General features: G+C 69.3%; 194 protein-coding genes, 4 pseudogenes, 1 CRISPR repeat array and 1 riboswitch (2 of these 200 running past the window's edge). Of the genes and pseudogenes, 114 read left to right on the top strand and 84 right to left on the bottom strand.

Features of this window, described 5'->3' with window-relative positions:
• On the top strand, positions 1-404 hold the 3' portion of the coding sequence (locus ABZ833_RS04980; RefSeq protein ID WP_249586211.1) for a TetR family transcriptional regulator. It extends 304 nt beyond the left edge of the window; only the last 404 of its 708 coding nucleotides appear in the window; its start codon lies off the left edge, out of view; it ends in the stop codon at positions 402-404.
• Positions 405-571: 167 nt separating this feature from the next.
• On the top strand, positions 572-901 hold the full coding sequence (locus tag ABZ833_RS04975; RefSeq protein WP_249592712.1) for a zinc ribbon domain-containing protein: 330 nt from the start codon (positions 572-574) through the stop codon (positions 899-901).
• 25 nt (positions 902-926) lie between these two features.
• Here the strand turns inward: ABZ833_RS04975 and ABZ833_RS04970 are convergent, their stop codons facing one another.
• The 3 genes from ABZ833_RS04970 to ABZ833_RS04960 form a co-directional block, all read right to left on the bottom strand.
• The gene (locus tag ABZ833_RS04970; protein ID WP_361041038.1) at positions 927-2,462 is read right to left on the bottom strand and encodes an AMP-binding protein; all 1,536 of its coding nucleotides are present in this window, start codon (positions 2,460-2,462) and stop codon (positions 927-929) included.
• 319 nt (positions 2,463-2,781) lie between these two features.
• A complete protein-coding gene (locus ABZ833_RS04965; protein WP_361041036.1) occupies positions 2,782-4,242 on the bottom strand; it encodes a cysteine desulfurase in 1,461 nt (486 codons plus the stop codon).
• The gene (locus ABZ833_RS04960) at positions 4,229-5,617 is read right to left on the bottom strand and encodes a family 2B encapsulin nanocompartment shell protein (RefSeq protein ID WP_361041033.1); all 1,389 of its coding nucleotides are present in this window, start codon (positions 5,615-5,617) and stop codon (positions 4,229-4,231) included. The genes ABZ833_RS04965 and ABZ833_RS04960 overlap by 14 nt, the downstream gene beginning before the upstream one ends.
• Positions 5,618-5,951: 334 nt before the next feature.
• Between ABZ833_RS04960 and ABZ833_RS04955 the strand changes: the two genes are divergently transcribed.
• Positions 5,952-6,809 carry a GNAT family N-acetyltransferase gene (locus ABZ833_RS04955; RefSeq protein WP_361041031.1) on the top strand — a complete coding sequence of 286 codons (858 nt, stop codon included), beginning with the start codon at positions 5,952-5,954 and terminating at the stop codon, positions 6,807-6,809.
• A gap of 59 nt (positions 6,810-6,868) precedes the next feature.
• Here the strand turns inward: ABZ833_RS04955 and ABZ833_RS04950 are convergent, their stop codons facing one another.
• Positions 6,869-9,169, bottom strand: coding sequence for a glycoside hydrolase family 3 N-terminal domain-containing protein (locus ABZ833_RS04950; RefSeq protein WP_361041029.1), 2,301 nt, complete (start codon positions 9,167-9,169; stop codon positions 6,869-6,871).
• Between the two features lie 181 nt (positions 9,170-9,350).
• Here ABZ833_RS04950 and ABZ833_RS04945 point away from each other — a divergent pair, with 181 nt between their 5' ends.
• On the top strand, positions 9,351-11,264 hold the full coding sequence (locus ABZ833_RS04945) for an ABC transporter ATP-binding protein (RefSeq protein WP_361041027.1): 1,914 nt from the start codon (positions 9,351-9,353) through the stop codon (positions 11,262-11,264).
• 189 nt (positions 11,265-11,453) lie between these two features.
• Positions 11,454-13,703: an arylsulfatase gene (locus ABZ833_RS04940; RefSeq protein ID WP_361041025.1), complete on the top strand. Its 2,250-nt coding sequence runs from the start codon at positions 11,454-11,456 to the stop codon at positions 13,701-13,703.
• A 44-nt stretch (positions 13,704-13,747) separates the two neighbouring features.
• Here the strand turns inward: ABZ833_RS04940 and ABZ833_RS04935 are convergent, their stop codons facing one another.
• The 4 genes from ABZ833_RS04935 to ABZ833_RS04920 all read right to left on the bottom strand — a co-directional run bounded on the left by ABZ833_RS04935 (position 13,748) and on the right by ABZ833_RS04920 (position 16,003).
• A complete protein-coding gene (locus tag ABZ833_RS04935) occupies positions 13,748-14,194 on the bottom strand; it encodes a YdeI/OmpD-associated family protein (protein WP_361041023.1) in 447 nt (148 codons plus the stop codon).
• On the bottom strand, positions 14,191-14,802 hold the full coding sequence (locus ABZ833_RS04930) for a glyoxalase (RefSeq protein WP_361041021.1): 612 nt from the start codon (positions 14,800-14,802) through the stop codon (positions 14,191-14,193). The genes ABZ833_RS04935 and ABZ833_RS04930 overlap by 4 nt, the downstream gene beginning before the upstream one ends.
• A gap of 138 nt (positions 14,803-14,940) precedes the next feature.
• Positions 14,941-15,336 carry a hypothetical protein gene (locus ABZ833_RS04925; protein ID WP_361041018.1) on the bottom strand — a complete coding sequence of 132 codons (396 nt, stop codon included), beginning with the start codon at positions 15,334-15,336 and terminating at the stop codon, positions 14,941-14,943.
• Between the two features lie 241 nt (positions 15,337-15,577).
• Entirely contained in the window at positions 15,578-16,003 is a 426-nt protein-coding gene (locus tag ABZ833_RS04920) for a hypothetical protein (RefSeq protein ID WP_361041016.1), read from the bottom strand.
• A gap of 401 nt (positions 16,004-16,404) precedes the next feature.
• Here ABZ833_RS04920 and ABZ833_RS04915 point away from each other — a divergent pair, with 401 nt between their 5' ends.
• The 8 genes from ABZ833_RS04915 (at position 16,405) to ABZ833_RS04880 (ending at position 22,327) form a co-directional block, all read left to right on the top strand.
• Positions 16,405-17,223: a helix-turn-helix domain-containing protein gene (locus ABZ833_RS04915; RefSeq protein ID WP_361041013.1), complete on the top strand. Its 819-nt coding sequence runs from the start codon at positions 16,405-16,407 to the stop codon at positions 17,221-17,223.
• A 344-nt stretch (positions 17,224-17,567) separates the two neighbouring features.
• Entirely contained in the window at positions 17,568-18,323 is a 756-nt protein-coding gene (locus tag ABZ833_RS04910; protein WP_361041389.1) for an ABC transporter substrate-binding protein, read from the top strand.
• Positions 18,324-18,364: 41 nt separating this feature from the next.
• The gene (locus tag ABZ833_RS04905) at positions 18,365-19,150 is read left to right on the top strand and encodes an amino acid ABC transporter permease (protein ID WP_249586195.1); all 786 of its coding nucleotides are present in this window, start codon (positions 18,365-18,367) and stop codon (positions 19,148-19,150) included.
• 5 nt (positions 19,151-19,155) lie between these two features.
• Positions 19,156-19,989, top strand: coding sequence for an amino acid ABC transporter ATP-binding protein (locus ABZ833_RS04900; protein ID WP_361041009.1), 834 nt, complete (start codon positions 19,156-19,158; stop codon positions 19,987-19,989).
• 373 nt (positions 19,990-20,362) lie between these two features.
• Positions 20,363-20,803: an aspartate 1-decarboxylase gene (panD, locus tag ABZ833_RS04895; protein WP_361041007.1), complete on the top strand. Its 441-nt coding sequence runs from the start codon at positions 20,363-20,365 to the stop codon at positions 20,801-20,803.
• Positions 20,800-21,147, top strand: a complete 348-nt coding sequence (locus tag ABZ833_RS04890) for a GNAT family N-acetyltransferase (protein WP_361041004.1) — start codon at positions 20,800-20,802, stop codon at positions 21,145-21,147. Before panD ends, ABZ833_RS04890 begins: the two co-directional genes overlap by 4 nt.
• Positions 21,141-21,800 (top strand): aspartate/glutamate racemase family protein, encoded by a 660-nt coding sequence (locus tag ABZ833_RS04885; RefSeq protein ID WP_361041001.1) that lies wholly within the window; start codon positions 21,141-21,143, stop codon positions 21,798-21,800. The genes ABZ833_RS04890 and ABZ833_RS04885 overlap by 7 nt, the downstream gene beginning before the upstream one ends.
• An 80-nt stretch (positions 21,801-21,880) precedes the next feature.
• A complete protein-coding gene (locus tag ABZ833_RS04880) occupies positions 21,881-22,327 on the top strand; it encodes a nitroreductase family deazaflavin-dependent oxidoreductase (RefSeq protein WP_361041387.1) in 447 nt (148 codons plus the stop codon).
• Between the two features lie 323 nt (positions 22,328-22,650).
• Here ABZ833_RS04880 and gndA read toward each other — a convergent pair whose 3' ends face one another.
• A complete protein-coding gene (gndA, locus tag ABZ833_RS04875; protein ID WP_361040999.1) occupies positions 22,651-24,093 on the bottom strand; it encodes an NADP-dependent phosphogluconate dehydrogenase in 1,443 nt (480 codons plus the stop codon).
• Between the two features lie 99 nt (positions 24,094-24,192).
• On the opposite strand from gndA, the gene ABZ833_RS04870 reads away from it, so the two are divergent.
• Complete coding sequence (locus ABZ833_RS04870; RefSeq protein WP_361040996.1) at positions 24,193-25,164, top strand: acetylxylan esterase; 972 nt, start codon at positions 24,193-24,195, stop codon at positions 25,162-25,164.
• A gap of 116 nt (positions 25,165-25,280) precedes the next feature.
• Positions 25,281-26,477, top strand: coding sequence for a transglycosylase family protein (locus ABZ833_RS04865; protein WP_361040994.1), 1,197 nt, complete (start codon positions 25,281-25,283; stop codon positions 26,475-26,477).
• Between the two features lie 83 nt (positions 26,478-26,560).
• Here ABZ833_RS04865 and ABZ833_RS04860 read toward each other — a convergent pair whose 3' ends face one another.
• Positions 26,561-27,577: a DMT family transporter gene (locus ABZ833_RS04860; protein ID WP_361040991.1), complete on the bottom strand. Its 1,017-nt coding sequence runs from the start codon at positions 27,575-27,577 to the stop codon at positions 26,561-26,563.
• Between the two features lie 423 nt (positions 27,578-28,000).
• On the opposite strand from ABZ833_RS04860, the gene ABZ833_RS04855 reads away from it, so the two are divergent.
• From ABZ833_RS04855 to glgC, 4 genes are read left to right on the top strand one after another with little or no spacing between them, the layout of a single operon-like run.
• Entirely contained in the window at positions 28,001-28,738 is a 738-nt protein-coding gene (locus ABZ833_RS04855; RefSeq protein WP_361040988.1) for a methyltransferase domain-containing protein, read from the top strand.
• Between the two features lie 30 nt (positions 28,739-28,768).
• Complete coding sequence (locus ABZ833_RS04850; RefSeq protein ID WP_361040986.1) at positions 28,769-29,509, top strand: (2Fe-2S)-binding protein; 741 nt, start codon at positions 28,769-28,771, stop codon at positions 29,507-29,509.
• A 52-nt stretch (positions 29,510-29,561) separates the two neighbouring features.
• Complete coding sequence (glgA, locus tag ABZ833_RS04845) at positions 29,562-30,728, top strand: glycogen synthase (protein WP_361040983.1); 1,167 nt, start codon at positions 29,562-29,564, stop codon at positions 30,726-30,728.
• A gap of 22 nt (positions 30,729-30,750) precedes the next feature.
• Positions 30,751-31,971, top strand: coding sequence for a glucose-1-phosphate adenylyltransferase (gene glgC / locus ABZ833_RS04840; protein ID WP_249586155.1), 1,221 nt, complete (start codon positions 30,751-30,753; stop codon positions 31,969-31,971).
• Positions 31,972-32,010: 39 nt separating this feature from the next.
• On the opposite strand, the gene ABZ833_RS04835 is transcribed toward glgC, so the two are convergent.
• The 5 genes from ABZ833_RS04835 to ABZ833_RS04815 form a co-directional block, all read right to left on the bottom strand.
• The gene (locus tag ABZ833_RS04835; RefSeq protein WP_249586154.1) at positions 32,011-33,000 is read right to left on the bottom strand and encodes an ABC transporter permease; all 990 of its coding nucleotides are present in this window, start codon (positions 32,998-33,000) and stop codon (positions 32,011-32,013) included.
• Positions 33,001-33,029: 29 nt separating this feature from the next.
• Complete coding sequence (locus ABZ833_RS04830) at positions 33,030-33,992, bottom strand: ABC transporter permease (protein WP_361040979.1); 963 nt, start codon at positions 33,990-33,992, stop codon at positions 33,030-33,032.
• A gap of 179 nt (positions 33,993-34,171) precedes the next feature.
• Positions 34,172-35,692, bottom strand: a complete 1,521-nt coding sequence (locus tag ABZ833_RS04825; RefSeq protein WP_361040977.1) for a sugar ABC transporter ATP-binding protein — start codon at positions 35,690-35,692, stop codon at positions 34,172-34,174.
• 1 nt (position 35,693) lies between these two features.
• The gene (locus tag ABZ833_RS04820; protein ID WP_361040975.1) at positions 35,694-36,791 is read right to left on the bottom strand and encodes an ABC transporter substrate-binding protein; all 1,098 of its coding nucleotides are present in this window, start codon (positions 36,789-36,791) and stop codon (positions 35,694-35,696) included.
• A 155-nt stretch (positions 36,792-36,946) separates the two neighbouring features.
• The gene (locus ABZ833_RS04815) at positions 36,947-37,960 is read right to left on the bottom strand and encodes a LacI family DNA-binding transcriptional regulator (RefSeq protein WP_361040973.1); all 1,014 of its coding nucleotides are present in this window, start codon (positions 37,958-37,960) and stop codon (positions 36,947-36,949) included.
• Positions 37,961-38,161: 201 nt separating this feature from the next.
• Here ABZ833_RS04815 and ABZ833_RS04810 point away from each other — a divergent pair, with 201 nt between their 5' ends.
• Both ABZ833_RS04810 and ABZ833_RS04805 read left to right on the top strand, forming a co-directional pair.
• Complete coding sequence (locus tag ABZ833_RS04810) at positions 38,162-40,771, top strand: PA14 domain-containing protein (protein WP_361041384.1); 2,610 nt, start codon at positions 38,162-38,164, stop codon at positions 40,769-40,771.
• A gap of 81 nt (positions 40,772-40,852) precedes the next feature.
• Positions 40,853-41,554: a hypothetical protein gene (locus ABZ833_RS04805; RefSeq protein ID WP_361040970.1), complete on the top strand. Its 702-nt coding sequence runs from the start codon at positions 40,853-40,855 to the stop codon at positions 41,552-41,554.
• 9 nt (positions 41,555-41,563) lie between these two features.
• On the opposite strand, the gene ABZ833_RS04800 is transcribed toward ABZ833_RS04805, so the two are convergent.
• From ABZ833_RS04800 to ABZ833_RS04790, 3 genes are read right to left on the bottom strand one after another with little or no spacing between them, the layout of a single operon-like run.
• On the bottom strand, positions 41,564-42,169 hold the full coding sequence (locus ABZ833_RS04800) for a flavodoxin family protein (RefSeq protein WP_361040968.1): 606 nt from the start codon (positions 42,167-42,169) through the stop codon (positions 41,564-41,566).
• Between the two features lie 59 nt (positions 42,170-42,228).
• A complete protein-coding gene (locus ABZ833_RS04795) occupies positions 42,229-42,747 on the bottom strand; it encodes an SRPBCC family protein (protein WP_361040965.1) in 519 nt (172 codons plus the stop codon).
• Positions 42,744-43,070 carry a metalloregulator ArsR/SmtB family transcription factor gene (locus tag ABZ833_RS04790; protein WP_361040962.1) on the bottom strand — a complete coding sequence of 109 codons (327 nt, stop codon included), beginning with the start codon at positions 43,068-43,070 and terminating at the stop codon, positions 42,744-42,746. The genes ABZ833_RS04795 and ABZ833_RS04790 overlap by 4 nt, the downstream gene beginning before the upstream one ends.
• Before the next feature lie 166 nt (positions 43,071-43,236).
• Here ABZ833_RS04790 and ABZ833_RS04785 point away from each other — a divergent pair, with 166 nt between their 5' ends.
• The 3 genes from ABZ833_RS04785 to ABZ833_RS04775 all read left to right on the top strand — a co-directional run bounded on the left by ABZ833_RS04785 (position 43,237) and on the right by ABZ833_RS04775 (position 48,728).
• Complete coding sequence (locus ABZ833_RS04785) at positions 43,237-45,588, top strand: GH92 family glycosyl hydrolase (RefSeq protein ID WP_361040959.1); 2,352 nt, start codon at positions 43,237-43,239, stop codon at positions 45,586-45,588.
• Positions 45,589-45,790: 202 nt separating this feature from the next.
• Positions 45,791-47,155, top strand: a complete 1,365-nt coding sequence (locus ABZ833_RS04780; RefSeq protein ID WP_361041381.1) for a wax ester/triacylglycerol synthase family O-acyltransferase — start codon at positions 45,791-45,793, stop codon at positions 47,153-47,155.
• 70 nt (positions 47,156-47,225) lie between these two features.
• On the top strand, positions 47,226-48,728 hold the full coding sequence (locus ABZ833_RS04775) for an SDR family NAD(P)-dependent oxidoreductase (protein WP_361040956.1): 1,503 nt from the start codon (positions 47,226-47,228) through the stop codon (positions 48,726-48,728).
• A 3-nt stretch (positions 48,729-48,731) separates the two neighbouring features.
• On the opposite strand, the gene ABZ833_RS04770 is transcribed toward ABZ833_RS04775, so the two are convergent.
• A complete protein-coding gene (locus ABZ833_RS04770) occupies positions 48,732-49,553 on the bottom strand; it encodes an SDR family oxidoreductase (protein ID WP_361040954.1) in 822 nt (273 codons plus the stop codon).
• A gap of 307 nt (positions 49,554-49,860) precedes the next feature.
• Here ABZ833_RS04770 and ABZ833_RS04765 point away from each other — a divergent pair, with 307 nt between their 5' ends.
• The 8 genes from ABZ833_RS04765 (at position 49,861) to ABZ833_RS04730 (ending at position 56,579) form a co-directional block, all read left to right on the top strand.
• Positions 49,861-50,034: a hypothetical protein gene (locus ABZ833_RS04765; protein ID WP_167828876.1), complete on the top strand. Its 174-nt coding sequence runs from the start codon at positions 49,861-49,863 to the stop codon at positions 50,032-50,034.
• A 123-nt stretch (positions 50,035-50,157) separates the two neighbouring features.
• Complete coding sequence (locus ABZ833_RS04760; RefSeq protein WP_361040952.1) at positions 50,158-51,144, top strand: YihY/virulence factor BrkB family protein; 987 nt, start codon at positions 50,158-50,160, stop codon at positions 51,142-51,144.
• A 182-nt stretch (positions 51,145-51,326) separates the two neighbouring features.
• The gene (locus ABZ833_RS04755) at positions 51,327-51,698 is read left to right on the top strand and encodes a phage holin family protein (protein WP_249592706.1); all 372 of its coding nucleotides are present in this window, start codon (positions 51,327-51,329) and stop codon (positions 51,696-51,698) included.
• Positions 51,695-52,129, top strand: a complete 435-nt coding sequence (locus ABZ833_RS04750; protein ID WP_361040949.1) for a DUF3618 domain-containing protein — start codon at positions 51,695-51,697, stop codon at positions 52,127-52,129. The genes ABZ833_RS04755 and ABZ833_RS04750 overlap by 4 nt, the downstream gene beginning before the upstream one ends.
• Positions 52,126-52,392 carry a DUF4235 domain-containing protein gene (locus ABZ833_RS04745; protein WP_361040947.1) on the top strand — a complete coding sequence of 89 codons (267 nt, stop codon included), beginning with the start codon at positions 52,126-52,128 and terminating at the stop codon, positions 52,390-52,392. The genes ABZ833_RS04750 and ABZ833_RS04745 overlap by 4 nt, the downstream gene beginning before the upstream one ends.
• Positions 52,393-52,533: 141 nt before the next feature.
• Entirely contained in the window at positions 52,534-54,420 is a 1,887-nt protein-coding gene (locus ABZ833_RS04740; protein ID WP_361041378.1) for a family 20 glycosylhydrolase, read from the top strand.
• A gap of 15 nt (positions 54,421-54,435) precedes the next feature.
• The gene (locus ABZ833_RS04735; protein WP_361040945.1) at positions 54,436-56,082 is read left to right on the top strand and encodes an alpha-L-fucosidase; all 1,647 of its coding nucleotides are present in this window, start codon (positions 54,436-54,438) and stop codon (positions 56,080-56,082) included.
• Positions 56,083-56,180: 98 nt separating this feature from the next.
• Positions 56,181-56,579 carry a DUF4440 domain-containing protein gene (locus tag ABZ833_RS04730; protein ID WP_361040943.1) on the top strand — a complete coding sequence of 133 codons (399 nt, stop codon included), beginning with the start codon at positions 56,181-56,183 and terminating at the stop codon, positions 56,577-56,579.
• 80 nt (positions 56,580-56,659) lie between these two features.
• On the opposite strand, the gene ABZ833_RS04725 is transcribed toward ABZ833_RS04730, so the two are convergent.
• Both ABZ833_RS04725 and ABZ833_RS04720 read right to left on the bottom strand, forming a co-directional pair.
• Positions 56,660-57,121, bottom strand: coding sequence for a hypothetical protein (locus tag ABZ833_RS04725; RefSeq protein WP_361040941.1), 462 nt, complete (start codon positions 57,119-57,121; stop codon positions 56,660-56,662).
• A 56-nt stretch (positions 57,122-57,177) separates the two neighbouring features.
• Complete coding sequence (locus tag ABZ833_RS04720) at positions 57,178-58,194, bottom strand: LacI family DNA-binding transcriptional regulator (protein ID WP_361040939.1); 1,017 nt, start codon at positions 58,192-58,194, stop codon at positions 57,178-57,180.
• A 275-nt stretch (positions 58,195-58,469) separates the two neighbouring features.
• Between ABZ833_RS04720 and ABZ833_RS04715 the strand changes: the two genes are divergently transcribed.
• From ABZ833_RS04715 to ABZ833_RS04690, 6 genes are all read left to right on the top strand, one after another.
• A complete protein-coding gene (locus ABZ833_RS04715) occupies positions 58,470-59,753 on the top strand; it encodes an extracellular solute-binding protein (RefSeq protein ID WP_361041375.1) in 1,284 nt (427 codons plus the stop codon).
• A 23-nt stretch (positions 59,754-59,776) separates the two neighbouring features.
• Positions 59,777-60,715, top strand: a complete 939-nt coding sequence (locus ABZ833_RS04710) for a sugar ABC transporter permease (protein WP_361040937.1) — start codon at positions 59,777-59,779, stop codon at positions 60,713-60,715.
• 134 nt (positions 60,716-60,849) lie between these two features.
• Positions 60,850-61,671 carry a carbohydrate ABC transporter permease gene (locus tag ABZ833_RS04705; RefSeq protein ID WP_361041372.1) on the top strand — a complete coding sequence of 274 codons (822 nt, stop codon included), beginning with the start codon at positions 60,850-60,852 and terminating at the stop codon, positions 61,669-61,671.
• A gap of 86 nt (positions 61,672-61,757) precedes the next feature.
• Entirely contained in the window at positions 61,758-63,017 is a 1,260-nt protein-coding gene (locus ABZ833_RS04700) for a glycosyl hydrolase (protein ID WP_361040935.1), read from the top strand.
• A gap of 234 nt (positions 63,018-63,251) precedes the next feature.
• A complete protein-coding gene (locus ABZ833_RS04695; RefSeq protein ID WP_361040933.1) occupies positions 63,252-66,281 on the top strand; it encodes a glycoside hydrolase family 38 C-terminal domain-containing protein in 3,030 nt (1,009 codons plus the stop codon).
• A 152-nt stretch (positions 66,282-66,433) separates the two neighbouring features.
• A complete protein-coding gene (locus ABZ833_RS04690) occupies positions 66,434-66,805 on the top strand; it encodes a VOC family protein (protein WP_361040931.1) in 372 nt (123 codons plus the stop codon).
• Here ABZ833_RS04690 and ABZ833_RS04685 read toward each other — a convergent pair.
• Positions 66,795-67,229: pseudogene (locus ABZ833_RS04685) on the bottom strand (serine hydrolase); the annotation flags it as partial. The gene ABZ833_RS04690 and the pseudogene ABZ833_RS04685 sit on opposite strands and share 11 nt — an antisense overlap.
• Before the next feature lie 44 nt (positions 67,230-67,273).
• A complete protein-coding gene (locus tag ABZ833_RS04680; RefSeq protein ID WP_249586130.1) occupies positions 67,274-67,975 on the bottom strand; it encodes a FadR/GntR family transcriptional regulator in 702 nt (233 codons plus the stop codon).
• Between the two features lie 214 nt (positions 67,976-68,189).
• Between ABZ833_RS04680 and ABZ833_RS04675 the strand changes: the two genes are divergently transcribed.
• Genes ABZ833_RS04675 through ABZ833_RS04640 form a run of 8 tightly spaced genes read left to right on the top strand, consistent with a single transcriptional unit; the run spans position 68,190 to position 76,250 of the window.
• Entirely contained in the window at positions 68,190-69,275 is a 1,086-nt protein-coding gene (locus ABZ833_RS04675) for a sugar ABC transporter substrate-binding protein (RefSeq protein WP_361040928.1), read from the top strand.
• Between the two features lie 8 nt (positions 69,276-69,283).
• Positions 69,284-70,885 carry a sugar ABC transporter ATP-binding protein gene (locus ABZ833_RS04670; RefSeq protein WP_361040925.1) on the top strand — a complete coding sequence of 534 codons (1,602 nt, stop codon included), beginning with the start codon at positions 69,284-69,286 and terminating at the stop codon, positions 70,883-70,885.
• 34 nt (positions 70,886-70,919) lie between these two features.
• Complete coding sequence (locus ABZ833_RS04665) at positions 70,920-71,921, top strand: ABC transporter permease (protein WP_361041370.1); 1,002 nt, start codon at positions 70,920-70,922, stop codon at positions 71,919-71,921.
• A gap of 49 nt (positions 71,922-71,970) precedes the next feature.
• On the top strand, positions 71,971-73,311 hold the full coding sequence (locus ABZ833_RS04660; protein ID WP_361040923.1) for an L-fuconate dehydratase: 1,341 nt from the start codon (positions 71,971-71,973) through the stop codon (positions 73,309-73,311).
• Positions 73,308-74,072 (top strand): SDR family oxidoreductase, encoded by a 765-nt coding sequence (locus ABZ833_RS04655; protein WP_361040920.1) that lies wholly within the window; start codon positions 73,308-73,310, stop codon positions 74,070-74,072. The genes ABZ833_RS04660 and ABZ833_RS04655 overlap by 4 nt, the downstream gene beginning before the upstream one ends.
• Before the next feature lie 5 nt (positions 74,073-74,077).
• The gene (locus ABZ833_RS04650) at positions 74,078-75,073 is read left to right on the top strand and encodes an aldo/keto reductase (protein WP_361040917.1); all 996 of its coding nucleotides are present in this window, start codon (positions 74,078-74,080) and stop codon (positions 75,071-75,073) included.
• Complete coding sequence (locus ABZ833_RS04645; RefSeq protein WP_361040914.1) at positions 75,070-75,384, top strand: L-rhamnose mutarotase; 315 nt, start codon at positions 75,070-75,072, stop codon at positions 75,382-75,384. The genes ABZ833_RS04650 and ABZ833_RS04645 overlap by 4 nt, the downstream gene beginning before the upstream one ends.
• Complete coding sequence (locus ABZ833_RS04640; protein WP_361040912.1) at positions 75,384-76,250, top strand: amidohydrolase family protein; 867 nt, start codon at positions 75,384-75,386, stop codon at positions 76,248-76,250. Before ABZ833_RS04645 ends, ABZ833_RS04640 begins: the two co-directional genes overlap by 1 nt.
• Here the strand turns inward: ABZ833_RS04640 and ABZ833_RS04635 are convergent.
• The gene (locus tag ABZ833_RS04635) at positions 76,238-77,656 is read right to left on the bottom strand and encodes a lipase maturation factor family protein (protein ID WP_361040910.1); all 1,419 of its coding nucleotides are present in this window, start codon (positions 77,654-77,656) and stop codon (positions 76,238-76,240) included. The two genes, ABZ833_RS04640 and ABZ833_RS04635, sit on opposite strands and share 13 nt — an antisense overlap.
• A 162-nt stretch (positions 77,657-77,818) precedes the next feature.
• On the opposite strand from ABZ833_RS04635, the gene ABZ833_RS04630 reads away from it, so the two are divergent.
• From ABZ833_RS04630 to ABZ833_RS04620, 3 genes are read left to right on the top strand one after another with little or no spacing between them, the layout of a single operon-like run.
• Positions 77,819-78,973, top strand: a complete 1,155-nt coding sequence (locus tag ABZ833_RS04630; RefSeq protein ID WP_361040907.1) for a DUF6777 domain-containing protein — start codon at positions 77,819-77,821, stop codon at positions 78,971-78,973.
• 42 nt (positions 78,974-79,015) lie between these two features.
• Entirely contained in the window at positions 79,016-81,124 is a 2,109-nt protein-coding gene (locus ABZ833_RS04625; RefSeq protein ID WP_361040904.1) for a SpoIIE family protein phosphatase, read from the top strand.
• Between the two features lie 4 nt (positions 81,125-81,128).
• A complete protein-coding gene (locus tag ABZ833_RS04620; RefSeq protein ID WP_361040901.1) occupies positions 81,129-81,989 on the top strand; it encodes a DNA-formamidopyrimidine glycosylase family protein in 861 nt (286 codons plus the stop codon).
• Between the two features lie 18 nt (positions 81,990-82,007).
• On the opposite strand, the gene ABZ833_RS04615 is transcribed toward ABZ833_RS04620, so the two are convergent.
• A complete protein-coding gene (locus ABZ833_RS04615) occupies positions 82,008-82,688 on the bottom strand; it encodes a zf-HC2 domain-containing protein (protein ID WP_361040898.1) in 681 nt (226 codons plus the stop codon).
• Between the two features lie 171 nt (positions 82,689-82,859).
• The gene (locus ABZ833_RS04610) at positions 82,860-83,375 is read right to left on the bottom strand and encodes a hypothetical protein (protein ID WP_361040896.1); all 516 of its coding nucleotides are present in this window, start codon (positions 83,373-83,375) and stop codon (positions 82,860-82,862) included.
• 289 nt (positions 83,376-83,664) lie between these two features.
• Between ABZ833_RS04610 and ABZ833_RS04605 the strand changes: the two genes are divergently transcribed.
• Positions 83,665-84,909, top strand: coding sequence for a CapA family protein (locus ABZ833_RS04605; RefSeq protein ID WP_361040894.1), 1,245 nt, complete (start codon positions 83,665-83,667; stop codon positions 84,907-84,909).
• Between the two features lie 122 nt (positions 84,910-85,031).
• Here the strand turns inward: ABZ833_RS04605 and ABZ833_RS04600 are convergent, their stop codons facing one another.
• Positions 85,032-87,959 (bottom strand): glycoside hydrolase domain-containing protein, encoded by a 2,928-nt coding sequence (locus tag ABZ833_RS04600; RefSeq protein ID WP_361040892.1) that lies wholly within the window; start codon positions 87,957-87,959, stop codon positions 85,032-85,034.
• Between the two features lie 124 nt (positions 87,960-88,083).
• Between ABZ833_RS04600 and ABZ833_RS04595 the strand changes: the two genes are divergently transcribed.
• From ABZ833_RS04595 to ABZ833_RS04580, 4 genes are all read left to right on the top strand, one after another.
• Entirely contained in the window at positions 88,084-89,244 is a 1,161-nt protein-coding gene (locus ABZ833_RS04595; RefSeq protein ID WP_361040890.1) for an ROK family transcriptional regulator, read from the top strand.
• A 206-nt stretch (positions 89,245-89,450) separates the two neighbouring features.
• On the top strand, positions 89,451-90,398 hold the full coding sequence (locus ABZ833_RS04590) for an ABC transporter permease subunit (RefSeq protein ID WP_361041368.1): 948 nt from the start codon (positions 89,451-89,453) through the stop codon (positions 90,396-90,398).
• Positions 90,395-91,318 carry a carbohydrate ABC transporter permease gene (locus tag ABZ833_RS04585; protein WP_361040887.1) on the top strand — a complete coding sequence of 308 codons (924 nt, stop codon included), beginning with the start codon at positions 90,395-90,397 and terminating at the stop codon, positions 91,316-91,318. Before ABZ833_RS04590 ends, ABZ833_RS04585 begins: the two co-directional genes overlap by 4 nt.
• Positions 91,319-91,380: 62 nt before the next feature.
• The gene (locus tag ABZ833_RS04580; RefSeq protein ID WP_361040884.1) at positions 91,381-93,009 is read left to right on the top strand and encodes an extracellular solute-binding protein; all 1,629 of its coding nucleotides are present in this window, start codon (positions 91,381-91,383) and stop codon (positions 93,007-93,009) included.
• Between the two features lie 17 nt (positions 93,010-93,026).
• On the opposite strand, the gene ABZ833_RS04575 is transcribed toward ABZ833_RS04580, so the two are convergent.
• Positions 93,027-94,451: an amino acid permease gene (locus tag ABZ833_RS04575; protein WP_361040881.1), complete on the bottom strand. Its 1,425-nt coding sequence runs from the start codon at positions 94,449-94,451 to the stop codon at positions 93,027-93,029.
• Between the two features lie 123 nt (positions 94,452-94,574).
• Positions 94,575-95,036, bottom strand: coding sequence for a universal stress protein (locus tag ABZ833_RS04570; RefSeq protein ID WP_361040879.1), 462 nt, complete (start codon positions 95,034-95,036; stop codon positions 94,575-94,577).
• A gap of 147 nt (positions 95,037-95,183) precedes the next feature.
• On the opposite strand from ABZ833_RS04570, the gene lysX reads away from it, so the two are divergent.
• Positions 95,184-98,483 (top strand): bifunctional lysylphosphatidylglycerol synthetase/lysine--tRNA ligase LysX, encoded by a 3,300-nt coding sequence (gene lysX, locus ABZ833_RS04565; RefSeq protein ID WP_361040877.1) that lies wholly within the window; start codon positions 95,184-95,186, stop codon positions 98,481-98,483.
• A 110-nt stretch (positions 98,484-98,593) separates the two neighbouring features.
• Entirely contained in the window at positions 98,594-99,439 is an 846-nt protein-coding gene (locus ABZ833_RS04560) for a polysaccharide deacetylase family protein (protein ID WP_361040875.1), read from the top strand.
• A 60-nt stretch (positions 99,440-99,499) separates the two neighbouring features.
• On the opposite strand, the gene ABZ833_RS04555 is transcribed toward ABZ833_RS04560, so the two are convergent.
• A complete protein-coding gene (locus ABZ833_RS04555) occupies positions 99,500-100,156 on the bottom strand; it encodes a class F sortase (RefSeq protein WP_361040872.1) in 657 nt (218 codons plus the stop codon).
• A gap of 350 nt (positions 100,157-100,506) precedes the next feature.
• Here ABZ833_RS04555 and ABZ833_RS04550 point away from each other — a divergent pair, with 350 nt between their 5' ends.
• Entirely contained in the window at positions 100,507-101,007 is a 501-nt protein-coding gene (locus tag ABZ833_RS04550; RefSeq protein WP_361040870.1) for a hypothetical protein, read from the top strand.
• 232 nt (positions 101,008-101,239) lie between these two features.
• Here ABZ833_RS04550 and ABZ833_RS04545 read toward each other — a convergent pair whose 3' ends face one another.
• The 3 genes from ABZ833_RS04545 to ABZ833_RS04535 all read right to left on the bottom strand — a co-directional run bounded on the left by ABZ833_RS04545 (position 101,240) and on the right by ABZ833_RS04535 (position 103,283).
• On the bottom strand, positions 101,240-101,785 hold the full coding sequence (locus ABZ833_RS04545) for a hypothetical protein (protein WP_361040869.1): 546 nt from the start codon (positions 101,783-101,785) through the stop codon (positions 101,240-101,242).
• A gap of 500 nt (positions 101,786-102,285) precedes the next feature.
• Positions 102,286-102,504: a hypothetical protein gene (locus tag ABZ833_RS04540; RefSeq protein WP_249586103.1), complete on the bottom strand. Its 219-nt coding sequence runs from the start codon at positions 102,502-102,504 to the stop codon at positions 102,286-102,288.
• Between the two features lie 68 nt (positions 102,505-102,572).
• The gene (locus ABZ833_RS04535) at positions 102,573-103,283 is read right to left on the bottom strand and encodes a nucleotidyltransferase domain-containing protein (RefSeq protein ID WP_361041365.1); all 711 of its coding nucleotides are present in this window, start codon (positions 103,281-103,283) and stop codon (positions 102,573-102,575) included.
• 111 nt (positions 103,284-103,394) lie between these two features.
• Here ABZ833_RS04535 and ABZ833_RS04530 point away from each other — a divergent pair, with 111 nt between their 5' ends.
• Positions 103,395-104,036, top strand: coding sequence for an HAD family hydrolase (locus ABZ833_RS04530; protein ID WP_361040866.1), 642 nt, complete (start codon positions 103,395-103,397; stop codon positions 104,034-104,036).
• Positions 104,037-104,089: 53 nt separating this feature from the next.
• Here ABZ833_RS04530 and ABZ833_RS04525 read toward each other — a convergent pair whose 3' ends face one another.
• The gene (locus ABZ833_RS04525; RefSeq protein WP_361040863.1) at positions 104,090-104,854 is read right to left on the bottom strand and encodes a hypothetical protein; all 765 of its coding nucleotides are present in this window, start codon (positions 104,852-104,854) and stop codon (positions 104,090-104,092) included.
• 14 nt (positions 104,855-104,868) lie between these two features.
• The gene (locus ABZ833_RS04520; RefSeq protein ID WP_361040861.1) at positions 104,869-105,384 is read right to left on the bottom strand and encodes a hypothetical protein; all 516 of its coding nucleotides are present in this window, start codon (positions 105,382-105,384) and stop codon (positions 104,869-104,871) included.
• Positions 105,385-105,643: 259 nt separating this feature from the next.
• On the opposite strand from ABZ833_RS04520, the gene ABZ833_RS04515 reads away from it, so the two are divergent.
• The 4 genes from ABZ833_RS04515 to ABZ833_RS04500 all read left to right on the top strand — a co-directional run bounded on the left by ABZ833_RS04515 (position 105,644) and on the right by ABZ833_RS04500 (position 110,657).
• A complete protein-coding gene (locus tag ABZ833_RS04515) occupies positions 105,644-106,639 on the top strand; it encodes an SCO0930 family lipoprotein (RefSeq protein ID WP_361040858.1) in 996 nt (331 codons plus the stop codon).
• A 305-nt stretch (positions 106,640-106,944) separates the two neighbouring features.
• Positions 106,945-107,757: an SAM-dependent methyltransferase gene (locus ABZ833_RS04510; RefSeq protein WP_361040856.1), complete on the top strand. Its 813-nt coding sequence runs from the start codon at positions 106,945-106,947 to the stop codon at positions 107,755-107,757.
• A complete protein-coding gene (locus tag ABZ833_RS04505; protein ID WP_361040853.1) occupies positions 107,754-109,889 on the top strand; it encodes an EAL domain-containing protein in 2,136 nt (711 codons plus the stop codon). Before ABZ833_RS04510 ends, ABZ833_RS04505 begins: the two co-directional genes overlap by 4 nt.
• 12 nt (positions 109,890-109,901) lie before the next feature.
• Positions 109,902-110,657 (top strand): VOC family protein, encoded by a 756-nt coding sequence (locus ABZ833_RS04500; protein ID WP_361040850.1) that lies wholly within the window; start codon positions 109,902-109,904, stop codon positions 110,655-110,657.
• Positions 110,658-110,724: 67 nt separating this feature from the next.
• On the opposite strand, the gene ABZ833_RS04495 is transcribed toward ABZ833_RS04500, so the two are convergent.
• Complete coding sequence (locus ABZ833_RS04495; RefSeq protein ID WP_361040848.1) at positions 110,725-111,603, bottom strand: LysR substrate-binding domain-containing protein; 879 nt, start codon at positions 111,601-111,603, stop codon at positions 110,725-110,727.
• Positions 111,604-111,735: 132 nt separating this feature from the next.
• Here ABZ833_RS04495 and ABZ833_RS04490 point away from each other — a divergent pair, with 132 nt between their 5' ends.
• From ABZ833_RS04490 to ABZ833_RS04475, 4 genes are all read left to right on the top strand, one after another.
• Positions 111,736-112,407, top strand: coding sequence for a succinate dehydrogenase (locus ABZ833_RS04490; RefSeq protein WP_361041363.1), 672 nt, complete (start codon positions 111,736-111,738; stop codon positions 112,405-112,407).
• Positions 112,408-112,410: 3 nt separating this feature from the next.
• Positions 112,411-114,384: a fumarate reductase/succinate dehydrogenase flavoprotein subunit gene (locus tag ABZ833_RS04485; protein WP_361040845.1), complete on the top strand. Its 1,974-nt coding sequence runs from the start codon at positions 112,411-112,413 to the stop codon at positions 114,382-114,384.
• Positions 114,381-115,127 carry a succinate dehydrogenase/fumarate reductase iron-sulfur subunit gene (locus ABZ833_RS04480; RefSeq protein WP_361040843.1) on the top strand — a complete coding sequence of 249 codons (747 nt, stop codon included), beginning with the start codon at positions 114,381-114,383 and terminating at the stop codon, positions 115,125-115,127. Before ABZ833_RS04485 ends, ABZ833_RS04480 begins: the two co-directional genes overlap by 4 nt.
• Before the next feature lie 88 nt (positions 115,128-115,215).
• Positions 115,216-116,727 carry an acyl-CoA synthetase gene (locus tag ABZ833_RS04475; protein WP_361040842.1) on the top strand — a complete coding sequence of 504 codons (1,512 nt, stop codon included), beginning with the start codon at positions 115,216-115,218 and terminating at the stop codon, positions 116,725-116,727.
• Positions 116,728-116,737: 10 nt separating this feature from the next.
• On the opposite strand, the gene ABZ833_RS04470 is transcribed toward ABZ833_RS04475, so the two are convergent.
• Positions 116,738-117,649, bottom strand: coding sequence for a LysR substrate-binding domain-containing protein (locus ABZ833_RS04470; protein ID WP_361040838.1), 912 nt, complete (start codon positions 117,647-117,649; stop codon positions 116,738-116,740).
• 141 nt (positions 117,650-117,790) lie between these two features.
• On the opposite strand from ABZ833_RS04470, the gene ABZ833_RS04465 reads away from it, so the two are divergent.
• Positions 117,791-118,801, top strand: coding sequence for an aldo/keto reductase (locus ABZ833_RS04465; RefSeq protein ID WP_361040837.1), 1,011 nt, complete (start codon positions 117,791-117,793; stop codon positions 118,799-118,801).
• Positions 118,802-118,868: 67 nt separating this feature from the next.
• Positions 118,869-119,285: an SRPBCC family protein gene (locus ABZ833_RS04460; protein ID WP_361040834.1), complete on the top strand. Its 417-nt coding sequence runs from the start codon at positions 118,869-118,871 to the stop codon at positions 119,283-119,285.
• A gap of 52 nt (positions 119,286-119,337) precedes the next feature.
• Here ABZ833_RS04460 and ABZ833_RS04455 read toward each other — a convergent pair whose 3' ends face one another.
• The gene (locus ABZ833_RS04455) at positions 119,338-119,769 is read right to left on the bottom strand and encodes a Rid family hydrolase (RefSeq protein WP_361040831.1); all 432 of its coding nucleotides are present in this window, start codon (positions 119,767-119,769) and stop codon (positions 119,338-119,340) included.
• Between the two features lie 112 nt (positions 119,770-119,881).
• Between ABZ833_RS04455 and ABZ833_RS04450 the strand changes: the two genes are divergently transcribed.
• Together ABZ833_RS04450 and ABZ833_RS04445 are read left to right on the top strand one after the other, a co-directional pair.
• Positions 119,882-120,796 carry a helix-turn-helix domain-containing protein gene (locus ABZ833_RS04450; protein ID WP_361040828.1) on the top strand — a complete coding sequence of 305 codons (915 nt, stop codon included), beginning with the start codon at positions 119,882-119,884 and terminating at the stop codon, positions 120,794-120,796.
• 78 nt (positions 120,797-120,874) lie between these two features.
• A complete protein-coding gene (locus ABZ833_RS04445; RefSeq protein ID WP_361040825.1) occupies positions 120,875-121,669 on the top strand; it encodes an SDR family oxidoreductase in 795 nt (264 codons plus the stop codon).
• 15 nt (positions 121,670-121,684) lie between these two features.
• Here the strand turns inward: ABZ833_RS04445 and ABZ833_RS04440 are convergent, their stop codons facing one another.
• Complete coding sequence (locus ABZ833_RS04440; protein ID WP_361040822.1) at positions 121,685-121,777, bottom strand: pentapeptide repeat-containing protein; 93 nt, start codon at positions 121,775-121,777, stop codon at positions 121,685-121,687.
• Between ABZ833_RS04440 and ABZ833_RS04435 the strand changes: the two genes are divergently transcribed.
• Positions 121,776-123,278 (top strand): FGGY-family carbohydrate kinase, encoded by a 1,503-nt coding sequence (locus ABZ833_RS04435; protein WP_361040820.1) that lies wholly within the window; start codon positions 121,776-121,778, stop codon positions 123,276-123,278. The two genes, ABZ833_RS04440 and ABZ833_RS04435, sit on opposite strands and share 2 nt — an antisense overlap.
• Positions 123,279-123,312: 34 nt before the next feature.
• On the opposite strand, the gene ABZ833_RS04430 is transcribed toward ABZ833_RS04435, so the two are convergent.
• The 4 genes from ABZ833_RS04430 to ABZ833_RS04415 form a co-directional block, all read right to left on the bottom strand.
• A complete protein-coding gene (locus ABZ833_RS04430) occupies positions 123,313-124,185 on the bottom strand; it encodes a glycoside hydrolase family 16 protein (protein WP_361040817.1) in 873 nt (290 codons plus the stop codon).
• Between the two features lie 193 nt (positions 124,186-124,378).
• Positions 124,379-126,724, bottom strand: coding sequence for an excinuclease ABC subunit UvrA (locus ABZ833_RS04425; RefSeq protein WP_361040815.1), 2,346 nt, complete (start codon positions 126,722-126,724; stop codon positions 124,379-124,381).
• Between the two features lie 39 nt (positions 126,725-126,763).
• Positions 126,764-127,819 carry an LLM class flavin-dependent oxidoreductase gene (locus ABZ833_RS04420; RefSeq protein WP_361040813.1) on the bottom strand — a complete coding sequence of 352 codons (1,056 nt, stop codon included), beginning with the start codon at positions 127,817-127,819 and terminating at the stop codon, positions 126,764-126,766.
• Positions 127,820-127,879: 60 nt separating this feature from the next.
• Complete coding sequence (locus ABZ833_RS04415) at positions 127,880-128,089, bottom strand: winged helix-turn-helix transcriptional regulator (RefSeq protein ID WP_361040811.1); 210 nt, start codon at positions 128,087-128,089, stop codon at positions 127,880-127,882.
• Between the two features lie 400 nt (positions 128,090-128,489).
• On the opposite strand from ABZ833_RS04415, the gene ABZ833_RS04410 reads away from it, so the two are divergent.
• Genes ABZ833_RS04410 through ABZ833_RS04395 form a run of 4 tightly spaced genes read left to right on the top strand, consistent with a single transcriptional unit; the run spans position 128,490 to position 132,139 of the window.
• Positions 128,490-129,335 (top strand): helix-turn-helix transcriptional regulator, encoded by an 846-nt coding sequence (locus tag ABZ833_RS04410; protein WP_361040808.1) that lies wholly within the window; start codon positions 128,490-128,492, stop codon positions 129,333-129,335.
• Positions 129,332-130,129 (top strand): SAM-dependent methyltransferase, encoded by a 798-nt coding sequence (locus ABZ833_RS04405; RefSeq protein WP_361040805.1) that lies wholly within the window; start codon positions 129,332-129,334, stop codon positions 130,127-130,129. The genes ABZ833_RS04410 and ABZ833_RS04405 overlap by 4 nt, the downstream gene beginning before the upstream one ends.
• Positions 130,126-131,601: a helix-turn-helix domain-containing protein gene (locus ABZ833_RS04400; protein WP_361040803.1), complete on the top strand. Its 1,476-nt coding sequence runs from the start codon at positions 130,126-130,128 to the stop codon at positions 131,599-131,601. Before ABZ833_RS04405 ends, ABZ833_RS04400 begins: the two co-directional genes overlap by 4 nt.
• Before the next feature lie 49 nt (positions 131,602-131,650).
• Positions 131,651-132,139 carry a hypothetical protein gene (locus ABZ833_RS04395; protein WP_361040800.1) on the top strand — a complete coding sequence of 163 codons (489 nt, stop codon included), beginning with the start codon at positions 131,651-131,653 and terminating at the stop codon, positions 132,137-132,139.
• Positions 132,140-132,154: 15 nt separating this feature from the next.
• On the opposite strand, the gene ABZ833_RS04390 is transcribed toward ABZ833_RS04395, so the two are convergent.
• The gene (locus ABZ833_RS04390; RefSeq protein WP_190078819.1) at positions 132,155-132,376 is read right to left on the bottom strand and encodes a dodecin; all 222 of its coding nucleotides are present in this window, start codon (positions 132,374-132,376) and stop codon (positions 132,155-132,157) included.
• Between the two features lie 49 nt (positions 132,377-132,425).
• Positions 132,426-132,599: a hypothetical protein gene (locus ABZ833_RS04385; protein ID WP_361040796.1), complete on the bottom strand. Its 174-nt coding sequence runs from the start codon at positions 132,597-132,599 to the stop codon at positions 132,426-132,428.
• A gap of 421 nt (positions 132,600-133,020) precedes the next feature.
• Here ABZ833_RS04385 and ABZ833_RS04380 point away from each other — a divergent pair, with 421 nt between their 5' ends.
• The gene (locus tag ABZ833_RS04380; RefSeq protein ID WP_361041361.1) at positions 133,021-134,268 is read left to right on the top strand and encodes an extracellular solute-binding protein; all 1,248 of its coding nucleotides are present in this window, start codon (positions 133,021-133,023) and stop codon (positions 134,266-134,268) included.
• Positions 134,269-134,301: 33 nt separating this feature from the next.
• Here the strand turns inward: ABZ833_RS04380 and egtD are convergent, their stop codons facing one another.
• From egtD to egtA, 4 genes are read right to left on the bottom strand one after another with little or no spacing between them, the layout of a single operon-like run.
• On the bottom strand, positions 134,302-135,264 hold the full coding sequence (gene egtD, locus ABZ833_RS04375; protein ID WP_361040793.1) for an L-histidine N(alpha)-methyltransferase: 963 nt from the start codon (positions 135,262-135,264) through the stop codon (positions 134,302-134,304).
• Positions 135,261-136,016, bottom strand: a complete 756-nt coding sequence (gene egtC, locus ABZ833_RS04370; protein ID WP_361040790.1) for an ergothioneine biosynthesis protein EgtC — start codon at positions 136,014-136,016, stop codon at positions 135,261-135,263. Before egtC ends, egtD begins: the two co-directional genes overlap by 4 nt.
• Positions 136,016-137,344, bottom strand: a complete 1,329-nt coding sequence (gene egtB / locus ABZ833_RS04365) for an ergothioneine biosynthesis protein EgtB (RefSeq protein ID WP_361040787.1) — start codon at positions 137,342-137,344, stop codon at positions 136,016-136,018. The genes egtC and egtB overlap by 1 nt, the downstream gene beginning before the upstream one ends.
• Entirely contained in the window at positions 137,341-138,675 is a 1,335-nt protein-coding gene (gene egtA / locus ABZ833_RS04360) for an ergothioneine biosynthesis glutamate--cysteine ligase EgtA (RefSeq protein WP_361040785.1), read from the bottom strand. Before egtA ends, egtB begins: the two co-directional genes overlap by 4 nt.
• 249 nt (positions 138,676-138,924) lie before the next feature.
• Here egtA and ABZ833_RS04355 point away from each other — a divergent pair, with 249 nt between their 5' ends.
• Positions 138,925-139,785 (top strand): TIGR02452 family protein, encoded by an 861-nt coding sequence (locus tag ABZ833_RS04355; RefSeq protein ID WP_361040782.1) that lies wholly within the window; start codon positions 138,925-138,927, stop codon positions 139,783-139,785.
• Positions 139,786-139,788: 3 nt separating this feature from the next.
• Here the strand turns inward: ABZ833_RS04355 and ABZ833_RS04350 are convergent, their stop codons facing one another.
• A complete protein-coding gene (locus ABZ833_RS04350) occupies positions 139,789-140,247 on the bottom strand; it encodes a type II toxin-antitoxin system PemK/MazF family toxin (protein WP_361040780.1) in 459 nt (152 codons plus the stop codon).
• Positions 140,248-140,319: 72 nt separating this feature from the next.
• On the opposite strand from ABZ833_RS04350, the gene ABZ833_RS04345 reads away from it, so the two are divergent.
• Positions 140,320-141,384, top strand: a complete 1,065-nt coding sequence (locus tag ABZ833_RS04345) for a glycosyl hydrolase family 18 protein (protein ID WP_361040778.1) — start codon at positions 140,320-140,322, stop codon at positions 141,382-141,384.
• Here the strand turns inward: ABZ833_RS04345 and ABZ833_RS04340 are convergent.
• Positions 141,379-142,839: an amidase gene (locus ABZ833_RS04340; RefSeq protein ID WP_361040775.1), complete on the bottom strand. Its 1,461-nt coding sequence runs from the start codon at positions 142,837-142,839 to the stop codon at positions 141,379-141,381. The genes ABZ833_RS04345 and ABZ833_RS04340 overlap by 6 nt on opposite strands.
• Positions 142,840-143,021: 182 nt before the next feature.
• Here ABZ833_RS04340 and ABZ833_RS04335 point away from each other — a divergent pair, with 182 nt between their 5' ends.
• On the top strand, positions 143,022-144,062 hold the full coding sequence (locus tag ABZ833_RS04335) for a LacI family DNA-binding transcriptional regulator (RefSeq protein ID WP_361040773.1): 1,041 nt from the start codon (positions 143,022-143,024) through the stop codon (positions 144,060-144,062).
• A 34-nt stretch (positions 144,063-144,096) separates the two neighbouring features.
• On the opposite strand, the gene trxA is transcribed toward ABZ833_RS04335, so the two are convergent.
• Entirely contained in the window at positions 144,097-144,486 is a 390-nt protein-coding gene (trxA, locus tag ABZ833_RS04330) for a thioredoxin (protein ID WP_249586068.1), read from the bottom strand.
• A gap of 143 nt (positions 144,487-144,629) precedes the next feature.
• On the opposite strand from trxA, the gene ABZ833_RS04325 reads away from it, so the two are divergent.
• A complete protein-coding gene (locus ABZ833_RS04325) occupies positions 144,630-146,054 on the top strand; it encodes an NAD(P)/FAD-dependent oxidoreductase (protein WP_361040771.1) in 1,425 nt (474 codons plus the stop codon).
• Between the two features lie 222 nt (positions 146,055-146,276).
• On the opposite strand, the gene ABZ833_RS04320 is transcribed toward ABZ833_RS04325, so the two are convergent.
• Positions 146,277-148,268, bottom strand: a complete 1,992-nt coding sequence (locus ABZ833_RS04320; protein WP_361040769.1) for a heavy metal translocating P-type ATPase — start codon at positions 148,266-148,268, stop codon at positions 146,277-146,279.
• Between the two features lie 96 nt (positions 148,269-148,364).
• Here ABZ833_RS04320 and ABZ833_RS04315 point away from each other — a divergent pair, with 96 nt between their 5' ends.
• The 3 genes from ABZ833_RS04315 to crcB (ABZ833_RS04305) are packed head-to-tail and all read left to right on the top strand — an operon-like array spanning position 148,365 to position 149,608.
• On the top strand, positions 148,365-148,730 hold the full coding sequence (locus tag ABZ833_RS04315; RefSeq protein ID WP_249586064.1) for a metalloregulator ArsR/SmtB family transcription factor: 366 nt from the start codon (positions 148,365-148,367) through the stop codon (positions 148,728-148,730).
• A gap of 55 nt (positions 148,731-148,785) precedes the next feature.
• Positions 148,786-149,205, top strand: a complete 420-nt coding sequence (gene crcB, locus ABZ833_RS04310; RefSeq protein WP_361040765.1) for a fluoride efflux transporter CrcB — start codon at positions 148,786-148,788, stop codon at positions 149,203-149,205.
• A 16-nt stretch (positions 149,206-149,221) separates the two neighbouring features.
• Positions 149,222-149,608, top strand: a complete 387-nt coding sequence (crcB, locus tag ABZ833_RS04305) for a fluoride efflux transporter CrcB (protein ID WP_361040762.1) — start codon at positions 149,222-149,224, stop codon at positions 149,606-149,608.
• An 87-nt stretch (positions 149,609-149,695) separates the two neighbouring features.
• Here crcB (ABZ833_RS04305) and ABZ833_RS04300 read toward each other — a convergent pair whose 3' ends face one another.
• Positions 149,696-150,043: a tetratricopeptide repeat protein gene (locus ABZ833_RS04300; protein ID WP_361040759.1), complete on the bottom strand. Its 348-nt coding sequence runs from the start codon at positions 150,041-150,043 to the stop codon at positions 149,696-149,698.
• 148 nt (positions 150,044-150,191) lie between these two features.
• Here ABZ833_RS04300 and ABZ833_RS04295 point away from each other — a divergent pair, with 148 nt between their 5' ends.
• The 10 genes from ABZ833_RS04295 (at position 150,192) to ABZ833_RS04250 (ending at position 166,842) form a co-directional block, all read left to right on the top strand.
• Positions 150,192-151,157, top strand: coding sequence for a pirin family protein (locus ABZ833_RS04295; RefSeq protein WP_361040756.1), 966 nt, complete (start codon positions 150,192-150,194; stop codon positions 151,155-151,157).
• Positions 151,158-152,361: 1,204 nt separating this feature from the next.
• Positions 152,362-153,441, top strand: a complete 1,080-nt coding sequence (locus ABZ833_RS04290; RefSeq protein WP_361040753.1) for an IS110 family transposase — start codon at positions 152,362-152,364, stop codon at positions 153,439-153,441.
• A gap of 339 nt (positions 153,442-153,780) precedes the next feature.
• Positions 153,781-154,300: a CRISPR direct-repeat array (repeat unit 16 nt; unit sequence CGGAACACCCCCACGC).
• Between the two features lie 586 nt (positions 154,301-154,886).
• On the top strand, positions 154,887-157,616 hold the full coding sequence (locus tag ABZ833_RS04285; protein ID WP_361040750.1) for a CRISPR-associated endonuclease Cas3'': 2,730 nt from the start codon (positions 154,887-154,889) through the stop codon (positions 157,614-157,616).
• Between the two features lie 41 nt (positions 157,617-157,657).
• Positions 157,658-159,289, top strand: a complete 1,632-nt coding sequence (casA, locus tag ABZ833_RS04280) for a type I-E CRISPR-associated protein Cse1/CasA (protein WP_361040747.1) — start codon at positions 157,658-157,660, stop codon at positions 159,287-159,289.
• 28 nt (positions 159,290-159,317) lie between these two features.
• Positions 159,318-159,992 carry a type I-E CRISPR-associated protein Cse2/CasB gene (gene casB / locus ABZ833_RS04275; RefSeq protein ID WP_361040745.1) on the top strand — a complete coding sequence of 225 codons (675 nt, stop codon included), beginning with the start codon at positions 159,318-159,320 and terminating at the stop codon, positions 159,990-159,992.
• A gap of 25 nt (positions 159,993-160,017) precedes the next feature.
• Positions 160,018-161,193 carry a type I-E CRISPR-associated protein Cas7/Cse4/CasC gene (gene cas7e, locus ABZ833_RS04270; protein ID WP_361040743.1) on the top strand — a complete coding sequence of 392 codons (1,176 nt, stop codon included), beginning with the start codon at positions 160,018-160,020 and terminating at the stop codon, positions 161,191-161,193.
• Entirely contained in the window at positions 161,190-162,014 is an 825-nt protein-coding gene (cas5e, locus tag ABZ833_RS04265) for a type I-E CRISPR-associated protein Cas5/CasD (protein WP_361040741.1), read from the top strand. Before cas7e ends, cas5e begins: the two co-directional genes overlap by 4 nt.
• Positions 162,011-162,685: a type I-E CRISPR-associated protein Cas6/Cse3/CasE gene (cas6e, locus tag ABZ833_RS04260; RefSeq protein WP_361040739.1), complete on the top strand. Its 675-nt coding sequence runs from the start codon at positions 162,011-162,013 to the stop codon at positions 162,683-162,685. The genes cas5e and cas6e overlap by 4 nt, the downstream gene beginning before the upstream one ends.
• Positions 162,686-163,334: 649 nt before the next feature.
• Entirely contained in the window at positions 163,335-163,904 is a 570-nt protein-coding gene (locus ABZ833_RS04255) for an SMI1/KNR4 family protein (RefSeq protein ID WP_361040737.1), read from the top strand.
• A 610-nt stretch (positions 163,905-164,514) separates the two neighbouring features.
• Positions 164,515-166,842, top strand: coding sequence for a hypothetical protein (locus ABZ833_RS04250; protein ID WP_361040735.1), 2,328 nt, complete (start codon positions 164,515-164,517; stop codon positions 166,840-166,842).
• Positions 166,843-167,430: 588 nt separating this feature from the next.
• On the opposite strand, the gene ABZ833_RS04245 is transcribed toward ABZ833_RS04250, so the two are convergent.
• The 7 genes from ABZ833_RS04245 to ABZ833_RS04215 all read right to left on the bottom strand — a co-directional run bounded on the left by ABZ833_RS04245 (position 167,431) and on the right by ABZ833_RS04215 (position 177,421).
• Positions 167,431-168,300 carry an IS5 family transposase gene (locus tag ABZ833_RS04245; RefSeq protein WP_361040733.1) on the bottom strand — a complete coding sequence of 290 codons (870 nt, stop codon included), beginning with the start codon at positions 168,298-168,300 and terminating at the stop codon, positions 167,431-167,433.
• Between the two features lie 168 nt (positions 168,301-168,468).
• Positions 168,469-169,812, bottom strand: a complete 1,344-nt coding sequence (locus ABZ833_RS04240) for an MFS transporter (RefSeq protein ID WP_361040731.1) — start codon at positions 169,810-169,812, stop codon at positions 168,469-168,471.
• Positions 169,813-170,280: 468 nt separating this feature from the next.
• Positions 170,281-170,898 carry an SMI1/KNR4 family protein gene (locus tag ABZ833_RS04235; RefSeq protein ID WP_361040728.1) on the bottom strand — a complete coding sequence of 206 codons (618 nt, stop codon included), beginning with the start codon at positions 170,896-170,898 and terminating at the stop codon, positions 170,281-170,283.
• Between the two features lie 14 nt (positions 170,899-170,912).
• Positions 170,913-171,416: a Haze protective factor 1 gene (locus tag ABZ833_RS04230; protein WP_361040726.1), complete on the bottom strand. Its 504-nt coding sequence runs from the start codon at positions 171,414-171,416 to the stop codon at positions 170,913-170,915.
• A 127-nt stretch (positions 171,417-171,543) separates the two neighbouring features.
• Entirely contained in the window at positions 171,544-173,172 is a 1,629-nt protein-coding gene (locus ABZ833_RS04225) for an ISAzo13 family transposase (protein ID WP_361040723.1), read from the bottom strand.
• Between the two features lie 81 nt (positions 173,173-173,253).
• Positions 173,254-174,507 carry a cytochrome P450 gene (locus ABZ833_RS04220; RefSeq protein ID WP_361040720.1) on the bottom strand — a complete coding sequence of 418 codons (1,254 nt, stop codon included), beginning with the start codon at positions 174,505-174,507 and terminating at the stop codon, positions 173,254-173,256.
• Positions 174,508-174,775: 268 nt separating this feature from the next.
• Positions 174,776-177,421: an amino acid adenylation domain-containing protein gene (locus ABZ833_RS04215; RefSeq protein ID WP_361040717.1), complete on the bottom strand. Its 2,646-nt coding sequence runs from the start codon at positions 177,419-177,421 to the stop codon at positions 174,776-174,778.
• Between the two features lie 685 nt (positions 177,422-178,106).
• A riboswitch (cobalamin riboswitch) is annotated at positions 178,107-178,241 on the top strand.
• 478 nt (positions 178,242-178,719) lie between these two features.
• On the opposite strand from ABZ833_RS04215, the gene ABZ833_RS04210 reads away from it, so the two are divergent.
• The 9 genes from ABZ833_RS04210 (at position 178,720) to ABZ833_RS04170 (ending at position 187,903) form a co-directional block, all read left to right on the top strand.
• Positions 178,720-179,964 (top strand): MFS transporter, encoded by a 1,245-nt coding sequence (locus tag ABZ833_RS04210; RefSeq protein WP_361040714.1) that lies wholly within the window; start codon positions 178,720-178,722, stop codon positions 179,962-179,964.
• 9 nt (positions 179,965-179,973) lie between these two features.
• Positions 179,974-181,689, top strand: a complete 1,716-nt coding sequence (locus ABZ833_RS04205; protein WP_361040711.1) for a condensation domain-containing protein — start codon at positions 179,974-179,976, stop codon at positions 181,687-181,689.
• Between the two features lie 44 nt (positions 181,690-181,733).
• Positions 181,734-182,552 (top strand): hypothetical protein, encoded by an 819-nt coding sequence (locus ABZ833_RS04200; RefSeq protein ID WP_361040708.1) that lies wholly within the window; start codon positions 181,734-181,736, stop codon positions 182,550-182,552.
• Positions 182,553-182,680: 128 nt separating this feature from the next.
• On the top strand, positions 182,681-183,259 hold the full coding sequence (locus tag ABZ833_RS04195) for a hypothetical protein (protein WP_361040706.1): 579 nt from the start codon (positions 182,681-182,683) through the stop codon (positions 183,257-183,259).
• Positions 183,260-183,325: 66 nt separating this feature from the next.
• Positions 183,326-184,333, top strand: coding sequence for a UDP-glucose 4-epimerase GalE (gene galE, locus ABZ833_RS04190; RefSeq protein WP_361040705.1), 1,008 nt, complete (start codon positions 183,326-183,328; stop codon positions 184,331-184,333).
• Between the two features lie 138 nt (positions 184,334-184,471).
• Positions 184,472-185,569, top strand: a complete 1,098-nt coding sequence (locus tag ABZ833_RS04185) for an aminotransferase class I/II-fold pyridoxal phosphate-dependent enzyme (RefSeq protein WP_361041358.1) — start codon at positions 184,472-184,474, stop codon at positions 185,567-185,569.
• Positions 185,562-186,419, top strand: coding sequence for an NAD(P)-binding domain-containing protein (locus ABZ833_RS04180; protein ID WP_361040702.1), 858 nt, complete (start codon positions 185,562-185,564; stop codon positions 186,417-186,419). Before ABZ833_RS04185 ends, ABZ833_RS04180 begins: the two co-directional genes overlap by 8 nt.
• A gap of 53 nt (positions 186,420-186,472) precedes the next feature.
• Positions 186,473-187,219: a hypothetical protein gene (locus ABZ833_RS04175; RefSeq protein ID WP_361040699.1), complete on the top strand. Its 747-nt coding sequence runs from the start codon at positions 186,473-186,475 to the stop codon at positions 187,217-187,219.
• Between the two features lie 12 nt (positions 187,220-187,231).
• The gene (locus ABZ833_RS04170; protein ID WP_361040696.1) at positions 187,232-187,903 is read left to right on the top strand and encodes an acetoacetate decarboxylase family protein; all 672 of its coding nucleotides are present in this window, start codon (positions 187,232-187,234) and stop codon (positions 187,901-187,903) included.
• A 53-nt stretch (positions 187,904-187,956) separates the two neighbouring features.
• Here ABZ833_RS04170 and ABZ833_RS04165 read toward each other — a convergent pair whose 3' ends face one another.
• Positions 187,957-188,646: a competence protein CoiA family protein gene (locus ABZ833_RS04165; RefSeq protein WP_361040694.1), complete on the bottom strand. Its 690-nt coding sequence runs from the start codon at positions 188,644-188,646 to the stop codon at positions 187,957-187,959.
• Between the two features lie 368 nt (positions 188,647-189,014).
• Between ABZ833_RS04165 and ABZ833_RS04160 the strand changes: the two genes are divergently transcribed.
• Both ABZ833_RS04160 and ABZ833_RS04155 read left to right on the top strand, forming a co-directional pair.
• A complete protein-coding gene (locus tag ABZ833_RS04160; RefSeq protein ID WP_361040692.1) occupies positions 189,015-189,770 on the top strand; it encodes a phage Gp37/Gp68 family protein in 756 nt (251 codons plus the stop codon).
• 100 nt (positions 189,771-189,870) lie between these two features.
• Entirely contained in the window at positions 189,871-190,980 is a 1,110-nt protein-coding gene (locus tag ABZ833_RS04155; RefSeq protein ID WP_361040690.1) for a three-Cys-motif partner protein TcmP, read from the top strand.
• Here the strand turns inward: ABZ833_RS04155 and ABZ833_RS04150 are convergent.
• The 5 genes from ABZ833_RS04150 to ABZ833_RS04130 form a co-directional block, all read right to left on the bottom strand.
• Positions 190,977-192,335, bottom strand: coding sequence for a hypothetical protein (locus ABZ833_RS04150; RefSeq protein ID WP_361040688.1), 1,359 nt, complete (start codon positions 192,333-192,335; stop codon positions 190,977-190,979). The two genes, ABZ833_RS04155 and ABZ833_RS04150, sit on opposite strands and share 4 nt — an antisense overlap.
• A gap of 968 nt (positions 192,336-193,303) precedes the next feature.
• Positions 193,304-196,171 carry a DUF3962 domain-containing protein gene (locus tag ABZ833_RS04145; protein WP_361040686.1) on the bottom strand — a complete coding sequence of 956 codons (2,868 nt, stop codon included), beginning with the start codon at positions 196,169-196,171 and terminating at the stop codon, positions 193,304-193,306.
• Between the two features lie 47 nt (positions 196,172-196,218).
• On the bottom strand, positions 196,219-199,791 hold the full coding sequence (locus ABZ833_RS04140; protein WP_361040684.1) for a signal recognition particle: 3,573 nt from the start codon (positions 199,789-199,791) through the stop codon (positions 196,219-196,221).
• Complete coding sequence (locus ABZ833_RS04135; protein WP_361040681.1) at positions 199,784-200,890, bottom strand: hypothetical protein; 1,107 nt, start codon at positions 200,888-200,890, stop codon at positions 199,784-199,786. The genes ABZ833_RS04140 and ABZ833_RS04135 overlap by 8 nt, the downstream gene beginning before the upstream one ends.
• Before the next feature lie 68 nt (positions 200,891-200,958).
• Positions 200,959-202,617 carry a PD-(D/E)XK nuclease family protein gene (locus ABZ833_RS04130; protein WP_361040679.1) on the bottom strand — a complete coding sequence of 553 codons (1,659 nt, stop codon included), beginning with the start codon at positions 202,615-202,617 and terminating at the stop codon, positions 200,959-200,961.
• 108 nt (positions 202,618-202,725) lie between these two features.
• On the opposite strand from ABZ833_RS04130, the gene ABZ833_RS04125 reads away from it, so the two are divergent.
• The 3 genes from ABZ833_RS04125 (at position 202,726) to ABZ833_RS04115 (ending at position 207,595) form a co-directional block, all read left to right on the top strand.
• A complete protein-coding gene (locus tag ABZ833_RS04125; RefSeq protein WP_361040677.1) occupies positions 202,726-204,048 on the top strand; it encodes a serine/threonine-protein kinase in 1,323 nt (440 codons plus the stop codon).
• 136 nt (positions 204,049-204,184) lie between these two features.
• Positions 204,185-206,290 (top strand): N-6 DNA methylase, encoded by a 2,106-nt coding sequence (locus tag ABZ833_RS04120; protein ID WP_361040676.1) that lies wholly within the window; start codon positions 204,185-204,187, stop codon positions 206,288-206,290.
• Positions 206,291-206,698: 408 nt separating this feature from the next.
• The gene (locus ABZ833_RS04115) at positions 206,699-207,595 is read left to right on the top strand and encodes a DUF5655 domain-containing protein (RefSeq protein ID WP_361040674.1); all 897 of its coding nucleotides are present in this window, start codon (positions 206,699-206,701) and stop codon (positions 207,593-207,595) included.
• 179 nt (positions 207,596-207,774) lie between these two features.
• Here the strand turns inward: ABZ833_RS04115 and ABZ833_RS04110 are convergent, their stop codons facing one another.
• From ABZ833_RS04110 to ABZ833_RS04100, 3 genes are all read right to left on the bottom strand, one after another.
• Positions 207,775-209,139 carry a DUF317 domain-containing protein gene (locus ABZ833_RS04110; RefSeq protein WP_361040671.1) on the bottom strand — a complete coding sequence of 455 codons (1,365 nt, stop codon included), beginning with the start codon at positions 209,137-209,139 and terminating at the stop codon, positions 207,775-207,777.
• A gap of 65 nt (positions 209,140-209,204) precedes the next feature.
• Positions 209,205-210,323, bottom strand: a complete 1,119-nt coding sequence (locus ABZ833_RS04105; RefSeq protein ID WP_361040669.1) for a DnaB-like helicase N-terminal domain-containing protein — start codon at positions 210,321-210,323, stop codon at positions 209,205-209,207.
• Positions 210,323-211,594 carry a DNA cytosine methyltransferase gene (locus ABZ833_RS04100; protein WP_361040667.1) on the bottom strand — a complete coding sequence of 424 codons (1,272 nt, stop codon included), beginning with the start codon at positions 211,592-211,594 and terminating at the stop codon, positions 210,323-210,325. The genes ABZ833_RS04105 and ABZ833_RS04100 overlap by 1 nt, the downstream gene beginning before the upstream one ends.
• A gap of 479 nt (positions 211,595-212,073) precedes the next feature.
• Here ABZ833_RS04100 and ABZ833_RS04095 point away from each other — a divergent pair, with 479 nt between their 5' ends.
• Positions 212,074-212,616, top strand: a complete 543-nt coding sequence (locus tag ABZ833_RS04095; RefSeq protein ID WP_361040665.1) for a phosphoribosyltransferase family protein — start codon at positions 212,074-212,076, stop codon at positions 212,614-212,616.
• Here the strand turns inward: ABZ833_RS04095 and ABZ833_RS04090 are convergent.
• From ABZ833_RS04090 to ABZ833_RS04035, 12 genes and pseudogenes are all read right to left on the bottom strand, one after another.
• On the bottom strand, positions 212,582-214,789 hold the full coding sequence (locus ABZ833_RS04090; RefSeq protein ID WP_361040662.1) for a tyrosine-type recombinase/integrase: 2,208 nt from the start codon (positions 214,787-214,789) through the stop codon (positions 212,582-212,584). The genes ABZ833_RS04095 and ABZ833_RS04090 overlap by 35 nt on opposite strands.
• Positions 214,786-215,829: a site-specific integrase gene (locus tag ABZ833_RS04085; protein ID WP_361040660.1), complete on the bottom strand. Its 1,044-nt coding sequence runs from the start codon at positions 215,827-215,829 to the stop codon at positions 214,786-214,788. The genes ABZ833_RS04090 and ABZ833_RS04085 overlap by 4 nt, the downstream gene beginning before the upstream one ends.
• Positions 215,830-215,863: 34 nt before the next feature.
• A pseudogene (locus ABZ833_RS04080) lies at positions 215,864-216,418 on the bottom strand (hypothetical protein); the annotation flags it as partial.
• Positions 216,419-216,487: 69 nt separating this feature from the next.
• Positions 216,488-216,799 carry a hypothetical protein gene (locus ABZ833_RS04075; protein WP_361040657.1) on the bottom strand — a complete coding sequence of 104 codons (312 nt, stop codon included), beginning with the start codon at positions 216,797-216,799 and terminating at the stop codon, positions 216,488-216,490.
• Positions 216,800-216,946: 147 nt separating this feature from the next.
• Positions 216,947-217,744 carry a tryptophan synthase subunit alpha gene (trpA, locus tag ABZ833_RS04070; RefSeq protein ID WP_361041355.1) on the bottom strand — a complete coding sequence of 266 codons (798 nt, stop codon included), beginning with the start codon at positions 217,742-217,744 and terminating at the stop codon, positions 216,947-216,949.
• Positions 217,745-217,780: 36 nt separating this feature from the next.
• A complete protein-coding gene (locus ABZ833_RS04065) occupies positions 217,781-218,104 on the bottom strand; it encodes a hypothetical protein (protein WP_361040655.1) in 324 nt (107 codons plus the stop codon).
• Between the two features lie 125 nt (positions 218,105-218,229).
• Positions 218,230-218,352, bottom strand: a complete 123-nt coding sequence (locus ABZ833_RS04060) for a hypothetical protein (protein WP_361040653.1) — start codon at positions 218,350-218,352, stop codon at positions 218,230-218,232.
• A 100-nt stretch (positions 218,353-218,452) separates the two neighbouring features.
• Positions 218,453-219,277, bottom strand: coding sequence for a hypothetical protein (locus ABZ833_RS04055; protein WP_361040650.1), 825 nt, complete (start codon positions 219,275-219,277; stop codon positions 218,453-218,455).
• Between the two features lie 54 nt (positions 219,278-219,331).
• Complete coding sequence (locus ABZ833_RS04050) at positions 219,332-220,081, bottom strand: hypothetical protein (protein WP_361040648.1); 750 nt, start codon at positions 220,079-220,081, stop codon at positions 219,332-219,334.
• Positions 220,078-220,617: a hypothetical protein gene (locus ABZ833_RS04045; protein WP_361040646.1), complete on the bottom strand. Its 540-nt coding sequence runs from the start codon at positions 220,615-220,617 to the stop codon at positions 220,078-220,080. The genes ABZ833_RS04050 and ABZ833_RS04045 overlap by 4 nt, the downstream gene beginning before the upstream one ends.
• Before the next feature lie 92 nt (positions 220,618-220,709).
• Positions 220,710-221,168, bottom strand: a complete 459-nt coding sequence (locus tag ABZ833_RS04040) for an XF1762 family protein (RefSeq protein WP_361040644.1) — start codon at positions 221,166-221,168, stop codon at positions 220,710-220,712.
• Positions 221,165-221,596 (bottom strand): annotated as a pseudogene (locus ABZ833_RS04035) (TraG/TraD/VirD4 family protein); the annotation flags it as partial. The gene ABZ833_RS04040 and the pseudogene ABZ833_RS04035, both read right to left, overlap by 4 nt.
• A gap of 57 nt (positions 221,597-221,653) precedes the next feature.
• Between ABZ833_RS04035 and ABZ833_RS04030 the strand changes: the two are divergent.
• Positions 221,654-221,818: pseudogene (locus ABZ833_RS04030) on the top strand (pirin family protein); the annotation flags it as partial.
• A 92-nt stretch (positions 221,819-221,910) separates the two neighbouring features.
• Here the strand turns inward: ABZ833_RS04030 and ABZ833_RS04025 are convergent.
• Positions 221,911-222,525 (bottom strand): TetR/AcrR family transcriptional regulator, encoded by a 615-nt coding sequence (locus tag ABZ833_RS04025; protein WP_361040642.1) that lies wholly within the window; start codon positions 222,523-222,525, stop codon positions 221,911-221,913.
• A gap of 112 nt (positions 222,526-222,637) precedes the next feature.
• Between ABZ833_RS04025 and ABZ833_RS04020 the strand changes: the two genes are divergently transcribed.
• Both ABZ833_RS04020 and ABZ833_RS04015 read left to right on the top strand, forming a co-directional pair.
• Entirely contained in the window at positions 222,638-223,927 is a 1,290-nt protein-coding gene (locus ABZ833_RS04020; RefSeq protein WP_361040639.1) for an MFS transporter, read from the top strand.
• Positions 223,928-223,991: 64 nt separating this feature from the next.
• The gene (locus ABZ833_RS04015; RefSeq protein ID WP_361040636.1) at positions 223,992-226,298 is read left to right on the top strand and encodes a glycoside hydrolase family 3 C-terminal domain-containing protein; all 2,307 of its coding nucleotides are present in this window, start codon (positions 223,992-223,994) and stop codon (positions 226,296-226,298) included.
• 3 nt (positions 226,299-226,301) lie between these two features.
• Here ABZ833_RS04015 and ABZ833_RS04010 read toward each other — a convergent pair whose 3' ends face one another.
• A complete protein-coding gene (locus ABZ833_RS04010) occupies positions 226,302-227,144 on the bottom strand; it encodes a formylglycine-generating enzyme family protein (RefSeq protein WP_361040634.1) in 843 nt (280 codons plus the stop codon).
• A gap of 167 nt (positions 227,145-227,311) precedes the next feature.
• On the opposite strand from ABZ833_RS04010, the gene ABZ833_RS04005 reads away from it, so the two are divergent.
• From ABZ833_RS04005 to ABZ833_RS03995, 3 genes are all read left to right on the top strand, one after another.
• Positions 227,312-227,881, top strand: a complete 570-nt coding sequence (locus ABZ833_RS04005; protein ID WP_361040631.1) for a PadR family transcriptional regulator — start codon at positions 227,312-227,314, stop codon at positions 227,879-227,881.
• On the top strand, positions 227,878-229,641 hold the full coding sequence (locus ABZ833_RS04000) for a sulfatase (protein ID WP_361040629.1): 1,764 nt from the start codon (positions 227,878-227,880) through the stop codon (positions 229,639-229,641). Before ABZ833_RS04005 ends, ABZ833_RS04000 begins: the two co-directional genes overlap by 4 nt.
• A 113-nt stretch (positions 229,642-229,754) precedes the next feature.
• Positions 229,755-230,686, top strand: the 5' portion of a protein-coding gene (locus ABZ833_RS03995) for an MFS transporter (RefSeq protein ID WP_361040627.1). It continues 412 nt past the right edge of the window; 932 of the gene's 1,344 nt are visible here — the first part of the coding sequence; its start codon is at positions 229,755-229,757; its stop codon lies off the right edge, out of view.

Below are 230,686 nucleotides of genomic sequence, written 5' to 3'. Positions count from 1 at the left end.
CCGAGTTCTCCGTGCAGCGCTACCGCCTCACACAGGAGGTCCCCGGTCTGCGTACGTACGAACTCTCCGTGGTGCGCCGCTACGAACGCACCATGGCCGGCTACCTCCGCGGTCGTTACGCCGACGCCGAGGACGGCTCGCTGCGTGCCGAGGTGATCGCCGCCGCCGTGGTCGCCGCGCACAACAACGCCCTGCGGTCCTGGCTGCGTTCGGGCGGTGACGGCGACGCCGAGGCCGCGGTGGACCACGCGCTCGGGCTCGTGCGGGACGGGTGGGGGAGCGCCGCCACCGGCGGGGGAGCGGCGGCCGACGCCGCTGACGAGGTCGTCGTCATGGTGGTCTCGAAGCGTGCCCCCATGTGGCGCGTGGTGCAGCGCGTCGAGTCCGCCCTCGGCCAGGACTGAGCAAAGTAGCACTCAGTACCTTTACCTTCTGGCACTCAGTGCCATATGGTGCGGATGCGTCGACGCCGAGCGCGGCGCATCCGAGCCGAGTGCAGGTCAATGCAGGGGGTCGAGTCGTGTCCCAGCAGGAATTGAGCATCGCGCCGACAGAGCACGAGCGAACCGGCATGATCTACCAGCGCTGCCGATGGTGCGGCACGGCGTCCTTCCGGCGCATGCTGTGTCCGGTGTGCGCGTCCAGTGATCTGGCGTCCGAGCGGAGCGACGGCGAAGGCGTCGTCGTCCAGTCCAGCGTGGTCAACCGCTACACGGGCACCGCACGCAACGAGTCCCTCGTCCGCTTCCCCGAAGGGTTCGTGTTCCGCTGCCGTGTCGTGGGCGCCTCACCGCACCTGGTGTGGGTCGGCGCGCGTGTGCGGCCCGTGGCCGGGTCCGATCCGGAGACCGGGGAGGCTGTCTTCGAGCTCTGCGAGACGCACACGAGCGTCGACTGGTAGCGCTTCCGGCAGGTGATGCCGCCGATCAGTTGACGCCGCGCTCGCGCCCTTCCCAGTAAGGTCCGCGCAGCTTGTACTTCTGGAGTTTCCCGGTGGCCGTGCGGGCCAGTTCCGCGCGGAACTCCACCGCGGTCGGCGCCTTGAATCCGGCGAGATGCTCCTTGCAGTGCCGGATGAGCTCCTCCTCCGTGGCGTGCGCGCCGGAGGCGAGGACGACCAGAGCCTTGATGGTCTCGCCCCACTTCTCGTCCGGCACCCCGATGACCGCGACCTCGGCGACCGCGGGGTGGCTGAAAAGGACGTCCTCCACCTCGATCGAGGACACGTTCTCACCGCCGGTGATGATGACGTCCTTCTTGCGGTCACTGATCGTCAGATGTCCGTCCGCGCCGATCGACCCGCCGTCGCCCGTGTGGAACCAGCCGTCCTCCAGGGCCTTCGCGCTCTCCTCGGGCTGCTCCCAGTACCCCTCCAGGATCACGTTCGAGCGGGCGAGCACCTCTCCCTCGTCCGACGTGCGCAGCGTCACGCCCAGGGCCGGGGCGCCGGCCTGGACCAGCTTCTCCGCGCGCTGCTGCGAGGTGAGGCCGTCCCACTCGGCGCGGGTGCGGTTGATGGTGAGCAGGGGGGAGGTCTCGGTGAGGCCGTAGATCTGGATGAACTCCCAGCCCAGTTCGGACTCGACCTGTTCGACCGTCCTTGTGGGCGGCGGAGCTCCCGCGACGATGATGCGCACCCGGTCCCGGCCCGGGATCTCCCCGTCCCACGAACGCGCGGCGGCGAGAACCGCGTTGACCACCGCGGGCGCCGCGCACATCACCGTGACCCCGTGCTCGGCCACCCGGCGCAGGATCTCCTCGCCGTCCACCTTGCGCAGCACGATCTGGCGCGCGCCCATGCCCGCCATCGCGAACGGCATGCCCCAGCCGTTCGCGTGGAACATCGGCAGGGTGTGCAGATAGACGTCCCGGTCCGTGACCCCGGCGTGCAGCGCGAACGTCAGGGCGTTCACCCAGATGTTGCGGTGCGTGATCTGCACGCCCTTGGGGCGTGCGGTCGTACCGCTGGTGAAGTTGATGGTCGCGGTGGCGTTCTCGTCGTGCTCCCAGGGCTCGGGCTCGGTGTCGAAGCGGTACAGCTTCGCGTCGGCCTCCGCCCCGAGCGTGAAGCGGTGTTTGCAGGGCACCTCCGAGAGGCGGTCCTCCAGCTCGGGGTCGACAAGGAGCACGCTCGCACCCGACTGGGCGACGATGTAGCTCACCTCGTCGGGCGAGAGGCGGAAGTTGACCGGCACGAGGACCCGGCCGTGGCCGCTGACGCCGAAGAACGACGTAAGGAGCCGCGCGCTGTTGTGCGAGACCACGGCCACCCGGGCGCCGTGCGGCACCCCGAGCGCGTCGAGACCGGCGGCCTGTGCCCGCGCCAGCTCACCCACGCGCCGATAGGTGAGTCCCTGCCAGGGCTCGGCAGGCTGATCGGGCTCGTCGACGATGCCGACCCGGTCGCCGTACACGCCCGTGGCGCGGTCCAGAAAATCAAGGGCCCCGAACGGGACGAACATCCTGGCCTCCCGAAGCTCAGTCGATGTACGTCGCCTATCCGACCATGGTCCCCGGAAACTGGACACCCCGATGAACCCCGCCCCTTGGACGAGACTTCAGCGTCCCGCGGTGGGACGGAAGAGCTGCCGGACCCGGCGGCGTTGGGTGCGGCAGCGTGGGTATGGGGTGCGTGCATCGGAGGGGCGCCTGTGACCGTGGGCGAGCCGGAATTGAGCGGGCCGCCGGTCGGTCGCCCGCCCCCGGTGCCCCGGTCCGCTCATGCCGGACGGGCTGGAACATCCAGCCCGTCCGGCATGGTGCGAGGCGACGACGTCGCGGCTAGGGCCGTTGCGGCTGCTCGGCCTGAGGCGCCTCCTGGAGCCGCCGCAAGGACGCCACCAGCTGATCCACCTCCTCGGACGTGTTGTACAGCGCGAGTGACGCGCGGGCGGCCGACTCCAGGCCGTAGTGGGCCAGCGCGGGCTGGGCGCAGTGGTGGCCCGCGCGGATGGCGATGCCGTCGCGGTCGAGCCAGTTCGCGACGCCGGCCGGGTCGTGGCCCGCGAGCGTGAACGTGAGGACCGCGATCCGCTCGGGCGCCGAACCCAGGACCTCAAGGCCCGGCACCGTGGCCAGCGCCTGTTGCGCGTACGTCATGAGCGCGGTCTCGTACGCGGCGACGGCGTCCCGGTCGAAGGACGTGAACCAGTTCAGCGCGGCCAGCAGGCCGACCACGCCCGAGATGTGGCCCGTCCCCGCCTCCAGTCGGTGCGGAACCGGTGCGAACGTGGTCCGCGTGAAGTCGACCGACTCGATCATGTTGCCGCCGCCCTGCCAGGGCCGCATGGCCTGGAGGATCTCCGGCTTGGCGTAGAGCGCGCCGATGCCGGTCGGGGCGAAGAGCTTGTGCCCCGAGAAGGCGTAGAAATCGGCGTCCAGATCCTGCACGTCGACGGGGAAGTGCGCGACGGCCTGCGCCCCGTCCACCAGGACCTTGGCGCCGTACCGGTGGGCGAGGGCCGTCATCTCCTTCACGGGCGGGACGGTGCCGAGGACGTTCGACGCGTGGCTGACGGCGACGAGCTGGGTGCGGGACGACAGGAGATCGGCGTAGGCGTCCTGGTCGATCGCTCCCTCGGGCGTGAGGGGGATCGGGACGACCCGGGCGCGGGTCTCCTTCGCGATCAACTGCCAGGGGACGATGTCGGAGTGGTGCTCGAGGGTGGCCACCAGAATGTCGTCCCCGGGACCGAGGTTGGCCCGCCCCCAGCTCTGGGCGACCAGGTTGATGGCCTCGGTCGTGCCCCGTACGAAGACGATGTCGTCCGGCGAACCGGCCCCCAGGAACTGGGCGACCGCCGACCGCCCCGCCTCGTACATCTCCGTCGCCTCGCGCGCCATGGTGTGCGCGCCCCGGTGGATGTTGGAGTTCGCGGCGCCGTAGTAGGCGCCGAGCGCCTCGATGACCTGGCGCGGCTTCTGTGTCGTGGCGCCGTTGTCGAGCCAGACGAGGGGGCGGCCGTTGACGGTGCGGTGCAGGATCGGGATGTCCTGGCGCGCCGACTCGGGCGAGAACCCCGGAGGCTGGAGCTGTGGGAGTGCGCCCGGCCCGGGGGCCGCCGCCGGGGAAGCGGGTTCCGCGGGGGCCGTCGGCAGCACCGCCGTCGACCCCGGCAGCCCTGTCGGAGCCGCACCCGAACCCGCACCCGTGCCGGACGGTCCCGGCACCCCCGTCATCCCCGTCACACCCGAAAGCCCCGGAACGCCGAGCCCGCGCGCCGTGACGTCAGGAGTAGTCATGGTAGTTCGACACCTCGACGTTCTGCAGGACGGCGATGGCGTCCTCGACCAGGACGGCCGTGTTGAAGTACGCCGTCATCAGGTACGACGTGATGCCCTTCTGGTCGACGCCCATGTTCCGCATGGACAGGCCCGGCTCGACCTCGTCCGCGACGCCCGCGGGACGCAGCCCCACGACACCCTGCTCGGCCTCGCCCGTCCGCATCAGCAGGATCTCGGTGGTGCCGACGCCGGCGCCCATGCCGTTCGAGAACCGCACCTTGTCCGACGGGATCAGCGGAACGCCGCGCCAGGTCAGGAGCGGGCTGCCGAAGCGGTTGTCCGTCACCGGGGGCACGCCCCGCCGCGTACATTCACGGCCGAAGGCGGCGATCGCCCTGGGGTGGGCCAGGAAGAAGCCGGGCTGCTTCCAGACCCGGGTCAGGAGCTCGTCCATGTCGTCGGGGGTGGGGGCGCCGGTGCGCGCCTGGACCCGCTGCCCGGCGGAGACGTTGTGGAACAGGCCGTACTCCGGGTGGTTGAGGAGCGAGGACTCCTGCCGCTCCCGCAGCGCCGCGATGGTGAGGTTGGACTGCGCGCGCGTCTGGTCGATCGGCCCGTTGTAGAGGTCGGCGACCCGGGTGTGCACGCGGAGCACCGTCTGCGCGAGCGTCATGTGGTACTCACGCGGCGCGTCCTCGTAGTCGACGAACGTCCCGGGCAGGTCGGGCTCACCGACGTGCCCGGCGCTCAGGTCCACCGGCACCTCGGCACCGGGCGTCACGGCGTCCCCGTCGCAGTACGCGGTGATCGCACCCCCCAGCGCCTCGTCCCGGTCGGCGAGCCCCGCGAGCGCGCTGCGGTCGGCGCAGAGCGCCACACCCGGGGTGAGCGCCTTGACGCGGTAGGGCATCGCCGCGGTCCGCGTCCACGCGCCGAGGTCGAAGAACTGGCCGTCGCCGACGACTTCGAGCAGCGCGTCCTCGCCGTACCGCCCGGTCACCCGCTTCTCGGCCTTGCCCTGCACGATCACCCACAGCCGGTCGGCGGGGTCGCCCTCCTGGGCGAGGACCTGCCCGGCCTCGAAGGTGACCTCGGTGAAGGCACCGGCCAGCTCCGCGAGCAGTGCGTCGTCGGCGTCGCGAAGGTAGGGCACCTCGCGTAAGTCGCCCGGCACGACACGCTGCGAGCCGCTCTCCTCGTACGTGGTGATGCGGTCGTCGCCGAGCACGAACGTCCGGCGGCGGTTCACCCGGTAGGTGCCCGACTCGACGTCCACCCAGGGCAGGGCGCGCAGCAGATAGCGCGGCGTGATGCCGCGCATCTGCGGAGTGGTCTTGGTGGTCGTCGCCAGTTGCCGTGCGGCATCCGGGCCGAGTGCGAGCCGGTCGTTCACTGGAACCTCCTGGAAGAACGGTCTTTCGTGGCTGCCGCTGTGGCATTCGGCGCCGATCGTCTTCGCGTTGTTCCATGACCGCAAGTGGTCTTTTTTCAAAGGTAGTTGGGAAAAGGCCGGAAATGAACGGACAGTTGGCCTCGCGCCCCAGGGTCACCCTTCCAGGGCCCTTGCGAAAATTCACTCCACAGCAGATATCAGGCTCAAATCATCCCAATGCCGGAGCCAAGCACCCCTGAAAGGAGCGCTTATGTCTCGGGTAGCGGGGACAGGAGTCGGGAAGGATGGTTCCGGCGCGAGGGACGGTCCCCTCCGGCGTACGAAGGGTGCAGCGATGACAGATTCGGTCCCTGGGGAGCTCACCGTCTCGCGGGCGACGCCCGACGACTGGCGGGTCGTCAGCGGATGGGCGGCGGACGAGGGCTGGAACCCGGGTCTGCGGGACGGCGCGTCCTTCTTCGCGCAGGATCCCGAAGGATTCTTCATGGGCCGCATCGAGGGGGAGCCGGTCTCCGCGATCTCGGTCGTGAACTACGACGAGGTGTATGCCTTCCTCGGCTGCTATCTCGTCCGCCCCGACCTGCGCGGCCACGGCCACGGCCTCGCCACCTGGCGGACCGCGCTCGCCCACGCGGGCAACCGCACCGTCGGCCTCGACGGCGTGGTCGCCCAGCAGAACAACTACCGCCGCTCGGGCTTCGAGTTCGCCCACCGCACCATCCGCTACTCGGGCACCGTGCTGGGAGGTGCCGCACGACCCGCGCAGATCCTGCCGGTCGAGGCCGCGGGCCTGCGGGCGATCACCGCGTACGACGCCGCGAGCTACCCCGCAGACCGCCCGCGCTTCCTGGAGTCCTGGCTCACCGCTCCCGGGCACCGCGCCCTCGCCCGCATCGTCGACGGCCGCATCACCGGATACGGCGTGCTGCGTCCGGCCCACGGCGCCCTGCGCATCGGGCCCCTGTTCGCCGATACGCGCGCCGACGCGGAGGAGCTCTTCGACGCGCTGACGGCGGAGACGGACGGCGTGCCCGTCGTCATCGACGTCCCCGAGTCGCAGCCGCACGCCGTCGCCCTGGCCGAGACGCGCGGCATGAAGCCCACGTTCGAGACCGCCCGTATGTACACCGGCCCGGTGCGGGAGATGGCCGCAGAGCGGGTCTTCGGTGTGACCACGCTCGAACTCGGCTGAGGGAGGCGAGGGCCGGGCCCCACCGGGAACCGGCCCTCCCGTTCACCTGCCTCGGGTCGTCACGTGATCGTCAGCCTCTTCTTGGCCTTGGCCTCGGAGCTGTTGCCCACGTAGATGTCCACGGCCCCCTCCTCGACCCGGAACTCGCCGCTCTCCGCGTTCGTCCAGAACCCGAAGTCGTCGGCGCCGAGCCGGAAGCGGACGGTTCTCGACTTGCCGGGCTCAAGGGTCACCCGGCGGAACCCGCGCAGCTTGCGCACCGGCTGGGCGATGCTCGCCGCGATGTCGTGGACGTACAGCTGCACGACCTCGTCGCCCGTGCGGTCGCCCGTGTTGCGGACGGTGACCGAGACCTCCAGGGTGTCGCCCTTGCGCAGCGCCCGCGCCGATACGCGGTCGCGGCTCAGCTGCGGCTCGCCGATCTCGAAGTCCGTGTAGGAGAGCCCGTGGCCGAAGGCGAACTGCGGGTCCTGGGGCAGGTCCAGGTACTTGGACGTGTACTTGTTGTCCGCGTCGTAAGGGCGGCCCGTCGACTCGTGGTTGTAGTGGACGGGGATCTGGCCGACCGTGCGCGGGAACGAGACGGGCAGTTTGCCGCCCGGATTGACCTTGCCGAACAGCACGTCGGCGATCGCGTTGCCCGCCTCGAGACCCGGGTGCCAGGCCTCGAGGACGGCGGGCGCCGACTTCAGCCAGCCGCCGACGGTCAGCGGGCGCCCGTTGACCAGGACCACCACGAACGGCTTGCCCGTACCGGCGATGGCCTCGATCAGCTTCTCCTGCCCGCCCGGCAGGCTGATGTCGCTGCGCGCCGCCGCCTCGCCGCTCATCGCCGGGGGCTCGCCGACCACGACGACGGTGACGTCCGCCGCCTTGGCCGCGGCGACCGCCGCCGGGATGCCACCGGTGTCCGCGCCCTCGGGGTCGACGCCCTTCGCGTACGTCACCTTCGCCCGCGGAGCCGCGGCCTTCACCGCGGCGAGGACCTTGCCCGAGGGGAAGCTCTTGGCCGCGCCGGGGAACGTCCATGTGCCGAGGAGGTCGTCGGAGTCGCCGAACGGGCCGACGACCGCGATCGACCCGGTCGACTTCTTGAGCGGAAGCGCCTTGCCGTCGTTCTTCAGGAGCACCATCGAGCGGGCGGCGGTCTCGCGTGCGGCCCTGCGGGCCTCCGCGGACGGCTTGTCGATGGCGCTGTCCTCGTCGACGTACGGATGCTCGAAGAGGCCGAGCTCGAACTTCAGGCGCAGGATCCGCGCGACGGCCTCGTCGAGGCGCTTCTCGCTGATCCTGCCGCTGCTCAGGAGCTTCTTGCCGTGCTTGGCCAGGTCCGTGCTCGCCATCTCCATGTCGACACCGGCGTTCAGCGCGAGGCGGGCCGCGTCGGCGCCGTCCTCGGCGAAGCCGTGCGCGATCAGCTCGTCGACGCCGTTCCAGTCGCTGACGACGAAGCCGTCGAAGCCCCACTCCTTGGAGAGGATGCCGGTCAGCGTGTGGGAGTTGCCGTGGGCCGGGACGCCGCTGATGGTGTTGAAAGAGGCCATCACCGTGGCGACGCCCGCGTCCAGCGCGGCCTTGAACGGCGGCAGATAGTGGTTGCGCAGGCGCGACTCCGACACGTCGACCGTGTTGTAGTCCCGGCCGCCCTCGGCCCCGCCGTACGCGACGAAGTGCTTGGCGCAGGCGGCGATGCGGTCCTTGGCGTCGAGGCCCGAACCCTTCTCGCCCTGATAGCCCTCGACCTTGGCCACGGCGAACGCCGTCGTGAGGTACGGGTCCTCGCCGCAGCCCTCGGCGATCCGGCCCCAGCGCGGCTCGTGCGTGACGTCCATCATCGGCGAGAACGTCCAGTGCACGCCGTTCGAGCGGGACTCCTTCGCCGACACCTCGGCGTCCAGCCGCGTGACCTCCGGGTCGAAGCTCGACGCCTGGGCGAGGGGGATCGGGAACGTCGTCCACAGGCCATGGATCACGTCGAGCCCGAAGAGCAGCGGGATGCCGAGCCGGGACTCCTCCACGGCCATGCGCTGCAGGGCGTTGCTGCTCTTGGCGCCGAAGATGTTCAGGACCGAACCGAGGCGTCCGGCGCGCGCCGCGTCCTCGACGTCCTTCGTCTCGCTGCCGCCGGGACCCGTGCTGACGGCCCAGGGGAGCTGCTGCAGCTGACCCAGCTTCTCTTCGACAGTCATACGGTCGAGCAGCTTCTTGATCCTCGGGTCAAGAGGGCTCTGGGTGCTCGGGGCGCTCGGGCGCTGCGGCGCGGCCTGGGCGATTCCGGTGCCGACGGCGGTGAAGCCGCCTCCCGCGACGGCAGTGCCGCCGATCGCGGACAGCAGAGTACGCCTTCGTAGCTCTCGCATGTGTTCGCCTTCTCGCGTCAGGAAGTCGACAACCTCTGTGATGGCCACAAGAGTTGAAGCGAAAGTACGTTCCTGTTACATGCGGGTCAAGGGATGCGGCAGGGACGCGCGGGGGTCTCGTTTCGGTGCCTTGCCTCCCGAAGCTTGACCTCAAGGAAACTTGAGGTTCTACGTTCTTCTCATGAGCATGGAAACGACAGCCTGGACCCAGCTGCAGAGCGTCATGAACGCCGAGCAGGACCGCCGTCCCTTCGCCCGCGCCACCTTGCGCCGCATCGGGATCTTCGCCCGCCCGCACAAACGCCGCATCGTCTACTTCGTGCTCCTGAGCATCGTCACCGCGATGCTCGCCGTGGCGACGCCCCTTCTGGCGGGCAGCGTCGTGGACACGATCGTCTCGGACGGGGATTCCTCGCTCGTCGTCCGGTACGCCCTGCTCATCGCCGCCATCGCCGTCGCCGAGGCCGGCTTCGGCCTGCTCAGCCGCTGGCTGTCGGCGAACCTGGGGGAGGGGCTCATCCTCGACCTGCGCACGGCCGTCTTCGACCACGTCCAGCGCATGCCCGTCGCCTTCTTCACCCGCACCCGCACCGGCGCCCTCGTCAGCCGCCTCAACAACGACGTGATCGGCGCCCAGCGCGCGTTCAGCAACACGCTCTCCGGCGTCGTCGGCAACGTGGTCATGCTGCTCCTGACCCTGGCCATGATGCTGAGGCTCTCCTGGGAGATCACGCTCCTCGCGCTGGTCCTGCTCCCCGTCTTCATCGTGCCCGCGCGCCGCATGGGTTCCCGGATGGCGAAGCTCCAGCGCGAGGCCGCGCACCACAACGCGGCGATGGGCACGCGCATGACGGAGCGCTTCTCCGCTCCCGGCGCCACGCTCATCAAGCTCTTCGGGCGCCCCGGCGCCGAGTCGGAGGAATTCGCGACGCGGGCCAGCCGGGTGCGGGACATCGGTGTCCGCACGGCCATGGCGCAGTCCACCTTCATCACCGCGCTCACGCTGGTCTCGGCGCTCGCCCTGGCCCTCGTCTACGGCCTCGGCGGCTACTTCGCCCTGAGCGGCACCCTGGAAACGGGCGCGGTCGTGTCCCTCGCCATGCTCCTGACCCGCCTCTACGCGCCGCTGACGTCCCTGGCGGGAGCCCGGGTCGAGGTCATGAGCGCGCTCGTCAGCTTCGAGCGGGTCTTCGAGGTCCTCGACCTGAAGCCGCTGATCGATGAGAAGCCGGACGCGACGAAGGTCCCCGATGGCCCGGTGGCGGTGGAGTTCGACGACGTCCGCTTCGGCTACCCCTCCGCCGACAAGGTCTCCCTGGCCTCCCTCGAAGAGGTCGCCTCCCTCGACACCCGAGGCGGCGACGAAGTCCTGCACGGCCTCTCCTTCCGCGCCGAGCCCGGCCAGACCGTGGCGCTCGTCGGATCGTCGGGCGCGGGCAAGTCGACGATCGCGCAACTGCTTCCCCGGCTGTACGACACGGACGGCGGCGCCGTACGGATCGGCGGGGTCGACGTCCGCGACCTCTCGGCGGCATCCATGCGCCAGACGCTCGGCATGGTCACCCAGGACGGCCACCTCTTCCACGAGTCGGTCCGCGCCAACCTGCTGCTCGCCCGCCCCGAGGCCACCGAGGACGACCTGTGGGACGTCCTGCGCAGGGCCCGCCTCGAAGACCTCGTACGCTCCCTGCCCGACGGTCTGGACACGGTGGTCGGCGAGCGCGGCTACCGCCTCTCCGGCGGCGAGCGCCAGCGGATGACCATCGCCCGGCTGCTGCTCGCCCAGCAGCGGGTGGTCATCCTCGATGAGGCCACGGCGCACCTGGACAACACTTCGGAGGCGGCGGTGCAGGAGGCTCTGGCCGAGGCGCTCGAGGGCCGCACCGCGATCGTCATCGCGCACCGGCTCTCGACGGTGCGGTCCGCCGACCAGATCCTCGTCGTCGAGGCCGGACGGATCGTGGAGCGCGGGACGCACGAGGAACTGCTCGCGGTGGAGGGCCGGTACGCGGAGCTGTACCGGACGCAGTTCGCGGGGAAGGCGGGGAAGGGGGAGGAGACGGCGAAGGCGGCGAAGGTGGAGGTGGCGGCGTAGGCGCGCGGCTCATCTCCGGCTCCTCCGGCCCCGCCCCGTCGATCCACGACGGGGCGGGACGCTTTCCTGTTCCTGTTCCGCCAGGCTCCCGTCAGTCCAGGTGATGGTCCATCAAGTCACCTTGAGGTAGAGCGAGTTCAGTATTTGGCGCCCTTGCGTTGAAGGGGCAGGATGCCCACACTGGCCGACGTGACTTCGTCGCGCAGGCCCCCGGACGTCGTCGTCATCGTCCTCGACGACCTGGGATTCGCCCAACTCGGCTGCTACGGCTCCGACATGGCCACCCCGCACATGGACCGCCTCGCCGCCGACGGGCTGCGCTTCAACCGCTTCCACGTCACCGCGATGTGCTCCCCGACCCGCGCCAGTGTCCTGACGGGCCGCAACCACCACGCCGTCGGCATGGGCTTCCTCGTCGACCTGCCGATCGCGCATCCCGGCTACACCGCGCGCCTGCCGAAGTCCGCCGCGCCGCTGCCACGACTGCTGCGCGACGCCGGCTACTCCACGCTCGCCGTCGGCAAATGGCACCTCACCCCGCGCTGGGAGCGCACGGCATCGGGCCCGTTCGACCGCTGGCCGCTCGGTTACGGCTTCGAGCGCTTCTACGGATTCCTGCAGGGCGACACCAACCACTACGCCCCGCAGCTCGTGCGCGACAACCACTACACCGAGCCCCCGGCGGGCCCCGCCGACGGCTACCACCTCAGCGAGGACCTGGCCGACTCGGCGATCCGCATGATCCTCGACCAGAAGCAGGCCACCCCCGACAAGCCGTACTTCCTCTACTTCCCGCTCGGCGCGACACACGCACCGCACCACGTTCCCCGCGCCTGGAGCGAGAGCTACCGGGGCCGGTACGACCAGGGCTGGGAGCGCTGGCGCGAGGAGACGTTCGCCCGGCAGACCGCGCTCGGCGTCGTACCGGAAGACACCGAGCTCTCGCCCCGCCCGCCCTGGATCCAGGACTGGCGAAGCCTCGACGGGGACGAGCGACGGGTCTTCGCGCGCATGCAGGAGGTGTTCGCCGGGTTCCTCACCCACACCGACGCCCAGATAGGGCGTCTGACCGACTTCCTGCGCCGCACCGGACGCCTCGACAACACCCTCGTCCTCGTCCTCTCCGACAACGGGGCCAGCGCGGAGGGCGGCAGCCTCGGCACCCTCAACGAACACCGCTTCACGGCCCGTTCGGGCGACAGCGCCGCCCGCAACCTCGCCGCGCTCGACGACTGGGGAGGCCCCGCGACCTACCCGCACTACGCCTGGGGCTGGGCCTGGGCGGGCAACACTCCGCTGCGGCTGTGGAAGCGCTACACCTGGCTCGGCGGCACCCGCGCCCCGCTCATCGCCCACTGGCCGCGCCGCGTCCGGGACGCGGGAGCCGTCCGCTCCGGGTTCGCGCACGCCGTCGACCTCATGCCGACGATCCTCGACGCGTGCGGGGTCCGGGCGCCCACGGAGGTCGACGGCGTGCCCCAGCAGCCGGTCGACGGCCGCAGCCTGCTGCCCGTCATCGACGACGCCCACCATCAACTGCCCAGCCCCACCCAGTACTTCGAGATGCTGGGCTCCCGCTCAATCGTGCACGGCGAGTGGAAGGCGACCACCGACCACGTCTCCCGCGGAGTCGCGGACGAGGAACGCCTCCTGCCCGGCAGCCGCGACTTCGCGGCGGACCGCTGGTCGCTCTTCCGCCTCGCGGACGACTTCGCCGAGGCGCGCGACGTGGCGGACCAGCACCCCGACGTCGTACGAAAGCTGGCCGCGCTGTGGGACGAGGAGGCCGTGCGCAACGGCGTGCTGCCCCTGGACGACCGCATGCAGGAACGCCTCACCGCGATGATCCCGCCCGCCTGGCCGCCGCCCGCCCGCGCGGCCTATGTGCCGGGCGGCACCCCCGTCCACGACGAGGCGCTGCCGCTGCTCTTCGGCGGATTCACGCTGACGGCCGACGCCGAGGTGCCGGACGGCACGGCGGCATCCGGGGTGCTGTGCGCGCTCGGCGACCTCAACGGCGGGTTCGTCCTGTACGCGCGGGAGGGCCGCCTCACCTTCGCCTGTTCACGGGCAGGGGACCTGGACCGCGTGGTGGCGGGCGAACCGCTCACCGCGGGCCGTCACCAGGTGGGCGTGCGGTTCGACGCGGAGCATCAAGAGGGCGGCAGCGGGACCTTCAGCCTGCGGGTGGACGGCAAAGACGTGGCGTCCGTCCCGCTCGGCGGCCCGTTCCCGTACACCTTCCAGCACGGCGGCACAGGGCTGTGTGTCGGCCACGACCGGGGGCTGCCGGTCGACGCGGGGCACTACCGGCCCCCGTTCCCCTGGCGGGGGACCTTGCACGAGGTGGTCGTCGACACCACCGCCGCACGGGTGGCGGGCAAGGCGGCGAAGCGGTCCGCGGAGGACGAGCTGCGGGCGGCGCTGCACAGCGATTGACCGTGCGGCGGTACGGACGGGTGGGCGCCGCGGGAGATCCGTGGCTACCGGCCCGCTTCGTCCCGGAGCGAGGCCAGGGCGCTCTCGATGCGTCGCGCTCGCGTCTCGGGCTTCTTCGCGCCGTCGACGGCGAGCACGTGCTGCCGCTTCCGGCCCTGGGGCAGGCGGTCGTAGGCGGCGCGGGCGGCCGGGTCGGCGTCCAGCGCGCGGCTGAAGTCCTCGGGTTCGGTGACGACGCGGGGCTCGGTATCCAGCTCAAGGTCGACCTCGACCTCCTCGCCGGGGCCGATGCCCGCCGCAAGGCGGTTGGCCTTGCTGAGGCCGAGCAGGCACCGGCCGCGCATGATGGCGACCCTGCTCCTCCACGTGTGCCCGTTGACCGTGATGATCACCGGCGGCCGCTTCCCGCCACCCAGCGCCTCCACGACCTCGGGCGGCACCTCCAAGCCCTTCATGGGCTCGGGAGGCTCGACGTACGTCCGGAACTTCATGCCGCGGGCTCCCACGTGAATCCGTCCGGGTCGGTGAAGGTCTCGGAGCCGCCGCAGATCGTGAGCCGGTGCGAGCCGCTGCCCTCCGGCGAAGCACCGGCGACCTTGGCCAGTCCGCGACGCCCGTACAGCGACAGCTTCACGCGACTCGACGATCCGTCGAACTCGACGTACTTGCTGCCGAAGCTCTTGGCGACGGTCAGGCCGCGGTCGACGTAGAACCGCTTGGTCGCGGCCATGTCCGAGACGCCGAGGAGGAGAACGACCTCGTCGATCTGCCGGCTGTCAGGGCCGGTGTCCTTCTTCGACGAGCTCGCGAGCTGCCAGATCGTCCCGTCAGGGGCCTGTACGACGCCGCCGTAGCCCCACATGGACTTCTTCGCGGGCTTCAGCTCCGTGGCCCCGGCGTCCAGAGCGGCACCGAACAAGCCGTTGACGATCGAGGGCTGGGAGACCACGAGCGAGACGGTGAACCCGCGGAAGCCGGACGTCTCCGCCTCGGAGGCCCGCAGCCGCACCTGCTTGTCCAGCCCGAAGGCGTCCGTGTAGAAGCGCTCGGCGGCCGTGGGGTCGGCCACTTCAAGGGTGATGCAGTCGATGGAGGTCATGTCGTCGACGCTAGCCGCGGTCCGGTGACCGGCGCTTCTTGAATCCTGATCGCTTTCACGAATTCCCCGGCCACTGCCCCTGGGCCGCACGCCGAAGACTTTGCAGGCTGCGGTCACAGCCCTTGACGGTCGGGTGGGTCAGGGCCGGTTGTACGACTCGCACGCGAGTGCCGCGTTCGCTTCAAGGCAGATCCTGACGGACGCCGCCCCGCCGGGCACATCCGCAGGGGACATGACACTGAACTGGTATGTCACGTTGCACCGAGTGCCGCTGCTCCAAGTGCCCAGTTCGATGCCAGAGGCACCGTACGTGCTGAGCCACAGCCTGTTGCAGCCGACGGCCCGGTGTGTTCCAGCGGCCCCGACCGACCGGTCGCGCCAAGTCAGGGTGCCGCGGACGGAGCTGGCACCGATCGTGACGTCGAAAGAAGTGCTCGGGAAGGGGACCGTCTGCGCGCCGGCGGCGGGAGCGCCCAGCAGGGTGCCCGCGGTCAGCACGATGGAACCGAGGGCGGCGGTGAGATGAGTCTTCATGCGATCTCCAGGACATCTCCAGGATGGGGACTACAGGGCCCGGCCGCGGTCGCGTGCGGCATCAACCGGTTGAAGTGAACAGGGCGGTGGCGAACCGGTTCGGCAAAGTCGCGGTCCGTTTCGCGGCGATGATTCTCATCGCCGCGATCAACGCATCGCTGTGGCCTGCCGGATGTGTCAGCCCCGCCCTCCCCACATGACCCTCAGCTGACAAACAATCACCACAGCGACCGCTGGAGTACTAGTGCAGGCCGTCGATGCAGTAGCCGGCGCGGTAACAGGTCTGTCCCTTGAGGTAGTTCTGGTTTTCGTCGGTCATGTAGACCCAGATGTTGTCGGACCCACCGACGACGTTCGCGGCAAGGGCGAAGTCCGCCGGCCCGGATCGATTGCACCAAGTGCTGCTGCTCTTGAAGTCCAGTGAGGTGCTACCGGCGAACGCCCGCGCGTAGACCCGCCGGCAATTGCTGGCCTTGAACGATGCGTCGATGCCGACCGACCGGTTGGACCAGCTGGCCGTGCCTTTGTAGTAGCTCGCCCCATACTCGATCGAGATGGTGGCGGCAGCGGCGCCGACGGCGGTCGCGGGTGTCGCCGCGAAGGCCATCCCGGCAAGCGACGCGGCTGCGGTCACGGCCACGCCGACCTTCCTCGTGCGGCTCTTCACCTTCGATGTGTCCTTCAACCTCACCATGACAACCACTCCCAGGTTCCTCGAGTGCCGGATGCGCAACCTCACCGTCGTGCGGAGGCGACCGCCTCAGCTCCGGCAGTGAACGTTGCTGCCGTTGTTCGGCAACACGACTGCACCACGCGGGGACCTCACGCCGGAAAGCATTCGAGCCAGTTCAAATCCACCGCGACGACTGCTAGCGTCGGGCGGTGCTCACCCTGCGTGTAGACGCCAATACAGTGTCCAGGGCGCGGTTGGCGCCTTCCCCTGCTTCGGAATCCATGGCGTGGCTGACACTTACCGCAGCGTCGGGGCGGCACCCGGTCTTCGGGGATCCTGGACCACTCGCCCGAGCATCACTTGCCCATCCCGATGTCGCCCTGCTCGCAGACCTGTTGCCGCGAAACGGCGACACCTACAGACCTGACCTGCTCACCCCTCAGCCAGGAACGGACGCACAGCGCCGCGACCTGATCGACGAGCAGATCGCGCACATCGAGGCCTTAGCGCAGGACGACCTCGAAACCCAGGTCTTCACCCACACCCGGACCCACTGGAGCAGGCCGCTGCTGGCCACCACCCGCCGGATCGCGGAGTCGGGGCAGATGCAGCGCCGTCTCGCCAACGGTCTCGCCCGGTTCTGGCGGGATACCTTGGCCGAGGGTTGGCCCGAACTGCGCTCGATCATCCATCAGGACATCGCGCACCGCGCGACAGCCATCGCCACCCACGGCGTCGGCCGGACGCTCGGAGCACTCCACCCCGACATGGCCTGGGCAGGCGACGCGATCACCCTCGCCAAGCCGTGGGACGCCGAAGTCGATGTCGCCGGCCGGGACCTGGTCCTCACCCCCAGCGTGCTCAGCCGGCCCACCGTCATCATCCAGGTCGACACCCCCGGGCAGTTCGTCTTCTACTACCCCGCCCAGCGGATCGGAGCCGACCGGGATCGCAGGTCCGGAAAGATCGCGCAAGTGGTCGGCAACGCCCGAGCGGCCTTGCTCGCGGACCTCGAAACCGCCCGGTCCACCGCGGAACTCGCCGCCCGAACCGGATACACCCCGGGCACCGTCTCCTACCACCTCAGCGCCCTGCACCGCGCACGCCTCGTCACCAAGGTCAGAGACGGGCGCTACGTGTTGTACCAGCGGACCGCGCATGCGGCAGGACTCCTGGAAGAAGCCCATTGCAGTACGCGACGCCCCTCGCTCTGACGGTTACCCGCCGCTGACCGCGGAGTTCGCCCGGCTGCGGCCGAGACCGCCGCCTCGGCCGCCCCTCGGCGTCGACTCGGAAGGTGACGCAGGGCAAGTAACTGCTCATATAGGGGAGTTGATGCAGTGGAGATCGAGTGTGTTACCCATACGCAATCCCGAGGGCAGGACAAGAGCCCTGGCCGGTGGCAGGATGCACCGCAGCTTGCGCAGCACACAGCGCTGTTGATCTCGCGCGCGCCCTGGTTCGAGCCTGCCCTGGAGGTCCTGTGTCCGCTCGTCCCCCGAAGTCCGTTCGTTCCCCGGTGGCTGCCATAGCCCTGACCGCAGCCGCCGGCCTGCTGATGGCGGGCTGCACCAGCACCAAGTCCGACAGCGACGGCGACAAGGGCGCCTCGGGGATCAAGCTCGTCTCGTCCGGCAAGATCAAGACCTGCACGCATCTGCCCTATCCGCCGTTCCAGTCGAAGAAGGACGGCAAGATCGTCGGCTTCGACGTGGATCTGGTCGACCTGGTCGCCAAGGAACTGGGGGTCGAGCAGGAGATCGTCAACACACCCTTCGAGGGCATCGAAACCGGCCAGGACTTCAACATCCGCAAGTGCGACCTGGCCGCCGCAGGCATGACGATCACCGACGAGCGCGACAAGGTCATGGACTTCTCGGACCCCTACTTCAACGCCACCCAGGCGCTGATCACCAAGAAGGGGCAGCCCTACAAGACCTTCGAGGATCTCAAGGGAAAGAAGCTCGGCTACCAGAAGGCCACCACCGGCGGCATCTACGCCAAGAAGGAGAGCAAGGGCCTCGACATGGAGCTCGTGGAGTACGAGGACGTCGGCTTGCTGCTCACGGCGGTCAAGGCCGGCAAAGTCGACGCGGGCATCAACGACAACGGCGTGCTCTTCGAATACATCAAGGACAACCCGGACACCGAGGTGACCGCGGAGTTCGACACCGGTGAGAAGTACGGAATCGGCTTCCGCACGGGCAACGACTCACTGCGCACGAAGGTCGACGAGGTCCTCAAGAAGGCCCGGACCGACGGAAGTTACGACAAGATCTACAAGAAGTGGTTCGGCGCCACTCCGCAGAGCTGACCTCAAGCATTCAAACGGCTGACCAGAGGAGTTCTGCACGTATGTCCATGTCCCGACGGCGGCGTGCACGGCTGTTCCGCGGCGTCCAGTACGCCGTGCTGCTCATCGCCATAGCCGTGTTCGCGCTGGTGGCCGACTGGGGGACACTGCGCCAGGCGTTCTTCGACGTGGAGATCGCCAAGGCGCTGTTCCCCGAGGTGATCACCACCGCGCTGGTCAACACCGCCTACTACACGCTGCTCGGCTTCGGCTTCGGCCTGGGGCTCGGTATCGTCCTTGCGCTGATGCGGCTGTCCACGGTGCCTCCGTACCGCTGGATCGCGATCGCCTATATCGAGTTCTTCCGCGGTATTCCCTCCCTGCTGGTGTTCATCGCGCTCGGCTTCGGTGTGCCGCTGGCCTTCGAGGTCGCGCTCGACATGGACATCACGGTGATGCTGTCTCTGGGCCTGGTGGGCGCCGCCTATATGGCCGAGACGATCCGCGCGGGCATTCTGGCGGTGCCCAAGGGGCAGTCGGAGGCGGCCCGTTCGCTGGGCATGTCACCGGGGCGTGCGATGGTGTCGATCGTGATGCCGCAGGCGTTCCGGATCGTGCTGCCGCCGCTGACCAACGAGCTGATCCTGCTCACCAAGGACTCCTCACTGGTGTATCTGCTCGGCCTCTCGCTCGGCCAGTTCGAGCTGGCCAACTTCGGCCGGGACGCGCTGAACGAGCACAAGAGCCTGACCCCGATCCTGATCGCCGGACTGCTGTATCTCGTCATCACCCTCCCGCTCGGCCATCTGGTGCGGCGGCTCGAGGCCCGTACGGCGAAAGCCAGGTGAGCACCATGAAGTTCGACAAGGCACCCGACGCGCCCGCACCTTCGGGCCAGGCGATCGAGGTGCGCGAGCTGCGCAAGTCGTTCGGCGATCTGGAGGTGCTCAAGGGCATCGACCTCACGGTCGGGCGCGGTGACGTGGTCTGTGTCATCGGCCCTTCGGGCTCCGGCAAGTCGACCCTGCTGCGCTGCGTCAATCTCTTGGAAGAGCCCACGTCGGGCACGGTGACGGTGGCCGGCACGGAGGTCACCGACCCCGATGTGGACATCGATCGCGTACGCCGTCGGATCGGGATGGTCTTCCAGTCCTTCAACCTCTTCCCGCACCTCACGGCGCTGGAGAACCTGACCATCGCGCAGCGCCGTGTGCTGCGGCGCGGCAAGGAGGAGGCGCAGCGCATCGCGCGGGCCAACCTCGCACGGGTGGGCCTCGTCGACAAGGAGCAGTCCTATCCGGCGCAGCTCTCCGGCGGCCAGCAGCAGCGGGTCGCGATCGCTCGGGCGCTTTCCATGGACCCCGAGTTGATGCTCTTCGACGAGCCGACCTCCGCGCTCGACCCCGAACTGGTCGGGGACGTACTCGCGGTGATGCGCTCGCTCGCCCAGGAGGGGATGACGATGCTGGTCGTCACCCATGAGATGAGCTTCGCGCGCGAGGTCGCCGACCGGGTGGTCTTCATGGACGACGGAGTGATCGTCGAGGAGGGCACGCCCGAACGTGTGGTGGGCGACCCGCAGCACGAGCGGACCCGGACGTTCCTGGCGCGCGTACTCGATCCTGCGGCGGCGGAGATGGGCGAGGTCCCGGACACAGGACCGCACGAGAAGCGCGTGGACCGCTGAGTGCGCCTCGGGGCCGTGGGTGAATCCTCAGGCATGGTGAGCCCGAGGTGTCTGGCACTGCCGGGGCCGCGTACCGGCATTGTTGACCAGCGCGTTCAGGTATGGATGGGCCGCTGCGACCCGTGCGGCTGGTCGCTCCGTCTCCTGTAGGCAGGCTAGGTCCGCCCTGTACGCACTCAAGGACCCGCGCGCAAGGACAAACCTGATGGGCCATCAAGCAGCTTATTTCGCGCACACCGCACCAGGTGAGAAGCCTGCTCGCTGCGGCGCACGATGTTGTGGAAGGTCCTAGATTCGAAGGGTGGCCGATGTACAGTGAAAGGCGCCCCTGACCTGCAGAAAGCAGGCAGGGAGCCGTCTTTCAGGAGTCCAAATGCTGCGTACTCTGTTCAAGTCCAAGATCCACCGTGCCACGGTCACCCAGGCGGACCTGCACTACGTGGGCTCGGTGACCATCGACGCCGACCTCCTCGACGCGGCCGACCTGCTGCCGGGTGAGCTCGTGCACATTGTCGACATCACCAACGGGGCCCGCCTGGAGACCTACACCATCGAGGGCGAACGCGGCACCGGCGTCATCGGCATCAACGGCGCGGCCGCGCACCTCGTCCACCCCGGCGATAAGGTGATCATCATCAGCTACGCCCAGGTCGACGACGCCGAGGCGCGCACCCTGCGACCCAAGGTCGTGCACGTCGACGGCGAGGACAACCGCATCGTGGCCCTCGGCGACGACGCGTCCGCGCCGGTGCCGGGCGCCGACGACATGGCGCGCAGCCCGCAGGCCGTGCCAGCCCTTCAGGAGAGCCGATGAGCAGTGGGATCGAGATCCGCGACGACCGGGCGCGCCACGTCCTCGAAGCCCTGGCGGACAGGGAAGTCGTCGGGCAGATCGTCTACTTCATGCTGGACCAGCCCGAGCCCGCCCTCGTACCGGTGCACACCGAAGTCGTGCCCGCGCACGAGGGCGAGGGCATCGCGGGATCGCTGGCCAGGGAGCTGTACGCGATGGCGGCGCGGGAAGGCATCGCCGTCGCGCCCCTGTGCCCGTACGTCGTGAAGTGGGCCGAGCGGCACCCGGACGAGGCGCCCGTCCCCTCCGGGGAACTGGTCGCCGCCGCCCTGGACAAGGTGAAGTCGGACCCGGCCGCGTGGTGAGGGCGACGCTCGCCCTGCTGCACACCTCGCCCGTGCACGTCCCCGTCTTCGAGGGGCTGCGGGACCAGGACCATCCGGGGCTCGCCCTGCGCCACCTCGTCCACGAGGACCTGCTCGCGCGGGCCCGTGCCGAGGGGCCCGACGCGGTGGCCGACGACATCCAGGAGCTCCTTGTGGCGGCCGTCGCCGAGGGGGCGGGCGTCGTGCTCTGCACCTGCTCGACGATCGGCGCCGTCACCGAGGCCCGCGCCGCGGCCGTCGGCATCCCCCTCGTGCGGGTCGACCGGCCCATGGCGGCAGCCGCCGTGGCAGCCGGTCGGTCCGTGGCCGTCGTCGCCACCCTGGAGAGCACCCTGGGACCGACCCGCGCCCTGGTCGAGGAGGAGGCCGCCCGCGCCGGGCGGACCGTCGACGTCACCACGGTCCTGGTGGAGGGCGCCTGGGAGCGCTTCGAGGCCGGTGACGGGGAAGGCCACCTGCGCCTGATCGCGGATGCCGTCGACGCCCTGGACGGCGTCGACTCCGTCGTCCTCGCCCAGGCTTCCATGGCCGGGGCCGCGGACCGCACCACCCTCCCCGTGCCGGTCGTCTCCAGCCCGCGCCCGGGGCTGCGCGCGGCCGTTCTCCGGTGCGCCGCGGACGCCAAGTCGTAGGCTGAGCGCGGGAGATGAGTGACCGCTCACCTCCCGCGTACTCCTTCGACTTCACAGGATTCGACTTCACAGGAGCGGACATGGCGCAGCAGGACGAAGAGGCCGTCATCAGTCCCACCGGCTGGGTGGCCGACCAGGCCCGGCTGTACGAGGAGTCGGGCGGCACGAAGGGCACCGGGGTGCAAGGTGTCCCCTGCCTGCTGCTCGACTACCGCGGACGCACCACCGGGCAGCTGCGCCGCACCGTGCTCATCTACGGCCGCGACGGCGACGACTACCTCATCGTGGCCTCGAACGGCGGCGCCGACGAGCACCCCCTGTGGTACCGCAACCTCGTCGCGAACCCCGACGTACGGCTCCGCGTGGGAACCGAGGAGCGGTTCGACGCGCGCGCCGAGACCCTGTCGGCCGAGGACAAGGCCAGGGTCTGGCCGCGCCTCGTCGAGTTGTTCGCCCCCTACGCGGACTATCAGGCCAAGACGGATCGCGACATCCCCGTCGTGCGGCTCAGCCGCACCCGGGACTGAGCCGTACGGCTCGGGGACGTGTCGACTCGGCAGGCGTGGGCACGCGAGGCGGGAGAGAGTGGTCAAGACCCATCTCCGACTCGATGGAGGAGACATGACCGTCCCGTACCCCGAACCCACGCCGCCCAGCCCGATCCCCGACCCGGGCGGGCCGAGTCCGGTGCCCGACCCCGAGCGTCCCGTTCCGGGCCCCGGTCCCGGCCCGGTGCCGCGTCCTCCCACGCCTACCCCGCCGCCGTCCCCGCTCCCGCCGCCGGGACCGGAACCCGAGACCGAGCCGAAGCCGGTCTGACGGCGGGAGGGCCGACAGGCACTGGGCCTGGCTAGGCCTGCACTTCCGAGCGGTCCGCGCCCCACAGGGTGTGGAACGACCCCTCGCGGTCCGTACGCCGATAGGTGTGCGCCCCGAAGAAGTCCCGCTGCCCCTGCGTGAGCGCGGCCGGCAGGCGGTCCGCGCGCAGCGCGTCGTAGTAGGCGAGGGCCGCCGAGAAGCCCGGCGTCGGGACACCCTGCTGGGTGGCCGCGACCAGGACCGCGCGCCAGTCGTCCTGGGCCGCACCGATCTCCTGCGCGAACGTCTTGTCCGAGAGCAGGCTCGGCAGGTCCGCGCGCGTGTCGTAGGCGGCGCGGATGCGGTCCAGGAAGGCGGCGCGGATGATGCAGCCGCCGCGCCAGATGGCGGCGACCGAGCCCAGGTCGATGTCCCAGCCGTACTCCTCGCTGCCCGCGGCGACCTCGTGGAAGCCCTGCGTGTACGACACGATCTTCGAGGCGTAGAGGGCCTGCTCGACCTGGTCGGCGAACGCCCCTGCCTCGGCCTCGCTCAGCGCGCGCGCCGTCGGGCCCGCCAACTCCTTGGACGCCGCCCGCAGTTCGGTGTGGCCCGACAGGGAGCGTGCGAACACCGCCTCCGCGATGCCCGACACCGGAACGCCCAGGTCGAGGGCGATCTGCACGGTCCAGCGACCGGTGCCCTTCTGCTCGGCCTGGTCCTGGACCACGTCCACGAACGGCTTGCCCGTCGCGGCGTCCACGTGCTTCAGGACCTCGGCCGTGATCTCGATCAGATAGGAGTCGAGGCGGCCGGTGTTCCAGGTGCGGAAGATGTCGGCGATCTGGGCGGGGGAGTAGCCCGCCACATCACGCAGCAGCTGATACGCCTCCGCGATCAGCTGCATGTCCGCGTACTCGATGCCGTTGTGCACCATCTTCACGAAGTGCCCCGCGCCGTCCGGACCCACGTGCGTGACGCACGGGGAGCCGTCCTTCGCCTTCGCGGAGATCTTCTCCAGCATCGGACCGAGCGAGGCGTACGACTCCTGCGAGCCGCCCGGCATGATGCTCGGGCCGAGGAGCGCGCCCTCCTCGCCGCCGGAGACGCCCGTGCCGACGAAGTGGATGTCCTGCTCGCGCAGTTCGCGCTCGCGGCGCCGGGTGTCCGCGAAGTGCGCGTTGCCGCCGTCGATGATCATGTCGCCCGGCTCCATGAGCGGCGCGAACTCCTTGATGACGGCGTCCGTGGGCTCGCCCGCCTTCACCATGATGACGAGGCGGCGCGGGCGCTCGAGCGCCGCGACGAACTCCTTGGCGGTCTCGGTGGCGATGAACTCGCCCTCGTGGCCGAACTCCTCGACCAATGCCTGCGTCTTGGCCGCCGTGCGGTTGTGCAGGGCGACGGTGTAGCCGTTGCGTGCGAAGTTGCGGGCCAGATTGCGCCCCATGACCGCGAGGCCCGTGACACCGATCTGGGCTGACGTGCTGCTCATGCCGTGGCTCCTGGAAGTGGAAGTGCCGGTGGTGTTCGCCAGTATTGCCCCGCGGCGTAGCGTGACATTCCGACACTGTGTCCGACGGAGGAGCCGCCCGTGCCCCATTTCGACATGCCGCTCGACGAACTGCGCCGCTACCGGCCCGGCGTGGCCGAGCCCGAGGATTTCGACGCCTTCTGGGAGAAGACCCTTTCGGCCGCACGTGAGCACGATCTGGACGCCCGCTTCGTTCCTGTCGACGCGCACCTGAGCACGGTCGACGTCTTCGACGTGACGTTCGCGGGGTTCGGGGGCCACCCGGTCAAAGGTTGGCTGATATTGCCCGCGGGGACGACCGAGCCACTGCCCGCCGTCGTCCAGTACATCGGATACGGCGGTGGCCGCGGACTGCCGCACGAGCACCTGCTCTGGTCGGCGGCGGGCTTCGCGCACTTCGTGATGGACACCCGGGGGCAGGGCAGCGGCGGTTCGGCGGGCGACACCCCCGACCCGGTCGGCAGCGGACCCGCCTACCCCGGCTACATGACGCGCGGCATCGAGGACCCGCACGAGTACTACTACCGGCGCGTCTTCACCGACGGCGTACGCGCCGTGGAGGCGGCCCGCGCGCATCCCCTTGTGGACTCCTCGCGCGTCGCCGCGGTCGGCGGGAGCCAGGGCGGCGGGATCACGCTCGCCGTCGGCGGACTCGTCCACGACCTGGCGGCGATCGCGCCCGACGTGCCGTTCCTGTGCGACTTCCCGCGCGCCACGACGCTCACCGACCGGCCGCCGTACCGGGAGATCGCGCTCTACATGAAGGCGAAGCGCGGCTCAGAGGAGCGTGTCTTCCGTACGCTCGCCTACTTCGACGGCGTGCACTTCGCGGCGCGCGGCACGGCGCCCGCGCTCTTCTCGGCGGCTCTCGAGGACATGACGTGCCCGCCGTCCACCGTGTTCGCGGCCCTCAATTCCTATGCGGGGTCGGAGCGTTCGATGGAGGTGTACTCCTTCAACGATCACGAGGGCGGTGGCCCCTACCAGCAGAGTGTCCAACTCCAGTGGATCCCGCAGCACTTGAAGGGCTGACCGAACGGAAGCCCCCTCGCTCACGCGCCCTTGTCACGGTTCGGTCCGAGCGGCTAACTTGCCGCCTTGTCGTGTGTCTGACGTGACTGTGAATGCGTGTGACGGAGGGGGCTCCCATGGCCGTACGCGGTCGGCACCGCCGGTATCAGCCGAACCGGATCAACCGTGCGTCGCTGACCGTCACGGCGGGCGGCGCAGGGATGGCGCTGCCACTGATCGGCACCGGCACGGCAGAGGCGGCCGACGTCGACACCTGGAACAAGGTGGCGGCCTGCGAGTCGACCAACAACTGGAGCATCAACACCGGCAACGGCTACTACGGCGGCCTCCAGTTCAAGCAGTCCACCTGGGAGGCGTACGGCGGCACCGCCTACGCCCCGCGCGCCGACCGCGCCACCAAGGACCAGCAGATAGCCGTCGCCGAGAAGGTCCTCGACGCACAGGGCCCACAGGCCTGGCCGGTCTGCTCGGAGCGGGCGGGCCTGACGCGGGGCGGCAACGCGCCCGACGTCACGCCGATGAGCGCGCCCAAGAAGGCGGCGAAGGCCCCTCAGCGCGACGTCAAGGACGTCAAGCCGGAAGTGACCCCGCAGTCCACCGCGGGCCGCGGCCAGATGTACACGGTCGTCCGCGGTGACACGCTCTCCGGGATCGCCGATGAGCGCCGGGTCAGCGGCGGCTGGCAGAAGCTGTACGAGGCCAACCGCAAGGCGATCGGCGGCGACCCCGACCTGATCACGCCGGGCCAGCGGCTCGCGCTCCAGGCCTCGCAGAAGAAGGCCGGGAAGCCACAGGCCGCGCCCAAGCCGCGCACGGAGCCCAAGCAGCGGGCCGAGCCGAAGCAGCAGGCGAAGCCGAAGCCGCAGCAGAAGGCCGAGCCGAAGAAGGCGAAGCCCGCCCAGGCCGCGCAGGGCTTCTCCGCACCGGTGGCCGCATCGCCGAGCACCCCCTACCGCGCCGCGGGCGGATCCTGGTCGAAGGGCTACCACACGGGCGTCGACTTCCCCGTGGCCACCGGCACTTCGGTGAAGTCGGTCGCCGCGGGCACGGTCGTGTCGGCGGGCTGGGGCGGCTCGTACGGCTACGAAGTGGTGATCCGGCACGCCGACGGCAAGTACTCCCAGTACGGCCACCTCTCGGCGCTCACCGTGAAGACCGGGCAGAAGGTGGGCGCGGGGCAGCGCATCGCGCGCTCGGGGTCCACGGGCAACAGCACGGGCCCGCATCTGCACTTCGAGGTGCGGACGGGGCCCGGTTTCGGCTCCGACGTCGATCCGCTCGCGTATCTGCGGGCCGGCGGCGTCCGGATCTGACGCGGACGGAACGCTTCGAGAACGACTGAAGCCCCTCGGGATTCCCGAGGGGCTTCAGGACGTGCTCGGCTCGCTCCAGGGCTTCAGGAGCCGATGCGCTCGCGGCCGTGGCCGTGGCGGAACAGCACCCGCCGGTGCGGTCCTGTCGCGGCCTTGGGCTGGGAGGGCACCGCGGGCAGCTCCTCCGGCCGCGCCTCGGGGGCCACGGCGTCCGCCGCCACAGGGCCGCCCTTGGCCACGGTCACCGTCGGCGTCGGAACGCCCTGTGCGGCGCCGATCCGCTCCGTGGTCAGCAGGATCAGACCGCCCGCCGCGACGACACCGAAGCCCAGGGCCACGGCGGTGCCCGCCGAGCCGTAGCGGAACGATTCGCCGAAGAGCGTGAGGCCCACCGCGGCCGCCACGACCGGATTCACGACCGTCACCGTCGACAGCGGCGCCGCGAGGCCCGCGCCGCGGTACGAGGCCTGCGAGATCAGTACGCCGGCCGTCGCCAGGACCGCGATCACGGCGAGGCTGGGCGCCTGGTGCGTCAGGGGTTCGTTCGCCTCCCAGTCCACCGCCACCGTCTTGGTGAACACCGAGGCGATGCCGAAGGCGACGCCCGCCGCGCTGGCGAGCAGCACGCTGCGCACCACCGGATGCCGGTGCACCGCGTGCGCCACGACCATGAGCGTCACCACGGCGCCCGCGGTAACCAGCGCCACCATGACCCGCTCGGCGTCGTCCAGGGACTGCGCGTCGGCCGACTGCGTCAGCGAGAGCAGCCCGGCAAGGCCCACGGTCGCCATGATCGCGCCGCGCCACGCGGTGGCGCCCGCCTTGCGGCGCACGAAGAGCGCGGCCATCGGCAGGGCGAAGACGATGGTGAGTGCGCCGAGGGGCTGCACGAGGCTCAGCGGGCCGTACGCGAGCGCCACGACATGAAGCAGCGCACCCAGGCCGTTGAGCCCGATGGCGACCCACCAGACGCCGCGGCGCAGCGGGGCGTACCGTCGCTCCGGCATGCTGACGGCGACGCGCTCCTGCAGGATGGCCCCGCCCGCATACGCGACGGCGGAGATGAGCGAGAGCACCACGGCCAGCGTGAGGGCACTCATGAGGTGCTCCACGGCTGGCGCTGCGCCCCTTGGTGGGCCCGGGGCGTCCGGTGCGGCGAACGGTCGGCTTCCATGCTCACTACGATCTCGCGGATTTCGCTCCACGTCGTCGTACCTCAGCAGGCATTGGGTCCTACTACCGATGGAGTACGACGCGGGAGATGTCCTCCCCCGGGTGGGTTACGCCGCGGTTCGGTGGATCATCCAGAATCTCGAAAATTCGTGCGTGAAGGCCCGTCGGAACGCCCTCGTCCAGGCCGCTGGCCGCGGCGAGGGCGCGCTGCCGCGCCTCGTGCGGGGTCCTGCCCCTCCAGTGTGCTCCCGACCCCGCGAACGCGCGCCTGCGGATGTGCGCCCACACTGTCTGACCTGGGCTTTTGAGATGCCCGATCGTATTCTTGACCCTCGTGGAAAGGGGTCCGGATGCACCGGAGCATACGCAGTGTCGACGACGTACTGAAGCTCATGGACGGCCTGTTCGCGCCGGAGGCCGACCGCTGGACCGCCGACGCGGCGAGCTGGTGGGACGGCTTCTACACCGACCGGTCACGGCCGGTGCCCTTCTTCGTGGCGAAACCGGACGAGAATCTCGCCTCCTACGTGGACCGGGGCCTCCTCACTCCCGGCCGGGCCCTCGATCTGGGCTGCGGCCCCGGCCGTAACGCCCTGTATCTGGCGTCCCTGGGGTTCCAGGTGGACGCCGTCGACCTCTCCCCGGCGGCCATCGGCTGGGCCGAGGAGCGGGCCCGCGAGGCCGAGGCGGACATCCGCTTCCACCGCGGCGACGCCTTCGCGCTCACGGAGGCCGAACTGGGCGGCCCCTACGACCTCATCCACGACTCGGGCTGCTTCCATCACCTGCCGCCCCACCGCCGCGTCAGCTACCTCTCCCTGCTCGACCGTGCCCTGGCTCCCGGCGGCCACCTCGCCCTCACCAGTTTCGCCGCCGGTGATGCGGGCTCCGGCTCCGAGCTGCCCGACGCGGACTTCTACCGCGCGTCAGGACTTCAGGGCGGCCTCGCCTACACGCCGGAGTCCCTGCGCTGGATCTTCTCCGACCTCACGGAGGTCGAACTGCGGCGCATGCGCGACGAACCGGCCGACTCCGCGTACTTCGGTGAGCCCTTCCTGTGGACGGCGCTGTTCCGCCGGGACGCCTAGGCCCTGCCCGGACGCCTAGGCTCTGCTCTCGTGAAAGCCCCTCTCGACCTGACAGAAGTCGGTTCCGTCGGCGGATTCTTCGCCCTGCGCGCGGGGGCGCCGCCGAGCGGTGTCCAAGTGGCGTCCCTGGCGCGGGTGTACGCCGGGGACGACAGGCCCCTCGCGTTCCGCGTCGACAAGGTCGCCGCCCGGCTCGGGGCGCCCGACACGCGCATCGCCGTGTCCGTGGCGCAGCTCGGGCTCGCGGCGCGGCTGTGGTCCGTGACGCTCGGCTCGGCCGCGCTGCACGGAGAAGTGCCGGACCTCGACCCGGAGCTGCTGCACTGGGACGCGGACGGCACCTCGCCCGATGACCTGTGGCTGAGAGAGCTGACGACGCGTCCCGCCGACGCCGCGAGCATCCGGGACGTCGTACAGAACGGCCATCTGGCGCCCCTGGCCGACGCCTTGCGCACGCGGTACCGGATCTCCGCGCCGCTGCTGTGGGGCAACGCGGGCTCCGCGCTCGCCGGAGCCGCCCGCGAACTGGACACCTGGGCGCGGCGCAACGGACGTACCGACGTGGGAGAGCGCGCACGGGCCCTCGCCGCCGAACTCTTCGACCACCCCGACCTGCGCTCCACCGGAACCCTGCGCGGCACCGCGTTCCGGCGCCGCAGCTGCTGCCTCTACTACCGCTGTCCGGACGGCGGTGTGTGCGGGGACTGCTGCTTCGACCGGCCGCCCCAGAGGTCGGTGCGGGGCTCTTCCCCACCGGGCGCTTCTGGGTGACCATGAGGGGGCGGGCGACCGGCGGCTGGGGCGGACGGACGGGGGATGCTGCGTGCGAGTGGGACTGCTCACCCGGGAGTATCCGCCGGATGTCTACGGCGGAGCAGGAGTCCATGTCGAGTTCCTCGCACGGGAGTTGGCGGCCCTCCTCGACGTCGACGTGCACTGCTGGGGAAACGGCGCCGCCGCCGAAGGGGTCGCACGCCACCAGGCCTGGGACGCCCTGGACGGCGCCAACGACGCGCTGCGCACCTTCTCGGTGGACCTGTCCATGGCGGCCGCTCTCACCGGGTGCGACCTCGTCCACTCCCACACCTGGTACGCCAACCTCGCGGGCCACTTGGGCAAGCTCCTGCACGGCATTCCGCACGTCATGACCTCGCACTCCCTGGAGCCCCTGCGCCCCTGGAAGGCCGAGCAGCTCGGCGGCGGGTATGCCCTGTCCGGCTGGGCCGAGCGCACCGCCGTCGAGGCCGCGGACGCCGTCATCGCCGTCTCGCGCGGCATGCGGGCCGACATCCTCAACTGTTACCCCGCCATCGACCCGGCGAAGGTGCACGTCGTCCACAACGGCATCGACACCGCCCTGTACCGCCCGGACCCCGGCACGGACGTCCTCGAGCACCTGGGGATCGACCCCGAGCGGCCCTACGTCCTGTTCGTCGGACGCATCACCCGGCAGAAGGGCGTGCCCCATCTGCTGCGCGCCGCAAAGGAGTTGGATCCGGCCACCCAGCTCGTGCTCTGCGCCGGAGCCCCCGACACCCCGCAGATCGACGCCGAGTTCCGCACCCTCTTCGAGGAGCTGAGCCGGGCCCGCGGGGGAGTCCACTGGATCCCGGAGATGCTCCCGCGCCCCCAGATCGTCCAACTCCTCACGCATGCACGGGCGTTCGTCTGCCCCTCGGTGTACGAGCCGCTCGGCATCGTCAACCTGGAGGCGATGGCGTGCGGCACCCCGGTCGTGGCATCGGACGTCGGGGGCATCCCCGAGGTCGTCGACGACGGAAGCACGGGGCTCCTCGTCCCGTACGAGGAGAAGGAGCCGGCGGCCTTCGAGGCACGGCTCGCGCAGGCCCTGAACGAACTGGCCGCCGATCCGGTAGCCGCGACCCGTATGGGCGCGGCCGGACGCGACCGCGCCGTCAGGGAGTTCGGCTGGGACGCGGTCGCGCGACGCACGACCGGCGTGTACGAGGAGTTACTCGAGTCCAAGTGATCCCAGTTAAGGGGGCGGCGCGATGCGCGGTGGACCTTCGGTGCTCGGAATCGTCCTGGCGGGCGGTGAGGGGAAGCGCCTGATGCCCCTCACGGCCGACCGGGCCAAACCAGCGGTCACGTTCGGCGGCACGTACCGCCTCGTCGACTTCGTGCTCTCCAACCTCGTCAACGGCGACATCCTGCGGATCTGCGTACTGACCCAGTACAAGTCGCACTCTCTCGACCGGCACGTCACCACCACCTGGCGCATGTCCAGCCTCCTCGGCAACTACGTCACACCGGTCCCGGCGCAGCAACGCCTCGGCCCGCGCTGGTACTTGGGCAGCGCGGACGCGATCCTGCAGTCCCTCAACCTCGTCCACGACGAACAGCCCGACTACATCGCGGTGTTCGGTGCCGACCACGTCTACCGCATGGACCCCCGGCAGATGCTCAACCAGCACTTCGAGAGCGGTGCCGGGGTCACGGTCGCGGGCATCAAGGTGCCGCGCGCGGACGCGGCGTCCTTCGGCATCATCACGCCCGCGCGGGACGGCACACGTGTCGACCGCTTCCTGGAGAAGCCCACCGATCCGCCGGGTCTGCCCGGATCGCCGCACGAGGTGTTCGCCTCCATGGGCAACTACGTCTTCACGACGAAGACCCTCGTCGACGCGATTCAGCAGGACGCCGAGGACGACAACTCCGTGCACGACATGGGTGGTTCGATCCTGCCCATGCTCACCGAGCGGGGCCTGGCCCAGCTGTACGACTTCGACGACAACCACGTGCCGGGGGAGACCGCGCGCGACCACGGCTACTGGCGTGACGTCGGCTCGCTCGACGCGTACTACGAAGCACACATGGACCTGATCTCCGATCAGCCGGTCTTCAACCTGGACAACCGGCGCTGGCCCATCTACACCCACCCGGGCGGTCTGCCGCCCGCCAAGTTCTGCGCGGCCGGCATCGCGAGCGAGTCCATCGTCAGCCCCGGGTGTGTCATCCGGGGGCAGGTCACGCGCTCCGTGCTGTCTCCCGGTGTGACGATCGAGGACGGGGCGGTCGTGCAGGGTTCGGTGCTGCACGACAACGTACGCGTGGGCAGGGGCGCGGTGGTGCGGGGCGCCGTGCTCGACAAGAACGTGGACGTCCCGCCCGGGGCGACGATCGGCGTCAACCCGGAGCGGGACGAAGAGCTCTACACGGTGTCGAAGGGCGGCGTGATCGCGCTGGGGAAGGGGCAGGCCGTTCCGATGTAGCCGTGCCTCCTGCCTGGTCCTGGTGGCTGTGTCTCCTGCCTACAGGACCCGGCGTCTGCGGCCCAGCCACGTCTGGGCGATCACGACGAGCGCCAAGAAGGCGCCGCTGACAACCTGTTGGTAGGCGGAGTCGAGCGAGCCGATCTGGTTGATGACGTTCTGGATGACCTTCAGGAGCAGTACGCCGACGAGTGAACCGCTGATGAAGCCGAATCCTCCGGTCAGCAGGGTGCCCCCGATGACGACCGCGGAGATCGCCTCCAGTTCCATGCCCGAGCCGAGGATGGTGACGCCCGAGACCAGCCAGGCCGCGTTGAGCGCGCCCGCCAGGCCCGCGCAGAGGCCGGAGAGGGTGTAGACGGTGACCTTGGTGCGGGCCACGGGGGCACCCATGAGGGCCGCCGCGTCCTCATTGCCGCCGACCGCGTACACGTACTGGCCGAAACGGCTGCGGCGCAGGACCACGGCGCCCGCGACGAAGAGCGCGAGGGTGATCCAGACCGGGGCTCCGATGCCCAGGACCTTTCCCTGGCCGAGTGTCGCGAAGAAGGAGTCCTTGTCGACCAGGTAGGTCTTGGAGCCCTCGTCGGTGATGGACAGGAGGATGCCGCGTGCGCCGAGCATCGCGGCCAGCGTCACGATGAAGGGGGCCAGGCGGGAGCGGGCGATGAGGAGGCCGTTCACGAGGCCGATGAGTCCGCAGACGGCCAGGGGCAGAAGGAGCGCCACCGCCGTTCCGTACTGCGAGCCCCAGGCCGCGAGTACCCCGCCGAGCGCGAAGAGCGAGCCCACGGAGAGGTCGATCCCGCCGGTGATGATCACGAACGTCATGCCGAGCGCGACGACCGCGAGGAACGCGGAGGAGACCGCCATGTTCTCCAGGTTGTCCGCGGTCATGAACGTGTCGAAGCTGAGCGACGCCGCGATGACGGCGACCACCAGGGTGACCAGGGCGCCGTGCTGCTGGGCGAGTGCGCTGATGCGCTCGGAGCGGGTCGGGCCTGTCGGTTCGTCGCCGCTCGTCTTCATGGGGTTCGCCTCGGATAGGACGGTGCCTGTCACCGCTTGCCCCTCTCACGTGCCGCGTAGACGGCCAGAATGATCACTATGGCCTGGGCGATCTGTGTCCAGGAGGGCGGCAGATCGTGCTTGATGAGCGTGGCGGTGAGCAGCTGGATCAGCACGGCGCCCGCCACGGTCCCGCCGATCCGTACGCGTCCGCCGCTGAGCGGTGTGCCGCCGACCACGACCGCGGTGATCGCGGACAGTTCCATCAGGTTGCCGAGTGACGTCGGGTCGCTTGCGGTGAGGCGGGCCGTCGCCAGGACGCCCGCGATGGCGGCGAGTGCGCCCGAGCAGACATAGACCAGGATCAGGACGCGCCGTACGGGGAGTCCCGCGAGGCGGGCTGCCGGGCGGCTGTCGCCGATGGCGAGGAGCTGGCGGCCGAAGGTGGTGCGGCGGACGACGAAGGCGACGAGGAGTGCGAGTGCTGCCGCGATCAGGACGAGGTAGGGGATGCCGAGGACGTCGCCGGAGCCGAGGGACGCCATGGTCGGGTCGCGTACGTCCTTGAGCTGGGGGAGCAGCACGAGGGCGAGGCCGCGGCCCGCGACCATCAACGCCAGGGTGGCGACGATGGGTTGGACGCCTATGAACGCGATGAGGGAGCCGTTCGCGAGGCCGATGGCCGCGCCGCCGATGATCGCGACGATGAGCGCGATCCAGGTGCCGTAGCCGAGGTAGAGGGAGAGGAGGGACGTGGAGAGCGCCATGACCGAGCCGACGGAGAGGTCCACGCCCTCGCTGCCGATGGCCAGCGCCATGCCCAGGGCGACGATGAGGACCGGGGCCACCTGGACCGCTTGGGTGCGGAAGTTCTCTGCCGAGAGGAAGTGGGGGGTCACGGCGATGTTGAGGAGCAGGAGGACGGCTACGCCCAGGTAGACGCCGTAGGACTGGAGGTAGCGGAGGATGCGCTCGCGGTCGGCTGCTTTGCCTCCCAGGGCGAGGTCAGTCATGGGTACTCCGGGTGCGCCTTGGCTTGTCTGTGGGGCGGGGCCGCGCCGGTATGTCCGTCCTCGCTATCGTCCGGTGGCCGCCTTGGTGCTTCGGCGCCGGAGCGCCGCGAACCGTGCTCCGGGCGGACATACCGGCACGTCCCCTCCGGTCGGCTTGGCGGCCGCAGGTGAGTTGGGGGCTAGTCACTGGGGCTCCCCGTTGTTGCTATCGCTCGCATCAAGGCGTCCTCTGTGACCTGGGGGCCCGTCAGTTCTTCGATCACCGTGCCGTCCTTGAGGACGATGACCCGGTCGGAGCCCTCGATGAGTTCCTCCATGTCGGAGGAGATGAGGAGCACGGCCAGGCCGTCGTTGGCCAACTCGTCGATCAGCTTTTGGACTTCGGCCTTCGCGCCGATGTCTATCCCTCGGGTGGGCTCGTCGAGGAGGAGGACCTTGGGGTTCATGGCGAGCCAGCGGGCCAGGAGGACCTTCTGCTGGTTGCCGCCCGACAGTTCGCCCACCTTTTGGTGTGGGCCCGACGCCTTGATGCGCAGGCGCTTCATGAAGGTGTCCACGATGGCGTCGATCGCCGACTCGTCCACCAGGCCGAAGCGGGACAGGCGGGGGAGTGCGGCAAGGGCGATGTTCTCGCGGACCGAGAGGCCGGAGACTATGCCCTCGGCCTTGCGGTCCTCGGGGAGGAGGCTGATCCCGGCACGGATGGCCGCCGGGGGTGACCCGGTGCGGACCGGGACTCCGGCGATCCGTACGTTTCCGGAGTCGGGGGGCAGTGCGCCTGCGATGGCCTTTGCCGTCTCGCTGCGGCCCGAGCCCAGAAGGCCTCCGAGGCCCACCACTTCGCCGGGGCGGATCTCGACCGAGACATCGTGGAGGTGGTGGCGCATGGTGAGGTTGCTTGCCTGGAGGATGGGCCGGGTGTCCGGGGCGTGGTCTCCGGAGAACTTGGTCGCGCCCTCTTCGCGGACCTCTCCGACCTCCCGGCCCAGCATGAGGGAGACGAGGTGGAGCCGGTCGAGCTCTGCTATCGGGCCTGTGTGCACCAGCTTGCCGTCGCGGAGAACCGTGACCGTGTCGCACACCTCGTACAGCTCTTCCAGGCGGTGGCTGACGTAGATCACCGCGATGCCGCGGTCCCGCAGCATGCGGATGACGCCGAACAGGGTCTGGACCTCGCGGGGTTCGAGGGACGACGTCGGCTCGTCCATGATGACGACCTGCGCGTCGACCGAGACCGCTCGGGCCAGGGCCACCATCTGCTGGGTTCCCACGCCGAGTTCGCGCAGGGGGCGGCGAACGTCGACGGTGATGCCGAGGCGTTGCAGGGCCTCGCCGGCCTCGCGGTGCATGCGGCGGAAGTCGATGAGGCCCAGACGGCCGCGTGGCTCGCGGCCGAGGAAGAGGTTGCGGGCCACGCTCATCAGGGGGACGAGGTTGACCTCCTGGTAGATGGTGGAGATGCCCGCGTGCTGGGCCTCCAAGGGCGTGGCGAAGGCGACTTGGTGGTTGTTGTAAATCAGGTCGCCCGTGTCCGGTGCGTAGACGCCTGTGAGTACCTTGATCAGGGTGGACTTGCCCGCGCCGTTCTCGCCGATCAGGGCGTGCACCTCACCGGAGCGAGCGGTGAAGTCGACCGCGTCCAGGGCTCGTACTCCGGGAAATGTCTTGGTGAGACGGGACACTGAGAGGACGTCAGGCATTTCAGTAGGCCTTGCCGAGGTCCGCCTTGGCGTTGGTCTTCGTGTACGCGCTGTCCTTGATCACGATGTCCTGCGAGACCTTGGTGCCCTTGGTGAAGGTGTCCAGGGTCTGGAAGGCGAGCGGGCCGAAGCGCGGGTTCGACTCGATGACGCCGTCGATCCAGCCGTCGACGATGCCCTGCACGGCGTTGCGCGTGCCGTCGACCGTCACGATCTTCACGTCGCCGGCCTTCTTGCCCGCGCCCTTGAGGGCGTTGACGGCGCCGAGGCCCATCTCGTCGTTCTCGGCGTAGATCCCGGTGATGTCCGGCTTGGACTGGATGAGCTGCTCGGTGACCTGCTGACCCTTCTCGCGGGCGAACTCGCCCGTCTGCTTGAAGACGACCTTCAGGTCGGGGGCCTTCTCCTTGATGCGGTCCTGGAAGCCCTTGGTGCGCTCGGTGGTGACGTTGTTGCCCGCCGCGCCGAGCAGGATCGCGACCTTGCCCTTGCCGCCCGTCGACTTGATCATCTGGTCGGCCGCGCGCTTGCCCTGCTCGACGAAGTCGGAGCCGATGAAGCTGACGTAGTCCTTGCAGGCCTTGGCGTTGATCTTGCGGTCGATGGTGACGATCGGGATGTGCTTGGCGGAGGCCGCGCGAAGCACCGGCTCCCAGCCGTCGGAGTTCAGCGGTGCGATGACAAGCAGGTCGGCGCCCTTGGCGATGAGGTCCTGGACGTCGCTGATCTGCTTGGAGAACTGCGACTGGGCGTTGGCGGTGAGCAGCTTGACGCCGCGCTTCTTCGCCTCGGCCTTGATGGACGCCGTCTCCGCGATGCGGAAGGGGTTGGCCTCCTTCTCCGACTGGGAGAAGCCGACGGTGGCGGTCTTGAGGTCCAGCTTCTTGCCGCCGTAGGCGTCTATCGCGCAGGTCGGTCCGCTGCCCTCGCTCGGCTCCGAGACGACCTGGCCCGAGTCGCCCTGGTCCTGTGACGCGGAGCTCTTGTCGCCGTCGTCCTCGGACTTGGCGCATCCGGTGGCGAGCGCGAGGCTCGCGGCGAGACCGGCGGCGAGGAGGGTCCTGGCTGAGGTGCGGCTAAGGCGTGTGGTCGGCTTCATGGAGTCCCCAAAACGGCACGGCCCCGGCGCTGAGAGCGCTCACGGGAGGATCGGCACTTACGGTCAACTCGGCGGTACGGGGAGCTTTTTACATCGTTGGAAGGACCCTGTAAACCCTCCGCGCAAGGGGAGGCCCCCGCCGCCGACGTGGCCGCTCAGCGTCGGCCCAGCGTGCTCTCGCGCTCCACCAGGCGGAATTCCGCGGTGAGTTCACGGCCCTCGGGCTCTCCCGCACCCTCCAGGCTGCGCAGCAGCGAGGCCACCGCGAGGCGGGCGATGGCCTGCTTGTCCGGCGAGACCGTGGTCAGCGTGACCGCCCCGAACTGGCCCTCGGCGATGTCGTCGAAGCCGACCACCGCCACGTCCCACGGCACGCGCAGACCGCGCTCGTGCAGCACCCGCATGGCGCCGATGGCCACCAGGTCGTTGTACGCGAAGACCGCGTCGGGCCGCACTCCCGCGTCCAGCATCCGCGCCATCGCCTTCGCCCCGTCCCAGCGGTTCCAGCCGCCGACCGGGCCCACCAGATTGTCCGGCGCGGCTATCCCCGCCTGCGTCAACTCCTCGCGCCAGCCCTGGAGTCGGAGGTTCGCGGGGCGGTTCGCGGAGTCCGTGCGGGCACCGAGATACGCGATGCGGGAGCGGCCGCGGCCGATGAGGTGGCGCACCGCCATGCGGGCCGCGGCCACGTTGTCGATCGCGATGTGGTCGTACGGCAGGTCGTACTGGCGCTCGCCGAGCAGCACCAGCGGCACGTCGTCCTCGCGGCCGAGCAGGTCGTCCGCCTCCAGCTCGAGCGGGCTCAGGATCAGACCGTCGATCACCCGGGCCCGGAAACCCTGGCTGACCAGGACCTCCTGCTCGCGTTCGCCGCGGGTGTGGTCGAGCAGGACGGTGAAATCGTGCTCGGCCGCCGCGTCGATGACCGCACCGGCCAGCTCGGCGAAGTACGGGTTGCCCAGCTCGGGAACGGCGAGCGCGATGATGCCCGTACGGCCCTTCCGCAGGTGACGCGCCGTCAAATTCGGTCGGTAGCCCAGCTCGTCGATCGCCTCCTGGACACGCGCCCGCATCGCCGGGGTGACGTGCTGATACTTGTTCACCACGTTCGAGACGGTCTTGATGGAGACGCCCGCGTGTTCCGCGACGTCTTTGAGGCTAACCCGCACGTGCAGCTCCCTGCGTCGACGTGGACCCCTGTCCTGGGGTGTTTGTCATGGCCCTGGACAGCGCGCCGAGGGGCGTGCTGTCATGCCAACTGCCGTTCCTTCCAACGTTGTACAGACTCGTTGTACCGACTGGAGCGGCGAGCCGCCACCCTTCCTCAGCCTTCGAGCACCGCTTCAAGCAAAGGAGGATCCGTGCGCCCCATCCGTCACAGACGACTCCGCAGGCAGCTGATACTGCTGCTCACCGTCGCCCTCGCCTTCGCCGGACTCACCGCCGTGCCGGCCGCGACCGCCGCCGACGAACCCCCCGAGGTCCACGGCCTGAAGGGCGAGTACTACACGCAGTCCGCCCCCGGCGCCTTCGACTTCCACGAGCTCAAGGCCACCGGCTTCGACCAGCGCATCGACTTCGACAACCTCGACCCGCGCCTGACCTTCGCCACCGGGAAGGCGGATGACGCCACCGTTCGCTGGACCGGCAAGGTCGTCCCGGAGAAGACCGGATCCCACACCTTCTCCATGATCGGCGACAACGGCTTCCGGCTCTGGGTCGACGGCAAGCTCGCCATCGACCACTGGGTCGACGACTGGGACAAGGAACAGACCGCGCAGCCGGTCGAGTTGACGGCGGGCAAGGCCTACGACATCAAGGTCGAGTACTTCGAGCACTACGGCGGCTCCAACCTCCACCTGCGCTGGACCGAGCCCGGCGGCACCAAGGAAGCCGTCCCGCAGTCGGCCTTCCGCCTCCCCGACGGCTTCGAGTACGACGGAGCCACCTCCGCCACCGTCCTCAAGGACGGCCGCACCCTGAAGCTCGACTTCGCGCAGGAGCTGGCCGCACCCCCCAGCGATCTCGCCACCCACATCGAGGCGGTCATCGGCGGCGCCAAGTGGCCCATCAGCACGGTCAAGCCCGACCCCAAGGACCCGCGCGCGCTCCTGGTGGGCCTCAAGGAACCCGTCGTCGGCAACAAGACGGGCACGGCCAAGGGCACCGCCGACCTGCGCTACGACGGCAAGGGCGGCCTGAGTGGTGACGACGGCAAGGCGGTCGCCGCGTTCTGGAGCAGCGGCCCCAACCACTCCGAGCACCAGCTGCGCACCAAGTGGGCCGACAAGGTGGGCCCGGACAACGCGCTTCCCGAGTACCCGCGCCCCCAGCTGACCCGTGACGCCTGGCGCAACCTCAACGGCTCCTGGCAGTTCGCCTCCGCCAAGGCCGGCGAGAAGCCCCCGGTCGGCAAGCAGCTCGGCGAGAAGATCCTCGTCCCCTACCCCGTGGAGTCCCAGCTCTCCGGCCTGGAGCGGCACGAGGACCGCATGTGGTACCGCAGGACCTTCACCGTCCCCGAGGGCTGGAAGGTCGGCGAAGGCAAGCGCCTCAAGCTCAACTTCGGCGCGGTCGACTGGCAGTCCGAGGTGTTCGTGAACGGCAAGAAGGTCGCCGAACACAAGGGCGGCTACGACAAGTTCAGCGCCGACATCACGGACGCCCTCAAGCCGGGCAAGACCCAGGAGCTGATCGTCGGCGTCTATGACCCGACCGACTCCAAGGACGGCGAGAACCCGCCCGTCGGCAAGCAGCGCCTGGACCCCAGCGGCATCTGGTACACCCCGTCGTCCGGCATCTGGCAGACGGTGTGGATGGAGCCGGTGGCCGCCGACCACGCCGACTCGCTCAAGATCACGCCCGACGTGGCCACCCAGCAGGTCACCGTCGAGCCCAAGGGCGTACGCGACGGAGTGCCGGTCAAGGCGGTCGCGTACGAAGGGAAGAAGAAGGTCGCCGAGGCGAGCGGACGCACGGGCACACCGCTCAAGCTGAAGATCGCCGATCCGCGCCTCTGGTCGCCGGACGATCCCTTCCTCTACGACCTGAAGGTGACCGTCGGCCGCGACCAGGTCAAGAGCTACTTCGGGATGCGCACGATCGCGGTGGAGAAGGTGAACGGCACCCCGCGCACGATGCTCAACGGCAAGCCGCAGTTCCTGATGGCCACGCTCGACCAGGGCTTCTGGCCGGACGGCCTGCACACGGCGCCGACCGACGAGGCGCTCGCGTACGACCTCAAGATGCACAAGGAGATGGGCTTCAACTCGGTCCGCAAGCACATCAAGGTGGAGCCTGATCGCTGGTTCTACTGGGCGGACAAGCTGGGCCTGATGGTCTGGCAGGACATGCCCTCGATGCGCTCGGACCGCAACCCGAGCACGGCCGCTCGCGCTCAGTACGAGAGCGAGATGAAGCAGATGATCGACGAGCACGCGAACCACCCGTCGATCGTCATGTGGGTCACCTTCAACGAGGGCTGGGGCCAGTACGACCAGGGCCGCATCGCCACCCAGGCCAAGTCCTGGGACCCGACCCGCCTGGTCAACGGCATGTCGGGCCTCAACCTCGGTGCCGACGGCGGCACCGGCGACATCATGGACGAGCACGGCTACCCGAGCCCGGCACTGCCGCCCAAGCCGGACGGCGTACGGGCCCAGATCAACGGGGAGTACGGCGGACTCGGACTCGCGGTACCCGGGCACGCCTGGTCCGTCCAGCAGAGTTACGTCGACGTGGACCCGGCGACGTACACGGACGACTACCTCACGAAGCTCGACGAGGTGCACAAGCTCGCCTGCAAGGGCGGCAACGGCGCCGTCTACACGCAGATCTCCGATGTGGAGGGCGAGTTGAACGGCCTGCTGACGTACGACCGCAGGGTCGTCAAGCCCGACGTGAAGCGGCTCAAGGCAGCCCATGAAGCCTTGATCGGCGATGCGTCGCGGCCGGACCCGGCGGGTTGCTCCGGCTCCTGACGAGGCGTTGGGCGCTCCGGCCCGGTGGGCCGGAGCGCTTAACCCGTGGACGCGGGCCCGCCCGCTTGGCACGATCGCCCCGTGATCAACGAGAACGAGTGGGCAGGGGCCGCGGCCCGCAACAACGCCGAGTGGTGCGACGCGGTCTGCCGCACGCACGGACTGCGGGGGGAGTTCGGCGCAGGGATGTGGAGCAGCGCGCGCCGGACACCGCCGCTGTATCCCGATGCCGTGACGCTCACCCCCGACGCGTCGGCGGCCGGCCTGGTGGCCCGGATCGACACGGCGTCACCGGGCTGCTCCGTCAAGGACAGCTTCGCCTGCCTGGATCTGGAGCCACTGGGCTTCGAGGTGCTGTTCGAAGCCCAGTGGATCCGCCGGGAAGCGGGTCCGACTCCCATTGCCGCGAGCCTCGATTGGGAGCAGATCAAGAGCCCCGAGTCCCTGCCCGCGTGGGAGACCGCCTGGAACGACGGCGAGGAGGGCACAGGCCTGTTCCGTCCGGGGCTGCTCTCCGACGGCACGACGTTCCTTGCCGCATACGCCGAGGGGCGGATCGTGGCGGGCGCCATTGCGAGCCCCGGCGCGTCGGCGGTCGGTGTCTCGAACCTGTTCACATCGGCCGACGAGGAGTCCGCCTGGGCGGGCTGCCTTGCGGAGGTCGCCCGGCTCTGGCCGGACCTGCCCGTCGTCGGATACGAGAGCGGCGAGAGCCTGGACGCCGCGGTCGCTCAGGGGTTCACGCCGATCGGACCGCTGCGGGTGTGGCTGCACACCGGCTGACCCGGGGTCTCAGGCCGCGGCGGTCCGCCCCGCGAGGAGCTGGGCCGTCACCTCGGCCACCCGGCCGCCCAGGTGCCGGCAGGTGAGCACGTCGGACTTGTGGACGTGCTCCGCCGACACGTCGGTGTCGGTCTGCGCTCCGGCGCCGAGGAAGAACCCGAGCCGGTTCAGGTCCTGCTCGCTGCTGGTGGAGCTGTTCCAGCCGGGAACGAGACCGAGGTTGACCCAGTGCATGTGGTGCTGGGCGGCGAGCACGGAGAGGGACATCAGCGCGTGCAGCTTGTCGCCGCTCTTGGAGCCGGAGTTGACGAACCCCGCGGCGACCTTGTCCCGCCACGCGCCGGTCATGCAGCGGCGCGATGAGAGCTCGGCGAAGGTCTGGAAGCCCGCCGAGACGTTGCCCATGTAGGTGGCGCTGCCGAAGATGATGGCGTCCGCCTCGTCGAGGACGGTCCACTGTTCCTCGGTGATCTGGCCGACGGCCAGCGTGGTGACCGTGGCGCCCGCCAGGCGAGCGCCCTCGGCCACCGCGTCGGCGAGGGCGGCGGTGTGCCCCCATCCCGAGTGGTGGGCGACGACGACGCCGGGCCGGTTGATGCCTATGGAAGCGGACATGGTGTGACTCCTCGTGTGTCCGGGGCTGGTGTGCTGAGAGCAGGTCGGGTCCGGTCGCTTCAGGCCGGGTAGTCGGGGGCGACTTCCGCATAGCGCTCGCGCCACCCGGGGACGCGCGTCCCGGCCAAGTGCGCGGCGAGCCGGTCGAGGTACGCGTGCGTGCCGGGCCCGAACTCCTTGGCGTTGGGCACGCTCAGGCCGCGGTGGGTGAAGGTGAGCACGGTGCCTTCGCCGTCGGGCGTCAGCTCGTAACGCACCACGCCGTCCTCGGCGAGGGCCTGTTTCCACTCGTGCTCCAGCACGTGCGGCGGATCCCAGACGAGGATCCGGCCCGTCATCCGCTTGTCCTGGACGGGGTTGGCCGGACCCGTGGGCACCATGTCGATGACACCGCCCGCGCGGCCCTCGATGAGTGTCTTGCCGAACCAGGCGGCCCGCTGCTCCGGGTCGGCGATGGCGGACCAGACCGCCTCGACCGGATAGGGCAGGTGCCGGACGAAGGTGAGGACGGTCTGCCCTCCGTCGAGTGCCAGTTCCCCTGCCAGTTCCCCTGCCAGTTCCCCGAGGTGATCGCTCACGACGGTCCCTCCGCTTTCTTGTGCGTGCGTGCCAAGTGCTGTTCCAGGGCGCCGAGATGGTCCGCCCAGTAGCGGCGGTAGCGGCCGATCCACGCGTCGACCTCGGCGAGGCCGCCGGGGCGCAGCGCGTAGATCCTGCGCTGCGCGTCCGCGCGCACCTCGACCAGGCCGACCTCCCGAAGGACCCGCAGATGGCGGGAGACGGCGGGCTGCGTCAGCTCCGGGAGCAGTGCGACCAGCTCGCCCGCGGACCGCTCACCCTCCGCGAGCGCGTCGAGCAGGGCCCTCCGGCTCGGCTCGGCCACAGCTTCGAACACGTCCATGGATCGAGTATCACGCGTCGCTTATATAAAGGCAAGCTGATATGAGGCAGCCTCCGGTGTCGCCCCTCGATGGCGGCCTCCCACCCCTTGACGCACGCGACGCCACCCCCGAAGAATGATCGCGTTCCGCGCTGTGACAACGTTGTCCAAGGAGGCGTTCCCACCCATGAGATGGACCCAACGGCTACGCGGTACGGGGGTGGCGGTGGCCGCGGCCGCGCTCCTCGGGGGAGCCCTCGCCATACCGGCGGCCCAGGCCGCCCCGGCAGGCGACGGTCGACTGACCGACCTGGTCAACCCGTTCATCGGCACCGAGAACGAGGGCAACACCTACCCCGGAGCGGCCGTGCCCTTCGGCATGGTCCAGTTCTCGCCCGACACCGGGCACAACACCGGCTACGACCACTCCGACACCCACATCCGCGGCTTCTCGACCGTGCATCTCTCGGGCGTGGGCTGCGGGTTGGGCGGAGATCTGCCGGTGCTTCCCACCACGGGTGACGTCAAGGAGACGGACTACGCCAAGTACGCGGCGGAGTTCAGCCACGACGACGAGAAGGCGAGCCCCGGCGCGTACCAGGTGGGCCTCAAGTCCGGCATCGACGCCGAGCTGACCGCCACCAAGCGCACCGGCGTGCAGCGCTACACCTTCCCCGCCACCGACAAGGCCAACGTCCTGCTCAACGCGGGCCAGTCGCTGCACAAGACGGGCAGCACCAAGGTCGAGATCCTCGACAGCCGCACGGTCCGCACGGCGATCACCGGCAGCGGCTTCTGCCAGGACACCAAGCCGTACACGGTCTACACGGTCACCCGCTTCGACCGCCCCTTCGCCACGTCGGGCACCTGGAAGGGCGACACCGTCACCGCGGGTTCCAAGACGTCGTCGGCGGGCGAGGAGCGCAACGGCGCCTACGTCCGGTTCGACACCTCCAAGGACCGCACCGTCGAGGCGACCACCGCTCTTTCGTACGTCGACGCCAAGGGCGCCGCGCTCAACCTCCGTGCGGAGGGCGGGCGTTCGTACGACCACGTGGCGAAGGCGGCCCAGCGGGCGTGGGAGGACCGGCTCGACGACGTGAAGGCGCAGGGCGGCAGCGAGACCGTGCGCCGCACCTTCTACTCGTCCCTCTACCGTTCGTTCCTCGCGCCGAACATCGGCAGCGACGTCGACGGCCGGTACACGGGCTGGGACCAGAAGACCCACCGCACTGCTGATGACGGGGGATTCACGTATTACCAGAACTGGTCCCTGTGGGACACCTACCGCACCCAGGCGCAGCTCCTTTCCCTGCTCGCGCCGCACGAGTCCCGCGACATGGCGCTCTCCGTCCTGAAGATCGACGAGGAGAGCGGCTGGCTGCCCAAGTGGGGCTACGGCACGGTCGAGACGAACATCATGACCGGCGACCCGGTCACCCCCTTCCTCACCAACGCCTACCAGCAGGGTCTGCTGAAGGGGCATGAGGAGGAGGCGTACCGCGCGCTGAAGAAGAACGCCGACGGTGTGCCGCCCGTCGAATCGGCGCCCGTGGGACGCGAGGCCAACAAGGAGTATCTGAGCGACGGTTTCGCGCCGTACATCAAGGGCCGTCCGCACGCCAAGCCCGGCGACTCGGACTACGACCACGGCGCCTCCGCGACCCTGGAGTACGCCCTCTCGGACGCGATGCTCGGGCAGATGGCCGGTGAGCTGGGGCACGACGCCGATGCGAAGCGGTATGCGGAGCGTGCGCAGAACTACCGGAAGATCTTCGACGCCTCGACCGGGTTCTTCCGTGCGCGGGACAAGGCCGGTGCCTTCACCGGGCCCGCCGATCCGGCCAAGAGCGAGGGCTTCCACGAGGGCACGTCCTGGCAGTACCAGTGGCTCGTCCCGCAGGACCTGCCCGGCATGGTCGGCCTCATCGGCGGCAAGCAGGCCACCAACGACCGCCTCGACTCCTTCTTCGCCTACGAGGAGCTCCTGAAGGACCCGGCGAAGACCGCCCGCGAGGTGTGGGTCAACGGTCCTTACGACTACTACAACGCGGACAAGTACAACCCGCAGAACGAGCCGGACCTCATCGCCCCGTACACGTACCTGTCGACGGGCCAGCCGTGGAAGACCACCGACGTGGTGCACGCCGCGCTCACCCTCTTCACGGACACCCCGACCGGCATGACCGGGAACGACGACCTCGGCACCATGTCCGCCTGGAACGTCCTGTCCTCGATCGGCGTCTTCCCGGTCCAGCCCGGCACGGACACGTGGGGTCTGTCGACGCCCGTCTTCGAGCGCGTCGACCTCACCCTCGACCGCCGCTACTACCCGAAGGGGCGCCTCACGGTGAAGGCGCCGGGCACGTCGGACTCCGCCCGGTACATCCAGTCGGCGCGCGCGGACGGCGCCGACTACGGCAAGACGTATCTGACGACCGACGACATCCGCGACACGCGCGAGCTCTCCTTCACGGTGGGCGACAAGCCCTCGGAGTGGGGTACCTCGGAGCAGGCGGCGCCGCCCGCGCTCAAGTGACGTACGCCGACCGATGGTGAAGTGACGTAGGACATACGCCACTTGCGCACCACAAGGCCCGCCCTTCCCAGAGGGGCGGGCCTTAATCTGTTGTTAACTGTGCGTAGCTTGATCGTACTTGACCGTAGTCGCGCAACGGCGATTGACTGCACGTTCACGCCCCCCGCATCGTCCTCGACGCGAGAGCAGACCGTTGAAAACGCTGAGCCCCGACTCCTCCGACCTGCTCGCACCTCTCGACCTCGCCTTCTGGAACATCGAATCCGCCGAACACCCCATGCACCTGGGTGCCCTCGGCGTCTTCGACGCCGAATCGCCCGGTGCGGCCGAGCGCGCCGCCCAGCTCCTCGCCGCACGTGCGGCCTCCGTGCCCGGACTGCGGCTGCGGATCCGCTCGGTCTGGCTGCCGGTCGGCGGGGCCGTCCGCACGGCAGCGCCCGCCTTCGACCCGCTGGACCACGTCCGCCTCGCCGAGCCCGTGCGGGACTTCCACGCGGCGGCCGGCGTGCTCATGCAGCGCCCTCTGGAGCGCGGCAGGCCGCCGTGGGAGGCGCATGTGCTGCCGGGCGACGACGGCACGTCCTTCGCCGTGCTGTTCAAGTTCCACCACGCGCTCGCGGACGGGCTGCGCGCCCTGATGCTGGCGGCGGCGGTCATGGACCCCATGGACCTGCCCGCCCCGCGTCCTGCGCCCGCGGGGCCCGAGGCCTCGGGGTGGTCCTGGCTGCCCGACCCGCGCAAGCTGCCGGGCCTTGTCCGCGACACCGTCAGCGACGTGGGGCAGGCCCTGGACATCGGCTCGTCGGTCGCCCGCGCCACCCTGGGCGTACGGTCGTCCGCCGCCCTCACGTCCCGGGCCACCGGCACGCGGCGCACCGCGGGGGTGCTGCTCGACCTGGACGACGTGCACCGCGTGCGCAAGACCGTGGGCGGCACCGTCAACGACGTACTGATCGCCGTGGTCGCCGGAGCGCTGCGCCGCTGGCTCGACGAGCGGGGCGACGGCAGCGAGGGCGTGGAGCCGCGCGCCCTGGTCCCCGTCTCCCGGCGCAGGCCGCGCGGCGCACAGCCGCCCGGCAACCGGCTCTCCGGGTATCTGGTCAGGCTGCCCGTCGGAGAGCCGGACCCGGTCGCGCGGCTGCGGACGGTGCGAGCCGCCATGGACCGCAACAAGGACGCCGGCCCGAACCGCGGCGCCGGCGCGGTCGCCCTGCTCGCCGATCACGTGCCGTCGCTGGGCCACCGCATCGGCGGACCCGTCGTCGCACAGGCCGCCCGGCTGCTCTTCGACATCCTCGTCACCAGCGTCCCGCTGCCCAGCCTCGGCCTGAAGCTCGGGGGCTGCCCGCTCGCCGCCGTGTACCCCTTCGCGCCGCTCGCCCAGGGGCAGGCGCTCGCCGTGGCGGTGTCGACGTACCGGGGCCGGGTGCACTTCGGTCTGGTCGCGGACGCGGCCGCCGTACCCGATCTGGATGTCCTCGCGCGCAGCGTGCGGGAGGAGCTCGCGGGGCTCGTCGAAGCGTGCGTGAACCGTCCGCGTTTGGTAGAGGAGGCCGTCGCTACGTAAAGTTCTCTTCTTTGGAGCTTCCGCGGTCACCCAGACGAGCCGCGGCATGAGTGACGCGAGGACAGCGGCGATGACGGTGACAGAGGACAGCCTGGAGGCTGCCGGTTCTGCCGAGTATGGCCCCGGCATCGACCCCGACCGGCTCGCCGTCTGCCTCAGCGTGCTCGATGAACTGGACAAGCTCGACGTCGACCACCCCGACGCGATCGCGGTGCGCCGGGCCACGGCCGGGATCTACCGGACGGTGAAGCAGCGTCGGCGTCAGGAGCGCAGGGCCGCCAAGACCGCGCACGACAAGGCCGTCACGGAAGCCACCGCCACCGGCTCCGCCGAGCGGATCGACGACGAGACCGAGGGCCTGCTGCCCTCGTCGCAGACCGACGAGGGCCGGCTCGCGGGGATACTCCAGCGCCCGCGCTCCTGCTACACCTGCAAGACCCGGTACGTGGAAGTCGACTACTTCTACCACCAGCTCTGTCCGGACTGCGCCCGCCTGAACCGGTCCAAGCGCGACGCCCGCGCCGACCTCACCGGCAAGCGCGCGCTGCTCACCGGAGGCCGCGCCAAGATCGGCATGTACATCGCGCTGCGCCTCCTGCGCGACGGCGCCCACACCACCATCACGACGCGGTTCCCCAAGGACGCCATCCGCCGCTTCAAGGCGATGGACGACTCGGCGGACTGGCTGCACCGCCTTGAGGTCGTCGGCATCGACCTGCGCGACCCGGCCCAGTCCGTCGCGCTCGCCGAGCAGGTCGCCGCCGCGGGGCCGCTCGACATCCTGATCAACAACGCGACGCAGACCGTGCGCCGCCTGCCCTCCGCCTACGCCGCCCTGGTCGAGGGCGAGAGCGCGCCGCTGCCGGCCGGGGAGCTGCCCGCACACGCCGTCATTGGCGACTTCAACTCGGGAGCGGTGGGCGTTCTCGGCGAGAGCGCCGCGCTGCCCGCGGGCACCAGCGGCCTGGACGCGCAGCAGGTCGCCGACCTGGCCCTGGTCGCGGGCAACGCCAGCGTCGCCCGGCACCTGGACGGCACGGCCATCGACGCGGGCGGCCTGGTCCCGGACGTCGTCGACAGCAACACCTGGGTGCAGACCATCGAGCAGATCTCCCCGGTGGAGCTCCTCGAGACCCAGCTGTGCAACTACACCTCGCCGTTCATCCTGATCAGCGCGCTGCGCTCGGCTATGGCCGACGCCGCGAAGAAGGCGTCGAGTGGCCGTGCCTACGTCGTCAACGTCTCGGCGATGGAGGGCGTCTTCGGCCGCGGCTACAAGGGCGCGGGCCACCCGAACACGAACGCGGCCAAGGCCGCGATCAACATGGTGACGCGGACCAGTGCCCAGGAGATGTTCCAGACCGACGGCATCCTCATGACCTCGGTCGACACCGGCTGGATCACCGACGAGCGCCCGCACTACGACAAGCTGCGCCTCGCCGAGGAGGGCTTCCACGCCCCGCTCGACCTGATCGACGGCGCGGCCCGCGTCTACGACCCGGTCGTGTGCGGCGAGGCGGGCGACGACCTGTACGGCGTCTTCATGAAGGACTACGCACCCGGCAAGTGGTAGCCGTCAGGCCTCGCCGGTCGCCGACGACCGCAGCCGGTCGTGCACGGCGTACGCGGCGGTGCCGGCCGCCGCGCGCACCCTGGTCCCGCCGTCGACGAGGAGATCGGCACCCGTCACCCATTCGGCCGCATCCGAGACCAGCCATGTGACGGCCCGCGCGACGTCCTCCGGTGCGCCGATGCGGCCGAGCGGCAGGCTCGCGGCGAGCTGCTCCTCGGCGCCGTCCCACACGAAGCGGGCCATCTCGGTGCGGACGAGGCCGGGGGACACGGAGTTGACCCGCACCAAGGGTGCGAGTTCGCCCGCCAGTTGCGCGGTCAGGTGCAGGAGCGCCGCCTTGCTGGTGCCGTACGCGCCCACGTTCGGGCCCACATGGGATGCGCCCTCGGTGCAGATGTTCACCACCGCGCCGCCGTGCTCGCCCATCCAGGCCCGCCAGGCGAGCTGCGTCAGGCGCAGCGCGGCCTCCACGTTCACGGTGAAGGCGGCGCGCCACCGGGTGAGGTCGACGTCCATCAGCGGGCCGTAAGGGGCGTTCGTCGCGGCGTTGTTCACCAGCACGTCGAGCCGCCCGAACGCGCGCATCGCGAGGGCCACGCTCGCCTCGGACCGACCGGAATCAGCCACGCCGCCCGCGCATCCGAGGGCCTCGGCGCCGTCCGCGCGCAGTCCGGCCACCGCCACCTGAAGGGCGTCCGGGTCGCGGGCGGTGACGACAAGGCGATGTCCGGACTCCGCGAGGGCCCGCGCGACGGCGAGCCCGATCCCTCGCGAGGCTCCGGTCACCAGAGCCACCGCGCCCTCCCGTGCCTGCGCAGAAGTCATCTCCGTACGGTCCCATGGAGGCCTGGAAAGGCCCATGGGTCCGACCCGTTGAGGAGATTCCGGCCCGTCGGTCACCCCCACACCGTCATCAACTGTCTGAAATCAACCCCTTCGGCGGAACCCATAGAGCGCGCGCCCGCTCATTTGGTTAATCTGAGGCCAACGGACGGCCTTCAGGGGATCCACAAGCGCCCCTCAGCCGCCCCGGGACAGGCTTGCAACCGTGGCCGCGATCCCGCCCGAACAACGGCGCCACCGCGACCGAAATGCCCTTGTCCTTCCGTTACGCGACACAAAGGAGTGCGCGGTGACACCAGATTTGACGAAGCAGGAAAAGCGACCGGCGGAACGAGGCGGCGAGCGGGCCGGCAGGCCACGCAAGCTCAGCAACCTGGACTCGTGGGCGAAGGCGGCACCGATCCGCCTCGCCGGCTACGAGGACGACCTCGCGGAGCCGCACATCCTCCCCGGTATCGACTGATCCCTCCGCTTCGCCGCGTGCCCCCTGCCGACCCCGGCGGGGGGCACGCGGCGTGTGCGGTCCCGCGGGGAGCGGCGTGGGTCCGAACGCATGGCCGGGCGGATGCGGGTTACCCCGGGGAGTATGAACGGGACATCGGATGCCGAGCGCAGCGCGGACCGCGCGCCGGATGAACTGACGCAGTTGTCGAAGCGGTCCTGGCGGGCCGTGCTCACCGGCGTGATCCGGGAATTCCAGGACGACGAGCTGGCCGACCGGGCGGCGGCACTGACCTACTACGGCGTGCTGTCCCTGTTTCCGATGCTTCTGGTGCTGGTCTCCCTCCTCGGCGTCGTGGGCAAGTCCGCCATCGACTGGCTCCTCGAGACGCTCGAGGAGCTCGCGCCGGGTTCGGCGCGGGACATCATCGGCGACGCCGTGCGGCAGCTGGAGGGCCGGGGCGGCGTCGGCTCCCTCATGGCGGTGGTCGGCATCGTCCTCGCGGTGTGGGCGTCCTCCGGGTATGTGGGGGCGTTCATCCGTACCGCCAACGCCGTGTACGACATGCCCGAGGGGCGGCCGGTGTGGAAGGTGCTTCCGGTCCGGGTGGGCGTGACGCTGGTGCTCCTGACGCTGGCGGTCGTCAGCGCGCTCATCGTGGTGTTCACGGGCGGCATCGCCGAGACCGTGGGGTCGGCCCTGGGCGTCGGGGACGCGGCACTGACGGCGTGGTCGATCGCGAAGTGGCCGGTGCTCGTCGTGCTGGTGACCTCCATGATCGCGCTGCTGTTCTGGGCGACGCCGAACGTGAAGGGCCGCGGTTTCAAGTGGATCACCCCCGGCAGCGTGATCGCCCTGGTGATCTGGCTGATCGCGTCGGCCGGGTTCGCCTTCTACGTGGGCAACTTCGGTTCCTACAACAAGACCTACGGCGCGCTGGCCGGAGTGATCGTCTTCCTCGTGTGGCTGTGGATCAGCAACATCGCGATCCTGCTCGGCCTGGAGTTCGACGCGGAGCTGTCGCGTCAGCGCGCCATCGCCGGTGGCCTTCCCCCTGAGGAGGAGCCCTACGTACCGCCCCGCGACACCAGCGCGTGGGACGAGCAGGACCGGCGGCGCATGGAGGACTGAACACCGGCCGACACCGGCCGCCCCCGCCGTCCGGCAGGACCGAGGCCCTCGACCATGTGCCGATCCCGGAGATCGGGGTACTCGGCCGCAGAACAGACAGGAGGTTGATGACGATGGCCCAGACAGGCCCGCACACCACAGGCCGCGACAGCGGCGGACGGACCGCCCCCGCCAGTGAGCCGGTGGGCGATCTCGTGCAGCGCGCGTCGCAGCAGCTGACGGAGCTGGTGCGCGGCGAGATGCGTCTGGCACAGGCGGAGATGAAGGAGAAGACCAGGCGCTACGGCAAGGGCAGCGGGTTGTTCGGCGGAGCCGGTCTCGTCGGCTTCCTCACCCTGCAGGCTCTCGTCGCCACCGCGATCGCGGCGCTCGCCGTGCCGCTTCCGGTGTGGGCGGCGGGGCTGATCGTCACCGCCGTCCTCGGTCTGATCGCCGCGGTGCTTGCCATGACCGGCAAGAAGGAAGTCGGCCGGGCCGCCCCGCCGATCCCCGAGCAGGCCATCGACGGCGTGAAGGCCGATGTCGCAGAGATCAAGGAGAGTGCACAGCGATGAACCAGCCCGACAAGCACACGGCCGGCCCCGGGGAACTGCGCGCCAAGGTCGAGCAGACCCGCCAGGACCTGGGGGAGACGGTCGAGGCGCTGGCGGCCAAGGCTGACGTCAAGGCCCGCGCGCAGGACAAGGCTGTCGCGATCAAGGGCCAGACGGCCACGAAGGCCGCGGAGCTCAGTGGGCAGGCGATGGCGAAGGCCACCGAGGCCGCCCATGTGCTGCAGGACAAGGTGCCCGACCAGGTCAAGGAGAAGGCGGCCGCCGCCACCGGGCAGGTGAAGGCCGCGGCAGGACAGGCGACGGAGGTGTGGCAGGACAAGGCACCGGAGCAGGTCCGAAGCCGCCGCACCGCCTTCCTCGCGGGCGGCGCGACGCTGGTGGTCGCGTACGTGCTGGTGCGGCGCAGGCGCAAGCACGCGAGCGCCGCGTGAAGGCATCGAAGATCGCCTACAAGCCGGTCGGCATGGCGCTCGGCGCGCTGGCCGGTGTGGCCGCGGGCGGGCTGTTCAAACAGGCGTGGAAGGTGGCGGGACACGACGAGGACGCGCCCGATGCCACCGATGAGGACCGCAGCTGGGGCGAGATCCTGCTGGCGGCCACTCTGCAGGGCGCGATCTTCGCCGTGGTCAAGGCGGCCGTCGACCGCGGCGGCGCTGTCGCCACCCGCCGCCTGACGGGCACCTGGCCCGGCTGACCCGCACTTGGCTCGACCGACAAGCGGCCCGGAATTCATCCGATGGGTCGGTGCGTGGCAGCGCAAATGTCCAAGTCCCTGCCGCGTGCAATGCATTGACACCCCCACGGGGCGCTTGAATCATCGGATGTCATGACTGACATGCGCATGATGCTCGCGCCCCGTGCGCGGCTCCGCAGGCTGAGAGGCGCCGCAGTGGCCCTGCTGCTGCTCGCGGCGCCCGTCCCGGCGGCTCAGGCCGCCGGGACGCCGCAGCCCGCACCGGACCCGCCCCGCACCGTCCCCGCCCTCGCCGACTGGGCGCCGGGCGAGGGGAGTTACACCTACGGGCCCGGCACCCGGCTCGTCGCACACGGGCAGGCGGCACGCGAGGTCGCCCGCACCCTCGCCGACGATCTGCGTGCCGCGGGCGAGGGCAGGGTGCCGGTCACCCGCGGCGCCCCGCGCGACGGCGACATCGTGATCGACGTCGCCCCCACGCGAAAGCCCCTCGGCGCCGAAGGGTACGAACTGCGCGCGGGCGAACGCCTGGAGATCACCGGCGCGACGGAGACCGGAGCCTTCTACGGGACCCGCACCCTCCTCCAGCTCCTCGCCAGGAGTGACCGCGTCCCGGCCGGACGCACGGTCGACGTGCCCCGGTACAAGGAGCGCGGGGTGGGTGTCTGCGCCTGCTACATCCACATCTCGACGCCCTGGCTGGAGAACCTCGTACGCGACATGGCGTACAACAAACAGAACCAGCTGCTGCTCGAACTCAAGGTGAAGAGCGACAAGCACCCCGAGGCCAACAGCTGGGGCTACTACACCAAGAGCGAGATGCGCCGTCTCGTCGCGCTCGGCGAGAAGTACCACGTCACGATCATCCCCGAGATCAACTCGCCCGGCCATATGGACCCTTGGCTGGAGCAGCGCACCGACCTCCAGCTCACCGACTCCGACGGCAAGCCGCAGCCCTCGCGCCTCGACGTCACCAAGGACGAGGCCTTCGCGTACTACACGAGCCTCATCGACGAGTACGCCGAGGTGTTCCCCGCGAAGTCCTGGCACATGGGCGCCGACGAGTACATGCTCGGCTCCGACTTCGCCAAGTACCCCCACGTCCTGGAGTACGCGAAGAAGAAGTACGGCGAGAAGGCGACCCCGCAGGACGCCTTCGTCGACTTCATCAACCGGGTGCACACGTACGCGGCGGGCAAGGGCAAGCAGCTGCGCATCTGGAACGACGGCCTGACCGGTGCGAACACCGTGCCGGTCGCGGCGGGCACGAGCGTGGAGCACTGGCTCGACGTGAAGACGAAGCCCAGCCAGCTCATCGGTCAGGGCCACCCGTTGCAGAACGCCGCCTACTCCCTCTACCTCGTCCGCGGCGGCTTCCACACCGACACCAAGGCGCTGTACGACAAGGCGTGGGACCCGCGCAGCTTCGAGGGCGAGAAGCTCGCGTCGCGGGACGGCATCACCGGGGCGAAGATCAGCCTGTGGCCGGACAACGGCAAGGGTGAGACCGAGAACGAGGTCGCGGCCTCCATGGCGATGCCGCTCAGCCATGTCGCCCAGGTCACCTGGGGATCGGCGCACCCGGACCCGACGTACGCCGACTTCGCCGCACGCGCCAAGTCCGTGGGACACGCGCCTGGTTGGCGGGACCTGACGAAGCCGCCGGTGGCGGACGGAACGTACACCCTGCGGGACACCAAGGGACATGCGCAGCCCGCCGCCTACGAGGTCAAGCGCACCGCGGACGGCTACGTCACGCTGAAGTCCGCGGCGGACGGCACCTGCCTGGAGACCCGCAGCGGCAAGATCACGCTCAACGTGCCTCTGGAGCCCGGCAGTTCGGTCACACGGGAGACGTGCGACGCGGCCAACACCTTGCAGCGGTGGCAGCTGGAGAAGACGGCGGGCGGCCACCGGCTGACGAACGCGATCACGCGGATGTCCGTGCACGTCGCCGATGACGGGCGGCTTCAGCAGTACCCGGCGGATCAACGGACGCCGGCGACATGGACCCTGACCAACGGCTGATCGGATCCCACACCCATGACTGTCAGCAGACGTCTCTTCGTGACCGCCGCCGTCACCACGGCGGTGGCCGCGTCGAGCAGTTCCCTCGCGCTCGCGGCACCCGGCCCCGCGGGCACGGCCGCCGCGGCCGCTCCCGAACCGCCCTACCGCATCCCGATCAGCTCCAAGGACTCCCCGGACGAGGTCGTCGCCAAGGCGTCCCAAGTCCGGCCGACGGAACGGCAGATCGCCTGGCAGCGCCTTGAGCAGACCGCTTTCCTGCACTTCGGGGTCAACACCTTCACCGGCCTCGAATGGGGTACGGGCGACGAGGACCCCGACGTCTTCCAGCCGTCGGGACTCGACACCGACCAGTGGGCGCGGGCCCTGCGCGACGGCGGCTTCAAGCTCGCCATCCTCACCGTCAAGCACCACGACGGCTTCGTGCTCTATCCCTCGCGCTACACCAAGCACAGTGTGGTGAGCAGCAGTTGGCGGGACGGAAAGGGCGACGTACTGCGCTCGTTCGCCGACTCGCTGCGCCGGTACGGCATCAAGGTGGGCGTCTACATCTCGCCCGCCGACGAGAACCAGTACCTGCACGGCGTCTACGCCAACGGCAGCGCGCGCTCGCCGCGCACCATTCCCACGCCGGTGGAGGGCGACGACCGGTCGGGCGCCGCCGCCGTGCGCTCCTTCACGCTCGACGCGACCGACTACGGCGCGCACATGCTCAACCAGCTCTACGAGGTGCTCACCGAGTACGGGCCGGTCGACGAGGTCTGGTTCGACGGGGCGCAGGGGCGCATCCCGCCGGAGAAGGTCGAGACGTACGACTGGGACAGCTGGTACGCGGTCATCCGCGCCCTGGCGCCGAACGCGACGGTCGCCGTGCGCGGGCCCGACGTGCGGTGGGTCGGCAACGAGGGCGGACTCGCGCGCGAGAACGAGTGGAGCGTCGTCCCCGTCAAGGACTCGGGGAACGGAAGCATCGACTACGCCCTGAAGTACGACGCGCCCGACCAGGGGAGCCGGGATGCGCTCGCCGACGCGAGAGCGGTCGCCCAGTACGTGCAGTGGTGGCCGGCGGAGTGCGACGTCTCGATCAGGCCCGGGTGGTTCTATCACGAGGACGAACAGCCCAAGTCCGTCGAGCAGTTGACGGACATCTGGTTCCGATCGGTGGGCCGCAACTCCGTACTGCTCCTGAACATCCCGCCGGACCAGCGGGGTCTGCTCCCGGATGCGGACGTCGCGCGGCTGCGGGAGTTCCGCGAGCGGATCGGGCGTGAGCTGCCGGAGGACTTCGCGCGGGACGCACGCGCCCGCGGTGACGGCCGCCGTGCGTCGTACGCGGTCGACGGCGACCCGGACACGGCATGGGCCTGCCCCGCGCCCTCCCGGGGGACGCTCACCGTCGACCTGGACCGGGCGCGCGAGGTCGACCGGATCCGGCTCGGGGAGGACATCCGGCGGGGCCAGCAGCTGGAGCACGCGGTGATCGAGGCGCGGGTGACCGAAGGGGCCGGCTGGTCCGTCGTGACCGAGGTGGACTCGGTGGGGGCGAGCCGGGTCCTGACGCTGGCCACGCCGGTACGGGCGCGGGAGTGGCGGCTTCGGGTGACGGGGTCGCGCGGGGCGGTACGCCTCGCGGAGTTCGGCCTGTACCGCTCGCGGGTCTAGGGCCGCTCCGGGAGCCGCGCGCGTCGACGACGGTCGCGGCTCCCGGCACCCCAGGGCGCCGAAGTCCCGTACCCGGCAGCGGTGTTAGCGTCACGGCCATGTCCAAGAGTGAGATCGACGCCGTGACCGCCGAGTTCTTCGGAGCCTTCGACAACGTGGGCGGCAAGGCCGCCGACGTGGCCCGCATCCGGCGCCTTGTCATCCCGGGTGGCGTGATCGTAATGACGGGCCCGCAGTTCACGGTCTACACGGTGGACGAGTTCATCGAACCCCGCCAACGGCTCCTGAGCGAGGGCCGTTTGGTGGAGTTCTCCGAGTGGGAGACCTCTGAACGGACCGAGATCGAGGGTGACATCGCCTCTCGGTTCGGCACGTACGGCAAGTCCGGGACACTGGACGGCGAGCCGTTCGAGGGAGGCGGGACGAAGACCATCCAGTTCGTCCGCACCCCGGAGGGCTGGCGGATCGCCGCGTTCTCCTGGTACGACGCGCCCTGACCGCTGGCGCGCCCGACACGGCTACCTTTCCGCGGGACTCCGTGGGATTCCGTGGGACTCCGTGGGATTCCGCGGGCTTTCTAGGGCCACACGACCTCGCCGTTCCGTACGGTCAGGGCGTCGGGCCGGTCCTCCTCGTGGAACCTGGTCCATCCGACGTGGACGGGACCCCCGAACCGCTCGTGGTGCGCCCTGGCCTTGCTCGCCATCCAGGCGAGCAGCTCGCCGACACGGTCGAAGCCGTCCGGGTGGATCTCCTGCCGAGCGGTCAGCGCCCAGCCCTCTTCGCGCCGCAGCAGCACGGAGGTGAGTGCGCCGCCCACCTTCAAGGCCGTGTCGTGGCACCCCATGAGCGGCTCCGGGGCGTCCTCGATGACGAGCTCGCCCAGATCGTCCTCCCTCACGACCGGGAACTCGCGCACGATGGTCAGTTCCTCCGGCTGGGGGCCCAGGCCGAGATGCCACCGGAGCTCGGCGACCTCGTCCTCGGTGACGTCGTCACGCAGGTCCACCGCGATCGAGAGTTCGTAGATGTCCGCCATTCCGGAACCGTACTGGCGGGGTACGACACTTGGGTCTGCTCGCCGGATCGTGGCGGCTAGGTCCCGGCGGCCCGCCCGGTGCTCTCCCGTTCGATGAGCCTGGGCAGCGGCACCTGGACCGTGGCCGCGGGGCCGTCGTCCAGGAGGGACAGGAGTTCGCGGGCCGCGGTCCGGCCGAAGGACGTCGTGTCGCGTGAGAGTGCCGTCAGCCATGGGTGCACCATCCGGCACAGCGCCGAGTCCTCCCATGCGATCACCGATACGTCCGCCGGCACGGTGAAGCCGAGCGAGGCCGCCGCGGCGACCCCGGCGACGGCCATCACGTCGTTGTCGTACACCAGAGCCGTCGGCGGTGACGCGGCACAGAGCACCCGCCGTGTCACCGCGGCGCCCTCCGCGTCCGAGTAGTCCGTGGTCACCGAGCGGACCTCGGACAGGTCGCGGCGCTGGGCCTCGGCCCGCAGCGTCCGGATCCGCCGCTCCGTGTGGGCGAGGCCGGGGAGCCCCGCGATGTGCACGATGCGGCGGTGCCCGAGGGCGTGCAGATGGTCCACGATCGACGCCATCGCGCCCGCGTCGTCCGCCCAGACGGTGGAGAGGGCGGGGTGGTGCGCCTCCGGATCCGGCACGCCGCCCGTCACCACCGCGGGCAGGCCGAGATCGTCGAGGAGCGCGGGGCGGGGGTCGTCCGTGCGCGGGTCCACGACCAGGACGCCGTCCACCCGGTGCTCTGCCCACCACCGCTGGTAGACCGCGCACTCGGCGGTCACGTCCTCCACCACCTGGAAGAGCAGGCCGAGTTGACGCTCCGCCAGAACCTCCTGGATGCCCGAGATCAGCTGGAGGAAGAAGGAGTCGACGCCCAGCGTCCCGGCGGGCCGGGCAAGGACCAGGCCCACCGTCGCCGAGCCCTCGCCGGACAGTGCGCGCGCCGCCGTGCTCGGGTGCCAGCCCAGCTGTTCGGCGACCCTGCGCACCCGGTCGCGGGTGACGTCGGAGACTCCGGGCCGGTCGTTGAGCGCGAAGGACACGGCGCTCTCGGAGACTCCGGCGCGGCGTGCGATGTCCTTCATGGTCGGCCGGCGTGCCGGGGACCGCTTGCCTTGCACCGGTGTTGCCCCTTTCCTGTGGTGCGCATACTAATGCGCTTGAGCTCGACCACTCTAAAGCGCTTTAGTCGATCGCCGCAATAAGTTCAACGAACCGCCCTGACCAGGGTACTTGATGGGGTCGAACGAGATTGTTCAACGAATCCATTGACTTTTTACCGGAGTTCCATGCAGGGTCTGCCTCACGCTGGGCCGAGCAAAGGAGCCGTTTCACCGTGCGCATCTCCCACCACCCCCGCATCCCCCGAAGGGCAGCCGCCGCTGCCGCCGTCCTCGCCGTGCTCCTGCCGTTGAGCGCCTGTGGCGACGGAGGTGACGGCGGCGGCTCGACCGATGCCTCAGGCAAGATCGAGGGCGAGATCACCTTCCAGACCTGGAACCTGAAGGCCAACTTCAAGTCGTACTTCGAGGACGTCGTCGACGGCTTCGAGAAGAAGTACCCGGGCACGAAGGTGAACTGGGTCGACCAGCCCGGCGAGGGCTACGCCGACAAGATCAGCGCCGACGCCGCGGCCGGCACCCTGCCCGACGTCGTGAACGTCTCGCCCGACCTGGTCGCCCCGCTCGCCAAGGCCGGTCTCGCGCTCGACCTCGACAAGGCCGCGGGCAAGTACGAGAAGGAGTACCTGCCGGGGGCGTGGAAGAGCCACCAGATACCGGGCACGGAGGGCACGTACGCCTTCCCCTGGTACCTGAACACCGGGCCGCTCTTCTACAACAAGCGGATCTTCAAGGACGCGGGGCTCGACGCCGACAAGCCCCCGACGACGTTCGATCAACTCTTCGACGACGCCCTGAAGTTGTCGAAGGAGAGCAAGGGCAGGACCGCCACGCTCGCGAACGTCCCCACCATCGAGGACTTCGGCCGCTACGGCGTCCCGCTGATGGACAAGGAGGGGACCAAGTTCACCTTCAACGGAACCAAGGGCGTCGAACTCCTCACCAAGTACAAGAAGTTGTACGACGCGAAGGCCCTGGACCGGCAGGCCCTCACCGCGACGCCCGAGTCGACGGGGAAGAAGTTCCTCACCGAGGCCGTCGCCATGAACCCCGGAAGCGCTCTGGACCTCGGCAAGTTCAAGAAGGACGCGCCCGGTCTCTACAAGAACATCGGGATCACCCCGCAGATCACCAACACCGGCAAGGACAACATGTACGTGATGGGGGTGATGGTGAACACCCGCACCAAGCAGACGCCCGCCGCCGTGGCCTTCGCCCACTACGTGACGGACGCGCAGCACCAGATGTCCTTCGCCAAGAAGGTGGCGATCTTCCCCAGCACGCAGGGCTCGCTCGACGACCCGTACTTCACCAAGCAGGACGGCACCGATGACACGCGCGTGCGGGTCGCCGCCGCCAAGTCCATCAAGACCGCGGTGAACTACACGCCCGTGCTGTTCAGCGAGCAGATGAAGATCGAGCTGCGCAACGGCGTCGCGCGGGCGCTACAGGGCAAGGAGAGCCCCAAGGAAGCGCTTGACAACGCTGTCAAGAACTGCGACCGGCTCCTGAAGCAGAGCTGAGAAGACGACACGGGATCACCACCATGAAAAGCTCCAGCGCCGCCACGGCTCCCCGTGCCGCCGCCGACAACGACCGCAGTCCCCGCAGCCGGATCCGGCGTCAACTGCCCTCCAGTCCCTGGCTGTTCGCCGCCCCGGGGCTGCTGGTCGTCGGCATCTTCATCCTCTATCCGTTCGTCAGCACGCTCATCAACTCCTTTACCGACAAGCGCACCCTGATACCGGGGGAGTACGTCGGCCTGGACAACTTCCGCGAGCTGCTGCACGACGACATGTTCTGGATCGGGCTCCGCAACTCGACGCTGTACGTCGTCGGGGTCGTACCCGCGCTCGTCCTGCTGCCGCTGCTGCTGGCGATGCTCGTCCAGAAGCACATCCCCGGCATCACCTTCTTCCGGTCCGCCTTCTACACGCCGGTGGTCGCGTCCATCGTCGTGGTGGGCCTGATCTGGGTGTGGATGCTGGATGAACGGGGCCTGGTCAACGCGGTGCTGGAGGCGGTGGGCGTCGGCTCGGTCGGCTTCCTCAGCGATCAGTGGCTGCTTCTCCTGAGCGCCATGGCCGTCACGGTCTGGAAGGGCCTCGGCTACTACATGATCATTTACCTGGCGGCCCTGGCCAACGTGCCGCGCGAACTGCACGAGGCCGCCTCGGTGGACGGCGCGGGCGCGGTGCGCCGCTTCTTCACGGTCACCGTCCCCGCCGTGCGCTCCACGATGGTCCTGGTCGCCGCACTCTCCTCGGTCGCCGCCTTCAAGGTGTTCTCCGAGGTCTACCTGATGGCCGGACCCAACGGCGGTCCGGCAGGCGAGGACACCACGCTCGTGATGCTGGTGCAACGCGTCGGCACTGGCCTGACCGGCCGCGTGGGGTACGCGTCGGCCATCTCGGTCGTCGTCTTCGTCGTCACCGTCGCGCTGATGCTGCTCGTGCTGCGCGCGGACCGGAAGGAGGACGCGTGAGCACCACGACGGACACGCGCGAGACCGAGCAGGCGGCGAAGGCGAAGGCCAAGGCCAAGGCGAAGGCGGAGGGCAAGGTCCGCAAGGCCGGGGCCCGCAAGCGGGGGCGTATCACCGACGAGAACGGGCGCCGGATGCCCATGTGGGAGATCGTCCTGCGCTACGCACTCCTGCTCGCCGTACTGGCGTTGATGATCGGCCCCTTCCTGTGGCAGCTGTCCACCTCCCTGAAGGGCCCGCACGAGAACATCTTCAGCTCCCCGCCCAAGTTCCTGCCGGGCAGCCCGACCCTCCACAACTACGAGCGGGTCGCCGACACCATCCCCGTCTGGGACTACGCGCTGAACTCCCTGAAGGTGGCCGCCGCCAACGTGGTGACCAACTGCGTGGGCGCCACGCTCGCCGGCTACGCCCTCGCGCGCCTTCGCTACCGGGGCCGCAGGGCGGCCACGGTCGTCTTCATCCTGGCCATGCTGGTCCCCGTCGAGGGCATCATCATCGCCCAGTTCACGACCATGCGGGAGCTGGGCCTGAACAACACCCTCATCGGTGTGCTGCTGCCTGGCTGTGTCTCGGCCCTGAACGTCCTGCTGATGCGCAACGCCTTCCTGAACCTGCCGTACGAGATCGAGGAAGCCGCGTTCGTCGACGGCGCGAATGTCTGGCAGCGGTTCCTGCGGATCGCCCTGCCCGCGGTCAAGGGCACGCTCGCCGTGGTGGCGATCTTCGCCTTCATGGGCGCCTGGGACGACTTCCTGTGGCCGCTGATCGTGCTGAGCGACCCGGACAGGTTCACCCTGACCATCGGCCTGAACTATCTGCACGGCACCTTCGCCAACGACGAACGGCTCGTCGCCGCGGGCACGGTCATCGCCGTGCTTCCGCTGATCGTGCTCTTCGCCTGTCTCCAGCGGTACTTCTTCCGTGGGGTGGGCGAGGGAGCGGTGAAGGGCTGACGCCGCCTCCCGCCTCCTCCCACCCGTCAGCGTTCCCTGTCCCCCGCACCCCTGCACCCCCGAGAACCAGGACTCGCATGCCTTCTGTGCCTTCTGAGCCTTCCGCGTCCTCCGAAGCGCCGCGCTTCGGCGCGAACTACACCCCCAGCCAAGGGTGGTTCCACCACTGGCTCGACTTCGACATCGACGCCGTGCGCGCCGATCTCGACGCGATCGCCGGGCTCGGCCTCGACCACATCCGGGTCTTCCCGATCTGGCCCTACTTCCAGCCCAACCGCACCCTCATCCGGCCGCGCGCCGTGGAGCAGCTCGTCGCCCTCGCGGACGCAGCGGCCGAGCGCGGGCTCGACGTCAACGTCGACGGACTTCAGGGGCACCTGTCGAGCTTCGACTTCCTGCCCGCGTGGACGCAGACCTGGCACCGGCGGAACATCTTCACCGACCCCGACGTGGTGGAGGGCGAGGTCGCCTACCTGCGGACGCTCGCTTCCGCGCTCGCCGACCGGCCGAACTTCATCGGCATGACGATCGGCAACGAGGTCAACCAGTTCTCGGCGGGCCCGCATCCCGATCCCGACCGCATCACGCAGGAGCAGGCGGGGGAGTGGCTGCGGCGGGTGCTCGCCGCGTGCGAGGAGGGCGCGCCCGGCAAGCTGCATCTGCACGCCGAGTACGACGCCGCCTGGTACCAGGACGACCAGCCCTTCACCCCGGCCCAGGCCGCGCGGCTCGGCGGCGCGACCGCCGTGCACTCCTGGGTGTTCAACGGCACGGCTCAGCGGCACGGGAGGGAGGGGGTCGCCACCGAGCACCACGCGGCGTACATGATCGAGCTGTCCAAGGCCTGGGCGGACGACCCGCACCGCCCGGTCTGGCTCCAGGAGGTGGGCGCGCCCGCTCCTCTCATCCCCGCGGAGCACGCCGCCTCCTTCACCGAGGCGACGGTGGCGGGGGCGCTGGACTGTGCGGATGTGTGGGGGGTGACGTGGTGGTGCTCGCACGATGTGTCGCGCTCACTGTCGGACTTCCCTGAACTTGAGTACAGCCTGGGCCTGTTGACGAACGACGGCCGGGTCAAGCCGGGGGGTGAGGTGTTGGCTCGGCTCGCGAAGGAGTGGCGGGGGCGGGAGTATGCGCCTGCCGTGCGGGCGACCGCGGTGGTGGTCGCGGACTCGCCCTCGGAGCGGTCCGCGTGTGCTCCTGGGGGAGCGGTGTTCGAGGCGTTCTTCCGGCTGGTGGCGGAGGGGGTGCGGCCCACTGCCGTGCTGGCGAGCCGGGCCGGTGACCCGGCGCACTTGGCTGCGCGGGGCATCACGGAGGTCGTGCGGCCGGGGGAGGTCGGCTAGACCGGAAACAGGATTCTTTCCCCGACCCCGTCCCTTCCCGAAAACCGTGCCTGCGCCCCGGACCTACCTGGGGCTCCGCCCCAGACCCCGCTCCTCAAACGCCGGAGGGGCTGAAAATTCAGCCCCTCCGGCGTTTGAGGAGGCCCCCGCGCAGCGGGTTTTCGGGAAGGGGCGGGGTCGGGGAAAGGAACCCGCCCATCCCGTCCCGCACTCAACACACAAACGGAGAGCACCATGCACGACGACCGCACCCTCATCGAAGCCCGCCTCAAGCGCGTCCTCGACGAACGCATCCGCCCCGCCGTCTATCCGGAGTCCGTCCCCCTCGACGTCGCCGTCTGGACCGCTCCGGGTGAGCCCGTACCCGTCGAAGAGGGGCTCGCGGCGCACCCCGAGCCGACCAAGGTCGGCGCCGCGTGGGGTGCCCCCTGGGCCACCAGTTGGTTCCGGGTGACCGGCACCGTGCCCACGGACTGGGCGGGGAAGAGTGTCGAGGCCGTCCTCGACCTCGGGTTCGACGAGAACATGCCCGGCTTCCAGTGCGAGGGCCTGGTCTACCGCCCCGACGGCACCCCCGTGAAGGGCCTCAACCCCCGCAACCAGTGGGTGAGGATCGCCGCCCCGGCAACCGGCGGCGAAGACGTCCACCTGCACATCGAGGCCGCGTCCAACCCCGTCATCCTCGACTATCACCCCTTCCTGCCCACCCAGCTCGGCGACAAGGAGACGGCCGGCAGCGAGCCCCAGTACAAGCTCGCCCGCATGGACCTCGCCGTCTTCGACGAGACCGTGTGGCAGCTCGTCATCGACCTCGAAGTGCTCGGCGAGCTGATGGTGGAACTCCCCGAGGACTCCGGGCGCCGTTACGCCGTCGTACGTGCCGTCGGGCGCGCCCTGGACGCCGTCGACCTCCAGGACGTGAACGGCTCGGCGGCCGCGGCCCGCGCCGAGCTCGAAGGCGTGCTCGCCACCCCCGCCGAGCCCTCGGCCCACCGCATCAGCGCCGTCGGCCACGCACACATCGACTCCGCCTGGCTGTGGCCGCTGCGCGAGACGGTGCGCAAGGTCGCGCGTACGACGTCGAACATGACCGCGCTCATCGAGGACGAGCCGGACTTCGTCTTCGCCATGTCCCAGGCGCAGCAGTGGGCGTGGGTCAAGGAGCACCGGCCCGAGGTGTGGGCGAAGGTCAAGAAGGCGGTCGCCGACGGGCGGTTCGTGCCCGCGGGCGGCATGTGGGTCGAGTCGGACACGAACATGCCGGGGTCGGAGGCGATGGCCCGTCAGTTCGTGCACGGCAAGCGGTTCTTCCTTGATGAATTCGGTGTCGAGAACGATGAGGCCTGGCTGCCCGACACCTTCGGGTTCGCCGCCGGTCTGCCGCAGATCATCAAGGCGGCGGGCTCCAAGTGGCTGCTCACGCAGAAGATTTCGTGGTCGCAGACCAACCGCTTCCCGCACCACACCTTCAACTGGGAAGGCATCGACGGGACCCGCATCTTCACGCACTTCCCGCCCGTCGACACCTACAACTGCTCGATGAAGGGCAGCGAGATCGCCCACGCGGCGAAGAACTTCAAGGACAAGGGAGTCGCCCGGCACTCCCTCGCACCGACCGGCTGGGGCGACGGAGGCGGCGGCACCACCCGCGAGATGATCGCGAAGGCTGGACGCCTCCGTGATCTGGAGGGCTCGGCGACCGTCGAGTGGGAGACTCCCGCGGCCTTCTTCGAGAAGGCCGAGGCGGAGTACCCGAACGCCCCTGTCTGGGTCGGCGAGTTGTACCTGGAGCTGCACCGCGCCACGCTCACCAGCCAGGCGGGCACCAAGCAGGGCAACCGCCGCAGCGAGCACCTGCTCCGTGAGGCGGAGCTGTGGGCGGCCACGGCGGCCGTCCGGTCAGCCGAATTCGCCTACCCCTACGAAGAGTTGGACCGCATCTGGAAGACGGTGCTGCTCCACCAGTTCCACGACATCCTGCCCGGCTCGTCCATCGCCTGGGTGCACCGGGAGGCGCGCGCGACGTACGCGGCGGTCGCCGACGAGCTGAACGGCATCATCGAGGCGGCCCAGCGCGCACTGGCGGGGGACGGCGGCACGGGCACCCTCGTCTTCAACTCCACCCCGCACACCCGCGACGGCGTCCCCGCAGGCGGCGCGCGCCCCGCCGCCATCGACGGCCAGTCGGCGATCGCCTCGCGCGCCGACGGCGGGTACGTCCTCGACAACGGCCTGCTGCGGGTCGAGATCGACGCGCGCGGTCTTGTCGTCTCGGCGTACGACATCGTGGCCGACCGGGAGGCCGTCGCACCCGGCCAGGCGGCGAACCTGCCGCAGATCCACGCGGACTTCCCGAACATGTGGGACGCGTGGGACGTCGACGAGTTCTACCGGAACACGGTCACCGACCTCACGGAGGCGGACGCGGTCGAGCCCGTGGAAGGCGAAGGCGGCGCCTCGGTCCGTGTCGTACGCAGCTTCGGTGACTCGCGGCTCACCCAGGTGCTGTCCCTGGCGCCCGGCTCCACGCGCCTGGACATCGACACGGAGGTCGACTGGCACGAGACGGAGAAGTTCCTGAAGCTGGCGTTCCCGCTGGACATCCACGCGGAGCGGTACGCGTCGGAGACGCAGTTCGGCCACTTCTACCGGGCCACGCACACCAACACGAGCTGGGAAGCCGCCAAGTTCGAGGCGTGCAACCACCGCTTCGTGCACATGGAGGAGCCGGGGTGGGGTGTCGCCCTGGTCAACGACTCGACGTACGGCCATGACGTGACACGCACGGTGCGCGCCTCGGACGCCGGTACGACCACGACGGTGCGTGCCTCGCTCCTTCGCGCCCCGCGCTTCCCCGACCCCGAGACGGACCAGGGCGTCCACCGCTTCCGGCACGCGCTGGTCCCGGGGGCCGGGATCGGCGACGCGGTGCGGGAGGGGTACCGGATCAACCTCCCCGAGCGGCGGATCACGGGCGGTGCCGATGTGGCCCCGCTGGTGACGGTCGACAACGACGCCGTCGTCGTCACGGCGGTCAAGCTTGCCGACGACGGCAGCGGCGACGTGGTCGTCCGCTTCCACGAGTCGCGCGGCGGCCGTGCGAGGGCAACGCTGGCCGCGGGCTTCCCGGTCGGCTCGGTCGACGTGACGGATCTCCTCGAGCGGCCTCTCGCGGATGCCACGGCACCGGAGCGCTCGGGCGACGGCGTCGCGCTGACGCTGCGGCCGTTCGAGCTGGTGACGCTGCGGCTGACGCGGGCGTGACGGCTCGCTGAGCGAGGACGCCCAGCCGCCGGACGGGGCCGGCCCACCGGCCCCGTCCGGCGGCTTCTTCGTCGCCGCCCTCATGAGCGTGCTGCCGGGATGCGGACCGAGTACCGCCCCTCCCCGGGCGGTCACCGGGCACACTGGCCGACATGCCGGTCTCGCTGCATCACATCGTCATCGACGCCCATGACCTTCCCGCCCTGGCCCGGTTCTGGGCCGAGGTGCTGCGCTGGCGGATCCTGTCCGAGCGGGGGCGGGAGGTCGTGATCGGCCCGGACGAGACCGCGCCGGTGGGGATCTGCTTCATGCCGGTGACCGATCGCAAGGTCGTCAAGAACCGGCTGCATCTCGATCTCACGTCCGCCGCCGAGGATCGTGACGCCGAGATCGAGCGCATCCTCGCACTCGGCGCCCGCCGGGCGGAGGTCGGGCAGAGCGGTGAGGAGTCGTGGACCGTGCTGGCCGATCCGGAGGGGAACGAGTTCTGCGTGGTCCGTCCGAAGGAGACCCTCATCGGCTGAGGCCTGTCTCCAGGTGGGCCGTCCTGTGGTGGAAGGCCCGCCTGACGGCCGGGAAGCGTCGGCCGTCGCGGCGTGGGTGCACCCGGTTGGCCAGCAGCACGTGGAAGCGTCCGGCGGAGGGGTCCACCCAGAGGCTGGTGCCGGTGAAGCCCGTGTGGCCGTACGAGTCCGGGCGCATCGCGCCGCCCACCGGAGAGGCGATCGGTCCTGCCCCTGCCGGCCGAGGCAGCGGCGAAGACCGAGCCCCTCGGTGGGGCACTCCGTCATCCGGCGGAAGGCGGCGCGCCCCAGGATTCCGTCGCCGCCCCGGACCAGGGCCGCTCCCAGGCGTTCGAGATCGGCGAGCGGGGAGAAGAGCCCGGCGTGGCCCGCCACGCCGCCGAGGACGATGGCGTTCGTCGTGCACCTCGACCGCCACCACACGTGGTCCGCGGTGCGCCGGTCACAGCCCGGCGGCCAGGCACTCCGCTACCCCTCCAACTGCCCCCGCAGCCACTCCTCCACCTCTCCCACATGCGCCGCCGCCGCGGCTCTGGCCGCCTCCGGGTCCCTGGCCACCAGGGCCCGGTGGATGCGTGCGTGTTCGCGGCGGGTGCGTTCGAAGGCGCCCTCTTCCTGGTAGCCGCGCCATACCCGTGCGCGGAACGTGCGCGAGGACAGGCCCTCCAGGATCGCCGCCATCGTGTCGTTGCCCGCCGCGAAGGCGATCGTGCGGTGGAACGCCAGGTCGTGGGAGAGGATCTCCTCCGGGTCCTCCGTGGCGTTCATCGCCTCCAAGTGCTTCTCGACGTCGGCCAGTTGGTCCGCCGAGATGCGCGCGGCCGCCAGCGCCGTCGCCGTGGACTCCAGGACCCTGCGCACCTCCAGGAGTTCCACGAGCCGTGGTCCGCGCGACAGGTCGGCCACGACGCCGAAGGTCTCCAGGAGGTCCCCGGCCTCCAACTGCGTGACGTAGATGCCCGAACCGTGCCGGGCCTCCAGGACCCCCATCACGGTGAGCGCGCGGATCGCCTCCCGCATGGAACTGCGCGAGATGCCCAGCTGTGTCGCCAGGTCCCGCTCCGTCGGCAGCCGTTCACCCGGTTCCAGACGGCCCTCGCCGATCATCGCCTTGATCTGCTCGATGGCCCGCCCGGTCACGGTGCCCTTCTGCGGGGCGGTCTGGTCCACGTAACGCTCCTCCACTAGCCAAGTGCGCCGCAGTCTAACCAGAGATGTGGTCGGACCACTACGGCTCAAAACAAGGAAAAATTGGCGACGAGGGGTGTTGTGAGCGCCAAGTGGTCTGATAAATATTCGCCCATCAGTCGCTAGGAACCGCGCTGGGAACCGCTAGAACTCCGTCCGATCACGATCGATTTCACGCTCGATGAGGAGCCGTCAGATGGCCGGCAGAACAGTGCGCAACACGTCCAGCAGGGCGGGGATTTCGCGGACGGCGCGGATCGCCGCCGCGGCGGCCTGCGCGTCCCTCGTGCTCACCGCATGCGGCAGCACGAAGGACAGCGCGGCGCCCGCGGGCGGCGAAGGCGGCGGAGAGGGCAAGGTCGGGGTGGTCCTGCCCCTGCTGACCTCGCCCTTCTGGCAGTCGTACAACGACTACGTGCCGAAGATGGCGAAGTCCGAGGACGTCGACGCGCTCAAGACGGTCAACTCCAACAGCGACCCCTCGCAGCAGATCACCGACATCAACAACCAGCTCAACCAGGGGGTCAAAGGGCTCGTCGTCGCGCCCCTCGACAGCGCCGCCATCTCCGCCGGTCTCGACCAGGCCGAACGCAAGGGCGTCCCCGTGGTCGCCGTCGACGTCGCCCCCGAGAAGGGCAAGGTCGCGATGGTCGTGCGGGCCAACAACGTCGCGTACGGCGAGAAGGCCTGTGACTACCTCGGCAAGCAGGTCAAGACCGGCAAGGTCGTCCAGATCATGGGAGACCTCGCCTCCGTCAACGGCCGTGAGCGCTCCGAGGCGTTCCGCACCTGCGTGAAGAAGAAGTACCCCAAGCTCAAGGTCCTGGAGATCCCCGCCAAGTGGGAGTCCGACACGGCCGCCTCGAAGCTCGACACGCTGCTCAACTCCAACCCCGACATCAAGGGCATCTACATGCAGGCGGGCGGCGTCTACCTCGCGCCCACCCTGCAGACCCTGAAGTCCAAGAAGATGCTGAAGAAGACGGGCGAGAAGGGCCACATCACCGTCATCTCGAACGACGGCATCCCGCAGGAGTTCGACGCCATCCGCAAGGGCCAGATCGACGCGACCGTCTCGCAGCCCGCCGACGCGTACGCCAAGTACGGGATGTACTACATCAAGGCCGCGATGAACGGGAAGAAGTTCAAGCCGGGCCCGACCGACCACGACTCCACCATCGTGAAGCTGCCCAGCGGCATTCTCGAGGACCAGCTGCCCGCCCCGCTGGTCACCAAGCAGAACGTGGACGACTCCAAGCTGTGGGGCAACACGGTCAAATGAGTACGCCGATGACCAAGTCCCCGGCTCCGGGGCCGACGGCGCTCGTCGAAGCGACCGGCATAGCCAAGCGGTACGGACCCACCGTCGCGCTGCAGGACGGACAGCTGACCGTCCTGCCCGGTGAGTCCCACGCCCTCGTCGGCCGCAACGGCGCGGGCAAGTCCACCCTCGTCACCATCCTCACCGGCCTCCAGGCCCCGGACGCGGGCACCGTCCTCTTCGACGGCGAGCCCGCCCCGCCGCTCACCGACCGCGACGCCTGGCGCCGCAAGGTGGCCTGCGTCTATCAGAAGCCGACGGTCGTGCCCGATCTGACCGTCGCCGAGAACCTCTTCATCAACCGGCAGCCCGAAGGCCGCGGCGGATCCATCAGCTGGCGCAAGCTGCGCACCCAGGCCGCCGAGGTGCTCGACACCTGGGACGTGCGGGTCGACCCGGAAGCGCGCACCGCCGACCTCAAGGTCGAGGACCGTCAAATGGTCGAGATCGCACGGGCGTTGAGTTTCGGCGCGCGCTTCATCGTCCTGGACGAGCCCACCGCTCAGCTCGACAACCGCGAGATCGAGCGGCTCTTCACGCGCATGCGGGCGCTCCAGGAGTCCGGGGTCACCTTCCTCTTCATCTCGCACCACCTCCAGGAGGTGTACGAGGTGTGCCAGACCGTCACCGTCCTGCGCGACGCCCGCTGGATCACCACGGCGCCGGTGGCCGATCTGCCGCGCGCCGCCCTCGTCGAGGCGATGGCGGGCGAGGCCCTGCGGGAGAAGGAAGCCGCCGAGGAGTCCGTCGCGAGGACCGAGGTCCCCGCCGACGCCCCGGTGATGCTCGACGTCACGGGCCTCACCAGCCAGTCGTACGAGGACATCGACCTGACCGTCCGCAAGGGCGAGGTCGTCGGCCTCGCCGGATCCAGCGGCAGCGGCAAGATCAACCTCGCCGAGACCTTCGCGGGGCTGCACACACCGACCGGCGGAAGCGCCCGGCTCGACGGCAAACAGCTCCCGTTCGGCGACGTGACCGCCACGCTGCGGGCCGGTGTCGGCTGCGTCCCGCGCGACCGGCACGACCAGGGCCTGGTCTTCGGGATGACGATCGGCGACAACGCGACGATGACCGTGCTCGACCGGCTCGGGAAGTACGGCTTCGTCGGCACCGAGCGCAAGCGCGGCTTCGCCGAGGAGCTGATCGACCGCCTCGACATCCACGCCGAGGGGCCCGACCAGCCCGTGTCCGACCTCTCCGGCGGCAACGCGCAGAAGGTCGTCATGGCACGAGCGCTCGCCTCCGACCCGCGGCTCCTCGTCCTCATCAATCCCACCGCCGGCGTGGACGTGAAGTCCAAGGAGTCACTGCTCGCCCGGATGGACAACGCCCGCGAGGACGGCACCGCCGTCCTCGTCGTCTCCGACGAGCTGGACGACCTGCGGCGCTGCGACCGCGTCCTGGTCCTCTTCCACGGCCGGATCGTCGCCGAGCACACGGCGGGCTTCACCGACCACGACCTGATCGCATCGATCGAAGGGGTGGGCGAGACGGGCCCCGAACGGGGCAACGGCGCGACAAGCCCCCACCGGCCCGCAGCCGGAGAACAAGGAGACAGCCGTGGCTGACACGAAGGCCCCGTCGGCCTCGACCACACCGGACCTGACCGCGAAGACCGACAACGCCCGCGCCCAGGCACGCTCCGTGCTGCTACGACGCGCCCGCGAACTCGCCCTGGTACCAGCGCTGTTGCTGCTCATGCTGCTCGGCGCCCTGGTGAACGACTCGTTCCTCACCGAACGCAACCTCATCTCCATCCTCGGCGCCTCCGCGGCCCTCGCGATGGTCGTGCTCGCCGAGTCGCTCGTCCTCATCACCGGCAAGTTCGACCTGTCCCTCGAATCGGTCGTCGGCATCGCGCCCGCCGTCGGCGCGCTGCTCGTGCTGCCCGCCGCGCAGGCCGGATTCGGCACCGAGATGCCCGCCGTGGTGGCCCTGCTCGCGATCCTCGTCGTCGGCGCGGTCATCGGCGCCTTCAACGGCATCCTCGTGGTCAAGCTCAAGCTGAACGCGTTCATCGTCACGCTCGCCATGCTGATCGTGCTGCGCGGACTGCTCGTCGGCGCGACCGAGGGCAAGACGCTCTTCGGGATGCCCGACGCCTTCTACACCCTCGCCACCTCGACGTTCCTGACCATCCCGCTCTCCGTGTGGCTGGCCGCCCTCGCCTTCGGCATCGCGGGCTTCGTCCTCAAATACCACCGCGTGGGGCGCGCCCTCTACGCGATCGGCGGCAACCCGGACGCGGCACGCGCCGCCGGTATCCGTGTCGAGCGCGTGATGCTCGGGGTGTTCGTCGTCGCCGGTGTCCTCGCCGCCGTCGGCGGACTCATGCAGACCGGCTACGTCGGCGCGATCAACGCCAACCAGGGCCAGAACATGATCTTCACCGTGTTCGCGGCCGCGGTCATCGGCGGCATCAGCCTCGACGGCGGCAAGGGCACCATGTTCGGCGCCCTCACCGGCGTCCTGCTGCTCGGCGTCGTACAGAACCTGCTCACTCTCGCCCAGGTGCCTTCCTTCTGGATCCAGGCCATCTACGGCGGAATCATCCTGGTCGCCCTGATGATCGCGCGCGTCACCACCGGCCGTGCACAGGACTGACCCCGCTCCGGGTTCCCCGTCTCGCTGCCCCTTTCCGGAAAGGCCTCCCGTGTCCCCGACTCCCGCCCGCATCACCGCGGTCGACACCTTCGACGTACGGTTCCCGACCTCGCGGGAACTGGACGGATCCGACGCGATGAACCCGGACCCCGACTACTCCGCCGCCTATGTGGTCCTGCGCACCGACGCGGACGACGGCCTGGAGGGGCACGGCTTCACCTTCACCATCGGGCGCGGCAACGACGTCCAGGTCGCCGCGATCGAGGCGCTGCGCCACCACGTGCTCGGGCGGTCCGTCGAGGAACTCTGCGCCGATCCGGGGACGTTGAACCGCGACCTGATCGGGGACAGCCAACTGCGCTGGCTCGGCCCCGAGAAGGGCGTGATGCACATGGCCATCGGCGCCGTCGTCAACGCCCTGTGGGACCTGGCGGCCAAGCGGGCACGCAAGCCGCTGTGGCGGTTCCTGGCGGACGCCGAGCCCCAGTGGCTTGTCTCCCAGGTCGACTTCCGCTACATCGCCGATGCCCTCACCCCTCAAGAGGCGCTGGAACTCCTCCAGTTGGGCAGACACGGAGCCACCGAGCGCGAAGTCCTGTTGCGGGAGCGCGGCTACCCCGGCTACACGACGTCGCCGGGCTGGCTCGGCTACAGCGACGAGAAGCTGACCCGCCTCGCGCGCCAGGCCGTGGCCGACGGCTTCACCCAGATCAAGCTGAAGGTCGGCGCGGATCTGGCGGACGACGTACGCCGCTGCCGTACCGCCCGTGAGGCGATCGGCCCCGACATCCGGATGGCGATCGACGCCAACCAGCGCTGGAACGTCGGCGAAGCCGTCGAGTGGACACGCGCGCTCGCGGAGTTCGACCCGTACTGGGTCGAGGAGCCCACAAGCCCCGACGACGTCCTCGGCCACGCGGCGATCCGCAAGGCGGTCGCCCCGGTCAAGGTCGCCACCGGCGAGCATGTGCAGAACCGCATCGTCTTCAAGCAACTCCTCCAGGCGGGCGCCATCGACGTACTGCAGATCGACGCGGCCCGCGTCGGCGGCGTCAACGAGAACCTCGCGATCCTGCTGCTCGCCGCCAAGTTCGGCGTCCCGGTCTGCCCGCACGCCGGCGGCGTGGGCCTGTGCGAACTCGTCCAGCACCTGTCGATGTTCGACTACGTGGCCCTGTCCGGGACCACCGAGAACCGCGTCATCGAGTACGTCGACCATCTCCACGACCACTTCATCGACGCGGTCGTGCTGCGCGACGGCCACTACATGGCCCCCGCCGCGCCGGGCTTCTCGGCCGCGATGCGGGCCGAGTCGCTCGCCGAATTCACCTATCCGGACGGCGCCTTCTGGGCCGCCGACCTCGCTCAGGGCAAAGGAGCAGCCGCATGACGGACGTCCAGGACTTCGAGGGTCTGAAGGCCCTGGTCACCGGAGGAGCCTCCGGCATCGGGCGGGCCACGGCCGAACTGCTCGCCGCGCGCGGCGCCCGGGTCGCCGTGCTCGACCTGAACCCGGACGACGTCGAGAAGCCGCTCACCGGCTACCGCGCCGACGTCTCGGACGACGCGTCGGTGCGCGAAGCCGTCGCCGCCGCAGTGGCCGACCTCGGCGGACTCGACGTACTGATCAACAACGCGGGCATCGGCGCGCAGGGCACCGTCGAGGACAACGACGACGCCCAGTGGCACAAGGTGCTCGACGTGAACGTCCTCGGCATCGTGCGCACCACCCGAGCCGCCCTGCCCCATCTGCGCGTCTCCACCCGGGCGGCGATCGTCAACACCTGCTCCATCGCCGCGACCGCGGGCCTCCCGCAGCGCGCCCTGTACTCGGCGTCGAAGGGCGCGGTGCTCTCCCTGACGCTCGCCATGGCCGCGGACCACGTACGCGAAGGGGTGCGCGTCAACTGCGTCAACCCCGGCACCGTCGACACCCCGTGGGTCGGCCGCCTCCTGGACGCCGCGCCGGACCCGGCGGCCGAGCGTGCCGCGCTCGCGGCCCGCCAGCCCACAGGACGCCTCGTCACGGCGGACGAAGTCGCGGGCGCCGTCGCCTACTTGGCCAGCCCTCTCTCCGGTGCCACCACCGGCACCGCGCTCGCCGTCGACGGCGGCATGCAGGGCCTGCGGCTGAGGCCGGCGGGCCAGTGAGCGGCATGGCCCGGCGCACCCTTGGACCCGGCGGCGTCGAGGTGACCGAGCTGTCCTTCGGCGCCGCCGGCCTCGGCAACCTCTACGCGCCGATCGGCGACGAGGAGGCGGCCGGGGCGATCGACGCGGCATGGGACGCGGGGATCCGCTACTTCGACACGGCGCCGCACTACGGCATCGGCCTGTCCGAGCGCAGGGTGGGCCAGGCGCTGCGGGCGCGCCCCCGCGAGACGTACACGCTCTCGACCAAGGCGGGGCGCCTCCTCGAAGCGGTGGAGAGGCCGGAAGGCGACGATCTCGCCCACGGCTTCGCCGTGCCCGCCACGCACCGCCGAGTCTGGGACTTCAGCGCGGACGGCGTCCGCCGCTCCCTGGAGGCGAGCCTGACCCGCCTCGGCCTCGACCGCGTCGACATCGTCTACCTCCACGACCCCGACGACCACGCGGAACAGGCCTTCCGTGAGGGGTATCCGGCCCTGGAGCGGCTGCGCTCCGAAGGCGTCGTCGGCGCGATCGGCGCGGGCATGAACCAGACGCGGATGCTCACCCGCTTCGTCCGTGACACGGACGTCGACGCCGTGCTGTGCGCGGGCCGCTACACGCTCCTGGACCAGAGCGCCCTGGCCGGGCTGCTGCCGGCGGCGCGGGAGCGCGGCAAGGCGGTGGTCATCGGCGGCGTCTTCAACTCGGGCCTCCTGGCCGACCCCAGGCCCGGCGCGACCTACGACTACACGACCGCACCCCGCGCCCTCGTGGACCGCGCGCTCCAGTTCAAGGCGATGGCGGAACGGCACGGCACCACGCTGCGCGCTGCGGCCCTGGCCTTCCCCCTCGCCCACCCGGCGGTGGCCACCGTCCTGGTCGGCGCCCGCTCGCCGCACGAAGTCCGGGACACGGCAGCGCAGTTCGTCTCCGCCGTCCCCGCCGGTTTCTGGAAGGAAGCACGCGCCGAGGGGCTGCTGCCCGCCGGTGCACCCGTCCCCGGAGAGGACCCCGCGTGAGAATCGCCCTGCACACCAAGGTCCGCGCCGACCGCGTCGCCGAGTACGACGCCGCGCACCGCGAGGTGCCCGCCGAGCTCGTCGCCGCCATCCGCGCGGCGGGCGCCACTTCCTGGACGATCTGGCGCAGCGGCACCGATCTCTTCCACGTCCTGGAGTGCGAGGACTACGCCCGTATGCTCGCCGAGCTGGACAAGCTGCCGGTCAACATCGCCTGGCAGGCCCGCATGGCCGAGCTCCTCGACGTCGTCCACGACTACTCGGCCGAGGGTTCGGACGCCGGGCTGCCCGTCGTGTGGGAGCTGCCGTGATGCCGCCGGGACCTGCCGTGACACCACACCTCGTCGACTCCCACCACCACGTGTGGGACCTCTCCGTACGCGACCAGGAATGGATCACCGGCGATGCGCTCGCCCCGATCCGCCGGGACTTCTCTCTCGCCGACCTCCTGCCCGATGCTCGCGCCGCCGGTGTCACCGCGACCGTCCTGGTCCAGACGGTCACCGTCGCCGAGGAGACCCCCGAGTTCCTCGCCCTGGCGGCGGACAGCGACCTGGTGGCGGGCGTCGTCGGGTGGACCGACCTCACCCGCCCGGATGCCGCCGACGTGCTCGCCGAGCTGCGTCAACTCCCGGGCGGGCAACACCTCGTGGGCATCCGCCACCAGGTCCAGGGCGAGCCCGACCCGCAGTGGCTGCTGCGGCCCGACGTGCGCCGCGGCCTGGCGGCGGTCGGCGCGGCGGGTCTGGTCTACGACCTCGTCGTCCTGCCCCACCAGCTCCCTGCCTGCGTCAAGGCCGCCCAGGAGCACCCCGAACTCACCTTCGTGCTCGACCACTTGGGCAAGCCGCCCATCGCCTCCGGCGCCCTCGAACCCTGGGCGGCGGCGGTCCGCGCACTCGCCGATCTGCCCAACACCGTCTGCAAACTCTCCGGCCTGGTGACCGAGGCCGACCCGAAGGCCTGGACGGTCGACGACCTGCGCCCGTACGCGGACACCGTCCTGGACGCCTTCGGCCCCGACCGGCTGATGTTCGGCTCTGACTGGCCCGTCTGCACCCTGGCCGCCACGTACGGCGAAGTCGTCGAAGCAGCCCGGCAGTTGACCGCATCGCTGAGCGACAGCGAGCGCGCCGCCCTCTTCGCCGGGACCGCGACCCGCGTCTACCGCCTCTGATCCACCCGTGTCGGCGGCAGGAACTCCCGCACGTACGTCCGCTCCCAGCAGGCGCCCGTCTCGCGCAGCTCACGCCAGGTCGTGTAGCGGTAGCGGAAGAGGCGGGCGCGGATGTACGCGGGCGGGGCCTGTGGCGGGAACGGGACGTGGCGCAGCAGCCGCAGCGTGTCCCGGTCGCCGTCCAGGAGGCGCTCCACCAGCGGGCCGAACCACGGCCTCGCGTACGCGGGGGAGAGCGCGGCGAACCACATCATCCAGTCGAGCCGCAGATGGTACGGCGCGAACTGCCTTGGCCAACGGTGCACATCACCCGGCTTGCCCTTGAACTCGTACTCACGCCACTCGGAGTCCTGGCGGGGCGTCAGGTCCGACGTGCCCTCGACGATCACCTCCTGGCGGACGCGGCTGACGCTGCCGAACGCCCCGTAGGCGTTGACGAGATGGAGCGGGTCGAAGGAGTAGTTCATGATCTGCCGCCGCGAGAACAGATTGCGCGCGGGGCGGTAGCTCAGGCCGAGGATCAGCGCCGTCACCGCGATGACCACCACCTCGTACCAGAGCGGGGGAGCGGAGGACTGTGACGGGGCTCCTGCTCCGCCGAAGTCCACGACGGACACGGCGAGCACGATGGTCAGCCAGTTCAGCCAGGAGAAGTTCCCCGAGAGGACCAGCCACAGCTGGGTGGCGATCATCAGGCAGGCCGCTGCCGTCGCGATCGGCTGCGGCGTGAACAGCAGGACGGGCACGACGAGTTGGGTGAAGTGGTTCGCCGCCACCTCCGCCCGGTGGACCGGCTTGGGCAGATGATGGAAGAACCAGCTCAGCGGCCCCGGCATCGGCTGGGTCTCGTGGTGGAAGTCCAGGCAGGTGAGCTTTCGCCAGCACGCGTCGCCGCGCATTTTGATCAGCCCGGCCCCGAACTCGACGCGGAACAGCACCCAGCGAAGCAGGAAGAGCACGAGGACCGGCGGCGCCGTCTCGTCGTTGCCGAGGAAGACGGCGAGGAAGCCCACCTCCAGGAGCAGCGACTCCCAGCCGAAGCCGTACCAGGTCTGCCCCACGTTCACGATCGAGAGATACAGGGCCCACGGCACGGCCCACAGCAGCATGCCGCCCCACAGGGGGAGGAGACCGTCGGCGCCCGCGAGCAGCGCGAGGGCGCAGGCGCAGCCCGTCCACGCGACGAGGGCGAAGAAGCGGTCCGAGTAGTGGAGCTGGAAGAGGCTCGGGGCCCGCCGGAACGGTACGCCCTCGACGTGGCGCGGCACCGGCAGCATGCCGCGCTCCCCGATCAGCGCCCGGAACTGCAGCGCAGCCCCCAGGAACGCGAAGAAGTAGACGGCGGCGAGCGCCCGCTGGAACACGAGGCGGCCGAGCCAGTACTGATCTGCGGTGAACCACTCCACAAGGCCATCTTGCGCCCAAAGCGGCCCGGCCCCCTCCGGGCCCGCGAACACGCTCCGGCTTGCGCACCGGCTCCCGCTGCCCCAGAGAATGGGGGCAAAGTGCCCGATAACAGGCGGGAGAGCACGGTGCGTGTGCCCACCAGGCCCACCAGGACCCATGCGATGGCCTTCGCGATATCCGCGGCCATCGCCGTCGCAGGATGCTCCGGCGGAGGCGACAAGAACTCCGCCGATGGCGGCCCCGAGCTGTTCATGCAGCCGGTCGCCGCCCAGGGCCCCGATCCGTTCACCGACTCCACCGCGACGTCCACGGCGACTCCCTCGCCCGTCACCCGTTCGCCGCAGCCCTCGCCGACCGGAACCTCGTCGCCCACGGCCCAGGGCGTGCGCTCCCTGTCGGGCGGTACGCCGGGTCTGTACGGCGGCACGCAGTCCGTGGGCAGCTGCGACGTCGACGCCCAGGTCCGCTTCCTCACCGCCGATCAGGGCAAGGCCCGCGCCTTCGCCCAGGCCGAGGGCATCTCCCAGGCCGACATCCCGGGCTTCCTGCGCGGCCTGACGCCGGTCGTGCTGCGGGCCGACACCCGCGTCACCAACCACGGCTACCGCGACGGCGGTGCCACCAGCTTCCAGTCCGTGCTGCAGACCGGCACCGCGGTCCTCGTCGACAACCGGGGACTGCCGCGCGTGCGGTGCGCCTGCGGGAACCCGCTGAAGCCGCCGGTCGCCTTCAAGGGCACCCCGAGCCACCAGGGCAAGCCGTGGTCCGGCTACCGCCCGGCCCAGGTGATCGTCGTGACGCCGGCGCCGAAGATCATCGTGAACATCACCATCGTGAACATCACCAACAACACGTGGATCGAGCGGAAGACGGGCGACCACGACGGCGACAAGGACCGCGTGGTGCCGCCGCCGTCCCCGACGCCCACGCCGACCCCCACCCCCACGCCCACGAGCCCCAGCCCGAGCGAATCGGACGAGGAGAGCAGCACCCCCAGCGAGTCGGCCACCACGTCCACGGACTGCCCGACGCCCGCCCCCGACGCGGGCACGGAGCCGCCCACCGGCACCCCCTCCGAGATCCCTCCCGGCTGCCCCACGCCCACCTCCAGCGCGCCGACCTCGCCCCCGGACGAGCCGAGCACGCCGGACGACGACACGGTGCAGCCCCCGTCCCAGGAGGACCCCGGCGACGAGACCGGCCCCGAGAGCGTTCCCGACACCCCTGACCAGCCCGATGGCAGCGGTCTCGTCCCGGACGACCCCTCCCTGGGCGACTCTCCGCTGACCAGCGATCCCGGCACTTTCCAGAGCTGAGCGTGCGCGCTCGGGCCCGACAGCGAAGAATCATGAAGTGTCATGAAGCCCACGCCACTGCCGGACGACTGGCCAGCGGATCCACGGTCGATCCTGGCGTTCAACCGCACAGGCTGCTTCGACTGGGACCTCGACAGCGGCCTGATGCATCTGGACGCCGCGGGCCACGAGGTCTTCGACGTACGGGCCGACGAGTACGACGGAAACCCGACGAGCCTCGGCGTACGCGTTCCGCCGGTCGAGGCGCACCGCCTCGACGCCTACGTCTCGCACGCGCTCAAGGACGGCAGCCGGACCTACGGCATCTACTTCCGCATCCGGCTGCGCTCCGGGGGCCTGCGCTGGACCCATACCCAGGGGTTCATCCAGCGTGACGAGACGGGCCGCCCGCGCCGGATTGTGGGCATCGTCCGCGACGCCACGCAGGAGCTGGGCGACAGCACGGCCCGGCACCAGCGCGCCGACGAGGAGGAGGACCGGCGCCGCCGCACGAGCATCGTGCAGGGCACCACGGCGGCCCTCGCGCACGCCCGTACCGTCCGCGACGTCATCGACGTGCTCAAGGACACCCACGGCCTCGCGCACCTGGGTGCGTCGAACCTGGTCATGGCCCTGGTCGAGGCGGGGCGGATCCGGCTGGTCGCGGAGGGGCCCGCGGGGAGCTTCGTGCCGGGCACCAAGTTCACGCGGATCGACGAGCGGTATCCGATGAGCGACGCCGTGCGCACGCTCTCGCCGCGCTTCATCGAGACGGCCGCGGAGTTCGCGGCCTCGTACCCGGAGCTGTGGCCGCACATAGACAAGCTGGGCATCACATCGGCCGCGTACCTGCCGCTGATCGCGCAGGCCAAGCCGATCGGCGTGCTCGGCCTGCTCTACCAGGACAAGACCGGCTTCACCGAGGAGGAGCGCAACGTCCTGGTAGCGCTGAGCAGCGGCATCGCGCAGAGCCTCCAGCGCGCCATGTTCTACGAGCAGGAGAAGGACCTCGCCCAGGGCCTCCAGCAGGCGATGCTGCCGCGCACCATCCCCGGCGTGCCCGGCGCCGACGTCGCGGTCCGCTACCGCTCGGCGGCGCTCGGCCGGGACATCGGCGGCGACTGGTACGACGTGATCCCGCTGCCCGGCGGCCGTGTCGGGGCGGTCATCGGCGACGTACAGGGCCACGACACGCACGCGGCGGCCGTCATGGGCCAGCTGCGCATCGTGCTGCGCGCCTACGCCGCCGAGGGGCATCCGCCCGCCACCGTCATGGCCCGTGCGTCGGGTTTCCTGCACGAGCTGGACACCGAGCGCTTCGCCACCTGCCTCTACGCGGAGGCCGACCTGTCGACGGGCGTGGTCCAGCTGGTGCGAGCCGGCCACATCGACCCGCTCGTCCAGCAGACCGACGGGAGCTGCCGCCGGGTGCCGGTCGACGGCGGGCTCCCGCTGGGTCTCTCGGCCGAGTTCGGCGGCCTCGAATACCCGGTCACCACCTTCGAGCTCGACGCGGGCCAGACCCTGATCCTCTTCACCGACGGCCTCATCGAGGAGCCGGGCTCCGACCTCGACGACGGGCTGCGGGCCCTGGGCGAGCTCGCCTGCTCGGGCCCGCGCGACCTCCAGCCCCTGGCCGACCGGCTCTGCGGGATCGTGGACGACCGGGGCGGCGAGGACGACGCGGCGCTGCTGCTCCTGCGCCGCCGGATGATCGACGCGCCCCGGTCCGGCGGCCGTCTCCAGCAGCATGTCGGCCCCGGCGATCCGGAGGCACTGGCCGAGGCCCGGCACATGATCCGCGCCGCGGTGCGTGCCTGGGGCGCCGGGGAGGGCGCCGACGAGATCGAGCTGGTGGCCGACGAGGTGATCACCAACGCCCTGATGCACACCGACGGCGCGGCGATCGTGACCCTGCGGGTCGTCAGCGGCACCGAACGGCGCCTGCGCGTCGAGGTCGAGGACTCCTCCAGCGCACTGCCGCGCCGCCGTGAGGCAGGGGAATCGGGGGTGTCGGGGCGCGGGTTGCTCCTGGTGGACATGCTCACGGACGCGTGGGGCGTCGAATCGCGCGGCAGCGGCAAGTGCGTCTGGTGCGAGTTCGTCGTTCCGGCGCGGGAGAGCCAGGCGCAGGGCGAGCGGACTACGCCGCAGGAACAGGGTCAGGAGTGAACGGATGCCGGAACTCCCCGAGGTCGAGGCGCTGCGCGCCTTCCTCACCGAACACCTCGTCGGCCACGAGATCATCCGGGTGCTGCCCGTGGCGGTCAGCGTCCTCAAGACGTACGACCCGCCGCTGACCGCCCTGGAGGGCCGCACCGTCACGGCCGTCGCGCGCCACGGCAAGTTCCTCGACCTCGACGCGGACGGCCTGCACCTGGTGACCCACCTCGCCCGCGCGGGCTGGCTGCACTGGAAGGACCGCCTCCCCGACGGCCCGCCCCGCCCCGGCAAGGGCCCCCTAGCGCTGCGCGTCGCGCTGGAGACGGGTGAGGGCTTCGACCTGACGGAGGCGGGCACGCAAAAACGCCTCGCCGTGTACGTGACCGATGACCCCTCGGCGATCCCGGGCATCGCCAGGCTCGGCCCCGACCCGCTGGCCCCGGACTTCGACGAGGAGCGCTTCGCCGGTCTCCTGGCGGGCGAACGCCGCCAGATCAAGGGCGCGTTGAGGGACCAGAGCCTGATCGCGGGCGTCGGGAACGCGTACAGCGACGAGATCCTGCACGTGGCTCGCATGTCTCCGTATCGGCTCACGTCGAGCCTCACGAAGGGGGAAGTCCATGGGCTGCATGTGGCGTTGCGGACCACGCTGACCGAGGCGGTGGAGCGCTCGCGCGGTGTCGCGGCGGGCCGCCTCAAGGCGGAGAAGAAGAGCGGCCTGCGTGTCCACGGCCGCACCGGCGAACCGTGCCCCGTGTGCGGCGACACCATCCGCGAGGTCTCCTTCAGCGACTCGTCGCTCCAGTACTGCCCCACGTGCCAGACGGGCGGGAAGCCGCTGGCGGACCGGAGGATGTCGCGGCTCCTGAAGTAGCCGTGCGTGAGGGGCGGTTCAGGGCCGCCGCAGCGTCAGCAGGCGCTGTCCGTCCCTCGTGCGCACTTCGTAGCGGGCGATGTCCTCGCGGGGCATGGCCGCACCGCCCCGTGTCGAGAGAGCGGCCGGTGGCTCTGCCGCGGGCCCGTCGGCGTGCTCGGCGGCGGGCACCTTCCACGTCGTCACCGTCTGCTCGGAGCCGTCGGTGCCGACGGCCACGAGTTCGCAGACGCGGGCGCCGCCGTGCACATCGCGGATGCGGAGCCCGATGTCCGTGCCCCAGTCGCGGCCCCGCGCGGTCAGTGTCGCCGATACGCCGGTGCGGCCGTCGCGGGCCGTGATCTGTTCCGGTCCCGGCCCGCCGGATCTGAGGACCGCCGTCGCGGGGGCCGCGACGGCCAGCACGACGCTCGCCGCGACCGCGCACAGCCACCGCCTGCGCCCGGCCCTGCGCAGCCGTCCGGCCTCGGCGAGCAGCCGGTCGACGAGGCCGGGGCCGGGCACGGCCAGCGGTTCGACGTGCGGCGGGGTGACGCGGTCGTAGGCAGCCAACTGCTGTGCTGCCGGGCCGAGTTCCTCGACCAGGGCCCGGCACGTGGGGCAGTCCATGAGGTGGTCGTCGAAGCGGAAGGTGTCCGCCGCGTCGAGGACACCGAGCGCGTAGGCGCCGGCGTCGCGATGCCGCTCCAGGGACCTCATGGTGTTCCTTGCGTGACGAGTCGGGCAGGGGGTGCGTTCTGCCCTCCCGTACGCAGGGGACCGACGAATCACTCAAGACGCGCGAAGAGAACACTCGCGCGAGGGCCAGAACCTCTCTGCCGTGGCGTCAGAACCTCTCTGTCGTGGTGCCGGTACGCCTCTGCCGCGGCGTCAGAACAGATGGATCGCCAGATGCCCGAGGGGCAGCCCCAGGCGCCACGCCGCCGTCCACACCTTGGGCCCGTCGTCCTCGCCGCCCGGCGACCCGCCGCCGGGCACCGCGTCCAGATCGGGCGCGAGCAGCTCCGTCTCCTCCAGCCAGCGCCACGCCAGGTCGGCGAGCTCCAGATCGGGCGCGGGCTCACCGGATGTGAGCGCGTCCGCCGTGAGCACGGCCATCCGCTCACCGACCCAGTCGAGCCACGGCTGGTCGTAGGCCGTCAGGGACAGCCAGGTCTCCAACTGCGAGACCACGCGGATGCCCGACAGTTCTCCACGCGTGTCCGAGAGGAAAATAGTCAGGGCCAGAGCATCACGCCCCGCGCGGTATTCGAAAGATGTCGGCGGCATCAAATCGCCGGTACGCAGTAATTCGTCCGCGATGTACTCGGCGTACAACCACGCCATCGGCACGGCCAGTTCGCCGCCACTCGGGCCCTCCGTGTTTCCTCGGCTCTCGTGCAGCATCCCGTCTCGCCTTCCTCCGATCCGTGCGCGTCGCCGGCCTCTGGCCCCCAATCCGGAACACGGATGAGGACAGCCGATTACCCGAAGGGGGCTGTGAGCAAGGCGCTTTACGGAGCTTTGACCCGGGCCCCGGTTTCGTCGCAGGTCGGAGGCTGTGTGTTCTTCGTGTCACATGGCCGGATGATTTAAGTCCGTTTCGGGGACTATGACGGCATTGCTGCTTGACTCGGCCATGTGTCCGAATGTGGATTCGTTTCGCCGAATATCCCCCATTCACGGAGCCTGGTCGATGACGCAGCGCACACCGCAGGGAACAGCCGTTCTGGCAGCGGTAATGATCGGAGCCACTCTCGCCGCGACCGCCGCCTGCACGGCAAATGAAGGGCCCGCGCAGGAGCGGAATCCGAAGCAGCAGAGCGAAAAGCAACCGGGCGGCGCCCGGGACGGAAATCAGGAGGCTCCGCCTCCCGCGCCGTCGGCGGCCGGCGGCGGCCCGGACGCGCCGCGCGCCTTCACGCTCGTCGCCTCCGGGGACGTGCTTCCGCACTCCTCGATCATCAGCAGGGCCAACGCCGACGCGGGCGGCGACGGCTACGATTTCGTGCCGATGCTGGCGGGCGTCAAACCCGTCGTGGCCAAGGCCGATCTGGCGATCTGTCACATGGAGACGGTCTACGGCGAGAACGGCGACTACACCGGCTACCCCAGCTTCAAGTCCCCGCCCCAGATCGCCCACGCCCTGAAGGCCACCGGCTACGACGCCTGCTCCACGGCCTCCAACCACACGCTCGACGACGGCGCCGCGGGAGTGCGCAGGACGCTCGGCGCGCTCGACAAGGCAGGCGTCAAGCACGCGGGCTCGGGCCGCACGGCCGCCGAGGGCAAGTCTCCCGCCTGGATGCGGGCGGGCGGCGCGAAGGTGGCCCAGCTCGCGTACACGTACGGCACGAACGGATATCCGCTGCCCAAGGGCAAGCCCTGGACGGTCAACCTCATGGAGCGCGACCGGATCGTCGCGGACGCGCGCGCCGCGCGGAAGGCGGGCGCGGACGTGGTCGTCGTCTCGGTCCACTGGGGCACGGAGTGGCAGGACGCCCCGGACCGCCGCCAGCTGAGCCTCGGCAAGCAGCTCACCGCGTCCAGCACCGGGGGGCGTCCCGACATCGACCTGATCCTGGGCACCCACGCGCACGTCCCCCAGGCCTACGAGAAGGTCAACAAGACCTGGGTCATCTACGGCATGGGCGACCAGATCGCCGGCGACATGATCAACCACGAGGGCGCGAACGACCCGCGCGGCAACCAGGGCACCCTCGGCCGGTTCACGTTCGCCCCGCCCGCGGCCCCCGGCGGACGCTGGGAGGTCAAGAAGGCCGAGTTCATCCCCCAGTGGTTCAACACGGGCACGGGGCGGGTGACCGACCTGAACGCGGCGCTGGCCCGCGGCGCGGACGTCGCCGACGTGCGCGACCGGATCCGCCGGATCGTCCTGAGCCGTGGCGCGGCGAAGGACGGCCTGGTGATGGGCAAGTAGCAGCCGGTCGGCGAGTAGCAGCCGGGTACCCGCCCGCGTGTGCGTGGCCGGCCGGACTTCGCCGTCCCGGGTGCGGGCCGGACCTTTGGCCCGCACCTTCGGCCCGCACCCGGGACGCGTCCTCACCCCAGCCGCACCAGCCAGCCCCGCCCCGGCTCCACCCGCAGCGCCTCGCCCGCGGTGAACCTCCGCTCCGGCTGGAACCCCTCGATCGCGGGAGCGTAGGCGGCGACGGGACCCGAAGCCGTGTCGAGCACGACGTCCACCGGCTCCCCGGCCCAGGAGGCCAGCGCCGCCACGGTCCCTCCCGGCCCCTCCCACGTGGTCGCGAGGACATCGTCCCGCCCGGTCCGCACCGCGGGCGCGTCCGTACCGGTGGCCCACCAGCCCGTCATCTCCGCCTCCGGGAGCCGGAGTTGGTCGAAGGCCCGCCACAAGGGCCGTACGTCCGTCATGGGCGCCCGCGCCGTCATCCCGAAGACGAGCCCGCGCCAGGGATTCCCGCCGCCCTCCAGCATCTCGCCCATCAGGCCGAAGGGAATGCCCGAGATCTCGACGAGCCAGTACGCGGGATCACCCCCGGCGTCACCGTCCGCGCCGTCGTAGTCGAAGAGTTCGCCCAGCCAGAGCCTGTCGACGTACGGCAGCAGCTCCGCGTACAGATTGGCGCTGGAGGCGAACCCGTCCGGCTCGCGGAACTGGTTGCAGGAGTGCAGGTCGACCAGGGGCGGCCTGTCGCCGGACGCGGCAAGGACCTTCCTGACCCGCTTCATGGTCGTCCTGTCGTATGCCACGTCGTCGAGATAGAGCCCGTCGACCCCGACGACCCGCCGCAGCCGCTCGATCCCGCTCACATAGGAGTTGTGCCACCGCGAGTCGCCGGACGTGACGACGGCGACATCCCCCACATCGGGCGCCACCCACCCCGGCACGTAGTCCCCGCCCAGATGTTCCCGCAGCCAGGCGTGCCCGCCCCCGGGCCCCGGCGCGAAGATCTCGTCGCCGAGCGATGCGAGCACCGGCAACTCCGGTGTGTGGCGCGTCAGTTCGCGCACCGTGTCGTACACCTTGACCTGGATCCCGAGCCGGTGCGCCTCCTCGGTGTAGGAGTGCAGGGCGTCCGCGCCCAGGAGCGGGTCGTTGATGTACGGATTGGGTGGCGTCGCATGGTGCAGATTGGCGACGTTCGCGCCGTACTCGGCGATCTCCGTGGGGGACGCGTACGCGTGGAAGTAGCGCTCGGAGAGCTGGCGTGCCGGTTCGAGCGGCTTGAAGGGGGTCAGGAGCAGCCGGAACTCGAAGCACCGGCTCTCGCCCGCGCGCAGCGCCAGCGGCCCGCTGAAGGCGCAGAGGCCGCGCACCCCCTCGCTCGTGCGCAGCCGCACCCCGCCCGCCCCGTCGCCCGCCCAGGAGCGCGGTGTGCGCAGGGGCTTCTCGCGGTAGTAGTTGGTGTTGAGCGGCCGTGCGTAGTGCTCGTCGCGCAGGCTGAGCTGGAGCCCGGCGGCCGGGTCGCCGAGCCAGAACGCGTCCTGGTTGCGGGTGGGCGTGTCCCAGCTCCAGTCGTACGCCGCCGGGCACGCCCGGCCGGTCAGGCCGAGCCCCATCGCGTACCGCGCGACCTCCTCGCGCACCGGCACGTCCAGCCGCACGTCGAGCTCGGTGTCGGCGGTGGCCTCGACCGTGGCCCGCACCACGAGGAACCCGTCGGCCTCCAACTCGCCCTCGGTGCGCAGGACCACGTCGCGTCCGGCGGCCCGCGCCGACCAGCCGACCCGCGCCGGGCCGAGCCGGTCGAGGCTGAGCGGTCCATGCTCCAGGGGGCGTCCGATGTCCAGCGTGACGGGCGCGGCGAGCAGGTCGCGCGGCGGTCCGTCGGCGCGCGTGACGCTCGGCGTGAAGGTGGAGACGATCCGCCGGGGGAGTCCCTGCGGGCCGACCTCGACCGTGCGGCCGAGCAGCGACAGGCGCTGCCCGCCATCCTCGGCCACCGCCTCGATCGGCGTGAACGGCGCGACCGGCTCGTCGTCCTGCGCGAGCGCCGAGTCCAGCCACCCGAGCCGCGCGAGCCGCCACGGCTCACCGGCACCGCCGTCGGCGACGACGTCCCGGCCGACGGTGAGGCGCAGCGGCAGTACGCGCTCGGGGACACCGGGCGCGCCGACGGCGATCTCCCCTTCGTAGAGGCCGTGTTGAGCGTCCTCGGGAACTTCGATGCCGAACCACAGAGCGGCCGCGCGCCCCGCGCCGACCGTCACGCGCCGCTCGAAGGCCCTGCCGCGCGCGTCGATGCCGCCCGTGCTGACGCACCGTACGGAGAACGGAAGCCCGCGCACCTCGGCGCGCACCTCGGTCAGCTCCTGGAGCGCGTACACGCCGACCTGTACCGCGTGGAACTCCCCGCGGTCCGCCGTGACGTCGTGCGGCGCGAAGGGTGTGGCCAGGGCCCAGCGTGCGGGAAGCCGTTCGTAGCGGCCGAGCGGATGGGCGCGGTCCTCGCCGAAGAGGAGGAACTGCTCGCCCCCGTAGGCCTGTTGGAGGCGTGCGCGCTCGTCCTCGGTGGCCGCGAAGCCGAGCGGCGCGAAGGAGTCGACCGCGCTCGCCGCCTCGTACGCGACGGCCTCGGCGCGCGGCAGCTTCTCCCAGCCGGTCGCGTCGTGCAGGCCGCAGCGGTGCACCCAGCCGGGGTCGGCCGTCCGCGTCGGGGGCCGGTAGGCGGCCTGCGGATAGTAGGGCTTGCCCGTGTGCGCGTACGGGAGGTAGTGCACGGCGTAGGTGCCGGGGCCGTCCGTCGGCTCGAAGGCGATGCGTCCGGCCTCGTCGGTCACCTCCACGGCCACGGTGTTGCGCACGCGTTCCCCGGAAGGGCCGATGACGATCACGTCCACGGCCCCGGGGTCCGGATCCTGGCGGCGCCACGGCAGTTCGGCCGCGACGGCCGGGGCCGTCCTTTCGGTGGCGGCGGCGCGTACGAGAATCCGGTGGTTACCGTAGACGTCGCTGTCCCAGGAGCCGATCCCGCATGCCAGCTCCGGATGACCAGTCTCACCCATCTGTGCTCCCCCAAGGGCGCTATTTATTAGGTAAGTTTCTCAATCGCTCCGGGTCACCCTGGAGATCAACCGATCACGCTGTCAAGGGGGCGCCTTGAATCGGGGAGACCGGGAGGGGGAGTCCATGAAGAAGGAACCCGTGAATTCCGTGAGTGCCATGAGCGGGGACCCGTCGCTGCTGCGCCGCCTGAACGCGGCCGCCGCCCTGCGGGTGCTGCGCGAGCGGGACGAGATCACCGTGCCCGAACTGGCCACGCTCATCGGCGTGTCGCGGCCCACCGCCCAGGACCTCACGGCCCAGCTCCTGCGCGAGGGCCGCCTGGTGGAGCTGACGCCGGGCAGCGGCAGTGTGGGCAGGCCGGCCCGCAGGTTCCGCTTCCGGGCCGAGGCCGCACACGTCCTGGGCGTCGACATCGGCGCGCACAAGATCCTGGTGCACGCCGCCGACCTGCTCGGCCGCACCGTGGCCACCCAGCGCGTCGCCGTCACGCCCGAACTCCCGGCGGCCCTGCGCCTGGACGCCGTCCGCGAGGCGATCGCGGGCTGCCTGGCCCAGCCCGCAGCGGCACACGTGCGCCCGCTGGCGACCGGCGTCGGCACCAGCGGCATGGTGGACGCGGCGGGCCGCGTGGTGGAGAGCGACTCGCTGCCCCAGTGGACGGGCCTCGACCTCACCCGCGAACTCGCCGACCCGGCCCACGGCCCCGTCGTCGTGGGCAACGACATCCAGCTCGCGACCCTCGCCGAGTGCACCGGGGGAGTGTCGGTGGGCACCGGCGACTGCGTGTACCTGTACGTGGGGAACCGGCTCGGCATCGGCCTGTGGCTCCGCGGCCAGCTGCACCGCGGACACCGTGGCGCGGCCGGGGAGATGGTCGCGGGGGACGGCTGGGAGCGGTGCTACCAGCGGCTCCTGGACTGGTTCGCGGGGCACGAGGGCGCCGACAGGCCCACCCGCGAGAACGCCGCACGCGCGGTGGTGACCGCGGCGGCCGCGGGCGACGGCGGGGCCCGGTACACCCTGCGTGCCTTCGCCGAGGCGCTCGCCGACAGCCTCGCCCGCCACGTCGCCGTGCTCGACCCGCAGTCCGTGGTGCTCGGCGGCGGCATCTCCCGGGCGGGCGCCCTGCTCAGCGAGCCTTTCGCGGCGCGGCTCGGCGCGCTCTGCCCCTACCGGCCGACGGTGCAAACCTCCGTACTCGGCGAGGAATCCACCGCAATCGGGGCAGCTCGCCTCGCACTGGAACACATCGATCACGCCGCGCAGAAAAGTCCAACTCTCTAGGACCGGAAGGTGGTTGACGGGCGGGAGTCACGCTTCGATGATGTGGCTCTCTTTCGGCAAGTTGGCTTCTTAATTGGCCGACTCTCGACGGTCGCCCCGGCTGTCGGCTGCCATTTTTCTGTTCCGTCGTGCCGCCAGGCCAGGGAGTACGTGTGACATCCCCAGCAACGCAACGCAGGCCACGAGCCGCGTCGCCGCCACCACCCGTGTCGGATCCGAAGTCCCCGAACCCGCCGCGCCACCGCCGCGTCCCGCTCCGCGTCCGACTGCGGAACAACTGGGTGATGCTCGCCCTGATGGCCCCGGGCCTGCTCTTCTTCCTGTTCTTCTTCTACGTGCCGATGCTCGGCAACGTCATCGCCTTCCAGGACTACCAGCCCTTCATCGGCTTCAAGGACAGCCCCCTGGTGGGCCTCGCCAACTTCCAGGAGCTCTTCGCCGACCCGGCGTTCTGGGAGGCGGTCCGCAACACCCTGGCGTTCGCCGCGCTCCAGCTGATCTTCTTCTTCCCGGCGCCGCTTGCCCTCGCCCTGCTCATCAACAGCCTGGTCAGCCCGCGCATCAAGAAGTTCGTGCAGAGCGTCGTCTATCTGCCGCACTTCATCTCCTGGGTCCTGGTCGTCGCGCTCTTCCAGCAAGTACTCGGCGGCGCCGGCCTCTTCAGCAACTACCTGCGCGACCACGGCATGTCCGCCCTGGACGTGATGACCGACCCCAGCACCTTCTCGCTCCTCATCACCGGCCAGGTGATCTGGAAGGACATCGGCTGGGGCATGATCATTTACCTGGCCGCGCTCGCGAGCGTCGACCAGAGCCTGTACGAGTCGGCCGCCGTCGACGGCGCCGGACGCTGGCGCCGCATGTGGCACGTCACCCTGCCCGCCGTGCGCGGCGTCACGATCATGCTGCTCGTGCTGCGCCTCGGTGACGTCCTGTCCGTCGGCTTCGAGCAGTTCCTGCTCCAGCGCGATGCGGTCGGCGCCCGCGCGTCGGAAGTCCTCGACACGTACATCTACTACCACGGCGTCGTCTACGGCGACTGGGGCGTCGGCGCCGCCGCGGGCCTGGTCAAGGGCGTCGTCGGAGCCTTGATGATCTACGGCGCCAACAAGGTCGCCCACGCCTTCGGAGAGCACGGGGTGTACAGCAAATGAGCAGCTTCGGATTCCCCCTGCGATCGCCGCGGACGCGCGAGGAGCGGCCCGCCTGGGAAGAGCCGCCGACGAAGATCGGCTCGGCGGCCAAGGCCGTCGTCATCACGGTCATCTGCGCCGTGATGATCCTGCCCTTCCTCACGGTCCTCTCCACCAGCCTGGCCTCCCGCGCGGAGATCACCGAAGCGGGCGGCTTCGTCCTCTTCCCCACGGACCCGACCCTGGAGGCGTACCGCACGATCCTCTCCGGAGGCATCGTCTCCCGCGCCGTCGTCGTCAGCGTCCTGATCACGCTCGTCGGCACGGCCCTCTCCCTCCTGACGACGATCGCGCTCGCCTACGGCCTCAGCAAGCGCGGCGTCCCCGGCAGCAAGCCGATCCTCCTGATGGTGCTCTTCACGCTGCTCTTCGTGCCGGGCATGGTGCCGATGTACGTGGTGGTCAAGGAGCTGGGACTCCTCGATTCCTACTGGTCGTTGATCCTGCCCGTCATGATCAACGCCTTCAACCTGGTCGTCCTGCGGGCCTTCTTCATGAACATCCCCGAGGAGCTCTACCAGGCGGCGCGGATCGACGGCGCGGGTGACTGGCGGATCCTGACCCGCATCGTCCTTCCGCTCTCCAAGGGAGTCGTCGCCGTCGTCGGCCTCTTCTACGCGGTGACGTACTGGAACGCGTTCTTCAACGCGATGCTCTACCTCAACGACTCGGGCAAGTGGCCCATCCAGCTGGTCCTGCGGACGTACGTGGTCCAGGGCAAGTCCATCTCGGGCGACCAGCTCGGCGTCAGCCACATGCCGCCCCAGCAGTCGATCTCCATGGCCGTCGTCATGATCGCGCTCATCCCGATCCTGCTGCTCTTCCCGTTCCTGCAGAAGTACTTCACCAAGGGCGTGCTCACCGGCGCCATCAAGGGCTGAACCTCCCTCCCCCAGAAACGTCCTGCCCCCTGACACCCTTTGCGGAGATTCCCATGACAGGCATGTCCCGACGCACCTTCCTCAGCCTCTCCACGGCCGTCGCGGCGGGCGCGGCCGCCACCTCGCTGACGGGCTGCGGCTCGGGTGCGAAGAAGACGGGCGAGGCGGCGTCGTCGAAGGTGAAGCTGCCTTCGTACGTTCCCTTCAGCAAGGTCAAGCCCGATCTGCCGCCGAACGCGAAGGGCCTCTCGGCCGGGTTCCTTTCGTACCCCAAGGAGTTGGTGCGCAGCGTCCCCAAGACCCCGGGCGACGGGTCGAAGATCACGATGCTGACGGAGATCTGGACGCAGCCGCCGGCCCCGGCCGGCTCCAACGCCCACTGGAAGAAGGTGAACAAGGAGCTCGGTGTCGACCTGGAGGCGATCCTTGGCACCGACCCCGGCTACGAGGAGAAGTTCTCCGCCGTCATCGCGGGCGGCGACCTTCCCGACCTCATGTGGATACCGCCGAACCAGGGAATCCAGCACATCGCCGAACTCCTCGAAGCCAAGTGCGCGGACATCACGGAGTACGTGTCCGGGGACGCGGTGAAGGACTATCCGAACCTCGCCGCGATGACCCCCGAGCACTGGAAGACCGCCGTCGTCAACGGCAAGATCTGGGGCGCACCCAGCCCGTATCCCGCATTCGGACAGGTCTACGGCGGCAATCCGAAGGTCTGGGAGAAGGCGGACGGTCTCTCGGCGAGCAGCCCCGAGGAATTCCTCGCCAAGTGCAAGGAGGTCACGGGCGGCAAGACCTGGGCCCTTGAACCGATCTACGTCAACGCGGCCAGCGTGATGAGCCAGTGTTTCGGTGCCCCCAACAAGTGGCGGCAGAACAAGGACGGTTCGCTCACCTGGTTCCAGGAGACCGACGAGTACACCGAAGCGCTGAACTTCGTCCTGAAGCTGAAGAAGGCCGGGGTCTTCTATCCGGGGAACCCCAAGATGGCCGACGCGTACACCAAGATGGCGCAGGGGGCGATCGGGGCCTGTGTGTTCGCGAATCCGTTCAACGCGCGGAAGGACTCCCGCGTCCAGGACCCCGAGCAGGCCGCCGAGATCCTGATCCCCTTCGGCGTGGGCGGCAGCAAGCCCAAGCACCACTACCACCTCGGCACGATCGGCTACACCGCCGTCAAGAAGGGCGACGAGAAGCGCGTGCGCATGCTGCTCGGCGTGCTCAACTACCTGGCCGCGCCGTTCGGGACCACCGAGCGCGAGTTCCTCGAATTCGGCACCGAGGGCACGGACTTCACGTACGACAAGAACGGCTTCCCGGAGCGCTCGAAGCAGGGCAAGCAGCAGGTCGAGGGCCTCTTCAGCGGACTGACCACGGCGACCACGTCGCCCTTCGCGCTCGTCGCCTCGACCTTCCCGGGCACGGAGCGTGCCCAGGACGTCAAGGACGTCTACGCGGCCGAGCAGAAGCTCATCGAGACCGCCATTCAGAACCCGGTCGTCGGCCACTACTCGGACGCGTACACCCAGCACTACGGCCGCATGTCGACCGAGGCGACCGACCTGGTCAACGACATCGTCAGCGGCCGCAAGAAGCTGAGTGAGTGGAAGCCGTTCTGGGCCGAGTGGAAGAACAAGGGCCTGGAGCAGATGGCACGCGAGTTCCAGAAGTCCATCGAGAGCGCCTGAGCGGCCCCCATCGGGGACTAAGGAACGCGGTCGGCCTTCGCCAGCTCCGACTTCCGGTACGAGTACGCGAAGTAGATGACGAGGCCGACCGCGAACCACACCGCGAACCGCACCCACGTCTGCCACTGCAGGAACGTGATCAGCCAGATGGAGAAGACGACCCCGATGGCGGGCACGACCGGCATCCCGGGGCAGCGGAACGTGCGCGGCAGGTCGGGCTGCTTGTAGCGCAGCACGATCACCGCGATGCACACCACGATGAACGCCAACAGGATGCCGATGTTGGTCAGTTCGGCCGCCTCGCCGATCGGCAGGAATCCCGCGATGGCGGCCGACGCGAAGCCGACGATCCACGTCACGCGCGTCGGCACGTGCCGGGTCTTGTGGGTCTTGGCGAACCACTTCGGCAGCAGTCCGTCGCGGGACATGCTGAACCACACGCGGGTGACGCCGAGCATGAAGGTGAACATCACGGTGAGGATGCCGATGATCGCGCCGACCGCGATGACGTCGGCGAGACCGCCCAGGCCCACCGACTTGAACGCGGTGGAGAATCCGCTCTCCGGGTCGATGTCCTTGTAGTTCTGCATGCCCGTGAGGACGAGACAGGCCAGGACGTACAGGACCATCGAGATCGCCAGCGAGTAGAGGATCGCTTTCGGCATGTGGCGCTGCGCGTCCTTGGACTCCTCGGCGGCGGTGCTCATGGCGTCGTAGCCGAACACCGCGAAGAAGACCGTGGCCGCGCCCGTGAACGCCCCGCTGACCCCGAAGGGGAAGAACGGCTCGTAGTTCCCGGTGTTGATGTGGAAGAAGCCGACCGCGATCACCACGATCACGACGATGACCTTCAGGACGACCACGACCATCTCGAAGCGCGCCGCGTTCTTGATGCCGAGGGTCAGCAGATAGGCGATGAGCAGGCACAGGACCGCGGCGAACAGGTCGACCTTGTGCCCGTCGCCCGTGCCGGGCGCCCCCAGCATCCAGTTCGGCAGCTCGGCACCCATGTCGTTGATCAGGAAGTTGAAGTAGCCCGAGATGCCGATCGCGACCACCGCCACGATCGCCGTGTACTCGAGCAGCAGGTCCCAGCCGATGAACCAGCCGGCGAGTTCGCCGAGGACGACATAGCCGTAGGTGTACGCCGATCCCGCCTTCGGGATGAGGCCCGCGAACTCGGCGTACGAGAAGGCCGCCGCCGCGCTCGCGACACCGGCGATGAGGAAGGAGATGAGGACGGCGGGTCCGGCCGTGCCGTTGGCCACCGTCCCGGCGAGGGTGAAGATGCCGGCGCCGATGATGCCGCCGACCCCGATCGCGGTGAGCTGCCAGAGGCCGAGGGAACGGGAGAGCCCGCCACCTGCCCCGCCTTCGGTCTCTTCGATGTGTTCGATGGGCTTGCGGCGCATAACGCCGTGCCCCATCCGGAGTCCCGCCATGAGCTCCACCTTTTCGCAGACGGCAGTCGGCTGATGGCGGATCATGATGGCCCAGGCATGCGCATGACGGAAGACGCCACACCCCTCACACCTGTGAGGGTTCAGCACTCTGGCGGGTGCGGGTTACGGCACCACGGTGACGGGCCAGCGGCCCGCCTTGACCAGTCGTACCGCGACCGAGCCGACGATCCGGTGGCCCGCCTGCTCGGACGCGCCGACGACCACGGCGTCGGCCTTGAGGTCGTCCGCCGCGGTGACCAGACCGCTGAAGGGGTCGCCGCGGAAGGTGTGGAACTCCCAGCGCACGTCGAATATGTCCTTCACCCGCTCGGCGGCGTCCCTGATCTCGGTGATGAGGGACTCGGCGATCTCGTCGGTCGTGTCGGCCACCGGGGCCCCGAGGGCGGCGCCCGCGGCCATCACCGGCTGGACGTAGACGACGGCGAGCAACGCGTGCTGCCGACGCGCCAGGCCTCCGGCATATGCCGCGGCCCGGAGCGAGGAGTCCGACCCGTCGACACCGACGACGATCACCTTCGGGCCGTCGGTACCGCGTTCGAACTGGTGGGAGTGGTCTGCAGTCACGCCGAGAGGCTATCGGAGGCCGTCGGGCGCCCTCGTCGTGGGCGGGCCTCGCGTGCGGCGTGGGCAGGTCTCCCGTGCGGCGAGCGGGGCCTGGCGGGGGCCCGTGCTCGACGAGCGACCCGGGCCGACCCTTCCTAGGGTCGATCCATGAGCACCAGCGTGGAGAGGCCCGGCACCGAGCCGCAGCGCGGACGACACCGCTTCCTGAAACGCGTGCCGGAAGGATTCGCCACCTTCTTCGGCGTCCTGGGCCTCTTCTGCGCGATCCTCGCGATCATCGCCCCGCTGCGCCACCTCCTGCGCCCGGTGGTCCGAGTCCTGGACCTCCTCACGGTCCCGGTGAGCCCCAACCTGGCGTACGCCGTCTTCCTCTTCCTCCTCGCGGCGGCGACAGCGGCCCGCAAGAAGGTCGCCTGGTGGCTCGTCATCGTCTACCTGGGCCTTCTCCTCGCCTTCGACGTGCTCGGCATCGCCCTCGGCTTCTGGGCGGACTCGCTCCCCTCGCTCATCGTCTGCGCCATCGCCTTCGTGCTCCTGGTCCTGGCCCGCAAGGAGTTCTCCGCGGACTCCCGCCGCGGCGCCGTCCGGCGGGCCGTCCTGGTGCTCGTCGCGGGCCTCGCCGTGGCGATCCTGGTCGGCTGGGGACTCGTCGCGCTCTTCCCGGGTACGCTGCCGCGCGGCGAGGCCCTGCCCTGGGCGGCGAACCGCGTCTGCGGCGGGCTCTTCACCGGCCACGACTACTTCGACGGCAGGCCCCCGCGCGCCCTGCACTTCTGGCTCGGCCTCTTCGGCGCCCTCGCCCTCCTGAACGCCGCCGCGGCCCTCTTCCGCTCCCAGCGCATGGAAGCCGCCCTGCACGGCGACGAGGAACCCCGCATCCGCGCGCTGCTCGGCACGTACGGCGCCCAGGACTCGCTCGGCTACTTCGCCACCCGGCGCGACAAGGCCGTCGTCTTCTCGCCCAGCGGCAAGGCCGCCGTCACCTACCGCGTCGAGGCGGGCGTCTGCCTGGCCAGCGGCGACCCCGTCGGCGACCGCGAGGCCTGGCCGCACGCGATCGGCGCCTGGCTGGACGTGGCCCGGCAGTACGCCTGGGCGCCCGCCGTGATGGGCGCGTCCGAGGAGGGCGCCACCGCGTACGCACGCTCCGGGCTCGGCGCGCTCCAGCTCGGCGACGAGGCGATCCTGCACGTCGCGGACTTCGACCTGGACGGCCGCGACATGCGCGTCGCGCGGCAGGCGGTGAACCGCGTCCGCCGCACCGGCGCCACCACCCGCATCCGCCGCCACTCCACCCTCACCGACGAGGAGATGGAGGAGACCATCGACAAGGCGGACGCCTGGCGGGACACCGAGACCGAGCGTGGCTTCTCCATGGCGCTCGACCGACTCGGCGACCCCGAGGACGGCGACTGCCTGCTCGTGGAGGCCCTGGACGCCGACGGCAGGCTCATCGCCCTGCTCTCCCTCGTCCCCTGGGGCAAGGACGGCATCTCCCTCGACCTGATGCGCCGCGACCGGGCGACCGCGCCCAACGGCGTCATGGAGTTCATGGTCGCCGAACTCTGCGCGGGCGCGGGCAAGTTCGGCGTGCGTCGCATCTCCCTGAACTTCGCCGTCTTCCGCTCGGTCTTCGAGGAGGGCGCCCGCATCGGAGCCGGTCCCGTCCTGCGGCTGTGGCGCAAGCTGCTCCTCTTCTTCTCCAAGTGGTGGCAGCTCGAAGCGCTCTACCGCTCCAACGCCAAGTACCACCCCGAGTGGTATCCCCGCTTCATCTGTTACGGCGACGCGGGAGCCCTCGCCCGGATCAGCCTCGCCTCGGGCATCGCGGAAGGCTTCGTCTCCGTGCCCTCGCTGCGCAAGCTCTGGGGCAAGGGACGCGGGGCCAAGGGAGTCACCAAGCCCACCAGCACGGCGGGCCTCCCGCCGATCTCCGCCCTCGGCCTCGCGGGCCAGGGGGACGCGGCCGACGCCGACCCGCTGGCGGCGCTGCCCGACCAGGTCCGCATCCGCCACCGCAAGCTGGAGCGGCTGCGCGCCGACGGCGTCGACCCGTACCCCGTGGGCCTCCCGCCGCGCACCCACACCCTCGCCGATGTGACGCCCGCCCTGACGGGGGAGCAGGTCACGGTCGCGGGCCGCGTCATGCTCGTACGCGACTTCGGCGGGGTCGTCTTCGCCGTCCTGCGCGACTGGTCCGGCGACCGCCAACTCGCCCTGACCCGCGAGCGGTCGGGCCCCGACGTCCTGGACCGCTTCACCTCCGGCACCGACATCGGCGACCACGTCACCGCCACCGGCACGGTAGGCGCAAGCGACCAGGGCGAGCTCACCGTCTTCGTCACCGGCTGGCAGCTCACCGGCAAGTGCCTGCGCCCGCTGCCCGACAAGCACCGCGGGCTCGCCGACCCCGAGGCCAAGGTCCGCCGCCGCTATCTCGACCTGGTCGCGAGCCCCGGCGCACGCGATGTCGTCCGGGCCCGCTCCACCGCCGTACAGGCGCTGCGCCAGGGCCTGTTGGACCGCGGCTATCTCGAGGTCGAGACCCCGATGCTCCAGCAGATCCACGGCGGCGCCAACGCCCGCCCCTTCACCACCCACATCAACGCCTACGACCTCGACCTGTATCTGCGCATCGCGCCCGAGCTGTATCTGAAGCGGCTCTGCGTCGGCGGCATGGAGAAGGTCTTCGAGATGGGCCGCACCTTCCGCAACGAGGGCGTGAGCTACAAGCACAACCCCGAGTTCACGATGCTGGAGGCCTACCAGGCCTTCGCCGACTACGACGTGATGCTCGACCTCACCCGCGAACTCATCCAGGGCGCCGCCACCGCGGCCTTCGGCTCACCCGTGGCCCGCAAGGCCGACGCAGACGGGCGGCTCACCGAGCACGACATCTCCGGCTCCTGGCCGGTCAAGACGGTCTACGGCGCGATCTCCGAAGCACTCGGCGACGAGGTCGACGCGGACACCCCACTGCCGCGGCTGCACCGGCTCTGCGACCGCGCCAATGTCCCGTACCGGCCGGACGACGGCCGCGGTGACGTCGTACTGGAGATGTACGAGCGGCTCGTCGAGGAGAAGACGAAGCTGCCCACCTTCTACAAGGACTTCCCGACCGACGTCTCCCCGCTGACCCGGCAGCACCGCACCGACCCGCGCCTCGCCGAGCGCTGGGACCTGGTCGCCTTCGGCACCGAACTGGGCACCGCCTACTCGGAGTTGACCGACCCCGTAGAGCAGCGCCGCCGCCTCACCGCCCAGTCGCTGCTCGCCGCCGGGGGAGACCCGGAGGCCATGGAACTGGACGAGGACTTCCTCGACGCCCTGGAGTACGCCATGCCGCCCACCGGCGGACTCGGCATCGGCGTGGACCGGCTCGTCATGTTCCTCACCGGCCTGACGATCCGGGAGACGCTGCCCTTCCCGCTCGTACGCCGTCGTTGACCTCTCTCGACTGATCTCTCTCGTCCTTCTGCTGGTCCCATCGGGTGCTTTCGCAGTCCGCCCTGGTGTTGGTGGTCCGCGCCGGCCTTCGGCCATGCGACGGATTAGTCATGAAAAAAGATCAGATGACTCCAGGGCGTCGCGCACTCCTGCGCGGCGCCGCTGTCTTCGGTCTGGCCGCGACCGCCGGCTGCGCGGGTACGGAGCGGCCGAGCGCACCAGGGCCCACGGCTCCCGGCGGTGCGGCGGCCGGCGGCCCGCCCGCCGCACGTGCCCTCAAGCCCTCGGCGTACCGCCTGCAGCCCATGACCGGCCACGGCCCGCCGCATGCCGCGCGCGCCCTGCCCCGCGTCCGCACCAAGCCGATCCTGCGTATGGACGGAGAGGGCCGCACCATGGTGCTGACCTTCGACGACGGACCCGACCCCCGCTACACGCCGGGCATCCTGCGCACCCTGCGCCGGTACGACGTCCGCGCGATGTTCTTCGTCTGCGGAGAGATGGCCGTCGACAACAAGGACCTGCTGCGCGAGATGGCCGACGACGGGCATCTGATCGGCAATCACACCTGGACGCATCCGCTGCTCCCGAAGATGACCCGGAGCGCGATGCGCGAGGAGATCGAGCGCACCTGCGAAGTCGTCGAGGAGGCCGTGGGCGAACCCCCGGCCTGGTTCCGCGCCCCCTACGGAGCCTGGAACCGCAACGCCTTCCAGCTGGGCGCCGACCTGGGCATGGAGCCGCTCGCCTGGACCGTCGACACCCTGGACTGGACCGAGCCGGGCACCGGAACGATCATCCGGCGTGTACGGGCGGGGGCGGCCCCGGGAGTCGTCGTGCTCTCGCACGACGCGGGCGGCGACCGCTCCCAGAGCGTGGAAGCCCTGCGGACGTACCTCCCGGAACTCATCGATTCGGGTTACCGCATCACCGTGCCGAGCCGCTACGAGATGTAGCCGGAATTCAGAACGAGAATTTCGCCCGCCCGGTGCCGTGCTCCGCCGACGCATTCGCCGTCAGCGCACGTCCACCAGGCGGGCGAAAACGACGACGTTCCCGTCGTATCCGGCCTGCTTGGAGAATCCGCCGCCACAGGTGATCACGCGGAGTTCCGGAGCTCCCTTGTCGCTGTAGACGCGGCTTCCCGGGAAATTGTTCTTCTCGAACACTTCGATCCCGTAGATCTCGAATACCGCGGTCTTGCGGTCCCTGCGCATGACCTCGACGCGATTTCCCTTCTTCAGCGAGCCCAGGCCGTAGAAGACGGCAGGACCCTGCTGATTGTCCACATGGCCGACGATCACGGACGTGCCCTTCTGGCCCGGCGAGACGGCCCCGGTGAACCAGCCGGCGAGGTTCGGGTCCTCCGGCGGCGGTGCGTCCACCCAGCCCTCCGCGTCGAGCCCGACGGGCATGACCGGCGCGTCCACCCGGATCCCCTTGATCCCCACACGCGCGGCGGGGGAGAAGGTCAGCGGTGCGACACCCTGCCCCGCCGCGTCGGGCGCCTGGTCCGCCGCGGCGGCCGATGCCGGCTGCGGCGGACCCACGTCGAATTCCCCTGAGCCATTCCGGATCAGCGCGAGGCCGGTCAGCAGAACAAGCGCCATCACGCCCCAGGGCGCGCGCTTCTTCTGCTGTTCCTCCTCATCGGCCGGCTGAGACGAAGACATTCTCTGATCCCCTCTCAACGCGGCATTCGAACCGCGTCCGTTGCGCTTACGAGAACGCTAAGCGGGGTGCGCGCGACGGGCGACAGAGCGGGAGCGAACGGGTGGCGCCCATACCGGGTATGCGCCATCCGAGTCGCGGTCGACAGGAAATTTCTGACGGTCCGTGACCTGCGGCAATATCGGCTTGTGCGTTCGCGCTTCGGCGTGTCGCCTCACCAGGACGGCCGATCGCCGAAATGCGGGTCTGTGCACGGCATCTGAGGGTCAGTCTGGGAGGCGCTCTCGCCGATCGACCGGGGACGGTTACCCCGGGGCGTCTTCCGCGGAGGATTCACATGCGTACTTCTCGTATGCGCACCACTCGTGCCCTCGCGGTCGCAGTCACCGCGGGTGCCGTCGTCGGCCTCGCCGCCCCGACGGCATCGGCCTGGGCCGACCCGTCCAACATCGTCGCCATGCCGAGCGTGATCCCCCGAGGGGGACAGCTGACGGTCACGGTCGACGGCAAGTCCTGCCAGGCTGTCGGCAGCAAGATCACGTCAGATGCCTTCCCGGACACGCACCTGAAGCACATGGGCAGCGGTACGGCCAGCGCGAACACCACGATCTATCAGCACGCCACCCCGGGTGCCCACAGCATCACCGTCCACTGCGGCGGCAAGACGCTCACCAAGCCCGACGCGTTCACCGTCATCCACGGCGGTGTCCGTGGTGGTCTCGGCGGCAGCAGCGACACGGGGGCGACCAGCACCGACATGGCGATCGGCGGTGTGCTCGTGGCGGCAGCCGTGGTCGGCGGCGGTGTGTTCTGGATGCGCCGCCGCGCGGAGAACGCAGGGCGCGGAATCTAAGCGCCCCGTACCGGCACGCCTGGCACCGGCAGGCCCGTCACTCGCACGTCGGGCCTTCGTACGCCGGTATCCGCACGTCGGGTGTGAACCGTTCCGCCCTCCTGACCGGCGCGTCCCCCTTCCGCGCCGGTCACGGGGCGGTTCGTGCCCACCCGCATGCCGCCGCCCGGTCGCCCGCTGAACTCAGCGGGCGACCGGGCGGCGGTGTGTCGGGAGCCTTGCGGTGGGCGGGTCAGGACTTGCTGTCCCCGCTGCGGCGGCGCGTCCAGTAGTACGCGGTGCCGAGTGTGCCCACGATCAGGGCGCTGCCGAGGGCGATCTCATGCAGGTCGAGCCCGCCGAGACTGCCGCCGACACCGGCCCGCACTCCGTGGCGGACCGGGGCCGTGGGGTGATGGGTGGGGTGGTGAGTGGGACGGCCCGTGGCGATGGTGAGGTCCGTGGTTCCCTTCTCGCCCTTGCAGTCGAAGGTCACCTCGTACATCGCGCCGGGTTTGGAGTCCTCGAAGACCGTCGCGGTGGTCGACTGCTGCCCCTTGGGGATCTGGGCGTCGTCGAAGACACCCGAGGTGACCGTCGTGTTCCCCTCGCAGCCGTCCACGCTGAGCGTGACCTGGCCGCCCGCGGCGATCGTCGAGGGGGTGACACGGAAGCCGAACGAGGTGATGTTGTTGTTCGTGTCGGTGTCGTCCGCGACGGCTGCGGAAGCGGTCGGGGCGGTGAGGGTCAGGGCGGTGGCGGCGAGCAGAGTGGCCGAGGCGACGCGTATCGCGCGCATGATCATTCCTCCGGGTCTCCGAGGAGCAGCCGCGGACCTTCTTCCGCTTTCACCTGTTATGCACCTCGATGCGGGAAACGCTAGGCAGGGAGCCGGGCGGCCGCGATCTCAGCCGCGCGAACGGGGCAACGGTGTGGGCCGGACAGGGGAACGGGGCGGGGTGTCGCGGGGTGGTGACGGGGGTTCAGAGGGCGGGGCGTGTAGAGGGGTGGGGCCGCCGCACGCTGCCGTCGGCGCCCTGTGTCGGGGCGGGCGACTGCTTTCCTGAAGCCCTTGCCGTGCGAGACGAGCGACAGGTGCGGGGGCGCGGGCGTGGGTGCTCCGGGCCTCGCGGGTGCTCCGGGACTCCGGGGCTCGGGAGCAACGGAGCGGCGCTCGCGGCCACCCCCGGTGACCGACGGCGCGCGGAACCGCGCAGCGAGCCTGCCATCAGTTCAACCGGGCGGGCGGCCATCACCCAGCGCCATGCTCTGGGCCGTGCCTGCCCTCAACGTGGTGGCTCAGGACCCCGTCACCCACACATGCGCCCCGCTGCCCCGCCACTCCACGAGGTGCGGGTCGTCGAGGGCCATGTCGGCGTCGCCGAGACCCGCGCGGCGCAGGAACTCCACCAGGTCACGGTCGTCGCGCGCGACGCCGACGGCCTGCCCGCGCACGGTGACCCGCCGCCCGCCGTCGGGAGTGGGCGGGTGGACGATGATGGGTGTCTGCCAGGTCATGCCACCAGAGTGCGCCGCGCGGGGCCGCCGCGCAGCACGGTTTACGGACCCGTGTGCGAAGCCGTTGCTCAGATGTCGGGGTAGCCGCTGCGCCGGTACCCCTCCCACCGGCGCCCGCCGGACGGCGCGAGCACCTCGTCCACGAGCGCGACAAGCCCGGCCGCCCTGCCCTCCAACGCCTCCCGTACCAGGCCCTCAAGCTCCGCGGAGAACCCTGTCCACACCGCGTCCACGCGCCGGGCCGTCCATTTTCCGCCGCCCGTCCACGACCCCGTACGCAGGAGGACGAACTCGGCGGCCCGCCCGGCGATCTCGGTGACGATGAACAGCCGTTCGCCGGCCGTCGAGCACCCGGCGAGGTCGTCGAGAAGGTCGGTCAGGACGTATCGCTGGTCCTCGATCTCGGCCGCGGTCGCATCGGGAGGTCCGGCCGCCAGCAACTGCCGCGCCTCGTCGCGCAGGCGGGCGCCCGTCCCGTCCCGGTCCGCGAGCACCACGCCGTGGGCGCACATCGACAGCAGCGACGACTTCCGCCGAGGGATCTCCCGCTCGACGAACCACCGCCAGCTGGCCTCGGTGTGCACGAACAGCTCCACCGGCCACGCGCCGAACCGCAGACTGCTCCGCGACGGCTCCCGGTCACCGGCGAACACCACCACGATGTCCAGATCCGAATACGGCGTGCGCCGCGAGGTCACCACGCTCCCGCCGAGAAGCGCCGCCACGGCGTCCGGGTGCCACGCCTCGACCAACTCCTGTGCGACCCGCGTGGGTTCCATCATGTCCACGCCCCAACTGTGCCGCAGTACACCGTGGCGTACATGTGAACCCCCCGGTGGGGCGCGGGTCAGGCGGGCTGTTTTGCCTGGTGGGGCCATAGGCTGGGCTTGATGATTGAGACCGTCGTGTTCGACGTGGGGGAGACCCTCACCAAAGATGACCGCTACTGGGCTTCGTGGGCCGACTGGCTCGGCGTGCCCCGTCACACCGTCTCCGCGCTCGTGGGAGGTGTCGTCACGCGGGGCCGCGACAACGCCGAGGCGCTGCGGCTGCTGAGCCCGGACATAGATGTCGCCGCCGCCTATCAGGCCCGCGAGGTCGCGGGGCGCGGTGAGCACCTGGCCGAGACCGACCTCTACCCCGATGTGCGCCCCGCCCTCGGTGGGCTGCGCAAGCAAGGGGTGCGTGTCGTCGTCGCGGGGAATCAGACGTCTCGCGTGGGTGAGCTGCTGCGTGGCCTGGATCTGCCGGCGGATCTCGTCGTCACCTCGGGCGAGTGGGGGGTGGCGAAGCCGGACCCGTCGTTCTTCGCGCGGGTGATGGAGGTGGCCCAGGCGGAGCCGGAGCAGACGCTGTACGTCGGCGACCATCCCGCGAACGACATCTACCCCGCGAAGGCGGCCGGATTGAGGGCGGCGCACATCCGGCGCGGGCCCTGGGGGCACTGGTGGGCGGACGATCCGACCCTCGTCGAGGCCGCGGACTGGCGGATCGACTCCCTCACCCAGGTGGCTTCGATCATCGCTGAGTGAGCGTCAGGGGAGGTACCGCACCGTGCTGTTGAGGGCGGGTACCTCCCCTTTCGTCATCTGCCGAGATTGTCGAAGAGCGCGCGGAACGGATCCGGGGTGGCCGCGACGCCACGGCTGTAGGGGGCGTCGAAGTCCCAGATGAGGAAGAGCAGGAAGGCGAACAGGGCCGAGAACAGCCCCGCGAGGATGAGTTCGCGCGGGGTGCGGCGGATCTGCAGGGCGAAGATCATGCCGACGGTGACGAGGCCGCCGATGATCAGGCCGAACCAGACGACGCCGGGCATGGTGGCCCCCGCGCTCTCCCCACGGGAGTTGCGTGCGTCCGAGGCGGCCGCGACCTCGTCGACGAGCGGCTGGTAGGCCTGGGCCTCGAAGTCGGACTTGGGCTGATAGTCGGTGACGTCGTGGCGTACGCGGCCGAGGAGTTGGGCACCGCGGTCGGTGAGTTCGCCGCGGTCGGCCATGTAGTCCCATTCGGTGGTGACGACATGGCTGACATAGGTGCGTACGTCCGTACGAATGCGCTCACGGACGTCGGTCGGGTACACCCGCGCCCGCTCGGACACCTCGTGCAACGCCTGGGCCTCGGCGTGCACATGGTCCTGGGCGACGCTGCGGGCCTCCCAGACGCCCGCGATGGCCAGACCGAGGACGATGGCGTACACCACGCCGATCATCATCGTCATGTACTCGATGACGTCCGGGGTCTCCGAAGCGTCGTAGTCCGGGCTCGTCCTGCGGTGCCGCAGGACGGTGACGATCAGGACGACGGCGCACGCGGCGGCCATCGCGAGGGTGAGAACAAGCCATTCCGACATGGGACCTCCGACGGTCAGCGCGGTCGCAGCGCGGCGACGGCGAGCACCGCGGGCGCGGTGACGAGCAGGGTGAGCGAGACCAGGGACGGGCCGCTGCGGGGCGGCGCCTTGCGCGGCGCGGCGTGGTACGAGGGGTAACTCACCGGGGACGGGGCGATCTTGGGGGCGAGGGTGGGGGTCGGCTTCGGCTTGGGGCTCGGGGGTGGCGGCGGCGGGGGCGGGGGCGGCGCGGGTGTGGCAGGAGCCGGGCGCGCGGGCGGTGGCGGCGGCGGAGGCGGCTCAGGCGCCCGTGGCTCCGGGCGTGGCGGTGGAGCCGGAGCGGGCGGCGGGGGCGGTGGCGGCGGCGGAGGCGGCGGAGGCTTGGGCTCGGGGCGGTGTGTGGGACCCGCCCTGCAGACCACCCCGTCGCCCGCGACGGCCACCGCGTCGCCGCCAGGGGCGTCACCGATCGAGGCGTAGGCGCAGTTGTCGGCGGGCGCGGCGACCGGCGCCGCGGCAGCCGTCGGTGAACCGAGCAGCCAGGTCAGCACCAGAAGCGCGGCTAAGCGTGTGACCAGGCCGGTTGAGGCCCTAGATGATCCATGCACGACAGGGATCATGGGCAGCGTGTCCCCCTGCCACGCCGCTGCCGCCCTCCTGGTACCCGAAGGGAGGAGACGGCGGGCGCGAGCTTGACGAACAAAAGAATCTTGAACGCAGGTTGAACGCATCAGCCGTTCCCACCCGTACCTAGGGCCATGCGTGACGCACTCAGCGACGCGACACCTCAAGCGACAGCGGGAGTTAGAAATGCGGCATCCATCAGGGAGTTCCTCCCGGGCCTGGCGGAGCGCCTCGCTCGTGGCGACAGCTGCGGCCATGCTGGCGCTGACGACGGCGTGCGGTCAGGAAAAGGGGGACCAGTCGCCGAACGGGCAGAACGTCGGCAACCAGGCCCCGGCCAAGGGGGACGGGTACGGGGCGGGAAGCGACGGGTACGGCGCCGACACGGGCGACGCGAAGGAGGGCGCGGGGAAGGCGAAGGCCGCCGGTCAACTCGCTGTCTGGGACAGCAAGAAGCTCGGCAAGGTCGTCACCGACAGCGAGGGCCGCACGCTCTACCGCTTCGACAAGGACACGGCCGAGCCCCCCAAGTCGAACTGTGACGGCGCCTGCGCCACGACCTGGCCCGTCGCGTCGCCCGAGGGCGCTGAAGCCCCGCCCGGCGTCGACAAGTCCCTCCTCGGCGAGGTCACGCGGACCGACGGCAGCAAGCAGCTGACCATCGACGGCTGGCCGATGTACCGGTACGCCAAGGACGCCAAGGCCGGCGACGCCAAGGGCCAGGGTGTGGGCGGCACTTGGTACGCCGCCGCCCCCGACGGCAAGAAGGCCGCGCCCGCCGCCGAGGCCCAGCCCCCCGCCGATACCGCGCCCGTCGACCCGGCAGGGCTCTCCACCCGCAAGGATCCCAAGCTCGGTGAGATCGTCGTCGACAAGAACGGCATGACCGTCTACCGCTTCACGAAGGACTCCGCCTGGCCGATGAAGTCCGCTTGCACCGGCGCCTGCCTGGAGAAGTGGCCGGTCGTTCCGCCCGTCGAGAAGAACGACACCAAGGGAATCCTCAAGAAGGGTTTCGTCGTCTTCGACCGCCCTGACGGACAGCAGCAGCAGACGATCGACTGCTGGCCGATGTACACGTTCTCCGGAGACAAGAAGCCCGGTGACACCAACGGTCAGGGTGTGGGCGGCACTTGGTACGCCGCCGGGCCCGACGGAAAGCCTGTCGGCGCTCCGAAGTAGACGTACCGGAATCAGACGTACGGGAAATAGACGCACAGAAGCAACCGTGCCGAAGGAAAGTACCGAAGAAGAAGTCCGGCCAAGAAGGGGGTCCTGTCAGAAGTACCTCGCGTACGGTCTACCGGTCCGTTCTTTTCCCCACTCCGGGGAAGGAACGGACCGGTTCTTTGGGTTGATATTCGGCACTTGCCACAGGCAGTGACCGAGAACGGACGGCCAATTTCCGTTTTGACTCGCTCCCTTGGCGGACGATCAGTAGCCTCACTTCGAACACCGGCTCGCCTCGCCTACGCCTTGGAGTCCTGATGGAGCGTCCCGCCTGGGCCCCGCAGGGCATCGACATCACGATGCCCAGCGTGTCCCGCATCTACGACTATTACCTGGGCGGTTCGCACAACTTCGAGGTCGACCGGGACGCAGCCCGCCGGGCCATGGAGTTCATGCCGGGGCTGCCCAAGATCATGCAGGCGAATCGTGCCTTCATGCGCCGAGCAGTGCGTTTCGCCGTGGACGAGGGCATCACCCAGTTCCTGGACATCGGTTCGGGCATCCCGACCTTCGGCAACGTCCACGAGATCGCGCAACAGGCGCACCCCGACGCCCGCGTGGCGTACGTCGACCACGACGCGGTGGCCGTCGCGCACGGCCGGGCCGTGCTCGAAGGCGACGAGAAGGCGGTGGCCGTCGCCGGGGATCTGCGCAAACCACGGGACATTCTGGGCAGTTCGGAGGTCAACGGACTCCTCGACCTGGACCGCCCGGTGGCCCTTCTCCTCGTGGCCGTCCTGCATTTCGTGGAGGACGCGTACGATCCCTACACAGCGGTCGCCGAACTGCGGGACGCACTCGCGCCCGGCAGCGTGATCGCCCTCACGCACGCCTCGTACGAAGGGATGCCGATCCCCGCCGAGCAGGCCGGTCAGGTCGTCGGCGTCTACAAGGACATCCGCAATCCACTGATCATGCGCTCGCGCGAAGAGATCGCGCGGTTCTTCGAGGGATACGACATGGTGGAACCCGGCCTCGTGCCGATGCCGCGCTGGCGGCCCGACACCGCGCCCGAGGAGGAGGATCCGTATACCTTCTCCGGGTTCGCCGGCGTGGGGCGCAGGGCATGAGCGGGGAACCGGACGGCCCCGAGGGCAGAGTGCGCAGGTTCGCCACCATCTGGAGCCGTGCCATCTTCCCGGTGACGGCGACGTCGCTGACCCGTCCCGAGTTCGAGCAGCAACTGGTGCCGCTGGCACGGCGGTTGCGTGCCGCACTGCACGAGCGGATCTTCGACGCGGCCGAGGGCCAGGCGATCGGCGCCGCGCTCGTGGGCACGCACTGCACCGACCCCGAGGCGCTGAGCCGCACCCTCGACTGCGTGGACGCCTACCTGGTCCTGTACTGCGGCGACGACGGCCCCCAGGAGGAGCTGCGGGCCCGCTCCGCGCGCCTGCAGCACGCCGTGGCCGCGGGCTTCGCCGCCGCCCTGCGGGAGCGGACCCTCGCCGAGCAGGAAGCGATATCCCGCGCCGCCCTGGACGCCCGCAGCGCCGTCGCCGAAGCCCTGCACGCGAGCGAGGCGCGCTTCCGTGCCGTCTTCCACGGCGCGGCGATCGGCATCGGCATCGCCGACCTCACGGGCACGGTCCTCGAGGTGAACGACGCGCTGATCCGCATGTTCGGCGGCCTGGAGAACCAGCTGCGCGGGCGCAACGTCGCGGAGTGGACGCACCCCGACGACTCGCCCCACGTATGGAAGCTCTACGAGGAGCTGGTGCGCGGGGAGCGCGAGCACTACCGCGTGGAGAAGGCCTTCTACCGCCCCGACGGCACCGTCCTGTGGACCAATCTGACCGTCTCGCTGCTGCGTGACGCGGACGGAGTGCCGCAGTACCAGCTGGCGTTGATGGAGGACACCACCGAGCGCCGGCTGCTCAATCTGCGCCTTCGCTACGAGGCCACGCATGACGCGCTCACCGGCCTGCCGAACCGGACGCTGTTCTTCGAGCGCCTGGAGAAGGCCCTCGCGTCGGGCGACGGCGCGCGGTTCGGGCTCTGCTATCTCGACCTCGACGGCTTCAAGACCGTCAACGACAGCCTCGGGCATGCGGCGGGCGACCGGCTCCTGGTCGAGGTCGCCGACCGGCTCCAGTCCTGCGCCACGGCACCCGGCGAGATGGTCGCGAGGCTCGGCGGCGACGAGTTCGTGGCGCTGACCACGGGCCGCGACACCGAGGCCGAGGTGGACGACCTCGCCGGACGCATCATGCACGCGCTCTCCACGCCCATCCGCGTCGAGGGCCGCGAGCTGACCGTGCGCGGCAGCATCGGCATCGTCGAGGGCCCGGCAGGGGAGCGCAACGCCGCGGAGGTGCTGCGCAGCGCGGACATCACGATGTACCGCGCGAAGTCCGCGGGCGGCAACCGCTTCGAGCTGGCCGACCCCGAGGCCGACGCCCGCGCCATCACCCGGCACGGACTGACCACCGCGCTGCCCGCCGCCCTGGAGCGCGGCGAGTTCTTCATCGAGTACCAGCCCCTCGTGCACCTCGGCGACGGCAGTGTGCGCGGCGCCGAGGCGCTGGTGCGGTGGCTGCACCCGCAGCACGGCGTCATCGGCCCGGACCGCTTCATCCCGCTCGCCGAGCACACCGGTCTGATCGTGCCGCTCGGCCGCTGGGTCCTGGAGGAATCCGTACGCCAGGCCCGCACCTGGGAGGCGCGGCACAAGGACGCGGGGCCGCTGCGCGTGAACGTGAACCTCTCGCCCATGCAGCTGACCCACCCCGGCCTGGTCTCGGACACGGTGGAGATCCTGGAGCGCGTCGGGCTCGAACCGAGCGCCTTGTGCCTGGAAGTGACCGAGTCCGCGCTGATCGGGGCCGACGACGACCTGCTCAAGCCGCTGCGGCGGCTCGCCGAGATGGGCGTGGACATCGCGCTCGACGACTTCGGCACGGGCTACTCGAACCTCGCCAATCTGCGCCGCCTGCCGGTGAGCGTCCTCAAGCTCGACCGCTCCTTCACGCAGGGCATGCAGCACTTCCCGGCTGACCCCGTCGACCTGAAGATCGTCGAGGGGATCGTCGCGCTCGCCCACAGCCTGGACCTCGCGGTCACGGTCGAGGGCGTCGAGACGGGCGCCCAGGCGGACCAGCTGCGAGAGTTGGGCTGTGACACGGCGCAGGGCTGGTATTATGCACGGCCCGGCCCGCCGGACCAGCTGCACGAGCTGGCACTCGCCGACGCGACGAGCTGAGGAGTACGACGGGTGTCCTCCGGAGTGATCAAGTGGGTGTACGCCTTCGTGGACCGGCCCAAGGACCGGTTCGCGCAGGCGCACACCTTCTGGACGGCGGTGACCGGAACGCGGCGCTCCCCGTTCCGGGGCGAGGACGACCAGTTCGTGACGCTGCTGCCGGAGGGTGCCGACGCCTTCCTGAAGGCGCAGGCGGTCGAAGGCTCCGGCGGCGCGCACCTCGACTTCGCCGTGGACGACGTCGTCGCCAAGGCGCGCGAGGCCGTCGCGCTCGGGGCGACCCCGGTCTTCGCGGAGGAGGGCCTGGAGGTCCTGCGCTCGCCGGGCGGGCAGCTGTTCTGCGTGGTGACGTGGGAGGGGGAGCGGGTCCGCCCCGAACCGCTCGCCGCACCGGACGGCACCACAAGCCGCCTCGACCAGGTGTGCCTGGACGTGCCGCCGGCGGTGTGGGAGGCGGAGAAGGCGTTCTGGCCCGCGTTCACGGGCTGGTCCGCGCGGCCGGGCTCGCGCCCGGAGTTCCACCTCGTCGAGCCCTCCGCGCAGCTGCCGATCCGGATCCTGCTGCAGCGACTGGACGCGGGGACCGCGGGGGCGCACCTGGACTTCTCCTGCTCGTACCCTGACGCGGACCGCGTCCGGCACGAGCGGCTGGGCGCCGAGACGGTGTGGCGGGGACCGCACTGGATCGTGATGCGGGACCCGGCGGGGGGCACGTACTGCCTGACGATCCGGGATCCCGAGACCGGCGGTCTGCCTCGCGCTCGTTAGCACCTGCGCCCCGTCAGGGGCGCGGGGAACTGCGCGGCCAGCCCCCACCGGGCCGGAAGTCAAGAGCTCACCGCTCCAACAGCATCCGCTGCAGCTCCCGCGCAGCCCGTGGCGGAGCCACATCGCTGCGGTGGGCCAGTGCGATCGTGCGGTGCAGGGTCGGGCGGGCCAGGGGTGTCATCCGCAGGCCGCGCCCCGCGCGTTCGGCCACCATGCGTGGAACGACCGCGACCCCGAGACCTGCCTGCACGAAGCCGAGCACCGCGTCCATCTCGCCGCCCTCCACCGCGAACTCCGGCTCGAAACCCTCGGCCCGGCAGGCGGCGACCGTCAGTTCCCGCAGGTCGTAGCCGTGCCGGAACATCACGAGGCGTTCGCGCTCCAGATCGGCGACTCGTACCGACGTGCCGCCGAACTTCGGCGTGTCAGGCGACGACACCACGACCAGGTCCTCACGGAGCAGCTCCACGGTCGTCAGCGCGGGGGACGGCGACGGCAACGGGAGCACGACGACGGCCAAGTCCAGGGCGCCGCGCGCCAGTTCGCGTACGAGGTCGTGGGAGCCGCTCTCCTCCAGGAGGAGCTGGATGCCGGGGTGCCGGTCGTGGAAGGCGCGAAGGACATCGGGCAGCAGGCCGGTGCAGACGCTGGGGGTCGCGCCCAGGCGGATCCGGCCGCGGCGCAGCTGGGCCAGCTCCTGGACCTCGATCCGCGCGGTGTCGGCGTCCGCGAGGATCCGGCGGGCCAGCGGGAGCAGCGCCTCGCCCGCGTCGGTCAGCGCGATGTTCCCCCGGGCTCTGCTGAACAGCTCGGCGCCCAGCTCCTTCTCCAGGGCGCGGACCTGCTGGGAGAGCGAGGGCTGCGAGACGTGCACCTGCTCCGCGGCCCGAGTGAAATGCCTGGTCTCGGCCACCGCGACGAAGTAGAGGAGCTGCTGGAACTGCATATACGGCAGGATACGGCCGATGATAGCCACTCGCTATCGAGATGAGCTGATCCATCTCTTGGACCGATCGGGACGTTCGGCCTTAGCGTCGGTCCCATGGCTCTGGCAACGCGGACGGACCGACGGCCGTCGATGACGCGCACGATCTGGGACTCGTCCGTCGGCAAGAAGACAGTGATGGCAGTGAGCGGCCTGATCATGCTGCTCTATCTGATCGCCCACATGATCGGGAACCTGAAGATCTTTTTCGGGCCCGCGGAGATCAACCACTACGCCCACTGGCTGCGCACGGTCGGCGAGCCCTTCATGCACTACGAGTGGACGCTCTGGCTGATCCGTGTCGTCCTCGTCGCCGCCGTGGTCGCGCACGCCACCTCCGCCTACCAGCTGAGCCGCCGCGACATCAAGGCACGCCCCACCAAGTACGTGAACAAGAAGGCGGGCAAGAGCTTCGCGACGCGCACGATGCGCTGGGGCGGGATCATCCTCGGCCTGTTCATCGTCTGGCACATCCTCGACCTGACGACCGGCACCGTGCACCCCGGCGGCTACGAGCACCTGCACCCGTACCAGAACATCATCGACACGTTCTCCACGTGGTACGGCAACGTCATCTACATCGTCGCCGTGGTCGCCCTCGGCTTCCACGTCCGCCACGGGCTCTGGAGCGCCGCGCAGACCCTCGGCGCGGGCAAGGCGACCCGTGACCGCACCCTCAAGATCATCGCCAATGGCCTCGCGCTGTTCCTGACGGCGGGCTTCGTCGTCGTACCCGTGGCCGTCATGACCGGACTGGTGAGCTAGCAGATGAATTCCTCTCGTGATCACTCCTCCCGTGAGTACGCCGAGTACGCGACCGGGGAGCCGGTCGTCGACACCAAGGCCCCGGCCGGCCCTGTCGCCGAACGCTGGGACACCCGCCGCTTCGAGGCCAAGCTGGTCAACCCCGCCAACCGCCGCAAACACACCGTGATCGTCGTCGGCACCGGCCTCGCGGGCGGCTCCGCGGGCGCCACGCTCGCCGAACAGGGCTACCACGTCGTGCAGTTCTGCTACCAGGACTCACCGCGCCGCGCCCACTCGATCGCCGCGCAGGGCGGCATCAACGCCGCGAAGAACTACCGCAACGACGGCGACTCCGTCCACCGCCTCTTCTACGACACCGTCAAGGGCGGCGACTTCCGCGCCCGCGAGTCCAACGTCCACCGCCTCGCGCAGATCTCGGTGGAGATCATCGACCAGTGCGTCGCGCAGGGCGTGCCCTTCGCCCGGGAGTACGGCGGGCTGCTCGACACCCGCTCCTTCGGCGGCGTGCAGGTCTCGCGCACGTTCTACGCGCGCGGCCAGACGGGCCAGCAGCTGCTCCTCGGCGCGTACCAGGCGCTCTCGCGGCAGATCGCTGCCGGGAACGTCGAGATGCACCCCCGCACGGAGATGCTGGACGTCATCGTGGTGGACGGCCGCGCCCGCGGCATCGTCGCCCGCGACCTGATCACCGGCAAGATCGAGACGTACTACGCCGACGCGGTGGTCCTGGCCTCCGGGGGCTACGGCAACGTCTTCTACCTCTCGACGAACGCCATGAACTCCAACGCCACGGCCGTGTGGCGGGCCCACCGGCGTGGCGCCTACTTCGCCAACCCCTGCTTCACGCAGATCCACCCCACCTGTATCCCGCGCACCGGCGACCACCAGTCGAAGCTGACGCTGATGAGTGAGTCGCTGCGCAACGACGGCCGGATCTGGGTCCCCAAGGCCCAGGGCGACGACCGCCCGGCGAACAAGATCCCCGAGGATGAGCGCGACTACTACCTGGAGCGCATCTACCCGGCCTTCGGCAACCTCGTGCCCCGCGACATCGCGTCGCGCGCCGCCAAGAACGTGTGCGACGAGGGCAGGGGGGTGGGCCCCGGCGGCCAGGGCGTCTACCTCGACTTCGCCGACGCCATCAAGCGCATGGGCAAGAAGGCGGTCGAGGCCAAGTACGGCAACCTCTTCGACATGTACGCGCGGATCACCGACGAGGACCCGTACAAGACGCCGATGCGCATCTATCCCGCCGTGCACTACACGATGGGCGGACTCTGGGTCGACTACGACCTGCAGACCACCGTCCCGGGCCTGTTCGCGATCGGCGAGGCCAACTTCTCCGACCACGGCGCGAACCGGCTCGGTGCGTCGGCCCTGATGCAGGGCCTCGCCGACGGCTACTTCGTGCTGCCGTCCACGATCAACGACTACCTCGCGCGCAATCCGCACCACGACGAGGTGTCCGACGAACACCCCGCCGTGCGGGAGGTGTTGGACGAGACCGAGGACCGCATCACCCGGCTCCTCGCCGTCGGCGGCGACCGCACCCCCGACTCCTTCCACCGCGAACTCGGCGAGCTGATGTGGGAGTTCTGCGGCATGGCCCGTACGGAGACGGGGCTGCGCAAGGCCCTGGAGCGCATCCCGCAGATCCGCGAGGAGTTCTGGCGCCGCCTCAAGGTCCCGGGCACCGGTGAGGAGTTCAACCAGTCCCTGGAGAAGGCGAACCGCATCGTCGACTATCTGGAGCTCGCCGAGCTGATGTGCCTCGACGCCCTGCACCGCGCCGAGTCCTGCGGCGGTCACTTCCGTGAGGAGTCGCAGACGCCGGACGGCGAAGCGGCGCGCGTGGACGAGGAGTTCTCGTACGCCGCCGCCTGGGAGTTCACGGCCACGGGTGAGGCTCCCACCCTGCACAAGGAAGACCTCGTCTTCGAGTACGTCCACCCCACTCAGCGGAGCTACGCATGAAGCTCACCCTGCGCGTCTGGCGCCAGCAGAACGCCGAAGCCGAAGGCGCCATGTCCACCTACGAGGTGGACGGCATCTCGTCCGACATGTCCTTCCTGGAGATGCTGGACACCCTCAACGAAGAGCTCATCGTCAAGGGCGACGACCCCGTCGCCTTCGACCACGACTGCCGCGAGGGAATCTGCGGCGCGTGCTCGCTCGTCATCAACGGCGACGCGCACGGCCCCGAGCGCACCACCACCTGCCAGCTGCACATGCGGTCCTTCGGCGACGGCGACACGATCGACATCGAGCCGTGGCGCGCCTCGGCTTTCCCGGTCGTCAAGGACCTGGTCGTGGACCGCTCGTCCTTCGACCGGATCATCCAGTCCGGCGGCTACATCAGCGCCCCGACCGGCGCGGCCCCCGAGGCGCACGCGGCTCCCGTGCCGAAGCCGGACGCGGACTTCGCGTTCGAGCACGCGGAGTGCATCGGCTGCGGGGCGTGCGTCGCCGCCTGCCCCAACGGCTCGGCGATGCTGTTCACCTCCGCCAAGGTGAACCACCTGGGCGTCCTGCCGCAGGGTGCTCCCGAGCGCGAGACGCGTGTCCTGGACATGGTGGCGCAGATGGACGAGGAGGGCTTCGGCGGCTGCACGCTCACCGGCGAGTGCGCCACCGCTTGTCCGAAGGGCATTCCGTTGCCTTCCATCTCCGCGATGAACAAGGAGTGGTTGCGGGCCACGCGGAAGGTGAGCCGCTGAGCGCTGCGCTGGTCTGTTGGGATCTGCGGGTCGTTCGTGGCTGATCGCGCAGTTCCCCGCGCCCCTTCGGGCCGCTACCGTCGCCCGCATGCATCCGGGAGCGTACGACCCCGCCAGGCCGGCCGTCGTCACCGCCGACGGCACGAAGACTCTCACCTACGGACAACTCGAAGAACGCTCCCTGCGGCTCGCGGATCATCTGCGGGCCGCAGGCTTGCGTCGGGGCGACCACTTCGCCCTGCTCGGCGACAACGACCCGCGCGCCCTTGAGGTCTACTGGGCGGCGCTGCGCTCGGGCCTCTATCTCACCGCCGTCAACCACCACCTCTCCACGGACGAGGCCGCGTACATCGTCCGCGACTGCGGGGCGAAGGCGCTGATCGTCTCCGGCTCGCTCGCCGAACTGGGCGCGACCGTGCGGGAGTTGGCGGGCGGCCCGCCGGTCATGCTCGGCCTCGACGACGGAACGTACGAGAAGGCCCTTGAGTCCGCGTCCGCCGAACCGCCCGCCAGTCAGCCCCGCGGCACGGACATGCTCTACTCCTCCGGCACCACGGGCCGCCCCAAGGGCATCAAGCCCGCGCTGCCCGAGGGTGACGTGCGCGAGGAGCCGAGCGCCTATGTGCTCATCTTCCAGGCCATGTACGGCTTCGGGGAGGACACCGTCTACCTCTCGCCCGCGCCGATCTACCACGCGGCGCCTCTGCGCTTCTGCGGCGTCGTCACGGCGCTCGGCGGCACGGTCGTGCTCATGGACGCCTTCGACGCGGAGGGGGCCCTTGCGGCCGTCGAACGCCATCGCGTCACGCACAGCCAGTGGGTGCCGACCATGTTCGTGCGGATGCTGAAGCTGCCCGCCGAGGTGCGCGAGCGCTACGACCTGTCCTCGATGAAGACCGCCATCCACGCGGCCGCTCCCTGCGCCGTCGAGGTCAAGCAGCGGATGCTGGAGTGGTGGGGACCCATCCTGTACGAGTACTACTCCTCGACCGAGGGCAACGGCATCACGTTCATCTCGCCCGAGGAATGGCTGCGCAAGCCCGGCTCCGTGGGCAAGGACGGGTTCCTCGGGGAGCTGCGGATCTGCGACGAGGCGGGCGAGCCGCTGCCGAGCGGCGAGACCGGCACCGTCTACTTCGAGCGCGAGGAGACGCCCTTCCGCTACCACAACGACGACACCCGCACCCGCGAGGCCCAGCACCCCGAACACCCCAACTGGACCACCACGGGGGACATCGGGCACGTCGACGAGGACGGCTATCTCTTCCTCACCGACCGCAAGGCGTTCATGATCATCTCGGGTGGCGTGAACGTCTATCCGCAGGAGGCCGAGGACTGCCTCGTGCTGCATCCGGCGGTCGCGGACGTCGCCGTGATCGGCGTGCCCGACGCGGAGATGGGGGAGGCGGTGAAGGCGGTGGTGCAGCCGGCCGAAGGGGCGTCCGCCGGACCCGAACTGGAGCGTGAGCTGGTCGCGTTCGTGCGGGAGCGCATCGCCCACTACAAGGCGCCGCGCTCGGTCGACTTCGCGGATTCGCTGCCGCGCACGCCCACGGGGAAGCTCGCCAAGTCCTCGCTGCGCAGGTCGTACTGGCCGTGAACGGCCCGGGTCAGACGGCCTCGCCGCCGATCTCGCCGCTCGCGAGGACCGTCTCGCGGAAGGACGCCACCACCGGCCGCAGATCGATGGCGTGCCAGGCCGCCCAGAGGTGAACGGACGCCTTGTGCCAGGGCAGTTCACGCACGGCGACGCCGTCCGTCGTGCCGCGCACCATGCTCTTCTGGATGAGTGCGAGGCCCAGGCCGGAAGCGACGAGGCCGAGCGCGGTGAGCGGCTCGGCGGCGTCCAGGCGGATGTCCGGGGTGAAGCCGGACGCCACGCACGAGGCGAGGAAGGCGTCGCGCCAGGCCGGATCCCGGGAGTTCTCGACGGCGATCCATGCCTGGCCGTCGAGGTCGCCCGGCGCCAACTCCGCCTGCGCGGCCAGCGGATGGGACGCGGGCAGCGCGAGAAGGAGCGGGTCTTCGAGGAGAGGCGCGGCCAGCAGGTCCGGGTCGTCACGCGCCGGTGGCTCCTGGACCAGGGCGATGTCGAGGCTGCGCTGTCGCAGGCCCTCGAACTGTTCCGCCGTGGAGAGGCTGTAGAGGGCGACGTGGATGCCGGGGCGCTGCTCCTGGAGGGTGCGCAGCGCGCCCGGCAGGACGCCGGTGTGCATGGCGTCGCCCACGTATCCGATGCACAGTCCGCCCTCCTCGCCGCGCCCGAGCCGACGGCCGAGATTCTCCAGACGGTCCGCGTGCCGCAGCAGGGCGCGGGCCTCGCTCAGGAAGACCTTGCCGTCGGAGGTGAGGCGGATGCGCTGCTGGCTGCGCTCGAAGAGGGCGAGGCCGAGCTGTTTCTCCAGCTGGGCGATCTGGCGGCTGAGCGGGGACTGGGAGATGTGCAGGGCCTCCGCCGCGCGGCCGACGTGTTCCGTCTCGGCGACGGCCACGAAATAGCGGAGTTGTCGCAGGTCAAGCATGTAAGACCTCGGAGGACTCAAGTGTGTCCAAGCGAGTCTTGGACAGTCTCAAGCATCGATCCTAACCTCGAACTCGCAAGGCCGACGGATCAACCGGTCACCACCGATACCGTCAGAAATCCACCACCGCGAGGACTCCCCATGAGCATCACGTCCCTCCTCCCCGGAGCGCTCGGCTTCGGCACCGCCCCGCTCGGCAACATGTTCCGCGCCATCCCCGACGAGGAGGCCGCGGCCACCGTCGAGGCCGCCTGGGACCAGGGCATCCGCTACTTCGACACCGCCCCCTTCTACGGAGCGGGGCTCTCCGAGATCCGCCTCGGCGACGTACTCGCGGGCCACCCCCGCGACGACTACGTCCTGAGCACGAAGGTCGGCCGCGTCATCCTCGACGAGGTCGAGGACCCCGCCGCACGCGACCTCGGCGAGAAGGGCGGCCTCTTCGAGCACGGCCGCCCGAACAAGATGGTCAACGACTACACGGCCGATGCCACCCTCCGGTCCATCGAGGACAGCCTGAAGCGGCTCAGGACGGACCGGCTCGACATCGTGTGGGTGCATGACGTCGCGCAGGACTTCTACGGCGACGGATGGCTGGCCGCCTTCGAGACAGCCCGCACGGGTGCCTTCCGCACCCTGGACCGGCTGCGCGACGAAGGTGTCATCAAGGCCTGGGGCCTGGGCGTCAACCGCGTGGAGCCGCTGGAGCTCACCCTCGACCTGGACGAGCCGAAGCCCGACGCGTTCCTCCTCGCGGGCCGCTACACCCTCCTCGACCACGACCGCGCCCTGCAGCGCCTGCTGCCGGCGGCCGAGGCCCAGGGGGTCGACATCGTCGTGGGCGGGCCCTACAGCTCGGGCATCCTGGCGGGCGGTCAGCACTTCGAGTACCAGAAGGCGCCCGCGGAGATCATCGCCAAGGTCGAGCGCATCAAGGCGCTCGCCGAGCGGCACGGCGTCGGCATCAAGGCCGCCGCCCTGCAGTTCTCCCTCGCCCACCCGGCGACGGTGGCGGCGATCCCCGGGGCCACCAGGCCGAGCCGCATAGCCGAGGACGTCGCCGCGCTCGGCGAGACGGTCCCTGCCGCGTTCTGGGCCGACCTGCGCGAGGAGCAGCTGATCGCCCCTGACGCCCCGGTGCCGACGGCCTGACCTGCTCGAACCTGCCAACTCCCGCTGCCCGTAAACCCGTACATCCCTCCCGTCTCAAGGAGAAACCGTGGCTTCCACCTCCGCGTCCATCGAGATCCCCGTACCGGCCGACCGCGTCTGGCAGCTCATCGGCGGCTTCGACTCGCTGCCCGACTGGCTTCCGTTCATCCCTGTCAGCGAATCCAGCGAGGGCGGCCGCGTGCGCAGCCTGACGAGCGAGGACGGCGGCGTCATCATCGAGCGCCTCCTGACCTTCGACGACAGGGCGCGCACCTACAGCTACTCGATCCTGAAGGCCCCCTTCCCCGCCACCGACTACGTGGCCACCCTCGCGGTGCACGAAGTGCCCGGACAGGACGCGTCGCGCGTGGAGTGGTCGGGCGTCTTCACGCCGGTGGGAGTCGGCGACGACGAGGTCGTCGCGCTGTTCCACGGCATCTTCAGCGACGGTCTCGCCGCCCTGAAGCAGACCCTCGCCGCTTGAGAACCCGAAGGCCCCGGGGCTGTGTCTCCCCGGGGCCCCGTCTTGCTGATTGTCAGACTCGGGCGACGAACTTGACCTCGACCAGCAGTTCGGGGAAGGCGAGCCGGGAAGTGCCGATCATGGTGCTCGCCACCTGCGGGTCGGGCCGACCGTAGGCTTCCTTGCGCACCGGGCCCGCCGCGGCGTCGGCCGCGTCGACATCGAGTGCGTAGATGACCTCTTCGACGACGTCGTCCAGCGATGCGCCGAAACGCAGAAGGAGTTCCGCCGCGTTGGCATAGCACTGGCGCAGCTGCTCGCCCATCAGGGAGAAGTCCGTGACCAGTCCGGCATCATTGACCGGAGCAGGTGCCACGACATCCGTCCCGCTGTGGGCCACCTGGCCGGAGAGGTAGATGGTGTCGCCGCGTTTGACCGCCTGCACGTACCCGTAGGTCTCTTCCCACGGGACTCCGAAACGTTCGACTTGCTGTGTGCTGCTCATGGTGTCGACGGTATGGGGCCTGTTCAGGGGTGGGCCAGGGTCGGCTGTGCCACTTACGGCAAGGATCGTGCCAGGGGCGGGCGCCAGGTGCGCGAAGGATGAGGGGGAACAGGTGCGATCCACAGAGGGCGAGACGGTTGTCGCGGTCCTGGCGATGCCGCGTTTCTACGCGCTGGACGTCAGCATCCCTGAACATGTCTTCGGGCGGCATCTGGGATATCGCGTCCTGGTGTGCGGGGACGCGGGCGGCGGATCGTCGTCGCTCGCCGGCGTGGAGAACGCCGATGTCGTCGTGGTCCCGGGTTACGCAGATCCGCACCTCCCGGTCCCGGAGGAGTACCTCGGAGCGCTGAGGAGCGCGGTCGACCGGGGCGCGCGTGTCGTGGCCGTCTGCACAGGTGTGTTCGCGCTCGCGGACGCAGGCATCCTGGACGGCAGGTCGGCCACGACGCACTGGCGCCATACCGATGAACTCCGCCTGGCCCACCCGCGCGTCGACGTCGTCGAGAACCGGCTGTTCGTCGAGGACGGGCCGATTCTGACGTCGGCGGGCGGGGGCGCGGCGATCGACGCGTGTCTCCATGTCGTCCAGAGCGATTTCGGCGCCGCGGTCGCGGATGCCGTGGCGAAGGACGTCGTCTTCTCCTCCGTCCGTGGCGCGCACGAGCCGCAGTACACCGAGGCGCCCGCACCCCCTCGCGACAGCCTGTGGGCGACACGGGAATGGGTGAGGGAGAACATCGGCTCGCCGATCACCGTGCAGCGGCTGGCCGATCACAGCCTCCTGTCGCGCAGGACCCTGATCCGGCGTTTCGCGCGTGAGACGGGGATGCCGCCGATGCAGTGGGTGGTCCTCCAGCGGATCCTCGGTGCGCGCCGCCTCCTTGAGACCTCCGACTGGTCCGTCGAGAAGATCGCCGGAGCGACGGGTTTCGGCTCGGCCGCGAACTTCCGGACCATCTTCCGCAGAGAGGTGGGAGTGACCCCGACCGCCTACCGCAAGCTGCATGGCCCAGCCGCGGGGTGATCTACTGAACCGTGGGGGACAAGGCCGGGCCACGCCCCGATGGCCCACCCAGTCGCACCGCAGCAGGAGGTACGCAGCATGCTCGTCGATCTCTCCGGCAAGACCGCCCTCGTCACCGGATCGACCCAGGGAATCGGGTCGGCCATCGCGGTCGGCCTGGCCAGGGCGGGTGCTCGGGTGGCCGTCAACGGACGGTCCGCCGCTTCCGTCGACAAGGCCGTCGAGCGGCTGAAGGAGGAGCACGGCGGTGCCGATTTCCTCCCGGCGCCCGGTGACATCTCCACCGACGAAGGCGCCGCGCAGGTCTTCGCGGCCGTTCCGCAGGCGGACATCCTCATCAACAACCTCGGCATCTTCGGCGCGGAGCCCGCCCTCGACATCAGCGACGACGAATGGCGCCGCTACTTCGAGGTCAACGTACTGACAGCGGTCCGCATGATCCGGCACTACCTGCCCGGGATGAAGGACCGTGCCTGGGGCCGGATCCAGAACATCGCCAGCGACTCGGCGATCGTCGTCCCCGCCGAGATGATCCACTACGGCATGTCGAAGACCGCGCTCCTGGCGGTCTCCCGGGGCTTCGCGAAGGAGGCCGCAGGCTCCGGCGTGACCGTCAACTCCGTGATCGCGGGCCCCACGCACACCGGCGGCGTGGAGGACTTCGTGTACGAACTGGTCGACTCCGCGCTGCCCTGGGACGAGGCGCAGCGGGAGTTCATGGTCAAGCACCGCCCGCAGTCCCTGATCCAGCGGCTCATCGAGCCGGAGGAGATCGCGCACATGGTGGTCTACCTCAGCTCCCCGCTGGCCTCCGCCACGACGGGCGGGGCGATCCGGGTCGACGGCGGCTACGTCGACTCGATCGTTCCGTAGCCATGACCCCGACAGCTATGCCCCCGACAGGCATGCCCCCGACAGGCATGCCCCCGACAGGCATACCCTCGACAGGCGTGCCCCGACAGCCAGGACCCCGATGGCCATGACATCCGCCACCGCGCCCCGCACCGGTCTCCTGCTCGGCGTAGACATCGGGACGTCCTCCTCCAAGGGCGTCCTCGTCCGCCCCGACGGCACGCTCGTCGCCCAGGCGCAGCGCGAGCATGTGACGTCCACGCCGCACCCCGGCTGGTTCGAGCACGACGCGGACGGCGTGTGGTGGACCGATTTCCGTTCCCTGGCAAGGGAGTTGCTCGCCGCGCTGCCCGCGGGCGATTCGCTCGCCGCGGTCGGTGTGAGCGGCATCGGGCCCTGTCTGCTCCCCGTCGACGAGAAGGGCACGCCGGTCCGCCCGGCCATCCTGTACGGCGTCGACACCCGGGCCGGAGCCGAGATCGCCGAACAGAGCGAGCGCTACGGCCCCGACGAGATCATCCGCCGCTGCGGCTCGCCCCTGACCAGTCAGGCGATCGGCCCGAAGCTCGCGTGGCTGCGCCGCCACGAACCGGCGGCCTACCAGGCCACCCGCCGCTGGTACATGGCCAGTTCGTACCTCGTGCACCGCCTCACCGATCGGTACGTCCTCGACCACCACTCGGCGAGCCAGTGCACTCCGCTGTACGACCTGGCCGCCCGGTCCTGGATCGACGAGCGCTGCGAGGAGATCGCCCCGGGCCTCCAGTGGCCCGAACTGGTCTGGCCCTCCGACGTCGTCGGGACCGTGACCCCGGAGGCCGAGGCCCTGACCGGGCTCCCCGCGGGCACGCCTGTCGTGGCGGGCACGGTCGACGCCTGGGCGGAGGCGGCCGGTGTCGGTGTCGCGGCCCCCGGCGACCTGATGCTCATGTACGGCACGACGATGTTCCTGGTCGGCATCCTGCCTCAGCCGCTGACCAGCCCGCATCTGTGGGGCACGGCGGGCGCGTTCCCCGGCACGTACTGCCTGGCCGCCGGGATGGCGACGTCGGGTGCGGTCACCGGGTGGCTGCGTGACCTCACCGGCACGTCGTACGAGCAACTGACCGAGGAGGCAGGGGCGTTGCCGCCCGGCGCCGAGGGCCTGCTCATGCTGCCGTACTTCGCGGGGGAGCGCACCCCGCTCTTCGACCCCGATGCCCGGGGCCTGATCCACGGACTGACGCTGCGGCACGGCCGCGGCCACCTCTATCGGGCCGCCCTGGAGGCCACCGCGTACGGCGTCCGGCACAATCTCGCAGCGATGACCGAGGCGGGCGCATCCGCCGAACGCCTGGTCGCGGTGGGCGGTGGCGCCCGCGCACTGTGGACCCGGATCGTCTCCGACGTGACCGGGCGCGAGCAGCATCTGCCGCGTCACACCATCGGCGCCGCGTACGGCGACGCCTTCCTCGCGGCGGTCGGTGCCGGGCTCGCCGAGCCGGGCGACATCGCGCACTGGAACCCGACGGTCGAGGTGGTCGCCCCCGATGCCACCACCTCGGCCGTCTATGACCAGCTCTACGGGCTCTACCTGGACCTGTATCCGGCGACCCGCGAAGCCGCGCACACGCTGGCGCGCCTCAACTAGCGCGTGAACCAGCGCGTGAACCAGCGCGTGCCGCCTAGTTGTTGGTGGTCACGTGGACGTAGTCGACGACGAGCTGTTGCGGGAAGCTCGTGCTGCCGTCCGGGTCGCCCGGCCAGTAGCCGCCGACCGCGAGGTTCAGGATCAGGAAGAACGGCTTGTCGAAGACCCACTGCTTGCCGCCCAGGTCGGCAGGGGTGCGTGTCTGGTAGACGTTGCCGTCCACGGACCACGTGACCTTGTTCGGTGACCAGTCGACCGCGAAGGTGTGGAACTTGTCCGCGAACGCCTCGCCGCCGGGCAGGGTGTAGCCCGCGCCGATGCCGCCCGAACCCGAGTAGCCGGGGCCGTGCAGTGTGCCGTGGACGGTGCCCGGTTCGAAGCCGACGTTCTCCATCACGTCGATCTCGCCGCTCTGGGGCCAGCCCACGTCGCCGATGTCGGCGCCGAGCATCCAGAACGCGGGCCACATGCCCTGTCCCTTCGGCACCTTCATCCTGGCCTCGACATGGCCGTACGTCTGCGTGAACTTGCCCGAGGTGTTGAGGCGGGCGGAGGTGTACTCACAACGGCCGTACCAGCACTGGTAGTTCTCGGGATTCTCCTTGCGCGCGGTGATGACCAGGTTGCCCTGGCCGTCGAGGGCGGCGTTCTTGTTGCCCGAGGTGTAGAACTGCCGCTCGTGGTTGTTGACGTTGTCGCCGGTCTCGATCTGCCACTTGCTGCCGTCGACCGCGGAGCCCGCGGCGCCGTTGAAGTCGTCGGTGAACGTGGCGGCGGCCGCCGTGGAACCGGTGGGGGAGGGGGCCGCCGACGCTCCGGCGGGCAGTCCGGCCAGAGCCGAGGCGCAGCAGGCCAGGGCGACCGTGGAGAGGGCCGCACGGCGGCGCCAAGAGGTGTGCACTGTCATCACATCGCTTCACGTGGGGGTGGCGAGGGGGGTGGGGGGCGAGTGCTCAGGCATGCGCCCGACCATTAGGACATGCGCATGACAATTCGACATCGAGAACTGAACGCGGCGAGCGATCAACCCCGACGCTTTGTTCAGTACTTGATTTAAGGCAGACTCCCGGGTGCCGTCAAGGAGTTGGTGTGTACCAACCTCAGCGGGCCTCGGCCGTGGCCCGCGCCAGATACGGTGCCGTCCGGCTCCCCTCGGCACCCGCCACGACCGAGGGCGGCCCCGCGGCGACCACACGACCGCCCGCGTCACCGCCGCCGGGACCCAGGTCGATCACCCAGTCGGCGCCCGCCACCACCGCCATGTCGTGCTCGACGACCACCACCGAGTGGCCCGCGTCGACCAGGCCGTGCAGCTGGCGCATCAGGACCTCGACGTCGGCCGGGTGGAGTCCGGTCGTCGGTTCGTCCAGGAGGTAGAGCGTGTGGCCGCGCCGGACGCGCTGCAACTCGCTGGCCAGCTTGATGCGTTGGGCCTCGCCGCCCGATAGCTCCGTCGCCGGCTGACCGAGGCGCAGATAGCCGAGGCCCACGTCGAGGAGGGTCCGCAGGCTGCGGGCGACGGCCGGGGTGTGCGCGAAGAACTCCGCTGCCCCCTCCACCGTCAGGTCGAGCACCTCCGCGATGTTCCGTCCGTGGTACGTCACTTCGAGGGTCTCGGGGTTGTAGCGCGCACCCCCGCAGTCGGGGCACGGTGCGTACGTACTGGGCAGGAAGAGCAGCTCCACGCTCACGAACCCCTCGCCCTGGCAGGTCTCGCAGCGTCCGCCCGCGACGTTGAACGAGAAGCGCCCCACGCCGTAGCCCCGTGTCCGTGCCGCGTCCGTGGCCGCGAAGACCTTGCGCACCACGTCGAAGAGGCCCGTGTAGGTGGCCAGATTGGAGCGGGGCGTGCGGCCGATCGGCTTCTGGTCGACGCACACGAGGCGTCCCACACCGTCGAGGTCCTCGGTGACCTCGCCGATGAGCGTGGACTTGCCCGAACCGGAGACGCCGGTGACCGCGGTGAAGGCGCCGAGCGGGAACTCGGCCGTCACGTCGCGCAGGTTGTGCCGGCTCACGGGGCCGACCTTCAGCCAGCCCTTCGGGGTGCGCGCCGGGCGCATCGGAGCGGGCTCGCGGCCGAAGAGGAAGCGGGCCGTCGCGGACCCCGTGACGCTCTCCAGGTCCGCCACCGGGCCGCTGTGCAGCACCTGGCCGCCGTGCTCACCGGCGTCCGGACCCACGTCGACGAGCCAGTCCGCGTGGCGCATGACATCGAGATGGTGCTCCACGACGAAGACCGAGTTGCCCGCCGCCTTGAGCCGGTCGAGGACGGTGAGCAGGGACTCCGTGTCCGCGGGGTGCAGACCGGCTGACGGCTCGTCCAGGACGTACACGACACCGAAGAGTCCGGAGCGCAACTGGGTCGCCAGGCGCAGCCGTTGCAGCTCGCCCGTGGAGAGGGTGGGCGTGGCGCGGTCCGGGCTCAGATAGCCGAGGCCCAGCTCGGTGATCGTGGCGATGCGGCCGAGGAGATCCTCGGACAGGACCCGCGCCGCCTCCGAACGTGTGCCGCTGTGCAGGGACTTGGCCAGTTCCGACAGGGGCAGCGCGGCGAGGTCGGCGATGGTGCGGCCCGCGAACGTGACCGCCATCGCCTCCGGGCGCAGCCTGCTGCCGCCGCACGCCGGGCAGTCGGCGCTCGCCAGGAACCGCTCGGCCTTGGCGCGCAGCGTCTGGCTCTTGGAGTCCGAGAACGTCTTCATCACATAGCGCCGGGCGCTCATGTACGTGCCCTGGTAAGGGCGTTGGATGCGGCCCGCGTCCCGCACCGGATGCACCGTCACCACCGGCTGCTCGTCCGTGAACAGGATCCAGTCCCGGTCCGCCTGCGGCAGCTCGCGCCAGGGACGGTCGACGTCGTGGCCGAGGGTGTCGAGCACGTCCCGGAGGTTCTTGCCCTGCCAGGCGCCGGGCCAGGCGGCGATCGCGCCCTCGCGGATGGAGAGGGACGGATCGGGGACCAGGAGCTCCTCGCTCGTGCGGTGGACGCGGCCCAGGCCGTGGCACTGCGGGCAGGCTCCTGCGGCCGTGTTCGGCGAGAAGGCGTCCGAGTCGAGCCGCTCGGCGCCCTCGGGGTAGGTGCCCGCGCGGGAGAAGAGCATCCGCAGCGAGTTCGAGAGGTTGGTGACCGTGCCCACCGAGGAGCGGGACGTGGGCGCCGAGCGGCGCTGCTGGAGCGAGACCGCCGGGGGCAGGCCGGTGATCTCGCCGACCTTCGGCGCGCCCACCTGGTGGATCAGCCGTCTGGCGTACGGGGCGACGGACTCGAAGTAGCGGCGCTGGGCCTCCGCGTAGATCGTCCCGAAGGCGAGCGAGGACTTCCCCGAGCCGGAGACGCCGGTGAAGACCGCGAGGACGTCACGCGGGATGTCCACGTCGACGTCCCGCAGATTGTGCTCGCGGGCACCCCGGACACGTACGAACGGATCGTGGGGGCTGTGCATGGGGACTCCGTACGCGACTCGGGGGCAAACCCCACGATTCTAGGTCGTGGCCAGACCCGCGACCCGGGCCAGGCGCCGGAAGGAGTCCAGGAGGCCCGCACGGTCGTACGTACTGGTCGTGACCAGCACTTCTTGCGCCCCGCTCTCCTTGATCAGCGTCTCGAGCTCGTCGGCCACCTGCTCCTCCGTGCCGTGGATGTGGCCGGCGAGACCGGATTCGTAGAAGCCGCGCTCCTTCTCGGTCATCGTCATCGCCGGTGACTCGATGCGCTCGGCCGGGGGCAGGGGCGGGAACGTGCCGTGGGTGCGTGAGTAGGCCATCGACCAGGCCTCCGGTATCAGCAGGCGGCGGGCCTCCTCGGGCGTCCCGGCGACGGCGATGGTGCCCGAGACGACGACGTACGGCTCGCTCGACCACTCCGACGGCCGGAAGGAAGTCCGGTAGTGCTCGATGCCGCGGAGCATCTTCTCGCGGCTCCTGATGTCGCCGATGACCATCGGGAGCCCGGCCTGTGCGGCGATGGTGGCGCCCTCGCCGATGGCCAGGACGAACGGGGGGACGGTCAGGCCCTCGGCGGGCCGCGCGTGCGCTCCGGTGTCCGACGTGCCGCGGAACCAGCCCAGGAGCTCGGTGAGCTGCGCCGCGAAGTCCTCCGAGTCGTGCTTGTCCCGGCCGAGCGCCTTGCGCACCCCGTCGGTGAAGCCCACCGAGCGGCCGAGTCCCATGTCGATGCGCCCGGGGAAGAGCGCTTCGAGGACCCCGAACTGCTCGGCGACGATGAGGGGTTGATGGTTGGGCAGCATCACGCCGCCCGTGCCGACCCGGATGGTGCGCGTCGCGGCGGCGACGGCGGAGGCGAGGACGGTCGGCGCGGATCCCGCGACGCCCGGCACCGCGTGATGTTCGGAGACCCAGAAACGGTGATAGCCGAGCTCTTCGAGCTCCTTGGCCAGGCGGACGGTGTCGCGCAGGGCCTCGGGGGCGTCGTGCCCCTCGCGCGTGCGGGAACGGTCGAGCACGGAGAACCGGGTCGCTGCCACTCGAGATCCCTTCGCCGGTGGGGATCGCGTACTGATCTCCTCTGTGGTCTCCATGATCCGTCACGTGCGGGGAGCGGGCAAAGTGATTTCGGTCGCCGTGCAATCCGGGGCCCGCTACTCCTCGGGCACCCTCTGTCGCAGCCCCTGGACACGGACCACGAGGGCGGAGTGCGCCTCCGTCCACTCGGCGGCGGGCGCCATGACCGTCAGGAGCTCCCGGGCCGGCGCGGCGAGGCGGTACGTCGTGGCGTACGGGAAGTCCATCGCGCGTTCGCGTTCGATGAGTTCTCCCTGCGTGAGGCGTTGCAGGGTCCGGCTCAGCATGCCCTCCTCGAGGTAATGGTGGGCATTTCCGGGCCAGTTGCTGACAGGGGTCTGCAAGCGAACCGTATTCAATAGTTCCGTGTACTTCAGTGGCCGGTCATTCAGGGCCACGAAGACGTCCCAATGCCATTCGCCGTTCAACAAGTGGAAAAAGTCGTGGATTCGCTGCAGATATCGCTCGTCACTCGGTGGCAGCCCCGCGTGAGTCGGAGTCGTTCCGTTTGTTTTTGATTTCAACTTACGTGCTCTCACGGGTAGTTGAACCTCCCTTCGCTTGGTTCGATCCGGTTCTCTCGACATGGGGAATACGGACATACAAAGGGTTGCGCGCATCGATTGCAAGGTACAGAGTGTGCACGATCCACAAGTTGCGGTAAGTGCGGGAAGGGGGGAGGTGTTTGTGGCCCGCGAACGATCCGGCAGGACCGTCGCGCATCTCGTTCTGGCCACCCGGCTGAAAACGCTGCGTGAATCGGCGGGCCTGAGTTTCCGGCAGGCGGCAGAGGCTCTCGGCGCCCACCCGGCCACCGTCCGCCGCATCGAACAGGCCCAGACATCTCTGGACGCGGGCCAGGTCTCCACCCTCCTCTCGGTGTACGGGGCGGGCTCGGCGGAGACCGAGGAATTCCTCGGGAAGCTGGCGGCCGCCAACCGCCCCGGCTGGTGGCATCCGTGGCGTGCCGTCATGGACGCGTGGCAGCTGGACCTGATGAGCGTGGAGTCCGCGGCCAGCATCATCAGGACCTGGCACCCCTCGCTCGTCCCCGCCCTGCTGCGCACCCCGGCCTATGCCCGCGCCGTCGACGACGTCCTGCGCCCGGACCTGTCTCCCGCGGACAAGGACCGGCGCACCGAGTTCCTGATGCAGCGTCAAGGCCGGTTGCACGCCCAGCAGACGCGCATCTGGGCACTGATGTCGGCCGCGGCCCTGCGCACACGCGTAGGGGACGCACAGACCATGGCCGGGCAGAAGGAGTCGCTCCGATCCGCAGCCGAGCGCCCCGAAGTGACCTTGCAGGTCCACCCGCTGGACGGACCCGCGCACGCCATGACGGGAAAACCGCCGCTGACCGTGTACCGGGTCGAGGTGCCGGAGATCTCCGACCACGTGGTCCGGGAGGGAGGCCTGCCCGGCACGGCCGACGTCTGGGACGCGCACGAGACCGTGACGGCCTACCTCATGCTCCTTGACTACTCCTGCACCGCCGCGTCCCACCCCCACAAGTCGAAAGAGGAACTGGCGTGACCGAACCGACGAAACTGCCCCCGGAGATAGACACCTCCGTCGCCCACAGCGCGCGTGTCTGGAACTACTGGCTCGGCGGCAAGGACAACTTCCCCGCCGACCAGCAGGCCGGTGACGCCTACCGCGACAAGTATCCGCTGATCGAGCAATTCGCCCGCGAGTCACGGGACTTCCTGAGGCGCACGGTCAGCCACCTGGCACGGGACGCCAAGATTCGCCAGTTCCTCGACCTGGGCGCCGGATTACCGACCGCGAACAACACCCACGAGGTCGCCCAGCGCATCGCCCCCGAATCCCGGGTGGTCTACGTGGACCACGACCCGCTCGTCCTGCTGCACGTGCACGCGATGCGCACCAGCACTCCCGAGGGCGCCACCGCCTATGTGCTCGCGGACATGCGCGACACGGACGCGGTCCTGGAGGGTGCGGCCAAGACGCTGGACATGACCCGGCCCGTCGCCCTGGTGATCAATGACGTCCTCGGGCACATCGTGGACTGGGACGACGCCCTGTCCCTCGTGCGTCGCCTGGTGGAGAAACTCCCCTCGGGAAGCTATCTGGCCCTGAGCCACTCCACCGCCTCGGACGAGGAACACCGGAAGGTGCAGGAGGAGTACAACAACTCCGGCGCGATTCCCTACATCTTCCGCGAGCCTGAGGTGACGGTCGCCTTCTTCGAGGGGCTTGAGCTGGTCGAACCCGGCTTCGTCTCCTGGCCGAACTGGCGGCCCGACTCCACCACGGACCGCACCACCGTGCGCGCGGGGTGGGGCGCCGTCGCACGGATTCCGTGACGGCGAGCAGGGCGGGCCGCGCGCAGCACGGCGCGGGGCCCGCGCCCGCCCCCGCCGTCGAGGACCCGCCCTGCCGGGCAGCGCGACGGCTCACGCAGGCGGCAGGCCGCTCCGACGCCGCGCTGATCGCCGAGGCCGCAGCCCTGGCCGGCGGCTGGGCCGCCTTGGTGACCCCCGCGGCGGGCGCCCTCCACAGCCACCCGCACAGCGCCGGGCCCGCGGGGGTGCGTGCCGCCGCGCACCCCCGGTCCCATCCGCACCTCACCATCCAGCCGGCGGCCGATGCCGTCCTCGTCCTCGGCCCCGGCAAGGCGACGCCCGCTCCCCGCGTCGCCCTGATCGCACAGATCACCGTCGATCTGCTCCTGGTGCTCGCCCGGCAGGCGGACGAGACGCGCGGCGCCGAGCAGCGGCTGCACGGCGCCGCGCTGCACCTGCTGCTGAGCGGCCACCACCGTCTGGCCGCCGACGTGCTCGGAGGCAGCACGACCCCGCACGCCACCCACGCCACGGTGTACCGGCTCGCCGGCAGCAACGCCCACACCGCGCACCAGGCCCTGTGGCGCGCGGCGCAGCCCGGTGCGCCTCTCGGCAACACCACCACCCGCATGCTGGTCAGCCTGGCCACGAGGGAACTGGCGGTCGTCGCCCTGCACGGCGCCCAGGGCGACCAGAGCGCGACGCTCCCGCTCCTGGCCCGGATCGCCGAGCGCCACCAGCTGTCCGGGGGAGCGGCGGACCCCGCGCCTCTGGACATGGTCCCCACCGCGTGGGCCGAGGCCGGGGCCGCGCGGAACAGCGCAGCCGTCGGCTGCCTCGTGCCCGCGGCCGGCCTCGGGGCGCACGGGCTGCTCCGCGTCCTGCCCGCGGACCGGCTCGCCGCATGGTCCGCGGCCGTCCTCCAGCCCTTGGACCGTGACCAGCGCCGGACCCTGGAGGCCTGGCTGCGGTCGGGCTCGGCCCAGGCCGCGGCACCGGCCCTCGACGTGTCCGAGGGCACGGTCCGCTCACGGCTGCGCGGCATCGGCGCTCTCCTCGCGGCCGACCTGGAAAGCCCCACCGTCCAGGCGCAGCTGCTGCTGGCCCTGCGCGCCCCGGCACCACCCGATCCGGCTGCCATGTACGTACGCCTTCCCGCCACGCCACTGCCCCCTGAACTGCTCGGCTCCGGCCAGGCCGAGCGCTGGGCCTCCGCCCTGCTCGCACCCTTGGACACGCGACTGCGCACCGCGCTCCGCTGCTGGCTCGGGCAGCGCGGCAGGACCGCCCCCGCCGCCGCCGAGCTGGGGCTGCACAGGGCCACCCTCACCGCCTGGCTGAACAAGTGCGGCGGCATCCTGGGCCTTGACCTGTCGTCCGTGACGGTCAGGGCGGAGCTGCACCTGGCGGCCGAGACGATCGCGACTCCCGGCGAGGCGCAGGCAGCGTTGCCGCGTCGCGGGGGCAGAACCTACCGGGGGCCGCGGCAGTAGACCCCGAGGGCCCGGTGTCGCCGTCCCGGGGATTGCCTACGCTGGGCGCGTGACGGAAGACAGCAGGCCACTGGCCGTATTCGACCTGGACGGCACGCTCGCGGACACCGCGCACCGCCAGCGCTTCCTGGAGGGCAAGCCGCGTGACTGGGCCGCCTTCTTCGCGGCGGCGCCGGACGACCCGCCGCTGGCGCAGGGTGTGGCTCTCGCCCTGGAGAGCGGGCGGGAGTGCGAGGTCGTCTACCTCACGGGCAGGCCCGAGCGGTGCCGCAAGGACACCGTGGCGTGGCTCGCGGCGCAGGGGCTTCCCGAGGGGCGGATCTGGATGCGCCGCAACGACGACCGGCGGCCCGCCCGCCGCACCAAGCTGGAGATCCTCCGGAGGATCTCCGCGTCCCGCGAGGTCCGGATGCTGGTGGACGACGACGAGCTGGTGTGCGACGAGGCGGAGCAGGCGGGCTTCAAGGTCGTGCGGGCACGCTGGGCGAGCACGTCCGCCGCGCTGAAGGACGCTCAGGAGCGTGAAGGGCGGACGTGACGCCTGGCGTGGGTGTCAGGCGCTGTCGCCGTCCTCCAGGCGGAAGCCGACCTTCAGGCCCACCTGGTAGTGCTCGATCTCGCCGTTCTCGATGTGGCCGCGCACCTGGGTGACCTCGAACCAGTCGAGTGAGCGCAGCGTCTGCGAGGCGCGGGCGACGCCGTTGCGAATCGCCTGGTCGACGCCCTCGTGCGAGGTGCCGACGATCTCGGTGACCCGGTAGGTGTGGTCGGACATCAGAGTGTTCCTCTCCGCCGTGTGGTGACCTCACAGTTGTGGGGTGAGGTCACTCCACCGTGCCCCACCACGCGGCGGTGCGCGAGGCGGTGGGCGCGGGGTGCTCGGCGGCACCGTCCAGTTCGAGCCGCGAGACGATGCGGTAGCCGAGGACCGCCCCGTCGAGTACGTGCGCTCCCTCTACCGCGGCGACCGACCGTGGGCTCGATGGACTGCGCGGCATGTGCGGGGCGGATGCGGCGGGCCTCGCGGAGGTGGGCGTAGAACCCGGACTCCACCTGCGCGGGGGTGAGCCCCGGGGCGACAGCAGGTCGACTACGTCCTGCACGTCAAGGACCAGGTCCTCACGCCGGACCAGGTGAAGGCGCAGGTCAGCGGCTACCGCAGCGCGGGCACCGCATTCGAGGACACCGTCCCCGGCAGCTGATCCCGCTCGCCGTCCGACCCGCGGTCCCACCCGCGATCCACCCACGAACGGCACCGGAATATCCGATCCCGGTGCCGTTCCCCCTTGACCGACCCATTGGTACAGACCAAAATCCAGCCGTACCCGTTCGAGCCACCAGCTCACCCCCACGTCGGGCCGACCTTCCCCTGTCCGCAGGAAGAAAGTGACCCACGTGAAACCGCACCGCCGTGTCGCCATGTCCCTCGCCCTCGCCACGACCACCCTGCTCGCGGGATGCGGCGTCCTGCCCGGCGGAGGAGAGGAGAAGCGGACCGTCACGGTGTGGCTCATGCGGGGCAGTGCGTCGGAGGAGTTCATCAAGCGGTTCACGACCGACTTCGAGAAGCGGAACGGCGACATCGACCTGGAGATACGCCTCCAGGAGTGGACCGGCATCGGCGGCAAGGTCAAGGCCGCGCTCAAGGCGGAGGACGGGCCCGATGTCATCGAGGTCGGCAACACCCAGGTCGCCCAGTACGTCGACGAGGGCGGGCTCGACGACCTCACCCTGGAGTCCGCGCGCGACCTCGGGATGAAGGACTGGCTGCCGGGTCTTGCCGAGCCCGGCCGGTACAACGGGAGCCAGTACGGCATTCCTTGGTACGCCGCCAACCGCGTCGTCATCTACAACAAGGACCTGTTCGCGCGGGCCGGGATCGAAGCGCCGCCGAAGACGCGCGCGCAGTGGATCGCCGACACGCGGCGGCTCGACTCCGGCGGCGACCAGGGGATCTATCTGGCGGGCCAGGACTGGTACACCCTGGCCGGATTCATCTGGGACGAGGGCGGCGAGCTCGCCACGGAGGCCAAGGGGTCGCGAGGCGTGTGGGAGGGCAGCCTGCACACGCCCGCGGCGCTGCGGGGCATGGAGTTCTACCGGCAGTTGCAGGCCTTGGGCAAGGGCCCCCGGGACGCCGACGAGGAGCATCCGCCGCAGGCCGGGGTGTTCGCCAAGGGCGATGTGGCGCAGATCGTCGCCGTGCCGGGGACGGCACGGGCCATCGAGGAGGCGAACCCCGAACTGAAGGGGAAGCTCGGCTACTTCCCGATCCCGGGCAAGACGGCGGCGAAACCGGGAGCGGTCTTCACCGGCGGGTCCGACCTCGTCGTGCGCGGGAAGACGGACGACCGCAGGGGCGCGGTCGCCGTGATCGAGGCTCTCGCGGGCAAGAAGTGGCAGAAGGACCTGGCCAGGACCATGGACTACGTGCCGAACAAGACGACGCTGGCCTCCCTCGTCTCGGGCGAGGAGGGTGTCGCCGCGATGGCCGCGGGAGCGGCCAGGGGGCGGGCGACGCCGGCCTCGCCGAAGTGGGCCGCCGTGGAGGCGGACAACCCGATCAAGGCGTACATGTCGAAGGTGCTGGGCGGGGGTGACCCGGCGACGGAGGCGAAGGCCGCCTCGCGCCGGATCACCCGGGAGCTGGATGTCAGTGGGCCGTGATGGTCACAAGGCCGTGCTGTTCACCAGGCAGCGCTAGCGCGCCACACTCAGCGACAGCGCGAACCGTGCCCTCTCGTCCGTCCACCAGTGGGTCAGCTTCAGGTCCGCCGCGGACAGCTCGGCCCGCACGCCGTCCTCGCGGAACTTCGCCGAGATCTCGGTGCGCATCTCCTCGTGGCGGTCGAAGTCGACCGCCAGGTCGAGCGCCGGGATCTTCACCGTCTGGGCGACCAGGGAGCGCAGGCGCATCTCGATCCACTCGTGCTCGCGGTCCCAGACGGCCACGTGCGAGAATGCGTCGGGGTCGAAGTCCGCGCCCAGCTCGCGGTTGATCACGGTCAGGACGTTCTTGTTGAAGGAGGCCGTGACGCCCGCCCCGTCGTCGTACGCCGAGACGAGCACCGACTCCTCCTTCACCAGGTCGGTGCCGAGCAGCAGCGCGTCGCCGGGGGAGAGCAGGGAGCGCACCGACGCCAGGAACGCCGAGCGCTCCGCGGGCAGCAGATTGCCGATCGTGCCGCCCAGGAAGGCGACCAGACGCGGGCCCGGTGTGCCCGGCAGGGCGAGGCCGCGGGTGAAGTCGGCGATCAGGGCGTGCACGTTCAGGGAGGGGCGCGAGGCGATCAGGGTGTTCGCGGCGCCGGTGAGCGCGCTCTCGCTCACGTCCACGGGTACGTACGTGTGCAGGCCCGGCAGCGCGTCGATCAGGTGGCGGGTCTTCTCCGACGAGCCCGAGCCCAGCTCGATCAGCGTGCGCGCGCCCGTCGCCCCGGCGATCTCCGGGGCGCGGGTCTGCAGGATCTCGCGCTCGGCGCGCGTCGGGTAGTACTCGGGCAGCGTGGTGATCTCGTCGAAGAGCGCGCTGCCCCGCGCGTCGTAGAACCACTTGGGCGGCAGCGTCTTGGGGGTGTGGGTGAGGCCGTGCAGGACATCGGCGCGCAGAGCGGCATCGGTGGCGTCCACGGGCAGGGTGCGGGTCAGCTGGAACGGGCTCACGCGGTGGGCTCCTTGAGCGGGGTCAGCAGGACATCGGTACGGCTGGCGGCGAGCAGCGTGCGGTCGGGCACCTGGCGCCAGTGCGGATCGTCGTCGTAGGGCTCGGAGGCCACGACGGTGCGGCGGCCCGGTTCGGAGAGATACCAGAGGGTGTCGCCCCAGGCCGTCGCGGCGATCGTCTCGCCGTTGGTGAGCAGGAGGTTGAGGCGCGATCCGGGTGCCGCCTCGGCGACCTCGGTCACGGTGTCCGCGAGGGCCTGGCCCTCGTCGTCGCCGCTGCGCAGCCGGTGCAGGACGAGCGCCCACACCAGCGCGGAGTCGCACCGCGCCTCCAGGGAGAGGAGGTTCTCGGGCGGCAGGAGGCGGGCCACCGGGGCGAGCGAGCGCGGCCAGCCCGTGACCGCGCCGTTGTGGCTGAACAGCCAGGTCCCGGCGGCGAACGGCGCCGCCGCCGCTTCCCCGTCCGCGCCCGCCTCGGTCGCGTCGCGCACCGCGGCGAGCACCGCCCCGGACCGCACGACCCGGGCGAGGTCCGCGAAGGACTGGTCGCCCCAGACCGGCCCGGAGCGGCGGTAGCGGGCGGGCACGGGATCGCCGCCGGCGTACCAGCCCACCCCGAAACCGTCGGCGTTGACCGTGCCGTAGCGCTGCTGCCGCGGCGCCCAAGACTGGCGGAACAGGCTGTGCGAGGGTTCCACGAGGAGCTTCCCGAGCGGCTCATGGGGGCCCAGATAGGCCAGGTGACGGCACATCAGACGGCCTCCGTCGGGTCCGCGTCGCGCGCGGTGCGGAACCCGGAGAAGATCTGCCGCCGCACCGGGTGGTCCCAGTTGCGGAACGTGCCACGGCACGCCACCTCGTCCACCGAGAACGCGCCGCCCCGCAGCACCTTGTAGTCGCCGCCGAAGAAGACGTCCGAGTACTCGGGGTAGGGGAAGGCGGCGAACCCGGGATAGGGCAGGAAGTCGCTCGACGTCCACTCCCACACGTCGCCGATCAACTGGCGTACGCCGAGCGGGGATTCACCGGCGGGATAGCTGCCCGCGGGGGCCGGACGCAGATGGCGCTGGCCCAGGTTCGCGCGCTCGGGTGTGGGGTCGGCGTCTCCCCACGGGTAGCGCATCGAGCGGTCGGACGCCGGGTCGTGCCGGGCGGCCTTCTCCCACTCCTCCTCGCTGGGAAGCCGCCGTCCCGCCCAGCGGGCGTACGCGTCCGCCTCGTACCAACTGACGTGCAGCACCGGTTCGTCGGGCGGTACGGCCTCGACGGTCCCGAAGTGGCGGCGCAGCCACCGGCCGCCCTCGTGGCGCCAGAACAGCGGCGCCGAGAGGTCGTTGCCGCGGACCATGTCCCAGCCCGACGGGGTCCACCACCGCTGTTCCCGGTAGCCGCCGTCGGCGATGAAGCGCTGGTAGTCGGCGTTGGTCACCGGTGTCGTGTCGATGTAGAACGGCGGGACCAGACGGTGGTGCGCCGGACGTTCGTTGTCGAGGGCCCACGGCTCGGTGGACGTGCCCATCGTGAACGGCCCGCCCGGCACGAGGACTTCGGCCGGGCCCTTGAACGGCGGCGCGGGCGCGGGGTCCGGCGCCGTGAGTGCCGTGGGGCCCGAGCGCAGCTGATGGGTGATCAGCATGGTCTCGTCGTGCTGCTGTTCGTGCTGCGCGATCATGCCGAACGCGAAGCCCGAATCGGTCAGCGGTGAGCCGCGGAAGGGCGTGCTCTCCAGTACGTCCAGTGCGCGCCCCCGCACCTCGGCCGCGTAACGGCGGGCCTCGACGGGCGCGAGCAGCGGCAGGCTCGGCCGCTCGGAACGGGGGTGCTCGAACGCGTCGTACAGGCCGTCGATCTCGGGCCGCATGGCGTCACGGCCCGCCACCGCGCGCAGCAGCCACAGCTCTTCCTGGTTGCCGATGTGCGCCAGGTCCCAGACCAGCGGTGACATCAACGGCGAGTGCTGTGCGGTCAGTTCGGGTTCCTCGACGCACGTGGTGAGGAGCGAGGTGCGGTCCCTGGCGGTCAGGAGCGCCGCCAGGGCGCGCTGTCGAAGCGCATCGGGGTCGCTGACGGTTCCGGTCATCGGAGGATGCCCTTCTCGTGCTCGTGGTCGTAGTGGTGGCCGTCCCGGTGCCCGTCGAGCAGGTCGTCCGCCGGGCAGCGGCCCCGCGCGACATACCGTTCGGCGTACGCGGCGACCGCATCGCGCACCTCGGCGCTCGCGCCCATCCGGGGCAGCGCGTCGGCCGCCGCGGCGAAACAGGCGGCGGCGGACTCGCGCAGCTCCGGGTCGGCGAGCCCGTGCCGTGCCGCGTCCAGCCACAGCGGGCTGCGCGGCGCCGCGGGCGCGCCGGGCGGGCACGCGCGCTCGGCCAGCGGCTTCACGGTGCGGTAGGCGGTCTCGGCGGCCTGCGGGTCGTCGAAGAGCGCGCTCGTCACCGCGAGCGGCACGATCCAGCCGTCCGCACCCGGCTGTGCGTCGACCATCCGCAGCTCCAGATGGCCGCGCGGGCGTACGGGCGGGAAGAGCGTGGTCAGGTGGTAGTCGAGGTCGTCGCGCGTCGGCGGACGCGGCCCGCCCGAGCGGGCCCAGGTGCGGAAGGTCAGCCCTTCCGGCACGGTCCAGGGCGCGTCGTGTCCGTCGTCCTCGCCCCTGATGAACATCACCGGCGCGTCCAGGGCGTGCCGCGCCCAGGCCGCACGCGGTTCCGCCTCCATCGACGGGGCGCCGGACGTGCCCGGGTCGATCGACGCCCACACGGCCTGCCGCGTGGAGCGCCAGCCGGTGGAACGCCCGTCCTGGACCGGCGAGTTGGCGAACGCGGCTACCAGCACGGGACCGAGGAGATGCGCGAGCCGCCAGCGCCTGCCGTAGCCGAGCGGGCCCGGCTCCTCGTGGCCCGCGTCCAGGCAGATCTGCACGGAGGCCGTCGAGCACATCATGCGGCGGCCCGCGGGACCCGTGCGGTCGAGATAGCACTCCATCGCGTCATAGCGCGGCCGGTGCAGGATGCGGGACGGCGGGCGCCAGGGATCGGCACCGAGCCCGGTGAGCGTCAGATCCAGGGTGGCAAGTCGGTCGCGTACCAGCGAGAGATCGGCCGATACGGCGGACACGCACTCCATGAGCGAGGCGGCGGGGAGCGAGCTGAGCTCCAGCTGGCCGCCTGGTTCGACGGTGATCAGGGAGTGCAGGGGCAGGGCCCGCAGTGCGGCGTAGGCCGCTTCGAGGCGGGCGGGGGACACGGGCAGATGGAGCCGGTGCGGCTCGTGGATCAGCCATTCCAGTTCGACACCGGTGATGCGCGGTGGCCCGGTCTTGAAGCAGATGCCGGTGACCAGCGCCTCCGCCTCGGACTCGGAGACCGCGGTGCCGTACTTCGCGCGGTACGTCGTACAGTCGCCCTCGGGCATGCAGAGGTCCTCCTGTTCAAGTTCTGCCTGGTCCAGCGGTTGCGGACCACCCGGTCAACTCGATTTGGGTGTGACCGAGTTGGCAGCGCTCGTCCCACCCAAGACCTTGTCGGCCGTTCGCACAAGAGTGCCCCTCGGGCCAATATGGTGCGAGGGAATTCTGTTGCGGCGGGCGTCGGGAAGAGCTCACGATGCGTTCATGTGTGAGTCGGGGGACAGGACGACAGAGGTCGGGACGGGAGAGCGGACATGAGTGCGCGACTGCGTGGCATCGCGCAGCAGACCGAGGAAATCGTGGCGGCAGGTCGGTACGCCGCTCCGGGCGGTCGCGAGGTGGTGATCGCGGACGCGGTGGACGCCGCGCGCTCCGGCACGCGGATGTTCGGTCCGGCGGCCCTGTACGTGACTCCCATGACGCCGCCCGAGCTGATCTCCACGGTAGTCGAGGTCACCGGTGAGAGCAGCTTGGAGGCCGCGCACCGCCTGACGGGCGGGGACGGCGGCCCGGTGGCGGCCTTGAATTTCTCCTCGGCGCGCAATCCCGGCGGCGGCTATCTGAACGGCGCCCAGGCGCAGGAGGAGGCGCTGTGCCGGGCCTCGGCGCTGTACACGTGCGTGCGCTCGGCCCGGGAGTTCTACGACCACCACCGCGCCCACCGCGACCCCTTTTACAGCGACCGCGTGATCCACTCCCCGGCCGTGCCGGTCTTCCGCGACGACCGGGGACGGCTCCTCGACGAGGCGTACGCCGTCGGCTTCCTGACCTCGGCGGCGCCGAACGCGGGCGTCGTCCTGCGCCAGGCCCCCGAGCGCGCCGCGGACCTGCCCTCCGCCCTGGCCGGGCGCGCCGAGCGGGTCCTGGAGACCGCCGTGGCCTGCGGCTACCGGCGGCTCGTGCTCGGCGCGTGGGGCTGCGGGGTCTTCCAGAACGACCCCGCGCAGGTGGCGGAGGCGTTCCGGGTGCTGCTCGCCGAAGGCGGCCGGTTCCACGGGTACTTCGAGCACATCGTCTTCGGGGTGCTCGACCGCACCCGCGGCGCGGTCACGCGGGCCGCCTTCGAGGAGGCGTTCGGCACGGGGTTCAGGGGCGCGGCCCAACCCCTGCCGTAGCGCTCAACGCCAGCCGTAACGCTCCTGAAGCCGCCGCACGACCAGATTGAACCGCATCCGGTCAAGCGCGCACGCCTCGCGCCGCATGCCCGCGTCGTGCACCCGGAGCACCCGGTCGATGTCGACCCAGGAGTCGCGCCCCTCGCGGTCCCAGGGACCGCTGCCGATCGGCACCCACTCCCGGTCGTTCGCGTGCTGCTTGCTGGAGAGCTGCACGGCGAGCAGCGTGCCGCGCGCCTCGCGCGCGACGACCAGGACGGGACGGTCCTTGCCCCGCCCGTCGTTCTCCTCGTAGGGAACCCACGTCCAGACGATCTCGCCGGGGTCGGGATCGCCGTCGTGGGCGGGCGCGTACGTCGTCCGGACCTGGCCGACCTCGCGCGGCTCGGCCTCGGTGGTCGCTGTGCGGCCCGTGCGGCCAGGGTGCTCGGACATCTGCTGGTCATCGGTGTTGGCAGTCACGCGGGACACCGTAGAACCTGTCTGGCCCAACCCGCAGGGCGGGTCCGCCCGATGCGCCGCAGGCTCGGGTCCATGGCGCCACGACGACACCTCAGCCGAGCCCGGGTCACCGCAGTCCTCGCCCTCTGTGGCACGGCACTTGCCCCCACGCTCCCGCAGCCCGCCGACCGTTCTGCGGCACCGCCGCCGCGCACCGTCTCGGGGTGGCTTCCCTACTGGGACCAGGAAGCCGCGTACAAGAACGCCCTGCGCCACGCCGACCAGCTGCACACCGTCAGCCCCTTCTGGTACGAGGCGAAATCGGCCGGACGCATCGCGGGCCACACCGGCGCCGGATCGCGCCGCGTCATCGACGGGCTCCACAAGGCGGGCATCAAGGTCGTGCCGACCGTCATGGAACGGATGCGGCCCGGAGCGCTCGCGGCCGTCGTCACCGACAGGGCCCGCCGCACGGAGCACATCGAGGCGCTCCTGCGGGTCGTCCGCAGCCGCAGTTACGACGGCATCGACCTCGACTACGAGTCCATCGCGCCGACCGGCGACTCCGCCTACAAGAAAGTGGGAGCGGGCTACGCGACGATGGTCACCGACCTGTGCGCGCGGCTGCACGCGCTGCGCAAGCAGTGCGTGATCACGGTCTCGCCGAAGACACGGATCAGCGGGCGCGTCTGGGACTACCGCCGACTGGGCACGGCCGCCGACCGGTTGCGCATCATGGCCTACGACCAGCACTGGGCCGAGGGCTCCCCGGGCCCCTTGTCGTCACCCGCCTGGTACGAGGAGATCCTGCGCAACGCCACCGCCGAAGTCCCGGCCGCGAAGCTGGAGATGGGCCTGCCCGGCTACGGCTGGGACTGGACGGTCGGCAGCGGCGCCCGCGCCAAGCACGTCACGTGGAAGGAGGCGGAGGCGCTGCGCCGCCGGGTGGGCGCGCCCTACCGGATCGACCCCAAGTCGAGCACGCCCCACTTCACCTACAACGAAGGCGGCAAGCGCCGCACGGTCTGGTACCAGGACGCGCGCGGGACGGCTGCGCATCTGCCGGTCCTGCGGAAGTACGGCGTGCGCCACACGGTCCTGTGGGCCATCGGCTTCGAGGACCCGGCGCTGTGGGGCACCCTCGCCAAGAACTCATGACGTCCGCGCGGGATGGGCGGGGTCTGCGGGATCTGCGGGCCGCGCAGGCTGTGCGGGATACGCGGGCCACTGCTCGTACCAGCGCTGGTCCGCCTCCAACTGCGCCGCGAGCGACACCAGGAGCGGCTCGCTGCCGTCGGGCCCGAGCAGCTGGGCGCCGACCGGGAGGCCGTCCCCCACCCGGCCCGCGGGCACGTTGACGCCGGGCCAGCCCAGGACGTTCCACGTCCACGCGTAGGGGCAGGCGGCGATCATCGCCTGGTCGGTGCGCCAGCCGCTGAGCTCGGACAGGGTGCCGATCCGGGGCGGGGGAGTGGCCGTGGTGGGCGTGAGGACGACGTCGTACGTCGAGAAGATCGCGCCGACCCGGCGGTGCAGGGCGGCTTCGGCGCGACGGGCCAGGCGCAGCGGGGCACCGCCGAGCAGGCGGCCCAGGCGGGCCGCCTCCTTGGTCCGCGGGTCGAGCAGGTGCGGGGCGGGGACCTCGCGGGCCCAGTCGGTGATGCCGGCCGTGGCGCGCGGCACGAAGTCGAGGCCGATCTGGCCGTAGCGCGGGTCGGCCTCCTCGACGTCGTGCCCGAGCTCGGCGAGGCGGTCCGCGAGGACCATGACCTTGCGGCGCACCACGGGGTGCAGGCGCTTGGGGGTCGCGGTGAACGGCATCCGCAGGGACAGGGCGATCCGCAGCCGCCCCGGATCGCGGGTCGCCGCGTCCGATGCGCTGATGGCGGACGGTTTGTGCAGGTCACCGCTGTGATTGCCGCTCGCCGCGTCAAGCAGCAGGGCCGCGTCGGCGACGGTCCGTGCGAGCGGGCCGTTGACGGTGATGCCGTTGAAGGCCTCGGGCCAGGGCCACGTCGAGATGCGGCCGCGCTGCGGCTTGATCCCGACGAGATGGGTCCAGGCAGCGGGGATGCGCACCGAGCCCGCGCCGTCCGAGCCGAGCGCCGCGGGGACCAGGCCCGCGGCGACCGCGGCCGCCGAGCCGCCGGACGAGCCGCCGGGGGTGTACCCGGTGTGCCACGGGTTGCGGGTGTCCCCGAAGCCGGGCCCCTCGGTGAAGGGCCACTGGCCCAGCTCGCACGTGTTGGTCTTGCCGACGACCACGGCTCCGGCCGCCCGCAGCCGGCGTACGGACTCGGCGTCCTCCTTCTTCGGCGGGAAGTCGCCCCGGCAGCCGAAAGCGGTCGGTTCGCCTGCTATGTCGGTGTCGTCCTTCACGGCGAGCGGAACGCCGAGCAGCGGCTTCCCCGTCCCACCGGCCGCCAACTCCCGGTCGGCGGCGTCCGCTTCGGCGAGCGCGGCCTCGGCCCGCACCAGCTTGAAGGCGTTGAGCTCGGGCTGCGAGGCCTCGATCCGCGCCAGCGTGCGTTCCGTCAGCGCACGTGAGGACACTTCTCCGGCGGCCAGCGCGCGGGCGGTGCGCGCGAGTCCCTCGGCACGGTCGGCAGTCATGTGGGGGCACCTTTGATCGACGGGCAGGTGCACGCACGCTAACGGGCGAGGAGGGAACACGGTATGAGGACAGGGCAGTTCACGCCGCGCACCACCCGCCGGACGCGCCCCGACGCAGGCCAGGGGCGCCCCGCCGCCCGCCTGGGAGCGCCCCCGCGCCGTCTGGAAGGATGAGCCTCGCCATGGTGCAGATACCGAACAAGACCGCACAGCAGCCCGCGCAGTACTCCGTGCCGACGAGCGCCGACGTGGCGCGTCTGGCGGGAGTCTCGCGCGCGACCGTCTCGTACGTCCTGAACAACACGAGCGCCGTCCGCATCAGCGAGCCCACCCGCCGCCGCGTCCACGAGGCCGCCAAGGAGCTGGGGTACGTCCCGCACGCCGCGGCCCGCAGTCTGCGCGCCGGGCACACCCGGGTGGTCCTGATGCCCACGCCGCAGATCCCGGCGGGCCCGCTCTTCAGCGAGTTCTTCAACGAGCTGCAGTGGGCGCTCAGCCGCTTCGACTACACCGTCGTGCAGTACGGCAGCCTCGGCCTGACCGGCGAGGAGGCGGCCCGCGCCTGGGCCGAGCTGCGCCCGGTGGCGGTCCTCGCCCCCGACGCTTCGGGGCTCGGCGCGCGCGGCGTGAGCGTCCTGAAGCGCTCAGGCGCCAAGGCCGTCTTCACGTTCGGCCCGCAGCGGGCCGAGGGCGCCCACGCCCTGCTCATGGACCAGCGGCTGATCGGCCGGTGCGCCGCCACGCACCTCCTGGAGCGCGGCAGCAGGCACATCGGCGTCGTGATCCCCGAGGAGCCGGGCCTCGAACCCTTCGCGCGCCCGCGCGCCGAGGGCATCCGCCGCACGCTGGCCAAGCACGGACCGGACGCCACGATGACGGAGCTGCCCCTCGCCTACGACGAGGAGTCCGCGGCCCGGCTCGCGGCCCGCTGGCGCACGCTCGGCGTCGACGGGGTGTTCACGTACAACGACGAGTTCGCGATGCTCCTGATGCGGGCGCTGCAGGACGAAGGCATCGCCGTCCCCGGGGAGACGGCGATGATCGGCGCCGACGACTTGATGCTCGGCAGGCTCCTGCGGCCGCGCCTCAGCACGGTCCGCATCGAGCTGCCATCGGGTCAGAAGCTCGCGGAGCTCGTCGACCGGGTCGTGCGCGACCCGGGCATGGAGCCCGAGGTGCACGACGTGCTCGGTGCGACGGCAGTGCACCGCGAGTCCAGCTGACCCTGCTGCTTGTGGGTCTGTCTGTGGGTCTTCCCTACTGCTCCTGCGCCTGAGCCTTGGCCTGCTCCTCGGCGACGGACTTGCGTACCTCGTCCATGTCCAGCTTCCTGGCCTGCCCGATGACGTCCTCCAGGGCGGCCTCCGGCAGCGCGCCGGGCTGTGCGAACACGGCCACCTGATCACGGACGATCATGAGCGTCGGGATCGACTGGATGCCGAAGGCCTGAGCGAGCTCAGGCTGCGCCTCCGTGTCCACCTTGCCGAAGACCATGTCGGGATTGGCTTCGGCGGCCTTGTCGTAGACAGGCGCGAACGACTTGCACGGACCGCACCACTCCGCCCAGAAGTCGATCAGGACAAATTCGTTGTCCGTGACCGTCTGGTCGAAGTTTTCCTTGGTGAGCTCCACAGTCGTGCTGCTCATGGTGTTTCCCTCTTCCTGCTGTCGGTCGAAGCCGTTGTGCACAACGGCTCGGGCGGCGGACGTATTCCACGCGCTCACCCGTGCTCGCTTTCGCGCGCGTACCCATGTGGCCACGTCGCACACCTGCGACCACACTGGCTTGCATGACGGATTCGAAGACGTACGACGTAGTGGTCCTGGGTGCCGGTCCCGTGGGGGAGAACGTCGCGGACCGGGCCCGTGCGGGTGGCCTGAGCGTGGCGATCGTGGAGAGCGAACTCGTCGGGGGCGAATGCTCGTACTGGGCGTGCATGCCGAGCAAGGCGCTGCTGCGCCCGGTCATCGCCCGCGCGGACGCCCGCAAGGTGCCCGGACTGCGCCAGTCGGTGCAGGGGCCACTGGACGCGGCGGCGGTTCTCGCACACCGGGACGACTACACCTCGCACTGGAAGGACGACGGCCAGGTCGGCTGGCTGGACTCGATCGGCGTGGAACTCCACCGCGGGCACGGCCGCATCGCCGGGACCCGTCAGGTGACCGTCACGGCCTCCGACGGATCCGAGGCGACCCTCACCGCACGCCACGCGGTGGCGGTGTGCACCGGCACCCGCGCCGCGCTGCCCGACCTGCCGGGCATCGCCGACGTGAAGCCGTGGACGAGCCGCGAGGCCACCAGCGCCGATCATGTGCCCGGCCGCCTGGCGGTGGTCGGCGGCGGCGTCGTCGCCGTGGAGATGGCCACCGCCTGGCAGGCGCTCGGCTCGCAGGTCACGCTGCTCGTGCGCGGTGAAGGGCTGCTGCCCCGCATGGAGCCGTTCGCCGGGGAGCTGGTCGCCAAGGCGCTGACGGAGGCGGGCGCGGAGGTCCGCACCGGCGTCTCCGTCACGGCCGTGCGGAGGGAGAACGGCACGGTCACGGCGACCCTGGACGGCGGCGACACCCTCGAAGCCGACGAGATCCTCTTCGCCACGGGCCGCGCCCCGCGCACCGACGACCTGGGCATGGAGACGATCGGCATGGACCCCGGCTCCTGGCTGCCGGTCGACGAGAGCCTGCGGGTGCAGGGCAGCAGCTGGCTCTACGCGGTGGGCGACGCCAACCACCGCGCGCTCCTCACCCACCAGGGCAAGTACCAGGCCCGCATCGCGGGCGCCGCGATCACCGCCCGCGCCCAGGGCGTCCCGCTCCTGGAGACCGACGCCTGGGGCGCGCACTCCGCCACCGCCGACCACGCCGCCGTACCCCAGGTGGTCTTCACCGACCCCGAGGCGGCATCGGCGGGCCTCACCCTCGCGGAGGCGGAAGCCGCGGGCCGCCGCGTGCGGGCCGTGGACTACGACATGGCGGGCGTGGCGGGGGCGGGCCTCTACGCGGACGGCTACGAAGGCCGGGCGCGCATGATCGTCGACCTCGACCGCGAGGTCCTGCTCGGCGTGACCTTCGTGGGCCCCGGCGTGGGCGAGCTGATCCACTCGGCGACGGTGGCGATCGCGGGGGAGGTGCCGATCGACCGGCTGTGGCACGCGGTTCCGGCCTATCCGACGGTCAGCGAGGTGTGGCTGCGGCTGCTGGAGACCTATCGCGGGTAGGCGCGGCGGCGCTCGCGCCGCCCGCTGCCCGCAGCCTGATCCGCGGCCCGTCACCCACTGGGGTGACGGGCCCCGGTGCGTGCGGGCGTCCGCCGACCGCGGCATGTCGCGGCGCGTACGGGACGAGGTGCGCGCCGCCGTCTCCACTCCCCCCGGATGTCACCGAGAGCCGCGCCGAGTCCTGCGAGAAGGGCACCATCCGCTCAGTCGCGCACGACCCTCTCAGTCGCCCGAGCCCCGCCACGCCGAATCCCGCAGCAGCCGCAGCCCGTTGAGCCCCACGATCACGGTGGAGCCCTCGTGGCCGAGCACGCCCAGGGGGAGCGGCAGGCTGCCGACGAGGTCCCAGGTGACCAGGACGGCGATGAACGCCCCGGCGATCACCAGGTTCTGCACCACGAGCCCGCGGGCGCGCCGGGACAGGGCGATCACCCTCGGCACGGTGGCGAGTTCGTCCCGCACGATGACGGCGTCGGCGGTCTCCAGGGCGAGGTCGGAACCGGCCCGGCCCATCGCGATGCCGGTGTGGGCCGCGGCGAGGGCGGGCGCGTCGTTGACGCCGTCTCCGACGACCAGGACCTTGCGTCCCGCACCCTCCGCCTCGCGCACCGCCGCGACCTTGTCCTGCGGCAGCAGCCCGGCCCGTACGTCACCGATGCCGACCTCCGCCGCGAGCCGGGCGGCGGCCTGCGCGTTGTCGCCGGTGAGCAGCATCGGAGCCGTGCCGGTCAGGGACTCCAGGGCGGATACGGTCGCCGCGGCGTCCGGGCGGAGGCGGTCGGCGATGCCGAGGACGCCGACGGGGGCTCCGTCGCGCAGCACCAGCACGGCGGTCTGGCCGCTCTCACCCAACTCCCGTGCGTACGTGGCCGCTTCGACGCTCGCCGTGTCCTGGGCGTCGGCACCCGGCTGGGTGCCGAGCAGCCGCGCAGGGGCCCCGACCTCGACGGTGGCGCCATCGACCGTGGCACGTACCCCGACACCCGGCGCCGACGCGAAGTCCGCCGCCGCCGGAAGGCCGAGGCCGCGAGCGCGCGCCGCGCTCACGACGGCGCGGGCCAAGGGGTGTTCGCTGCGGTGCTCGGCGGCTGCGGCGAGGGCGAGGAGGGCGTCATCGGTCAGGTCGCCGCCGGGGAGCGTGTGGACAGCGGTCACCCGGGGAGTGCCCTCGGTCAGGGTGCCCGTCTTGTCGAGGGCGACCGCGTCGACCTGCCCCAGACGCTCCATCACGACGGCGGACTTGACCAGGACGCCGTGCCGTCCCGCGTTCGCGATCGCCGAGAGCAGCGGCGGCATCGTGGCGAGGACCACCGCGCACGGCGAGGCCACGATCATGAACGTCATCGCCCGCAGCAAGGCCCCGGTCAGGTTGTCGCCGAGCGCCAGCGGCACCGCGAACACGGCGAGCGTGGCGACGACCATGCCGAGCGAGTACCGCTGCTCGACCTTCTCGATGAACAGCTGCGTGGGCGCCTTGGTCTCCGATGCCTCCTCGACCATCGCCACGATCCGCGCGATCACCGAGTCCGCCGCGTCACGCCCGACCCGCACCCGCAGGGCGCCCGCCCCGTTCAGTGTCCCCGCGAACACCTCGTCCCCGGCCTCCTTGGCGACCGGAAGCGGCTCCCCGGTGATCGTCGCCTGATCGACATCACTGGCGCCGTCGAGCACCTCGCCGTCCGCACCGACCCGCTCACCAGGGCGTACGAGGATGACGTCGCCGACCCTCAACTCGGCCGTGTCGACCGGCTCTTCGCCGCCCCCGCCGGTCAGCCGGGTGGCCGTGGTGGGCGCGAGGTCGAGCAGGCTGCGCACCGAGTCGGCGGTGCGGGCGGTGGCAAGGGCCTCGAGGGCGCCGGACGTGGCGAAGATGACGATGAGCAGCGCCCCGTCCATCACCTGCCCGATCGAGGCGGCGCCAAGAGCCGCGACGATCATCAGCAGGTCCACGTCCAGAGTCTTCTCGCGCAGCGCACGCAGCCCGGCGAGCGCGGGCTCCCAGCCCCCCGCGACGTACGCGACGGCGTACAGCGCACCCCACGTCCACGCGGCGGCCCCCGCCAGCTGGAGCGGCAGCGCGATCAGGAACGCGGCCGTGGCAGCCGCCGCCCAGCGGGCCTCCGCGAGGGCGAGGACACGGGTGCGGCGGCGCGGAGCCGCCGCGCGATCGTCGGAGACCCCCTGGCCGGAGCGGGGGAGGAGGGCAGTGGGCATGGCGAAGGAACCCTTCACGGGCTGGGGAACGGCAACGTCCACACCGTACAGGAATGAATGAACAGCTTTTCATGTGTCATCGATAGGATGACGCCCATGGGCCACGGAGTCGACGACAAGAGCACCGCCACCACGCGTGAACGCCTGGACAGCGTGGGGGCCGCCGACGTCGCCGCCACTCTCCAGGCCCTGGCGACGCCCTCAAGACTGCTGATCCTCGCCCGTCTGCAGGAGGGCCCCTGCGCGGCGGGCGACCTGGCCGAGGCGGTCGGCATGGAGCAGTCGGCCTGCTCCCACCAGCTGCGCCTGCTGCGCAACCTCGGCCTGATCACCGGCGAACGGCACGGCCGTTCCGTGATCTACGCCCTCTACGACCACCACGTCGCCGAACTCCTCGACCAGGCGCTCTTCCACGTCGAGCACCTGCGCCTCGGTCTGCGGGACACGCCGGCGGGCGGCTAGCCTGATCTTCGAGAGTGACCTCTTGATTCCGCACGGTTGAGGGAGTTCCGGACAGGTGAGGGAGCGCGGCGTGTGGCCCGTGGTGGCGGTCGTGGCCGTCGGCGGCGCGATCGGCGCGTCGGCCCGCTACGGCGCGTCCCTGATCTGGCCCACCGCGCCCGGCACCTTCCCCGCGACGACGCTCCTGGTGAACGTCGTCGGCTGCGCGCTGATGGGCGTCCTGATGGTGCTCATCACCGAGGTGCGGAGCACCGTCAGGGAGCCGCACCGCCTGCTGCGGCCCTTCCTCGGCACCGGTGTGCTGGGCGGCTTCACCACCTTCTCCACCTACGCGGTGGACATCGAGCGCCTGGCGGAGGGCGGACACGCGCGCACGGGCCTCGCCTATCTCGTACTGACGGTGCTCGCGGCCCTCGCGGCGGTGTGGAGCGCGTCGTGGGCGACGCGGCGCGCCGTGGCGTGGAGGCGGTCATGAGCCAGTGGAGGCGGCCATGAGTCAACTGGCCAACTGGCTCTGCGTGGTGGCGGGCGCGATGATCGGCGCCCCGCTGCGGTTCCTCACCGACCGCGCCGTGCAGGCCAGGCACGACACGGTCTTCCCGTGGGGGACGTTCGCGGTCAACGTGGCGGGCAGCCTGATCCTCGGCGTGCTCACCGGCGCGACCGTCGCGGGCGCCGCCTCCTCCCACACCCAACTGTTCCTCGGCACCGGCCTATGCGGCGCTCTGACGACGTACTCGACCTTCTCGTACGAGACGCTGCGGCTGACCGAGGGCGGTGCCCGCTTCTATGCGGCGGTGAATGTCGTGGCCAGTGTGGTGGCGGCGCTGGGCGCGGTCTTCGTGGGCGTCGCGCTGGCGGAGACGCTGTGGGCGTGACGGGCCGCGGCGGCCGGGTTCTCGTCCATCGCGGGATCGACGAGAACCCGGACCCCGGGCCCGGGACCCCAGACCCGGACCCCGGGATCAGGCCTCCGGGAAGTCCCCGGAGAGGGCCGCGGCCATCCGCAGGTGCGGTGCCGCGTCCGTGTCCCGGCCCTGCCGCTCCAGGGTGCGGCCGAGGAGCAGCCGGGCGTACTGCTCGACGGGGTCGATCTCGATGACCGTACGCAACTCCGTCTCCGCGCGCCGCAGTTGCGCCGAGTGGTAGTAGGCGCGGGCGAGCAGCAGACGCGGGGCGACCTGCTCCGGCACCTCGTCGGCCAGGGTGCCGAGGATGCGCGCCGCCGTGGCGTACTCCTTGGCGTCGAAGAACTGCCGCGCGCGCTCCCAGCGCTCCGCCGCGGTTCCGTGGTCGTAGTACGTCATGTCCACTGTTGCCTCCTTCGAGCCCTCCAACGAACGCAAGTGATTGAATATTCCACTAAGTCATTCGCGGCAATTCCACTGGGACGGCGGTTCCTCCGGAATGACCGGAGCGCGTGCCTGACGTCCGGTGCCCCGCGGGTCTAGGTTGTGCGGCATGAGCAATCTTGATCGCGAGGCGGTCCCGGCCCTGTGCGGCGGGCGCGGGTTCGTCGTCGCCGAACCGGTCCGGGAACTCCTCAGCCCCCGCAAGGTCAAGCTAGGCGAGTCCACGGAGGTCCGCCGTCTGCTGCCCAACCTGGGGCGCCGCATGGTCGGCGCCTGGTGTTTCGTGGATCACTACGGCCCCGACGACATCGCTGACGAGCCCGGCATGCAGGTCGGCCCCCACCCGCACATGGGCCTGCAGACGGTCAGCTGGCTGCACGACGGTGAGGTCCTGCACCGCGACTCCACGGGCAGCCTCCAGACGATCCGCCCCCGCGAGCTCGGCCTGATGACCTCGGGCCGGGCGATCTCGCACTCCGAGGAGAGCCCCAGGTCGCACGCCCGCCTCCTGCACGGCGCCCAGCTGTGGGTGGCGCTGCCCGACGTCCACCGCAACACCGACCCGCGCTTCGAGCACCACGCGGAGCTGCCCCTGGTCACCGCCCCCGGTCTGACGGCGACCCTCATCCTCGGCACGGTCGACGGCACCACGTCACCCGGCACCACCTACACCCCGATCGTCGGCGCGGACCTCACCCTCACCCGCGACGCGGACGTACGCCTCCCGCTGAACCCCGACTTCGAGTACGCAGTCCTGTGCATGTCCGGCGAGACGCGGGTGGACGGCGTCCCCGTCCTGCCCGGCTCGATGCTGTACCTGGGCTGCGGCCGCACCGAACTGCCGCTGCACGCGCAGTCGGACGCGAGCCTGATGCTGCTGGGCGGCGAGCCGTTCGACGAGGAACTGATCATGTGGTGGAACTTCATCGGGCGGTCCAACGAGGATATCGCACAGGCCCGTTCGGACTGGATGACCGGGGCCCGGTTCGGTGAGGTGAAGGGGTATGACGGAGATCCGCTGCCCGCCCCGGAGATGCCGACGGGACCGCTGAAACCGCGGGGTCGTGTGCGCTGAGCTGGGCGAATGTCTGCCCGGCTCGAGATCCGAAGGGATCTTGGCGCAGGGCGGCGACTAGGGGGCCACGATGTTGTGCAGGGCCTGGAGCCGGGTGCTGCAGAGGGGATTCTCGGTCCAGGGTTTGATCTTCTGTGGCAGAGCTTGGCAGACCGAATGCTGACCCAATGCTGACCTTTCTGACGGATCGTCAGTCCCGTTGGCTTGCAGGTAGGACGCACCTAGTTGCCCCTGCCGGTAATGAACCGCCGACCTGAATGCTGACCCCTGGTGGAGGCGAGATCATTTAAGCGCGCGGAGAGCTGGTGGTGCGCTGCGCCACTGGCCAGCTCTTTGTGGGGGTACGACAACCTCAGCGGTTCCAGGCGCTAATCGGCGTGCTGCATGAAGTTGAGGGCTGCCCCGCTTTCATTGCAGTCTTCGTCTCACGCGAGGCGTGGCGGAGTATCTGGTCGTCGGACTTGCGGTCATCTCTGTTCCGCGTTCTGGCGTGCGTGCCCGCTTTGTGTGGCACGGGGGACATGGGTGGCGACCTGGAACGTTCGGACGGTAACGCATTGCTTGCTCGCTGCGCGGGACAGTCCGACGGAGTGAACTTCGGGGCGCCAGCAGTACCGCCGCCTGAACCGGGAGCGATCGTCCGGCCGTTGGGCTACCCCGTCGCTTCGCGTTCCCTCTCCTCGGGTCGACGCAAGGATGCAGGGCTGTTGCGGGCAACGGTTGCAGGAGGGGGAAACCCGGCGTGTGATTGTCCGCTCCCGTAAGCGCTACGCGGCTCGGGGGTCCTTCCCCTTGGTGAGGGCCAGCCAGTGGCACGGACAAGCCTGCCGGCATTCACGCGGGGCGCGTTGGAATGCGCTGAAGGAACTTCTGCGGCGCCTGGTGGCATGCTGAGATTGGAGCGGTCGCCCTCGGGAAGCATGACGTCTAGCACTGCTCCTGCACCGCGGACTGGCTCCTGACGGTTTTGACCAAGGTGTCCTAACGATCCTGTGTCGACTCGGGCCGAGGCAGTGGGCTCGGACGCTGGTCCGGGCGAGGTTGTCTAGAGCTCTGCTATGCGGGCGTTCTCTGCACAGTGTCATCTGCGACCGCTTTCCGGGCCAGCGGCGAGGCTTGTGCGTGGGCCGACGGGGGTGAATGAACGATCGAATCGTCAGACTTTCACCAAGCCGCGGCCCACACTGCTAATGCAGGTGAGGTGGTGCTCGGGGTCGACTCGCATCGTGACGTCCACGTGGCGGCAGTGGTGTCGATGCTGGGGCAAGCCCTGGCTACTGAGCGCTTTCCTACCACGGCAAGTGGCTATCGGGACCTTGTCGAGTGGGCCTGTGGATGGGGTGTGGTCCACCGGGCGGGGGTGGAGAGTTCCGGAAACTACGGGGCGGCGCTGTCTCGGCATCTGCTGTCTGCAGGCATAGAGGTTGTGGAGGCTCCTGGCCCGGGTCGCTCGGCCCGGCGCCGACGCAGCAAGTCGGATGAGGGCGACGCAGTCGCTGCTGCCCGCTCCGTGCTCAGTGGCCGCGCGCAGTTCCCGGTCAACACAGGCAAAGGGCCTATCGAGATCGCACGCATGTATGTGATGGCCAAGGACTCTGCCGCACGTGCCAAACGGCAAGCAATGAACCAGCTGCGAGCCATTCTGGTTACCGCAGACCCAGTCCTGCGCGAGGAGTTGCGGAGTCTGAAGCGCCGAGCGCTCATCCTGGCCTGCCTGCAGTTACGCGAAGGCGACGAGGAGACGGACCCGCTGGTACGGGCAACCCGATTCACGTTGCGCGTGTTGGCTGAGCGCATCGAGCAACTGAGGGTGCAGGCTCTACTGCTGGAACAGCGCCTGGAAGGCGTGATCGTAACGCACTATCCTCGCCTACTCGAGGCGCTCGGAGTCGGCCCCCATAGCGCGGCAGTGCTGCTGATGGTCCTGGGAGACAACAGCGCGCGCATGCGAGGTGAGGCGTCCTTCGCGGCCTTGTGCGGGGCAAGCCCCGTCGAATACTCATCGGGCAGCCGGCAGCACCGCCGGCTCAACCGCGGCGGCCACCGGCAGGCGAACGCTGCGCTTCATCGCATCGTGCTGTCACGGTTGCGCTGGGACTCACGGACTCAGACGTATTACGAGCGACGCGTGACCGAGGGGAAGACCCGGCGGGAGATCATCCGCTGCTTGAAGCGCTACGTTGCCCGCGAGATCTACCGGCTGATCAGCGCCAGCCGCAAGGAATTGAACGGAACTGCCTCGCGGGGTGCACTCCTTGCGGAGCACCCAGCGCTGACCAGGTGATCTTCTGGTGGGTGCCCCTATCTGTTTGGTCAAGGTGATGCGGGCTGCTGGTGGGTGAGGATGGGCGCATGACGACCTGGTTCCGTACCTACTACGAGGACGAAGATCTGTGGCTGTACTTCGAGGCCGATGACGAGGGCTGGGCGGCGCGTCACGTTGAGGTTCGGGGAAAGGAATCAGGGCCGGTGATGGCTGCCTCTTTGGAAGAGGTGCTGCACTTGCGTGATCATGCCGATCGCGCGGCCATGGGCAGCTATGAACGGCACTACGGCGTCCTGGCCGAGGCCGTACTGGATGGCTGGCAGGACCCGCCGCGCACAGCATCAGACCGACGCAGACCGGAACACCCCCACGCCAGTGGGGAAGAGGACCGCCGACCACGGGGGCGCCCCTTCGGACGCGGAACACCCCCACGCCAGTGGGGAAGACATGGTGGCGCACGAGATCGGCCGTGGCTGCGGCGGAACACCCCCACGCCGGTGGGGGAGGCCGGACCTGCGCGTAGCGACGCGCCCTGAAGGCCGGAAAACCCCCACGCTGGTGGGGAGGATGAGCACCGGCCGCCGTCACCGGGCATGCAGTGCGGAACACCCCCACGCTGGTGGGGAGGACCACCTCGCCTCGCCCGACCCGCTGCCACGGCTGTACGGAACACCCCCACCCTGGTGGGGAGGACGCGACTCAGGCAGGCGAGCGCGACGCGGTGCTCGGAACACCCCCACGCTGGTGGGGAGGTCTTCGGTGCCGAGTTCGAGTCCCATCACGCCTCCGGAACACCCCCACGCCGGTGGGGAAGACTTGAAGTGAAGAACTTTTCCCCGGGCTACCAGCGGAACACCCCCACGCCGGTGGGAAGGACGGCCGGTCTCGGGGAGACGGCCGGTGTCCTGCGGAACACCTCCGCCTGGCGATCGCAGTGGGGCAACGGGTCTGGTTCTGGTCACCGCGCTCTGCTCGTTTGCCCGGGCGTACCCCGCGGGCATCGCCGTCATGTATAAGGGGGTGACGGGCCCCTGGGGTCCGTCACCGTTGGCTCAGATGAGCCAGCTGACGAGTTCGTTGATCAGGGCGTGGATTACCGCGCTGATCACTACGCGTGTGCCCTCGAGGCGGACCTCGCGGCGTACGGCGAACTTGTGCAGGAACCGGGACACTGTATCTCCAAAGCGCAGACAGGGCCGAGGTTGCGCCACAACCCTCGGGAGGGTCGTGCGTTCGTCTCGGTACTGCGTCGGCTGGAGAGCCAATGGGGTTCCGCGCACCTCCCAGGGAGACGTGCAGCGGTAAGTATCCTACGGGCGAGACGAGTTGGAGTATCAGCGGTTGAGGGAAATACCCTCCGCCGGTCTTCGAAGGGGTGCAGCAGAAAGAGGGGGGGAGGGATCGGGCCGTTTCTGCCGCGCCCTATGAGGCACACGTGCACTGGATTGGCGACAAGGAGCACCATGTCCCTGGATTCCCGCCTGTGGGGCAAGGCTGCCCGGTTGGGTAAGAACGCCCGCGGTACAGACAACGCGCACCCCTTGATCTGTCACCTGCTGGATACGGCGGCCGTTGCTGAGGTCGTCTGGGACGTGCTGCTGACCGGGCATCAGCGGAGCATGGTGGCAGGGGCGCTGCAGGTTCCGGAGGAGCAGGCGCGGGTGCTCGTGGCGTTCTGGGCGGGGCTGCATGACATCGGGAAGATCAGTGTGCCGTTCCAACTGCACCGGGACGGCCCGAAGTACGAGGGCGGGACGCTGCTGGCGCAGGGGCTGAGCGGTGAGCCGGGGTACGGATGTGGTGCCGGCGAGGCGCAGGACGGGCAGTCGCACGAAGCGGCAGCGCACTGGTGGCTGGTGGGGGCCTTTGGGGAGATCGGCTATCCGTCGTCGAGGCGGCGTCCGCAGTCCCAGCTCAGTCATGCGGTGGCCCAGCTGCTCGGTGGGCACGGTGGCCGGTATCACCCGGTGGTCCATGACAAGGACTCGAGGTGCCCTGTCGCCCGTCATCCCGGTCTGGGCGCGGGAAGTTGGGAGGAGCAGCGGCGGGTTCACTTCGAGGAGGTGCGCAGAGTCACCGGGGCGAAGCTGGTCTCGCAAGGGCGGATGACGCCGGGGGCGGCTGTGGTCCTGACGGGGGTGGTGGCCTTGTCGGACTGGCTGGCCAGTATCGAAGAGGAGATCCGGACCCGGCTCAGGGAAGAGGGATGGGCTGGAACTCCACAAGACCTGGACTCTTACTGGCAGATTGCCCGCGCAGCGGCTCCGCGTCTGGTGCAGCAGACGGACCTGCTCGGAACGGGGTTCGCCCGGCCGCCGCACCCGGCTCGGTGCGGGGGCGAGACGGGCCTTGGGGCAGGTATCGCACGTCAGTTGCCTGATCTGGTGAGCGAGCACGGGCCGGGCTTGGTGGTGGTGACGGCGCCGCCGTCGAAGGACCGTACAGAAGCGGCGCTTCGTGCAGCGGCGGTTCTTGGGCATGTGGCGAACGCGCGGGGCCTCTTCTATGCATTGCCGACCGGTGCAGCGGCCGACAGTCACATGGCGCAGGTGCATGCTTTCGCACAACAGGCCCTGACCGGCCCTTGGCGGTCGCTCCTGCTCCACAGCTCCTCCCGGTTGAAGCCGGCGGAAGCCGCGGAGCAGTGGGCGCATGCCAGTGCGGCTGACGGAGTCAGCGCGGAGCCTGGTGAGGAGTGGGCCCCGGCCGCGAACAGCTGGCTCAACTCTCATCACCGTGCGCTCCTGGCCCCGCTGGGCACGGGCACGGTGGACGAACTCCTGCAGGCTGTCATGCCGGTGAAGTTCAACGTGATGAGGCTGTTTGCCCTTTCCGGCAAGGTCGTCGTAGTGGATGAAGCCCATGCCCGCGGCGCCTGGGGGCACAAGCTGATGCTCCGGTTCCTGGAGTGGACCGCTGCGCTGCGGATTCCAGTGGTCTTGGCCGCGATGGCCGCGGACAAGTCGGTGGACGCGATGCTGGCGGCCTACCGCCGGGGCGCAGGAGGGGGCAAAGAGCCGGTGATGCAGCCTCGTCGGCCGCCGGGGTGGTCGTTCGTGGATGCTCAGTCCGGAGGCGGGCACCTGCCCCGACAGCTGGCCGCGGCCGTTCGTGCCGGCACGCTGAGCATCAAGGTCGTCGACGGTGCGCCCTACGACTGGATCCGGGCGGCTGTCGCGCCGATGGCCGCGACCGGCAACGGAAGGGCCGTCGTCTACCGATCGACGCCGGCGGAGGCCATCCGCACGTTTTGTCAGCTCACCCGGGACCTGCCCGGCCTTGATGCGATCGTGGTCCACGAACAGATGCGCAACAAGGACCGGTGGCAGCGTCTCGCGGCCTGCCAGAGCGCCTTTTCTCCCGACGGCGGAGCCTGCGGGCCCTCGGTGCTGGTGACGACATCGATGCTGGAACACGTCCGGGGCCTGCATTTCGACCTCGTCATATCCGGGCCGGCACCGCTCGCGGACCTGCTGGCCCGTGCGGCGCAGAGCACGGGGGACCGGTCGCGGCTGGTGGTGCTCCGAGCGGACAAGAAGTCCGAACTGGACGACGCCGCGCTGGTGCGGCGCACTGACATGCTCCTGGGGGCCGGCAGGACGGTTTCTTTGCCCGAAGAACTGCCCCTGCTGCTGGACGAGGTGTACGCCGACGAGCTCGTCGGCAGGCTGGGGGAGTCTGTGGCGCGTGAGCTCCGCCGGCTCGACAACCGGCGCACGGTCCGCGAACGCAGAGCCAGCGGTACTGCGGGTTGGCTGGATGTACCCGGACCGCGGGAGCTCGACGGCGACCTCGGCCTGCTGAGCCGCGACCACCCCGGTATGGAGCCTGAGCTGCTCTCCTCCGTACTCGGCGAGGAGATGGTGCACGTGGTGTGCCTGTACCCCGGGCGCAACAAGCAGGGACAGACGGTGCATCTCCTGGAGGACGGCGTCCTTGAGGAGAAGCTCGAGCTGGATTCCAAGAGCAGGAGACCGAAGCCGGGCCAGCTCGTCCCCTACCTGATACCGGTACCGAAGCGCCTCGTGGAGTCCGTGCAGGGTGATGCCAACAACGCCTGGCGGAATATGCCAGCGCTCAAGACCGTCCTCCGCCTGAACCTGAGACGGGAAGACGGTAAGTGGGTGCACACCAGCGCGAAGCACCGATTCCACATGAGTGAACTCGGCCTGACCATTGATCAGTTGCCGTAACACCCCACACCGCCCCCACGTCTCCTTTTAAACTTCGGTGGATGTCCGACCACGGGGGGAGGGGCGTGACCACGCCTGCGTCCAATCTGATCGACCAGCCATGGATTCCGGTCGAGTGGGCGGACGGGTACTCGGGCCCCCCGGAAGTGGGCCTCAGGGGCCTGTTTCTGCACGCCCGTGAGATTCGTACGCTCCTTGTCGCGGAAGCTCCGGCTCACTCGGCGCTGCTGCGCCTGCTGTACGCGCTCACCGCCCGGATCACCGCTCTGGACGAGGCCGGGCCCGGAAGCTGGGGCGATCGGCGGGAGGAAATCCTCGAGCAGGGCCTTTGCGAGCAGAGCATCGAACTCCCCGACGGCCGCAAGGCCGGCATCGAAGGCTACTTCGACCAGTGGAGCCACCGCTTCGACTTGTTCGATCGCGATCGTCCCTGGCTCCAGGACCCCCGCCTGCCTGACCAGTGCGACAGCAGCACTGCCGGGGTCCACAAGCTGGTCATGAGCCGGGCAGCGGGCAACAATCTTTCCTGGTTCGGGCACTGGAGCCATGACCATCCCGTACTCCCCAACCTTTCGCAGGCGGCACTGTCGCTGCTGACCTGGCATTACTGGGGAGCCCCCGGCGCCCTCTCGAGGCGTGCGGTCGGCCAGGTGAGCCACCACTATGCCAAGGCGTCACCCCTGCGGGCTGCGCTGTCGTACCACCCTCAGTGCGACAACCTTCTCCTGACGCTGCTGGCCGGCCTGACCCCGCCCGATGGCGACGTCAGCCGGCAGACCGACCTGTGCCCCTGGGAGGTCGAGGGCCTCCCGGACCCGTTGGGGCCGATGCCCCAGCCGCAGGGCCCCTGCTCACGGCTCACCGCCTGTTCCCAGCATGCGCTCTATCTCGTCCCCGCCCAGGACGGTAAGCACACGGCCGACGCGTACATCACCTGGGCTCACGATGCCGAGCGGATCCGGCCACAAGACGACTACCTGATCTGGGATATCGGCAAGGACGGGGAGACCTTCCCCCGGCTCGCAGCCTCCTCCCGGTCCCTGTGGCGGGACATCGACGCCCTGCTGCTCAAGCAGCTGGACGACTCGAGCCCCATCCAGCCGAAGGTCATGGACCATGCCTTCGACGTCAGCGAGTACCTGCGGATACGCGCGCTGGGCTTCGAACAGGACGCCAGTCAGGCGGCCAACCACCAATACGTCGACTCCGCGACCCCGGTGCTCCTTTCCAAAGTGGAACAGGACGTGGTGAGTGCCGAGCGGCCCGTACGCCAGCTCCGCGAACTCGGCGAGCTCTTCGGGCACCGGCTGGAGCAGGCCACGAAGGAAGCCTGGCTGAAGTACACGGATGACAAGAAGAACGATCCGGGGGCCTGGCTGGACGCGGTCGCGGCAAAGTACTGGCCGTCGGCGGAGGACGAGTTCTGGTCGCGGTTTCGGCAGTTGACACGCTCCGACGGCGCCGTGGACTCCGGCTTCGACTTCGAGGCCGCATGCCGGGCTTTCGGGTGGCACGCGCTGGAGGCGTACGAGGCGGTGACCGGCTCCGTGACACGCACCTCGCGGGGCGCGAAGGCCGTCACCAGGGCGAAGGCGATCATCCTCGCCGCCCTGAAAGACCCGCACAAGGCGATGGAGCAATCGAAGACGAAGAGGGCGGCCAAGCAGTCGTGAGCGTCGCCCGCCGACCCGAGGACAGGCAGTGACCTTCCAAGCCCCAGAAGTGAGCAAGCGGCAGAGGAACCGTGCCGCGTATGCCGCATTCACCGAGCGTATCGAACGCCTGTGCCGCACAGACCCTGGTGCCCGTGCGGCGCTGCGGGCCGGCCTGCGCCGCGACCTGGACCACCCGCGCACACGCGCCATGCACCGGCTGCTGACGCCGCGACTGCCGGAAGGGTGCGACGACAAAGCAGCGCAGGCCCACTACACAGTGGCCTCGCTGATCGCGGCCCAGCCCCGGCACGCCTTCGCGTCCGACCAGGAATTCGACGAGAACACCACAGACGAGCAAGGAGCGGTAAAGAAGCAGGCTCTTCAGGAGGACGGAGAACCGGACGAGGAGGCCGCCCCGCCCGATCCCACCCCGTATGGCTCCTCGTTCGGTGCCACTCTGGGACAAGCCGTCATCGCAAAGGGCGCCTCCATGCGGATGAGCGCAGCGGAGAGCCGCATCAACCTTCTGACGCGGCAGAGCCTGCGCGGTATCCACCTGCACCTCCCTGGTGCGGTGAACCAGGTGCGCGCCACCGATGCCACCATCGATTGGGGGCAGTTGCTGGCAGACCTCGTCGACTGGCCTTACCAGTCCGGGCGTATCAGCCGCCGCTGGCTGCAGGACTTCTACCGGATCACCGCCCGCGCCGACCTGGACTGACCCCCTCACCCACAGGAGATCCCCGATGGACCTCACACCACGCTTCATCGACATCCACGTCGTCCAACCCGTTCCTTACGCGAACCTGAACCGGGACGACACCAACTCGGTAAAGACCATGCTCTACGGCGACGCCCTGCGTACCCGTATCTCCAGCCAGTCCTGGAAGCGGGCCACCCGCGAGCACTTCCAGGACACGCTCGGTGACAACGCGCTGCGGACACGCCGTATCGGCGAGCGGGTCGCCGAGGTGCTCCGCGACCGTGGGTGGGACAAGACGCTTGCCGACCGTGCGGGTGCGCATGTTGCGGCGGGGAGCAGCATCAAGTGGGAGGTGGCCAAGGGGAAAGACAAGCAGCCCATCACGAACAAGGTCCTGACCAACGCGCTCGTCTACCTCCCCGAAGACGCTGTCGAGGAACTCGCTGATATCGCCGAAGCCCACAAGGACGCGCTCACGACCGACTTCACCGGCAAGGGAAAGAGCAAGCCCGAGAGCGCCCTGAAAGGGAAGATCGACAAGGTCCTTCTCAAGAAGAACGGCGTCATCAAACTCTTCGGCCGCATGCTCGCCGAGGTCGACCAGGCCGGTGTCGACGGTGCCGTCCAGGTTGCGCACGCCTTCACCACGCACACCACTGAGATCGAACTCGACTACTTCGCAGCCGTCGACGATGTCACCGCGGCCAAGGGCGATGAAACGGGCAGCGGCCACATGGGCACTGCCGAGTTCAGCACCGGCACCTTCTACCGGTTCGCCACCATCGATCTCAAGGAACTCATCAAGAACCTGAGCGACGACAGCCACATCGGCCTCGAGGCCGCCCGCGAGCTCGCCGGCCAGTTCCTGCTCTCCTTCATCGAGTCCCTGCCGCAGGCGAAGAAGAACTCCACCGCCCCGCACACGCTCCCGCACCTGGTCCACGTGGCGGTCCGCTCCGACCGGCCGCTGTCGTTCGCCGCAGCCTTCGAGGAACCCGTACGCTCCGCCGAACACGGCGGCTACGTCGGGCGCTCCGTGGAAGGCATCGACGCGTACGCCAAGGCCGCGAACACCCTCCTGGGCCCCGACCGCGTCCTGCACGCGGCACATGCTGCCCTCCATTTCGACAAGCTGGAGCACCTCGGCGAGCGTCACTCGTCCTTCGAAGCTCTCGTCACCGCCGCCGTCGACGTTGCTCTCGCCGAGGCCCCGCAGTGACCGAAAAGCCCGCCTGCGGGCTGCTGTTGCGCCTGGCAGGCCCACTCCAGTCCTGGGGCACGCACAGCAACTACCTGCAGCGTGACACAGCCCGATTCCCCACCCGGTCCGGCGTCGTGGGGATGCTGGCCGCAGGTCTCGGGCGGGAGCGCCAGGCGCCCGTGGACGACCTCACGGAGCTGTCGATGACGGTACGTGTCGACCGACCCGGTGTCGTGCTGTCCGACTTCCACACCGTCGGCGGTGGACTGCCCGCCGGCGAGACAGTGATCACCGTCGACGGAAAGCGCCGCACCGAAGGCAAGGGCACTCTGGTATCCAAGCGCCAGTACCTGGCCGACGCCGCCTTCACCCTCGCGCTCACCTCCGACGACGAAGAGCTGCTCCACGCGTGCGCCGCTGCCCTGCGTGACCCGCACTGGCCTCTCTTTCTCGGCCGCCGGTCCTGCCCGCCGGAAGGCCCGATCCTCCTGGGAATCGTGGAAGATCCGCTGCGCCACCTGGTACAGCTGCCCCTGGCAGCCAAGAGGCCGCGCAGCGGCCCGCAGCCGATCGAGTTCTACGGCGACAGACCGCTCGGTGTGCTCCCCGTGGACTCTGACGCCGCAGACAGGGGTGATGGTGACCACCACAGCGGCGAAGTCACCGACGAACCGGTGTCGTTTGCACCACTGGCACGCCAATACCAGCCCCGGCCGCTGTACCGGCGTGCCGTGCACCTTCCGGATGCCACGTACGAAGGCTTCGGCACTAGGTATCTGGAGAAGCTCCAGAGCTACATCGATACCCATTTCGCCAAGTCGGAGAGGAAAACCCGGTGACTTTGTGGCTGACCCGCATCGTGCCCTCACCCAGTTCTGACGATGCCCACCGGGACCTCGGCGGCAGCGACCAAGGCATCCGATTGCACCAACGCATGTTGCAGATGTTTCCCGACGGGGTTGAAGGCTCGGCCCGGGCCGCATTCGGAGTATTGTTCCGTGCCGACGAGACCCCAGGTGGACCGCAGATCCTTCTGCAGAGCCAGATGGCGCCCGACCCCTCACGCCTGCCAGACGCGTACGGCAACGTCGAAACGTGTTCCCTCGATAGCTTGTTGTCGAATCTGCACAAGGGGATAATCGCCAACTACCGCTGTGTGGCCAATCCTGTGCGCAAGCCAAGGGCCACCTCACGGGAGGCATACAAGCTCCCGCCGGTCGTGGCCTTGAGCGGCAATGCCGCAGTTGAATGGTGGGAACGCCAGTCCACCACAGCTGGATTGGAACCCTTGCACATCAACGCCCACCCGCTCGCCACGATACGCGGCCACCGAGGTCTTAACGGCCGCGCCGCAAAGCAGCGAATTCAGATTTCCCGCACACAATTCGACGGGACGGCCCGGGTCCTCGACGCCGACCTACTTCGCGAGAAGATCGCTGCGGGTATCGGGCGGGGCAAGGCATACGGATGTGGGCTGCTGACACTTGCGCCAATGCGGCAGCGGTCGTGAACATCGGACTCGAAGGACCGGATAACGCATGACCAGCCTCCCGGCCGATCCCACGCTGGTGGGGAGGACCTGGGACCGTCCGGCCATCATCCACCACCGATCGGAACACCCCCACGCTGGTGGGGAGGGCGTGAAGAACAACGGCGACCAGACCACGCGGGACGGAACACCCCCACGCTGGTGGGGAGGACGTGGGGCCGTCGGCGGTGCGGATGGCGGACAGCATGCTCCCCGCCGACGCGGGGGTGTTCCGCTGCCCGCGGGCTACTACCCAATCACCAGGACTTCCCCACGACCACGTTCTGTTGACGTCATGCAGGGCGGAAGCGTGGCGGAGTTCCGCTTCAACTTCGACAACAGCGTCGCCTCCAGCGGCGCCCACTACCGAGATCCCACCATCTACCGGCCCCGCTTCGTGTCCTTCACCCTGACAGCCAAGAGCCTCAGAGAGGCCAGGAGCAAGGTCACGTACGAGACGCAACCCAAGCAGACGCGTACACCTTGCCGAGAACAACAACGCCCCGTGGCAGGGGTGTTCACAAGCCCGTGCCCGTAGCAGGCGTCTGATGATTTCCTAGGTGGTGCCGGTCCTGCCCGCTACGGCAGGACCGGCACCACATGTCGGTCTGTCGGCGAGCGGAGGACACGAGTGCCGGTGGATGAGTCGTGGGAGAAGATCGAACGCTGGCTGGACCAGTGCGCTCCGCAAGAACAGCCTCTGCCGGGGCCGTGCACCCGCTCCGAGCTGGACGGCCTCTACAGCGCGCTCGGTGTACGGCTGCCGGAGGATGTTGAGCGATCGTTGTTACGGCACAACGGGTCGGGGCTCACCGACGTCATCCCGTCCAAGTACGCGCTCTACAGCGTCAATCAGGTTACTGAGGAGCATCTCGGAACGCTCAAGTACAAGCTGAAAAACGATCACTACGGCTGGGGCGACAGCCGCTTGATCGTGCCGATCGGCGCGCTGGGCGAGATGCAGCTCGTCGTCGACACCCAGACGGGGCGTCTGGGGTCATGGGACATCGAGGAGACCGGCTACCGCTGGTTCGAGGGCCCAGGGTGGGCATCCCTTTCGGCCGTCCTCAAAGTCACGGGAGACGCCCTGGCGTCCCCGCCCCCGTGGATCGCAGTCATGGGTGACGGTGATGAGTGGCGGGCCATCGATATGGACACCGACTTCCCGGGCACACTGGTCTGGGCCGACGTGAGGGGTTAGGCGCGTCGTTTACCCAGCAGGGCGCTGGCGTACGTCACCTGAGCGGCGATGTATCGGGCAGCCAGCATGCGCCCGGCACGCGTTTGGCCCGGAACCCAGGACGGGCACGGGCCGAACGTGCTCACGTCTGCTTCAAGAGTTAAGGCCCGGTCCTCCAGTGGGAGGCCCCTGCGGACCGCCTCCGCACCTTCACGTGGCAGAACGGTCACCGGCTTCCCGAAGGCGCGGGCGGACCTCCCGTTATTGCCGGGAGCTAACGAAGCGGTACTTGATGCGTGGGAAGGCGTGGATGCCCGCCTGACCCTCGTCGCGTAGTCAGTGGGTGAAGGGTTCTGGTCGGGGCCCGGCCTGGCTCGTTGTGGACACCCGTGTGTACGAAGGCGAGTTGACGTTTGCGGCACCCGACCATGTGGTCGTCCCGCTCACCGGCTCTTTGACCGCCCTGACCTGCCGACACCCGTCGTGTCTGGCGGGCTTGGGTGTCAGGCGAGGCGCATACCTATCGACTCGGCCTGACCGTTCTAGGCATGCTTGCCTAGAATTTGGCGGACGCACCCCAAGGCCATGCGCAGGCCACCCCACGGGCCGCACCGAACTCCGAGGCAGAGCGATGTCGACGACCCAGCAGATCCTGGACCACCGCCGCGTACAGACGGCCGTCATCGGCCACAAGAACTCCGACCACCCGGTCATCCTCCCTATGGATGCTCACGAGTTGGATCTCTGGCGCCAGGCACACCCCGCCTACAGCTACTGGTGTGGGCATCAACTCGGCGGGTGTGGAGGGGAGTTGAGTGACCGCCGTTACACCGAGAAGGTCTGCCACTTCGCCCACCACCCCAGCGCTCCCGTCTGCCACCGCACCGCCAACGGCGACTCCAGCGCGGACCACCTCTTCATCAAACGCGGCATGCGAAGGCTGCTAAGCAAGCAGAACTTACGTGGTGACGTACAGATCCGGGACCTAGGGACCGGGCCCGGCGACGCTGTTGACGTCCATCTTCCGCATACCAGCCGTATCATCCGCTTCCAGCTGAACCACTGCGACTATCCCGCCTGGCGGCGCCATGATGACGCCCTGCGTCCGCAAGGAGCCGGCGGGGTCGACTGGGTCTTCAAGACGGATGGCCCGGCCACCCGCGAACTCCTCGACCGCGATGCCTATTTCCTGCGAGTACGCCTCGAAACAGTTGGCGGGGAGCGCCGCGTCCACATCGGTACGGAGGCCCGGGACCACAGCGTCATCTGGACTCCGTTGGGCGATTGCACTCTCACGTCCACCGGGCTGTCCACGCCGCGCGCCGAAACCATCCGCACATCACGCCCGCGACTGAAGCTCCCCTCGTTCCCCCTCGCGGGTGGACTCGTCTTCAGGCCGGCTGACGAGTGCGAGGCCCTCAAGGACACGCTCTTCGCCGCCCCGGACCGCCGTCTCATCACCGCCGACGTACGGCCGATCGACAGTCCCGTGGTCCGAGCCGCACTCTCCCTTCCCGCCGACGGCGACCCCCCATCGGCCGACCACGTGTACGGTGCGCCCGACTCCACTCGGATGCTGGTCCTGGAGGACGGCCAGGGCTGGGTTGTCGAGGTGAACCGCTACCGGCGCCTCAACGCCGGGGAGGCCGAGCTGACCGGGCTTTGGACACCGCCGCGGGGAGCGCCGCCCTCACCTGTGACCGCCGAGCCCGATCCCGCCCCGGTCATGCCCGCGCACTCGACGGGCAAGGCACGCTTTCTCACCCACGCCGACATGGTCATGGAACTCCGCACGGCCCTGGCCGGCTTCGCCCGGCTGGGTGTGGCCACCACCTGGGAAGACCTTGCCTATCGCCTCGGCATTACGGCCTCGCAGCTCTCCGATGCCGAACGCCGCGATCTCCTAGTTGATGTGGACTCACCACTGTCCGATTACCTGCCGGTGCGCTCGGCCCTCGTCCTCGACGGTGACGGTCCGCTGCCCTACCTCGGCGAGATCCTGCAGCGACTCGGCGTTCCGTATGCCAAGAGCTCCACGCGCCTCCGACAGTGGGCCGCGGTCGAGCGTGAGCGTGCCTACGCGGCATTCGGTCAACCGTCCCGGGCCATGGAGCCCCGGCTAGACCTGACTCCCGCACGGCCGGTGCCGGAGAACCTCGTCAAGAAGGCGTTCAGCGGAAGCACGGCCCTTTTAACAAGGCGTGACGACCCGCGCGTTAGCGAGTTGCTCACCGCCCTTCGCCGCCTCAAACGTCATCCGGTCCAGGCCGTACGCCAACAGATCAACACGGCCGTGCACGGGGCGTCTGTCTGGCTCGGCCAGCAGCCCACCGGAGGGAAACCCGAGTGGATCAAGGCGGCTGGGCAAAGTCGTGACCATCACATCCGTGTGCTGGAACAGGCGCTGATCGCTCATCGGACGTCGACACCCACCAGTTCTGCACCCGCGGCGCAGCGGAAGCAGAAGAAGGGGCAGAATTCGAGCCTCAGAAAGCTCCAGGACGAGTTTCTGGCTCGGTTCGAGGCACAGCAAAATGCCGCGAAGGCGCAGCCGAGGACATCCGTGCCTCCCCAGTTGTCGTCTGCACCGCACAACACGACGCCGCGCCCGCTGGATCATCTCACCCGTGAGCTGATCCGCGTCGCGGCTCAGGGACAGACCATCTCCATGGCAGAACTGGAGGACAGCGGGATCACCCCCGCCGGCCTGCGCAAGTGGCTGGCCCGGATCGACCGCGGGCTTACTGCTGATACGCCGATGCTGTCTGCCCTGGTAACCACGCAGGCGGGTGGCCCAGTCCCATTCTTCCGGGCAGTCCTCACGCAACTCGGGCTGGCCGTGCCGCAGACAGACGAGGCTCTGATGGTCATCTGGCACCGAGAGCAGGAGCGAGCGCATGCGGCGTATGCGAACCATCCCCGTGAACTGCCGCCGCGCCTTGTCCCATTGGTTGGGTAGGCCGTTCCTACGGGTACGCCCTCGACCAACGCGAAGTCCTGCAAGGACGTGAACAACTTGTCCCCGGACCCGCGGTACCGGACCTGGCCGACGCGGCGTTCGACGATGTCGAGGCGGGAACCGCCGAGGTCTTCGCCGATCGGTGGAGCCGGGACGTCCAGTCCCGGCTGCCGCTCGCTCCGAAGGAGCAACGCCGCGATGGACCGAGCCTTGGCAGCGCTCACAGCAGCCTGAGGGCTCCGGGCCCCACCGATGTCGGCCGGTTGCTGAGTGAAGGTGTCGTCGACGCCGCAGGGGTGTTAGCAGTACTCATTCGTCGTCGCGCCATACTCGTCGGCGAGGACGGAGCCGAGTGCACCGGTGAGGTAGCGATACGCCCTGCCCCGGTCGGCTCCGGGTTCAGGGGACCCGTGATTCCGGTTGCTCCCGCCAACGCGCTGCCCACGCCATCAGAAACGCCGGGGACCGGCGTAGCGCGCCAGGCCGTAGCCGAGATTCAACGACCCCTCGTGGTAGGGGCGTCCTTCACTCGAGCTGGGGCGGGACAGGTAGGCAATGCCGTTTTAGAGGTCGTTTCATCCTGTTGTTTCATCCCGAGATGCGGCTTTGATGTGCTGGTGACGGGTCGCGCCAGGAGATGGTGTTCTCGCCGGTGAGGCGGCGGGCCATGAGGTCGGTCATGGCAAGGTGAATCAGGGCTTCGGAGCGATGCGGGTGGGTCTCGTAGTCGCGGGCCAGGCGGCGGTGGAGCATCAGCCACCCATAGGTCCGCTCGACCGCCCAGCGTTTGGGGATCGGCGTGAAGCCCCGGCTTCCGGGGCGGCGTTGGACGACTTCGAGATCGATGCCGAGAGTGGCGGCATGCTCGATGAAGTGCTTGCGATAGCCGCCGTCGACCCACACCTTGCGCAGGCCCGGGTGGTCGGCAGCGGTCTGCTCGAGGAGGGTGCGGCCGGCCGTGGAGTCCTGGACGCTGGCCGCGGTGACCAGCACGGCCAGCAGCAGGCCGAGGGTGTCGGTGATGATGCTGCGTTTGCGGCCCACTATCTTCTTGCCCGCGTCTATGCCCTGGCTCCTGGCGGGGACACTGGTGGAGGTCTTCACGCTCTGCGCGTCGATAACACAGGCGGACGGGGTGGCTTCACGGCCTTCCTGTTGGCGCACCAACTCCCGCAGCAGACCATTGAGCTGGGCGAAGACACCATCCTTTTGCCACCTGGCGAAGTAGCCGTAGACACTCTGATGCGGCGGGAAGTCGTGCGGGAGGTAGGCCCACTGACAGCCAGTGCGGTCCACGTACAGAATTGCGTTCATGATCTCGCGCAGGTCATGCCTCGGCGGCCGGCCGAAGCCCAGGGACCGGCCGCGGCGTTCGAAACGCCAGGCGGACAGCACCGGCTCAAGTAACTCCCAGCGGGCATCGGACAGATCACTTGGATACGCGCGGCGTTCGCTCATGCTCTGGATGTATCGCGTGGAGTCGAGTGCGCCCAGGCGTGTGTTCCGAGCAAGGGAAGCGGCAAATCGGCGGAACTTCCTGACCTGCTCGAATGCGACTGTCTCCGAGTGGGAGACCACCTGGGAGGCATGGGGGCCTCGGTCGGATCCATCCTGCGGGGACCCCACTCAGGCGTGGTCCCCGTGTCCTTGGCGGTGCGGTTGTTTGCGGAGCCCAGTCATCAGCGGCGGAACACTGATCATGGCGCTGATGCCGAGGGTGAGCCAGTAGATGTGTCCTTGGCCGTTTCGGTGCAGCAGCAGGAACAAGGTGCCGCCGCAGAGTGTGCCCAGGGCTTCGCCGACGGTCCAGCAGACCTGGCGAAGATTGAACACCTCCAGGCGGGATCCAATCGAGAGCCCGGCGAAGGCTGTACTGACCGTGGAATGGAAGAACGGTTCGGCGAGAGTGAACAGAGCGATGGCGATGACGATGGCGGGTGCGGATGGCATGCCGGAACCGAGCACCAGCATCGCGCCGCCGAAGCCCAAAGACGCCACGCTTACGAAGACGAACGAAGGCACACCGCGGCCCATCAGGTGAGCCATCACCGTGGTGGCGGGGGACTGCAGCACCACAACGCCGACCGCGGGAGCGGCGAACAGCGCCGCGCGCATCGCGCCGGAGGCGATTTCGTCGGCGAGCAGAAGCACCAGCGCGGATGAGAGTTGGGCGTACAGGAAGGTGCCGACCAACGTTGCGACCACGGTTGCTCTCGCGGTCGCCTCCCGAAGGCTCTTGTTTAGCGTCGTCCGGCTGATCGGCCATCGGGTTGTGCCGCCTGGCATACGCAGGACGGGACTCACCCCGCAGAGCAGCGATGCGCCAGCCAGCAGATAGCAGCCTGCGGTGACGGAGAACAATAGCCTCGCGTCGCCCTCGCGGTAGGTGGCCATGGCGAGGAACGGTCCGATCGAGGCTGCGATGTTGATCGCGATCATCAGGGTGGAGTAGAGGCGCTGCCTGCCGATGTCGTCGGCGACGGTCTCGGCGACCAGCACACGGGACAACAAAGAGTGCACACTCATCCCGGATCCGGCCGCGAACAGCAGCACCAGTGCGGTCACGGAACCGTCGGCGTAGGGCAGGAGACCGAACCCCGTCGCGGCCAGCACCGTGCCTGCGATCATCGTCGGTAGATACCGCCGCCGCGACAGCCAGCGGCTGACCAGTAGCGCCCCTAATCCAGCCGAGGCCGTGTAACAGAACAATCCGGGGCCAGCCGCGCCGGTCGCCTGCTGGCTGAGCACCAGCACCAGCACTGGCATCACCGTGTACAGGCCCAGTGAGACGAGTAGATGGTGCGCGGACAACACCAGCGTGAGCTGTCCGCGGGACGGCAGTCCTGGGACCTCGGGCCGGGGCAAGCGCGAATCTTGGAAGGGGTCGGCCGGCTCTGCGGCGGAATCAGTTCCGGAATCACTCGTATCGGAATGAGCGCAGGCGTGGTGAAGAAAGGAGTCTTCGGACACTACGGCGGTCTCCCATGGAGGGAAGCGCCCACCGCGAACGAAGTACGTCAGCCGGTGGGCGAAGCGAAGTGGTCAGCGTCTGGCGCGCACACCAAGGTGCACCGCAGACATGCGGCGTTCACGAGCGACGCCTCCAACACTTCGCCGGGATGACCACCCGGCTCCTTCAGCCATTCTCACCTCTGGCCCCGGCCCTCCGCAACGACGCAATGGACGTTCACACAGAGCGGCCCCCTCAAAGGGGCGGTTCCGTACAGTCCGTCACTTCGTGAAGCGCATTTCGCCCGGTCCCCTGGGCACGGCACAGAAACGGGCTTCTTGGGATGAGACAGGCCCATGACGTCTCCAGCCTCAGCATTCACCCCGCTCAGCACACACGAACCGACTAACCCGCCAGCCTCTTCACCACCACACCGTCAGCCGGAGCAAACATCTCTATATCAGGGTCTTCGGGATGGAAACGACCTCTTAGGTCTCGTCTGCTTCCCGCCACTCCAGGAAGCCGTCATTGTCTGTGCAGGGGTACCACTGGCCCCACATATCAAAGCGGGCGGCATGCAGAGCGTTGCCGGCTGCTTGCATGAGATGAGTCAGCGTCAGGAATACCGGGTTGTCATCGAAGGATCCGCCGGAGTCGACGTCGAACATGCCGATCTTGCCAAGGGTCTCATCCTCGACCTGGCTGATGAACAAGAGGTTGCCGCTCTCGTCATAACAGACAGGAATCCACTTCGGGTTCCAGACCAGATGTTCACCTGGCAAGGGGTTGGGGAACTGATGGGGGCGTTCCTGGTGCTGTTCTCTCAGCTGCCGTGTGCGGCGTTCATCGGCTGCCACCATCTGCCGGTATTCGTACTCGATCTGCCGAGCGGTGGCGAATCGGTAGAAAATGGGCAGGATCAGCTCTCCTGACCCATCGTGTCGCAGGAGCGACTCTCGTAGTCCGTCCGGGCAAGGCATGCCCAACTGCCGCTCGAGGGCGGCCAGATCATCGTGGCTGGCTGGCTCGGGAAGTGACGCATATGTTGCGGGAGCCTGACTCCGTAGCCACTTCTCGATCCCGTACCAGGCGTCATTGATCGTCATGGCACACCTAGCGCTCAGTGTTCGATGCCCAGTCTCGGGGATGGCTGCTGTGGTGTGAACACGAGGCGATATTCCTCAAGGCCGGTGATGGGATATTGGTTTCCCATCAGTTCACGGAATCGGGTCGATGCAGTTTCTCCCCCCTTTCGCCAGACCTGAAGCGAATAACTCGAATCTGGCTCTAGATCGAGAGTCAGCTCAGGGCCGTCGATGTTCAGAAGAGTGATGTCACCACTCCGGCTGAGGAAAGGCCAAGTGCCCAGAAGCTCAAACTCGGAATGACTGTCATCGACGGCCGGTGAGTGCCGAACGGTCATGGTTACCACCGCCTCATGTGATGAGGCATTACTGATGATTAGGGCAGTGCCTTTATCAACCTGCACCGGTTCACCTGCCATCGGAAGGTCGACCCAGTAAAGATCACCATCCTCTCCTGGCCTTCGTGATTGGTCCAGGCCGAAGATCGATCGGTCGATCGTTACGGTGCCGGAGACTTTCCGTTCTTCGTTTTCAAGCACGCGAACCTCCCATGTCGGCCCAAGGGTATTGAAAATCTTCTACTCGATACGCGGCTGGGCGAGGACTTGTTTGGCCCTCGCCCAGAAGTCAACCAGCGTCGATTGCCGACTAAGGGCTTGCAGATCATTAACACGTCGTCTTGATCTTGTCGTGGGGCTCGCCGGTTTGGGCGTGGACTCGAGCCTGGAGGGCAGCGAGGAGGACGGGTGGCCTCGTCGCGGGTGGGATGGCGATGCCGTGTCCCTGGAACAGTTTCCTGTTCTTCAGGAGGGTGCGGTGCATCGCGGTCCGGCTGCTGCCGAACAGTACGGCGAGAGGTTCCGCGGCAAGGGCGACCCGCAGATGGAGCACGGTGGCGAGGACCTGTTCGGGAAAGGCGAGCCTGGGCGGACGGCCGCGCCGGGTATCGCCGCCTCGGGCCACAGTTGCTGTGAGGGCGTCCAGTTGTTGCCGGGACATGCCGGTCAGGGTGGGATCGGACAGCAGGGCCTGGTCCCACTGCGGGGCCGGAGCCTGCGGGGCCCGGGCCATCGGGACGGCCGGACGGGGCTGCGGGTGCAGTGCATAGTTCCAGTCGCCGTGGAAGGCGTGCCGGGTCAGCGGCAGTGCCGCCATCTCTGCGTCATGGACTCGGACTCCGGTGGGGTAGGTGTTGGTGTCGAGTGCGGCGCTCACGCGAAGTCCGGTGCGGGTGGTGGTCGCGGCGATGGACTGGACGATGACTTCGTGGCTGGTCAGTGGGCGGCCGCGCCAGTTCATGGTGATGTGTGAGAAGAGCCGGTGCTCGATCTTGTTCCACTTCGAAGTGCTGGGCGGCAGGTGGCACACGGTGATGGTCAGCCCGGTTTCGGCGGCGAGCTGGGCCAGTTCGAGTTTCCAGGCCCGGGTGCGGTAGCCGTTGGAGCCGCCTGCGTCAGCGGTGATCAGCAGTCGTGCCGCATGTGGGTAGGCAGCCTTGCCCTGGCCGTGCCACCAGCGGCGGATCGACTCCACGGCGAACGCGGCGGTGTCGTGATCGGTGCCGACGTTGACCCAGCCGGTGTTCGCCGCCAGATCGTAGATGCCGTAGGGGACGGCCTTGCCCAGCTGCGGGTCGGCGAAGTCATGCACGTTCACCGGCACCGGCTCACCTGCCGGCCGCCACTGTCGGCCGTTGTTCTTGAACTCGCCGACGAGTTCCTTCTTCTTGGTGTCCACGCTGATGACCGGCTGGCCGGTGTCCCGGTGCTCGCGGGCCTGCTCGTTGAGATAGCGGAACTGGGCATCCCGATCCGGGTGCTGGCTGCCTTCGATGGTCTTGGCGTTGGCCTGCAGGCTGAAGCCTTCCTCCCTCAGCAGCCCGGCGACGGTGTCGGCACTGACGCGGTGCCCGGCCCGTGTCAGCTCCCGCGCAAGCGTGCGCGTGGACTTCACCGTCCACCGCAACGGCGACATCGGGTCACCTCGCACATCCGGCTCAATCAGCGCCAACAGCGCCGGCCGCAGCCCCGGATCCAGATCCGCAGCCCGCTTGCGGCCTCCGCCCGGGCGACGCACCCGCCCCAGAGGCTCCTCACCCGCCTCGAGTTCGAACACGCCCTTGCGGACCGTCGTCTCGCTGACCGCGGCGGCCTGCGCGACGGCCCGGACGCCGCCGTGCCCCAGCACCCGGGCCTCCACAGCCATCAGCAGCCGTCGCTGCCGCTCGTCCAGATGCGGGAGGAACACCGCGAACTTCACGGCGAGTTGGTCACGAGTCTCATCCGGGATGCGCATACCACGCCAACGAGCCACAGGACGGGAAGCAACACCTTGATTCCCCGCAAGGCCTTAGGTTCGCGTTCCCGCGAAACCAACTCACCCGGAGTTCGCTGAAACTGCGAAGCGAGACGGGGCCTCCAGGGTTAGCTTGACCGGGAGATGTTTCAAACCGTTGACGACGATGGAGCCGAGCCGTGTGGGAGGCGCTGCCAATTCAATGGATGCCACGGAATTAGCCAGTTCAGAGAACAGGATCTTGAGTTCAGTTCTTGCCAACAAGGCGCCGATGCAGTGGTGCTCTCCAGTCCCCAGAGCTATGTGAGGGTTGGGTCTGCGGCCGATGTCGAAAAAATCGGGGGAGTTGAATACCCGTTCATCGCGATTGGCTGATGGGTTCCACAGGGTGACCCGATCTCCTTTTTGAATGGTTTTACCGTGCAGAACCACTGATCGAGTCGCGGTGCGCATGATGTGAGTGGCGCTCGAGGTCCATCGAAGTACTTCTTCCGTGGCGGACGGGAGCAGGGCGGGATCGGCCCGAAGCCTGTTCCATTGATCCGGGTGGTCAAAAAACGCTTGCATTCCCCCGGAAGCAGCGAGTCGTACATTTTCAGTTCCGCCCACGAAGAGATTGTCACAGTTCAGCAGGATGTCCTCCTCGCTGAGCGGGACGCCGTCAATTTTTGCCTCTAGCAGAGCACTGACCAGGTCCTCGCCAGGCGATTGTCTGCGTTCAAGCATGAGGCTGATGAAGTAGTTCACTATTTCTTGGTGCGCGATACTGCGTCCTCGACTGTCGCGCGCTGTGAATGCCTGCCGGGCGAGCGTGAAGAGGAACTCGCGCTCACTGTGGGGAACGTCCATCAACTGGCAGATGGCGTAGAGGGGGAGGCGAGCAGCGATATCGGTGACGAAGTCACAAGAATCTTGCTGAGCTGCATGTGCAATCACACTGCGTACAGCCGAGCGCATCGACGATTCCAGGTCGCGGACGGAACGCTTCTGAAACCAGCTCCCTACCAAAGATCGAATTTGACGGTGACGCAGTGAGTCGGTTAGTGCGAGAGTGCGTCCACTTCCGGGGTCGGGTCCGTCAGGCAGCGGGCGGAGAAGAATTCCTTGTGCCGAGCTGAAGGTGCTGGCGTCTCGATAGACGGCTTTGACGTCCTCGTAGCGAGTGAGTGCCCAGAATCCGGGAAAGGTAGATTCTGGGTGCCAGTGGGCCGGATCTTGATCTCGGAGAATCCGCCAGAGGGCAAATGGATCCCCGTTTTCATACAAGTCTGGATCGACGAGATTGATCTCGTCGAGACGCAAATCAGCAGCGAGCGCCGACGCGCTTGTCGTCATGGCTGGGACCGTTCGTATGAGGTAGAAGTGAGCGAAGCATGAACTCGAACCGGCGCTTCAGCAGGAGTCGTGGAGCGGTGGTGCGGCGCGGATTTGCCAGGCGTGGGGAGGTGCGCTGCTCTACGAGCAGCGCACCTCCCCACGCTGACCGCGGGTGACGTTCGGCAGTCGGAGGCCATAACGATTGCGCCGTCATGTATACGGGGGTGCTGCTCCGTTCCGGCCGGGTTGCGCCTGTACGCCAGACCTCCGGCCCTAGGCCGCGTGACTATTGCTTCTCCCGGCCAGTAAGGGCTGCGCGATCTACCTTGCCGTTGATGGTGCGGGGGAATTCAGCGAGTATCTCGATGCGTTCGGGCACCATCGGCGGGGGGAGCAGTTCGGCGAGCAGACTGCGGAGTTCGGCAGGGTCGGGCTGCACGGGCTTCGGTGCGGAGACGAAGGCGATCAACCCGGTGCTGGCAGCATTGGGGGTGACTACGGCCTCGCGTACCTGGGGGAGTGCTGCCAAGTGCGTTTCAACGGCGCCGAGTTCAATACGGTGCCCACGGATCTTGACCTGGTGGTCGCGGCGACCGACGAACTTGAGAGTGCCCTCGGCTGTCCACTGAACAAGATCACCCGTGCGGTACATCAGCTCGCCGGTGCAGGCGAAGGGATCGGAACTAAAGGCCAGCGCGGTGGCTTCGGGACGGCCGTGGTAGCCGCGGGACACGCCTTTGCCTCCGACGTAGAGCTCGCCCGTTGTGCCCACAGACACGGGATTCTGCTCTTCATCAAGGACGTAGAGCCGTGTTCCCGGGATTGGGCGGCCAATCGTGACGGGTGCTGGCGTGTCGAAGCGAGCGTAGCTCGCCCAAACTGTCGTCTCCGTCGGACCGTACTCGTTGTACAACTGCACGATGTCGCCGTGGAACAGGAAATGGCGTTCCATCAACTGTTCAGGCATCGGCTCCCCGGCGAGGATTACAGCGCTGAGCGTGCTTTTACCTTCGGTTCCGATCATCTCCATGACGTCGAGGAGGACTGCGTACAGGGAGGGCACGCACAGCAGATGCGTAACGTCGTAGCGCTCGATCAACCCAGCGAGGAGTCTGGGGTCTCGCACTTCTGCCGCTGTGGCCACGACAAGGTGACCGCCGGCGGTCAGAGTGCCCCAGATGCCTGCCACGGAGGAATCGAAGGCTAGTGGGGAGACCAGCAGGTAGACGGGCTTGCCTGGATATACCGTACGGCGTGCAAGGGTCGAGGCGGCGAGTTCGTTGTGGCCGACCAGTACGCCCTTTGGCTCCCCCGTACTGCCTGACGTGTAGATCACATAGGCGTGGTCCACCGGGTCCTCGGAGCCGCTCTCGTGAACAGGGGCCCGCCCTTCTCCCATCGGGCGCCGTTCCGTGCACACTCGTGGAAGACCGGCAACGACTGCACGTTCCTGGGTTGTCGGCGTGACGACCAACGCCACCACTCCCGCGTCGCTGAGGACCGAATCGATGCGATTGTCCGGATGCCCGCTGTCTGCGGGGACGTATGCGCCCCCGCACCGCAGGATGCCCAGGACCGCTGCCACCATCGAGGCCGAGGGCTCCGCCAGCACACCAACGCGCGACCCGGGCGTGACACCCGCGGCCAAGAGGTTGGCAGCTATCTCGCTTGCCCACAGGTCGAGTTCGCCGTAGGTGATGGAGATGCCGTTGCTGCTCACGGCCAGTTCTTCCGGCTGCGCTTCCATGAAATCGGCGGCTAGCTCATGGACCGGTCGCAGGTCAGCGAGAGGAAGGTCAGGGCCACGGCCGAGAGCGATCAGGGCCTCACGCCCCGTGGGGACGGAAACCGGCTGGGCGCCTTCTGCTGGGCGCGCGGCCTTGGCCGAAGGGCGGTCGACGGTCGCATCGAGCTCCACGAGAGCCTGTTCGATGGCCACCAAAGTGGGTTCGTGTCGCAACATGTTGGTGTGGTTGACCTCGACATCATGCATCTGGAAGTCGTGCAGGCCGATATCGGGCCAGTCGCGGTCGTCTCCGGTCAGCAGGCTCATGTCCCGGGGGTCGTGGCGGTCCGCCGAGGAAAAGAAGCGGACTGGAATGTCCTGGGGCTCGGGGCGGTACCCAGTGACCGCCATCCACAGCGACCCGTAGACACGCAGCCGGGCTTCGAAAGAGGCGAGGTCGGCCTCGACGATGTCAACGCCCTTGGTGCGCATCGCGTGGAAGACTTCCGCGGCGCCGGGTTGGTCGGCACTGACTTCCAGCCCCATGTTTCCGGCGATGTTGGCCAAGCGTTCAGAGATCAGCTCCTGGAGGACGACTGGCCTTCGGTAGAGGGAGGTGTTGAACAAGGAGACGGACACCACTCGCCGCCCCCGAGCCCGCAGCATCCTTGCCAGTTCGTAGGCGAACGTTCCGCCCGTGCAGTAGCCGGCGAGGTGCAGGGTGTTTGGCAGATCTGAAGCTTCGATGACCTGCACGAAGTCCGTCAGCAGCTTCTCGAGGTCGTCGAACGGTTCACCGTCACGAGGGTCGAGTCCGCGCACCTGGAGACCGAACACCGGGCGGTTGAAGGGTGCCCCGCCGAACCGTTGCAAGCCGATGACTCCGCCACCGCCGGTGGGCAGCAGCAGGAGCGGTATCCCATCACCTCGGTCGTTCAGCGTTACCAGACGTTTTCCGGACTTCGGTACACCGCGTCGGATCCAATCGCTGATGCCGCGGAAGGTGCGGGCATCAAAGACAACCTGCACGGGGAATTCGGATCGGAAAGCTTTGTTCAGCGCGTTGGTCATTCGCGCTGCAGCCAGTGAGTTGCCCCCTGACTCGAAGAAGTCGGAGTCGAGACTGTCGGGGGTGGATCCAAGAATGCGGTTCCACTGGGCCGCTATGACGACTTCAACGGCGTCACGTTCAACGAAAGATGACACGGACAGGAACTCCTTTGAGGGCGGACCGAAGTGAGGAGATGGGCAGGCGCAGGAGGGTGCACTCACCTGATCTGGAAGTCACGCATGTGATGGGCCTCATGACAGGCACGCCGAAGCCCTGCAGAAACGGCAGGCGAGGGGACATCACGCAAAGCGTTTACGTGCACTGTGCAGCTAAGAATCAGATCGGTGTGATGAACAACGCACCGTCCGCTGTCGTCGGCTCGCCCCCGACGCCGGAATGTGGTCCGCGCAACTCTCGCTGAGGTGGTCTGCGCGGCAGGATCACAGTGGCTCGCAGGACCCTAGCAGATCATCAAATGGTCGTCGTCAGATGCACTTGCCGGGCTCGGCGTCCCACGGTGACAGTGAACTCCCCGTGGTTACCCGCACTTTACAATCGGTCGGGAGTGTGGAACGTTTCCGACAGCGCCTGGACGTGCCCCAGGTGCCAGCTGCATGGCACATAGCCTGCTGGCAACTGGAAGACCGCTCGGCACGCAATGGGCCATCGTTTCGGGGGAAGCGACGACATAGACCTTGAACTTGTAGCGAATCTGAGGCTCACCTCGGAGAGCCGGGCCGGCGAATCAAGCCCGCCTGAGCCGTGCGAGGTTCGCTCGAGCATCACTCAGAAAGCTAACCAGCCTGCTCCGCCGATAGCTCGCCCAGCCGGGCAACGCGGATGCCGGGCAGCCTTGTAGCTTCGCCATAAAGGGCGGCAGGAACCAGGAAGCCGGTGCAATTCCGGCGCGGTCCCGCCACTGTGACTCAGGTACGTCCTGACAGTCAGGAACTGACCTGCCGCCCTCTTCCAACCGCTTAGGGGACGTGGACATCCCCCGAAGGAGGAATCCATAATGCCAAGGTTCAGATGCCACCGGCTCGTAGGCTTCAGGCCATCCGGTGACGGGGCGCTCGTGCCGTTCGCACGATCCATCCCGCGTGCTCGCCCGTGTACGGCCGAGGCGCAACGCTTTCATGGAGCAGGTCATGCAGCTGGGTCACTTGACGCCAGTTGACGTTGGTATCTGCCGACAAGCCCCAGTGATCCACTACGTCATGGATTTTTCTTCCTGACGCGAGATTCCGCCGACTAGCCGTGCCCGCCGCCCCGGGCTCCCGGTCGCGAATCGCCGTGCACCCATACCTGCCACCGCAGGAGCGGGAGGTACGGCGCTTGAGCCATCAATCCTGCCCTCTCACCGGGCAAGTCTGGCTCCATCATCCTCAACTCCACGCCCTGAGAGGGCCCTTGCCGTGCACATTCACCGGCCATTGACGCCAGGACATCACCTATGACGGACGTCGCCGCACCAAAGCCCCGTGTTGTCCCTCTGCGCCGCAACTGGCGATTCCAGAGTTACTGGCTGGGCGCCACCGTTGGTGCCATCGGCACGTCGATGTCGCTCCTGGTGTATCCCCTTCTCGCGTTGGAGCTGACCGACTCGCCACTGCAGGCCGGGCTGCTCGCTGCGACACAGTCCGCGACGGCAGTGCTGCTCGGAATACCGGCCGGCGCACTGGCAGACCGGTTCAGCAGGCGCAACCTCCTCCTCACATCCGAGACGCTGAGGATGCTGGCGACCGCGGCGGTCCTCGTCTCCGTTGTGAGCGGTGGCGCCAGTATCGGCGTCCTGTTCACGGGAGCCGCAGTACTCGGAGTGTCCGGCGCAATCGGCATGCCTGTGCGACGTCTGGCGTTGCGCTCCATCGTGCCTCCTGAGCAATTGCGCCAAGCGCTGAGCCAGGACGAAGTCCGTGTGAATCTCGCCATGCTTACCGGGCCGCCTCTCACGGGTCTGCTGTTCACGGCAGGAGCAGCTCAGCCCTTCGTCGTTGTTCTCGCCTGCTATGTAGCTTCGTTGGGCTCCGCCTTCCTCACTCGCCTGCCCACGACGGGCCAGGAAGAGGGCCCCATCCGGCTCTCCAACCTGTTCCAGGGGGCCACTGTTGGACCGCGGATCGTGTGGCGTGACCCCGTTCTGCGTTCCGTCACGGGGCTGATGACGCTCGAAAACTTCATCTTCGCCGCCCTCAACCTGATACTCATCAACCACTTCCAGCAGGAGGGGGTGGATGCTCGTACGATCGGTCTGGCTCTCTCCGGGGAGGCGATCGGTTATCTGGCTGGTGCGGCCCTGGTGACCCGGCTGCACCGTAAATTCCGTCCCGGAATGCTCCTTCTTGGAGTGGTGTGGATCTCCCTGCTGGTGACCGCCGCTCTCCTTCTTCCTTCATCTCCCGTGCGTGTATTCCTGCTGCTCCTGGTGATCTCGCTCGGCAAACCCGCCCTGTACGTACTGATTGACGTGATCGTCTTCCAGCAGGTGGACGACGCCGTCCGAGGGCGGGTCATCTCCGGAAGCTTCACAGTTCTCGCCGTCGGAGCCCCACTGGGAAGCTCCGCAGCGGGTCTGCTGCTGGGTCACCTCACGCACAGCGCAGCCATCGGGATGCTGTGCCTGCTTCTCGTGATCCCTCTGTGCATGGCGACCAGTTTCAGGAAGCTGCGCCGCGCCGACTGGCCGGAACAACCCTAAGGACACGTCATGAACACGCATCAGCCCGCTCCTGGCCCGCCCGACGGGAGAAGCGTCCTGGACGCTGTCTGCACCGAAGCCGCAGCTGTCCTCGGACAGTCACCGGTATCAGCATCGGATAACTTCTTCGCTCTGGGAGGCGACTCTCTCCGTGCTGGCCGCCTGGTGCTGCGCCTGCTGAAAGTGGTCCCGGGCGCCCATCGCATCGAGCTCCAGGACATCTTTGACGCTGCGGACTTCTCCGAGCTGGCTACGCAGATCGAGGCAGGCATAGGGTCCGACACCAGCGCAGCGCCTTCAACACATGCCACTCCTGGTGCAGCACATCTTGTCGTCGAGCCTGATGTCGCAGAGCCCGGCGCGGGGCCCTGGGCCGTTCCACTGTCCTATGGACAACTCCGCCGACTCCAGCGCGACGCGGACTCCGTGGGGGAGCGGATTCCCCACCACGTTTCGAGGTCGTTCGACATCCAGGGGCCTTTGGACCTGGTAGGTCTCGAAGCCGCGTGCCAGGAACTCGTCCAACGTCATGGGGCGCTGCGTACGGGGTTCGACCTCGACCTCCAGCACGGTCGGCACCAGGCCCAGCGTCTCGACGGCCATCGTTTGGATACCTCGCGGCTCTTCCAGGCGCGGCGCATACCCTCCTGCGAGACTGTTGGCGACGAGGTGGACTCCGAGCAGAAGGCCCTTTTCGATCTTCCCACCGAGGTCAAGCTCCGCGTTCTCGTGCTCCTCACGGGCAAGAACGAGTCCACCATCGTGATCACTGCAGAGCACCTCGTGTGCGACGGGCACTCCTTCGCCATCCTCCTCAGCGACCTGGCCGCTCTCTATAACGCCCGCACGCAGAAGTTGCCCCCGGGGGCTGCTCTGCCGCAGCTTCCTCTCCGGTGCTGGGCCGAGGAGGAGAAAAGCCAGCAACTCGCGGCGCTGGAGCAGCGACTTGCCCACTGGCGGACGCGTCTTGACCCTCTGGAAGCACTGCCCGAGGTCCGGCTTACCGGCATGCGTGACCCGGATGTGTGGCCCACGACCGCGGCCCAACTCCGCAGCTCGCTGCCGGCCGCCACGGTGCAAAGGTTGCGCGAGACGTGTGCCTCGCAGTCCGCGACCTTGTTCTCTGGCTTCGTGACAGCCCTCGGGCTGGCTGTACTGGACGACACTGGCCAGACCGTCCCCGGCATGGTCAGTCCGACTTCAGGCAGACCAGCGGGCTGGGAGGATGAGGTCGACTGGTTCGCGAGCTCTGTCATCAACCGCTTCCGCATCAACACCCAACTGAGTCTCGGCGACGCGCTCAGTTCGGCGAAGCAGTCGGTCGCCTCGGGACTCACCCATGCCGTCCCGCTGCCGCTGCTCCTCAAGCACCTCCAGTTCAACCGAGACATCGTGCAGCGCTGGCGACCGTGGCTCTATCTGGCCCTCGAAACAGACGACGGCGCGCCCTTTCCTCTGCAGGGCGTGACGGTCGAACCAGCGGTGGCCGAGGTGCAGTTGGCGCTCAGGGCGGGACTGACGGTACGCGTGGACATTCATCAGCCTGAGTATCAGGACGCGGGTGCCACTGTCCTTTTCCAGTATGAACGCGAGGTGTGGCCCGCAGAGCGCGCGGAGAACTTCATGGCGACGTTCGTTCGGATGGTCGCCTTGGTCGCGCAGAACCCCTCCGACCCCAACGTGGCCGGCCTGCTGCGGTCGAACCATGTCCTTGCCAGCCGCTAACGGCAGCAGCCGTCCAGGTCCCCACACACCACCAGGAACAGTTCATGGCGCAACGCTCCAGCACAACACGGCTCGACAACGCTACGGCACCAGGCTCTTTGGCTCCGAGACCTGTTGTGCTGGTCCTCGACTACCCCGGCCAGCGCCCGGAAGCAATGCTGTCCGAACTGCGCCTAGAGGACGCGGGATTCGATGTGCGGTACCTGCTGGTGCGCCCCCTGCCTCAGGAGCTCAGCGCCGAAAAGTATGCGCAGGGGGCGTTGAAGGCGGCGGGAGACATATCAGGTGGAGTGCATGCAGTCCTGGCCTACTGCATGTCGGCCGCTCTCGCCCCGTACGTCGCTACGTTGGCTTCGGCCGAACATCTCCTCTTGTTCGATGCTGAGCGGTCCACTGCCAAAACAGTCGCCGACGAGCTCCAGTCCATTCTCCGGTCTTTCAACAGCGCAGATACGCTCCCCGACTGGTGGTGTGGCGAAACCCTCAAGGTCTCGCCTGCAACGCTGCTGGAGCGGATTAACAGCCACCTCTTCGACGCCATACGGGCCGCACTCGCTGCAGACTCTGACCCGAGCGTGGACGAAGGGCAAGACCAGGTGACGGACCAGGTAGCCCGCAGCATGGTGAGGACGTACATGGATTGGTTCTCCCATCTTGTGGCCGCTCACGGCCACGCTCCCGAGTCATTCAACGGCCCGTGGAACGCAGCGCACATCGTTTCGGACGGGCACGTCCTGCCTGACGGCTGGCGGGGCGTCGCCTGCTTGCCGCGTCACACGGTGGAAACCAGCCGACGAGAACTGGCGCGCGCCGACGAAACACAATCCCTGGCGCTGCGCCTGTTGCAACAGCCGCTGACGTGAGACCGCACGCTCACGGCAATTGCGCCGCACAGTCCAACAGCAGTGAACCAGCAGAACACACGGGGGCAAGAAACATGTCGAGTTCACTCAGGAGAACACTGCGGGACACCGAAACCAGGACCGCGGCCGTGGCCACACTCGGCCCCGTCGGCACGGATGCGCACGCGGAGGCGTCACGTCACTTCGACCGAGTGCTGCTCGCGGACTCCTTCAACGCCGCCATGGATCTGGGGTTCTCGAAAAGTATCCCGGTGCTCGTCGCGGCCGGCTTCCTCCAGCGGGACGAACACACCGTCGTGGATAGCTGGGTCGACATGCACTTTCGGAACTTCGAACGAACCAGCCTTGTGGCGACCTGGGAGAGCCCGACAAAACCGATGTGCGTGGCCGTTAACAGAGCGCGTGCCACAGCAATGGAACTGATGGACTCCATCGCGATACACCCGGCGACCGCGGCTTTCGCACGTAGATTCGCGCCGCGCGCCGCCCCCTGCTTCGTCGACGCAAAGCCGGTAGCAGTCAAGTGGGCAGAGGAAGGGCGCGTGGACGGCTGTATCGGTTCACTGGACGTCGTGAAACAGGGGGCCAAACTCGACATTCTGCATGTCTGGCAACCGACAATGGTCTGGTGCCTGTACAAGCCCCACGCCGATTCCAGAACAGACAGCGCAGGGCCAAATCCCGAAGCCGCTACACTCCAGCCGTAGCCGTGGGCCCACAAAGGGGCCCACGCGCATGATTCCGCTCTAGACAACACGTGCCAGGGAGAAACCTTGAAGGTCCTTATCGCTGGAGGCGCCGGATTCATCGGCAGCACAGTCGCCTCTGCATGCCAGGACAACGGCATCGAGCCCATCATCGTTGACAACCTAGTGACGGGTAGGAAAGAATTCACGACAGGTCGTGAATTCTTTGAGGGAGACATCGCGGATGGCGACCTCATCGACCAGGTCTTCGCTGAACATCCGGAAATCGAAGCTGTTGTTGACTGTGCCGCACTGATCGTCGTACCAGAATCGGTTGCACAACCGTTGCGGTACTACACCGAGAACGTGGCCAAGGGCATCGCCTTCTTGGGACACCTTGCTCGGAACGGCTGTAAGCGCCTGATCTTCAGCTCCTCCGCTTCCATCTATGCCACGGGTGACGACTTCGCCGTCGACGAGGATTCCGCGCTCGCCCCGCTGAGCCCCTACGCCCGTACCAAAGCCGTCTTCGAAACGGCTCTGGAGGACATCAGCTCGACCGGGGAGATGAACATCGTCTCTCTGCGCTACTTCAACCCTGTCGGGTCCGATCCGAAGATGCGCTCAGGGCTCCAGGTCCGCCGTCCCACGCACGCGCTGGGAAAGATGATCGAAGCGCATCAGCGGGGCGAGACGTTCGAGATCACAGGAGTGGACTGGCCCACCAGGGACGGCACGGGTATCCGCGACTACATTCACGTGTGGGACCTCGCGCAGGCGCACGTGCAGACACTGCGCAGGTTCGACTCCCTGTTCCCCGCCGAGCCCTTCACGACCTATCAGGTCATCAACCTGGGAACGGGCACGGGCACGACCGTACGCGAACTTGTCGATGCCTTCTCCAAGGTGACAGGAACCCCGCTTCAAGTGGTGGAGGCCGGACGCCGGCCCGGGGACAACGCGGGCGCCTTCTCCCGTGGCGAACGGGCTGCCGAACTCCTTGACTGGCGCCCACTGCATTCAGTGGAAGAGGGAATTAGGGATTCTCTCGCATGGTTTGAGAAGCGCGATTCAATCATCGGAACCGATAGCTAGGTCAAAGGTGCCATGAATAACAGCCACCCACTATTGTTCGACGCAGCTCGTACGTCGCCCCCCACATCTTCACCCGTGGGGTCAACGTCGCTACTGGCCGCAAAATACCCCGACGCAATAGGCGCGTGGGTGGCTGAAATGTCGTACAGCGTCGCCAGGCCGATACATGATGCAGTGAAGCGTCAGATGGAAGCTGAAACACTCGGCTACAACGATCCCATCAGTATCGACCTGGCGCGCGAGTCTGTCGTCCGCTGGATGAAACAGGAATATGACTGGTCCATTGCAAGCAACTCGGTAGGATTTGTCAGCGACATCGTCACGGGATTCGGTGCGATCCTCACCCACTTCCTTCCCCCAGTGGCTGACATTGTCGTGCCGACGCCCGCATACGGTCCGTTGCTGACCGTACCGGCGTTGTTCGGACATCGCGTCCAGGAAGTGCCGTCACTGTCAAGTAGTGCATTCCATCGGATGGACTTCGAAGGGATCGAGCGCGCCCTGGCGAACGGGGCACGCCTGGTGGTGCTCTGTAATCCACACAACCCCACCGGCCGCGTGTTCACCGCAGAGGAACTTGGCCGACTGGCTCAACTGGTCGACCACTATGGAGCTCGGGTATTCAGCGACGAAATACATGCACCGCTTGTCACCGCATCAGTTACACACATTCCCTATGCGAAGGTCAGCGCAGCCGCAGCGTCCCACACCATAACAGCCAGCTCCGCCTCGAAAGGGTGGAACATATCTGGTCTCAAATGCGCCCAACTGATCTTCTCTTCCCCAGCGGACGCCGAACGCTGGCAACACGTCGCCGACTTCTTCATCAAATCCGTCTCTCGGTTGGGGGTCTCGGCTATTCCTGCCGCCTACGATCACCCCGAGTCCCACGACTGGCTAGCCTCCGTACGTACGCAGCTTGCCCGCAATAACGCGCTAGTCGCCGAAACAGTCGCCCGTCGATTGCCTGAAATCGGTTATTCTCCCGCCGAGGCAACGTACTTGGCCTGGCTCGATTGCCGCGCATACGGACTCAGAGAGCCAGCCAGATTTTTCAGAGAGCGCGTCGGCCTCGCAATGTCCGATGGAGGCGAGTTCTCCGCACCCGGACATCTCAGGTTGAACTTCGCACTTCCCGAGGACGTGTTGCGCAAGGCGCTCACAGCACTCGTCCGCGGCGCAGAGCTTCTCCGTTCCAGCCGACCGCTCGAAGAGACGGTGACGCACCATGCCTGACATTCTCGTCGCGGGGTACGGCGTGATGACCCGCGGGATCCTGCCCCACCTCTTGCATGAAGAGGGCTTCTCCGTCTCTCTCACCAGTCGGCACCTAACCACACCGCCGCATCCGCACGTACGACTCACGCAGCGAGCGGACCTGGAGCGAGCCGACATCATCCTCGGCTGCTTCGAAAACGATGCGGCCAGCCGAGATTTCTGGACGTCTCCTCACGTCATCGAGATGATCGCCCGCACCAAGCCTGTCTGTATCGAGATGTCCACACTCAGCCCCTCCTGGATCATCTCCTGGCACGATCACATCAGCGACGGGGGCGGCGTGTCTGTCGAATGCCCCGTCACCGGCAGCCGGCCCGGAGCGGAAGAAGGTACCTTGTCTGCCTTTGTCTATGAGAGCGCTCAAGACGAGCGGACAGAGAAGACACTCAACACCTTCACCCAGCACCGCTACAGCTTCGGTTCACCTGGCCACCCCACGCGCTTCAAACTCGTATACAACGCATGGGGTGCGACACTGCTGCACACTCTCACTGCCTTCGTTCCCACACTTCGGCAAACCCTCGGCAGTGACTTTGACCAAGCAGCTCGCATTCTGTCGAGCGATGGCTGGATGTCGCTCGTATGCACCAGCAAGCTCGACCGCATGATCGAAGCGCGCTTCGACAGCGCCGACTTCGCGCTGCGCAACATGGTCAAAGACCTGCAGTACGCCCGTGAAGTCATTCCGTCGCCGAACCCGCTTCTGGACCTGGTGCATGCCTCCTTCGCAGAGGCACAGGCGATGCATGGCGGCGACGCAGACTTCTCAGCCGTGACCAAAACACGTACTGAAGGCAGAATATCGTGATATCAACGGATCTGGAGAACCTGCGGTCTAACCTGGCTACTGCCTGCCGCACCGTGACCGCGGCCTCAGTGGCGCTGTCGGGTTCGCTCTCCCGCGGAGAGGCGCGCGTCACCGGCCGGCGCGTTCTTTCAGACCTGGATCTCATACCGGTCGTACTGACCCCAGAGGATGCGATCCTGGCCAGAAAGCAACTCGCCTCGGTCCTACAGGAGTTGTCAGTCCTGTACGAGATCACCTGCACAGCAGCGATCACTCTGGAAGCGAACTTCCTTCGCGCGCGCCATGCGGGTTACGTCACCAGCATGGCCACTCAGCCGTTCGCCTGGGACCCCCTCGATGTGACGCAGCGCCTGAAAGGACGGTCCGGAGAGCCCACGTCTCCGGCTGATGTACTGCCATGGCTCGTCCAGCCAGTGACGTACTACCTGGCGAAGGCCGGTGCGCTTTCACCTGAGGAGAACCTGGCGAAGGCTGCGCGCGCAACGCGTCATCTGCTGTACAAGGCCGGACTCAGCACAGTCACGGAACTAGCCCTTGTGGACCGGCTCGGCAGCCCGTCTTCCAGCGACGACGTCCAACGTGGCGTTGCCGAAGGCTGCGCCAACGCAGTCCGCCATATAGCCGATTCACACAACGTTCAGCTGCTTCCATCCTCGCAGGAATTCCTCGCGCGAGCCGGCACATCAGCAGATACCGAGAACGCGCAAGAGACCTTCCGCGTAGTGCGCGACCGGACGTTCCTCGAGAATCAGGGCCTCCCCTTCGAGGTCTCCGCCATGGCAGCTAGGCCCACTGTCTGAGAAAGGCGCCCCATGTCTCTTGTCCTGCCCAACACTTTCGCCTGTACCACCCGGACGGCTCTGCTCGACGGCGCGGTGCCCACCGACTTCAGCCACCTCGCGCAACATAGCCTGCCCGAGCTCGTTCGGCAGCAGCTGACTTCGGTCCGCCGGTTCCTCGTGTCTGTCTCGCGAGTCCGTTCCTCGGTCACTGCAGACCGTTCCATCGACTTCACCGAGACATTGATCAAGATCCCGGTCCGATTCGGGCAGGAAAATTATCTCTTTCCCGTGGTCACCTACGTGGACCATGAGTACTCGCTGATCCGAGGGTTTCTGCTCGGCTTCCACAAGCTCTTCGCAGCCGAGGCGCACGACCCTGTTCTGCCAATGGTCACGTTGCCGGGAGTTGACCTCGACCTGCGTGACGAAGGGCCGGAGGCACAGACCGCGCACGCCCTGCCCCCGGAGCAGGGTTGGCCGTTCCTTCTCTGGACGGACTACGCGGTGTCGGACGCTCGATCGCGTGGTTGGCGCACGCTCGAGGTCGAGCAGTACGCGCGAACCCAGCTGACGTTCTTGCAGTGCGCCCGGTCCGAACAGGTCATTGGCGGAGAGAAGGCCACGGTACGCGGCTTATACGAAGCCACTGACGAATTTGTCGTTGTCGGCACGCGTGCCTTGAGCGCAAGCTCGTTGAAGTAGCTATGGGGCGGCAAACCCGATACCGAGGTCAACTCAAAAATGACTCACCGTGCCTACATGACGCGGGAACGTGGGCTTCGACCGCCTGCAGGCTGTATCGGCGCACCTGCAGTGGATCGCCGACGTGCGGCCCGGATCTCATCAACAGTCGGTGTGGAGAGCCCGTCAGTGGTTAGGGCTGCGGTGGCGAATGGCGTCCACTCGGTGCCCTTACCGCGCTGCTGTACACCGAGGTAGGGGCATCGCTCGGCTCCGTGGGTTTCGAACCGGATGCGGAAGACGTAGCCGACACCGTCCAAGAGTTCCTTGGGTGCGGGGCCACCCAGCCCGAAGACCCAGTCGGCTTCCTTGTCGCCCGGCGCATCAGTGTTGCCGGGTGCAAGGCCCCATGAGCCATTGCTGTCGGGCCGCAATCGGAAGCGCAACTGGCGCAGGCTGCCCTTGAGGTCGACATCGATCATGCTGCCAGGCGGGGTGGCGCTTTTGGGCAGGTGCACCGCCCCCTTGCAGCCCTGGCTTCCGATCCAGTTGTGCAGGGCCCGCTTCATGAACAGGTGGTCGGCGCTATCCTCGCCATTGGCTGTGCGAGTGCAGGTGTGATGTGGGTGGTGCGCGAAGTGGCAGACCTTCGAGTGATATCGGCGGTCGGTCAGCGGTTCTCCGCAGCCGCCAAGAAGTGAGCCACACCAATACGTGTACCTGGGGTGCAGTTGCCGCCAGCGCGTCAGCTCCGCCGCTTCCATGGGAAGGATGATCGCGAGATCGGAGTCCTTGCTGCCTATGACAGCGGTTTGTATACGACGGTGGTCTGTGGCTGGTAGCGGCATAGGGGTAGACCTCCGGCGGCGGGCAGCGGCGCAAGACAGGCCAGCGCCAGCAATCTTGCCATCACGGCCTCTTGAGGTCAGCCCACCCACTCACGCGCCCGTGCCGCAAAACAACTTCTGCTACCAATCGCGGAGTTGAGGTGCGACACCCCCTCGTCGGAACGTATGTTCGAAGTGGATGATGGGTGGATCGCGTGCCAGTTCGGTGCGCCGGTCGTTAGGCAGCGCACCGGAAGCGTCCTGGCCAGCCGGGCGCTTCGAGGCTCACGGCAGGAGAGGCAGCGATGAGCGATCGAAGCGCGATCGAGTGGACCGAGGCCACCTGGAATCCCACGACCGGCTGTGATCGAGTCACGCCAGGGTGCGACAACTGCTACGCCTTAGTCCTCGCCAGGCGGCTCAAGGCGATGGGGACGGCCAAGTATCAGAACGACGGCGACCCTCGAACCTCTGGCCCTGGCTTTGGTCTCACGCTGCATCCAAGTGCCCTGGAGGTGCCCTTGGGCTGGAAGGCGCCCCGCATGGTCTTTGTGAACTCGATGAGTGATCTCTTCCACGCAAAGGTTCCTGTGGCCTTTGTGGAACAGGTATTTCAGGTCATCGCGGAGACACCGCAGCACACGTACCAACTGCTCACGAAGCGCGCCAGACGCCTGCGTCGCCTTGCGGACCGTCTCGAGTGGCCGCCCAACCTCTGGATGGGTGTATCCGTCGAATCGGAAGATCAGTTCGACCGTATCGACGATCTCCGTCAAGTCCCCGCCGCCGTAAGGTTCCTCTCCTGCGAGCCGCTCCTGGGGCCGCTCTCTGACCTCGACCTGCAGGGGATCGGCTGGGTGATTGCCGGCGGCGAATCCGGCCCGAACCATCGGCCGCTGAAAGAGGAATGGGTTACGGAGATCCGCGACATCTGCCGCGACGCCAAGGTGCCGTTCTTCTTCAAGCAGTGGGGCGGCCGTACGCCGAAGGCCGGCGGGCGAGAGCTGGCTGGCGAAACCTGGTCGGAGATGCCTGTCGGGCTCCAGTCCTCGCTTGTGTGAGCGAAAGGACCCAGCCAATGGCCACACGGGGTCTGGCGTCGGTTGAAATCGCTGTGTGATCCTCAGCCTCGGGGAGCGGTTTCCGCAAGGGGGAGGGGACATGGCTGTACCGAGAGCTGTTGTCTGGCCACGAGACCCGCATACGGCGGCCAAGCACGATCTGCTGAAGAAGTACTTGCAGCCATGGGCGCGCATTCTGCTGACCCACCACGACAGCGTCACCTACGCGGAGGGCTTTGCCGGCCCCGGCGTCTACATAGGTGGCGAACCGGGGTCCCCCGTCGTCGCCCACCGGGTCTTCGCGGAGGCCCTGCAACAACGCCCCAAGGGGGCCCGAATGGTCCTCGTTGAAGAGGACGCACGCCGGGTACAGAAACTGCAGCATCAGCTGGTGCTCGCGCGCGAGCACACCCCAGATGAGATCAGCGCCCGCATGCAGACTGAGCTCCACACCGGAACCTGCCACCCCACACTCCTCGACAGACTTCGATCAGGCGGGCACCTGGGTAAGCCGCTCTTCGTGCTGTTGGACAGCTATGGCGGCCCGGACATTCCCTTCTCCCTGCTGCAGCAGCTGGCCCAGTTCCAGCGGACGGAGGTGATGCTGACCTTCGTCCCGAACTTCCTCACCCGCTTCGCTGAGAAGAACGACGGCCACCGGGCCGCAGGTGACGCCGCATTCGGCGGCACCGACTGGCATGGCGTTTTCACACAACCCGCGGCACGCAAGTTCGCATACCTGCGTGATCGGTATCGCGAGTCGATCAAACGCGCCGGATTCCCCCACACCCTGTACTTCGAGATGGTGGATGAAGGCGGGCACCCGCTCTACCTCCTCTACGGAACCCGTCATGCGCTGGGCGTGGAGAAGATGAAGGACGCCATGTGGAGTGTCGATCCCGCATACGGCGTCCAGTACCGGGATCCCAGGGACGTGCAACAACAGGCTCTGGACCTGGAGTTCGAGCCCAACACGGATCCACTGGGGCGCATGCTGTTGGAGGTCATCGTCGGCAGTCCCGGTGGGCAGCTGGTCGAGGACCTCCAGCAGTACACGCTGCTCGAGACGGTCTACCGTCCCGCGCAAGTCATCTCGCTCATCGAGAGGATGCGGGACGGCAAGGCCGTCGCCACAGAACCGCGCCGTATCACCAAGAAGACCCGGGTGTTCCCCTACGCCGAGAAGCCTGGACAAGGCGAGCTCTTTTAGGGATGCGTCGCGTTGGCAGAGTCCACGGCTTGAGCTTCGCGCGCGGCGGCGAAGAGCGCCCTGCGGGCACTGAACGGGTCGTGGGTCGCGGGCAGCCATGGGTGGGTCGCCAGTGCGGCGGCCAGCCACCGGCACTCTTCCTGGGCCGCGAGCCACCGCTCTCGTTCTGCGTGCGTGATGTCGATGCGCCCCGCCGCGATGTCCGCTCCCGCCGGTAGGGTGCCGGCGAGTGCCTTCAGGCGGTCAAGGGCGGAGTCCAGCGCCAGCCTCGCCGCCACTACATCGCCGGGAATCTCCCAGCCGTCCACGTTCCACATGGACCTGTACTCCGGCGGCGGTTCCTTCGACAGCCAGTCGGAGGCATCGATGGGATCGCCACTGTCGCGGGGAAGCGCGAGTTCCGTGCGAATCCCGGTGTCCTCGCCATAGTGGCAGTGCGGATCGAGCGGAAGTGGCTCAGCGGGCAGGAGCGTGGCAGTCGAGCCGCTCGTCGATGCCGGCAGATAGGGATCCGGTTCGTCACGGCCCTGGAGGAACTCCGCCTTGTCCGACGGCCTGACCCACATGTGCCAGCCGCGCCGCCGCCCTGCGCGCGCTTGCATGAACAACGTCACGAGCTCGCCGGTGGCCGTCATGCGCACCATGTCGTCGAAGTGCGCCTGCGTCGATTCCCACGTGGCGTGCCAACCGCCACAACGCGTCCCCGTCTTGGGGCATTCGCGCTGAGTGCTCCAGTTGCAGCGGACCATGCGCAATGCCTTCACTCCTCCTCGTACGCGCAAGGCGTCCCGACTGTCCACGTCCTGCCATCGCTGGACGTTCAGCCTGGCCCAAGGTGCCCGATCGATGGCAAGCGAGTTCTCGTTCGTCACGAGCCACAGCGGTGTCAGGCCGTCGTCCAGCGAAGTACGCGTCCTGTTGTCAACAGAACCACTCGCGATCGGCGAGATCTGGATCTCGTAGCCGATCTTCTTTCCGCTGGCCCCGGCGACCGTCACATCCGTACGACGGCGACCATGTACGGCTCGGTCTTCGACGCAGACGCTGAAGCCCTCTCGACTGGCTGTTTCGGCGGTGTGGTTCTTGAGCGCCTTGTGCAGCTGGCTCTCGCCCGCCGTCTCGGACACCTCACCCCTGGCAACGTGCCGGGCGTGGTAGCGGCCGTTCTTCTCGACGATGGTCATGAACCCAGGGCAGACAGTCCCGTACTCGTGTGCCCCCAGGCAGTAGAGAAGGTCGGGCTTGTAGTTGCGGTGAATCTCCTGAAGGAGCCCCGGGCGGTCGGGGTTACCCAGGTCCGATGCACTCAAGTCGATAGTGATCCCGTAACCGCGGTGCAGCACGTTGTGGGTCATGTCTCGAGAGTAAGTCCTGCCTCTGATAACAGAGTTGGCTGCAGCGACGAGGCTGGTCGGTGGCGGTGCATCTGCCGGCGGGGAACCCCGCCCCCCCCTGAACGCGCCGCTTGACTTCGTGCGCTCTTGTGCAGGTGTGCCAGACCTCAGGGGTGGTGCAGTGTGCGCAAGGTGGCAGGTCGAGGGTGCCGGAGACGAAAGCCGTGACGCCTCCGCAGGCTGAGCACGGTGCTGAGCGGCGCTGGCAGTCTGGGCACCACGGTTGGCCCGTGACCCGGGAGGTGCTGCAGGGCTTCTCCTCGCCGCAGATACTGCAAGTAACGGTGGGTAAGGAGGCGTCGGCGTACAGTCGGCGAGTGACGTCGGCGAGGTGCTCGATATTTCGGGAGAGACGGGCATGTGTGGACCCTCCCGCGGACGATTCGGATTAATCGTTACGCGCTGGGGGAGGGCTTGTGATTGAGTCCCGGACCGTGCGAACGAAGATTGTTCTGTTCTCCTCGGCAACTTGGATGTTGCGTTTGAAGCCTTCCAGGAACCGGGAGCTTGCGTCGATGATCTCTTTCTGCAGGTCACCGAGAGCGGTTGCCCTACGTACCCACTCTTCCGCTTCGGCTGTAGAGTGCTCCATATTGACCACGAGCTGCCCAACTCCTCTATGGAGTAGCGCTCTTCCAGCTTCTCCAGGCCGTCTGCCTGGCGCAGCAGCTCGTTGAGCTGCTCGAACGGAAGGTCCGGTGAGACTTCTTGAACCCGACTTGCCTGCTCAAGCACGCGCGCAAGTGACAACTTCATGTAGTCGCCCCACTCGTCTTCTTGTTCGACGTTCTCCAGTGTCACTTCAGATATTGATTGAGCTGCTTGAGACACCTCTTCGGGGCCGAGAATCTCAATACGTTTCGCTCGCTCCAGCATGCGAGCGACGACGCCGGACCGCCACACATGCCCGTGCGGGATGAGCCTGCAAGTCACTGACTCGGTGGGGAACCTTCCTCTCCGGAGGACTCGTCGGAGTCGCCGTCGTGTGGCAGGACGTATTGTGCGGTCTTTGCCGCCATGTGGAGCGGGAGTGGAAGCCCTAGGGTCACGTTGTAGTCAGGCGCGCGGCGCAACTGGTGGGTGATGGCGGCCCAAGATCCCGGCACGCTGGATTTCTCTGGCACGGCGACAACCGCGATCTCCAGTGCGGCCGGGTTCCATGCGTTGGTGCCCGTGTCGATGACAGGCTCCGGCTCTTTGTCTTCTTCATCCTCCGAGCGCTTCTTCTTCAGCGGAATACGGGTGGCAATCTTCGAGGCGGTCTTCACCGCGTGCTTGGCTGTGTGGGGCTTTTCGCCGGTGCTGTAGTACACGCGGTTGTTGTCGTCGGCGCTTGGGTGGGCCCATAGGCCGCTCGCGAAGCCGTGATCGGCGGTGTCGTCGTCCGGGGCGAACCACTGGGGGGTTTCGTCGGATGCGTTGTCGCGTACCCGCACATGGCACAGATTCTCGCCGTACAGGGTGATGTGCTGGGCCGGGTTGGGGCCGAACTGGAGGGCGTCGGGGCGCAGCCGGCCGTTGGTCAGCCATGGCCAGTGCAGACGGGAGTTCTGCGCGTGCGAGAGCAGCAGGACGTGGCGGTCACGCAGGCTGTAGAGCATCGCCCGGATGAACTGGGCCGTCTCGGCCCGTTGATCCTCCAGATCGGGAACCCAGGCCGTGGTGCGCTGATTCTCCCCATCCTCGGCTTCCGGCCTCGGCGCGTCCTCCTCCCCGGTCGCTCCTGTGACTTCGCCGTCCTCGCCGTCTTGGTCTTCCTCGTCGAACTGCTCATACTCGCCCGGGATCTCGGCGTGGCGGGCAAGAGAGAGCAGGAGTTCCGGGTACGGAATCCAGTCCCCGCGGTCGGGGTCCCACCCCGTGACCGAGCTGTCGGCTGCGTTCATTTTGACGGCGACAGGGGCGGTGCGGCGTTTGCGGGTGGGTCCGTCGGCGCGGCGCTTGACCATCCACAGTGCGACGTACTCCAGGTCCTTGGGCAGTTCGTCCACACTGTGTTGCGGTGCCGTGCAGACGCCCAGTTGCCGAAGGACGTCGTTCCACGCCTGCAGAGATCGGTGGGCGATGCTCTTCTTGGTGGCGGTGTTCCAGTGCGAGCTCGGCAAGGCGATGAACTTTGTCAACCGTCCGGCATCGGCATACCCGAGGCGTACGGCGAACTTGGGGTCCACGATGTCGGGCCGGAAGGACTTCGGGTGGCCGATCTCGACCACGACGGCCTGGACGTCGGGTCGTTTGTCGCGGCCGCACAGTTCGGCGATCTCTCGCCTGCGGGCGCTGATCGCTGTGGGGAGGGACTTCCGTTTCGGCTGGCCGTCGGGGAAGTCGAGTCGGGCGGCGACGACACCGGCGTCTTCCAGGTGCAGGCGTACCGTCAGCTCTGGCGTCGTCCAGGTACGTACGGCCTTGTCTGTCCCGCCCGGGCCGTCCAAGCCCAACAGGACTGCCAGCTGCTCGATCAGGGCGTCACGGGTGCGGTCGCTCTGCCAGCGCGCTTCGACGATCAGGGGCCGGCCGTTGAGTACCCGTGCCAAGGCGGTGCGCCGTTCGTTGCGGCCTTCCCGCTCCAACTCGGACTTCTGGACGGCGCGTTCCTGCTTCGTCTTGGCTGTCGGAGTCTTGGGCAGATTGCGTGGGAGGACTGGAAATCGGCTGCGGGTGAAGTCGCCGAGCTGGGTGAGGTGAGGCAGCAACGCCCCGGCGGCCCAGTCGGTAAGGGGGGAACGGTCGCGCGGCATGAGACCGGTGCCGACGCCATGACCGCCCATCGACGTGGCATGCACGACGCCGATCTGGATGCCGTCCTTCCCGGGGATCCAGGCGTCGGGGTTCTCCTGCACTGCCGCCGCGTTCGGGAGTTCGCGGGAGAACCGGAGGCTGCTGAGCATGCCTTGGGGGCCTCCGCGCGCCCACTGGGGCACGGAAGTGTTGCGGTCGATGGCCAGTCGGCTCACCGAGAGCCGTCCGGTTCCAGTCGACTGCCCCAGCCAGGGTGTTTGCGCGAGCAGGTACGCCGACACGGCCCGCCGATATGGTAGGGACACGGGACCACCGGTGCGCCAGCGGCGAACTCCCGTGCGGACATGAAGGCGGAAGTCGCCGGCGAAGGGCACGGTCTGCACGGTGAGCGTGATGACGAACGAGAACTTCCACCGCATTCCGTCGTCGTCCTGGTGGTCGCGCGGCGGCCAGGAGACGAGCTCGGCGCCGCGCTCGGTGGCGGCGATTTTGAAGGTCATCTCGACGCCCTCGAAGCGGTAGGGATCCAGCTTCGCGATACCCTGTGCGAGGGCGTCGGGCAGGAGCTGGTGGATCAGCGGGTCCGGCTCGAAGGTGCCGCCGGGCGAGGTCGTGCCCGCGAAGAGGTCGACGGTGTGTGGCTGCCAGGTCAGCCCGGCTACGTCCAGTGAGGCGCTGAGCTTGGTGGCCCGTTCGGTGATGTCCGGATGCTCCTTGCGGGTGCGCGGGGGGTGCAGGTCACGGATCCAGGCGTGGATGAGCTGCCGCATGACGGGGAGCGGAAGCGGCGTTTCTGCGTACAGCCATGGGGTGTTGTCGTCGAGGGTGGCGCCGCGCGCGACGCACAGTAGGTCGGGTGCCACGGCACGGATGACCTCGTTGAGCCGGCGGATCGGCACCTGGTTGATCTTCTTCGGTTCGCGTTTGCCGATCCGGTAGAAGTCCAGTACCTCGGCCCGCCAGGAGGCGGGGAAGGCGAGTCCGTGGGGCTGGCGGATGAACTCCGTGCCGCGGGCGGGCTCGAACGCGGTGAATCTGACGGTGGGGTAGGAGGGCATGTGTGGGGGTCCCTTCGTGTACAGGGGTAAGGGAATGGCTGTGCGGTTCAGTCGGTCGGGTCCGGGGCGCAGGGGACGATGCCGGCGAGCGCGGTGTGCAGCGGCTCGTACAGGGCTTTGACGAGGGCCCGGTCCAGGGCAGTGATCGGCGCTGCGCCGGGGGGCTTCTGGTCGTCCGGGGACGGGGCGAGGTAGGGGTCCAGGACGTGCCGCATCGCGAGCAGGAGGCTCGTCCGCCAGGTATCTGGTACGGCCTTGCCTGCGGCGGCCCGGGTGGCGAACGGGGCGTCGACGAAGACGACGCGGGCGGGGACGCCTCCGCGCACGAGACGGCCGATGACCTGCCAGATGACGACCAGCTGGTCCCAGGTGAAGGAGATCTTCTCGTCCTCGTTCAGCCGGCTCCAGGCCAGAGGGTGGTTGAGGAGGTGTCGCCACCGTGCACGGGCAAGGGTGCGGAACTGGGCGCCGGCCTCGTCCAGGCTCGGTTGAGCGCGAACGAACTCATCGAAAGTGCCGTCGCGTTGCATGCGTGCCGCCCAGTCGTTGACAGCCTGCACGGCGAGGCCGATGTCGTCGGGGCGGGGGTGGGGGCGGGCCAGGAAGAACACCGAGCCGATCGCGGCGACTCCTCGGTCGAGGATGTTGTGACCGCGTTCGACGGCGAGCAGGGGAGCCACCAGGATCTCCATGCCGGTTGAGGCGAAATTGGCTACGTCGCCGCGGCGCAGGGCTACGACCGTGCCGCCGTCGGGACCCATGGCCGGGCTGGAGTAGAACGCGGGCTCCTCGTCCGCGTCGTCGGCGACCAGGCGGCACACTTTTCCGGCCCACCGGGGGATGCGGTTGAGGATGTCCGCCGCGCGACGTGCCTCGTCGTAGGAGCCCGTCAGTACGAGGAGCCGTTCGCGCCGTTCGTTGTTGACGGCGGCGAGTTCCTGTTCGAACACGCTGGGCTTGCCGTCGGTGCCGCGACGGGCCAGCCGGTCCAGCATGTGTTCGAGGACGAGGGGGCGCAGGTGGGGTTTGGTGCCGGAGAGCTTGAGGGGGCGGCCGTCTGGACCGGTCAGGAAGCGGGTGGTGAATACGGTCTTGTTGATGGCGGCGCGTTCCGCCGGCGGGGGTTTGAGGAGGGCTCCGACCTCGGTGAGTACGTGGTAGCGGGTGGAGCGGCCGGCCCAGCTGGTGCCCGACATGAGTAGCACGTTCGGTCCGGGAAGGCCGTCCGCGAGGGTCAACTCCGGTAGTCGTAGCAGGAGTTCGCGCCCGTTTCCGGCGCAGCGGAAGAAGCGCAGTTCGCCGCTGCGCAGCTGTCCCAGGCTTGCGTCCTCGGACAGGAATTGGAAGCCGAGGATGTTGCCCATGGGGGATTCGGGGACCAGCGGCCGGTAGTCCTCGGGCGGGCGGCGGGACAGCACGTTGCTCGATGCCCCGAAGTTCAAGGCGGCCTCGACCCCCGGCCACAGCTCCGTCAGTAGGTCGAGCCGGGTGTGCAGGGCGGACAGCAGGAGGGTGAATTCGAAGCGCAGCACCTGCTCTTTCACGCTGTCGGGGCTTTCCAGCACGGCGCCCCCTGCAAGCGAGAGCAGTTCTCGCTCGACCAAGCGGCGGGCGTTGCGGGGGCGGATGGCGTGCAGAAGCTGACGGGTCAGCCGCACCAGCGAGTCGACCTGAGGGTCGCGTGGTTCGCGGTCGCCGAGTGGGTCGTCGCGGAACGCGTCAAGGACCGCCACGACGGCGTCGCGTCGCGCGTCGCCTGAGGAGTCCGATGTGACCGGCTGGCGGGTTTCGGGAGGTTGCGTCTCCGCGTCTCCGTTGGCGGCCTGCCCGATGTCCTCGTCCCATTCGGGGGCGGGCTGGTCGGGGGTGTCGGCCGGGTCGGTGTCGGCGTCGGAGGGCTTGCCGAACCAGTCGGAGATGAGTTTGAACTGGAGAGTCCACGAGCTGAAGTAGTCGGCCTCGACCCAGTCGCGCAGGCTCCGGTGGCCCAGCAGCATGTGGTAGATGCGGTCGGCGGCGACCGTGACGGTGTGCAGGGCCGCCGTCCACTCCATGACGGTGGAGTTGGACAGTTGGATGCGCCCGCCGCGCGCCAGTTCGTCGATCTTGTGCTGGTGGATCTCGTCAAGCCAGGAGTTGGGCGTGCGCCCGGTGAGTACGGCGGCGGGCGCGAACATGGTGTCCAGCTGCATCTGCACGCGGTCGGCCTCGTCGATGACGACCAAGTCGCTGCGTCGGCAGGCGAGTTCGAGGAAGCGGATGCGCTCCTCGTTCTGGTGCGCGGGCACGGCGCTGTGGACCAGGGCGGCGGGGGTGGCGACCCAGATGTCCGCGGCGACGAGCTCGCGGGCCCCGTGATGACGCGGGCACCGGTGCCATAGAGGGCAGCCGTGGCGCTTGCGCAGGTTTGGGGCTGGCGTGTCTTGCGATCCGTCAGTGGCCAGAGCGGTGAGCGGGCGTTGAGCTGGACGCCGTTTGGGCGGGAAGAGCTGCGTGCAGGGAGCGGTCCGGTAGGCGAGTGGCTCCGCTGCCTCGACTCCGCGCAGGGCATCGAGCGGGCAGGCCGTACTGAGGTAGTCGAGGCTCAGCGCGTCGTGGGTGAGCAGGGAGGTGCCGCCGTCCTGTGCGGCGAGGCGGCGGTGGGTGCGCTGCAGATGCTGCTCGCGTGTGGTCACCCCCAGGACGGGGGCCGCCTTGAGGCCGAGCGCGGTGAACAGGGACACGAGGTTCAGGGCCTCGGCGACATCGCCCACCACCAAGGTGACGCGTTTGTCGTGGGTGGCCGCCCAGACTGCCAGGATGTCCCGCAGGGTGCTCTTTCCGGCACCGACCATGCCGAGCAGATGTAGCATCCGGTCGATCCGCAGCATTTTGTGCTCCGGTGTGAAGTCGCCCGACTCGGGCTTGCGGACGAACAGTTCGACCCGTTCCAGTCTGCGTCGCCAGTCGCCGCCGTCGGGGTCGTCGGGGCCGCGCAGCTGGTCCTCCATCCACGTGGCGGTTGCGAGGAGTTCCTCCCAGGGGGCCTCCAGTGGCTTGCCGTCCGGGGCGGCCGATGATCCGAGGGCGTGGGGCGTCGTCTCCTCGGCGGGCAGTTCTTTGGGCAGGTCCACCGAGGTCCAGGTGCGGCTTTCCAGAAAGCGCCATGCGCCGGGTTCGGCCAGTGGCAGCGACCGGGTCTGGTAAGGCGGGGCCGCAGCCAGGGCCTGCGCGTATATGGCCCACCGGTGGTGGGCGATGGACACGCCGCGACGCCGGGGGGCGTCCTCCTGGTCGGCGAGGTGGAAGCCACGCAGCTCGGGCGGGAGCGCCAGGTAGATGTCGAGGGATTGGGTCCACACACGGCGCCGGCGCAGCGGCCACAGCAGGTGGCGGCCGATGCGCAGCATGCGCTGCTGTGCGGGCGCTTGAGCATGTCCGAGCGCGGCGGCGAAGGGGTATCCGCCGAAGAGGGTCCAGCCGGCCTGCGCGGGATGCCCGGGCAGCAGCTGTTCCACCAGGCAGAGCCCGAGCTCGACTTCGCACAACCGGGCGGCTGCGAGTGCCGGCTGGGGATCGTCGGCGAAGTGCGGAAGAAGGTTCGCGATGAGATCGTCGCGCCACTGCTCTTGGTCACGCATCGGCGTCCTCCGCCTGGTCGTCGGCGAACGGCCCGCCGGGGCCGTCGGCCAGTGTTGTTCGGATCCGTGCCATGAACTGCCGGTGGCTGAGCACGGTCGTCGACGTGCGTACCTCGGCCCTCAGGTACCGGCGGACCACGGACACGTAGTTGCGGCGCAGGGCGGTCCGGTGGTCGGGGACGACGAGAAACGCCTCGTCGTAGGGCGGTTCTTTGGGCAGCGGCCTGGCATTGCGGCCGAGCAGCGCGGGGTTGGCCCAGTCCTTGACATCGACGGCCCACACCCGCCCGTCCGGAAGCGGGATCCGCAGGTCGTATGCGTCGTAGTTCGGCCACAGCTCAGTGGCGAGGTGAAGACGCAACAGAGCACGTTCCAGGCGCAGTTCGGCGACGCCGGGAGAGGTGACGAACAGGCGCAAGGGCCGGGTGAGCAGCAGCACGCCGCCGCCCTCGAGCTCGTCGTACGCGGGGCCGACCGGTGCGTCACCCTCGTGTCGGCAGCGCGCGTTCTCGCACCACCAGCCGCCTTCCCGCATGGGGGCGAGCAGGGTGTGGCAGCGTCGGCACGACGTGAACCGGCCCCCACGGGCCCAGCCGATGGGGGCCGGCAGGTAGATCTGCTGGAGCAGTCCGTCCAGCGGGGTGAAGGCCGGCTCCAGCGCGATCTCGGCGGCCTTGTCCCGGGTGAGCACGGGATGTTCGATGAGTAGGCGCCGGAAGGCCACGTAGCTGGCCGGGGCGTTGGCGCTGCGGCAGCGGTCCATCGCCAGGCCGATCAGGGCCCGGTCGATCTGTTCGGTCGCTGCGTCGGGCCGGTCGACGGCCCACTCGTAGCACAGGTCCGTGGGCACGCAGGCGCCCTCGTCGATGAGGCGGTCCTCCTGGCCCGCCAGACCGTGGGGGAGGTCGAGTGGCCACTCGGTCACCGGCCGCTGTCGACACCACACGAGCAGGTCGCTGACGCTCAGGGGCGGGTCGGCGCCGCGCAGCAGGCAGGCCAGCACGGTGCGGTCCAGGGCGCGTTGCGCCTCGGCCGGGTAGGGAAGGGTGAAGGTACCGAGGTCGGATAGGGCGTCCAGGTCGAGGACGGCCGAGGCCACGGTGCGCAGCAGAGTCAGACCCTGGTGCGGGACTGGTGCGGAGTCATCGGGGGGCACGGTGGTCCGTTTCACTGGACGGACGCCGGAGCAGGTGAGGAGGGCGCGGCGGGGCACCAACGGGACACCTCGCAGCGGGCGCACTGCTTTCCCGGGTTCGGGGCGGATGTGCGGTCCGCATACCACGGGGCGGCGAGGTCATGGAGCACCTGCCGGGCTGTGGCAACGCGGTCGGCCTGACGGGGGGAGACAAGTTCCAGGTCCGGTCCGGTGGGCCGCAGGATCTCCACCTCGACGCGCGAGCGGCGCACGTCACCGCCAAGCGCACCGTCGGCCAGCAACACCACGGCCAGGGCCGCCTGGGGATACAGCTCCAGGATGTCCTTGTCCCCGCGTGGGGTGCGGTACTTGGTGCTCTTGACCTCACGCCACACCACCGAACCGCCGCTGCGGTACAGGAGGTCGGGCTTGGCCACGAGCACGACATCGGCCTGCGTGTCGTGGAAGGTGAGGAGCCTTTCCGCGACCAGCGCGGCATCCGGATCGGCGTAGCGCAGCGGGCACACGGCGGCATGGCGGGCGATCAGGCGGGCACCGAGTTCGGCATCGTTTCCCGTCAGGTGCCAGTCGTCGGCCGTCCAGTCGGACCGGTCGGCGGGGGCGTCGTCCGGCGTGCACGGGCGTTGCGGGGTGCGCGCGTGCAGATGCTGCAGCCAGGCATGCACCGCGTGCCCGCGCACCACGTGATGGTCGTGCTCGATGTCCTTGTCGTAGGGCAGATGGATGCGCCGCAGATGTTCCTGCGCGGGGCAGTTCGCATGGCGGCGCAGATCGGTGACGGACAGGGTGCGGCGAGGCCGTGCCCCGTCCGCGATCTGCAAGATGCCGGGCGTGCGCGCCAGGTCAGGGCAGGAAGAGGCGAGCTTGCAGTTCGCGCATCCGGGGCCCGGGCGCCTGTCCACGGCATCGACCGTGGCGCGCAGGCGGGGCGCGGCGAGCTTGTGATAGGCGGCTTCGGCTTCCTGGGGTGTCCCGTCGAACAGCGGCGGACGGACCGAGCCGTCCAGGCAGCCGATCTCCACGACCCGTACCCGCTGCGGGGTGACGGCGCTGTGTACGTCGTGCGCGTCACCCCATCGGGCGGGTTCCGGTGCACGGCCGCCGTGGGCGGCGACGTATGCCGCCATCGCGACCTCTGCCGGATCCCGCTCGGCCGGCCCGCGCCGCCCGGGCTGTACGGATCCGAACCGGAGCAGGCGCAGCTCGCACACCGCACGGTCACGGCTGGCGTAGCAGCGCCCCCAGACTCTCAGCTCGTACACGGTGGGGGTGCCGTGACCTCCGGATGTTGTCCTCGACTGCTTGACCCAGTACTGCGGATCGGGCAGCAACTCCCCTTTTGGATCCAGGGATTTGACAGCGGCCAGGTACTGGGCTGCGGCATGCTCGGCATAGCGCTCGAGCCCGGGGTGCGAGGGGCGCCCCCGGGCTGGATCGTCCCGGGAGCGGCCGAACTCTACGGTGTCGAGCCGACGCATGACGGCGGCGAGGGCGAACGGTTCGTAGTCCGCCGGCTTGTAGGGGGTGCGGTGCGTGGGGCGAAGGCGTGGCCGGGCCTTGACCGCCCGTAGCGTGGGGCAGTCCTCGTCTCCCTCCTTCGCGCCTCCGGTGAACACTCTGATCAGGCCCGGGTCGCCCGTGGTTCCTGCGGGCAGCGGCCACTCAGTCACGCGCACTCCTCACACCGATGTCTGTGAACAACATTCACCGGAGGTTACATGCTGCTACGGTTCACGCACGGATGATTCGTCAAATTCATTGCAGAGAACGGACCTCAGGTGGGTTCACAGAGCGAAATCATCGCCAGGCGGTACCGCCTCGTGCGTCGGCTTGGTGGCGGCGCGATGGGCGAGGTAAGCCTGGCGTATGACCTGAGCCTTGACCGGCAGGTCGCCGTCAAGCAGCTCCACGCGCGCAACGTCGAACGGGAGGAGGGGCGTTACGCGGATCGCCTGGAGCGTGAGGCCAAGGCGACCACCGGGCTCAGCCGCTGCCGGCACTTCCCCCAGGTGTACGACTTCGGATACCACGCCGACGAGCCCTATCTCGTCATGGAGTACATCGAGGGGCCCACCCTGGCGGAACTGGGGGCCAACCACCACCCCTTGTCCTTCTCCACGGTCACGGCGATCCTGGCTCAACTCGCCACCGCCCTGGCCTGTTTGCATGACGCCGAGTTCGTCCACCGCGACCTCAAGCCGACCAACGTCATGGTCGCGGCAGGCGGCGTCGTCAAGGTGGTGGACCTCGGCATCGTCGCCGTCTCCGACCCCCACGCGACGCGACTGACGGCCACCGGCCAGGTGCCGGGCACCGCGGCGTACATGGCCCCTGAGCAGGCCGCCGACGGTCTCGCCGAGCCCCGCAGTGACCTCTACTCCACGGGCTGCCTCGTATTCGAACTCGTCACGGGAGAAATCCTCTTCAATGCGCCAACCGCTCACGCGATGGCGCGCGCCCACATTGATCAGGCGCCCCGCAAGACCCGGGACGTGCGCCCGGAAACCCCACCATGGCTGGCCCACATCACCGATCGACTGCTGCGCAAGGACCCGGAACTGCGCTTCCCCGACGCGCGAGCCCTGTACGAGGCTTGCCACCCGCACCTGGACGATCTCAGGGGAACGGTTGGCCCCCGGCTCGGCCGCTTCGATCCGGCCCTGCTCTGGCGTGCCCCGTGCTCACCGCCGCCCCCGCCGCAACCGGCAACGCCGCCTGCGCGGCGCTCTCCTGGTACCCGGATGGATGCCTTGGCCCGCAGCCGGACGCGGCGAACCGACCTGAGGCGGGACGACCTGGCCCAAGTTCGCGCCGATGCTGCTGCACAGGCGGCCAATGGCGATCTGCGAGGCGCCGTCCAGCGCATCGAGGAGTGCCTGGCGTCGGCCGTCGGCCACTTCGGTCGCATCGAGAAGGGCGTGGTCCGCTTGGGCATCGACCACGCCGGACTGCTGTGCGAACAGGGGCTGTCGACGCAGGCGCACGCCGCCTACGTCGACGTGCGCCCCGACGCCGTCCTCGCATTCGGAGAGGAGAGTCCAGAAGTGCGAGAGATCGACGAAGGCATCGAGGGATGCGAGGAGGACGGAACGTGCGACTGATCCGTGCCTCGATGCACTGCACGCGGCTACGAGCGCGGCGCCGTCATCGACGCGTGAAGAACATACACGCACGGTAGAACGAAGGTACGCTTCACGCTCTGTCTGCATAAACAGGGTAGGACGCAGGGAGCATGGCGTGACAGAAGAACCGACCACCGTGACGGCCACGGGCATCGCCAGGATCGCAGGTGTCGGCCGGGCCGCAGTGAGTAACTGGCGCCGACGCCACCAGGATTTCCCCCGGCCGATCGCCGGCACAGCCGCGAGCCCCGCCTTCGACCTAGACGAGGTCGAGGTATGGCTCGACCAGCAGGGCAAGCTCCGCACCGTCGGCCCGCTCGACCGACTTCAGCAGCGTATGGAAGCGCTCGGGACGGCCGGACAGTCCGCGGAGGCCCTCGTCCTGGTCGGCCTGACACTCCTGACGGAGCCTGCCGAAGTGCCCACCCCTCGCCAACTCGACGACGCCGTGCGCCTGCTGACCTCACCCCGCCACGCCGAAGTGCTCTTGACGGACCTCCCGGTCACCTGGTCACCAACACACCGCGAGATCCTCGAGGTCTCGTGCTCGTTGAGCGGCCAAGAGGACTGTGTCGGCATTCTGGAGCACCTTCACGCGCAGTACGTGACGGCCCGGGGCGCGGCCGGCCTCACCGATACGCCCGTGCCCGTCGCCAGTTTGATGCTGGATCTCATCGGCCCCGCCGCCTCCGTCCTCGACGTCGCCTGCGGCACCGGCACATTCCTGCGCACCGCCCTGGACAGGTCGAACGCATCAGGCGGCACGCCACAGCTTCTGGGGCTGGACGCCCGTCCCGAACGCGTGCGCATCGCGCTGCTGCGCCTACTGGTCTTGCGGCAGCAGACCAAGGCCGCGTCGGGCACCGGCGAAGATCTGTGCCTGCGCGTCGGCGAGCCGCTCCTTGAGGGCGCCTTCCCCGTCGACCACGTCGATGCCGTCGTCGGCAGTTTTCCCCACAGCCCCCGTGACTGGGGCCACGACCGCCTCGCCTTCGATCCCCGGTGGGCCTACGGCGGCCAGCCCCCGCGTACCGAACCCGAACTTGCTTGGGTGCAACACGTGTTGGCTCAGCTGAAGCCTGGTGGGAGGGCCGCCTTGCTCCTGCCGCCCGCAGTGGCTGCGCGTCCCGCGGGACGCCGCACCCGCAGTGAATTGGTCCGGCGCGGCGCCCTGCAGGCAGTCGTCGGGCTCCCCTCGACGGCGACCGTCGGCAGCGGCAACGGCGTGCATGTATGGCTTCTCCAACGTCCTGACGAGGACAGCGCCCCACCTAGAGGCGTGCTGTTCGTCAACGGCGACGACGTGCCCCTGGATGCGAACGTGCGCCCGAAGGACCGTCTCGAGGCGCTGCGCCGCCGCATCGCTCCGTTGTGGGACCGCTACCGTAAGGGACACGGACCTTCCGCCACGGAGGCAGACTTCGCCCGGGATGTGCCGCTGGCCGAACTGCTCGACGAGGACGTTGACTTCACCCCCCGGCATCGCGTGCCGAACCCGGACTCCATTCCGTGCCCGCCCGACGACCTGCTCAAGATGCCAGCGGCTGTGAAGGCTCAACTCGCTTGCCTGCGGGATACGTTGCCAGAATTTGTCGCCGCCCAGGCGCCTACGGCGTCTGGCGTTCCCACTGCGACGCTGGGCGAACTCTCCCGGACCGGGGCGCTGAGCCTGCACCGCTACGCGGCCCGCGCCGCACACCGCGATGCTCCCGACTCTGATCGGCACGAACCAGCGCTGACGAGCCAGGACGTCATCGCCAGCCGACCCGCCAGCGGTTCAGTTCCCGTCAGCCCCGACGACGACCCGGAGGTCCGGGTGCAGGCCCACGACATCCTCATCCCGGCCATCGCCCAGACCTTGGTTGCCGGGGTCGCGACGGATGAACAGATCGGAGCCCGTCTCGGGCCGGGCGTGCACGCCGTGCGCGTTGATCTGGACTACCTCGACCCGTGGTTCGCGGCCGGTGCCCTCACACGCCCCGAGAACGCCACTAAGGCAGCCCGAACGTCCACCGGAACAAGCGGAGCCCTGCGCATCGATGTGAAACGGCTGCGCCTGCCCGTGCTGGCCATCGAGGAGCAACGGCGCCGGAGCGAAACCCTGCGTCACCTTACCGAGTGGGATGCGGCGCTGTCCCGGCTTGCCGAGGCAGGACACGAAGCCGTTCGGGCCCTGATCAGCGCCCTGGTTGACGGGGCGCTCGACCCGACGGACAAATGAATCGGACGCAGAAGCCGTGCAGAACGGATCCGGGAAGCCGTTCCTCGCCTCACCGGACAACTCACGCAGATTCCGAGTGTGTCGGGACAATGGCCAGTCCGTACGCGACAGAGGGCCTTTCGCGGTGCCGACGGTCGTGGTGCCGTCCGCCGAGCATCGGGCCGAAGTCCGATACGCCTACCGCGTCTCGCACGAGTCTCCGCAGTCACATCTCCACTATCTGATTGAGCGTCAAGGGTTCTGGGGGACACATGGGGGAATCGTGGGCTCCCGGTGGTCGGGGGACGCGAGCGCTCTCCGGCCGGGCCGTACGCAGGGTCGCACATTTCCTTCACGCCTCTGAAGATTCTCGCGGAAACAATTCCGCACCTCATCGGCGTTGATGATCTCCGAGCCGAGGAGGGGAAGGTGTCGGGCCTGAAGCTGTTCCGTACGGACACGACGAATAGCGGCATGACGGAGGTCATGCCGCGTCTTGCTGAGATCGAAGCCGATGTGCAGGGTCTCGTCGAGACGCACATGGAGACGCTGCTGGGGGTGCGATTCCTGGCGAGCGAGTACAGCACCGGGCCGGTGCACGGGGGCCGGATCGACTCGCTCGGGCTGGACGAGAACGGCTCGCCGGTCATCGTTGAGTACAAGCGCGGCACGGATGCCGGCGTGATCAATCAGGGCCTGTTCTACCTGGCCTGGCTGATGGACCACCGGGCCGAGTTCGAGTACCTGGTCCGCGACCGGCTCGGGGTGACGGCCGCGGACCAGGTCCTGTGGAGCGGCCCGCGCCTCATCTGCATCGCCGGCGACTTCACTCGCTACGACGTGCACGCCGTGCGTGAGCACCGGCGCTCGATTGACCTGGTCCGCTACCGACTCTTCGGCAGCGACCTGCTCGGGCTTGAGACCGTGGCCTCCGTGAGCGGCGGCATGCAGGTGGCCCGCCGGGCGCGGCGCCAGTCTGTTGCCCAGGCGGCGGCCGACGTCCAGGGCGCGGCGATGGCGGAGTTGGCGGGCGCGGTCGACGAGGTCCTGCTCGGGCTCGGGGACGGCGTGAACCGCGTGGAGCGCAAGCAGTACCGGGCGTATCAGCGGTTGCGGAACTTCGCCTGCCTGTGCCCGCCGCAGCGGAGCAAGCTGCTGGTTTACCTGAAGGTCAACCCGAAGGACGTCGCCCTCGTTCCGGGCTTCACCCGGGACGTGTCCGGCCTCGGTCACCACGGGACGGGCGACCTGGAGGTCCAGCTCCGTGCGCCGAGGGACGTGGAGCGGGCGCAGGATCTGTTCCGGGCGAGCTACGCGGCGGCGTGAACGGCTACCGCTGCACGGCACCCGGGTGGGCTGCGCTTCGAGCCGTGTATGCGGTCGTGGGCGGTTCCGTTCGACGTCCGGGCAGGGGGTGGCGGTGGACTATCTATGGTCCGCGGGATCGCCGGTTTGGCCAACCGGCGATCCCGCGCTATGCAGCGCAGCTGGTTGCGGGCTGGCGATCAGCGTGATCGGCTGGCGGGACGGCCGACGGCGGCCGTCGGAACTGCCGGCGCACTGGCGGTGAGGCGGGCTTCGTGTTCGCGGCCCGGCTGGACCTCGCGTGTGCCGGTCTCCAGGGCCAGGGTTTCTGCGAGACCCGCCAGCAGCGAACTCGGGGCGTGCGGGGACGCGGTGATGGCCCAGGTGGGCCGGTCCGGACCGGTGCCGCCCCAGATGGTCCAGGTGGCCGAGTTCTGGGCGTGCTGAGCGGTCAGTGGGGCGAACTGCACGCCTGCTTCCCCATCGGGGGACGTCCAGCGGATCCCGTGCCCGGTCAAGGTGTGCTTCCACCCAGCCTCCGTGAGCGGCTGAGTGGCTGCGGTGACCACCTTCTCGTCCACCGGGCCGTCGACGGACGTGTCCCAGCCATCGCCGTCGCCGAGGTGGATCAGGAGAGTCTGCAGCACGGGGGCGGGGGTGTCGCTGGTCGCGGTGAGGTGCCAGATGCGGTCGGAGACGGGCGTCTCGTAGGCAGCCACGGTCCAGGCGGTCTCGCGGGCCTGGGTTTCGTGGACGCGTTCGATGCGCAGGGTCTGTGATTCGTGAATGGCGTGGGTCGTGTCATCCGACCAGGTCCGCCACCGTTCGAACTCCCTGTGTGTGTCGAGGAAGCTGTCGAGGAGCGCGTCGTGGTCGCCGGTATCGGCCAGGTGGACGGGAACGGTTTCCGGCTCCGGGCGGGAACGTTCGGACTTGTCCGTGGTGATGTCGAAGACGGAACGTGCTGCGATGGCGGCGCGTTCGGTGTCGGTCAGGGGCGGCGGGCCGGGGCGCATCTCGGCCGCGTGGACCTTCTCGAAGGCCACCAGCGCCTCCGCAGGCGAGTCGAAGGTGTCGGCAACCTGACGCAGGTGGTTCTCGCCGTGCAGGTAGACGGACTTGTCGCCCCGGTGGAGGTAAGTGCCGACCGCGACGGTGGTGTGGCCGTCGCGGGCGTGGGCGTGGATCAGGAGGTGGCCGTGACGGATGGCGTCGTGGATCTTCTGCGCCTGGTCGGAGATCTCACGGATTTCGCTGCGGGTGCACCAGGGCATCGGGTAGTTCGGCCAGGTCCATTCCTCGTCGATGGCTTCCTGGAGTCGAGGGGTGATCTCGACGGTGATGCCTTCGGCCGTCAGGTGCTTGGCGGCGTCGTCAGCCCAGTAGGGCTCCTCATGATCGATGCGGGCCAGGACCAGGACGTTGGTGGCGGCGACGCTCCAGTCGGCGGCCTCCAGAGCCATGAGGGCGACGCGGGCCTGGGTGCCGGTCAGGACCGCCTGTACGGCGCTCGGGTGTGTGGGGTGGGTGTCGAGGCGAACGTGGGCGTCGATGGTGGGAGTCACGTGGGGGTCTCATCTGTTCTGCCGGTGGCCGGGCCTTCGGGTCCGGCCACCGGCGTACTCGGGGGTTAGCGGGCTGCTCGTGTGGGTCGGGTGGCGTGCGCGGCCATGGTGGTCGGCGGCCCGGCGCGGGTGGTGGGTGCGGGCCGGCGCCGCTGCGGCGGGGCGACTCCGGTGGCGTGCTGCCAGCGAGTGCGGACGGCGGCGATGTCGGCGAGGGCACGGCGGGCGCCGACCACGAGCTGGAACGGGGTATTCGCCGGGTCGCTGGCGTACGCCTCGATGCGTCGGCCGGTGTGCTCGGCGATGGCCAGCAGAGAGCGCTGCAGGGCTCGCTCCCCCCAGTACTCGACGGAGCCGGCGGGCTCGGCCAGCATGCGCAGGACCTCGCCCGGTTCACTTCCGTCATCCAGCAGGCCGCGCTGCTGTGCTTCCCACAGCACCGTGACGGGGTCGACGGGCTCGTTGCGGCGGGCCAGGGCCGTCAGGCACTGCCACAGGCCGGCGTGCAGCGGCAGCGTGAGGTCGTCGGGGAGCAGCCACCGGACGGAGCCGATGTCGGCCGGGTGAGCGGTGGCGGCGGCGAGCAGTAGCTGCTCCTCCTCGACCGCCTCCCTGCGGTCGGGCGCGATGGGCGGTGGCGGTGCCGTGGTGCGGGGCAGGACTCCGGCACGCGGCGGGAAGCGGCTGGCGATGTCGTCCACGACGGCGCCGAGTGCGTCGGCTTCCGCGAGCACCATCTGGACGGGGTGCGGGAGGGAGGCGTCGTGGATCGTCTGGACGAGGTGTTGGGCGGCCGTTTCCAAGCGGCGGCGGGCGTGTTCGGCCTCGACCATGCGTGCGTAGGCGGGTGCGTGCCGTGGCCAGGGGCAGACCTGGATCAGGGTGTGCAGATAGGAGGCGGTCAGTCCGCGCGTTTGCTCGCTTCCCTTGGTGAGCACTTGGTCGAGCCACTTGGTGTTCTGGGCGTGCTCGGCGGGGTCGGGCGGCGGCAGGGTGCTGATCGCGTCGTAGAGGGCGGCGTGCGTTGCGGTGGAGAAGGAGTCGGCGGCGATGCCCGTCACGTCGCCGAGGCGGTGCGGTTCGAGGAGGAGGGCGCCGAGGAGGGCCTGCTCGACGTGGAACACCGGCTGTGGCGGCGCGATGGCGTCGAGGTCGTCTTCGTCGGGTCCGGGGATGGTGGGCATCAGGCGGCGAGGGTGAAGTCGTTCGGGTCGAGGGTGACGCCGAGGTGTGGGGCAAGGAGGTGGCCTGCCAGCAATGGGGGTACGGCGTTGCCGATTTGGGAGAACTGCTGGCCCTTGTTGCCGGCCCAGGGGTAGTCGGCGGGGAACGTCTGCAGGAGGCCGGCTTCGCGAGCGGTGATCCGGATCGGCTCTGGCGCAGCGGGGGCGTCCGCATCCTGTGCCGGAGCGGTGGCGGGTTCGGCGACCCAGGTGCACTCGTTCGCACGGTGCCCGAAGAAGAGGGTGCCCGCCGGTTCCTGGATGGAACGGATGGTGGCGTTGGCCTGGTTGTTGCTGCGCAGGGACCAGGACCAGCGGTCTGCCTCGGCGTTGAACGTAGCCGCCGGAGCGTTGGCGGCCCGGTTCTCGCGGGTTCCGTGCCGTGCCGCCCATCCGACGCGTTCGCGGTGCGACTGCGGGACCGCACCGTCCGCCCGGGGGGTCCAGGTGCCGCGCTCCCGGGCGTCGGACAGCGCCTTGCGGGAGCCGGAAGGGAAGGGTTCGGGGCCGCCGCCGGGTCCGCCGCCGGCGCAGACGGTGGGTACGGGCCGGTCGGTGGCGCCCCACCCCAGGGCCTGGGCCATGCTCACCCAGCGGGTGCGGCCCGGGCCGAACAGCGATTCTGGTTCGCCGACTTGAGCGTGCGTCGGAGCAGGCGGCTGCGCCGTGCGGACGCGGGAGGCGAGGAGGATGGCCCGCCTCCTGGTCTGCGGAACGCCGAAGTCGGCGGCGTTGAGGATCCCGTACCAGACGGAGAACCCCCATCCGCGCAGGATGGCCGCGTACTGCTTCCACAGCGGCAGGACGTCCGGCACTTCCTCCATGGCGACCCAGTCGGGCTCGCCGACGGTGTTCAGGGCGTACAGGTAGCGCATGGGTTCGGCTGCGAGCAGGGAGCGCTCGTCGCGGCAGGCGACCAGGAGGCGCTCGCGGGTGTCGCGACCGGCGGCCAGATCCTCGACCGCCGCGTGCACCAGCGGCTGGTCGAGCAGGCCCAGGCGTTTGCCGGCCATGCTCCACGCCTGGCACGGAGGGGATGCGATCACGCCGCGGGTGCAGCCGAGGAAGGGCCACGTCGGATACATCGCCACGTCGGTGCGGATGGTCAACTGCCCAGCAGATGAGCGGGTTTCGCAGGCCCACGGGTCCCATTCCAGGCCGACGTCGCGCACGCCGAGGACATGAAGGGCCCTGCTCCAGCCGCCCGGCCCCGCGAAGAGGTCGAGGATCACGCGGCCAGCCCGAAGTCGTCCCGCGTCGCTGCGTCGGCGTCACCGCGGCACGCCCAGGGCGAGCAGCCGTCCTCGACGCCGTTCTCCAGGACGTCGGCCTCGTCCGAGCCGATGCGCAGAGCGGCCCGTTCGGCGGCAGTGACATGGTCGATCGGGGCCTGGCTCAGCGGGACGCGGGAGCGGTGCAGGAATGCCTCGCCGAGCAGTCGGCTGCCCGATGCGTTGGCGCGGGCATTGCCCTGCCGGATGGCTGCGTCAAATTCGACGACGTCCGCCCACTCGGACGCAGAGGTGTCCCTGATATGGCGCCACTGCGCGTTTCCGTGGAATGGGCAAGTTATTGAGAATCGAGACAGAGACGTGACCTTCCTTCTGGTTATGGGATCCGTGGCCGTGCGGTTCGAGCACGCACGGGCCTGCGATGTCGGGCAGCGTTTACTCGGTTGATCTCGGGCCGTGTGATCAGCAGACTGCGGCCCATGACCAGCACCGCGCGGGACCTCGCCCTGGAGCACTTCGCTTGGATCGACGGCCATGCCGACGTGTGGGCGATCTTCCGAGATGCGAAGGCGCTGCGTACTGTCGTCAGCGCGCTTGTGGAGCCGTTCAGGGATGCCCAGGTCACGGCGGTGTGTGGCGTCGAGTCGCGGGGTTTCCTCCTGGGTGGTGCGGCAGCCATCGAGCTTGGAGTCGGGTTCGTCCCAGTCCGGAAGGGCGACGGGCTGTTTCCGGGGGAGAAAGTCGAGCGTCAGGCAGCGCCGGACTATCGCCGCCAGCAGCACCGCCTCCGGCTTCAGCGGTCCTCGCTGGGGCCCGGTGACCTGGTGCTCTTGGTCGACGACTGGATCGAGACGGGGAGCCAGGCAGCCTCTGTGAAGTTGATGGTGGCGGAGTGTGGGAGCGACTGGGTGGGCTGCAGCGTTGTCGTGGACCAGCTCGGTGAGGAGCGGCGGGAAGAGCTGGGCCTGGTGCGGTCGCTGTTGTCCTTTACGGAGCTTCCGGCGTATCGGGCTGATCAGTAGGTGTATTTCTGCGACCTCCTTCCGTGGGCAGCGTCTGGGTCAGGTGGGTGAGGGGCACAAAGCCCTCTGCGGTGCCGAGTTCTCTCGGCGTGGGGCCGGCGGGTGTGGGGATGTCCGCGAGCTTCTCGGCGAGTGCGGCGATTGCCTCGCGGTCGCCTTCGAGGGCTTCGCGTTCGTCCTCAGTGAGGTTGAGCTGCTCGAGCATTTGGTCGATGCCGTCCTTGACGGCCAGCAGTTGACCGCGGCTGGATTGCTTTGGGATGTAGAACGGGCAGCGTGCGCAGGCCAGCCGGTGTGGGCACTTGGCGAAGAAGTCGTAGCTGCAGTAGCCCTCGCCCAGGTCGTAGTACTTCCAGGGCTGTTCGCCGTCGGCGGCGGCTCCGGTGAGGATGGATTCGCGGTCGATGAGGACCTGGATGGTGCGGACGTTGCGGGCGAAGTAGTCGGCCTTCTTGTAGGCGGCGGTGAGGGTGCGCTGCAGGATCGCTGCGTAGTAGCGGGTGCTGGCGGGGTGCTTGTGGCCGAGCCATTGCTGCAGGTCGTTGAGGGTTAACGGCTCACGCGCATTGAGGAGTTGGGTGGCGATGGTGGCGCGAGCCCGGTGGCTGGTCAGCGCGCCACGGGAGTCGGTCTGTGGGACGCCGGACTTGCGGCAGAGGGCCGGAAGGATGTTGTGGTTCAGGTAGTCCTTGCCGACGAGCTGGCCGCGGTGGCAGAACAAGTACTGCCCTTTCTGGCCGGTCTTGCGGTCGACCAGGTCGGGCTGGGGCGGCCGGACGAGCTTCCAGGCGTCGATGAGTTGGCCGACGACGGGGTCGACCGGCTTGTTGAATGGCCGGGACGTCTTGTTTTGCGGGATGTGGAGCAGACAGATGGTGAAGGGCTCGCCGCTGGTGTCGTCGGTGCTCTTGTCCCAGGTGACGCAGTCCAGTTCGAGACGGCGGATCTCGTCGATGCGGCAGCCACCGAACAGCCAGACGCCGACCATGGCCCGGACCATCTCGATCGGGTAGTAGGTGGCCTTCCAGCCGGCCTTGCGGGCCCGGCCGGAGCCGTAGCGCTTGAGGTCCTCGGCGTTCAGGGTCAGACCGGCGGCCATGAGCTTGGCCCAGGACGCGTCATCGATGATCCTGGGATTCGGTCCCATCTGGGCGCGTAGAGACAGAGGCATGCTCATCACGCGACGCGGGTCGAAGCGGGGCTTGATCCACTCCCATTCGATGAGGTCGCAGAAGAAGCCGCGGATGCTGTCAATTCGCGCTGCCCGTCCGCCTGCGGAGATGGGCTGGCCAAAGCGGCTGCGGTTGCGGTTGTGTCCGGCCCACTGGCCAACGGTGGCTTGCATGGTGTCGGCGATGTACTCGGCCGCCATGTCCCTTGTCCACTGGTCTGGTGAGATGACGTCTGGGTGCTTCTCCGCGGCCCAGCGTCCAGCGATGAGGATGACGGAGAACATCGAGCGGATGGTGCCGGGCTCGTGGGTGGAGAACTTCCGCCAGCGCAGGGCCCACTCGGCCCACTCGGGTGGAACGGTGGAGAGCATGCCGGAGCGGGGCCCGGCCTTGTCCTCATTGATGTGCAGCGGAGCCGGGATGATGCCCTTGTCCGCGAGCACTCGGGAGATTTTGATTAGACCGCGGCGCCGGCTGGACAGACCAGCCGCCTTGTAGGAGCTGACGAGTTGACGTACGAGGTTGTCGGTAACGTCTTCCAGGCGGGGGCTGCCCGCGCTGAGGAGGGCGTCGAGAACCGCGTTGCCGACCTGCCACTCCAGCAGGTGCGGGGAGGTCTGCCAGGAACTCAGGACCTGTTCGATCTCGCCCAGTGCGGGCTGGGTGGCGCCGGGGCCGAAGACCAGGTCGGCGAGCCTGCGGAGCTGGTTGATCCCGGCCGTGTGGTGCAGGCGGTGATGCCTGCCGAGGAGGTGGCCGAGAGCCGCGATGTGCAGACGGGCGGGCCCGGCCGTGCGGGATATCTCCGCCCAGGTGGCCTCGTCCCACAACCGGTAGGAGAGGCCGCGGACGCGTACCTCGGCAAGGATGCGGTTGCGTGCTGCGCGGGCGGTCTTGGGTGACCAGGCCCGGACGGCTTCGTCGACCGGTCGCATCAGTTCCAGCAGAGCCTCGCGTGACATCGCGTCGCCAGGAGAATGGTTGGGATCGGTCGTGTTCATCGCTCCTCCAGCAGTGCGGCGAGCAGTCGCTCACGGTCGGCCTGGATGATGGTGTTCGTGCGGTGGAAGCGGGCGGCCAGCTCGCGGCCGGACAGGTGGATGTAGCGCATGGTGGTGGCGAGATCGCGGTGGCCGGCGTACTGGGCAATCTGGTCGATGGTCCAGTCGGCGCGGGCCAAGTCGGTCAGCCGCAGATGCCGCAAGGTGTGGGTGGACAGTCGGGCAGCTCCGGCGTTGCGGGCGATGCGCTCGACGGTCTTCGACCAGATGGAAGGTCCCAGCGGGGCACCGTAGTTGCGGTTCGAGACGGAGCGGAACAGCGGTCCGTCGATCCGGCCGAACATCGTGCGGCGCTCGATGATGTAGGCCACGAACAGCTGGGACGAAGTAGTGCCGAAGGCCACCTCCCGGGCTCGCTGGGACTTAGTGGTCTCCGCCCGCAGGTGGATCAGTCGGTACGCGGGTTCGAAGTCCTCGACGTCGAGTTGGACGAGTTCTTCGCGGCGCAGTGCACCGTCGTAGGCGAGTGTTAGCATCAGCCGGTTGCGCAGTGGCTCCATGGCCGAGGCGGTCAGAATCCGTTGCCAGATGTCCTCGTTGGGAATCCATGGAGCCTGTTCGACACGTCGTACGAGGCCCTGACGAGGTCTGCGTCCGCCGCGGCTTGCCTGGCCTCGTCGGACCGGGTTCTGTTCACGCAGCCCGTCTTCCACCAGGTACTCGTAGAAGGATCGGACGGCTACCAGTCGTTGCTGGATTGTCGCGTTCGCCAGTCCCGTATCGGCCCGTCGTGGGTCCTTCGCATGACGGCGAAGCGGCCGGTCCAGCATGTCCCTGATCCAGGCTGCGATGGTGTCCGCGCGGGCCAGTAACGGGTCCGTGCCTTCCGCGGCGCAGAACCGCAAGTGGTCCTCGACCGCCCGCCCGTACGCGTCGATCGTGTTGGGTGCTCGACCGATGTTTGCTGTGAACTGCAGCCACCGGTGAGCCTGTTGATGCTCTGCGACAGTGGGGAACTTGCCCCATGGGATGGGGGCCATGGCCACAGGCTAGACCCGCCCGATTCCACATAAGGCATCCGAGGCAACTCGATTTAGGTGTATCGGCGAGCCCGAGTGAGGTCAGGTAGCGCACGCAGTCAGTCCTGCTCCAATTCAGGTCCAGGAGAGGGTGCCTGTTGCGCATGTACTTGACGTCGGCGTCCTTGGCCCGGTGGAACTCATCCGTGGAGATTCCCACCCACTGCTCGACGAACACGCCCTTGGGGATGCGTGACGGGTAGGGGTGCCCGAGCAGTTCGCGAACCTTCTGCTTGATCGGTTTGACCTTGTATTCGCCGGTGCACTGCCTTCGAGTCATCCCAGGTCGCCCGTCCGTGTTGAGGATGTGGAGGGGCATGGATGCGAACCGGTGATCCGGGTTCAGGGCGTCACTGCGAATGTTTCCGGACGATACGCGCAGTACTGGAATTCCGGCGGGCCTGGCTATCTCCTTTTCCATGCGGTCGAGGTGGGTGTAAACCGCTTCGGGTTCCCAGCCTGTGTCGGCGAAGATCGCGTAGTCGACTCTGGGGAGAATTCCCTCTGCTGACAGGGCGAGGAGGGTGCTGGACTGGACTCCCGCGCCCAGTGAGAGGGCGCGGAATTGCGGTTGATCTGAAATGGCCTGTCCTGGTGGTAGGGAATGGGGGTGGCGCCCTCATTGCGGCTGGTGTGTCGCCGGGTTGGGCGTGAGCAGCCGGTCGCGGTGTATGGCGTGATGGAGGGCGGGGATGCGGTCGAGGAGGTCGGTGGCCGACTCGATGAACTGCTGTGGTGACGGGCCGATGAGGACGGCTCGTCCTGGCGCGGCGTCGGCTCGGCGGCGCTGGTTCTCCACGGCGCGGGCAACGGCCGCGGCCAGCTCCGCGCCCGTGTCCTGGGCGACTTTGACGATCTGCGCGACTCGTTCGAGGAGCAGCAGCTCCGCGAACGAGGGCTGCGGCGTGTGCCCGGCGAGGTCGAGGAACAACCGCAATGCGCTGGCGCCGAGATCTTGAGCGTCGGTGATCCGCGCGGCCAGCGTGGTTGTGTCGTCGGGAGCGGGGGTGCGCGGGCCCGCTGCAGGTTGAGGGCGTCAGCGGTGATCCGGTCGAGGGTCTGGGCCGGGGTGAAGCGGTCAGGCACGGGGCTCCGTGGAGGTGTTCGGCGTCAGGGCCTGGGCGAACGCGGCAGTCAGTGCCGGGGCCTGCCTGGGATCGGTGGCCAGGGCGCGGACGATGGGGGTGCCGATGACGACGGCGTCCACCAGCGGTGCGACGGTGGCTGCGAGGGCTGGGGTGGAGATCCCCACGCCAGAGACCACGGGCAGTGGACTTGCGGCGCGAAGGCGTCCGGTGAAGTCGGCGAGCGCCGGGATGTCGAGCGGTCCGCGGTAGCCGGTGGGAGCCGTACTCGCGGGCGCGTAGAGCCATCCCGACGCTCCGGAGGCCACCAGGGCGAGGTCGGTGTCAGCGCTGTGGCGCGGGACGAGACGTGGGGTGCGAAGGTTCGCGTCCTTCGCTGCGGCCTGCCAGCGGGCTGCCTGATGCTCGGGCAGGTCAACGACCATCACGCCGGCGGCACCGGCGTCGGCGAACAGGCGGGCCAGGTGTTCGGGGCCGTGCCGGCTGACGGGCTCCCAGTAGGTCATGACGACGGTCGGCCGCAGGCTCGCGGCGTGCTCGACCATGCGGAGAGTGGGGTCCAGGACGTTCCCGCGTCGCAGGGCGCGGTGGTAGGCGGCCTGGATGACGGGTCCGTCGAGGCCGGCGTCATGGTGGGCGAGGCCGACCTCGAACAGGCAGGCGCCTGCCTGGGCGATCTGGTTGAGATGACGGCGTTCGGCGTGGGCCGGGTGGAGCCCGGCAGGTACGAACACGCCCAGTGCGCAACGGGGTTGGGTGAGGAGGCTGTGGAGGGAGTCGGCGGGGGCCAGGAGGTGCCTTTCTCGGCGGTGGGCTGTCGCCGCAGGTCAGCGGCGGCGTGCGGCCGATGAAGCAGGGGAGGTCACGGGGGTGGCGGAGCTCCGGCCATGAGTGGCTCGCAGGCCGGGCACGGTGTCCTTGGTGGGCCGGTTGCTGAAGGCTGGAGCCACGCGGTCGAGGGCCTCGGCGATCTGGTGGGCCTGGTCGTGGGCGGCAGCGAGTTGTTCGGCGACACCGTCAGGGAACCGGTCCCATTGGGCCTGGTACTGGTAGCGCTGGAGGATCTCGGCGGCGTTGCGCAACTGCTCGGCGACCTGCTGTAGGACCGCGGTCTGCTGCTGCGGGGCGGTCACTGTGTGCGTGGCCTGCAAGAGCGCGTCCAGGGCCGTGGGCAGTGGCTCGTCGTGCGTGGGAAGGCCGTAGAGAGCGGCGTGCAGGGCCTGGGCGTAGACCGTGACGGGTCCACCGCGGGAGCGGTAGTCGTACTGGGCCGCCGCTAGTCGGCGGACGCCGAAGCGGACGGTGACGTCACGGGGAGCGGCACCGGGCGGATCTGATCGGCGAGGGCGCGGGCGAGATCATGCGGTGTCGGGGTGTCGGCGGACGTGGTAACTCCCATGGGATGGCGGTGAGGACGTGGTCAGCGAGCGCGGCGGCGGTCCGCGGGCTGGTGGCGGAAGCTGAGGAGCGGCGGGTGGCGCCTTGGGACTCGAAGTGCGTCACCGGCGCGCTGCCTGCACCGCCGAAGGCTTGGGAGCAGTCCCCGCGGCGGGGGTCGCTGCCGTGACTGCGGGGGGCGGCCTGGCGAGGGCCTGCTGTCCTTTTTCGGTGACGGCGACCTTCTGCCCGTGGAACAGGGACGTGTTCGTGTCCCGGTTGACGAGCCCGCGCTTGGCCAGGGCACGGAAGGTGGCGATGGAGACGCGGGTTCCGTCGTCGGTGGCGACGCGGGTCACTCCCAGCCCCCGCTGCGAACTCTCATACAGTCGGCAACCGCCGAGGGAGAAGGACCTCAGAGCGTCGTACTGGGTGCCGGTCAATGCGGGGCCGACCGCCCGCTGTGCGGTGGCCGCTGCCGTTTGTGCGGCGGCGAGGTCGCGGGTGATACCGGTGGCGACGTAGTGGCAGCCGGTCGCGCTCAGGTCGAGCTGGTGGGCGGCGTCGGCGAGGTGGCCGGTCATCTTCGCGATGGCCTCGGCATGGCGGGCGATGCGCACGGGGGTGTCGTCTGCCAGGTAGCCGGGGAAGGGCGCACCTTCGTAGGAATTGGCGTACAGCGCGCTGGCCAGGTCGGTGCCGGCCAGGGAGGAGGCGACCACCACCGAGGCCAGGCACTCCAGGCTGGCGCGGCTGCCGGCGGCGGCGGTGTACGTGCTGGAGTCGAGCGCGCCCAGGCGGACGAGGGTGGTGGCTGTCAGGTCCTGGGCGTTGAGCAGAAGCGGGCGGATCTGACGCAGCGCGTCGGTGCCGGGCGTGTAGGAGACGTCTCGGACGCGGGCGTGCAGGGCCTCGAAGCCATGGGCCAGAGTGTGCAGTTGGTCCACTTGCTCTGTCAGGTTGAGCGGGGGCATGGGGTGGTGTTGCTCCGGAGAATCGGGTCAGCGGCTTCGGGCGGCAGCCTTCGCGACGGCGGGTGAGGGTGTGGTGCTGGGGGCTCTGGTGGCGGGTGGGCGGCTGATGGCGGCGGCCAGGGCGGTGGTGCCGACGGCTGTGAGGCGGATGCGGTCTTGGAGCGGTCCGCCGATGTAGGCGGAGGGCGCGGACTTCGCGACGCGTTCCGCGAGGCCGTTGGCCTCCAGCGACCGCAGCGTGCCGATCAGGACGCGCTCGTCGCGGTAGTGGACGTACTGCCGTCCCTGGGAGCTGGTCGCCACGACGTTCCCGCCGGCGACCTCCCACAGGGCGCTGTGGTGCGTGTCAGTCAGCCGGTGGCCCGGAGCGTCGGTCGTACTGCCGCGGCGGCGTCTCAGTTCGCGGGCGACGGTTTTGGCGCAGCCCATGGCTGCTGCCGGTGCCAGGGCGGTGAGCGTGCGGGCTATCGGGAGTGCGTGGTCCGCCGAGGCGCTGCTCAGGAAAGCGAGCTGCTTAAGGCGGACCACCGCCTCCGACAGTTCGTGACTCTCAAAGAGCCGCTCGTCGGTGACCGCTGTGATGGCGGAGTGAGTCGCGGAAGCAAGCTGCCCGGCGGAGGCGACGTGGGCGCCGTGCTCGGACGGCGATCCGACCCGCAGAAGGCGGTCGAGCATGTCGTTGTGCTGCACGTACTGGTCGGCAAGGAGCAGCAGCCGTTCCACCGGCGTGGGCGGGACGGCCACATCGAACAGGAGGCCCTCGGGCGGTGTCGTCATACGCGGCGCCGGGCCGCGGGGACCGGTGACGTGGAAGGCACCTGCTGTGGGCTGCGCTGGTGGGCGTCAGCGATGAGCTGCCGGTCCTCGTCCCTCGCCGCGAATGCGGCGAGGTGACGGGAGAACCGCTGTGCCACAGTGCGATAGGTCCTGGCCGCCCGCTGCATCTCGTCACCGGCACGGCGCAGTTGATCACGGCTGGTCGAAGGGGTCGAGTCGGCATCCTCGTACAGCAGGATCTCGGTCCGGTGATGGACGGCGAGGTTGCACAGGGTGGCGGCGAGTGAGATCTGGGCGCAGGCCCCGGCGAGGTGCGCCAGGGTTTGGGCGCCGTTGGTCATCGCGGGGTACTGGCTGACCGAGAGGTCGTGAACCTGCCGTGTGCACCGCATCGCCAGTTCGTGCAACTGCAGGCTGAGGGGTGCGATCTCTCGGACGGGTTTGGCGATCTCGCCCTTCCGGATCTGTGTCGCCTCCGCGGACAACTCCTCCAAGGCGGGGGCCACCTCGCCGAGAAGGCGGGTGTGTTCAGTCAAGTCAACGGCGTGCAGGGGGACTCCGGGGGTATGGGCCGTACGGGGCAAGGTGACGATGTTGGAGCGTTGCTGCGCAGCAGGAACGGGCTCGGTCAGGGCGCTTCCCACAAGAAGCGGGCAACGTGGTCGTTGCCGTGGCCTGCCCGGGGCCGGGACGGGGTGTGCCATCCAGCCCGGGGCGGGCGCCGGGCGATCAGGTGCCAGCCCGCGCCGCGCAGGGACCCTCCGCTCTCACCCTCCTGGGTGAAGGTGACCAGACGCCGGTATCCCAGGGCTTTCGCCGCGCGCCACGATGCGCCGTACAGCAGGGAGTTGGCGTTGGATGTGCCGTCGCTGGCGGTGCGGGTGACTTCGAGGGTGGCACCGTCGTCGAGGTGGCGGGCGACCGGCCGGCCGACGATGGCCACGGCGCGCAGCGTGCCCGTCTCGTCGGCGGCGCCTACGGCGAAGATCTGCCCTGCGGGCGGCGGGTGGTGACGGTGCCAGACGCGCACGAAGTCCTTCGCCTGGCGTGAGCGGACCGGCACCAGGCGCAGCCGCACGTCGCTCACACGGCCTTCCCGAAGTCGGCCTGCGTCGGGGCGTGTTTTGCGACGGCGCGGGCCGTGATCGCCTGCGAGGCGCGGGCGGACGCCGCTGACAACTCGTTGGCCCCGGGCTCCTGGTACCAGGGCCGCAGGTCGAGCATGGCGGCGCGCATGCCGGTGGCGAAGCAGAGCGCGGTGCCCTTGGGCAGGGCGCGGATCGCGTCGGCGGGCAGGATCCGCTCCTGGCGCATGCTGATGGAGGTCGACTTCCCGGAGTCCGAGTGCGAGGTGGACGTGGTCTCCACGTCGTGGTCACCGATCAGTCGGCTGAGCTTGTCGGCGAAGTCGGGGTCGTCGATACCGGAACCGATCACCTTCACGGTCGAGGCACTCCACATGGCGTCCATGCCCGCGTCGCCCCAGACTTTCTGGCCCTGGCGGTAGCTCTGGAGGTGACCGCCTGAGGGCCGAGATGCCTCTGACCTGCGCAAAGCAGCGAAACACCGGCTATGTGGTGGAACTTCATCGGGCGCTCGAACGAGGAGATCGCACGGGCGCGCGCGGACTGGATGGAAAGCACCCGCTTCGGAGAGGTGAAGGGCTATGACGGCGACCGGATCCCCGCGCCGGACTTGCCGCCCGTGCCGCTGAAGCCGCGGGGGCGGGTGCGCTGAGGGGTGCGGTTGCTGTCGTGAGGGCTGCTGCCCGGGGCGGCCCTCCTCCCAGAGCAACTCAGCGGCAAACGTGGTCGACCGATACTGAGGCGCTACGCGCGCGATGAGGCGGCGTCCGATGAGCCGGACGTCGCGGTGAGCATCCGCCACACGCGGCGGACCTGTTGCGCCATGTCGATGTCGGGGTCGCTCAGCCACTGGAGCTGGATGCCGTCGGCCGCCGCGACGAGGGCTGAAGCCGTGAAGTGCGGGTCGAGCCCGGGGCTCGCTCGGCCGGCCCGCTGCTCGGCCGCGAGGTGCTCGGCGATCGTGGCTCGCAGCAGGGCGAAGCGTTCCCTGAAGTACGTGTGGGCCGGGTGTGCGGGGTCGGTCGAGGCCGCGGCAAGGGTGACGTAGAGGCGTACGCGGGCGGAGTTGGCGGCGTTCGCCGTCAGGGCCTTGGCCAGGAACTCGCCCGGATCGCGTACTGCCTCCGGGTCGTGGAAGCGCGCCTGGGCCGCGCGGTCGTTGGCGCGCAGGACCTCGGTCAGCAGGTGGTCCTTGGACTCGAAGTAGTGCATCAGCCCGGTCAGGCTGATGTGACTCTCCTTGGCGACCATGCGCAGCGTGGTATTCCGCTCGCCCTCGCGGCCGAAGATCTCAAGGGTGGCCTTGAGGATCTCTTCCCGCTTGGCAACCCCTTTGGGGTAGGAGCTTTTGGCTGTCACGCGCCCACCCTATTCGGCGGGCATTGCACCGGCGCAAACCCTTGCTCACAAAAACAGTACGCCGTACTGTTTCTCGCCAGTCGCAGGTGCGGCCCACTGAAAGTAGGTCCCGATGGCGAGACCCCCTGGGGAGCTCCGTGCTCCCTCCGTGCTCCCTGCCGATCCGGCCCAAGCGGCTCCGCAGGCCGACGGCCGGGCGCCGTGGCGCCTCATGGCATGCATCGGTCCCGCCAACCTCGGTATCGCCCTCGTTTGGGGAGCCGTCCCCGGAGCCCTGCTGGCCCTCCAAGTCCAGCGCGCGGTGGGCGAGGACGCGAAGGTCGGAGCGCTCGCACTCGTCACCACCGTGGGCGCGCTCGTCGCGATGGTCGCCCAGCCCGTCGCGGGAGCCGTCTCGGACCGGACCCGCAGCCGCTTCGGCAAGCGCGGGCCCTGGATCGTGGCCGGCGTGGCGACCGGTGGCCTGGCCTTGATCGGTATGGCGTTCGCGCACTCCATACCGGCGATGCTGGCCCTCTGGTGCCTGGTGCAGGTCGGCTACAACTTCGCGATGGGCCCGCTCTCCGCCGTCATGCCCGACCGGGTGCCGCCGCAGAAGCGGGGTCTGTTCTCCACCGTCTTCGGCCTCGGCTCCATGTGCGGCTCACTCCTCGGACAGGTCTTCGCCGCCGCCTTCGAGGACCGGATCACCACGGCGTACGTGGTACTCGCCATGTTCGCGACGACCCTGGCGGTCGTCTTCGTGGCCCTCAACCCGGACCGTCCGAGCCGGGATGCGCCCCAAGAGCACTTCCGTGTGCGCGAGTTCCTCGGCGGGCTGTTGCCGAACCCGCGCAAGCACCCCGATTTCTTCTGGGTGTTCGTCAGCAGGCTGTGCACCAACCTGTCGTACTTCCTGGTCATCGGCTACAAGCTCTACATCCTCCAGGACTACATCGGCCTGCACGACGAGGCCATCGACCACATCCCCACCCTCGCGCTGACCGCCGTCGCGGGCCTGCTCCCGGCCGCCGTCATCAGCGGCCCTCTCTCGGACCGGCTCGGCCGACGCAAGGTGTTCGTGGTGGCCTCGGCGTCCCTCATCGGCTGCGCCATGCTCATCCCGTTCGCCGTCCCCACGATGACCGGCATGACCGCGATGGCCTTCCTGGTGGGCATCGGTTTCGGCAGTTTTCAGGGCGTGGACACCGCGCTCATCTCCCAAGTGCTGCCGTCCGAGCGGTCCTTCGCCCGCGACCTCGGCGTCGTGAACGTCGCTGCCACCCTGCCGCAGGTCCTCGCACCCGCCATCGCCGGAGCCGTCGTCCTCTGGCTCGGCGGGTACCAGACGCTCTTCCCCCTCGCCACGGCCTGCGCACTGCTCGGTGCGGTGGCGGTCCTGCGAGTGAAGGGAGTCCGATGACCACGGTCGCCCACCCCAACCCTCGCACCACGCATCAACCCGCACCACGCTCCAAGGAGAAGCCATGAACAACCCGAACCAGTCGGCGCAGACGCCCGGCGAGACGGTGGCCCGACTGAGCCTCGCAGAGAAGGCCGCCCTGACCACCGGCGCGGGCTGGTGGCACACCACCGCGTACCCGGACGCCGGGATCCCGGAGTTCCGTCTCTCCGACGGCCCCCACGGGCTGCGGCTGCAGAACGACACCCAGGCCGACCACCTGGGCATCAACGGCAGCGCTGCGGCCACCTGTTTCCCGCCGGCCGTCACCCTGGCGTGCACGTGGGACTCCGACCTCGCGGGGCGGGTGGGCGACGCGCTGGCCCGCGAGTGCCTCGCGCACGGCGTGCACGTGCTGCTCGGCCCCGGCGTCAACATCAAGCGCAGCCCGCTGTGCGGGCGCAATTTCGAGTACTTCTCCGAAGACCCGCTGCTCAGCGGAGTCTTGGGAGCGGCCTGGGTCAAGGGCCTTCAGGCGCGGGGGGTCGGGGCCTCGGTCAAGCACTTCGCCGCGAACAACCAGGAGACCGGCCGTATGTCGGTCAGTGCGGACATCGACGTACGGGCCCTGCGCGAGATCTACCTCCCGGCCTTCCGTCGCGTGGTGACCGAGGCCCGGCCCTGGACCGTCATGTGCGCTTACAACCGGGTCAACGGCGTGCACGCGTCGCAGAATCCGTGGCTTCTGACGGACGTCCTGCGAGACGAGTGGGGGTACGACGGCCTGGTCGTCTCCGACTGGGGCGCCGTCGTCGACCGGGCGCGGGCGCTGGCCGCCGGGCTCGATCTGGAGATGCCGTCCTCGTCCGGCGCCGGCCCCGCCCGGGCCGTCGCGGCCGTGGAATCCGGTGAACTCTCCGAGGAAGCAATTGACCGCAGCGCCGCGCGGGTCGTGGCACTCGCACGCAAGGCGGCCGCGCACGCGCGCCCCGATGCCGTCTTCGACCCGGCCACCCACCACGACCTGGCCCGCGAGGTCGCCACGCGCGGGGCGGTCCTGCTCAAGAACGACGGCGCGCTCCTCCCCCTGGATCCTGCTGCGGCCCAACACATCGCGGTCATCGGCGAGTTCGCGCGCACGCCCCGCTACCAGGGCGCGGGCAGCTCGCGCGTGACCCCGACGCGGCTGGACGACGCGCTGACCTCGCTCATCGAGGCCGCGCCCGCGGCGCGCATCACCTTCGCTCCCGGCTTCCCCGTCGACGCTCCGGACGCCGATGCGGCCGCGCTGTACGAGGAGGCCGTCCACGCGGCGGAGTCCGCCGACGTGGCCCTGCTCTTCCTCGGTCTGCCGCCGAGCCTCGAGTCAGAGGGCTACGACCGCGAGCACATCGAACTCCCGGAAGAACAGACCCGGTTGCTCGCCGCCGTCAGCGCGGTGAACCCGAACACCGTCGTGGTCCTCGCCAACGGCGGCGTGGTCCGTCTGGCCGGGTGGATCGATGACGTACCGGCCGTCCTGGAGGGCTGGCTGCTCGGTCAGGCCGGAGGATCGGCCACCGCCGATCTGCTGTTCGGCCGGGCGAACCCGTCGGGGCGCCTCGCGGAGACGATCCCGCTGCGGCTCGCCGATACCCCGGCGTACCTGGCGTGGCCGGGCGAGAATGGTCATGTCGCCTACAGCGAGGGCCTGTTCGTCGGCTATCGCCACTACGACGCCCGCGACATGGCGGTCTCCTTCCCCTTCGGGCACGGCCTGTCGTACACCACCTTCGACTACGCGGATCTGCGGGTGACCTCGGACGCCGACGGGCTCGACGTCACCGTGGCGGTCACCAACACGGGAGAGCGGGCCGGTCACGAGGTCGTCCAGGTGTACGTGGGCGCGCCGGGAGAGCGGGTCCGGCGTCCCGTGAGGGAGTTGAAGGGGTTCGCCGCCGTGCGCCTCGCGCCCGGCGAGACCCAGGACGTCACCGTCCGCGTCGCCCGCGCCGACCTGGCCCATTTCGACGCAGCGGCCGGTACCTGGCTCGTCGAGGACGCCGACCACCGCATCGACGTCGGGGCCTCCAGCCGCGACATCCGGCTGACCGCGACGGTCCCGGTCACGGGCGACGCCTACGCCGAGCAGCCGGACGCCGACTCGACCGTCGAGCTGTGGCTCGCCCACCCCGTGGGCGGCCCGGCCATCGAGGCGCTGCTGCACCGGGTCCAGAAGTCCATGGGCGACGCCTATCCCGAGGAGGGAAGCCCGCGTGAGCGCATGGTGGCCAACATGCGCCTGAGTCAGCTCGCTCAGCTCCCGATCGTGCCCCTCGGCGTCGACGACGTGCGGGAGCTGGTCGAGACGGTGCGGTCGGCCGCGGGCACCGAGGGGCGAGGAGCCTCCTGATCCTTACGCGGCGACCGTCCGGAATCCGCAGTTTCCGCTGCTGGAGGCGGGCGTGTTGGCCGAGCGGGCGGCCACGCGGTAGCGGTGGCAGTAGGTGTGATGGCACAGGTACGAGCCGCCGCGCATCACGCGGCGCTCGCCGCTCTGCGGCCCCTGCGGGTCGGCGGCGGGGGAGCGGGCGTAGTAGTCGGGGGCGAACCAGTCCGCGCACCACTCCCAGACGTTCCCCGCGACCTCGAACAGGCCGAAGCCGTTGGGCGGGTACGCGCGCACCGGGGCGGTGGCCAGCCAGCCGTCCGCGCCGGTGTTGGCGTACGGGAAGCGGCCCTGCCAGATGTTGCACAACCACGCGCCACCGGGGGCGAGTTCGTCGCCCCATGCGAAGCGGCGGCCCGCGAGGCCGCCGCGGGCCGCGTACTCCCACTCCGCCTCGGTGGGCAGGCGGCGGCCCGCCCACGCGCAGTAGGCCAGGGCGTCGTCCCACGCCACGTGCACCACCGGGTGGTCCGGCTCCGCGCCGGACAGCGGGCCGTGAGGGTGGCGCCAGTCCGCACCCCGGACCGTCAGCCACCAGGGGACGCCCGGGTCGGATCCGACGATGTCCGCCCGCTCGGCGGCGACGGCCAGGTGGAACACGCCCGATGTGCCCTCCCGTTCGGCGACGGTCACGTACCCCGTGTCGTCGACGAAGGCACCGAACATCGCCGCGGTCACCGCCGTGACGTCGATCGCGAACGGCCTCACGCGCACCGCGTGCACGGGCTGCTCGCCGTCCGCCGGATAGCCCTCGCCGAAGGAGTCGCCCATCAGGAACTCGCCCCCCGGGAGCGTGACTTGGTCGTGCACGGGCGGCACGCCGGCCGGTGCGGGGAGCGGGCCGGCCGAGCAGATCCGAGTTTCCGGTACGCAACATCCCATTGACGTCTCCATGACGCGAGTATATGAATTCTCACCTAGGTGAGACTGCACATAGCAAGATCGCACATCGCTTCCGCACAAGGGAGTCCACGTCCGTGAAGTTCGAGTACGTCCTGCTCGGCCTGCTGGCCCGTCGCCCCTACAGCGGGTACGACCTGCGCAAGTGGCTGGAGACCGAGGGGCAGTTCGTGTGGGCGCGAGCCCACCACAGCCAGATCTACCGGAAGCTCGCGCAGATGGAGACCGACGGCTGGGTCCGGCACGAGGTCGATCCGCGGGAGGGCCGTCCTGACGCCAAGCTCTACCGCCTCACGCCGAGCGGGCGCGACGCACTGCTTCAGTTCCTGCACACCCCCTACGAACCACTCGGCCGCTTCCAGGAGATCGACTTCCTGGCCCGGTTCAGCATCACCGCTCCACTCGACAAGGACGCGGCCATCCGGCTGGTGGGCATCGAACTCGACCACCGCCGCGCCCAGATCGCCAAGAACCGCAACCGCGACCGCACCTTGCACTACGACGACCCCCTGCCCGAACTGGACCAGGACCTGGACCGGCAGGTGCACCGCGCGCTCCACGAACTCGGCGCGGCAGCCATGGACCGCTGGGTCGCGTGGCTGGAGGACACCTTGCGCAACCTGACCGAAGGGAAGCCCGTCCGATGAAGGCCATCATGGTGATGTTCGACAGCCTCAACCGGCACATGCTGCCGCCCTACGGAGGCGACTGGACCCACGCACCGAACTTCGCGCGCCTCGCCGAGCGGGCCGTCACCTTCGACAACGCGTACGCCGGGTCGATGCCCTGCATGCCGGCCCGCCGCGAGATCCACACCGGGCGGCACAACTTCCTGCACCGCAGCTGGGGCCCGCTTGAGCCGTTCGACGACTCGATGCCCGAACTCCTCAAGCAGAACGGCGTGTACACCCACCTCGTCAGCGACCACCCGCACTACTGGGAGGACGGCGGCGCCACCTACCACGGCCGCTACAACACCTGGGAGTTCTTCCGCGGGCAGGAGGGCGACGCGTGGAAGGGACAGGTGGCCGACCCCGAGATGCCCGACGACCTGAAGCGGATGCGGTTCGGCGGCTACCGCCAGGACTGGGTCAACCGTCCCCACATGGCGACGGAGGACCGGCACCCCCAGACCCTCACCTTCGACGCGGGCCTCGACTTCGTACGGACGAACCAGGACGCCGACCGGTGGTTCGTACAGATCGAGACCTTCGATCCGCACGAGCCGTTCTTCAGCCACCAGCCCTACAAGGACCTCTACCCCCACGACTACGACGGCCCGCACTTCGACTGGCCCGACTACAAGCGCGTGGTCGAAACCGACGATCAGGTGGAGCACGCGCGCTTCGAGTACGGGGCGCTCCTGTCGATGTGCGACCACTCGCTGGGCCGCGTCCTTGACACCATGGACGAGCTTGACCTCTGGGACGACACGCTGCTGATCGTCAACACCGACCACGGGCTGCTGCTCGGCGAGAAGGGCTGGTGGGGCAAGAGCGTCCAGCCCTGGTTCAACGAACTGGTGCATCTGCCGCTGTTCGCCTGGGACCCGCGCCGGCGCATCGCGGGCGAGCGGCGGTCGGCGCTGGTGCAGACCGTGGACGTGGCGCCGACCCTCCTCGACTTCTTCGGCGTCGACCGCCCCGCCGACATGCAGGGCGCGCCGCTCCCGGTAGCCGATGACACCCCGGTGCGGGAGGCGGGCCTGTTCGGCATCCACGGCGGACACGTCAACGTCACCGACGGCCGCTACGTCTACATGCGGGCACCCGCCTCGCCCGACAACGCGCCGTTGTACGAACACACCCTGATGCCGACCCACATGCGGGGCCGCTTCTCACCCGCCGAACTCGTGGACCTGGAACTGGCCGAGCCGTTCGGCTTCACCAAGAACGTGCGCACCGTGCGCGTACTGGGCCGCACCCTCGTCAACCCCTACCACCACGGCACGCTCCTGTTCGACCTGGAGACCGACCCCGAGCAGGAGAATCCGCTGCTCGACGAGGCCGCCGAACTGCGCATGGCCACCCTCCTCGTGGAGCTCATGCGGGCCAACGAGGCACCGCCCAGCCAGTACGAACGCCTCGGCCTGCCCGCCCAGGGTCCGGTCACCGAGCAGCACCTGCTGGTCCGGTCCCAGCGCGAGCAGGCGGACCGTGCCGCGCAGCCGCTGCCGCGCGCCGAGGACTTTCCGCAGGGGCGCGTCTCGCTGCGTACGCCGCTCCAGGCGCTGCTCTCCGATCCGGTCGCCGTCGAGGTGCTGCGCAGACACCTGCCCGGCGTCGTCGACTCGGAGCTGCTGCAGATGATCGGCGCCACACCGCTCATCGACGTCGCCGCCATGGCGGGTGCGCTGTTCCCGCCCCCGAGCCTGCACCGGGTCGCCGAGGAGCTCGCAGAGCTCTGAGGCCCTCACGGTCACTTGAGCCGGTGACGGGGTTGCCGCCCCGTCACCGGCGTACGCCCTCCCCTTCCCGCAGACCTCCCGCGAAGAAAGTCACAGAGAAAAGAGACGGCCCGATGCCCGAGCTTAGCCAGAGCCCCGTCATGCCCAGATCCGAGGTGCAGGTGAAAGGGCGCTGGCGGCAGTTGTCCCTGCTCGGCGGCACCATGCTGGTCGACAGCACCGAGGCGAGTCTGGTCAGCAGCCTCTTCCCGTTGATCCGGCAGTCCCTCGGAGTCTCACTGGGCGCGCTCGGCATACTGACCGCCGCCGGGAAGATCGCGGGTGCCTTCACCGGGCCCCTGTGGGTGTGGGTGGCGGAGCGCTGGTCACGCAAGAGCGTCCTCGTCGTGGCCACCGGGCTCTGGGGTGTGTGGGGCGTGGCCGCGGGCTTCTCGCAGAACTTCACCCAACTCTTGGTCCTTTACACCATCCTGGCCGCGGGCTACGCGGCCGCGCACCCCATCATCACCGAACTCATCGGCGACCTCTTCGGGGGATCGACCCGCGGCCGCGCGATCGGGGTGGTCTACGGCGCCGTCTCGCTGGTGAGCGCGGTGATCGGCCCGCTCAAGGGCCAGCTGGCGGGCGTCGAGGAGGGCTGGCGCTGGGGCCTGTGGGGCGTCGGCACCTTCAACATCCTGCTCGGCATCGCCATCTGGCTGTGGTTCCGCGACCCGGGACGGGGCGCGTCCGAGGAACAGCTCGCCGACCTCGACCGCGCCACGCGCAACGCCCACTCGAAGCTCACCTGGACCAAGGCACTCTCGCTCCTTGAGATCCGCAGCCTGGTCGTCCTCCTGGTCTCCCGCCTCCTGTCGGGACATCTCCTGGTGGGCACCTTCGGCGTCGTCTACCTGGTGGACGTGTACGGCTTCAGCACGCAGAAGGCGTCGATCGTGCTGCTGCCCTTCGGGGTCGGCTACTTCCTCGGCACACTCCTGGGCGGCTTCGCGGCGGACTGGGCCACCCGGCGCAGCCCCCGCCACGGCCTGGTCACGGTCCTTCA

Source organism: Streptomyces sp. NPDC047525 (genome assembly GCF_040643025.1).
GTDB classification, from domain to species: domain Bacteria; phylum Actinomycetota; class Actinomycetes; order Streptomycetales; family Streptomycetaceae; genus Streptomyces; species Streptomyces durmitorensis.
The sequence above is the reverse complement of the archived record's forward strand: the minus strand, read 5'-3'. Positions and strand labels throughout refer to the sequence as shown.

Bases quoted from the DNA above. Each gene is read 5' to 3' on its own strand.
- ABZ833_RS04975 (WP_249592712.1), top strand. From the start codon at position 572: ATGATCTACCAGCGCTGCCGATGGTGCGGCACGGCGTCCTTCCGGCGC.
- ABZ833_RS04970 (WP_361041038.1), bottom strand. From the start codon at position 2,462: ATGTTCGTCCCGTTCGGGGCCCTTGATTTTCTGGACCGCGCCACGGGC.
- ABZ833_RS04965 (WP_361041036.1), bottom strand. From the start codon at position 4,242: ATGACTACTCCTGACGTCACGGCGCGCGGGCTCGGCGTTCCGGGGCTT.
- ABZ833_RS04955 (WP_361041031.1), top strand. From the start codon at position 5,952: ATGACAGATTCGGTCCCTGGGGAGCTCACCGTCTCGCGGGCGACGCCC.
- ABZ833_RS04950 (WP_361041029.1), bottom strand. From the start codon at position 9,169: ATGCGAGAGCTACGAAGGCGTACTCTGCTGTCCGCGATCGGCGGCACT.
- ABZ833_RS04945 (WP_361041027.1), top strand. From the start codon at position 9,351: ATGAGCATGGAAACGACAGCCTGGACCCAGCTGCAGAGCGTCATGAAC.
- ABZ833_RS04935 (WP_361041023.1), bottom strand. From the start codon at position 14,194: ATGAAGTTCCGGACGTACGTCGAGCCTCCCGAGCCCATGAAGGGCTTG.
- ABZ833_RS04930 (WP_361041021.1), bottom strand. From the start codon at position 14,802: ATGACCTCCATCGACTGCATCACCCTTGAAGTGGCCGACCCCACGGCC.
- ABZ833_RS04925 (WP_361041018.1), bottom strand. From the start codon at position 15,336: ATGAAGACTCATCTCACCGCCGCCCTCGGTTCCATCGTGCTGACCGCG.
- ABZ833_RS04910 (WP_361041389.1), top strand. From the start codon at position 17,568: ATGGCGGGCTGCACCAGCACCAAGTCCGACAGCGACGGCGACAAGGGC.
- ABZ833_RS04905 (WP_249586195.1), top strand. From the start codon at position 18,365: ATGTCCATGTCCCGACGGCGGCGTGCACGGCTGTTCCGCGGCGTCCAG.
- ABZ833_RS04900 (WP_361041009.1), top strand. From the start codon at position 19,156: ATGAAGTTCGACAAGGCACCCGACGCGCCCGCACCTTCGGGCCAGGCG.
- panD (WP_361041007.1), top strand. From the start codon at position 20,363: ATGCTGCGTACTCTGTTCAAGTCCAAGATCCACCGTGCCACGGTCACC.
- ABZ833_RS04890 (WP_361041004.1), top strand. From the start codon at position 20,800: ATGAGCAGTGGGATCGAGATCCGCGACGACCGGGCGCGCCACGTCCTC.
- ABZ833_RS04880 (WP_361041387.1), top strand. From the start codon at position 21,881: ATGGCGCAGCAGGACGAAGAGGCCGTCATCAGTCCCACCGGCTGGGTG.
- gndA (WP_361040999.1), bottom strand. From the start codon at position 24,093: ATGAGCAGCACGTCAGCCCAGATCGGTGTCACGGGCCTCGCGGTCATG.
- ABZ833_RS04865 (WP_361040994.1), top strand. From the start codon at position 25,281: ATGGCCGTACGCGGTCGGCACCGCCGGTATCAGCCGAACCGGATCAAC.
- ABZ833_RS04860 (WP_361040991.1), bottom strand. From the start codon at position 27,577: ATGAGTGCCCTCACGCTGGCCGTGGTGCTCTCGCTCATCTCCGCCGTC.
- ABZ833_RS04855 (WP_361040988.1), top strand. From the start codon at position 28,001: ATGCACCGGAGCATACGCAGTGTCGACGACGTACTGAAGCTCATGGAC.
- glgC (WP_249586155.1), top strand. From the start codon at position 30,751: ATGCGCGGTGGACCTTCGGTGCTCGGAATCGTCCTGGCGGGCGGTGAG.
- ABZ833_RS04835 (WP_249586154.1), bottom strand. From the start codon at position 33,000: ATGAAGACGAGCGGCGACGAACCGACAGGCCCGACCCGCTCCGAGCGC.
- ABZ833_RS04830 (WP_361040979.1), bottom strand. From the start codon at position 33,992: ATGACTGACCTCGCCCTGGGAGGCAAAGCAGCCGACCGCGAGCGCATC.
- ABZ833_RS04825 (WP_361040977.1), bottom strand. From the start codon at position 35,692: ATGCCTGACGTCCTCTCAGTGTCCCGTCTCACCAAGACATTTCCCGGA.
- ABZ833_RS04820 (WP_361040975.1), bottom strand. From the start codon at position 36,791: ATGAAGCCGACCACACGCCTTAGCCGCACCTCAGCCAGGACCCTCCTC.
- ABZ833_RS04800 (WP_361040968.1), bottom strand. From the start codon at position 42,169: ATGTCCGCTTCCATAGGCATCAACCGGCCCGGCGTCGTCGTCGCCCAC.
- ABZ833_RS04790 (WP_361040962.1), bottom strand. From the start codon at position 43,070: ATGGACGTGTTCGAAGCTGTGGCCGAGCCGAGCCGGAGGGCCCTGCTC.
- ABZ833_RS04785 (WP_361040959.1), top strand. From the start codon at position 43,237: ATGAGATGGACCCAACGGCTACGCGGTACGGGGGTGGCGGTGGCCGCG.
- ABZ833_RS04775 (WP_361040956.1), top strand. From the start codon at position 47,226: ATGACGGTGACAGAGGACAGCCTGGAGGCTGCCGGTTCTGCCGAGTAT.
- ABZ833_RS04770 (WP_361040954.1), bottom strand. From the start codon at position 49,553: ATGACTTCTGCGCAGGCACGGGAGGGCGCGGTGGCTCTGGTGACCGGA.
- ABZ833_RS04760 (WP_361040952.1), top strand. From the start codon at position 50,158: ATGAACGGGACATCGGATGCCGAGCGCAGCGCGGACCGCGCGCCGGAT.
- ABZ833_RS04750 (WP_361040949.1), top strand. From the start codon at position 51,695: ATGAACCAGCCCGACAAGCACACGGCCGGCCCCGGGGAACTGCGCGCC.
- ABZ833_RS04740 (WP_361041378.1), top strand. From the start codon at position 52,534: ATGCGCATGATGCTCGCGCCCCGTGCGCGGCTCCGCAGGCTGAGAGGC.
- ABZ833_RS04735 (WP_361040945.1), top strand. From the start codon at position 54,436: ATGACTGTCAGCAGACGTCTCTTCGTGACCGCCGCCGTCACCACGGCG.
- ABZ833_RS04730 (WP_361040943.1), top strand. From the start codon at position 56,181: ATGTCCAAGAGTGAGATCGACGCCGTGACCGCCGAGTTCTTCGGAGCC.
- ABZ833_RS04725 (WP_361040941.1), bottom strand. From the start codon at position 57,121: ATGGCGGACATCTACGAACTCTCGATCGCGGTGGACCTGCGTGACGAC.
- ABZ833_RS04720 (WP_361040939.1), bottom strand. From the start codon at position 58,194: ATGAAGGACATCGCACGCCGCGCCGGAGTCTCCGAGAGCGCCGTGTCC.
- ABZ833_RS04710 (WP_361040937.1), top strand. From the start codon at position 59,777: ATGAAAAGCTCCAGCGCCGCCACGGCTCCCCGTGCCGCCGCCGACAAC.
- ABZ833_RS04705 (WP_361041372.1), top strand. From the start codon at position 60,850: ATGCCCATGTGGGAGATCGTCCTGCGCTACGCACTCCTGCTCGCCGTA.
- ABZ833_RS04695 (WP_361040933.1), top strand. From the start codon at position 63,252: ATGCACGACGACCGCACCCTCATCGAAGCCCGCCTCAAGCGCGTCCTC.
- ABZ833_RS04690 (WP_361040931.1), top strand. From the start codon at position 66,434: ATGCCGGTCTCGCTGCATCACATCGTCATCGACGCCCATGACCTTCCC.
- ABZ833_RS04675 (WP_361040928.1), top strand. From the start codon at position 68,190: ATGGCCGGCAGAACAGTGCGCAACACGTCCAGCAGGGCGGGGATTTCG.
- ABZ833_RS04670 (WP_361040925.1), top strand. From the start codon at position 69,284: ATGACCAAGTCCCCGGCTCCGGGGCCGACGGCGCTCGTCGAAGCGACC.
- ABZ833_RS04655 (WP_361040920.1), top strand. From the start codon at position 73,308: ATGACGGACGTCCAGGACTTCGAGGGTCTGAAGGCCCTGGTCACCGGA.
- ABZ833_RS04650 (WP_361040917.1), top strand. From the start codon at position 74,078: ATGGCCCGGCGCACCCTTGGACCCGGCGGCGTCGAGGTGACCGAGCTG.
- ABZ833_RS04640 (WP_361040912.1), top strand. From the start codon at position 75,384: ATGCCGCCGGGACCTGCCGTGACACCACACCTCGTCGACTCCCACCAC.
- ABZ833_RS04630 (WP_361040907.1), top strand. From the start codon at position 77,819: ATGGCCTTCGCGATATCCGCGGCCATCGCCGTCGCAGGATGCTCCGGC.
- ABZ833_RS04625 (WP_361040904.1), top strand. From the start codon at position 79,016: ATGAAGCCCACGCCACTGCCGGACGACTGGCCAGCGGATCCACGGTCG.
- ABZ833_RS04620 (WP_361040901.1), top strand. From the start codon at position 81,129: ATGCCGGAACTCCCCGAGGTCGAGGCGCTGCGCGCCTTCCTCACCGAA.
- ABZ833_RS04615 (WP_361040898.1), bottom strand. From the start codon at position 82,688: ATGAGGTCCCTGGAGCGGCATCGCGACGCCGGCGCCTACGCGCTCGGT.
- ABZ833_RS04610 (WP_361040896.1), bottom strand. From the start codon at position 83,375: ATGCTGCACGAGAGCCGAGGAAACACGGAGGGCCCGAGTGGCGGCGAA.
- ABZ833_RS04605 (WP_361040894.1), top strand. From the start codon at position 83,665: ATGACGCAGCGCACACCGCAGGGAACAGCCGTTCTGGCAGCGGTAATG.
- ABZ833_RS04600 (WP_361040892.1), bottom strand. From the start codon at position 87,959: ATGGGTGAGACTGGTCATCCGGAGCTGGCATGCGGGATCGGCTCCTGG.
- ABZ833_RS04595 (WP_361040890.1), top strand. From the start codon at position 88,084: ATGAAGAAGGAACCCGTGAATTCCGTGAGTGCCATGAGCGGGGACCCG.
- ABZ833_RS04585 (WP_361040887.1), top strand. From the start codon at position 90,395: ATGAGCAGCTTCGGATTCCCCCTGCGATCGCCGCGGACGCGCGAGGAG.
- ABZ833_RS04580 (WP_361040884.1), top strand. From the start codon at position 91,381: ATGTCCCGACGCACCTTCCTCAGCCTCTCCACGGCCGTCGCGGCGGGC.
- ABZ833_RS04575 (WP_361040881.1), bottom strand. From the start codon at position 94,451: ATGGCGGGACTCCGGATGGGGCACGGCGTTATGCGCCGCAAGCCCATC.
- lysX (WP_361040877.1), top strand. From the start codon at position 95,184: ATGAGCACCAGCGTGGAGAGGCCCGGCACCGAGCCGCAGCGCGGACGA.
- ABZ833_RS04560 (WP_361040875.1), top strand. From the start codon at position 98,594: ATGAAAAAAGATCAGATGACTCCAGGGCGTCGCGCACTCCTGCGCGGC.
- ABZ833_RS04555 (WP_361040872.1), bottom strand. From the start codon at position 100,156: ATGTCTTCGTCTCAGCCGGCCGATGAGGAGGAACAGCAGAAGAAGCGC.
- ABZ833_RS04550 (WP_361040870.1), top strand. From the start codon at position 100,507: ATGCGCACCACTCGTGCCCTCGCGGTCGCAGTCACCGCGGGTGCCGTC.
- ABZ833_RS04545 (WP_361040869.1), bottom strand. From the start codon at position 101,785: ATGCGCGCGATACGCGTCGCCTCGGCCACTCTGCTCGCCGCCACCGCC.
- ABZ833_RS04540 (WP_249586103.1), bottom strand. From the start codon at position 102,504: ATGACCTGGCAGACACCCATCATCGTCCACCCGCCCACTCCCGACGGC.
- ABZ833_RS04535 (WP_361041365.1), bottom strand. From the start codon at position 103,283: ATGGAACCCACGCGGGTCGCACAGGAGTTGGTCGAGGCGTGGCACCCG.
- ABZ833_RS04530 (WP_361040866.1), top strand. From the start codon at position 103,395: ATGATTGAGACCGTCGTGTTCGACGTGGGGGAGACCCTCACCAAAGAT.
- ABZ833_RS04525 (WP_361040863.1), bottom strand. From the start codon at position 104,854: ATGTCGGAATGGCTTGTTCTCACCCTCGCGATGGCCGCCGCGTGCGCC.
- ABZ833_RS04515 (WP_361040858.1), top strand. From the start codon at position 105,644: ATGCGGCATCCATCAGGGAGTTCCTCCCGGGCCTGGCGGAGCGCCTCG.
- ABZ833_RS04510 (WP_361040856.1), top strand. From the start codon at position 106,945: ATGGAGCGTCCCGCCTGGGCCCCGCAGGGCATCGACATCACGATGCCC.
- ABZ833_RS04505 (WP_361040853.1), top strand. From the start codon at position 107,754: ATGAGCGGGGAACCGGACGGCCCCGAGGGCAGAGTGCGCAGGTTCGCC.
- ABZ833_RS04495 (WP_361040848.1), bottom strand. From the start codon at position 111,603: ATGCAGTTCCAGCAGCTCCTCTACTTCGTCGCGGTGGCCGAGACCAGG.
- ABZ833_RS04490 (WP_361041363.1), top strand. From the start codon at position 111,736: ATGACGCGCACGATCTGGGACTCGTCCGTCGGCAAGAAGACAGTGATG.
- ABZ833_RS04485 (WP_361040845.1), top strand. From the start codon at position 112,411: ATGAATTCCTCTCGTGATCACTCCTCCCGTGAGTACGCCGAGTACGCG.
- ABZ833_RS04480 (WP_361040843.1), top strand. From the start codon at position 114,381: ATGAAGCTCACCCTGCGCGTCTGGCGCCAGCAGAACGCCGAAGCCGAA.
- ABZ833_RS04475 (WP_361040842.1), top strand. From the start codon at position 115,216: ATGCATCCGGGAGCGTACGACCCCGCCAGGCCGGCCGTCGTCACCGCC.
- ABZ833_RS04470 (WP_361040838.1), bottom strand. From the start codon at position 117,649: ATGCTTGACCTGCGACAACTCCGCTATTTCGTGGCCGTCGCCGAGACG.
- ABZ833_RS04465 (WP_361040837.1), top strand. From the start codon at position 117,791: ATGAGCATCACGTCCCTCCTCCCCGGAGCGCTCGGCTTCGGCACCGCC.
- ABZ833_RS04455 (WP_361040831.1), bottom strand. From the start codon at position 119,769: ATGAGCAGCACACAGCAAGTCGAACGTTTCGGAGTCCCGTGGGAAGAG.
- ABZ833_RS04445 (WP_361040825.1), top strand. From the start codon at position 120,875: ATGCTCGTCGATCTCTCCGGCAAGACCGCCCTCGTCACCGGATCGACC.
- ABZ833_RS04435 (WP_361040820.1), top strand. From the start codon at position 121,776: ATGACATCCGCCACCGCGCCCCGCACCGGTCTCCTGCTCGGCGTAGAC.
- ABZ833_RS04440 (WP_361040822.1), bottom strand. From the start codon at position 121,777: ATGGCCATCGGGGTCCTGGCTGTCGGGGCACGCCTGTCGAGGGTATGC.
- ABZ833_RS04430 (WP_361040817.1), bottom strand. From the start codon at position 124,185: ATGACAGTGCACACCTCTTGGCGCCGCCGTGCGGCCCTCTCCACGGTC.
- ABZ833_RS04425 (WP_361040815.1), bottom strand. From the start codon at position 126,724: ATGCACAGCCCCCACGATCCGTTCGTACGTGTCCGGGGTGCCCGCGAG.
- ABZ833_RS04420 (WP_361040813.1), bottom strand. From the start codon at position 127,819: ATGGAGACCACAGAGGAGATCAGTACGCGATCCCCACCGGCGAAGGGA.
- ABZ833_RS04415 (WP_361040811.1), bottom strand. From the start codon at position 128,089: ATGCTGAGCCGGACCCTGCAACGCCTCACGCAGGGAGAACTCATCGAA.
- ABZ833_RS04390 (WP_190078819.1), bottom strand. From the start codon at position 132,376: ATGTCCGACCACACCTACCGGGTCACCGAGATCGTCGGCACCTCGCAC.
- ABZ833_RS04385 (WP_361040796.1), bottom strand. From the start codon at position 132,599: ATGCCGCGCAGTCCATCGAGCCCACGGTCGGTCGCCGCGGTAGAGGGA.
- ABZ833_RS04380 (WP_361041361.1), top strand. From the start codon at position 133,021: ATGTCCCTCGCCCTCGCCACGACCACCCTGCTCGCGGGATGCGGCGTC.
- egtC (WP_361040790.1), bottom strand. From the start codon at position 136,016: ATGTGCCGTCACCTGGCCTATCTGGGCCCCCATGAGCCGCTCGGGAAG.
- egtB (WP_361040787.1), bottom strand. From the start codon at position 137,344: ATGACCGGAACCGTCAGCGACCCCGATGCGCTTCGACAGCGCGCCCTG.
- egtA (WP_361040785.1), bottom strand. From the start codon at position 138,675: ATGCCCGAGGGCGACTGTACGACGTACCGCGCGAAGTACGGCACCGCG.
- ABZ833_RS04355 (WP_361040782.1), top strand. From the start codon at position 138,925: ATGAGTGCGCGACTGCGTGGCATCGCGCAGCAGACCGAGGAAATCGTG.
- ABZ833_RS04345 (WP_361040778.1), top strand. From the start codon at position 140,320: ATGGCGCCACGACGACACCTCAGCCGAGCCCGGGTCACCGCAGTCCTC.
- ABZ833_RS04340 (WP_361040775.1), bottom strand. From the start codon at position 142,839: ATGACTGCCGACCGTGCCGAGGGACTCGCGCGCACCGCCCGCGCGCTG.
- ABZ833_RS04335 (WP_361040773.1), top strand. From the start codon at position 143,022: ATGGTGCAGATACCGAACAAGACCGCACAGCAGCCCGCGCAGTACTCC.
- trxA (WP_249586068.1), bottom strand. From the start codon at position 144,486: ATGAGCAGCACGACTGTGGAGCTCACCAAGGAAAACTTCGACCAGACG.
- ABZ833_RS04325 (WP_361040771.1), top strand. From the start codon at position 144,630: ATGACGGATTCGAAGACGTACGACGTAGTGGTCCTGGGTGCCGGTCCC.
- ABZ833_RS04320 (WP_361040769.1), bottom strand. From the start codon at position 148,268: ATGCCCACTGCCCTCCTCCCCCGCTCCGGCCAGGGGGTCTCCGACGAT.
- ABZ833_RS04315 (WP_249586064.1), top strand. From the start codon at position 148,365: ATGGGCCACGGAGTCGACGACAAGAGCACCGCCACCACGCGTGAACGC.
- crcB (WP_361040762.1), top strand. From the start codon at position 149,222: ATGAGTCAACTGGCCAACTGGCTCTGCGTGGTGGCGGGCGCGATGATC.
- ABZ833_RS04295 (WP_361040756.1), top strand. From the start codon at position 150,192: ATGAGCAATCTTGATCGCGAGGCGGTCCCGGCCCTGTGCGGCGGGCGC.
- ABZ833_RS04285 (WP_361040750.1), top strand. From the start codon at position 154,887: ATGTCCCTGGATTCCCGCCTGTGGGGCAAGGCTGCCCGGTTGGGTAAG.
- casA (WP_361040747.1), top strand. From the start codon at position 157,658: ATGTCCGACCACGGGGGGAGGGGCGTGACCACGCCTGCGTCCAATCTG.
- cas7e (WP_361040743.1), top strand. From the start codon at position 160,018: ATGGACCTCACACCACGCTTCATCGACATCCACGTCGTCCAACCCGTT.
- ABZ833_RS04250 (WP_361040735.1), top strand. From the start codon at position 164,515: ATGTCGACGACCCAGCAGATCCTGGACCACCGCCGCGTACAGACGGCC.
- ABZ833_RS04245 (WP_361040733.1), bottom strand. From the start codon at position 168,300: ATGAGCGAACGCCGCGCGTATCCAAGTGATCTGTCCGATGCCCGCTGG.
- ABZ833_RS04235 (WP_361040728.1), bottom strand. From the start codon at position 170,898: ATGACGATCAATGACGCCTGGTACGGGATCGAGAAGTGGCTACGGAGT.
- ABZ833_RS04225 (WP_361040723.1), bottom strand. From the start codon at position 173,172: ATGCGCATCCCGGATGAGACTCGTGACCAACTCGCCGTGAAGTTCGCG.
- ABZ833_RS04220 (WP_361040720.1), bottom strand. From the start codon at position 174,507: ATGACGACAAGCGCGTCGGCGCTCGCTGCTGATTTGCGTCTCGACGAG.
- ABZ833_RS04210 (WP_361040714.1), top strand. From the start codon at position 178,720: ATGACGGACGTCGCCGCACCAAAGCCCCGTGTTGTCCCTCTGCGCCGC.
- ABZ833_RS04205 (WP_361040711.1), top strand. From the start codon at position 179,974: ATGAACACGCATCAGCCCGCTCCTGGCCCGCCCGACGGGAGAAGCGTC.
- ABZ833_RS04200 (WP_361040708.1), top strand. From the start codon at position 181,734: ATGGCGCAACGCTCCAGCACAACACGGCTCGACAACGCTACGGCACCA.
- ABZ833_RS04185 (WP_361041358.1), top strand. From the start codon at position 184,472: ATGTCGTACAGCGTCGCCAGGCCGATACATGATGCAGTGAAGCGTCAG.
- ABZ833_RS04180 (WP_361040702.1), top strand. From the start codon at position 185,562: ATGCCTGACATTCTCGTCGCGGGGTACGGCGTGATGACCCGCGGGATC.
- ABZ833_RS04170 (WP_361040696.1), top strand. From the start codon at position 187,232: ATGTCTCTTGTCCTGCCCAACACTTTCGCCTGTACCACCCGGACGGCT.
- ABZ833_RS04165 (WP_361040694.1), bottom strand. From the start codon at position 188,646: ATGGAAGCGGCGGAGCTGACGCGCTGGCGGCAACTGCACCCCAGGTAC.
- ABZ833_RS04160 (WP_361040692.1), top strand. From the start codon at position 189,015: ATGAGCGATCGAAGCGCGATCGAGTGGACCGAGGCCACCTGGAATCCC.
- ABZ833_RS04155 (WP_361040690.1), top strand. From the start codon at position 189,871: ATGGCTGTACCGAGAGCTGTTGTCTGGCCACGAGACCCGCATACGGCG.
- ABZ833_RS04150 (WP_361040688.1), bottom strand. From the start codon at position 192,335: ATGACCCACAACGTGCTGCACCGCGGTTACGGGATCACTATCGACTTG.
- ABZ833_RS04145 (WP_361040686.1), bottom strand. From the start codon at position 196,171: ATGCCCTCCTACCCCACCGTCAGATTCACCGCGTTCGAGCCCGCCCGC.
- ABZ833_RS04140 (WP_361040684.1), bottom strand. From the start codon at position 199,791: ATGCGTGACCAAGAGCAGTGGCGCGACGATCTCATCGCGAACCTTCTT.
- ABZ833_RS04105 (WP_361040669.1), bottom strand. From the start codon at position 210,323: ATGCCCACCATCCCCGGACCCGACGAAGACGACCTCGACGCCATCGCG.
- ABZ833_RS04095 (WP_361040665.1), top strand. From the start codon at position 212,074: ATGACCAGCACCGCGCGGGACCTCGCCCTGGAGCACTTCGCTTGGATC.
- ABZ833_RS04090 (WP_361040662.1), bottom strand. From the start codon at position 214,789: ATGAACACGACCGATCCCAACCATTCTCCTGGCGACGCGATGTCACGC.
- ABZ833_RS04085 (WP_361040660.1), bottom strand. From the start codon at position 215,829: ATGGCCCCCATCCCATGGGGCAAGTTCCCCACTGTCGCAGAGCATCAA.
- ABZ833_RS04060 (WP_361040653.1), bottom strand. From the start codon at position 218,352: ATGGGAGTTACCACGTCCGCCGACACCCCGACACCGCATGATCTCGCC.
- ABZ833_RS04050 (WP_361040648.1), bottom strand. From the start codon at position 220,081: ATGACGACACCGCCCGAGGGCCTCCTGTTCGATGTGGCCGTCCCGCCC.
- ABZ833_RS04020 (WP_361040639.1), top strand. From the start codon at position 222,638: ATGGCGAGACCCCCTGGGGAGCTCCGTGCTCCCTCCGTGCTCCCTGCC.
- ABZ833_RS04015 (WP_361040636.1), top strand. From the start codon at position 223,992: ATGAACAACCCGAACCAGTCGGCGCAGACGCCCGGCGAGACGGTGGCC.
- ABZ833_RS04000 (WP_361040629.1), top strand. From the start codon at position 227,878: ATGAAGGCCATCATGGTGATGTTCGACAGCCTCAACCGGCACATGCTG.